The sequence below is a fragment of the Sphingobacterium sp. MAE genome (assembly GCF_056711605.1).
This window is the reverse complement of the sequence record NZ_CM160044.1, coordinates 2766733-2997418: the sequence shown is the minus strand read 5'-3', so window position 1 is coordinate 2997418 and position 230686 is coordinate 2766733. Positions and strand designations below refer to the sequence as shown.

Genomic DNA, 230686 nt, shown 5'->3' with positions numbered 1-230686 from the left:
CGAGTTGCTTGGATACAGCAACACTGGAAGCCCTTGTTCGAGCAGAAGTTCTGGGTCTCACGATTTCTACAAGGAAGTCCAGGAGTAGATTCTGGAGTCTGGGGCAAGCATTTTCCGAATACCGTGATGTTCAATTTTAGACCAGACCCACACCGTTATTTTGATCTGCACCATACCGCAAAAGATGTTTTTGAAGCGGTAGATAAGCGCGAGTTACAATCTGGCGTAGCAGCTATTGCCTCACTATTGTATTTGGTTGATCAACAAATCGATCAATTATAGTACTTAAAACAGCATAAATAAACTAGAGCCATGCATACATGGGCTCTAGTTAAATCGTTTGATGCAAAGCAATTCAATTCCTTCGTTATCTTCAAATTGATCCCAGCTAGTCTAGTCATAGACCGATTTGAGAAAGAAATAGTAGCTACACTTTACTTGTTCGAACGCAGACATGTCTCATAAGCATTTAATAACTCTTGAGCTACTAATTTAGGATCCTGATGGTGAATTCCATGGCTGTATCGCGGCAATAAAACCAACTTACTAGAACGATTGTTTTTGATCATTTCTGCATAGTGTTTTATTCTCAAATCATCCAATTCTTTCCACCAAGGGATGAGGTTAATACCTAATTTAAGGTTTTCGTTCATTGTTGTTTCATATTGCTCTATATGCTTATGATAGGAAATCATTACCGTTACCGGAATATCAATAAGAGGGGGTAAGGATGTGTAATTTTTAAAAAAATCTGGCGTACTCTCTTGGAGCTCCCGCTGTACTTCATATCGAAAACCTTTTGTCGTTGAAGGGTCTTTTAATATGTTCTTGAAATTAATGGTCAATAACTCTCGGTATCCTGTTTTGCTTGCAGTGCTGGACTTTACCTGATCATCCTCTTCTTTTGTTAGCATAAAGTCTGTCGGGTCAATGAAAAATAAACCACAAACCTCGTGGGGATATTGTGCGGCATACAAGCGGATAAACGGTCCCCCAATAGAATGTCCAACGAGTAAGTAGGGAGGACTTATAGTTAAGGTCGATAATAAATCGTGAAGCCTCTTTACAACCTCAAGATCTGTGTTGACTAAACTATCCATCTCAGACTCTCCAATTCCGTTTCTATCGTACACGATACCTGCAAAACCATGTTCAATAAAAGGAAATAAACTCCCGTAACTGCCGCCACCAGAACCAAGGCCGCTTTCAAACACGACAATGGGTTCATTTATTTTTCTATTTTCAAGTCCAAATGTTTTGTAAGCCATTTTTTTATTATTGATGGATACAAACTTTCTTTCAGAAACCTGAGAATAGACTGACGATATGGAAAAAGTGATCGTCAATATAAAAGTGATGATTAATTTCATGGACTGATATTTTAAATAAAAATGGATGTACAATAATGGCTATATGCTTTGATTATAAACTTATAGTGGATTAAACGGCTACATGTAAAAATTTAATAGCGCTCAATATGAACATTGTTCACATCCGCGTTTACTAATATCAATATTTGTTGTTTTTTTAGTCAGCGCTATTCGGTATATCATACTATTTGAACGGTAAGTGTAGTGATTATTCACGTGAATGGCGAAGGCTCTTACTCTCCATATACTATTTTTAAGAATATGATTGCGTTTAAACATAAAAATATAAAATCAAGCATTTGAACAATAAAATTCCAATGGCCAATGCGATCACTGTTAAAGAAGGAAATTTCTAAATGAAGACAATTTATACGACTTTATACAACTACTGTATAGGATACCAATTGGATCTTAAAATGGGGTTTAGTATCAGGTAAAATAGTAGATCTTTTTTAGAGAGTCAGGTCCAGTATAGAATAGATATGCTGATGACTATGTTGGAAAAAATGATCTGAATGGAATATATTGGTCATCAGTAGAATAGAAAGTATACGATATACAAATAACTGGTCAAACCAAAAATAGAGGTTCTCTTTTTTAAATATTATAGTCAAAAACTGGAACAATTGCGCCGTGCTATTTGTTTTGCATCTAGATAGTTAATTAAGTATATTTAAATGTTAACAAAACTTGTACATATGAGCATAAATAACGCTAAATCACAAAAAACAATCGTTATAAACGAAAAAAGTTATAACTATTGTTCGCTAAAAGATCTTCCCCAAGGTTCAGTATCCCATCTCCCGTTCAGTATCCGTATTTTGCTTGAAAACGTATTGCGTAATTATGATGGTTTCAGCATTACTGGTGAGCATATTGATACACTCATAAATTGGACTCCAGAGCCAGTTGACAAAGATATTCCTTTTAAACCCGCACGGATCTTGATGCAAGATTTCACAGGAGTTCCTGCTGTAGTTGATATGGCGTCCCTTCGTGCAGAATATGTTCGTCATGGAAAAGATGGTCAAAAGATCAATCCAGCAATTCCAGTAGATTTAGTGATAGACCATTCGGTGCAGGTGGATTATTATGGAACGGATTATGCTTATGACAAAAATGTAGAACTAGAATATCAACGTAATAAGGAGCGTTACGAATTACTCAAATGGGCACAGCATGGTTTGAAAAACTTTACGGTAGTCCCTCCAGGAATGGGAATTTGTCACCAAGTAAATCTGGAATATTTAGCTAAAGGTATTATAGAACGTGAAGGCTGGTTATTTCCCGATACTTTGGTGGGTACCGATTCGCATACGCCCATGGTCAACGGTATGGGTGTAGTGGGTTGGGGTGCAGGAGGTATTGAGGCCGAAGCCGCTATGTTGGGGCAACCGATCTTCTTTACCTGTCCTGAAGTAATTGGCTTAAAATTGACGGGAAAAATACCGGAGCTTTGTACAGCCACTGATATGGTCTTGTCCATTACTAAGGTGCTTCGAGATAAAGGTGTTGTAGGAAAGTTTGTTGAACTTTTTGGAGATGGATTGGATCACTTGACGGTTACAGATCGAGCAACTATTGCCAATATGTCGCCAGAATTTGGCTGTACGATTACTTATTTCCCAATTGACGATCGTACTCTGGAGTATATGTATACAACCAATCGGACACCTGAACAAATTAAGATTGTGGAAACGTATTGCAAAGAAAATCTACTATGGAGAACAGGTCATGAAGAAATTAATTTTTCTTCTATAGTAGAGTTTGATCTATCCACTTTAGAACCAACTGTTTCTGGGCCAAAACGTCCGCAGGACAAAGTTTTGGTAAAAGATTTAGGCCATCAATTTTCAAGTTTGCTGCAGCAAGAATATCAACGTAATTATAGCTTGCCGAATGAAAGAAAAGAATCGGCTTGGCTTGCAGATGGAGGGTCAGGGACCGAATTTACTTTTGGTAAAGTTCCCAAGAACAGTGAATCAGAATTAGAGGTCGTGAAAGATGCGATACAGTCCGTACGCATCAAATATAAAAATCAAGAATTTGTATTAAGCGATGGAAGCATTGTGATAGCAGCGATCACGAGCTGTACCAATACGTCTAATCCTGCAGTCATGATTGGTGCGGGATTATTGGCACGCAACGCTATAGAAAAGGGCTTGAGAACAAAATCATGGGTCAAAACTTCTTTAGCACCCGGTTCTAAAGTTGTTACCCAATATCTGAACCGATCAGGATTAAATACGGACCTGGAAGCATTACGTTTTCACACTGTAGGATATGGGTGCACCTCTTGTATTGGTAATTCGGGACCTTTACCGCCACATATTGCCGAAGCTGTAGACAAAGGAGATCTAGTAGTGGCATCGGTATTATCGGGGAATAGGAATTTCGAAGCAAGAGTGCACCCACAGGTGAAAATGAATTTTTTAATGTCTCCCATGCTTGTCGTGGCTTATGCGTTGGTAGGTCGGGTAGATGTCGATCTGATAAACGATCCACTGTCGTATGACCCGAATGGTCGTCCCGTTTATTTGAAAGATATCTGGCCGAGCCGCGAAGAAATAGTAAAAACAGTAAACGACTGTGTTAAACAGGGAGATTTTCAGGAAGTATATGATGTTATATTTGACGGTTCAACAGATTGGCAAAATCTAGAGGTAAGCTTAGATGAACGCTTTGAATGGAATAAAGAGTCCACTTATATCAAAGAAGCTCCATTTTTTGAAAATCTGGAGGCCACTCCAAATCCCGTGACGGATATTACCCATGCTCGTGTATTATTATACTTGGGTGATTCAGTCACGACGGATCATATATCACCTGCAGGTTCCTTCCGTGAAAATAGTGCAGCTGGACAATACTTATCTGCTCATGGAGTAGAAACCGCTGATTTTAATTCTTATGGTTCTCGTCGTGGAAATCATGAGGTCATGATGCGAGGTACTTTTGCCAATGTACGTATTAAAAATAAGATCGTACAGAAAGAAGGTGGTTTCAGCGTGTACTTTCCAACCGGAGAGGTGAAAACAGTGTATGAAACTGCTATGGAATATAAAAAGACAGATACTGCCCTTATTGTATTGGCCGGGAAAGAATATGGATCAGGTTCGTCACGCGATTGGGCTGCCAAAGGCGCTTATTTATTAGGTATCAAAGCGGTCATCGCAGAAAGTTTTGAACGGATCCATCGCAGTAACTTGGTCGGCATGGGGGTAGCTCCTTTAGTATTTACTAATGGACAAAATGCCGAAATTTTAGAACTAGACGGAACTGAAATTTTTGATATTATTGGACTTGCTGATCAGTTGACTCCGCACAAATTGTTGGATGTAAAAGCAACTCATCCTACTGGAAAAATAACGGAATTTAAAGTTCAGGCTCGGATGGATTCTGCTATAGAAATCGAATATTATAAAAATAATGGCATTTTACAATATGTGTTAAGAGATTATTTAAAAAACAGTTAATAGGTGGATTTGAAATCTGTATAAACAATACGTACGTGTTGCATAAAAAATCAAAAAGTCACGTCAAACAATGTGGCTTTTTGATTTTTATACTTTAATAACTTGCAATTTGTGGAATATTACCCTTTTATTATCGTTTAATTATAATATCGAGTAGCTGCTGCGGTTCATGAATAATATAATCTGCTCCATGTAGTCTCAATTCTTCTTCATCCCGAAATCCCCATGTTACACCGATTGCACGTACTCCAGCATTATGCGCGGTATCCATATCGACAGATGAATCACCTACATAGCAGCAGTCACTTGGCTGCAAGTTCAGCATAAGGAGCGTTTCGAATACAATATCGGCATCAGGTTTGGGCGGATGTCCAGTTCTATGTCCCAGTAGAACATCAAAAGAAATCTCCGGAAAATATTTTTTAACCAACGGAATGACAGCTTCATGATATTTGTTGGATGCAATTGAAATCAAATAGCCAGATGATTGAAGTGTTTGCAATAAGGGAATAATACCAGTATAGGGTTTGGTACAACTTTCAGTTTGATCTTCATAACGTTTCTTAAATGCAAGAAGTAGTCGTGTTATGGTATCCTCAGTTCTAGCCTCTGTAGGTAATGCGCGTTCAATGAGCATGCGGACCCCATTTCCTACAAATTTTTTATAAGATTCTAAGGGGTGAGTGGGGTATCCAAATTGGCCAAGTATGGTATTGCAGCTCTCTCCTAAATCTTGGAGAGTGTCTAACAATGTGCCATCTAAATCAAATATTATTAGCTTCATGGGCTAAATTTAAAAAAACAATACTATATAGTCAGCAAAATTTCTTTTATAAATGACTATTTAAACTTTAAAATACGATATAGAAGTGGAAAGTTGTGATCTCTTCCCTAACTTTAAGATGTGCTTAATATTTTTTTAAGGAAGTATTGGATGAAAATAGATGCTGCGCGTAAATCAAGTAGATATTGATTCATGATAGGGGAGAACGCTATACGTAGATACGGGTTGTGAAAGTAACGATAGTTTTTAATAAAAATGAATTTTTAGTTCTTATTCAAATTCAGGATAAAAAACTGTATTTTTTCTAGTTTTCATTCGTTCTACAACGTCATAGGGATTTACAACAATTCCAATTTCTGCTTTTCTCCTTTCAATTTTCCAACTCTGGTAAAATTCTTATAATTGATACGCCATACATACCATCTCTCAGATATTTTTACATTTTCTTCTCCTGCCGTCGAACCAGAGTCGCTAGAGCCCCGACATAAAATATTAGCTATTTTTCCAACATTACTAATATGACCAACTTTTTCCCAAAGATTCATTTTCAACCCCAGTTTGTAACACAATATGTATAAAACTCAACTTCTCCACTGACGATTTCTGATAAATCGGGATTGGTATTTATTGGATATACTTTCTTAAACGCCCGGATTACATCGCTGTTCAACTGTGTTATATCAAAAGCCACTAATTGAAAATATTTCTTGTTGCTCTCGTCTATTTCAGCCAAAAAAACGTCTCCTATTTTTGTATTTGCTCCATAAGTTTACTCTTGAGGGATAATCTGTTGACCAGATCATCGTGGTGAATGAATATGGATGGTGTGGTACCATAGACAGACATTCCCTATCAAACCATCTGCTAGGCAAATATCAAGCATTCATACCGTATGGGTAAAGCTTGTTTGCCTATGTGCGGTATTGAAATAGCATAAGTGTATAGTAAGTGCATGGTAAGTGTATCAAACACCCTGTTTTGATACTGTATCTATGCACTATCTATGCTTTACATATGCATATGCCATGCTTTATCGATGCCTAGCATCTACTTGAACGATGCGTCATTACGCTTTAATTTTGCAAATCAGGTTTGATTCCTCTCCAGAAAAATGCTGTTATTGGTTATTCATGTACTAAAATAAGTTTTTCCTATAGAAATCAGTTTTATTCCTGATGATTTAGATTTTTATCGCCTGAAATGAAGTAAAATGGTATCATTATTCCCCATATTTCCGCCTATCTCCACTTTTGGACCTACTGCTCTTGGATGGATGGCCATCTTCGTAGTGTCAAAACAATAATGTCATGGCAAGAGTAGAAAGTTTAATCAAGTTAAATGGAACGATCGGGGATCTTTCCTTTTACAAATCAAAAAGTGTGGGTTACCAAGCACGGATGAAAACCGGTGTTTCGGGTGCCCGAATTGCTAACGATCCGGCATTTGCCCGTACCCGTGAGAATGGGAGTGAGTTTGGGAGGTCACAGCAGGAGGGTAAAAAGCTGCGTGAACTGCTACGCGATGTGCTGTTTGAAAATTCGGATAATAAATTCAGCCAGCGTTTAGCAAGCCGCTTGCTCAAAGTTATTCAGATGGATTCGGTGAATATCCGCGGGGAAAGGGTGATCGTCCCTGAAAATCTGGTCCTACTGGATGGCATGGAGTGCAATCAACGATCCAGTTTGCGCGCCATCACCTTAAAACCCTTTACGGTCACGTACGACCGTTTTAGCGGTGATGGCTTTTTTTCATGCCCGCAGCTGATTCCCAACCTGCACATCGCCAAATTGAGTGGTGCTACGCATGTGCAGTATACGCTGGTGCTGCAGGAGTTTTCGGGAGATGAATTGGATCAGCGTCCTGTTATCCGAAGATCTGCTTACATCAAACTGGGAGAAATGCAGCCGATGGATGTGGACCTCATGGCTTCGCTTGATGCTGATCCTGAAAAAAGTGTATTGGTCCTGGTAGGTACGGGCTATTTTCAGATGGTCAACAATGCCTACTATCCGCTGGCCAATGGACAGTATAATGCGCTGACCATTAGTCAGGTGATCATGCCTTAATCTAAGGTGATGATGTCGTGAAGGATATTTTCGGGAGGCAGGTGGATTTTTATTAACCGCTGCCTCCCGATATATCCCTTCTGATCAGAAAGAATTGTCTATTTGTTTTTTAATCCAGATACGTATTATGGAATATATTTGCGAGGAAGGGATTATCTATTTCAATTGATATGCTGCAACACTATTTTTGAAGAAAGTAGGTACATAAATAATCTTTTTAACAGGGTCATATCCGATATCTGCTGTATTTTTCTTCTCTGCAGTGCTATCCAGTAGTAATTCATATTTTCCATTAGCGTGAACGTAATAAATATAGCCCGCCCAGCATGAATAGACGAAGTCACCATTGCCGATCGGTTCTATACCATCACCGCCACATGGTAGATCGGCTATTGTTGTCAATTCCTTCTTTTCATTAGCCTGCAGTAATTGCTTATTGCCACCAGCGATATACAGATCTTTACCGATAGCTTTTAAACCATTGACGCCATCAATATTTTCAAGATATACAACATCTTTATTATTAATGATTTGATGGATCTTTTTTGTCCTAGAATCCGAAACATAAACAACGCCTTTGTCAGTGACAGTAATGTCATTTAAAAATATGGAACCTGCAATTGGGATTTTACGAACGATTTTACTAGAAGGGATATCAATGACAACGACATCCGTTATATCTGCTGCATAAAGAGTGTTTCCATATTTGGCAAGTCCTTTAGGAGAATTGAGCCCGTGGATCCAATCTAGATCTATAATTTTGCCATTCAGGTCTAATTTACCAATACCACCAATACCATCTTTCTCATCCGCACTATTGCCCATGATGGATACATATAGAATACCAGCTTTGGTATCTGGTAAAACAGATTCAGGCATATTGATAATCGAATCTGTTTCCCATATTTTCTCCAACTTATGCTGTGCCTTGACCGTAGTACCCAAAAGTAATGCGAGAGATAGAATCATTATTTTTTTCATAATTGCTTCATGCTTAAAGAGGTTTAAATTTTGAAAATAAGCAAAATTTGGCAGATTATAAAGGTTTAGATGATTTTTAATCAATTTTAAGGTCGTCAGCAAAGTATATTCGTACATTAATTTAGGGTTTAGATGATGGTTTTAAAATGAATTTGACGATCCTGTAATTGATTTAATTTTTCTGATATAACTATAATTTTTTAACAAAATGATAAGAAGATAAGTTCATTTTTTGAACTATAGTCGGATATGAAATGGCGTAATTTATCTACACTTTAAATGTGCTAGTGATGAGGTAGCTGCTTGCTCCAAAAGTTGAACGATAGCGGAATATCCCTTGTTGCGAGCATGTTGGAGCGGAGTAATTTTCTCATGGTCGGCAATATGGATGTTACATCCCGCATCGATCAGTGTCCGAACAATGTTAATATATTTTTGACTTCCATCACCCAAAATTACAGCCTCCATCAAAGCGGTCCAACCCAGTCGATTAACATGATCAATCGGGAACCCTTCTGTATTGGCTAACACGTTTACAACCTCCAGATGTCCACGCTCACAGGCAGGAATAAGAGCTGTACCATGATATCTGTTGAATACATCAAACCGAGCTCCATGCAATAAATAGAGTCTCACCAGTTCAAGATTTCCTGTCGCTCCTGCATATAGAAATGGACTGTCTTTGATATGATCTTGTTGATTAACATCTGCCTGATAGGATAGCAGCAACTTGGCCATATCAAGAGCATTATTTTGTGTTGCAATTAAAAGCAAAGATTTGCCATTTTGATCAGTTGTATGAACAGAAGAGCCGTTCTTTAACGCTTCTTCAACTAGAGCTAATTGATTCTTTTGCACAGCTTCAATCAATTTTTTTTGAGATGAGGTATCAGCATTCATATCGGTATCAGTATGACAAGAGTTTAGAAATAATAATGAAAAAAATACAATAAGATGTTGCATAAGTACGGTATAAAAGGTAATAAAGCAGTTAGGAATATCAACCCTATAAACAAAGTTAGTATATAAATGGTATTAGAATAGGTACGATTTATATAGAAACTTTTATATATTATCACATTTAAGCTAATAATTATAGTGAATAAAAGCTAATATGTTTAGTTTAATTGTTTATCTTTGGATATTCAATATGGATAGACACCCAAGAAAAAGGCTGCTCCATATTTTATACCGTAATTCATTAGATCCTTACAGGATCAAGTAGTTACTTATGATAGAATAGATTTGACGATAATATAAAGTACTGTTTATAAAAGGAATTCCATTTTTTATGAATTTAATCCCTAGGTTCATAGGAGATGAATGATTGAAAAAATCGTAGATTTTTTCATAAAAACTGCCCTCTGTAGTGATACATAGGGCTTTTTGTTTCAACTTTAAAATTGTAATGTAGTCAAAAATGATATTTTTTAATCACAATTATTATCTTCGTATCAACAATTGAATACTGCGATGCTGTACAATCCATTTGAACCATTAACTCGACATACTTGGCAAGATTTTCTTGAAAAAGGTTATCGTGACTTTGTGTTGCAGCGGTTGGAGTGGCCAGATATTAGCAAAGGAAAAGGTTTTCTACTATCACCATACTCAACTCTGGAAAAAGCACATCTACATGCAGCAGAACTTGGAGCTAAAGAAGGTAAGGCTTTACAGATACCTGTAGACAGAAATAAAATTCAACAATTATTAGCGGTCAATTCTGGCTATCGTGTTTTCGTCAATCGTTTTTATGAGGAAAATTGGGATAAACGCATGTTGCGAGTATATCAGGGTAGAATTATTAATTATTTGCGTAGTAATACCAATTTCAAACGAAAAGATCCGATTGATATTTTGTTTACATTGGAACATGGACGTGTTTGGGCTCTCATATCAGATGGGAAAACTACAAAGAAAGTCAAGGCTATAGACCTGATCAGTTAACATGGAGCGATCAGATTAATTCCTGAAATACATAAATACTTCACGTTTTTAAAATTAAATTATTTAACTTTTTGCATATTAATACATACTATGTGTTGGGACATATCACTTCATACTAATCTTGAGATTGTAAAAAAAGCTTTTCCTGCTTTACTGGACGAACGCAAGCAACTCGAATATGACTACCGGAACTTTGAAAATGTGCAGGCAATTACCTTTCCCGCATATCCCGTTATTTATAAAGATCAAGAAAACGAGAAAATCAATCTTCTAGAGATGGAATGGGGCGTGTTGCCCACCTATATCCAAGATCCTCAAGAGCAAGTTGAACGCCGTCGTAATATGATCAATGTCCGTAGCGAACGTGTCCTTACCGATCGTAATTCGTACTGGCACCGTTTGAAAGACCAGCGCTGTCTTATACCCGTGTCCGGTACATTTGAGCACCGTAAGATCTATGATAAGAAAAAGAAAATACCCTATTATATAGGACAAAAAGGAAGAGAAGTATTTTTTATACCAGGGATATACCAATGGCATGAAGTAATAACGCAGGATGGTGATGTTCATCAAGTAGGTAGCTTTGGTATGTTGACACGCGAGGCAAATACTGTGATGGGACATATACACAACGATGGACCCAATAAAAGTAGGATGCCGCTATTTCTCACACCAGAACTTGAACAACAATGGCTACAGGCAAAAGATGATAAAAGCTTGGTCGATATATTCCATTATGAAATAGCAGACCAGGCATTAGAATATTATCCTGTTTATACCTTACGGGGCTATCCCAATAGACCAGACGGCAAGCATCGCTACGAACCTTATCCCTGGGCAGGTTTACCACCCCTAGGGCAGGATGGACCGATGCAGCAAAGTTTATTTTAATTTATTATAATAAACATAATATGAAGTTCGTGCCATTGAACCGATCGATAGTTTTAGAGTTGCAGCATGGTGGATATGGTAGATGGATGGCTTAGATGATCTGTTGAAGTCGGATGGTACATAAGTATAGATCTACTATAAAGCCTTATGTTTTGTCATATGATTATGTCTTGATGCCTATCTGAAATAATCAGTTAAAAGTAGAAGTCTTTATCGAAGATAATTATCGTCAAGTTTAATAATAAAAGCAATTGTTACTGTTAATGCTTGAGGGAATATAAAAGATGTTTTGTAAATTGTGGACACTATTTTAAACAATATGCGTAGAAAAACTCAAATGATCACCGCGATGATGCTATTCTCAACGACGGTTGCCGTAAGTCAGATGAAAGTTCGTGAAGAACTGCCCGAAAAATATAAGTGGGATTTGTCCCATCTTTATGCTACAGATGAAACTTGGAAAGAGGAGAAGGAGCGTTTACAACAAAAAATGCAGAAAATAGCCTCGTATAAAGGTAAACTTACGCAGTCCGCTAGCGGGCTTTTAGAAGCGCTTCAGTTAAATACTTCACTCATAAAGGAAATGGCCAAGTTATCATCATATGCCTCAATGAAATCTGATCAAGATACCCGCGTAACCAAATATGCGGGAATGAATCAAGAGCTACAACAGCTTTTTTCAGAATATAGCGCATTAACATCGTATATGGAGCCTGAATTATTGACCTTCAAAGAAGATCAGCTCCAGGCATTTTTTACACAAGAAAAAGAATTGAGCACCTACAAGTTTTACCTGACCGATCTACTTCGTAAGCGTGCGCACAGAGGATCAGAAGAAGTTGAAAAAGTATTAGCATACTCTTCCTTGATGTCAGGCAACGCCGCTAATATCTACAGTACCTTTATCAATGCAGAGTTTCCATATCCAGAGGTAGAATTAAATGGCGAATCTGTCAAACTCAATGCTGCCAATTTTGCTTTATATAGAGCGAGCGAAAATAGGGAAATTAGGAGTAAAGTATTTGATGCTTATTTTTCCAAATTAAATGAATTTCAACGTACCCTAGGTGCACAACTTTATGGAAACATCAATGCCGCATTGTTTGCCACGAAAGCCCGCAACTATGAAAGTACATTAAAAATGGCATTGGATGGTGGTAATATTCCAACCGCTGTTTTTCATAATCTTATCAAAAATGTAAATGGCAATTTAGAAACCTTTCATCGCTATTTAAATCTACGAAAACGTATGATGGGAGTAGATACCTTGCATTACTATGATTTATACGCACCTCTTGTGGCTAAAGTTGATTTATCCTATACAGTAGAAGAGGCCGAAGAAAATATTTTAAAATCCCTAAAACCTTTAGGTACTGATTATATAAATGTGTCAAAAAAAGCATTCGGCGAAAGATGGATTGACATGTATCCAAATGAAGGAAAAAGATCAGGAGCATATTCCAATGGTTCGGCATACGATGTACATCCCTATATTCTTATGAATTACAATGGAAAGTACAATGACATGTCGACCCTTACCCATGAATTGGGGCATACGATGCATAGTTATTTAACCAATAAGAAGCAACATTACGCCAATTCAGATTATTCGATTTTTGTTGCAGAAGTAGCATCGACTTTAAATGAGGAGTTATTGAACGATTATATGCTGAAACAGATCAAAGATGATGAAACCCGACTTGCGATTTTGGGAAATTATCTAGAAGGAGCTAAAGGAACACTATTTCGTCAGACTCAGTTTGCCGAATTTGAATATATGATCCATGAAAAAGTCGGCAAAGGCGAAGCGCTCACAGGTGAAGATTTTGACGAGATGTATTTAGATCTGACCAAACGATATTACGGTCATGATAAAAATATTTGTATCGTTGATGATAATGTGAAATCTGAATGGTCTTATATTCCACATTTTTATTACAATTTTTATGTTTACCAGTATGCGACGTCTTTTACGGCATCTACAGCACTTTCCGAAAAAGTGTTACGAGGCACCGACGCTGATCGTCAGAAGTACCTCAATTTCCTTGCTTCGGGAAGTACCAAATACCCTGTAGACCTTCTTGTGGATGCTGGTGTCGATATGAATACATCTGAACCTTTTGATCTGACAATTGCTAAAATCAATAAAGTCATAGCAGAGATGGAAACTATCTTAACCAGATTAGGCAAGTAACTCTACATTAAATACACCCAAAATAAAAGCCGTAATCATATACGGCTTTCATTTTGGGTGTATCTGAATATTGATGTTATAAAACCGCTTTACTTTGAGGCTGATCTTCTCAGGCCGATATAAATTATAATTTTATAATTCCCTTTTCAATCATTTCCAGCATTACTGGTGAAGCATTTTTAAATGTAGGCATTTGTTCAGTAAGGCTTCCTGCATTTTTTTTATTGACTTTAAACGTTAAATCCATTTCTGTCGTAAAAAGCAAAGCCGTTGTAAAAGGATTTTTAATATAAGAACTTAAAACTGTCAAAGCTTCATCAACCGAGTGGAAGTGCTCTATTTCTTCAGTTTTGTATTTTAAAGTTAAAGCAAAGTTATATCCTCCGGTATCTAAAATATGAAGTCGCACATAAATATTTTTAAGTTCAGTATCACCCATCGTTTTGGCCAAAGTAAGTTTTGCAAAATTTCCTTGGTTGATACTTGATATTATTTGGTCATAAAATTCAACAAAAACAGTCTGATATGGCATTTTAATATAGTTTGAACTGCAAAATTACACTAAGTAGTTGACAAGTACCTTCTTTTTTTACAAAAAGAGATTGAATACACCCCAGCTACATACAAATAGTCCAGATGATAGCATATAATAAGACTCAAGGACATCCTCTCTTTTCTACAGCAATCGTATACATTGATTATAAAATTCTCAAATATCGAGCTGGCACTTGTTCTGTGAGCCATACCCCATTTTCTGATAAATAGAAAGTATACCCATCCTGTGCCATCTGTTGTGCTAAGACCGTTATTATAACTGGTTTTCCATGTCTTTGCCCAACTTTTAAAGCCGTTTCCTTTTCTTTACTAAGATGCACGTGTTGACGATTAAGTTTCTCAATCCCGGTTTCCAGAATGGAGGGGACAAATTGTTGTGCTGTACCATGATAAAGCACCAAAGGTGGAGTTTGAGTTTCTAATGCAAGATCAATAGGTACAGAATGACCTTGATTTGCTCTAATCTTTTGAAAGGAAGGGTCAAAAATAAATCTTTTTTTAGGATTTGTATCAACAATCTGTTTTAAGGTGTTAAAATCTAATTCATTATTGTGTTTATTTATTTTTTCAATCAGGTCTGTTGTATCTGCCCAGCCCTGTTCATCCAGGGTGATACCTATTGCCTCAGGCCGGTGACGAAGAACTAAACTTAAAAATTTGCTTATATGTTTATATTTGTCAGTCATTTTTTATAAATTCTTAAGAAGTTAAAATTGATTGGCTTTATCTTTTTACAGGGAAACGGATATTATATGGAGTATGATTACTGTTAGGTAAATTGATTCTCGCCTTCGTAATTTAAAATGAGTTTTCTTTTTTTTAAAGCACGAGCAGATACCCAAGCACCCATAGACAGTAAATTGAGTGAAATAATAATAGCAAATGACATCATCATTGATGTTTTTGTCTTTTAAAAATATAGTTTTTCTAAGAAATTGAAGCTAAAATAAAAAGATATTTTCGATTTCTTATAGATAAAATAAAGATCGTATTTGAAAACCGATATGTGAGCCTACAAGCTCATCATTAAAAATCAAAAGGGCCTAATTTTCATTAGACCCTTTATCCTGACGTTTAATTGTACAGTAATCTATTATGTTTCTTATTGTTTCCTCTTTTTTGTTTCATTATCCAAGGCATTTTACATGCATATTTGGATTTTTTTACTGTACCACGTCGTTTATGTTTTATGCTTCCAAAAGCATATTTATTATCTTTAGTATGATAAGAACACCTGTTATTTAAAAAAGTTCAAAAATATGACTAGATTTTTTTAAATTACTCGCAAATAACATAAATTTTGAAACCATCAATTTTACAAATCAGTCAATTGCTAACAGATCGATTGACACTGATTCCATATACTATACCTGTATGTACGCATATATTAAATCAAGAATTTGATTTTTTAAAGAAGATGAATCTGAGAAAAGGTAGAGGTTGGCCTGATGATGATGTGCTGGAAACTTTACCAAAAATAATCAACAATCTTTCCGAAATTGGAGCACCCACAGGATTCGAATCGTGGATGATTATTAAAAATGAAACATTGGAAATAATTGGCGATATTGGTTTTAAGGGATTTAATCAAAAAGAACAACTTATAGATCTCGGATATGGGATTATACTTGGAGAACGAAGACAGGGATATGCTGAGGAAGCCGCAAAAGTTCTTATAGGATGGGCTTTTAAACAAAGCAACGTAAAAGAAATTACGGCACAATGTCTTATTGGCAATGTAAGTTCAATCCATCTTCTGCAAAAGTTAAATTTTAAGCAAATCAAGAGAGAAAATTGTTTTTTGTTCTGGTCGCTTCCATCAAGTAATCAAATCGTCACAGGTAAAGGCCAAACATTTAATTAGCCGTTACCAGCAAATACCGATAGTTATATTTGATATAAAGCTTTGTTTTTTTTGTGGCAGTCAATTAGTCTCTTGTGGCACTGGTACCAAAATAGATTCTATTTATTAGCCGGTGATATTATATGTGGGTTGACAAATTATTTAAATACAGTGTGTTACGGCTATTCAGGCTGTTACTGGAAAATATCGCAAGTGACGCGCTTATTTTTTGACTCTTCTGTATATTTTTTACTTTCTGCGCTTAGCATTTATAATATTGCGAACACAAAAACTTTTAGTTTTCATATTTGTTTTACACAGATCAGATATTATTTATATTTTTAATCTCATAATCTGTTATAGAGATAGAGCATGGCAAAACAAATTAAGGCGTTAAAGTGTCCACATTGTGGTAGTGTTAAGAAGCAAAATATTAAAGAAGACCATTATATCTGTAACAATTGCGGTACCGAGTATTTTCTTGATAATGATGATATCAATGTCAATGTAAAACATGAATACGGAAAATCTAATGGTCTTGATCCAAAAGCAAAAAAATATCTTCTATTAGCTGTAGCAGGAGTTTTGTTTTTTGTCGTTTTTTCTAACCTCATCAGAAACTGTGGAAACAATAGTGGCAGATCTTTCAAATCCGTTGATTCCGATGATTCACCAAAGAAAAAAGAATATGTAGATCGGGTGAAAGAGTATTTAGCTTTTACAGCATATAATACCAAAAGTCCAATGTTGCTCTTTATTATCACCCGCAGCAAGGACGGCTATACGAGAGAAGGAGCCGAATATTTTGCCCGATTTTATGATCCATTAAAGGAAAAAACAATCAATGATATTCCGCTTGCAGGTTGGAAAGATGATTATTATATCCGAAGTCGTGTTTTCAGCGATGGTAACTACTACATCTGTGCCGATAAGAGTAATAAGGTCTATAAAATTGATCCAGCAAAAAATGAAGTAGTTGATATGACCAATACTTTTTTTGCTGACGTACCTGAGTTCTCTTCAGGTATCGCAACCTTAAAATTTACACAAGATCGAGAAGGTGACGGTTTTAATATCATGACCAATGATGGGAAAGAATATTACTATTATCCATTGGTCAGAAAGATTTACAAGGATCATTCTGAAAGACGTGAAGCGGGAACAGGACTTTCCAGTTTATTATCAGGCGCAAGCACATCTATATATTATACTTTTTCCGAAAAAAGTAGAGATTATCCAGAAGAAAAAATTCAGCTAATTAAATACTGGTATAAAAATAATCCAGGTTATCCCATTATGCTACCTTATAGTCATCAGGTAAGCTGGCAGAAGGTGTATCAATATCCTAAGAAATCGGGTGTTTATTATGGATCGTTTCCATTTACGAAGAAATTGGTAATAGAGCCACGGATTATAAAATTTATTGATCTCACCCCTGGCCGTCTATATTTCAAAGCCAATATCGCTTATCAAGATAGCACAAATTTGTATATCACAGGACTCCCAGATGCTAATCCAGAAGGCAAAACATTCATCCAGAAGATAGATACAGAAACCGGGAAAATTATTTGGAGCTATATGCCAAACAGTGATAATTATTCTATAGAGAGTGAGATGTATGGTTATGATGGGGGACTAGTCTTTAGCTATTATGACCGAGCAACCAGTGGAAGCACCAATCGAATTATCATTATAGCAAATGATGGTACAGTACTAAAAGACATGGAGAGAGATGAAATTTTTAAAAGATAATATATGGGACTATTTAATTTTTTCAAGAAGCAAATTGCTACAGTCATAGCATGGCAACCTCAGGATCATAATTTGTTGGTGTGGAGGTATAAAGCTGCTACTGACGAAATTAAAAATGCAAGTAAATTGATTATTTCGCCAGGGCAAGGATGTGTTTTGGTGTATGAAGGCAAGATTACAGATGTAATCGATCAAGAGGGAGTCTACAATATCCGTACAGATAATCATCCGTTTATTACTTCACTGCTCAAAGTTGCTCAACTGTTTGAAAGTGAGCACAAAATGGGGCTTTATTATTATCGAAAAGCAGAAGTGTTGAATCAGGGATGGGGAACATCATCACCTATCAAGTATTTTGATGAATATTACAAAATTCCGATCCAGCTCTCTGCTTATGGTAATTTCTCTTATCGCATCAACGATGCAGCGAAATTTTTCACAGACTATGTCGGTACACAAGATATCTATAAGGTAGAGACTTTTCGCGATGTAGTACAATCTCGTATTATACAAGTCTTAACTTCATATTTTGCGAAGGAAAAATTATCTTTTATCGATATTGATGCCCAAATCGATCGTTTGTCGCGAGATATCAAAGAGCGGCTGATACATGATTTGGAAGCATTTGGTATTCAACTCAATGATTTTAGGATCGAAGGAAATTCTTTTGACCAAGATACACAAGATCGTATTGGCAAGATTGCAGATATAACAGCAGATAGCTTTGCCGCATCAGAAGGTGGTCTCAGCTACGTAGAATTGGAAAAACTACGCGCTTTGCGTGATGCAGCAAATAATGAGGGCGGCTTAGCAGGTGCAGGAGTTGGACTAGGCGCAGGAATGAGTCTTGGAAAAGTATTTAGTAATTCCATTGATGAAGTTACGCAGCCGAAGATCGGTGCAGATCCCATAGAGCAATTGCGGAAACTAAAACTCTTACTCGATGAAAATATTATTTCGCAGGAAGAATTTGATCAGAAGAAAAAAGAGTATCTAAATAAATTTTAATCGATGAAGCATTTTATTACATTTCTATTCGTAGCCTCTCTACTCATTTTGGGATTTATTGCATTGAATTACATTTGGCATTGGATTCCGATAGATTACACGGGACTTGTAAAAGTGTTTATATCCGTCCTAGTCCTCATTTTTATTGGTACAGGACTTGCGATGGTCATTAGTGCAGCGTATGGTCGAAAAGACAATCAACAGGACGTAGGAAAAAAAGATTAATATTTTCAACCACCAAATCTCTGGAAAGAAATGACGATGGTTTGCTAGAAAATAATCTATCAAATCATAGATATATGACGCTGCACATGTGTGGTATCATTTCATTTGTACTACTCTATAAAATAAAATATCCAAAAAGCTGCTTAATCTTTATTGGTATATCTTATTGATCATACGATCGCGCTGCGTTATTTGTTAGAAAATGCTTACTGTAGTTTTCAATTTTTGCAATGCATAGATCCCTTAATTTATAATTGATTCTTAAGAATCCACCTGATGGATCCCCTCGATACCAAGATATAATGACCGTATATTTTTTTATTTTAATAGTAGTTACTAAAAGTCTCAAACAAATTCCACTTCAATTTTGTTTTCCTATTGAAATATAGCCATAAATATAGATCAAATCATACGGATAATACGAATATTTTTAATGAGCACTTGAAAATGATTTTTATATGAACAATGCTCATCCATTTGGAAGTGCATTTAAAAATAAAATTTAAAGAAATTAAATTGCTAAAATTTACAATTATGAGAAAATTATTTTTACAAATAAGCACCATCGTGCTTATCTTTTCCAGTTGCGCAACTAATAGTATGATTACTGGATCTTGGCGTGATCAATCTATTGATCTTAAGAAATACAGTAGGATATTTGTTGCTGTTATGACAGATAATGTACCTGCGCGACAAAAAGTGGAAGATGAAATTTCTTCATCTTTAAAATCATTAGGGTTAACAACTGTTAAAAGTATAGATGTGTTTCCTCCCAATCTTACAAATATGGGTCCCAAACGTTCTGATTTTGCTATGCAAAAAGTTGCTGCGACCAATAGTGATGCTATATTGACTATTGCTTTGATAGATTCCAAGTCAGAATCTAAATATGTTCCGAATGTATCAGTTTACCCTGTAAATTCTTTTGGATACTATAGAACTTTTGGTGGTTATTATGATTTTTGGTATGGCAATCTTTATAATAATGGGTATTATACCACAGAGAATACTTACTATATTGAAACAAATCTATATGATGCGAGTTCAGGAAAGCTCGTTTGGTCGACCCAGTCCGAAAGTTACAATCCAGGCTCTTTGGATAGTTTTCTATCAGGTTACAAAAAAGCAATGGCTAAACAGTTAAAGAAAGATAATTTAATTACTGATTAGGGTATAACTTATATGAGCGGAAGTAAATGGATCGTGATCACTTCCGCTTCTAAATGAATAAAATCGATATACCGATGCTGACGTAAACGGACATCGTACTGCCTTGTGCTCAGAAATCAAATAATGAATTAAAAGTATATATTTCCTCCAATTATAAATTGTTTTCCATTATAACTCGGGATAAACATATAGTTCGTTTTATCGTTCTTCTTTTTTCGATCCAGTAGCGGCAATAACCAATAGGCAATTTTTGTACTCAATATACCAATTCCTGCACCCATAGCCACATCAGATAACCAGTGTTTATTATTGTACATTCGAAAGAAACCGGTACCCGTTGCGACAGCATATCCAGCTACTCCATACCACAGTGATCTATCCCTATATTCTTGCCAGAGTAATTCAGCTCCAACAAAAGCAGTTGCAGTATGTCCCGATGGAAAAGAGTTGTTAGCTGAGCTGTCTGGCCGCCATACAGTTCCTGTATTTTTAATACTAAGGACAGTAAAGGTCATAATTGCATTGGACACTGCTGCAGTAAAGAGGCGTTGTTTCACAGTGTGTTTTGCTTTTATACCAAACGCATCTAATGCAAATATACTTGCAGTACCAAGATATTGACTAAAATCATCAACTGAAAATTTACGGTCAATATTTTCCCTTAATTCATTTCTGATATCTTGATTTTGACTAATTAGAAAATGACTTTCTAATGCTATTATTCCATAAGTCATCAATCCCGCTGGGACAAGCAACTGTGTATAAGGAATACGTTTCAGTAGAGCAGGTCTTTTCTCAGTGCTATCAATAGGTGATGATGTAATGTGTTGCCCATGACTTATCTGAGGCAATCCCATCAAATATCCCAGTAACAATAGATAAGCATATTTAAATCTCATTATAGAGTCAATTTATATTCCTGATCATATTAAATATAAAGATATTAAAATGAAACATATTATTTTTCTTAAAGCTCCTTACTACTGTAATTATCAAGCCTTATTGTTAACTTTTTGGGTTAACCTACAGTATTTCGCTTATTTTCCAAATGCTTTGATATGTGGACGATCAATTTTTATTCGATTGGCGATGATTAGTTATTGCATAATTGTTGAAATTCAGTTTTTTTAGTTTCCAAACCGATAGCTCAATGACAATAGCACTTTTCTATTATCAGGAAAATCTGAATAAAATACTTTTAAGTTTCCATATTCACTCACTAACTGTGGATTAGCATTTCTGAGTAAACCATTTGCGGTCAGTTTGATCATACCACGTTCTCCAAACATTTTCTTTTCTGCAGCCAAATCCAGGCCATACCTCTTATCAGTCCGTGATGGTCCTGTTGTAATTCCCGATCGGTAGTAAACCGCTATTTCGGCTCGCAATCCATACTTAAATTGCAATGTATGACGGCTATTGGCTGTCCAGCTGGATCCTTTTGAATCTAGGTTGATCGTTCCAATTGCACCAGAATAGTTGTTGTAAAATGCATTAACATAATGACTTGCTGTCCACCATGTACGTAATGTCTGATTGTACATGACACTTGAACTATAGTTTAGGTAACGTCCGATATTCTCTGGCCTAGATAAATTTTCTCCAACTTGATCACCTTGACGAACAATCCAGTTGATCATGTCGCGCCCGTAGGAGATGCCCACTGTGGTGAATAATTTGTTTTTGTAGCCATGACCGATCTCACTGATGTAACTCTTCTCCGGTTTTAGGTCTGGATTTCCTTCGTTGTAACTATAAGCATCTTCATAGATCCGAAATACATTGATGTCGTGATCGCCCGGTCTTTCAATTCGGCTACTGAATGATGTTCTTATGGTGTTCTTCTCATTCAGGTGGTACAACAGTGATCCACTCGGAAACAGATCGAAATAACGTTGTTCATTTTTTTTGTTCAAGGTGACCTGATTGGCATCTATAAATGTATATTCTCCACGGAGGCCCGCTTGATATTCTATTTTCTTGAATTTACCAGAATAGATGGCGTATAGGGCTTCAATGTGTTGCGTATATTGAAAACGATTTGAAGTGGCATCATCGCGTATCCATGAGCCCATATCCAGTAGGGTATTGACCACATCGTTATTGATGAAAAAGTAAGTCCCTTTCCAGCCAACTTCAAGTTTACTCGAATCAGTTAATGGTTTACTGTAATCAAGTCTTCCGGAATATGTGGTATTACTTAAGTCCTGTACATTGGTCCTTCCGATAGCGTTTTTTGTACCCGTTAGTAAATTGGATTGTTCGGTCTCAAAGCGATTGTTATAATCATTACCGTGAGGAGCGAAGTCAAAGTTGAATTTTAAAAAGTGGTCCTCACCTTCGTATTTGTTTACGTAATTAATATTAAATGTCCAGTTCTTGAAAGACTCGTCGAAATGATTCTTGCTCAGCGCGCGTTTGGTGTAGATATTGGCAGGATGGTTCCAGGTATCCATCTCGATCGAAGCATAGGGTTTATAATTACCCCTCATCCAGTGTACACTTCCATCAAGGATTCCGCCATCTGAAAATTCATATTTTGCACCTGCTCTCAAGCTATGGAAATTAGCGTCGTCAAGTTTCTTGCTTTCGTGCTGCCGTTGAAAGGAGGTCAAATTTCCCTGATTAAAAAAGCTTCTTTCGGTCAAATTATGGCTGTTGCTTCGGTCATAACTCTTATTGCCCTGAACGTACATATCGAGGCCATTGACCTTATAATGTAGACCACCTCCAAAGCCACCATAAAATGCTCGCCCTTGTCCAGCTCGGACAAAAGCATCACCACCAAAGCCTAACTTTGTATTTCGCTTGGTCACGATATTAATAATCCCCGCTGTTCCCGATGCATCTTCTCGGGCCGAAGGATTGCTGATCAACTCCAATTTTGAAACTTCAGATGCCTGAAGCCCACGCAAGATACTCGCGAGCTGTTCTCCGGATACATACATATCACGGCCATTGATACGCACATTTGCACCCGCACGGCCCTGGATTGAAAAATTGCCTTTGCCATCGGATACTAAGCCAGGTGTTTTTTCAAGGAGCTCTAGGACATTGTTTCCTTCAGCTAATACACTTCCTTCGACATCAACAACCATCTTGTCGGCATACTGCCGTACACTGGCTTGCTTTCCGATCACCTGGACGGTTTCCATCCTATGTTCTGACGGTTGTAAAAAAGCGGGTACTATTGTCTGATCTGTTCCCGACAGTTTGTACTTTTTACTGTTTATTGTCGTGTAGCCAACGGAACTGTAACGAATCACATAATCGCCATCCTGGGTCGCATGCAATTGAAATGATCCATCCTTTGCCGCATCTGCCTGCATGGTTAATGCCGAATCGGGTAAACGTAAAAGACTTGCTGTAGCTCCTTTAATGGCCTGTCCATCTTTGTCAAATATTTTTCCAGACACCTTCGTCTGTGCTACAAGTCCTATGGTAGCACTTGAAAGCAGAACCGTTAATAATGTAGATTTCTTCATAAATAGTATCTCTTGTTCTTTCTAAAGAAAGAACCCTCTTAAGCATAAATTAAATAGTGATGATTAGGAAGCCTATGTGTTTGTGGTTTTTGGCCGAAAACGGATCGACGTTTTTCTAATCGTTGCATCTGCTTCCGTATTTTGAACCTGCATAGCGTCATGGGCAACTGTTCCTTTTAAAGGTTTATTACGCCTTTTTTTCTTACCCCATTTCCGGTTGTACCAGATTGTAAAACCTGTTATGGGTAAGGAACCAGCGATGAAGGTCAGAATGAATGCCAGCACTTTGGTGGGAAATCCCCAGATGGAACCCACATGAATATCATAATTGAGTCTTCTGAATTTTTCGCCTGCATGAAGCTCATAAAAATCCTTATTAAATAGCGAAATATTGTTCGGCAAAAATGCACCAGTATACTGGTCGAACGAATAATAGCGGTTGTTGTACTGCCTATCCATATCGTTTCGAATATATACGGAAATCGTAGCATCTTTTTTTACGCTATCCGGATAGGTGATTGTCAAGTAATGTGGATCTTTATATTGCGTAAGTATAGTTCGGATTTCTCGATCAAAAGCTTTTGGAAAGTGCGCCAATTGATCGATCTTAGTTGAATCGGAATGTACAGATGTTCGTTCTGCCAAAGGCTTTCCCCAGTTTGTAGACCAATATAGTGCTCTATTGAACCATTCTATACCATAGTACATCCCTGTTACAGCCAGCAACAGAACCAAAAGGAAAGAATAAAAACCAACTACATTATGGAGATCCAAGTTGACTCTTTTCCAGCCGGCCTTCCACTTGATAAGGAAGCTTTTCTCACGTGTGGATTTTGTCCATTTTTTTGGGTACCACCATATTAATCCTGTGATTAACGTGATACTGAATATGAGCGTCGCATAATTGACAATTGGACGTCCAATATCTCTCGGCAGCCAGAGAAATCGGTGTCCACTGAGTGTCCAAGCAAAAAAGCTGTTTAATTTTTTTCTTAACTGTGCTTCTTCCGAATTATCCTCCGTTTGCAGGCCTAAGTATTTACCTGTGTAGGGGTGTAATAAGTGCACCTGCGGTTGTGTTTTTTCAGTATCGTCTTTGTCTTTTACATGAAGGGTAAAGGAGACGGGGTGATCTCTTGTGTAGCTAATACTCCGTACAACAGCTTTTGGATAGATTGAGTCGGCAAGACTTATAATGCGCGATGGTGCAATCAGCGATTGACTGGAAGCAAGGATATATTGTCTTTCTTTTTTCGGAATGGCGAGATCTGTAATTTCATGATTGAAAACCCAGAGGCAAGCCATCAAACAGATGACAAAGACAATAATTCCTGAAATTAATCCCAGCCAAAGGTGGAGCCAGTTATTGACCAATCGAAATATCGACGTATTTTTCTTCTTTCTTACAGCCATCCTCAATTTATTTTACAGCAAAGCTCATCGAACTCGATCGGCTGTACTCTTCAAAATCCTGTCCTGTTACTTTTTCTCTTTTAGAGACTTCAGCATAATATTTGCCTTTCCATTCGGGAGTAAATTTGACTTGACCTTGCTCATCTGTTTCCAGCCATTTCATCCAGCCACTCGGTGCAATGATTTGAACCGCGGTATTGGATGCTGGCTTGCCTTTTTGGAATAAAGTCAGAGCGACTTCTTTTTTATTTTTAAACGAAGTTTGGTCTGCGAAGACAAATAATTCATTATCAAGGTGCATTTCAGTATTGCCAATGGTGGAAGTTCCGACTTGAATGGTTGCTATTGCATTGATTTGATATTGTGTTTTAGCGCCTTCCTTCCTTTCGGTATCTCTTTTTAGAGAAACATGATAAACGCCCTCTTGATCGGGAATGAATGAAGCCAAAAGGTGATCATCCTGTGCGGTAGCGGTTAAAGACGAGGTGCTGCCATCCGGTTTAATCAGTGTCAATGTAATTTCCATACCTTCTTTGTACCACCACCATTTGGAGACGACTTCATGTTCATCAGGTTCGCCATAGACTACTTTTATAGCGTGGGATTTTCCCTGAATACCCTTTAGTGAGGTTTCAATAAATACCGCATGTGCCGAAGTCGATAGAACGATAAAAAAGGAGAGGATTGTGAATACTAATTTTTTCATATGGTTTAACTTTCAGGTTTTTGAATAGAGAAATACCGAGCGGGAATGTCATACCTCCTCGGTATTTCTTAAAAGTTGTTTAATTTTATTTAAGTTTATTCAGGTGATAAACTTGCGTAATTCCCGGGTCGATCTCGGCGCCACGTTTTACGGAATTATTAGCCGGATCGTATTCATATACAAACCATTTTGATTCATCAGTTTTGAATACATCGTACAGCTTACCATTTTCCATAAAATTCATTGTTGTTTTTGATTCACCGCCACCAACTAGAATTCTTAGATCCGCAATAACTTTTTTGTTGGAAGGATCTATAACGTATGGACTGATATAAACTTTACCGTTTCCTAATTTTTGTACCTGTGCAGTATTGTTTTTGAATACGTTATAATCTTTTAAATCGAAGAAATAAGTTGGATCGAAGGCTGTCTCGCCCGATTTAATACGTAAAAGAGAATAGGTCGCCGCATTGGTTTTTTTAGTTACGATATACAGGTCGTTATTATCATCTGTGAAAGACAGTGTTTGGACCTCCCAGTGCCCAGCGGTAAAGCCACCACGTCCATCTTTTATAATTTTACCATTAGCCAGACTTGGATAATCGCAAACATACATATATGCGGTATCGATGATATCCTGACGTGTCTCATTACTTCTATATTTGTGACCAACAAATAATTTGTCACCTCTTTGCGTGAAGCTTGTCGGTACGATATATGGATTATGATCTTTTCCATCAGGAGTTTTAGGATTAAATTTGATCATTGGTATTTCGACACCAACTGTCTTATTGATCGTCATGTTGTTGATGTTCATAAAGTAGATCGGTTGTTCCAATACATTTTTCTCTTTATTGGTAACACCAGCGGTCTTAGTCATGACCATTTCATCTTTTGTACTGATATCTTTTAGGACTTTTCCTAAATAAAAATTTCCAGGGAAGGCATAGTTATTGGTCTCTCTCCAGGATTTGTTATTTAGGATTTCAAATTGACTAAACCTTGTGCCATCATTAGATATATAGTATTTCCCTTCATAGGCATAGGCGTAAATAGCATAAAAAGATGCGGGAAGGTGAGACGTAATATCGATTCCTTGATTGTTGTTGGGAGTCAATAGCGTATCTTTCATCAAATTTTCTGCAGTGAGCAGGTAGGAAGAGCCTGATGCGGTCGTCACCCATACACTATATAAACTAGTTGAAGCAGTTGTTGGCTTCTCTGGGTTGGTGGGGTCAGGTGATTTCTTGCAAGAAGAAAATAATACTGTCGCAACGAATATTGCGATGGCGAATTTGTTGATTTTCATAAAAAATATGTATTTATTGTTTTTACATGATTGATAATCTCAGCTTGACGTAAAATGCACGTCCAGGCCTTTGGAGGCGAAAATTGTCGTATGCTCTTTCATCTGTCAGGTTTCTCGCTTCAAAGGATACATTGTATTTATTACGGTCCCAAGCATAGCTAAGTACTGCGGAATGAATATTTTGAGACGGAATATGATCTTTGGATTCAAGAGAACCGAGATATGCTTCTGTTAAGTAAAACCAGTGGGAGTATTGATGTAAATAGGATAATTGTATTCTGCTTCCTTTTTGAAACCAGTTGTTCTGGATAAGGCTTACATCTGCATTTCCATAGATCCATGGTCGATTGGCAAGTTGGTGGCCATAATTTAGGCTGACCTGTTGATTGCCGGAATCGTCTGTGTATTTTGCATTGTCGATGGCTTTATCGTAAGAGCCATTTACCGTAATAGCAAAAAGATCCTTAAATCCATATTTCACTTCAGCTTCGAAGCCAAATAGCTTGACTCCTGCAACGTTGTAATATTGGAAATAGTCGTTTCCATTCTCTGTTACGGCGCGGGTGTTAATATAATGATCTGCTAATCTGTAGAAACCCGTTACATCTACATTGATAAAATGATTCTGGTTGATGAAAGTATTGTAGTAAAATCCGGTGTTGATATTATCGCTGCGTTCAGGTTTTAAATCCCAATTGGACGTAATATTTTGGCCATCGCCAAAAAGGCCCGTCATGGATGGTAAGTTGTATGCTCTTTCATACGACAGCTTCCATCCACCATCTTTCGTGATTCTATATCTTGAGGCAATGCTCATACTGTAGTAGTTGCCTCGTTTTTTTTGATGAATGATGTCTCCACTTAACAACTCGTTATTAGCATCAAATTTTCGTTCATCAATATCTTTGGATGCATCTAATTGATAATATTTTACCGCTAAAACATTTGATAAGCGTTTATCAAGCCATTGGTTTTGCCATGATAATCCTAGAATATGTCTTCCCAAATAGGATGGCAATCCAGATCGGTCATAGTTTCCTATTCTATCATATTCTTTTTGGTTGTTGCTGTTAAAGTTATAGTTGAAGTTTAAACTTTGATTACGAGCTTCATCAAAATCGTAGTTTAAATTGACCCGCGCTAAGTAGTTCGATAAGTTATACTTTGTATCTTTCTGCGGGTTGGGCGTTGTACCGATTTGATTAGATATCCAACTTCCAGACCAGTCGTAATTATACAATGCGGTATCTCTTACATATCGAGTGTCGTAACTATAACTTGTGAAAACGTCGGCGTAAAGACGGTTTACAATGAAATTGCTCTTTTTGTAACTTAGAGTCGGCATCAGGTAATTGCTCTCAGACCAAGCTCCACCAAACACCTTATTTATGGAAGCTCCAAGTTGATTTTCTTTATGATTTTGCGAATATGTTAACCCTGCATAGAATTGATCAGCCCATGATACCTCTCTAAAACCAACCTCTAATTGTCCCATCGCAGAAGTGTAAGCATCGTTAAATCGCTTGACTTTGGGCACGGGAACAAACTTATTGTCGACAGTCTTTTCTAAAATAACATGATACTTTTCTTCTGTATACATGTTATAATCATTGTCAGAATGATTGTAAAATGCATTCATCCGGAGTGATAGTTTGTTTTTGGGATTGGTAAATGTACCCACTAGTGCGGCTTGATGGGTATGGAATGAGCCAAGCGAATAACTGAGGTCCAAATAGGGTCTTGCGCGACGTTTGGTAATAATATTGACTGCACCGCCTAGGGCATCAGAACCTAAAAATGCAGGTACAACACCCTTATAGACTTCAACACGGTCTATAAGATTGACAGGGATATTATTTAAAGACATGGATGTGCCAAAGTTCTCCATAGGAACACCGTCGATATAAATTTTTGCATCTAGTCCATTGATCCGAAAAATAAAATTGGAGCCCAATCCACCATCTTCACGTATCGTAACCCCCGTGGCTCTTTTCAGTACTTGGGTTAAATTGGCGGCTTCATTGGCATGCTTATTCATATCAATGACGCTTACATTGAATCCTGAACGCTTTATTGCTGCTACTTGATGCTCATTTTCAGTTTTTCCACGTGCAGATACAGTGACTTCATCCATATAATTCTGATCTTGCTTGAGCTGAAAGTCCTGAATAAACAAGTCTCGTATTGCTCTCTCTTCGGGGCTATATCCAACAGCGGTTACGCGTATTATAGCATCATTGAATACAGTTGTGTGTAATTTATAATATCCGTCTACATCTGAGGAGGTACCTGTGCGTTGATCTTTAAGAAGTATGGATGCTCCTGCGATCGGTTTTCCAAAGTTATCTTTGACAAAACCTGAAATAGCATTCTTTTTGGAGGTCTGTGCCTGTACAGATACAGTAAAAATGAATAACAGTACAAAAGTAGATGTTGACTTCAACATTTTATTTAGATTAAGTATATATAAGAGGGTTGCCTATACTTATCAATTACCGAATGTTGATATTGTATATTTTTTAAAAAAATATACAAATGGTTGATTATGAGGTTTGTTATTTTAACAAAATAATGGGTAATTACTTCAAATAATCCATGCGGACGGTAAAGTTTGTTGAATTGGGAAGTTTGAGACCTTTCGAAATTTCTTTCGTCTGGAGGTTGTATTTCCAAACACGATGTTCGTCATTTGAATCGTCTATGGTTATATACACGTATTTTTTGTCCGTCCAGACATTTTCTTTCTGTGTGCCTTTATCCAACGGAAGAGGGATTTTTTCAATAGAACCTGATTTTAAATCGACTAACCTATATTCAAACTGATAAACAGCATGAAAATTAGAGAAATCGGTATACAGTTTCTTTTGTTCATTACGGATAATAGCTTTTCCATTACCGACATACCATATACCATAAGCGTGATTTCCAATTGTTTTAGAAATATTGATCATATAGTCTTGGTCGACTAGCTGTTGCCCCTTTTTCTTTCTAAAGATAGCTGTTGGTAACTTGGGGTTATTTCCTAATGCTATACCAGGGTTAGTCATAAAATAATAATCACCATGTTCGTCTTTAAAACTATAGGATTGTATGATATTGAAGCCTCCAGGATAAGTTGAACGTGTTTCTTTCTGAATATTTACAAGTTTAAAGCTTTCATATTTTATGTTTGCGTAATAGGTTGTATCGGAGGTTGTATGGCCGTATTTTCCAGTAGGTTTAAAAAAGGAGTAGGCTAACCATAGATTGTCATTCTCAATATCGACAAGACCGATGTGTAGTGCCTTATATTCTTCTGTAGCAAAAGGTAAGACAATTGTATCTTCCTTGATGATTTTCATAGTGGCAACATCGATTTGATAAATGCGCGCTTGGGATATTTTCTCCGCGAGATCTTCCCTGCAAACGGCGATTAGATTGGTACTATCTTTCCATGCTATGGTTTCAAAATCACTGTTCCGAAGCGGTAGGCTGTCGATAATAATTAAGGATGAACCTTGCAATTGCTGTTTTGTAAATACACTCGTTCGACTTGATAACCGATAAAAGAAACCGTTTTTATAAATATATTCTCTCTCTTGTATCCGTGAGGTAGACAGTGGAATTTGAAAAGTAGGTCTTTTGCTGTCATCTAAATTTTCAGAGAACAAAAAGCTCGTTGGACTTTCATCTTTGTTGAATAGGCAAAAAACAAAATTGGGATATATATTTTTTTCAGGAACTTGTTTACACGAGAAAATGAAAGTTACAAGGGAAAACAACACTAAAAATCGCTTCATGGTTGTCTATTAAATGTTTTGAAACTGTTCTCGGATTTTAATTTGCATATTGGACGGTAAAAAAGCCAGATCACTCTTTTGAAATGCAACTATTTTTCCAAAGTCAGGAGAATCGGATACGAAATACTCTCTTCCTGCTTTAAACACCAACATATTATGATTACTATCCAAAAGCTCGAAATCTCTCTTGGGTTTTAAGATAAAGTCTCCAGAGAAGGTAAGTTTTTTATTGACTAGATCAATGTTAGCAATACTATTTTTACTTAACTGAACATCGTAGTGATCTTCCGTAAAGAGCTTACTATTTTCAGCCGATCTATTTGTAAAAGTGTGATTATCCAAAATAGGATGGGAAAAATATAAAATAGAAAAACCGAGGATAAAAATGACAGCCGCTGCTGCACAAATTTTACGCCAATTTATTTTCCGGGTTTCGGCACCTTCTGCTGTGATCTTATCCCATATGGTAGATCCGATATCTTCGTTTACATCACTGCTTTCCCCGATACTATCCCAGGAATTATTACTCAACCATTTTTCGACTAAATGCTTGTCAGCCTCAGTACATTTACCTGAAGCATATTTTTTTAGTATATGTGGGTTGATTTTCATTTCTTATTAATCCGATTAATCCGAGTACATTCAAAAGTACAAAAAAGAAATTAATAGAAATCTAGCAATATTGATATTGCAATACTTTTTAAGTCTGAACTTAATAGCAGCTAATGCTTTGCTGATATGATATTCGACTGCTCTTTCTGAAATTAATAAGTTTGTTGCTATTTCTTTATTGGTCAGTCCTTCTTCGCGACTTAGTTTATAGACATTTTTGCATTGTCTTGGCAATGAATCAACCGCATCATCCACGTGATTTTTTAGTTCTTTGTAATCAATGTTATGATCTTCGTACAATTCTGTTTTACTATTTAAGATCAATTCATGATGCCGCTCCTTGTTGCCTTTATTTCTTAGAAATTCTAGCGATTTTAATTTTACCGAACGCAAAAGATAGTGTTGTGCATCTTGCAATTGCAGGTATTGCCTTCTTTCCCAAAGTGATTTAAAGACCTCTTGAACAATTTCTTTGGCATCATCTTCGTCCCCAACGCTTTTGAGCGCAAACGAATACATTCTCTTCCAATATAATTGGAAAAACTCTTCAAATTGTTTTTTGCTGATCGCTATTTTATGTATGGAGGTTTTCAAAGCATTCAAATATACGTTCTATTTAGACTTATTACAAATAGAAAGCTTTATAAGATGCAAATTCTGCTTATTACGATACTGTTTATTCACCCAAAGGATTGAGTTATTAATCTGTTTATAGAAAATAATTGAAATAGTTCTTAAGGATATCAATTTCTGAAAGTATTCTACGACCAATTGAATCGACTATGTAAATCATAACTGAAAATTGCCTTATGAGTATTATTTTTTCCAAAATTCCATCAAGCAGTGTATACCACCATAATTCTAATAAATCCCTTGTTTAAAGCTTTGCTACGACTTCATATGCTTTATAAATCAATACTTTACACTTAGTTATACACAGATAATTGCCAAATATCTATAGTTGAAAATAATTTGCAAATAGTAGTCATTTTTAAACATCAAAAGGGCCTAATTTTCATTAGACCCTTTATCTCAACGTTTAACAATACAGTATTTTCTTTGTTTCTAATCGTTTCCTCTTTTTTGTTTCGTCATCCAACTGGTTTTGACGCAATCGGATTTATTTACTGTACGACGTCATTTTATCATTTTACCCTTTCTTGCTGAAAGTATGTTTGTGATCGCTTTGTACAATTAGAACACCCGCTAGCTAAAATAGTTCAAATAATTTTACATGTTTTCTTCCTTCATTCACTGATTTTTTTGTGTAATTCTAATTGCCATAGTGTATAGACGATATATACACCCTACTTTTGAATCAATAATTGCTGCAAAGCAGGTAGCAGGGTTTGAGTTGAAGGATGAAGGGCTCATGTCATTAGGAACAGAAAAACTAGCACAATCATAAAATAAAGATATTATGAACACTTAGCAAAAACACTTACTGTAGCAGCCTTGATCACAGTTTCAATATGCACTATTGTAGTAGGTAAACCATCAGGAGACAACTCCAAGAATGGAACAGTAAACTTATCCGCATCAGATCTAGCCATAGATCGTTAAGTTGCTGTGATGACCGTTTGGCAGTTGGTAGGAGTAGAGCAACTGTTTACATCCGAGTTCAACCAAAAAGTACATGCATTGAACGATAAGACTAATAGCCGTCTAGAAGTTATCTGTTTATTGAAAAAGCAAAAAAGGGGAGCAGTTAAATTTAAAACAAATACCGCCCTCGTACAGGCAACAGCTGATACTATAATCGCCAATTAACCATAGAGTTTGACGAATTTACCAAAATAGATCTCATTGCTTTAGTCAATGATGGTGGTAACTGGAAAGTATCTCTATCAATTAAATCATATAAGCAACTTACTGTCTACTCATATGTTTAGTGTAAGCTAAATCGTGAGATATGGCTTTTTTGTTTAATACTTATTTACTAATTTCAGATTAATATGTTGCTTATCAATGATGTATGTTAGTGATTTTTTTTATTGAGTAAAAAATACTCAGAAAAATTGTGTAAATAAAAAATAATGCCCATATTTGTTGAGTAAAATATTACTAATGTGACTTTCTTGGCACAAGTTGGAACTGTCAATCAAGCCCTGAGCCAAGCCAATATACGTCCACGTGTCCGAATGACCTACCTCTATCAGTTAGCACAGCTGGGTAGTCGATTTGTGATCGGTACAGGTAATATGGCCGAGCGTACAGTAGGTTATTTTACCAAATGGGGCGACGGTGCAGCAGACCTTAATCCATTGGGCATGCTCACTAAACAAGAAGTATATACTTTAGCCGCATATCTCGGGGTACCCGATTCTATTATTGACAAGAAACCATCAGCAGGGCTTTGGGAAGGGCAGACCGACGAGGATGAGCTAGGTATGACATACGCCCAAATAGATGCATTTATATTAACAGGGACATCCAGAGATGAAAGTATCGATAGATTAATTAATCAACGTATAGCCCTATCCGCTCATAAGTTTGCCGCAGTTCCAATTTTTAATGATTAATATTTTAGTATTATGAATACCAACTATCAACACATTATCGATGTCAACCATATCGCTTCTTACGAAAGTATAGAAGACATAAATAATATGCTAACCCTTGGCCAATCTGAAAATATCAAACCCGCATCGCAGGATCAGAAACGCAATCTGCTATTGGCTATCGACGTGCAGAACGATTTTATGGAAGGTATTGGGAGTCTTGCTGTTCAGGGTTCCAGAGCAGATGTACAGCGCCTCACACAATGGATGTATCGTAATATAGGATCATTGACTCAGGTTATCTGTAGTCTGGACTGCCACTCCATGATGCAGATTTTTCATCCTGTCTGGTGGGTAGATCATGAGGGTAATCATCCCGAACCATTTACCATCATTACTTACGATGATGTTATTCAGGGTGTCTGGTCTGCAGCCCATGGGGGCAACGAACGCTCTTTAGAATATCTGAAGAATTTGGAAAATGATCACAAGAAAAAGCTTTGTATATGGCCATATCATTGTTTAGAAGGAACAGCAGGAGCAAAGCTCGAGAGTCAGTTTACCAAAATGCTTTACTTTCATGCGGCAGCCCGTAGCACATCACCACAATTGATTTATAAGGGACAAAACCCCTACACCGAGATGTATGGTATCATCAAAGCCGAATACGATCCTGATCACTATATCAACTATGAAGTGCTCAATGCCGTGAGTCAGTTTGATGCCATCTATATGGCAGGTCAGGCTTCCAGTCATTGCGTATTGGCTTCTGTTACCCAGATTTTAGAGCACTTTGCTGACCATAGGGAGATCACCTCTTGGCTTCTGTTACCCAGATTTTAGAGCACTTTGCTGACCATAGGGAGATCACCTCACGCATTACTTTACTGGAAGACTGTATGTCACCTATAGCTGGATATGAAGAGAGTATAAGGCAACAGTTTGAAGTACTTCAGGAGCGATATGGTATCCACATTCGTAAATCAACTGACATCATTTTATAGTTATGAGCAGCACGAAACCAACATTTAGTTATGAATATCCAAGACCAGCAGTCACCGTAGACTGTGTCATCTTCGGATTTGATAAAGGAGAACTCAAAGTGTTGCTCACCAAGCGTGGCATCGAGCCATTTTTAGGTAAATGGGCATTTCCCGGAGGATTTATTTTAGAAATGGAGACCGCCGATGAATGTGCCCGTCGCAAACTGGCAGAAGAAGCAGGATTAGAAGATATCTATTTGGAGCAGCTCTATACTTTTTCAGCTTTAGATCGGGATCCCCGTTTTCGGGTTATCAGCATTGCATATTACGCCTTGGTCAAGTCTACAGATTATCTTATTGAGGCAGGACTTGATATTGAAGAAGTAAAATGGTTCAGTTTGGATGAAGCTATGCCGTTAGCATTTGATCACGATCAGATTCTATCCGTTGCCATTGAGCGTTTGAAAGGAAAGATACGTTACCAGCCCATAGGTTTTGAATTATTGCCGGAGCAATTCACATTGCCCGATCTCCATAAGCTGTACGAGACCATTTTGCAAAGAGCTGTCGATCGGGGTAATTTTCGAAAGAAGATTTTAAGTATGAACCTGCTGATTGATCATAGTGAAAAGCAACCAGATCGACATGCTCGAGCAGCTAAGATTTATAGCTTTGATCGTAACAAATACGAAGCTCTCAAAGAATCAGAATTCTATTTTGAGCTTTAATACTTGTATAGCTTTTTACAAATTATGGAGAACTATTTCATGTTGTTTATTTTGAACATATAATTGAAGTATTAGGGAGACATTGAAATAAATTCCTTGTGACTGCCAATCACCATTATGGTCATGAACCACATGTCAGATAGGTTCAGTGTCTTCAATCCATAGTCTCGTTGTAAACGTTGTTAAATGCTTAGGCTCTTAAAATTTAAAGTCAGCATTCCTGTCAAGCAAAGCCTGTATGGATCGATATTTTTCTTCAAAATTATCCTCCCAGGGAAATTTTGCATATTGGTCTGTCCAGACCAATAGAAGCGTATCAAATTTTTTATCCTGATAATAATTTATATCAGCACCAGAATATTCGGCTGTATTTATTTTATCTAACACTGTAGACGTAGCCTTACCTATCCCTAAAGATATTATATATCTACGGCTGTAAACGATTTTTTAGTTCAAACAAAATCATCTCCAAATTGTTGATAAGATGCAGATTGTTGTCATGTGCATTGTTATTTAAAAAAAAACGCTCTTATTGACGAAGATTCGTAATCCTTAAAATAGATCGTTTTCGTTGATAGAAATAAAGTCATGATAAATCATAACCATCAAATTAATTGGAATAAAACCCGCTGATAAAATAACGGAAAATCAGCAATATGTTTTTGTGACTGAATCTCAAAGTACTTTTTACATACAAGCTTAATTGACAACTTTAAATTTATGATATTCCTATTATATTGATATATGAATAAAAATCCTGATGTAATTATTATTGGTGGTGGCCTAGCAGGCTTGACAGCTGCATTACATTTGTCAAAAAAAGGATTAAAAGTTACATTAATTGAAAAGTATACCTACCCCCGACATAAAGTTTGTGGTGAATATCTTTCCAGCGAAGTATTACCTTACTTAGATTGGCTGGGTTTAGACATTTTACAATTACATCCAACAATTATTAACAAACTTAAATTTAGTCATCAAAATGGTAAAATTGCAAATGCACACTTACCATTAGGAGGACTTGGTGTCAGTCGCTATTCGCTGGATAATTTCCTATATCTAAAAGCAATAGCAATGGGATGCACGGTAATCAAAGCAACAGTAACAGCTGTGACTTTTAAAGTAGATAGATTTACAGTTGTAACCGAAAATCAAATCTTAATAACAGAAATCGTATTGGGTGCATATGGGAAACGCTCAAACATGGATCAAGTACTGGAGCGCAATTTTATAAGTAAGACAGCTCCGTGGCTAGCGGTAAAGGGGCATTATACTGGAGATTTTCCAAATGATGTAGTAGCACTACATAACTTTAAGGGTGGGTATTGTGGTATTACAAAAGTTGAAAACAATACCATAAATATGTGCTATCTAGCAGATTTAAAATCATTCAAAAAATACAGAAACATAGCAGAATTTGAACAAAATGTGCTTTATAAAAATAGACATATCAAATCTTTTTTTGAAAAAAGCACAGTACTTTTTGATAAACCAATTACCATAAGCCAGATCTCATTTGATAGAAAGCCGATCATTGAAAACCATATATTGATGATAGGTGATGCTGCAGGTCTTATTCATCCGCTTTGTGGCAATGGCATGGCCATGGCTTTGCACAGCGCCAAAATTTCGTCAGAACTGATACTAGATTATTACACAGGTAAAATCCCTACACGAAAACTATTAGAAAAGGAATTCACACGACAATGGAAACAAAATTTCGGAAAGAGATTGTTAATCGGCAACCTTTTAGCTAAAGCACTACAGCATCAAACCATCACAACACTATTGATCCGTATCGCAACGATATTCCCCTCTGTTCTCCCCAAGATAATTAAGCAAACTCACGGTAAACCAATAACAATCAAATGGGCATAAATACCAATGACAGAACAGAACAGACCGAATTAATGGATGATTTTTCACTTCAGGGCGAAGAATTGCGCGAAGCATTGGATAAAATCGCACGGATCAATCAGTTCCTCGGTGGGAATAATATTACACTTGACGGTGTAAATCAATTATTAACACACGTGGACAGGTCCAAACCGATCATCATTGCAGATATAGGCTGCGGTAACGGTGATATGTTGCGGATGCTAGCCAAATATGGTAATAAGTACCATATTAATTTTAAAATGATCGGAATAGATGCGAATGAATATACGATAAATTACGCTCGGAAATTATCAAAAGATTACGATAATATCGACTATATATGCCTGGATATTTTTGACGAGGAGTTCAATACTCTAAAATACGATATTGCGCTTTGCACCTTAACTATTCATCATTTTACTAATGAAAAAATAATAGATTTAATCACTATCTTTAATCGTAATGCCTCTGTAGGAATAGTTGTTAACGATTTACAGCGCAGTAAACTGGCTTATAGACTTTACCAAATGGTCTGTTTTATTTTCAGATTAAACAAGATGCTGCAAGAAGATGGATGTATATCTATACTAAGAGGATTTAAAAAAGATGAACTGCAGAGTTTTGCAAAAACACTAAATTTAAAAAATTATACCATCCAATGGAAATGGGCTTTCCGCTACCAATGGATAATACCTAAAATATGAACGTAAAGATAGTAACTGTTGCAAAACAACTACCGAAATATTCAAGCGATACAGCTGAAATACTTCCAATGCTAGATACTTGGCTTTATGGACAAGAAACACGTTTTATAAAAAAAGTAAAAAAAATATTTGAAGGTGCAGCAGTAAATACACGGTATTCAATTATGGATCCTGTTGAAGTATTTACAGCAACTTCTTTCGAAGAAAAAAATGATATTTACAGTCGAGAAGTCATTATCTTGGGTGAACAAGTCCTTGACAAAGCACTTAACAAAGCTGGATGGGATCCAAGCACCTTGGACTATATTATAACGGTAAGTTGCACGGGTATTATCATCCCATCGTTAGATGCATATCTTATAAATAAACTGAAACTCAAGCAGGATATCGTCAGGTTGCCAGTTACAGAAATGGGCTGTGTGGCGGGAGTATCAGGTTTGTTGTATGCCAAAAACTTCCTCAAAGGCAATCCTAAGAAACGTGCTGCAGTAATAGCTATCGAAGCTCCTACAGCCACATTTCAACTTGATGATTTTTCAATGTCTAATATCGTGAGTGCTGCTATTTTTGGTGATGGGGCGGCTTGCTGTCTACTCTCTTCTTACGAAGAAGATTTAGGCCCCTCCATACTTGATGAACAGATGTATCACTTCTTTAATACAGAGCACATCATGGGATTTAAACTTACCAATAGTGGTTTACAAATGATTCTTGGCAGTGAAGTCCCAGATACTATAGCACAACATTTTGGTGCTATTATACATCCATTTCTTAAGAAAAATAATCTAGAAATGAAAGATATAGACCATATGATATTTCATCCAGGAGGAAAAAAAATCGTAATGACGGTCGAAAAATTATTCTCAGAATGGGGGAAAAATATTGACAACACAAAAGAAATACTATTGCAATATGGCAATATGTCAAGTGCAACTGTTCTTTATGTCCTAGAGCGCACTATGGATAATAATCCCCTTCCCGGAGACTTGGGATTGATGTTAAGTTTTGGTCCGGGATTTACGGCACAAGGGCTTCTATTAAAATGGTAATATAGAATGAACGTAACAGATATTATAGCACAATTACCCTATAGTAAACCATTTTTATTTGTAGACGAGTTGCTTCATGTTGATGAAAATGGAAGTATTGGCACCTATACTTTCGATGAAAATCTGGATTTCTATAAAGGGCACTTTAAAGAAAAGCCTGTTACTCCTGGAGTAATTTTAACAGAAACCATGGCGCAGATCGGTCTGGTATGTCTCGGCATTTATCTTCTTAACCATGAACTTAAAAACACTCAAATCGCATTTACTTCTGCCGATATGCAGTTTCTAAAACCTGTATATCCTAGAGAAAAAGTTACTGTAATTTCTCAAAAAGTATATTTTAGATTCGGCAAACTGAAGTGCAACATTATGATGAAAAATGAAGCTGAACAAGAAGTTTGCAGAGGTACACTTGCAGGAATATTAATCCCTGAACTATGAATAGAGTTGTCATAACAGGATTAGGGATTGTTGCTCCAAATGGAGTTGGCATACCGGCCTTTACCCATGCTATTAAAAATGGTCTTTCTGGAATACGTCACGATGATGAATTACGACAACTGCAGTTTTCCTGTCAGATAGTAGGAAAACCCCAGATTACGGATGAAATAAAGTCAGAATATTTTACCGATCTTGAACTTCGCGGCTTTAACAGTAGCGGCATACTATATGGTGTCATTGCGGGATTAGAAGCTTGGAAAGATGCAGGACTTCCAGTAGAAAATAATCATGACCCTGATTGGGACAGCGGAACTATATTTGGATCAGGAACATCGGGTATTGATAAATTCCGCGAAAGTATCTATAAAATAGATAATTTACAGATACGTAAGCTCGGCAGCAGTGTTGTAGCACAAACCATGAATAGTGGTATTAGTGCATATCTAGGAGGAAAATTAGGACTTGGAAACCAGGTAACCACCAATTCTTCAGCATGTGCAACTGGAACCGAAGCGATCATAATGGCTTACGACCGTATCAGATCAGGAAAAGCAAAACGCATGTTGGCAGGTAGCACTTCAGATAGTGGCCCTTACATCTGGGCAGGGTTTGATGCATTAAGAGTATGCAGTTCTAGATATAATGAACATCCTGAAGAAGGCTCGCGTCCTATGAGTGCAACAGCATCAGGATTTGTACCTGCATCTGGTGCAGGTGCATTAATTGTTGAGGACTTGGAAAGCGCACTAAAACGGGGCGCAAATATCTATGCAGAAATTATCGGCGGAAATGTAAACTCTGGCGGACAGCGTGGAAATGGCAGTATGACTGCCCCCAACAGTACTGCGGTTCAACGATGCATTATCGATGCTCTCAAGAACGCTGAGATATCGGCAAGTGATATTGATGCTATAAATGGTCATCTCACAGCAACAGCTAAAGATAGCCTTGAAATAGAAAACTGGACAAAAGCATTGGAACGCGACCAAGATAATTTTCCCTATATTAATTCGCTAAAAAGTTTGACAGGTCACTGTCTTAGTGCCGCAGGAAGCATTGAAAGTGTGGCAACAGTCCTGCAACTGCATCATGGGTTTTTATTTGGAAATGCGAATTGCGATGACTTACATCCCGAAATAGCTACACGGATTGATAAATCAAAAATACCATCAAAAACCCTCAACATCAATTTAAATATAATGGCTAAGGCTAGCTTTGGCTTTGGTGATGTAAACGCCTGTATAATATTTAAAAAATTTAAAATTTAAGCTTATGAGTAAAGAACAACTAATAGAAAAGGTAAAGGAAATTATAAAACCTTATACCACCAATAATGAAGCATATGAAAATCTTACAGAGGACACCGATTTCATCAATGATCTTAATATCAACTCTGCAAATCTGGTAGATATTGTACTTGATATTGAACAAATTTTTGATGTGGTCATCGATAATACCGATATGGAACGTATGCTAGATGTTAGGACAGCAGTTGAAATTATCGAAACTAAACTGGCTAAAAAATGATTGGTAATGATGTAATAGATTTGCAGCAATCCCGTCAAGAAAGTAACTGGCAAAGAAAAGGGTTTCTGGAAAAATTATTTACACAAGAAGAACAGTGCTTAATAGCCAATAGTTCCGATCCAGAAATTATAGTATGGTTAATGTGGAGCATGAAAGAAGCAGCTTACAAAATCCTAAATAGACAGACAAAAAAACGAGAATTCATCCCTCAAAAACTATTATGTAAAATGTTGACATGTAGCGATAAAGGTGCAACTGGTCAAGTGTTTTATATGGGGAATATCTACCATACAAGAACGATATTAGCCGATGATTTTATACATACCATTGCTGTTAATTTCTTAGAAGATCTTGATCTAGTAGTTGAAATAGAGAAAAAAGATATTCTAAAAGATATATACCGAATACCTTGGGTAGGTATTTCAAGTTTAAATCAATATAAAGAGGCATCAGTTAGCAATCATGGTCGTTTTGAAAAAACAGTGACCATTGAAACAAAATAATTTGAGTATCGTTTTAAATGTCTCGTTAGGTGAAATATTTTCTTCATGTAAGGTCTGTCTGCCAAAAATAGCCATTCCTATTGCTCCAAAAATGGTAAGGAAAATTTAAAAGTCTTTTGTAGTTATAGACAGATATGGATATATGGGCTATATCTACTGAAAAACATGAAAAATACCAGATTTTTTATAGGCCAAACCAGCTAGTGTTTAAGCAGGTTTTCCTTGGGATTGTGTATACCTCATGATAGTTTTAAAGTTTTAGCAGATATCGTTAACATTTTTTTAAATTCTTTGACAGATTCCGTTTCATAAGTACCTTTTAATGAAATGATCTTTGCATATCTCATCAAACCATCATCCCGAATAGCAACAGAAGCCAAAGTAGTCCCCAAAACACTTGTTTTGATGAAGATACTGTACCAATTTCCTGAGTTGACGAGTCTAATGGCTGTGGGTATATCATTGACTTCAATCGTAAATTTTGGACTTAAACCTTTTGCTGAAAAAGCCCTGTGAACGGTATGAGTCATATCATACCCCATTGTTGCAATAACTAAAGGAAGTTTACAAATCTCTTCCAAGGAAATACTCGTTTTATAGGATACTTCTGTACCTGCTAAAGCTGCTAGTACCATTGGACAGCTGAATAAATTTTTATAAATAAAATAGGGCACTATTTCGGTTTCATGAAGAGCCAAGACAAAATCTACCTGAGCTTTTTGAAGCTTCTCATACAGACTGTGGGAGGGCTCATAGATCACTTTAATTTTTATTTGAGGAAATAGCTCTGCAAACTTTATTAAAGTTTCTACAAAGAAATCCTTAAGACCATAAGCAACGCCTATGGTTACGGTACCAACTCTTATCTTTTTCAAATCCTGGAGCATTAACTTTCCATCTTCGGCTTTTCTGACACTCTGTTCGGCATATTCAGTAAATAATCTACCAGGTTCTGTTAGCGTTATCTGCTTCCCAATACGGTTAAAAAGAGAAACATCCAGTTCCGTCTCCAGTTGTTTGATCTGCTGTGATAATGTACTCTGGCTGATATTTAAGCGCTTTGCTGCTTCAGTAAAACTCAGTAATTCTTGTGCTTTGAGAAAATATTTAAGTTGTCTAAGTTCCATTTTATTTCTATGATTTACTCTTGCAAAGGTATAAAAAGTATCATTAATCCATCGAAAAAATCGATCGATGCTATCGAATAAAAACGTTTTGCCGATTTGAAAAAAGAGCGGAGATTTGTCATATGAAATCAGCATCTCAGTCTATCGAAAGTGGAAAGTTAAACTTTTTTAAAGTTATGAATTTAGGCATCGCGCAAATCGTACTTTGGGGTGGATCTTATTTTTTACTGTCTGTCTTAGCAAAGGACATTATAGCCGAAATGAGCTGGTCTTATCAGCAAGTTTATGGTTGCCTCTCACTTGCCCTTTTGGTTTCAGGTTTGCTATTACCTTCAGTGGGTAGGACTATACAGCATACTGATCGTCATGCTGTATTACGTTTTTCGGGGTTAGTGATGGCGGTAGGTTTGATCATCATCGGCAGTTCAAGTAATTTTCTGATGTTTGCATCAGGTTGGGTGATTATCGGTATAGCAATGGCAATGGGGCTATATGATGCATTGTTTGCTGCAATTGGTAAAAGATACAGCCTTAACGCAGCAAAGTCAATCGTTTGGATCACTCTGATATCCAGTTTAGCACCTTCCGTTTCTTGGTTATTTACCAGCTATATTTTGGATAGTTTTGGATGGAGATATACCTGCTATACATATGCCATATTGTTGATTATTACTATATTCCCGATTCATATGCATGTTTTCAAAAATAAAGAAGGAAACAAAAGCACATCAAAAGATGGGACCTTGCAATCCGCAGTCGAGCCCTTCCGTTCAAAATTGTATTATTTATTATCAGCAAATTTTACTCTTGGCTCGGTCATAACCACCAGCGTTATCATACACTTAATCCAAATATTACTACATGGCAAGACCGAGATGTCAATGATTTTAATCGCAATATCTTTTTTAGGACCAAGCCAAGCCATGGCACGAGTTATTGAGTTGATCATTGGAAAAAGGAGCGCTATTGAAATGTCCTTTATTTCTACCATAATCATTTTTTTGGGTATGATATTGATTTTTGTGTCCCCCACACTTGCAATACCTGGAGTAGTTGTTTTTGGAATAGGAAATGGGATGCGTTCAGTTTTGAGAGGAACATTGCCATTGTCTATTTATGGTAGTGACAATTATGCCTTGATTCTTGGAAGACTTGCAATGTTGCCCTTACTAGCACAAGCAACAGCTCCTTTTCTTGGAGGATATCTTATTCAGCAATTTGGTATGGTAATTTTCTTATGTGTAATCAGTTTTATGGCAATCGTCAATATTTTTTTAATTGCATTAATCAAACAAGCAATAGAACAGTACAAATTAATTTCTATCCATGAATAATATGAAATATATTTTTAGACAAGCTACAGAAGAAGATGCTTTTCAAATTTGGAAAATTTTAGAAAAAGCGATCAAGAGACGAAAAGACGATGGGAGTACACAATGGCAAGATGGCTATCCTAATCAATCCATTGTTGAAAATGATATTAAGAACAGTTTTGGTTACGTGCTGGTTGATGAAGATATCATCATTGGTTATTGTGCTATTTTGATAAATGATGAACCAGAGTATTCGAACATAAAGGGATCTTGGTTGACTAATGGTGATTTTGTGGTTTACCACAGAGTTGCAATATCTGAAAAGTATCTTGGTCAAGGATTGGCTCAGAGCATTTTACAGTATATCGAAGATTTTGCGCTTAAACACAATATTTATAGTGTAAAGGTTGATACTAATTTTGATAATAGGGGTATGCTTTGGGTATTGCAAAAAATGTGCTATCACTATTGTGGTGAAGTAACATTCAGAGGAAGTCCAAGAAAAGCCTTTGAGAAAATCTTAAGATAAGGTAGGCGTAATAGATCAAGCATAGCTTGCAGATCAACTGTCCATTATAGTAAAGTGTACTACTTGTAATATTTAGTTGGTTTTCACGTTATAACCAGCAATAATTTTAAGTGGGTTTTCCTTGATTGCCAAAACCTGTATTTCCTCATCATAGATGTAGTCGGACAACTATTTTTCAAGGTCGCTTTATGTATCGTAATTAAATATTTAGTTTTATTTTCGCACTGGTATTCAAATTTAACAATATATAGTATTGAACATGATCGGGGTTTAAAAAAGCCATTGAGACAGGTTTGAAATTTAAAAATATGGGTTTACCACTAGAATAAATTGCTGATTGTACCGGGTTATCATTGATGAGATTAAAAAGCTGAAATAAATCAAATAGATTGTACCATAAACATATAAAGCCATTCTGCATAGAATGGTATACCAGCGCAATCTGCGATTTTGAAGTTTCTAATTTTTATGGCTACTCATATTCCACCATGGTTATTCTCTTATTCGTTTTTGCAGCTTCATTTCCCCACTCAGCAATAGAATGGAGTAAGGGAATAAAAGTTCTGCCAAAATCACGTTTTGAATTGAACGAAGTAGTGCAATCCATCTAAAAAATTAAACAAATACCCCTGAGTTTGGTTCTTACAATGCTATTAGCACCTTTTGCATCTGTTCACTTTTAGGTTGATCATAGGTCAAAGGTGCTTCTATAAAACCTTTTTGGTTTGAATTGCTCATCTCATGTAAGGCAAGGTCGTGCAGGAATTTGAATGTCTCTCACTGAGAGTAATCCGCTATGCCAAAATGTCCCTAAAACCAGATCAACATAGTATATGGCAGTAAATCTCGTAGAATTCTATTGATGCTCTGTGCTTTATATTAAACCAAGCCCAAAAAGTTGGATAGATATGGCGTGTATGGTAGATGTTGTTGAACACGGAAACCTAATAATCTAGGTTGCTCACTCGGATAGAAATGGCGTGTATGGTAGATGTTTTTGAGGTGTATTTTGTATCTATTTTAGTGTATTTATTATTCCGTTTAAGCGAAACATAGAGACATCGTAATGTATTTTAAAAAAAAATCGTGTTTTGAGGTAACAATTCATGTAGTAGTGCATCAAAAGATAAACTTTAAAAAAATTAAACATTATGAGAACAAAATTTATTTTAATTATGGTCTTTATGCTGCTTACTTCAAAATCGGTATTTTCCCAAACTGCTTTTAAAGTACATATAAGAGGAAAAGGCGCACCTATTTTATTATTTCCTGGTTTTGGTTGCGCAGGAGAAGTGTGGAATGAAACTGTAGCAGAACTTTCAAAAAATTATGAATGTCATATTTTTACTTTTGCAGGATTTGGCGATATCCCTCCAATTGAATTCCCATGGCTTTTTACTATAAAAGACCAAGTCATTACTTATGTCAAAACCAAAAATTTAAAAAAAGCAACACTAATTGGTCATAGTTTGGGAGGAACTTTAAGCTTGTGGTTAGCATCAGAAGAAACTAATTTGTTCAAAAAAATAATTATCGTCGATGCTTTGCCTGCAAGTGCAGTTTTAATGATCCCCAATTACCAAGGAGAAATTATTCCCTATGACAATCCGCAAAGTAAAATGATGCTCGCTATGGATCAAAATGCGTTCAGTGCAATGAATGCTCAGTCCACTGCTTACATTTGTTTAAACAAAGAGAAACAAAAAGTAATCAATGAATGGATGAATATGGCAGATAGAAAGACCTATGTATACGGTTACATCGATATGTTAAATGTAGATTTACGTAAAGAAATTTCCAAAATTAAAATCCCGGTAGTAATTTTAGCTGCAACACATCCAGATATTAATGCCGTACTAAAAACGTATAAATCGCAGTACGAAAATCTGCCCTCTGCTAAAATTTATTATGCAAAAGACGCTGCTCATTTTGTGATGTTTGATCAACCTGAGTGGTTTATGGAAAAATTAAAATTAGAAATACAATAAGGTGGCTACAGAAGAAGAATTTGACGATATATACGTCACGCATTATAATAAAGTGTTTCGATTGTGCAGAGGTTATTTTTGTGGTGATACTGCATTAGCGTCTGATGCCACTCAGGAAATTTTCCTTAAAGTATGGGAGAATCTCGACTCATTTCGAAATGAATCAAGCGTAAGTACATGGATTTATAGGATTACTGTAAACACCTGTCTTTTATATTTAAGAAAATCATCTTCCAGAAAAGAAATTAGAACCGATATTATGCCTCAGATTGTTTTGGAAACTTATTCGAATGAAAAGGAAGAAAGGCTTCAAAAAATGTATCAATGCATAGAGAAGCTCCAAGAGGTAAACAGATTGATTATTTTGATGACTTTAGATAGCATGACATATCCGGAAATATCAAAAGTAATTGGAATTACCGAAGAAACGCTTCGCGTTAGAATCCATCGCATTAAAAAAAGTTTAATTCAATGTGTACAAAATGAAAAAATTTGAAGAATTACAGCATATTTGGAATCTGCAAACAGAATCTGATTTAAGACCAGCTGCTCATGATATTATTAAAAAAGCAGAGGCACATACTAAAAAAATTAAACGCAATCATTTGTGGACTCAAGTAATTTTAGGTGTAACATCAATTATATTAGTCTTTTATTATATTTGGGTAGGGGCTTACAAGCAGACATTATTTAGTTTTGGATTGGGCATCATGATTACAATGCTTCTATTTCGAGTTGTGTTAGAATGGATAAGTCAGAAAAAATTAGCGAACTTAAGGACTGATGTTGCCTTAATTGAATACAGTAAACAGGCGTATCAATTTTATCAATGGAGAACAAAAATCCATTATATCTTCACACCTATCATTTATATGACCTATACTGTGGGCTTTGCTTTTCTTTTACCTGTATTTAAAGAGAGTTTCTCTAGTGGTTTTTATCTTTATATTGTATCAAGTGGATTTTCATTTTTACTCATCTTTGGAATACTTATGGTCCGAATAATTAAAAAAGAAGTACAGCTTTTACATTTGTTAAAAAGTATATCGTAAAATAAAGTGTTCTGATTTAATAATATATTGTTCAAAATCAATTTATTAAGCTCATTGAGAGTCGGTTTGTAAGATAAATCAAAAGGGCCTAATTTTCATTAGACCCTTTATCTTGGCGTTTAACAGCACAGTAATTTTTTATGTTTCTTATCGTTTCCTCTTTTTTGTTTCGTCATCCAAATGGTTTTGACGCATTTGAATTTATTTACTGTACTACGTCATTTATCGTTATACACTTTCTTGATGAAAGTAAGCTTGTTGTCGTTTTGTTTATGAAGAACATCTGTGGGTTAAAATAGTTCAAAAAAATTTAAAATAATTTCACCTACCCATTTCCACCATTCACCGAGTTTTTAGTTGGATTAGTCTAATTGCCATAGGTTAGCGACGATTTGCACCCTACTTTTGAATCAACAACTAAAAATAAAACTGCAAAGCAGGCATCAGGGTTTGAGTTGGTGGATGTGGGGCTGATGCAACTTAATAACAATATAACATAAAGACAATATGAAGACTTTAACAAAAAACATTCGCAGCAGCAGCCTTGATCGCATTATCAACATTCACTATGGCAGCAGCAAAACCAGCAGGAGACAACTCTAAGAAAGCAACTGTCAATCTATCCACAGCAGATCTAGCCATTGATCATTACGTAGCCGTTATGACCGAAGGACAGTCAGCAGGAGTAGAGCAACTTTTTACATCCGACTTCAACCAAAAAGTACAGGTATCAGAAGTTAAAACTAACAGCCGCTCAGCCGTTATCTCATTCTTGAAAAAACAAAAAGGAGAGCAGCTGAATTGCAAAACAAGTACTACAATCGTACAGGAGTCTGCTGATTATATGCTAGCCAAAGTAACCATGCAGTTTGACGGATTTACCAAGATAGATCTGGTGACACTGGTCAATGATGGCGGTAACTGGAAAGTTTCACAATCGATCAACTCGTACAAGTAATTTACCGTTTAATCATATGTTTAGTAAAGGCCATGTCGTGAGATGTGGCTTTATTTATGATAAATTGATTAACTTTTTTAAAAGTGAAGCTGAAGGCAAATTGGACAAAGTATTGTATATGCTCAAGGATATGTCTACGTTAAAGATCTTGCCAAGGATTTTCAGTTCGGCAGTATTTCAACGGTTCTTTCAGTTGGCCCGCTACGCAAAAGTGACAAAGGAGGAACGAACTATTTATGCTATTCGTTCTAAAATGTAAATGTCATGCCGAAGCAGTGCAGAGGTATCAAGAAGGATTAGAAAAACAATTGGAAGAGGCCAAGCAAGCAGCAATAGAGTAGAGGCTAAAGCCAAAGTCCAGCGCCAAAAAGCCATTGAGACAGCTTTTAATCTGAAAGAGATGTGTTTTTCTATTGCTCAGATTGTCAAAACTACAAGCCTGACCATCGGCGAGATCGACAAGCTGAAATAACTGATCATAGATCATATACAACAAAGTTTATATATTCAAATCACTCAATTTCATTACATTGGCATGGTAAATTTAAACGTTTTTTAATCAGATTTAATACCTTACCGGCCGCGAATAATCAAAGATTTGGTTGCTAAACATAATTGTGGCAAACATTAAGAGAAGCTTAAGATTTCTGGTCGGGTAGCAAGTGTTTCGCTCATTTCCAATAAGTATCTTTTTTTACCTGATACCTTGAAGTTTACTATTAAATGATCGTTTTCTTTTACAATTTCCATTCGTTCTAAAGTAAGTCCTTTTGTATTTAATATATTTTCCAATTTTGGGACCTGCTCAAAGTCAGGATCACGAAAGGTTACACTCAGGAGCTGTTCTTTTTGTAGTTGTGCAATCATTCGCTCCACTCTGGTAACCATTAATAATACCCCAAGAGTAATTAAAGTTAGGCATAGTGCAAGCGCGTGATAACCTATTCCTGCTGTCATTCCGATTGCTGCAGAAGTCCAGATTACAGCAGCAGTCGTCAAGCCACGAATAGAAATTTTGTCTTTAAAAATTACACCCGCTCCAATAAATCCAATACCTGTAATAATATTTGCCGAAATTCGGTCATCAGTACCTGCACCATGCTGGGAAACTATGGTAAAAATGGTAGAACCCAGTGAAATTAAAATTATTGTTCGAAAGCCGGCAGACTTATTTTTGTATTCCCGTTCAAAGCCAATGGCTCCTCCACATATGATAGAAATAACCATTGCTACCATGTCATTAATTTCTACTGTAAAATCCATTAGTATATCCTCTTATATTTATTGCTTCTTTTAAGTGTTTTTGTTGTTTTTGTTAAGGTAGGAAAAAGGATTAGCTATTTAGCAATCAAGCCCGTAATTGTTCAAAGACCCTTTGGTCAATATAAGTACAAGCACTAAAACTGCGAGCCATTTCATTTTTGCATAATGCTGAAATTATTTGAAATATATAGTTCACGAATATAGCTAAATCAGTTGAAAATTATAAAGTAAGGTAGGTTTTTAAAAGGCAGCTGATAATATTCTTTTAATGGACTTTGGTTTCAGAATCATCGTATAAAATGTCTTTCGGTATAATTTCGTTTTTGCACATATTTTACATCAGACGCTGCACAAAATTTGATATTCCTCAGTGCCATTGTTTCGTAGTCAAGCTAATACCATCTTGATCTCGTATCCTATGGGCGTTTATGAGTCAATTTAAGGAAGAGTCTGCTACAATCTTGATTGAGCATATTATTGATGCGCCAGAGGGAGTGTTAGCAGGAAAATTCTTAAAGGTTTTCTGATTGATCTATTATTTTAAACGACTAAAGATAAATTTAAAGCCAATACAGAATGAGTATATGCTCAATCATCCTGATGAAGCTGCAAAAACTCCTATGAGCATAGCGCAGCTCACTTTAGGCAGATTGCCGGTATAGCAGAGTCAGCATTTAGTATTTCCAATTATTTAGTATCAACGAACGGAAGCAGATCGTTAGATAACGTTTTGCACGTTGGCCAGATGTTATAGCAGGAGAGATGGAGCTATTGAAGAGGAGTTTGGTGATATTTTTATCAGATATAATAGGGTACCAGCATGGTTAGATAAAAAAATAGAAATCCCTTCGGACGTGCGATCACTTATAAATTTAGCACGTGAAAACAATTGTTGGATTTACGAGCAAAAAACAAGAATATTTTAAACGCCTGATGAATTTTTAGAGAAGTGGCCAATCTTGTATCATGAGGGGTGAAGAGGAATTAATGTATTTGAAAGCTCTTCACCTAGTATATTAAATTACAATTGCATATGCAGTATGGGATATTCTTTACCGCTTCCGTCCAATTCGGATTTATTTATTGTTTTAAAACCAATATACTTGTAAAAACCAACCGCCTGAATATTTTGTTCATTTACATCCACTTTAGTTACTTCTAGATTTGCTATGGCATATTCAACTAATTTTTTACCTATTCCAGTACCCCGATAATCATTATGAACAAATAACATTTCAAGATTTCCTTCAGAAACTCCCATGAATCCGACCAAAACTTTCTCCTGCTCAAACCCAATCAGCTTAACATGCTTAAAATATGTAGGAATTTGTTCTTTGTAATATAGTAAGTCTTCTTCTTTTAGAAAACCATGAGTATTTATTACGGCACTTTCCCAAATTTCCATTAAACGTGGATAATCAGCGGCTTTAATTTCTATAAACATGTATCATAAATTTGTTGTTCCAAATGTCCGGACTTCTTTTCTAATATACTGAATCCAAGTTAAAAAATACGCTTTTTACCTCAGAGCTTGAGTTGACGACTACCCATACCATCGAGGGCAGAGAATTGCAGCGTTATTTTGATTCCATTTTGGAAATAGATTTTAGTGGATCTGTTACTTACAGTAGAATTTAAGCCTGATTAATTATTATGGTAAGGTAACACGTCGTATTGATATGTTATACAAACACTAAAAATGTAATACAGAAAACAGAAGAGCATACATTGAAAAAAATATCCGCTATTTTAAGTAAAAATAATAACGGTCAGACTTTGGATATTCAGACCAGTAAAAACTGTTTTTGAAAGGATGCTGTATTAAGATGAAATTTATTAATTTCTTTGCTTCATCTAGCTTTCCACGATGTATTATTGGATTTTCAAAGCTATTCAATGTAGCGTTGAGAACAAATGAAATAATAAGTTCTCCCTGTGGGATTTGTTGTACACCTGATTGATAGCGCACAAACTGATTTTCATACAGTTGATCCCACACAAATACCTCTGCAGCTTGCGCTGATTCTATTCTTTTAAGACTATCTGATAAGGGGTGAGGATTGATTAATGAGATCTCATATATACTTTTAATGGGTTTGCCATAATATAAAGCTATTCTCCAGCGGGTCAGTTTTGTGCTGTCCAAGTACGACAGAATTTTGTCGGAACCCGTAAAAGACTGGTTCCCTTTTTCATCCACATATACTTCTAGTTGATGTTGATACCTTGAATAATTTTGAAAGTCGAAATTATTTCGTTTTAGTTCAGCTACCATATTTTTAACAAATAATCCAATGCCACCGTAGGGGCTAGGCATGTAATTCGAATAATTTGTAAAACCCACTGAAACTTTCTTTCCTATTGAACTGTAAACTTCTGTTGAATATAGATCCCAGTATATATGTAAGAAGTACGAATTTTTGGACTGAAGTAGAGAGTCTTTTTTTTAAACAGTCGTTATCTTATTTAATAACAAGTCATCTGTTGGAATACTAGGGGTCAAAATGCTAATTTCCCCATTACTCACTTTACTAAAATGGATTGAAAATTGTTTTCCTCTCACCAATTCATCCTTTAGAACCTTACTCAGTTCATCAGTAAGTGGTTTTGACGACTGCCCGTTTGCAGAAAAGCTAAATACAATTAAAAATAGCAGTAATAATTTCATATGTAATTGATGCTAGGATAGGAGATATTCCATAATTTGTGGGACTTACAAATATCTTTTCACTTATTTTAACAGAAATACTATGCTACTCCCATTTAAAATTAACACTTCTAATGCGAAGATTCGGTATCTTATGATTTCCTTATCGAGGGGAGAGAAGTCCAGCGTTCTTTAGTAATAGCCGAATTTGTAGCCACATCCTGATTGATAGAATTTGTACCGCTGCTATTCAAAGCGATGAATGAAATAGGAGAGGATCAAGAATTCAAAGATCGCCAAGCCACTCTATTCCCTTATTTTGATTTCCTGGACAATGATCAAGCTACAGCTATACGCTATCAATTGCTGACGGATGATTTAACTGGTGCGCAGTTTAAGCTAATTTGCAAAGCTACCAGCAGTTCATAAGGCGTTATAGGTTGAATGGTAAGGTAAAGGAAAATATACTTCCTTCATCTTTTACACTCTGAACCTGAATGGTTCCATCATGCAGTTCGATGATTTCTCTACAAAGGTAAAGCCCAATTCCGAAACCTGATATCACGCCGCCACTCGTTTCCTTAACCCGATAATAGCGCTCGAATATCCGTTGCTGATCTTCCTCAGCAATCCCTTTTCCAATATCTTGAACATTTACTTTTAAACTGTTACCGTTGGTAGAATAATTTACTTTGATCGTCGATCTGAGAGGCGAATATTTGACTGCATTTCCAACAAGGTTATGGAGTACCTGCGCTATTTTTTCACGATCTGCATGTATCATTATTTTTCCAGATGCTTTAAACAGAAAATGATGAGTTTTGATCGTCGACAGCACTTCATCTTCAATTTCGGCAAACAGTGATTGAAAATCAAAAACAGTTTTCATCAGATGCAGCTGACCAGAATCAAGCCTGGATACGTTGAGGAACCCATTAATCATAGTATTCATATATTGTACCTGTTTGACAGATTTCCCCAGCATATTTTGTGACATAGGATCTTTTGTGAGTAAGTCCATCCGTTGCAATATCTGCAGATAGGCCTTAAGAGAAGTCAGCGGTGTTTTAAGTTCATGACTCACCATTCCAATGAAATCATCTTTTCGCTGTTCCTCTTTTTTTTGTTCGGTAATATCCCTCAAGGTACCATTTAAGCTGAGTGGATTACCCTCTCTATCATAGAAAACTCTTCCGTTGGCCTGCAGCAGTCTAATTTTTTTATCAATATTATTTTGAATCCGATATTCTATGAAATAATGACCATCAGAATCTTTACGTAACACGTGCTCGATGGCCAGCGACACCCGATCCCGATCTTCTGGCAATATAACGGCGATGGCAAGAGAGAGATCCATTTTTTCGTCCGATGAAAGTCCGAACCATTTCTTTAGAAGATTATTTCCGGAAAAGAGATTTGTTTCAGTTTGGTAGTAGAAGGTCGCGAGCTCGCCAGCATCTACTGCTAGACTCAGCATCTGTTGATCATTTTCATTCTTCTTACGCAGCATTATCTGCTGGGTAATTTCTTCAAGAATGATCAAAACACCTGAAATACTGCCGTCATTAGAAAATATGGGCTGATCGATGGAATTGACGATTGCCTCTCTCAATCCGTCTTTATCAAGCAGTTTTACTGTAAATTCTGTGTTTATCTTAGGCTCACCACTTTGGTATACCTGTTTAAGCCAATTGTTAACAGGCTGTCCACGCATTTCCGGACGAGCACTTTCGTGCGGATACCCAATGACTTCTGACTCCTCTCGTCCCCATATCTTGAGAATCGCAGGATTGGCGATTTCAATATGATGTTCGGGCCCTTTCAACATGGCGATTCCAACAGGTGCCTGCTCTATAATGGTACGAATGTATTCCCTGCTGTCGGCCAGTTGCTTTATATATCTGTTGAGCTCTTCGTTGGTCGATGTCAATTCTTCGAGAGTCGCAGCCATTTCCTCGTTGAGTGCCTGCTCTCTTTCTTCTTTATGTTTGATCTGCTCTAAAAACTCACGGCGAGAGGTCACCTCCAGTGCCGTATTTAGTATACACCAAGTTCTATTGTTTTCATCAAGAAGAGCTTTATATTCGTAATCGAAATAATCAAGTGTCTCCTTTCCGTTTTTTATTAACTTTGCAGGAGCCTCAGCCACGGAGTACGTTATCCCAGTCCGCCACACCTCTTGCAACAGCTCTAGAAAAGGCTGTCCTTCCAATTCAGGAATTGCCTCGATCAAAGGTTTGCCTATCACAGAAGCATCTTTGCCCCAAACAGCAAGCATTCCTTCATTAGCAAAACGGATGATCATATTCTCACCGCTATAAATGGCTGTAGGCGAAGGCGAAGAAGCCAGTGCCTGAATAATTAAATCAGCGCTAAAGGGAATCATATTTGGACTTTGTTGGGAATTCATTACAAACAAAAATATGAAAGATAATTTATTTATGTATCATGGTCGTAAAATATGACTTTAGTGTAACGACCTATGCCTTATCATTAAATCGCATGAGGAATTATGTGTCGTAGCCTTTTTCTTGCAGTTTGAATTTTGTTTGCTTCCTCACGAAATAAAAATAGTTAACATTGAGGATTAGAATAAAAGAGTACGTGAGCATGAATGTATCGAAGAGGTACATAGGCAACATTTACTTGAAAAGACTTCTCTCCAAGCACAACCTCTCTGATTCAGTACGCAGTGAAATCTGTGAATTAAGAACAAAGGTAAAGCTAGCTTGATTATAGAGCGTTATAAAGGTATCTATGCGATCAACGATGTTCCACTTGAGTTTATAGCCACATCCCGATTGACCGAATGTGTACGACTGTTATTCAAAGCGATGAATATAATAGTAGAGGGTCAAGAATTCAAAGATCGTCAAGCCAGGCTTTTTTGCTATTTGGTTACTTAGTTTGTGAAAATTCTTTGATCGGTCTTGAAGATATCTATAAAGTAGTTTTTTAATTTTCATTATTATAGAATTTTATGCGCGTTTATGAGTGAATTTAATGAAGAACATGTTACAGTACATCGAGCAGCTCCTGGATTTACAAGAGAAAGTGTTACAAGGACAAATCCGTATTACTGACTATTTCATATAGCCTAGCTTTTTTATCTGGTTGTCTAACCTCAATATTTTCCATTTCACCATCTGGATATACTAATATGCAGTGTGGTATTCCCTTGACAAAGTACTTCTCTTTGATTTTTTTGTTATCTTCATAGGCTAATAAAGATCTCCATGGAATGTCATTTTGTTTAATCACTTTCCGAAAAGCTGGGATATTCTTTTGCTCATCAATTGAAATATAAGTCATAATCAATTTCTTTCCTAAATCATTGTGTATTTCTTTTAATAAAGGAATTTCTTCTAAGCATGGCACACACCATGACGCAGTGAAAACGATTAAATTAAATTTTGATTGATCTTGTAACACTTCCTCATGTCCCTTTTGATTCAAAGTTGATAAAGATGAGTTCTCAAATTTTCTACTCATAAATAATTCAATCTTTTTGGCCCATTGTGTGTTTTTATGTTTTTCAGAAAATAGTGAATAGAGGATTTTAATATCGTCCACTGATTTGTAATTCATGAGATTGTTGGCAAGGCCTGAGATAAGGTATCTCGAGTCGGGATAAGCTTGTACAAGGCTTTTATAAAATGTTAAATATTCCGCATAAGATCTTTTTTCATGGTAGTAGTTACTGAACCAACTGAAATATGGATCTTTTGCACGTATTGTTATATCCGAATGATCATTTTGTAACATCAAGTCAAAGTCTTCACATATAATATCCCCCATGATGGACGTATCCTTATTATTGATCTTAGTTGAAATTATATCCCCTGCAAAGACTGTTTTTTCCTTATAACGTGCATAAATATAGTTAACTCTATCCTCCACACCCATGTTTGCAATAGGAGTTATTTTATCATTCTGGGAGGTAATAAAACGTATGTTCGTTGTTGCATTGGTAAGTGGGTCGTAGTCCATTACTTTGAGCATCATGTTTTCAGAGTTGTCGACGATACTATCCGGGATTGTAATTTCCCACGTGAATTTGTTTTTTTTCTTGCCACTGATTCGAACGTCTCTATTATTTGTATAATCTAATAAATAAAGTGTGTCAAAAGGGGCATTCTCTAAGGTGACCAACAACTTATAATCCTTTAATTTCTTTTGTTGTGCAGTGAGGTTAACTGAGCACCATAAGATTGTGATTGTAAAGATAATCGTCTTAAAATACTTCATTCTTTAAGATGAATTAGGTTTTAATTGTAATCTAATTTTTCTCAAGTATACTGTTTTTAAATTATTATATTCATAATTGATACGAATATATTTTTCCTGCAAGGATAACAATTTCGGTGCTATACCTTTTAGTTGTCATGATTCAATTTTATTTCTTTTATTATGTCTTTAATCTGTTGAATTTAGCATTTTGAATCTATCCGTACAACTTCACTTATGCATTTCCACCACTCACCGAGTTTTTAGTTGGTTTTGTCTAATTGCCATAGGGTAGGGACGATTTGCACCCTACTTTTGAATCAATAAATAAATAGAACTGCAAAGCAGGCATCAGGGTTTGAGTTGGTGGATGTGGGGCTGATGCAACTTAATAACAATATAAAGTAAAGACAATATGAAAACTATAGCAAAAACATTCGCAACAGCAGCCTTGATCGCAGTATCGACTTTCACTATGGCAGCAGCAAAACCAGCAGGAGACAATTCAAAAAAAGTAACTGTCAACCTATCCACAGCAGATCTAGCCATTGACCATTACTTAGCCGTTATGACCGAAGGACAGTCGGCAGGAGTAGAGCAACTCTTTACAGCGGACTTCAGCCAGAAAGTACAGGCATCAAACGATCAGACCAACAGTCGTTCATCCGTTATCTCATTCTTGAAAAAGCAAAAAGGCGAGCAGTTGAACTGTAAAACAAGTACCATAATCGTTGAGCAATCCAGTGACTATGTAGTTGTAAAAGTGACCCAACAATTTGAAGGATTTACTAAGACCGATTTAATCACCTTGGTCAATGACGGCGGCAACTGGAAAGTATCCCAGTCGATCAATTCTTATTAATAATTAACAGTTTAATCATATGTTTAGTAAAAGCCATATCGAAAGATGTGGTTTTTTTGTGTCCGGAAAGCAAGACCAAGTGGATGGTTATCTTTTGAATAATAGCCGACAACAAACGACTACAAACGTTTAATAACCGGCTAATATTTTTAGTTTTTCTCATATTTGGTCATCTAATTAATGATTTAAATAAACCATATTATTATGAAAAAAACAAAAAGTAACTTAGGTAAGTATGTTGGTTTTAGTGGAGACTGGAGTTTTAAATTTTATTTTGGCAGGGAAGAAAATAAGCCGATTTTAATTGGGTTCTTAAATGGGCTCTTTGAGGGAGAGAAAGTTATTCAAGATCTTCATTATCGGCCTGTGGAGCAGGATGGCGATCTTGAAAATGAACGGAAGGTTATTTTCGATCTGTATTGTACCGGCATTGATGGTGAGCATTTCATTATTGAGATGCAGCAGCTTTATCAAGATTTTTTTAAGGACCGAACCGTTTTTTATACATCCAGGCTTATCAATAAACTTATTCCCAAGGGCTATAAGGGAAATACATATGAACTTCCCGAAGTATATTTTATCGGTATTTTAGAGTTTGAATTAGGAGAAACAGAACCCGGAAAGTATTTTTACGATGTTGCCCTTTGCGATAAGCAGAGTAATCGTATTTTTTATGAAAAGCTTGGTTATAAGCTGTTAGTATTACCAAATTTTATTAAGGATGAGGCTGATATCAAGACAGATATGGATATATGGCTATATCTATTGAAAAACATGAGTAAACTTGATAAAATACCGGATTTTTTGGATAAGCGGGTATTTGGTCTTATCTTTGACATAGGCGAAGTAGCAAAATTAACACCGGAGGATAAAATGGCATACGAAGCAAGTTTAAAACATAAGCGTGATGCAGAGAATACCTATTCTACTGCTCAACGTATTGGACATGATCGAGGTTTAAAAGAAGGCATTGCCCAAGGCGAGTACAAAAAAGCCATTGAGACAGCTTTGAATCTTAAAGAGATGGGTTTGTCTATTGATCAGATTGCCAAAGCTACAGGCCTGACCATTGACGAAATCGAAAAGCTGAAATAAATCAAATAGATCATATAAAAAAACAAACAAAGCCATTCTTCACAGAATGGCTTTGTTTGTTTAAAACCATCCTTACTGTTTCCCGTATCTGTTACGCAAACCGATCCATTTAGATAATCTTATCGGTACTTGGATATCTTTGTCTCCAAAAAGCCAGAGTCCAGGAATTTTTAATCTCTTAAGCGATTTGACGGGGTCAGTATTTACAAACTGAAATTTATCCGGTGCATTGCTGATATGTTGGCGTACCTCGTTCTCCGAATGCGTATCCCAAAAGTTGCGATTATCGTTGGTGAAAAATTGAAAACGAAGCTGTTCTAGCGTAGGTATTACAGGGCCACTTAACAATACTATAAAATCAGTTTTTTTATATTTATCTGCGGCTATGGGTATTACCCAGCCAGCTTGACTTCCTCCCATAAGACCCATTGGGACATTGTCGTCATGGATTATTGCTTTTAACGTTTTTAATGCTTCCTGTACATCTGTCGCCAGTACGTCGAGATTATAGGGGTCAATGTTGTTGGTGCCTACTTCAGGTCCAGCATATTCACCCTCAGACTCACCAACCCCTCGTTTGTCATAAGTAAGGACAGAAATACCACTATCAGCTACGAATGAAGCTAATTCAGTAGATCTCAATTCTTTTCCAGATCCATGAACGATAACCACAGCTGCTTTCGGATTTTTAGCGGCATAAATTGTCCCCGATAATTTTATTTTTTTACTAGTAAAACTGATCGGATTTATAGTTGTGGATTGAGCATATATTGTCAGTGATGCTAGTAGAAATGAAAAGAACAGCCATGCTATGCAAAGAACGACGAAATTACGCGTGTGGATGATTGTCATATTTGGATTTTAAAATTTATACAATGATCACTTAAAATAAGGTATCTAGCAATGTGTTTTCGGCAAGTGCATTGAAATTATTCGGTGAAGGAATGTATTTCTTAGGTTAACGACAAGTTTTGAAATTGACTAGACGCTTTAAAGTTTATAGTATAAGCCTATTCGACCAATTTTCCGTCTTTATAAGTTTGAATGGCATTCTGTTTTCCATCTTCACTTGTCATTTCCCAAATACCGTCATATATGCCATTCTTCCAGTTTCCTGTAGCCCTTTTGTTCCCATTAGGATACCAATAATGGTGTGTACCGTTAGGTTTTCCATCAACAAATTGACCTTCCCGTGCTTTTTTTCCGTTTGGATGCCAAAACTCCCATAATCCATTCTGTTTCACATTCTCTACTTTACCGCGAGAATATAGGATTCCATTCAGATAATAGGTGTCTTTCATTCCATCACTGATAGGTTTAAAAGTAATCTCTCCACGTTTTAAAACATCGAGCTGCTGGCCTTTTGCAAAATCTTCTTTTGCTATTAATGTATCACCCAAATATACTTCGTACTCATCCAAATTAACCGTTTGGGCTTTTGTGCTATAGAAGCACGCTACAGTTAGTGCTATTATTAAGATTATCCGATTCATTTTTTCGTTAATTTAAACAATTCAAAGGTACTCCTCAAACTTTTGAACTAGTTGTTTTAAGGCAATTTTAAATTTATTTCTTTCGAACCCTAATTCTTCGTTCTTTTTTGATTTGAATCGATAATGATAATTGTAGTAATTCCAAACCATTTTTAGCACTGGACTATCGTGTAATGATAGGAGCTCTACATACTGTTTCTCCTGATAAGCTAAATCACCAATTACGTTAATGAGATTTACATAATCTTCTAATATATCATCTGGAATATCTTGTTTTGCAAAACCTTTCATTATTCGATTGGGCGAGTAAATGATAGCTTCCGATGTTAATAAATCCTTCATGTTAAGTAGCCATTGTGCTAAATTAATAGGAGGATTAAAGCTTTTATCATTATCCTTAAGTAACTGGAGCAAATCGTTAATCGTGTGAGCATATAGGATCTTTCCATTTTTCCATGTAAGCAATTTATCATTTTGATCAATATCTAGATACCATATCAAATTTATCAATTATTGAAAGCGGTAATGAATTTCATTTTGCAGATACTTTAAAAGATATGTAGGTATTTCACCAAAAAAAATAGGTATGGTGGACTTGCAAATAAAATCGGCAGTACTAGTTAAGCAGTTTTTTTAAGATTTTGTTTTTTGTTATTGAATTGCTCTATGGTAAGGTTTCCTAGTGCAGAATGTCGACGCTCTCTATTGTACCATACTTCTATGTATTCGAACAAATCTGTCCTCATTTGCTCTTTTGACACCAATTTGTTCCCATATATTTGCTCTGATTTTAATGTTTTAAAAAAACTCTCTGCAACTGCATTGTCCCAACAATCACCTTTTCGACTCATACTTCTAGTTACGATTTTATAAGAATCTACTGTATTGCTGAATTTTTCGCAGGCATATTGTACTCCACGATCTGAATGAAAGATCAGACCAGGAAACAATTTGCGGTTCTTGATTGCCATTTTCCATGCTGCCAACGAAGTTTCTTCAGTCTTCATTGTTTCACTGACACTCCATCCAATACATTTACGGTCATATAAATCAAGGACTGTGGTTAGGTATAAGAAGCCTTCTTTGGTGTGGATATAAGTAATATCCGAGACCCAAACTTTTGATGGTTCCGAAGGGGTGAAATTACGATCTAATACATTTTTCATTATTTTATGGGAATGTTTTGAATCTGTTGTCACTTTAAACTTCTTGCCTATTTTACTGCGTAGCCCCATCTTTCTCATATATTTAGCGACTGTAATCCTTGAGGCTTTCACACCATTATCCAATAATTCAGCAGCTATCCTAGGACTGCCATAACGCTGCTTTTTATTGAAGTAAATAGTTTTTATCTTCTCTTCAAGAATGCCAACTTTAGAGCCACCAGCGGGTTTAGAGTCATTTTTCCAAGCATAATAACTTCTGGAACCAACTCCCATAACCTTACACATCTTTTCAATCGGATATATTTGCTGATGCAGGCTGATAAACTTATATATTACTGATCGTTCTTGGAACTGCGAAGCAATCATGAATACAATTAAAAACAGACAATTATGAATAAAAGATGCCTATGGCCTTTTTTAATATCTCAAGTTCAAGCTCTGAATCTTTAAGCTTTTTCTCTAAGGCACTTATACGCTCCTGCTCTGGTGTCTGTTTGATATTTCCATTGCCAGGGAAGCTGCCTGATCCGAAATCTTCTGATTCTTTACGCCATTTATATAATTGGGCTGCTGATACTCCTAATTCACGGGCTAGCTCAGAAATGTTTTTCCGGTCTTTGCTCAACTCAACTGCACGTTCTTTAAAGGTGCGATCATATTTTTTACGGATTTTAGTCATCGTTTCAAAATTAAGATATTTATTGTTCTTAACTTACACTGCCGACTAAGTTAGCAACTTCACTGGTTTATAACTTGATGGACATAGAAGAACTACTGCAACTCCGTGACCTGTTTTGGATAGATCCGAGGATAAATTAAATATTTCATTATTTTAATGTTTCTCTAATTTTTAAGTTAAGAATTTAATCCGATATCGTTCTAATAATTAGTACCTTTTAGCTCACTTAAGTTCTGATAGCTTCAGTTCTAAAAGACACCATGAATGTCTTTTTAAGCGTAGATATAAAGGAAGATATAAGCTTGTTGGTTTCGAGTGTTAAGGATTTGTCCAAACAATTATCTGATGCTGATATAAAGAAAATAATCACCGATGTAGAAATCTATTCACATTTTGACCATATGGATGTTGGACTGGTTTTTTTATATATGGATTAGAAAAAATATATTATCAACCCAACTGAATATTCTACAGAAAGTGCCCCGCTCATTCCTAGCGAAGTCGCATTATGCTGATTGATTTATTAATTATCTATAATAATCACCCTCACAGAAACCTCCTAAGGTTTCAAATGAAGGTGATTAATTTTTTATTTATAACTATCTGCGATCATAACTTTTTCTTCCTTTATATTTTGGAGGAAATCTTTGTATTCAATCGATAGCTTCTTTCTGTGAAAATAGAAATAGAAGTCAAAGGAACCACCTATAATTCCCTTACCAGGTAGATAAACAAAACGATCAATACCACGTTCAAAGTCAAATTGGAATGAGTGTTTTGTCCAGTCTATATAGGTCCAAAACTGATAACAATTTATATTTTTGTTTAAAATAAGTTTTTTAGAAAAATATTCCCTTCTGTCCCTTGTCCAATCCATAAAAGAAAAAGGATCTTCTCCTATTCTATATAGTGGGAAATCTAGCTGAGGATAGGTTTCTTTAAATACTTTTTCAAATTCAACAATGCTGTATCTTGAATCTTCGGTGTTAATCGTTCCATACACATTTGTGAAAGCAGATGGTCGATTTATGACAGAATAAAATTGTAATAAACAAAATTTTGGTGCATAGTAATCATTTCCCTTTTTTACTATGATTTTATAATTATTGAAGTATTTTGTTGTTTCCTTAACAACATTATTAAAGTATGATAAGGTATTTTTTGTATGAAGTTTTTCTAAATTATCAAATGTAATGATTGAAGATTCAATGGTATCAATATCGATTTTTTCCCAATCTTCTTTTCCGGAGAGATTGGGTAATACTGAAAATAATATGATATTGTAATCTAATTGCCCATTCAATTTTCTTTCTTCACCTATCAAGGTGTCTTCTTTTCTAATCAAATTAAATAATGTTACTTTCTTATTTATCTTGTATAGCGATTGTGTGTTTAACGTAAATTCTGATAATTCAAAATCATTACTTGCGCTTTCCGAAATAAAGTATTTTGTTTGTCCAAGGCTTTGGAAACATACAGAGAGATAAAGCAGAAATAATAAAATTCTCACTTTCTCAAAATTCAATAATTGTTTTATCATCATTATTTTTTCTTATATTAAGAAGCAAAGCTCAAAAATAAAAATGCTTTTTATTACTTGCATCGAGTTCCAGCTTTCCCTTCTCTATGATTTTTATTTATATATTTTTCAATTTGATTCAAATTTATTACTATGCCCCCTTTTGCAATAGCCATCGCATCATAATCACTTAAGTTGGGGTTAAATGATTTAATTGCTTGAGCTAAATTTTCCAATTCTGTAGCTAAGCTAGAATGGTTTTGAGCAAATTTTTCCTGCCCTCCAATAGTACTTGATGTCCATCCAGGGTATAAAATTCCAAATTGGTCTAATCTTCCCTCATCAAATAATTTAGTTTTTTCATAATTTAAAAATCCATGTAATACTTCATGATACATTGTTGCAGCAATATACTCCTGAGATGAATTTTTAAGAATGTCAGGATTTAACTTTATATTATGAGTTTGTCTTATCCTATTTCCGTACGAACTATGATAACCATCAGTAAAAGTTCCGCTCAAACTATCGTCTGCTGAAAATGTAATTGTAAACTTTTGATTATTATTAAATGCGTCATTCAACCACTTAGAAATTTTGTTTTCCAAATTGGGTAATTTTTCTAAAACTGCCTGAGCACATGGGTATCCATCTAAAGCATCTATTATTTCTTGATTTTTGTCCGTTGCAGGAGGAATAAGAGGAGGAACATTCCCATTTCCACCTGATCCACCGCCACCGGATCCGCCGCCATTTGATCCACCGCCACCCTCAGGATCGAGCTCAGATTTACCACATAGCATTTAATGTCTCGTCCTACAGTATTCATAGTCTGCACTACCCGCACAAACTTCACTTGTTACCATCCGACAATTCATAATCGAGCCTACCTCAGCAACTTTTTGAGGACTATTAGAAGCTCTTAGTTTTTTTTCATACTTGACATCGTTAAGCAATTTATTATCAATGTAACCATCGTAACTCAATTTTCCATCCATCCAATCTTCATACATAAATATACCAGATTGCCTCCTGTTATCAATATTATTAGGTAAAATAGTCAATATTTTAAATTTCCAGTTATCACCATGCTTATTTGCCTTTAACCAAATTTTATCATTCAGAGAATATTTAACACTGTCAGAAGTAAATGATGACAGTATTTTATCAGTATTTAATGGAATATAAAAACTACCTTCAAATTCAATCTGATCTTGCCATCTGGGCAAATAACTAATATCTCTTTTAATTGATGCTTTATTCACATTATCAAATGCTAATATAATTTCATCATCTAATTTGCCCTCAAAGGTTTCTGTGTTCTTACAAGAGTAAAGTAAAAATAGTAATGCGAGAAGTTTAAAAAATCTATATATCATAATCTAAATTTGTCTAATTAATTATTGTAATACTTTTGTTAAATAGTTGTTGATTTTTGGTGTTATAATTAATGGTGAAGATAGTGTTTTTTTTGTATTATACAATAGGGATAGATAATTAATCAATTGTGTAGTTGTAAATTTCGTGGTTGTAAATTTCGTGGTTTTGTAACTTAACTAATTTTAAATCAATGTAATTGTTAGAGGAGGAATCCTTAATAGCTATTTAATTGATCAGTTAATTTTTAAAACAAATAAACCAAAAGACCATTGTACTATTTGAAAATTCGAGCAGAAATGTAAACATCAAAAATATATAACTTAAATTGATGTCTATATATCGTAAAGGGATGAAAATTAAGAAATATATGATGCTATCTTACCAGTTGTTTTATTATTGGGCTTTACTATGAAATTACTTTTGGAAAAAAATATCATTTTGCTTATTGCAGAGTCATTTATTGTGGCAACGGAGAGTCCATATTAAGAAAAGTGAAAGTCTAATAAAAAAGAAGTAATATTGTTAGGTCACCAGCTTGAATTAGGATTTACATTTTAATAATTTGAATAATAGCTTTAAAGTAATTAAGTAATGTTTGATTTTTGGAAATTTTATAAAGGACTATTTAATAGGGATAATTATTTCGATAATTATTGGGATAAGTTCCCTGAGGGGCGACATTTACAGTTTAAAAAAGAAACACTTTCTTTACTGAAAAACAATGTTGCAAATAAAGATGAAAAGGGATTAGCTAATACCTTAGCAGTTCTTTGTAGTGATGGAGCAGACAGCGATTATACAGATATTTTGCTACAACTTTTAGATGAGAAATGGCACATTTCTGAAGAGGACATTATAACCGTTCTTGAATTAATTAAAGACCCTCAAAGTGTGAACAAATTATATGAAGTTGCTCTTGACGTTCCTGATTACGATGAAATGAGAGCTATAGCAAAAAAATGTATATGGGCATTAAGTGCAGTTAATACACCTGAAGCAGTTCAAAAGTTAAAGTTGTTAACAAAAGTTGATGACCCAATTATAAAGGAAAATGCAATATTTGAACTTGAAGTGGTTCTCAAAAAGAAATAACTGGTAAGGTAATTATGATTTGGAGGAAATAACAAAAAAGTTTTGAAAATATGCTTGATTGCAGGTATTACACTACAAAAAACTGAATGACGACAAAAAAGGCATATGAAGTATTGGCATCTTTGCCAGTTTATGGACCAATGTATGTGTCAGTAACAGAAAGTGGAGAACCATCTTATTCCGAAGGTTTTCCTGTTCGTTTCTATAAAAATGACGGCACAGAATGGGTAGCGAACTTTCAACCAGCTTGGGCAGACTTTGCAGAAATTATAGAACTTGAAAAAACTCAAAACTTGTTAGTAATTGCTCGTGGCACTTGTTACATAATGAATCCCAACGACACAAAACCTATCGACGTTTTCGGAGTTGGCTATTGCGATATTTTGAAAGCAAGTAAAAATAGATATGTATTTCAAGACCAGATCGACCCCACAATTTTTGAGCAAGATGGAACACAATGGAATACAGAACGAATTTCTTGGGATGGATTAGCAGAAATTAAAGTTGAAAATAATTTAGTATCGGGATTAGCGTTTTATCCAATGAATGATGCTCACGAATGGATTGAGCTTCAGTATGACCTTGACACAAAAACTTTGACGGGTGGAAGTTTTATTCATTTTGAGAATAAAAAACCTTGGTGGAAAATATGGTAACAGAAAAGTTTGCTTGCCCCTGTTGTGGCTACAAGACATTTATAGAAAGATCCAATGGTTTAATAAAACAAATGCTAATATATTTAGTTTTTATTTGTATCTTTATTTCTGTTAACCAATTGATAGACCGTTATGAGATTCAATACGTTTAAAGCCAGCCAAGAAGAATGATGAGCTTTTGAAAGCCATTTTTGAGGATAATTTTCCTGATTTTTTGCGGTTTATGTATCCAGATGCCGATGCTACCTTTGATCTCGGGCGTGGATTGACTTTCATGGATAAAGAATTGTTGGAGATCATTCCCTATCGTGAGCGTAAAAAAGGGAAGCGTGTGGCAGACCTTCTGGTCAAGGTTTATTTAAAAGACGGAAGCGAGAAGTGGATTTTAGTGAATACCGAAATCGAAGGCGGACATGATTCCGATTTCTCACATCGTATCTTTCAATATTTTTACAGACTACTAGACCGTTATCGTGTTCCTGTGGAGACCATTGCTGTTTTTACTGGAGGGCGTTCACAGCCATGTACTGATGAATACCATTTTGCAGTTTTCCGTACGTCATTACGCTTTCAGTATTTGAGCTATCAAATTTTTGATCATGACGAATCACAGCTACTTGATATGGACAATATATTTGCGTATATTGTTTTGGCATGCCAGAAAGCTTTAGATGAAGATAAGATCCCAGAGCAGGAGCTCGCAGAGCAGCGTAGAGACCAATAAGTATAGTAAAGATCGTATAATGAGCTTTTTAGTTTTTTTAAAGAGTTTTCTTTTTATACGAGATAAAGAAATAAATAGTAACTTTGATCAATACATTTATAAAGTGACAGGAGGCACAATCCAAATGGGTGTAATAGAAACAATCAAACGACAAGAAAGAGAAAAAGGAATTCAGTCTGGAATAGAAAAAGGAATTGAAAGAGGCAAACGAGAAGAATCAATTGCCATTGCTTTAGAGTTCAAGAAAATGGGCTTACCTATTGCCGATATTGCAAAAGGTACAGGCCTTACCATCGACGAGATCGAAAAACTAAAATTAATTATATAGTTCATAAAAAAAACCTATAAAGCCATTTTGCCCAGAATGGCTTTATAGGTTTAACACCCTCCTTACGGTTTACCGTATCCACTAATCAAACCGATGCTTTATTTTCGGGATTTTAAAACAGTATTCATCATACACCATGATCGTTACCAGTACCCATACCATCGAGGGGAGAGAAGTCCTGCGTTATTTTGATCCCATATCAGCAACAGCTGTTATTGGAGCCAATGCTCTGAGTGAGATCGGAGCGAGCTTCGTAGACCTCTTCGGTGGGCGCTCCCGCAATTATGAAAACAAATTACAGGAGCTATATAAGAGCGTAGTGGAGTCTTTAAAGCAAAATGCACGTAGCTATCGGGCAGATGCCGTTATAGGCTTCAGTGTCCATATTGATTAACGCTTGGGCAAAGGCATGCTGATTATTTATGGTTATTACAATCGGACCGATGTAATAGCAATTTAGATGCAGTACCTGAGGAATAGATTGGTGTTTTAACAATGCAAATATTATGGTGCCGGAGGGACATTAAAATGTTGTGTAAATCCAATTATGAATAATGAATATTTTTTGTATTATATTGATTGGTAGGTTATTGGTAGATTAGGAAATCCTATGAGTCTTCGATGCAAAATTATTTTTCATCAAGCAATGCACTTGATATCTGAGTATAAATATGGATTATCTTTTTAGAATTGCTATTATCTCTATGAAACATCATCGATGTATAAAGTTTTTGGGTTTCTTGGTCCCCTAAATTGAAACTAATTATATTGTCAAGTTTTATTATAGCATGATGATATGGAGAATTTTTGTACCATCTATCAAAGATGTCATGACGCAATTTGGATTTTTTGTCATCATCAGAACAGATATATATTAACGAATTTTCAACCGTTTGGAAAAATTTTCCGACAATGTCTTCTATTGTCTTAGAAACTTTAGCATCGTAAGATTCAACAGTTTCAGTTGCTTTTTCCACAACTAATTGCAACATGTTGGGAATGGTCTCTCCAGATATTGCTGAAAAAGTTTCATCCACCACAAACGCAACCCTGTATAAAATAGAATTTCTTGTTACAAAGTTATACGTATTTGTAATATTATCGAAAACGTAATTATAATGGTTTTGCAAACTTGATACCTTTCTTATCCAGTTCTTGAAGTGTTGTTTTACCTTTTATGTATGAACGCACAGCTTCCTTATCAGCAATCATTTGAGATACTGAAGTTATAATCACTTGCTTTTTAATTTCTTGTTTTTTCATACTATCACAAAGATAATAAAAAAAACATTAATTATCTATATTACAGCATTATGCTGTGAAAATTATTTGTTTATTACCATCCTTACGGCTTCCCGTATTTTTTAATCAAACTGATGCTTTATTTTCGAGCTTTTAAAACAGTATTCATCATACACCATGATCGTTACCAGTACCCATACCATCGAAGGGAGACAAGTCCTGCGTTATTTTGATCCCATATCAGCAACAGCTGTTATTGGAGCCAATGCTTTGAGTGAAATAGGAGCCAGCTTCGTAGACCTCTTCGGTGGACGCTCCCGCAATTATGAAAACAAACTACAGGAGCTATATAAGAGCGTCGTGGAGTCTTTAAAGCAAAATGCACGGAGCTATCGGGCAGATGCCGTTATAGGCTTCAGCGTCCATATTGATGAGCTCTCGGGCAAAGGAACGCAGATGTTTATGATTACCGCTATTGGTACTCCTGTATTGCTCAATGAAATCAAACATATACACGCAGAAGCAGTAGGTGGAGATATCGATGGATCAGTTATTAAGAACAAAGTCAAAGCAAGCTTGATTATAGAACGTTATACCGGTATCTATGCGATGACCAATGCTACAGCCGAGTTTATAGCCACATCCCGATTGACCGAATTTGTACCCCTGCTATTCAAAGCAATGAATGAAACAGGGGAGGATCAAGTATTTATAGATCGTCAAGCCACGCTCTTCCGTTATTTTGATTTCCTGGACAAAGATCAAGCTATAGCCATACTCTATGGACAGTTGCTGTCCGATGATTTGACCGGTGCGCAGTTTAAGATCATTTGCAAAGCTATCAGCAGTTCCAATCTGATCGATTACGATCAAGTGGCAAAACTGTTAGCAGGATCTTTATTGGCAAAAAATGCAGCATTGAAGGTACTTTCCTTAGACAAAGACTGGTATTCCGCTCAAGATATTGCCTATCTATATAAATGGAGAGGAGAGGGCTTGGTACAGCTATTTCCAGAAGTAGTTATCGTTAAAGAGTCAAAAGGCATGTTTTCATCGGGCAAAGAAGTATGGAAATGTTTATGTGGCTACAGCAACAAGCTGGATGCTACAGCATGTAGCTCTTGTACCAGAGATAAGCGAGGCTTCGGTGCTGAGGAATTAAAACCTGAAGCTGTGCAGAAATTGATTAATCGGAGGTTAGCAGTTATTGATGAGATTTAATGGGAAATAGAATTATTTTACTTTTTATTTTCAAATGTTTAATTTTCACGTAATATTGTGGTTGATTTTGAGAATAAAATATTAAGCCAAGAATCTAGTTTTTTTATACGCAGCATTTGTGTCGTATAGGGAGAAGAAGGAGTTAACCATTTCACTTAGAAGGATCAACCATATTTATTGCATTAATGATTAACAGGGTTAAATCTTTAAAGGACTTTATTCATGATTGATTTTGAGCGCTTTTTTAATCCGTAGATCTTTATTTATGTAGATCAATTGATTTATTATAAACGACTTTATAATTTAAATAGAACCAGGTTAATCAAATGGTAGATGAAGTGTATCGAATTATAGGAGGAAATACATTATTGGAAAATCAGCTTGCGTTGCAAATAACATTCTGTAGGTATTGTATTTACGGTTTCCCGTATACAATGTCCATTCACTAATGATATCTTCGTGCGCTATTGAGCGTTTTATTCAAGGTAGCTTTAATGGAAGAGCTGGCTAGATAGGATGTTGAAATCCAACGGAAGATAAATTATAAAAAAATGAGTACAAAAGCTAAGAAAAAAGAAAATGATAGTTTGCATGGTATTGCTCAGTTTTCTCTTTTTGTATCATCGTATTTACCTTTGTTTTTGTTACTTATTGTGCGGCAAATATCTTTAAATAGTGAGTATCTCAACTGGACCGAGATTTCTTGGGAATCTTTTAGATTATTCGGAGCGAAATTTGGGTTATCAGCAGTGTTGATAGTCTTCTCTTTTGTAGGAGCATTTGGTTACTGGAAAACGTTAGCGAATATTGAGGAAGTTGCAAAAAATGGAAATCCTGTCACAGTTACTGATGTGAAAAATAAAAATAGTGAATCAATTGGATACATTGCTACATACCTTATTCCTTTCTTATTTCAAAGTTTTGATGGTTGGTATGAATGTGCCTCAGTTATTTTTTTGCTTTTAATAATTTATCGTATATACATTAATTCATCTTTACTTTTAATCAATCCACTTTTGAGCTTTAGGTTTGGTATATATGAAATTGAATACATAGCTCAAAATGGCAAAAAAAGAAACGGATTAATTATTTCAAGAGATAAATGTTTACAAGACGATTGTAAAGTAAAACTTTACGAAATTGGACATAAACTATATTTCTCAACCACTAATAATTCAAAATAATGATTATCGAAGAACTTCTAGAAAAAATAGAAAATTTAAGTCAGGATAACACTATCCTTTACTTCATCACAAGATTGTTAAAACCAGATGTGAAATCATCGAGTAAAGTAATGGATAAATATGTTTTCAAAGTTTACCAAATTGATGTCAATGATCAAATCAGAGAACATCTACACACTTTGACAAAAGATCAATTAAATGGCCTTGTTAAAAAGAAAACAGAATTGCATGAATATGATGTTATTACAGACGATAGCGCTCAGTTGTTTACTTATCAAATGAATAACAAAGCTATGTCATTTTATGATGTAGTTAATAATCAGTTAAATAATAATCCACCTAAAATTAAAAGTTTAGAGGAGATTCTTGTGAATGAAGAATTATGGGCTTACTGTGTTGGTTTCTATAATGGCGAAGATGAGTGGGTTTATACCTTCAGAAAAATACTTGCTGCCAAGGTCGCAATAGACGAGAAAGATAATAATAAGAAAAGTAAACTGCAAAAAACAATTAGAACGATTTTTAATTCAAAAAGTCAAAAGCTAGAATTAATTGAAGGAGAGACCGTTAATCTTGATAAGCAAATTGATTGCATATATTTTGAAGATACGTTTTATATAGCGAAGAAAACCCAATTTGAACAAATTATTGGACTAGAAGAAGAGTATAAGATTCAAGCAATGGAAGTTGTTACGGAATTGGCTTCAACGACAATGATTGAAGGACTTGAGATTATTTCTAAGCAAATAGATGTAAATCCATCAATTCATAAAAAGCTAGTTAGACTTACGAAAATTGGCAATTATAGAGTTCTCGATACAAAAACAATTAAAAAAATGCAAAAAATTTGTAAGAAGTATGGTGAAATTTTAAAATTGAAAGATGGCAAGTTATTTATTGAAAATGAAGACGATATTACGTTAACTCTTAAAGTTTTAGCTGATTACTATAAATTGGGAGAGGTGTCTGGAAAAGCATATGGAACTTATGCTGGAAAACAATTAGAGGCCATGAATTAATTCAATAATTTTTGTGATTCATACAGATCGTGTCAATAACTTTATATTAAAATGATAATGGAACTACCAGTTATACCACATTGTAACATAAAGTAACAGTAATGAAAGATGAGGTAAAAAAGCCTCTTGGATGGGTAAAGCTTTATGAGACAGCTGGTAATGCAGAGATTGTATGTTTAACGTATTGTATAACTAGTCCGACGAAATGGTTTAAAGATATTAAGAATCTGGTATTGATAGCGTACGTGAACTTAGTAGAAGACCTTGTAAAATGCGTTACAAAATAACAAAAGAAGACGAAGATCGAATTCTTGCTTTAAGAACAAATCGCAATTTAGGGCATCGTAATATAGCCAGTGAGATAAAATGATTATATGAGTCCTCAATCTCGACTGCAAGTGTTCATAAAATTCTCAAAAAGAATAATAAACTGTATTACAAGCTCAAACGTTACTATCGTAAAAAGCAAACACACGATAACCAACCAATACCGGGGGATCGCTTACAAATTGACCTCTGTACAACAGCTCTAGGCATTTATTCAATACATGGCCATAGAAGATTGCAGTAGATTTACATTGCTGCAATTATTTTCTAGGCGTACAACTACCAGCGCCTTGAAGTTTTAAATTGATGGAAGAGATGCCGTTTGCGAATCAGCGCATTCAAACTGATAGAGTACAAGAGTTTTTTGCTTATTCAGTTCAGGGTAGATACATGGAATGGGGCATTAAATTTCGGCCATCAAACCTGGGTCTCCGTATCTCAATGGAAAGGTTGAACGAACACAACGAACCGATCTTGACGAATTTTATTCCACAGTTGATATCAAAGATCCCTACCTGCCAAACCTGCTATCGCAATTTCATTATAATTGGTTAAGATCTCACAGTTCTTTATATGGCCGCACACCGATGCAGGTAATTACTGCTTTATAAAATAAAACTTCCTTATGGGAGACGTTGGTGATCTGTAAGGTCCAAATAAAGAACGAATTAGAGGTTAGAATTATTGGATTGACTGTCAGTTAAATAAATGAAAAGATGTCTGTAAATCCCACACTTTAACTGTTAATCCTCTTCCGTTAAAAAATATTTAAAGGATTTGCTGGGTTCGTATGTTCCTTTTAATATATTAATTACCAAATCGCCTATCCAATAAGGTGCTGTATTTTCATTACCTGTTCGACTATTTCCTGCATGGCCAAATGTTTTATCAGGATGTGCCAGGTCAACTGCGTGAATACCTTCGTGAATAATTGTTCCAGCTATTTGCTGTATCGATCTTGCAGATTTTCTCACATTGAGGTGGATCAATTCTTTATTTACAGTTTTTGCATTCGTTTTTCTATATTTCGTGAAGGCCTCCAATTCTGTAGGTTTCCAATCTTCAAGAGTAATCTGATGACTGGTTTGTTGTAAAAGCGTTGCTATCTCATCTGGTGAAAGCTTTGTATTATCAAATCCTGGATGTGACGCGATAGCTTTCCAAAAAGTTGGATTATTTAAAACTTCCTGGGCTTTTTCAAATCCTAATAGAAATTTTTGTATATCTGATTTTATAGATAGATTCATGTTTCTTATTTTTTTAATGGTTATTTTTTTATTTGATTTCAGATATCTTAGATTGTATTTATAAATTTTATCAAAATTATTGTTAGTTCGCTATAAATCTGGTACGAAGATGATATACTATTAGTCTTTTTTCCAAAATCCCAGTATTGGCATATCAAGTGTGACTCCTAGTTGAAACCGGCCAGGATTAAACATATATGATCCTGTAAATGCTACGGGCCATTTTGACAAAGGGGAATAACTTATTAAGGCTCCTGGAGAAAAAATACGTGCTAATGAAATGTCATTATTAGCCGCGGAGTCATTCCCTAATTTAAACTGTATAATATTTCCTAAGTCTAATAAAGTTGCCATTATTGAAAAAGATCCTTTCTTATTTATCCCTAGTGACCATTCAGGACCTATAACAGCCATTATTGGAAGCCCCCATTTATCTTTAACAGTATTTTCCTTATTATACAAAGCATATGACCAACCTACATAGGCAGTAAGCATCGTTGATTTGCTACTGTTTTTCTTCATTTTGTGACTTGCTACAGGTAGGGTATGCCGAGCAATGATACCACTTATCTCATCTGCAGACTTAGCCGTGGCGATTTCCCCTGAAGTAACTAAAAATAATGACAAAGTTTTATTCATTCCTTGATAGTTTGCTACAATTACCTCCGAAAGTGTGAACATAGCTTTTGCATAATTCTGTTCTTTTAATTGAAACCAAGCATCAATTCCATAGTTTAAAAAATTAATTAATTCTTGACTTCTCGCGGCTGCTTGAAGATTAATTACTTGTTCTATTTTTTTCTTTACTGAGGCGATCGATTGATTACTGTGATCCTTTATTTTTTCTGATTTTAATTTTTCAAGAAAACTCCATGTTCTTGAATCAAACAAATCTTTACGTTTCTGAAGTTCCTGAAATTTTGATTGATATGTGTTAAAATCAATATTATTCATCAAATCTTTTAGCAATTTCATTTTTTCTGAATATCGATAACTTGTTGAATCTGATTGATTTAATGCATTCTCCATCTCTATATACCGTATCATTTCAGAACCGGAGGTTAATATAGATGCTGTAAGTTTCAGTACATCCATCAGTAAATCCATTTGATATGAACGATACCCTTCAAAATCTGCTGTCGGTGGTTGCTTCATTAAGTTCTGCAAAGCCTTAATCTGACTTTTTGCCATCATATAATTTTGATATATACCTCCGATTTCCTTTTGAATTTCTTTTAAGCTGACAATTCTATTTACATTATCTGTATCTATAGCAAGCGCTATAAATATTCCGGAGAAAGTACACCACCCATTCCGAGTGAAAGTGCACCAGTTTTAAAGACCAATAATTCGAGCCTTATGCCACTGGATTTATATTAACTTTTTCAAACTTAGTTATTTTTTTTCTTTCTTAAAGACTTGCCCTGTAACGGTAGCCTGTGAGATGAAGCTGTCAATCTGTCCATTATAGCATCCGCAAGAGTTGGTTCATCTATAAAGTTGTACCAAGCCTCGACTGGTAGCTGTGATGTAATAATTACAGAGCTGTTACCGTACCTGTCTTCCAAAAGGTCCAGAAGTGCAAGTCTAGTGTCTGCATCGATAGACTTAAGCCCGAAGTCATCCAGTATGAGTAGTTTTTGATTTGCAATACCCTTTATCCATTTCAGGTAGGTTCCATCTAATCTTGTCTGAACTACCGTATCCATGAATCGGTTCATTCCAAAGTATAGCGTTCTGTAACCAAGCAAGCAGGCAGATCTTCCAAGCGCACATGCCAGAAAGCTTTTGCCCGATCCTGTTGAACCGGTTATCAGGACATTTTCTCCTCTCTGTATGAATGTTCCGTCAGATAACCTGAGGATCATTTCTCGGGTTATCCCTCGCTCAGAACTGCAGAGTATCTCCTCAGGTAGTGCATTATATCTCAAGCGACTGGCTTTTAGATATTTTTGTGTTCTTCCATGTTCTCGGTATTCAACTTCTGCATGTACCATTGAGCCAAGCAGTTCATGGATGTCCTGTAGCTCATGTACAGGTAAAAAAGCGACCGCTTCATAACGTTTGGCCATCCCGGCCAAACGTAGCGATCTCAGCTGTTCGATTGTCTGATCTATATTCATATGTTTCTTTTTTTATCTGTACTCATCCGCACCTCTGATGTTTTCATGCGCGGGAATACTGTACTGTGATTTTCTGTTATTGTCGTTTTCCAGCAGATCCATCTTATTGTCAATAATATTTTTGATGACCATATAGTTGAAACGATGTCCTTTCAAAGCCCTTCGGCAGGCATTCTCTATGCGATCTGGGTAAAGTGAAGCTAAGCGCAGAAGCCCCTGACAGGATTGATAGGACTGATCTATGACCAGTTTACTGTCCATGACCTTCTGAAAGTATTCCACGGTTGCAGTTCCATATTTTTCTGCTTTTGTAATGTAATCCTCCGGATTCCATAATGAACTGTCGTACATATGTTGGTGGTTCGGGGGACGATGTTCCGCAACAGTCGTATACCCATGTTTTTTATAGCTACGTTTATGTAGAGCAATACGCTTGTTATCGCTGTATATCTCAACAATATCCGTACAGTAGATGACAGTAACCTTACTGCCTATATAGCGATAAGGTACGCTATAGAAATGCCAATCCTCACCCAGTACAATATGGTAGTTGCTCTGTATCTTTCCCTTTGTATAATACTTAATAATATATCTTGTTTCCGGTAGAGGCTTTAACAGAGCTTTTCCTGACCTTCAAAGCGTTCTTTTCTGCTGAAGCTTTTACGCTGGAAGTTTTTTTCGTGGTGTTCATTGAGCTTTTCCCGGATTGCACCGTTTAGCGAAAAGAGGCTTGTGTAAGTTTCATTTCTTAAGGGTGCGTACACGCGGAGATAGGTTGTCCTTACTCCACCTTCCACGGATGGTTTGTCTTTTGGCTTTGCTGGACGTGCTGCCAATAGCGCAATACTGTTATGGTTTGCCCACTGTTCCAGCATATTTGCAAATGTTGGCTCGTAACGGTTGCTACGGATTACCCATTGCTTCATGTTGTCTGATTTTACCGAAAGAGGTACACCTCCGAAATAGCTCAGAGCATTGTTCAGTGCACGTACAACTTGCGGTAAAGAAGCATTAGGCAGGGCTTCAACGTAGCTATAACCACTAAAAGGTAAAACGGCGACAAATACGGGACATTCGACGGGTTCACCGCTAATGCTATCAATATAATGCAGTTTATCTCCTGCAAAGTCCACCTCTAAGAGCTTTCCTGGATCATGTTCGAAATGCATGGTGGCACTACGTTTACGGATGTGTTCCTGCAGCAGTTCACAGAATCTTGAATACCCAAAGCCATCGGGATATTCTGCAATGTACTCCTGCCATAGAAGCTGCCGGGTGACGCCCACACGGCGAAGTTCAGAAGTCAGGTATTCGTAGAGTGACTCCAGGTGCAATTGTCGGGGATCTTTATTTAGCTCTTTCTTATCGGCATTAAGGTATGCATATAGCTCACTGTCATCAAATAGAAGCAGTTCTTGGATACTCATTCCACATGCGGAAAACCGTTTCATATATCCGGCAATTGTACGTCTATTGATACCTGTTTCTTTTTCAATGGAACGTTGTGAAAACCCACGTTCCATAAAAAGTAATAGCTGTTTTATCTTTTGCATACTTAGAGGTTTGTTTGCCATATCTTAGGAATCTAACTGATACCTAACTTAGCAATCTTTTTTTCTCAAAATATCCAGTGGTGTACTTTGCTGCGGAATAATTGGTGTACTTTGTGTCGGAATGGCAGTTGTCGAAGAAAATATCTTAAACGACAGTACCCATCAAACAACCCCTAAATAACCATCAAAAGTGGTGTACTTTGGAGCGTAATAACTGGTGCACTTTGAAGCGGAACAGTGGTGTAGTATGGTGCGGAATATTCACGCTACAAGCATCTTGGATAGTTCTTCTAATTTAGCTTGGTCTAAGTCTTGGTAGGTGGTAGCAAAATCATTTTTATTTAAATAATCAATTAACCTTATGGACATTAATAAAGCTTTGCCAGTAGGGGTTTGCTTTATTTTATTTAACAAATCATCTTCACTATTTTTTGTCGGCTTTTCAATTGCATTCTTAAATTTTTCACTCAATTTTGAGAAACTATCTTCTAAGTTTCCACGCTCCATCAGGGTATTGTTCAATTGCATAAGAACCCAGAAAGAATATAATCTTTCATTATCTACAAATTTTGGATGTTTCAAAATATTGGAAGGTATTGCCATAATATCTTTCTTTACAGCATCCTGTAATGCTAATATATCGTAGGTCTTATTCTTTTGGTCTACAAAATATTTCGTACTTGGAAATAGCAATTCTATATCGCTATTGTCGGTAAATAGATAGTCCTGCATATTTTCGATAAAGGTATATGTAATTTCCATTTTGGAGCGCTTTATCAGGTAGTCTGCGGTCGCTTCAATCGCCATTTTTTCAAAATTGTCCCAATCCTTTGCTTGACGGACTGTTTCAGTAATCACGGTAGGGGCAGCTTGATGGTACGCAGGTACTAACTTAATTGGTTCTGTATTGTTTATTTTTGTATTCGTATTTAATTTTTCAATTTCATTATCAAAACCCAATTCATTAATTATCTCTTTTAAGACATTTAGGAATAATGTATCATTTGTATCCAGGCGATTTTGGGAGATCTTGTTTGTTCCGCTTAAAGATAGGAAAGTTAGATTTTTTTTAATGTCTTCAATGTCTTTTTTGAGTAGTACATCCTTTTTGAGATTTTCTTTAATCTTCTCGAAAGCTTTGATATAGTCTTGTGTTTTGTTATAGCTGAGTTCTGATTGAAGTGCACTCATTTTCTTTTGGGTTTGAGAGGACAGTTTCGAAAATTCACCATTGTTTTGACTTTTGCTTGACGGATTTCTAATCATATTCAAGGCTTTTTCAGCAGTATTAGTATTAATGCTTAATATTTCTTGAATAGTGATCGCAACTTCTTGAGTGGTGTTGAGCGGTAAGTAAGGAGGAGTAGATATAGTCGCATTGGCCAATTGTATGAATTGGCTCAAATATGAATTGTATTTATTGCTTAAAACACTCTGTCTCGAATCTATCCAGAAGTAGTTGGATGATATTGCCACACTGTCTTTTTCTATTTTTGGAGTAGACACAGTTGTTGCAAACTGAAAGTCTGGCCTCATCATTGAAGTTTGAATTATGAAAACCTTATCGACTCCAACTTTCTTTTTAATTTTTAAAAGAAGTTTGTCTACCTCAATTTTTGTTTTGATATAATCATTCGCATCCTTTATGTCAGATTTATTAAAAATACCATCCGTAAAGATAAATACCCCTGTATTGTTTACATTGTTATCAATCTCACTATCTATTTTTCTTAATGTTGTTTCCAGCATGCTGTATTTATGCAGTCTATTTTTATTGGTTTGAGCTATTATATCGGCTATGGATACGGTATTACCTTTTGTGAAGGCATTGTATGTTATTCGATTGGAAGGATGATCACCGAAAGGATAGAGGGAAAAGCTAATTGCATTATTGTAGGATCCCTGATTAATACTTGTTTCTTTGCTGCTCGTGTTTAACAGATACAATAGGCTATTTTGTAGATTGTTAGTGATATCAATACTACCTACACTTCCCGATACATCATAGGCAATATAATACTGTATAACATCCGAATTCTGTCCTCGGCTTTGCCCCATAAAGCTGAAGGTTAATAAAAATAGTAGTACTTTTTTCATAATTTTTATAGGTTAAAATCTATTATTCACTGTTTACTAATACATCTTTAAATGTATTAGTAAACTCAATACCTTACTGATCATCATTTGAGGTGATAAGATTTTACTATTGGCTAATCCGTTTTTTGTGATAAAAGAACAGTATCTTAAAATTAACGGAGTTTCTTTTGTGAATATAAACAATAGTTTTATGATATGGTTTTTGGAAATTTATTTTTCATATTTACTTGTTCAATTTCTTTAAACAAATGATTAAAATGAGCTTTAAATTTTCTCGTCTCTAAGTTCTTTATTTGTCAATGCGATCAAAATGACCTCCCTTTTTATTAACCATAAGCGAAGGTGAGCAGATTATTAGAGCAGGTTTTGCTAGGTGGCCAGATATGATTGCAGGAGAGTTGGAGTTACTCAAGATGAGATTACTTGATTAAAGCTCTTTATTCTCATCTTGGTTGGAATTATAATACTGACTTAATAACTAATAATAGAGATTAAAACTGGTAGTTGTAAATAAAACGAATCCCAAATTGCTCATAGCGCTAGTGTGCTCTTTCGGTTTAGTAATAAAAGAAGCTTTGCATAAAACAGGTTGCCATACAAAGAATCCCACATTTTAACACCAGTTCACAGAGGGTTTTATATATTTCTAAATTAGCGATAATTCTCCTTGTTTAAGCGAATAAACTTTATCTGCTATTTTCGTATTATCAATGCGATGAGAAATAACAACTAAACCCATTGTCTTTTTAAGTTTAGTTAGTAGATCTAAAACAAATCTTTCTGTAGTTTCATCCATTGAAGAGGTAATCTCGTCTAATAATAATAGTTGTGGGTTTGAATATATTGCCCTAGCTAATCCTACCAATTGTTTTTGTCCACCGGAAATATTTAATCCTTCTTCACCTAAATTCGTCATATATCCTTGAGGAAATTTACTAAAATATTTATCAAAGCCATACAGTTCACAAAAAGAATGTAGCCTATCGATTGCACCCTCTTTTAATACATCATCAAGAATAATGTTATATAAAACAGTTCCATTAAAAATTTTAATTTCCTGGGGTACATTACTTATAATTTTATGCCAACTATATAGATTTACTTTGTCAAGCAAATTATTATTAACAATAACATGGCCAACTGATGGCTTATAATTTTTTTGGATTAATTGAAAAAGAGCCGTTTTACCAGAACCAACATCTCCTAAAATAAAAGCTATTTCTCCTTTCTTTATAGAGAAATTAACATTGGAAAATAAAGTTTTGCTTCCATTAAAATTAAAACTTACCTGGTCTAAAATTAGTTGATTAAATTCAAATATATCATCCAGCGAAGCAGTAGTAATAGAGTCATGAAAAACATTTAATTCAAGCATTCTGTTATGTGCTACGATAATTTCTTGAATATATGTGTTAATTTGCCCTAATCGCATAATTGATGGTAAGAGGGCTCCTGATAACGTTAAAATGGCCATCATTTGACCAATCTTAAGATCGTTATTAATAATTAAAAATGAACTTACTGCAATTATCGATATAATGGTAAATACTCCAATAACATCTGAATATAAATTAAATTTTATATTTATTAATCCCAAATTAAACTGTTTCAATTGAAAATCAGTAAAAAGTATATTTGTAATACCTTTAAAATAAGATTGTTTGTTATGTTCTCTAACTACATCAATTCCTGTAAGTGTATCTATATAATTACTTTCCACCATGCTGCTAGAATTCATAACCTGAAGGTATCCAGCATTTATTTTTCTAGAGAATCTATTTACTATAATCAGAAATAATGGAATTGTTATTAAGGAGATTAATCCAATTTGCCAAGAATAAAAAAATAAACAACCGATGGAAAGAATACAAATTATAAGATCTATAATTAAATTTCCACCAATAATATTTATGTTTTTTTGTATTCGCTGCGTATCACTTAAACGGGTCAATAAATCTCCTAGTTTTCTACTATCAAAAAAAGTTTTGGGAAGATAAATCAGTTTCTCAAAAAAACGTATTGTAATTCTTTCATTAAAATTCTTACTCTGAACCAAAATAAATCGACTTCTGATACTATTAATAAATGAACAGGATAATAAAATAATGAGTAATAGTATTAAACCTATAATTACTTTACCAGACTCTTTTTGTGGAGAAAGTCGTCAATAAGCTTCTGAGTAAAAAAAGCATTTGACAGACTTAATAATGAACTAATAATACCTAAGGCAATACAGACAAGTAGAATTGATAAATCAGGTCTCAAAAGATTAACAAATGATTGAAATTTTCTTTTAACTTTTCCTTCACTCAATTCAAAGGTATCATTAGGTGATACAAGCAATGCCATTTTACTTGTCCACAACTTTTCCAGGTCTAAATGACTAATTATTTTTACACCAATTGATGGATCTAAAATTATATATTCATTTGAAGTCGTTTTTTCATAAAATACAATGTAATGCAAAAAGTTATTTTCAGTTGTGACAAGTAGTATAGTGGGTTCGACTTGATAAGTAAGGTGTTCAAAATCCATTTTAACACCTTTTGCATCAAACCCAATTTTTTGAGAAGCCTGATATAGCCCTAGCATAGTAGTTCCGTTTACAGTAGTCCCGCTTAAATGCCTTAGATACTCCTTATCCACAGTTCCTCCATGCCAATTTACAATAGATGCTAACGCAGCAATTCCACAATCACTCTGATCTTGTTGTAATAAAGATATTTTTTTTAGAAATGCAAGCTTCTTTTTAAACATATGTGTTTGTGAATTCTTACTGGTAAATTTTTTTAATAAATTCTATTTCGAATTTTCCCACATGATCTTTAATATATTCATGATCTGAATTATAAAAAAGTGAGTATGGGATTGATTTAGGTGAAAAGTGCTCCCAAAAAACGTACTTAACATCTTGTAAAAGAATAAAATTCGATTCAGCTGATATAGAAAAAAGATCGTCTAATTCTTTTATTCTATTATTTTCTGCATTAGTTACCATCAATATTGTGAACAATTTAAAATAGCTCTTTTCATGAATTAACTCTTGTATTTCATCAGTGCAGAAGTGACAATCAGGATCTATAAATAAGATTATTATGGGTTTGTTTTTGGGAATGGAGTCATTTGTATATAAAGATCCATCTATCTTTTGAAAGGCAAATTCCGGGATATATTTTTTATTAATATCCTTTTTCTTATTGTTATTTATTGCTATAAAGGTAAATCCAATTAAACCAATGAAAAAAGCAATTATAAACCCAGCTAATATAAATTTCAGTGTTCTTCTAGTCTTCATTTTTGTTAATATAATAATGATAAAAATACTGAGATAACCATCAGCATAAAAAGAACAGGAACATAACTCAACAATACAGCACTTAAAGATTTATCAAAATCAATTTTAAACTGCATTTTCAAAATATAAGCGATTAAAAATATATACAGAAATTCAAAAACATTAATTAGCTGAAATGGATATATCCATACTTTATCAATTAAGTTGTAATCTACTAGATTCAGTACCGATAACGGATAAAAATATTGAACGTCCTTTAGTGAATATTCGGTATTAAAGAAGGAAAACCATATCAATTTTATTAAAATAGGAATTATAAATAGAAAATCAGCAACTATAACTACTTTAATGATTTTTGTGAATGATGCTTTTATATTTAAAAAAAATACCCCGACGAAAAAACTACAAGAGATTAACACTAATTTTAATGTTAAAATTAAGGGCAAAAATATATAAGCTACCCAACCATACTTTTCTTTATTTGAAATAATCACATTTATCTGCTCAGAAGAGAATTGGTTGGCAAATTCATTATAAAAAAGATTATCTGATTCAAGAGTCGATAAAGAAATAAAAGTTCCAAGATTTAAAATTATGAGAGCCAGAAAAAGTACCCAAGTTTTTTGTTTTAAAATTGAATGCATTGACGTTTAATTTGAAGTAAAATAGAACTCAAATATTAAGGATTTTCAAAAAGATTTGTTTAAGGTTATAATCAGGATAAATTTGGCCATTTTATCCATTTTATGATATTAAATCTTAAAATAGGGTGTTTTATACAAACACCCTATTTTAGTAATATAATTTTATCCCACTCCTAAATTAGGTAGATAAAACTAATCTTTAATACTGTTTAATTTGTTTCTTTTATCTATGCTAAGTTTCTGTGCCAATACTCCTGTCACACATACTGCAGTAGATATTAAAAAATTTTTTGAACTGATTTCTCCTATAGAAAATAGAACTATTGAAGTAATTTCTATTACAGCAAATGCTGCGATAATAATATAAGAAAATTTATTCATAACGTTAGCTATTAAGAACACGAATCAATTAACGAAGCCGTTGCAAGCCCCTTTCCAACTAAAGCAACAATGAGGCCTGCACCTCCTGTTACAAATGCAAATCCAGCCGTTGCAACTACAGCTCCCGCTAACGCAAGCCCGCAGCTATAAGTCATCTTTCTACCTCCCTCAAGAGATGCCATTTGATCAAAATTTAGTGTTTCCATTTTTCTTGGTTTAAATTTGAAATAATTAATTAGTTAATAACTTGAAATTAGTGTTTATTATTTATAAAAGCAAAAATATTTTACAAAACACGGAAAAATTAATCTCAAAAATTAGAAATACAATGTTTTAATTATGATAAAGTATCAATCATAATAATGTTGAAAATAATTTTAACATCTAAAATTCTCTCTGAGAACAAATTTATTTCAAATTATAACGTGCTTATAAAGCATCAAAACTAATTATTTGAGTTGTTAGCTTCATGCGCGATCTAAGTTAACAACCCCAGTTGCCAATCAAACTCTATTTTTGGTTCAAATTCCTTTAAAGCAGTGTTGACCACGGCTACCCCCGGGAAATCATTTTGTTTAAAGTTTAATACTGAATAGAATTCCTCGGGTATCAATACTTTATAATCTGTTATATATCTCACAATCTTAACATTCTCTCAATGCTCACTACCTTTATAGATCCACATAGGTTCCGTTTGCCCTGCACGCGAGAATCCCATCTTTTTGTAGAATTCTGTCGCATCACCATCAGCAGTTAGCATCTGCATATGAAATGAACAATATTTTTCCTGCATTTTATCCATGATCATTTTACCGATCCCTTTACCTTGATAATCTGGATGCACAAGTAGGTGAGGGTAGTAAACAACAAGGTGGCCATCAGAAATAGCATTTCCTAAACCTACCAATCGTTCATTTCCCACGCAGTGATCAACGAGTGTGAGTCACTTAAAGCATTACAAAGCTCTACAGGTTTATCAGCAGAACTCCATTCATTTGCACGGTACAAGTCAATTATTTCTTCCGGTTCAATGTCTCGGCGTTCAGAAAGGGTGATGTCCATATCGGTGATTATTATTTTATATTTCTTATAAACTGTAATTGTAAAATTTGAATGAACTTTCTTTGAATCCTAGTTTTTCATATAAAAATTGTGCAGGATTATCACGGGCGGTGCTTATGGAAACTCTCGCGCAATTGTTTTCTTTTGCAAATTCAATGACTCGATGTATTAAAAGTTTTGCTATGCCTTGATTTCTATAATGCTCAAGTACAAACAAATCATTCAAGATATACACCTTCTTAAGAGAGGCAGATGAAAAAGTGGGAAACAATTGCGTAAAGCCAACTATTTCATTGTCTTTTTTAGCTGTAAATATAACAGATTCATTATTTTGCATTCTTTCCTTTAGGAAAGTGATATTATCATCTCTAATACTTTCTACTTTGTAAAATTTGAGGTAAAGAGAGAAGATCACTTCTAAATCTTCAATATCATTAATAGTAGCTTGTTGGATTTTAATCATTTTTTTAAATTGGGATGAATAGGAACTAGTTTTTTCCTTCTTCCTATTTTTATCTTTTGCTGTTGTTTCTCTATTAAATTATTTCATCTATTATTCTACTGACTACAAATAGAAATTTATAGTCAGTAGAATAATAGTGAATCGATTAAATACTTTCTTATTGATCAGCGGTAAATAGTACATATCTGTTTTCCTTCGCCGCAAGTTCCCAAAATACTATTGAATTACTGAACCAATCCCAAGTGTATTGAAAGTCTTCCTCACTGATGAAATCGGCATAGTCTTCATCATCCGCCAAAATTTGTTCGTACCCCTTTTTCAAGACTACTTTGGTTATATTTTTGACGGCTTTAGCTATCTCTTGTACTTCTTTCGGACGCTTCAGGGTCATGATATAATCATCCCCATTATATAAGATTTCTCCGCCCAATATTACATGATTTAGAGGAAACTCACCATTATTCCAGCCATATTTTCCGTCCGTTAAACTTCTATGTAGTCCATCCCATGATTTGTCCAGTTCCGCAATTCTATCTGGAAATTTTTCGAAGTAAATTTCTTCGATACTGTGCTGCAGATATTCCAGACGATCCGAATCAGCGTCATATGACTTCAATTTTTCTACTTCCTTTTCATCAAGCGAAAAGAGTACACCTAAACAACTCATGATTTTTATTTTATTTGAGCAATATTGAATGTATTGAATGAACGTTAAATTTCTTTTTACTATTGACTCATCAGTTTTTTTGCGATGTCGATCACTTCTAATTTGAGTCGGTCAAAAGGCTGTATCCTATAAGCAATGCCTCCAAATATAAATCCTTTTCCATTATTTGGAAAGTCAATAGTGCCTGACGAACTATCTATTTTAAGCTTTAAAAGTTCGTCTGCACGTTTTTCACTGATCTCTCCCCATACTTTACAGGGCACCTGTATGCTTTTTCCGTTACTAGGATTTATAATATTATACGATAGTGTGGTATTCGAACCCTCAATTTCTTGTATCAATATGATCATATACAGCACATCTCCACCTTGATGAATGACGAATCCGTATGATGGAAGTTGTCTAGAAAATTTCAAATATTCAGTTAACGTTGGTTTTACGCTGACATAAACCGATGACTCTTTATTTGAAATATTATTGTCAATCAGGTAATAGGATGAAGTCAACTCAAATTTATCAAACTTTTCTTCACTAATAACCTCACTGTTGAATATGGGATTTCCCAGCCTGTCCTTCTGTCCAAATGCACTTTTCAGTGTGATAATAGTCAGTAGAAGCAGTATTAATTTTTTCATGTTTACCATATCGTTTTATTTACAGATATTACTCTGATTAAGAAGTGTAAGTACAAGCTTTAGCGAATTATTGACCACCCGGGGCAGTATTTTTTATTTTCGATTAAATGTCTTTATTAAGTTTTTGATTTCGGAAATATTGTTGTCGTAATCATTGTTTGTCGAACCAAAAAGTATATAATATAAATTGTCGCTAAATAAGATTACTTGACATATTTTTTCATTTGCACTTGTCTTTTTATCCTGTCCTGATGCGATAATTTCATATCCTGAAATTCCATCAATTGAAATTTCGGTAGTAGTTTCTATTTTTGTGATTTCTACGGGCAATTGTTTCACTCTGTTTAAACAAAATAATTTTCTATCTTTAACATCTGTCGTCGAAAATGATTTGGCAATTATTAGATAAGTTTTGTCCGCTGATTTTGTTGGTATAATTCCATCTGTTGTAAAAATTAAAGAATTTGCCACACTTTTTGCAAATTGTAGTTTGCTTTTTGATAGGTTAATAGCATAATCTATTATTACAAATGGATTTATTTTTTTATCTGCTTCGTAAAAACTTGTAAGAATTGAGTTTTTCACTGCAATTGCAATTTCTTTTGGATTGTTTGAGATTGAGGCATTAATCATCATTGTTTCATTCTCTGTACCAAAGCACAAAACATATTTTGTATAAACATTTCCGTGTGCATTCTGTTCGCCTGTCACTAAAACTGCTGGTAAGTTATTAAGTGTTAAATTCTCAATTTCTTTTACATCAACACCTTGACTCAAAAACCCTTCTTTTGTCAAACCTTTTGAAGTTTCGGAAAATGGAGCTGGAATATCTAAAACCATAATTGTTGAACCGCTTTGATTTTGTTGTAGTCCTAAAAAGTTAGTTGCTTTTATAAATCCGTCTGGTGGAATTAAACTAATTTTTGTCCCTTCAATATTTATATGTTTAGTAGTCAAAACATTTGTTGTCTTTGTTTGTCCAAAAATTGTTGAGAATGTTAATAGAAAAATAGTAAATAATAATATCTGTTTCATAATTAATTTCTATCTGTTTCTGAATTTCGGTAATATTGGTACCAGTGGTCCAGGCAATTTTGCTAAGTAGCTTATCTGTATCGAAGATACAAAAGTGTAACCATTTTTAAAGTCGAATATTACTTTAATGTTAAAGTGTGTTAACCTTTTAGGTAGTCAACTTATTGATTGTTAGTTTTAAAAAAATAGAAACTCTAACCGTACGTTCAGTATGAAATTGATAATATTAATATTTCTTATTTACTTATCAAATCAGCTTTTTGCGCAACAGGTAAACGGACTAGTGCTTGACGAAAAGACAAAAAAACCTATTGTAAACGCCAGAGTAGCTACATCTTCTTACGGCACTTTTACCACTGCAACAGGAAGCTTTAATTTGAATAATGTTCCTTTTGGAGAAACCATAACAGTTAACATTATGGGTTATGAATCTTATCATTTCAAGTATAAAAATACTGCTAAATCAGACACTGTAGTGATCTTATTAAAAATCAGTCCAATTGCATTAAATGAAGTAACTATAAAAGCAGGACGTAATTATATTCAGGATTCTCTAAACCGGAGAAAGGAATATGCTTCCATCTTTGCTTACAAAGCCCCTACAGTCAAAGATATTTTTATTGCTAAGTCATTTAATACAACTACGCATTATTCTCCTTTTCAAAATTCTACTTCATCTTTAGTTAGCGTCAATCTGCTATCCGTAGTTAGTTTACTTACTAAAAATAAAACAGCTACGTCAAAAATGAAGATGAAGCTTTTAAAGGAAGAAGAATATCAATATGTTGATCAAGTGTTTTCAAGGAAAAAAGTACAATCGATAACTACTTTAAAAGGTGACTCACTTCAAAGCTTTATGAATGCATATCGTCCATCTATCGAAGAAGTAAAACAAATGACAGACTATCAACTACTATTATATATCAAAAAAAGCTATGATGAATTTATCAAAACCTACAAGCCGGAAAGTTTCCATTTGCTTAACAAATAAAATATTCATATTGCTTGGATGCATATTGATGATCACTGCATGTAATCATATCGATAAAAGTGAAAACACTGGAATTGATTTAAAATCAGACTATAGTATTTATTCAAAAAATGTAAGGGACAGCTTCTACATTTCCGTACAATTGCCTTTAGAATATCAGGAACAACCTAAAAAGAAGTATCCTGTTGTCGTTTTAACTGACGCCAATTTTTATAGTCCTATGCTTGCGCCAATACTGCACCAGTATGAAAGAGGAGGGTTGCTGCCACCATTAATATTGGTCTCGATCGGTTATAAGTCCTTTAGCCTAATGGATTCTTTAAGAGTAAGAGATTTTATGTTTCCGGCTTCCATTCCTTCCGATGAAATGGAAGCTATCGGTGGAGGTCAAAAATTTTATCATTTTATAACAGACGAGCTGTTGCCAAAAATAGATTCTAGCTACAGGGTAGATAGGGATCGAAGAACCTTATTGGGACATTCCTTTGGCGGATACTTCTCTCTTTTGGCGCTCTTAACACAAGTCGAAAATAGAAGAAATGATTTCTCAGGATTTGTTTCCGCTAGTCCATCTATATGGTATAATGATTATTACCTTTTTAAGCTGTCCCAAGTTCTGAAAGCTTCGGCTCTAAAAGACAGTGTCAATGTCTTTTTAAGCGTAGGAGATAAGGAAGAACCTAAGTGGTCTGTTCAGCCCGTTAAGGATTTGTCAAAACAATTAGCTGATCCTGAGATAAAGAAAGTAATTACCGATGTAGAAATCTATTCACATTTAGACCATATGGATGTTGGACTGGTTTCTTTTATAAAAGGGTTAGAAAAAATATACAATCATCGCAACTGAATATTCTGGAGAAAGTACAGCTGATGTTTGCTTAGCAACATTAATTATTTCAGCAAATCCTAAAATATCTCTTGGATTAATAATGATTTAGCAAGCATCAAAAAGGATATATATCGAGATAAATGTAGCGATAAATCACAAAAATAGGAGTGTGGTGATATTTTTGGTTCTTAAAATTTAATTTTTTACACATTCTTTGTCGGGGATAAATGAATAAGAAGAACTTAGTGACCTAATTTTTACTACTGCTGTTTTTACTTCACTGGAGTAATTACTGAGTTTCGAGACATCAGTACTATCCTCAATTCTGTTTTTTAGATAATTATCGTTTAGCAATCGTACTTCTGTCAGTTTAATTATTTCAACAAAATGGGCTATAGATAAGTCGTCAAAACCATTCTTTCATAGTATTCCGAATATTGATAATTGAATTTAATGCTTTTTTAGTTTGATGTTTAATACAAATTGATTAATGATTTTTAACGTAAACAATTATTTTAAATCATTTGTTTCAGAATCATCATATAAAATGTCTTTCGGTATAATTTCGTTTTGCAAATATTTTACATCAGACTCTGCATTAAATTTGATATCCATAAGTGCCATTGTTTCGTCGTCAAGCCAATCGCCATCTTGATCTTGCATCTGTATTGTCCATTTGTATCCTTTACCTTTTATGGAGTATTCTTTAAGCCTGGCAATCCCTGCCAAACCAAAAGCTATGTAATCGAGCATTTCGTTAATTTCTTCCTCCGAATTATCATAATGCCAATGAAAAGGGCCAAAATAAAGCATGTTATCGCGTCCGCCTAACAGCAGTAAAATATCAAAACCTGTATTTTCGCATCCAAATATTTTTAGTTCGCTGTCATTTTTCTTGCTAAATTTAATATCAGGATATTTTTTCAGTTCTTTAATTACTGTTTGGATAATATTTTGTTCAGTCATTGGTATTTCAAACTTTTTCGATTATTTGATCATAGTTTTATTATTAATAATTGGCATACCCCATGTATGCAACTAAAATTTGTCTAAATATAACAAATCATTGATATCCAAGGCGGACAAAATAAAATTCAATTAAACTAAAAATTATAGTAAATAAAGGCTAATATATTTAGTTTTATTATTTACCTTTGGATATTGAATAAGGATGGACACGCTTCAAGATAACCGGTTGCTCAATATTCTTTCGTGTTCATCCTGTTCAATATTGAATTAAAGCAGGGGAGGTCTGGTAGTTCACTTTATAGTAAAGGGACTTACCATCGAAATGCAAACCTGTTAGGAAAAAGGCGAAAATGATAAATACTAATTGCGATGAATGTACCATTGACAATCGAAATTTTGAATGACTTAAAGCATAAGGGATACAATATCCTGAAGTCTGACAATAGTGTGGATGATGTTATACAGCATTTCGTCCCGACAAAAGTAAATGACCTGTGGGCGTTTATGAGTGAATTTAAGGAAGAGTCCGCTACAGTAGTGATCGAGCAGATTCTAGATGTGCCCGAAGAAGTGTTAGAAGGAAAATTCTTACGGGTTTTCTGATTGATCTTTTAATTTTTTAACAACTATACAGATGAATTTAAAGAAAATACACCAAGAATATATACTCAATCATCCTACAGCTGTCAAAACAGGTAAAAGTAGATCACAGTTAACTTTTAGACAGATTGCCGGTATCCGAGAGTCTGCCTTTAGCATCTCTCAGTTATTTACCATAGCTGATGGAGAAGAGATTATTAGACAAGGTTTTGCTCGTTGGCCAGATATTATAGCAGGGGAGTTGGAGCTACTTAAGAAAAGAATGGTTGATTAATATGTGATGAATTTTTTGTTTAAATAGCATATCAAAGTCAGAAACATTAGAACAGTGTCTTGTTCATCAATTCTATAGTCAGTCTCCTTTTTTTGTTGTTTATAGTGTTCCATCCCGCATTTAGTCAAGCAAATGAGAATTTGTTGAAGTTTTAATAAATATGAGATAATCAAAAGCATCGGCAATATTTGTGTCTTGAAATTCAATATCTTGTTTATTTGCGCCAACGATTCTAAAAGGTAGCGTTGACAATAACCAGTCTAATTCGACAGGTTTGTCCGCTTTGATTTTCTTAAGATCAAGAATAAAGCTCGGTTCATCCATTTGATTTAAAAAATGCTCATAAGTTCCAGGGAAGGCGGTTACTGCAGGAAATGGCTTTATATCGTTTGGATCCATAGCCGTGTACGAACCGTCATAAAAAGTAAAGCCAATTGCCAAAGATTTACCAGGAATGGAATCGGCGATATAACCACCCATTCTCATCTGTGAATCAATGAATCCTTTATCGATTGTTTTGTTGCTTTTAGAAATATGACCGTTATGGGCCCATACTATAATTTTTGGATCAGGACGATGATCCAATAACCATAAAAGATTTTCTGCCATATAACGATCGCGCTTTTCCTCAGGATTTCCATCACCAATTTTATGATCTACATATTGTTCTAAAATTCTCATATTTTGTAGTAGCCAGTCTTTCTCTGTTCCCGTTTTATCACTTTTTTGGATTGCAGTTTTTACCTGAGTGTGCAACTGGGTAGTACGATGCATCTGTTCATCAGGTAAATGCACTTTTCCATTTTGGTTAGCGTACTGGTACGCTATTGTTGAAATAAAATATTCAAATTCATATAAATCTTTTTGAATCTCAGTATTTGTTTGGAGTGCTTTTTTTACTTCTTCTATTGCTCCTTTGTAAAACTGCATATCAAATCCCGCAAATTCAATTTTTGGTTTCCCTTGGTTAAAGTCTTGCATCCAGTTCAATAGGTTACGAATTTCAGTTGTATGCCATGGCCACAAGTATAGTGTTTTTATCAAGTTTACCTGGTCAAACTGTTGATCCAGAATAGCTTTGTTTAATGTATTAGATTCAGGCATATTGGCTTCAAAAGCCAACATGTTGAATGTATCATGTTGAGATAGGTATTTGATGATGCGGTGTTTCATTTTGAAAATTTCACTAGAACCATGAGATGATTCACCGAGTGATATGATACGTGCATCTTTAGTCAGTTTTTTCAGAATAGATAAATCCGTATTAGTTTCAATATTTGGATCAGATGACTCTAAAGGATAACAGTACTTTTTTAATACCTCTAGTTCATTTTTCGTTAGTGCGGCAGTTCTTGGTACCGGAGATATATATTTTTTACCATCAATAAAAAGTTCAAAATTATCAAACCAAGCAGTCAATGCTCCACCATAGCAAGCACCTCCAATAGAAATTATTGCGGCATTGGAATCAATTTTGGCTGAAATGCTGACTTCTTGCCACGAAGATGTATGATCAATCCGTTTTCCAGCCATGTCATCGAACTGAATTGGTTTTCCTATTTTATCATAGGCAACTAGAAATAAACCTGCTTCGGCCTTTTCTTTAATGTCTGTTTTTATTCTTCCCTTTAGAATAATATCCTTCCCTTTTACGAGTGCAGGCGGTAATATGTTTGAAAAAAAAGCATCTCTTTTTTCATTGGGATTTGTTTTGCTGATTTTGTAGCTATAGTTTCCGCTAACTTTTTCGACGCTGTCTAGGGTGTATAATGCCGCATTGTTTAGAGTGACCCATCTTCTTATCTGATTACCACTCATGGTTTCAAAATCTAAATTTAAGTATGTCTGTGCGGATATTATGGATGTACTGCAGGATAGTAGAAGTAATAGCGCTAGTTTTTGTAATGGTTGCATCTTTATTTGGTCGTAGTCTATAATATGGAAAGTACAAGATAGCTATTTTTTCAAAGTAATTTATTGTAAGATATAGGTTAATCTTATTAAGTTACGAATAAATACCATATATACATCATGGAAAATAGTTGCGAATGCTTGAAAATCCATATACATCAAAAGGGCCTAATTCTCATTAGACCCTTTATCTTGGCGTTTAACTGCACAGTAATTTTTATGTTTCTTATCGTTTCCTCTTTTTTGTTTCATCATCCATATTGTTTTCAAGCAACTGGATTTATTTACTGTACTACGTCATTTATCGTTATCCACTTTCCTGTTGAAAGTATGTTTGTTATCGCTTTGTATTATAAGAACACCTGTCAAATAAAATAGTTCAAAAAAGTTTAAAATAATTTCACCTAGCCATTTCCACCATTCACCGAGTTTTAGTTGGTTTAGTCTAATTGCCATTGGGTAGGAGCGATTTACACCCTACTTTTGAATCAACAATTGCTTCAGCAAGCATCAGGGTTTGAGTTGGTGGATGAGGGGCTGATGCAACTTATAAAAAGAAACTAACAATATAATATAAAGACATTATGAATACTTTAGCAAAAACATTCGCAGCAGCAGCCTTGATCGCAGTATCAACATTCACTATGGCAGCGGGCAATCCAGAAGTAGCAAACCCTAAAAAAGCAGTGGTCAATTTATCTACAGCAGATCTAGCCATTGATCATTACGTTGCGGTTATGACAGAAGGTCAATCGGCAGGAGTAGAACAGTTGTTTACAACAGACTTCAGTCAAAAAGTAAAGGCATCAAACGATCAGATCAACAGCCGTTCGGAAGTGATTTCCTTCTTGAAAAAGCAAAAAGGAGAGCAGCTCAACTGTAAAACCAGTACTACCATCGTACAGGAGTCAGCAGACTATATGATCGCCAAAGTAACGATGCAGTTTGAAGATTTTACCAAAACCGATCTAGTGACTTTAGTCAATGACGGCGGTAACTGGAAAGTATCCCAATCGATCAATTCTTATCAGTAATCAAGTTTAATCCATATATTAAGTAGAAGCCATGTCGTAAGATGTGGCTTTTTTTTGTGCCTGGACAGCAAGACTAGGTTGACAAGTTGATACTTTTGTTATCTGCTAGCCGACAACAAACGACTACAAACGTTTAATAACCGGCTAATAATTTTAGTTTTCTGATGTTTGCTTATCAATATCGATTATTTAAGCAAATTCTAAAATTATGAAAAATCACGTTCAACCCGTATTTATTGATCCGACCACCGATGAGGGATTCAAACGTTTATTTGGAGACAAGATCAACCTGATCAATTTTCTAAACATCATCTTTCGCGGTCGCAAGACCATAGTTGATCTGACATATCGAGACACCGAGCGTATCGGAGCAACCGAGGAGATCGGTAAGGTTATCTTTGATCTGGTTGTCCAGCTCAGTACAGGCGAGGAAATTATTATCGAGATGCAGACCAGTACACAGACCAATCTCAAGCAGCGCATGCTTTATTATGCCAGCAAGGTTATTTCAGATACAGCACCCAAAGGCAATCGCAAGTCCTGGGGGTATGCCATTCAAGAGGTTTATACCATTGTCCTGATGGATGGTTTTCATATGCCAGGAGGTGATCATAAAACCTATTTTCACGATACTTGCCTGTGTAATAGAGATTCAGGGAAAATTTTCTATGAAGGATTTGGGTTTATTTACCTCGAATTGATTAACTTTGTTAAAAGTGAAGCTGAGGTTGAAGACGAACTGGATAAAGTATTCTTTATGCTCAAGAATATGTCTACGTTAAAGACCTTGCCACGGATCATGAAATCGGCGGTATTTCAACGATTCTTTCAGTTGGCTAGCTACGCAAAATTGACAAAGGAGGAACGAACTATGTATGATATTAGTTTAAAACGTAAATGGGATGCCGAAGCAGTGCGGATGTATCAACAGGAACAAGTTGAAGGACTAGAAAAGCAATTGGGAGGACTAGAAAAGCAATTGGGAGGACTAGAAAAACAATTGAAAGAGGCTAAGCAAGCATCCAAGAAAGCAGCAATAGAGGCTAAAGCTGAAGGCCAACACCAAAAAGCTATTGAAACAGCTTTGAATTTGAAAGAGATGGGTTTGTCTACCCATCAGATTGCCAAAGCTACAGGCCTTACCATCGACGAGATCGAAAAACTTAAATAAATCAAATAAATCATATAGATAAACCTATAAAGCCATTCTGTCAAGAATGACTTTATAGGTTTATTACCCTCCTTACGGTTTACCGTATCCACTAATCAAACCAATCCTTTATTTTCGGGATTTTAAAACAGTATTCATCATACACCATGATCGTTACCAGTACCCATACCATCGAAGGGAGACAAGTCCTGCGTTATTTTGATCCCATATCAGCAACAGCTGTTATTGGAGCCAATGCTTTGAGTGAAATAGGAGCCAGCTTCGTAGACCTCTTCGGTGGGCGCTCCCGCAATTATGAAAACAAACTACAGGAGCTATATAAGAGCGTAGTGGAGTCTTTAAAGCAAAATGCACGTAGCTATCGGGCAGATGCCGTTATAGGCTTTAGCGTCCATATTGATGAGCTCTCGGGCAAAGGCACGCCGATCGTTTATGATCACCGCTATCGGTACACCTGTATTGCTCAATGAAATCAAACATATACAAGCAGAAGCGGTAGGTGGAGATATCGATGGATCAGTTATTAAGAACAAAGTCAAAGCAAGCCTGATCATAGAACGCTATACCAGTATCTATACCATGGACAATGCTACAGCCGAGTTTATAGCTACATCCCGATTGACCGAATTTGTACCCCTGCTATTCAAAGCGATGAATGAAACAGGGGAGGATCAAGAATTCAAAGACAGTCAAGCCACGCTCTTCCGTTATTTTGATTTCCTGGACAAAGATCAAGCTATAGCCATACTCTATGGACAGTTGCTGTCCGATGATTTAACCGGTGCGCAGTTTAAGATCATTAGCAAAGCGATCAGCAGTTCCAATCTTATCGATTACGATCAAGTGGAGAAACTTTTAGCAGGATCGTTATGGGCAAAAAAGGCAGCATTGAAGGTACTTACTTTAGACAAAGACTGGTATTCCGCTCAAGATATTGCCTATTTACAGACATTGAAGGGGGAGGGCTTGGTAAAGCTATTTCCAGAAGTAGTTACTGTTAAAGAATCAAAGGGCATGTTTTCATCGGGCAAAGAAGTATGGGTATGTTTATGTGGCAATAGCAACAAGCTGGATGCTACATCAAGTAGTTCTTGTACCAAAGATAAACGAGGCTTCGGTGCTGAGGAATTAAAACCTGAAGCTGTGCAGAAACTGATTAATCGGAGGTTAGTGGTTATTGAGAATGTTGAGTGATTGATACAACTATTTTATTTTCAAATGTTTAATTTTCCTATTATATTGCATTAGATTTTGAGAAGAAAATATTAAGCCAAGAATCTAAGTTATCTTTTGTAGGAATTTTATTGCAGTTATTATAAAAGAAGATCTATCGTTAACCTTTTCACTCCTTAAAATCAAGATTGTATTTATTGTATAAAGATTAGAATGGATTTCATCCTATTTAGGGGTTTAATTCAGGCTAGATTGTGAACTTGTTTTATTAAATATCTACCTTATTGTGGTGAGAATTTGATGACGAAATTTCCTGTATAATAAATATTAACCAACAAAAATTAAACTGATTATATTGACAAAAGTAATGACGAATATTGAAACAAAAAAACGGATGAATACTATTGCGAAGAGATCACTTTTTAGCATTTCATTTATTTCAGGTGTTTTTACGGTTTTCCGTAAACTATCTATATCCAGTAATGATATCTTCGTGCGCTACCGCATAAATTAAAATATATGGGACTTATTTACCATTACACCAAGTTTGAAACTTTTATGTCCTATATTTTATCTACAGGACTACTACGTACAAGCTCACTTCGGCAGATGAATGATCCAAGAGAATCTTTAGATTGGTCCTTTGGGGGTATCAACGTACCATATGAAGAGATTTTCAAAGGATACTATTCTGACAAAACAGCGATAGATTGTCAAATTAAGTATGGCAATATGATTAAAGATGGCTACCAAATTCTTTGTTTTTCCGGAGCGAAAAAAGATGGGTGGAATAATGAGATGATGTGGGCTCATTATGGCGGTTTACATTCAGGGGTATGTCTAGAGTTTGACGAAGATATTCTTTTAGATAACCTGAAAAAAGCCTATTCCGATCAGAGTTGTCATTTGGAAAATATCGATTACTCAAACCGTAAAACGGATCCATCGATTTATTGGCAGAACGACAAGAGCGAATCCGAGAATATGAACGATATCCTCCATTATATGGTAAAGGACATGACACTTTTGAAATCTAATTTTTGGGAAAACGAAGATGAGCGAAGGTTAGTTTGCCGAGGTACAGATAAACCGCTATACATACCGATTGAGAATGCACTAAAAACAGTTTATCTAGGTGTGACATTTGAACGGAGCAAGGTATTAATAAACAGTATTTTCGAAATGTTTAATGGCAGATTCAATCTTTCACTATTAATTTATCAACACAATGGTTTTGAGCGTTGGGGAATTAAAACGCTGTCAAATGGTAAGGTTGGTACATGTTCTTTCAATGATATTAATAAATAGACTAACAAAATAATTATAACTGCTATTATGCAAGAAGATGGTTTAAATAATAAATCCGAAGACAATTATGACGATAGTTGGATAGGTAATGGTAGAGAGATAGAATTAACACATAATGGAATAGAAGAGTCTTCCACACACTTAGTTTCTGAGGAAGATGCGCATGCTATATCAAAAGAAAACGTAAACTTTTATCAAGGAGGAACTGATCGTTTAAAAGATTTAGAAGGTGATAAAGAAAATATAGAGGAAAGATTAAACGCAATTAAAGAGGCTGTTCAAGACTTTTTTAATATGCGTAATATTCATTTTCTATTCGGATCAGGTACAAGTACTCCGGCTATTCCAACGATGCGGGAGATGCATGAAAACGTTGTTAAGAAGCTTCAAGAAAATGATAGTGAAGAAATATTCAAAGAGTTTAATGAGATATCGAAAAGGATTAAAAATGAGACGAACTTAGAGGATATTCTTGGAATCTTATATTCTCACCGATCATACCTTAAGAATTCCAATAGTACATTCACTGAAGAAGAAGACTCTGTTTCTACCGAAACCACAGATACTGTAGAAAAGGATATTAAAGATCCAGAGACGATTTGTTATGAATTGATTAAGGTCATAGAAGAAGTTATATTCAATTCTATTAATATTGAACTTTTTAAAGGGAAAAACCTTAAAACTTTACCAAAGCCAATCCAAGATAATTTATCACTATATCAAGAATTCTATAGAAAGTTGGCATTGCGTAATAAAGATTTAGCGCGGTTAAATATTTTCACAACGAACAATGATCTGTTTAACGAATATGCGTTGGATAGTCTCAATATCCATTACATCAATGGTTTTGGTGGCGGAATTAGTAAGTTTTTCAATCCTGCGTTATTCAATTACAACTTTGCCAAAAGAATGGACACCAGTATCGAAAAGTTTGAACCAGTAGAAAATATGGTTTACTTATATAAGATACATGGTTCAATAAACTGGGTTGAAGACGAGCAAAATGCGAACACATATTTTAAGATTAAAGAAGTTACTGTTCCTGAAAATGTTGGAGATAAAAATGTTTTAATTTATCCGGCACCTACCAAACAAAATAAAAGTTTAGGAAGTCCTTATGTGGAGATGTTTAGAGAATTTCAAAAGAAACTTCTAGAACCGCATAGCGTGTTATTTATCAGTGGTTACAGTTTTAGTGACGAACATGTAAATAATATAATTTACCAAGCATTGGCTACTAATACAACCATCAATGTTGTGATATTGAATGATGTAAGTGATACAGTTATTGGTAAGGTTGACGATAATAGGATATTTAAGATTTGGGGGCAGATATTTGATTCCACAGATGAAGCTGTTCCCAGTAAAGAAGAGACTTCGGGCGAAGCTGAAGCAGCTCAAACTACTGGTTCAGTAGGAAAATCTAGCATACGTAAAATCCATTATTTTGATTATTTCGTTAGGGAGTTAATACCTAATATTGATGCATTCAAAAACGATGATGACATTCTTGGGAAGTTTCTCAAAGGATTGAAATTGAGTTCGAATAAAGATGAAGGTAAGTAATATCGTAAAGTAAATATGAAAATCGGAAAAGTAATTTCAGTTGAATACGACAAGTTTAAGGTTAAGCTTTATCACACAACAAAAAACTCTGCAATCACCCTAAATGGTCAGATTTATTACTTCGGCAATATAGGCTCTTATCTAAAGACCCATAATGCTATTGGAGATGCCATATTATGCGAGGTAGTGGCTATATTAGATCATAACATCGAAAGCAAGATGTATTCCACCTATAACCTGGATAGCTCTCGTGAATTGGTCATTAAACCTATTGGCACATTAGATAAGAAAGGAGACTTCAAGCTTGGGATTGGCATTTTTCCATCTATTTATGCTGATGTGAGCATTGTTACTTTTGATGATATTAAATCTATATTATCACCATCAAAATCAGGAGGAGAAGACTATAAGGTTCATCGTGAGATCGAATTAGGAATAAGTAAGAATCTTATCAATTACAAGATTAATCTTAATATCAATGCTCTTTTTAATATCCATACCGCGGTTTTAGGGAATAGTGGTAGTGGAAAGTCTAATACCATAGCACATATTTTACAACAGGTATATCAAAAACTAGAACATCAGGCTATAGGTGCTAAAACAATTCTGTTTGATGTTAATGGTGAATATCATCGCGCTTTTAATAATGTTCTCGTTAATCAATTAAAAACGAAGTTCTATAAGCCTAATATTCCTGCAGTTGAGGGAGCAATATATACACCATTTCATTTACCTTATTATTTAATGAACCTTGATGAATGGTTGGCATTCTTAATGGCATCCGATCGCACTCAAAAACCATTTTGGGATAGTGTTCTTCAAGAAACTTTTAAATTTTATAAGATCTTTACTTCTAATGATGGGAATGAATCTGCTCTGTATGAAAACTATTTTAAGTGGAAAATACGCAATATTCTTTTGAATATTGTGACTCAGAGCGATAGTGATACTATAAAAATAACAGCTGCACGAGGGGTTATAATTAAAGCAAAAACTTTAATAACGGATCTTGAGAATAATCAAAATCTAATTGAGTTTCTCACTAATGCAGATGATAGTTGTATAATTAAATTTGGGAATAATGATAATGAACTAAGTGATTTCCTTTCTCACTTGATACTTAATGAACATGATGCATTAGAAATTGATTCAAAGCGCCTGAAGCCTGGTGATTATTTTGATCATAGATTTTTAAAGATAGCTGTTGATTTAACGTTGTTAAATGAAGAATCGAAGGGGAATGGTAGGATTCGGGAATTTACTTCCACTATGATTAATCGTTTAGATTATTTTCTTGAACATCCAGACTGTGACTTCATGAAACAAGACGACGTCAATTATCTAAATGAAGGTGATTATTTAAAAACAGTATTTTCTCTTGATAGTAAAGAAAATCAATTGATCATCATAGATACTAGTGAAGTTGGCAATGATATTCTAGAGTTGACAACAAGTGTTGTTAATAGAATGATTTTCGATTTTAGAAAGAAAAAAATAGGAGAGGATAGAAGGCGAAATCCTGTACACATCATATTGGATGAAGCTCATCGATATATCAGAAAAGATGCAGAATACATTCTTCGGGAAAATATATTCGAAGGTATTGCACGAGAAGGACGAAAGTTTGCAATGTATTTAATTGTTTCATCACAACGTCCATCCGAATTGTCTGCAACAGTACTTTCTCAGTGTGGTAACTATTTTATACATAGGATTCAGAATGAAGTCGATATGCGATACATATATTCTGTTTTGCCATATTTTTCAGATGACTATGTTATTAAGATTAAACAAGCAGTGCCAGGCGAGGTACTGGTATTTGGTAATTGTGTGCCTATGCCACTTCAGATTAAAATACATAAAGCAATTCCTGAACCGAATAGTGAAAACTGTGTGATTAATGAAGAATGGTATCAAGATGACACCATTGAAGAACTATAATTAGTTTTTGAACTGTGTTAATAAATCAATTTGAAATTAAGTTAATTAATAATGAGTGCTAATAAACCAAAAAAAAGAAAAAGCAGTTTATCTAAAGTTTTAAAGAACTCATATAAAGAAATTGAGTTCTTTAAAAAATCTAACTGGAAGAATTTTATTAGAAATCCAATAGTGAAAAATTTTTGGATTTTCTTAATACTAGTTATTGTATGTTTTTTTGTATGGATTACTGTTAAAAGATCTCAAAGTTATTTTAGTAATAATGAATTGTGGGATACTATTTCGAATAAGTACAATACGACAAAAGAGGGTGAAATTGCTAGGCAACAAGATTCATTCAAAATTACTACCGTATATGATTCACTTAGTAATGCTGAAAAAAGTCAGGAGTTAAATACTAATTATAAAATTCCTATAAAGTATCTTGTGGAAAAGCAAGATAAAGAATCTTTTGAGTTAGGAGACATAGGCGATTTTATTGGCGGGTATTTCGGTTTTTGGATAGGAATTATTGGAGCATTATTGACTTTTTTGGCCTTTTATGTACAATATAGGGCTAACAGGGATGTGCAGAAACAGTTTAGACTGCAGCAGTTTGAAAACCAACTGCATAAAATGATGGATGTATATCTTAATAATAAAGACAAGTTTACAAATCCCGGATATAAAAATCCTCGTAATGAAGCTGTTGATTTAAAAGAAATCGAAGGTGATAGTTTATTAGAAAAGCTAAAAAAATTGACTGAATTAGACGTGTTGGCACAAAAGAATACTAAAATATTTTCAATATTTTCCTTTAACAATAATTACGTTTTTAATAATGGTGATGACGATAAGTTCTTTGAATATATAACTAGAGATCACTTGGTTTTTCAGAAATTTTTAGTTGAGCTGAAGGTCATAAATCGAGTGTTTATTGAAGCATACAAACTTAAGAAAAAGCTTGAAGAGGAAGATTTAGGACCAGAAATTAAGAAAGAGTTATTTGAAAAATCATATAGCGTTTTTTTTGATGGACTTAATAAGTTTAATAAAGCTACTAATACTAGAAGTGGCTATGTTGCCATTGCTGTTAAAATATTAGAATCTGTAAGAGAAATACATAAGAAAAATGGTACAAAGATATTTGAAAATTTTTATGAAGGGAAAAATGAGGAAAATAAAACATTATGGCTAAAACTCAATTACGAACCTTTCAAAGGTTACCTTCATTTTTTACCTCAATACTTTAGAGGATTGTATTCTATAGTCAATTATGTGGTTAATGAGAATGAAGATTTGAATTTGTCTGAAGATCAGAAAAAAAATTATTTAAGAACTTTAAGATCCACAATGTCCAATTATGAACAGACTTTATTATTTTATAATTGGTATAGTACTTATGGCGCGCGTTGGGAAGATGGGAAGAATAAATTTTTCACCGATTACAAGATGATTCATAATTTACAGAGAAATACTTTAATAGATAATGATTTAAAGGTGCAGGATATTTTGGGCCTTAATGATGACGAGTTCAAAGAAGTATTTGATAATTTTTAAAGGATGAAATGACTGATTAATGAACGTCGGATGAAATTCAGTTTTAACTAAAGACATTATTATAGAGATTAATTGATGGGATACAAACGAGCAGATTTACTTAAAGATATAGCAACATCCTCTGTTTACGGAAATTTAGGATTGTTTATTGGCGCAGGAATGTCTAAGGCAGTTTTAAATGAGGACTTCAAAGATGTAGCTTTGTCTTGGGGGCAATTAATAGATAAATGCATTTTGGAACTTAAAATAAGCATAGAACAATCAAAATTGGATCGGTTGCCTTACCCTGATCGAGCCTCGTTAATAGTTAAATTATTACAGAAACAGTCTGGGAGAAATTACGAAGAAGCATTACAAACTTTAAAGGAGAAAGTATCTGAATTGACTTGCTGGTATCCTTCTCAAGATCAGAGAGAAAGGTATTCTCTGATTTTAGAAAGTATAAATCCAGAATGGATTATTACAACTAATTATGACCTGGTATTAGAATCTATTCTAACAGGGAGTTCAATTACTCTTGGGCCAGAGGATACCTTAACTAGTCCAAGAGGTTTAATACCAATATTTCATCTTCATGGAGTGAGAACAAACCCAAATTCAATAGTAATTACACAGGAAGATTATGTTCGTTTATTTCGTCCGAATGAATATCGTCAACAAAAGCTTCCTTTGCTTTTAAAAGAATCTACCACAGTCTTCATAGGTTATGGATTGGGAGATTTTAATGTATTGACTGCACTAGACTGGGTAAGTAACGTTTATCCAGACTTGAATAAAAATAAAATCTATCCAAATAAAGTTATTCAGTTAGTAAGATCATCAACGCCGCAAAGTGAACCATACGCAGTGCATAATGGAGTTTGGGTACTTGAGTTTGAAAATTTAGCTGAAATACTTGCTGAAATAACTCAATGTGTTGAAGACGAATTCCAAGTTTTGAAAGATGGGGAAAAAGAATTGGAGGCTTATAACGATTTTTTTACTAATAGAGATGAAAATTTTGTTGATTCTTTTATAACCGATGATAATACTAGAGTAACTATATTAAACTTCGTAAAGGCTGAGAAACATAAAATAATAAATGGATTTTTATCTTTTTTTCAGATGGTTACTGAAAAAAGTTGGGAAAGAACACGTCCAAATGGCGCATTTGGTGCATATGGAGATCACCTTAATTTATTGCTTGATATTATTTTCACCTTTAAATTAGAACAATTCCCTCCGGCACTTTTTGACGCAGTCGTGTATCAGTTGAATAAAGTAGCATACTATGTAGGAAGTAGATATGGCGAAAGTCAACCTGCTTTGAGAGTATGGATAAGAAGAAGGAATGAGATGGATTCCAAAATGAAAAATGAGATTTTAAGAGTTTCTAAAATAAACAATTATTATAATGTTCGTGCTTTAACATGGTCCTAGAGGGAGTGTGCCACCAACTGTTTCATTGGTTTCTCTTTAAAAGTTTCTCTCTAGTTTTAGCCTATCACCAAATTTAATATATAATTGTGATATGGTCAATCCCCAATTGTGCATTGGCATCGTCCATTTCTTTGATATATCTTTTATGATAAGGTAAATCAATTTCAGTAGTGTCTGTTCTGAACTGAATGTATCTTTGTTTTATTCATTCGTGTTTATTTTATAGGTATTCACGAGCTCATTATGTTCAGTTAGGTAATCTTATGTATCAGGCGGTGTGATACCTTAAATTGGATTGGTCGTATAAATAACTTTTTGCGCCTGACACTCGTATTCAAAATAGGTAGCAAGATTGGTTCAGTTATTCAGTCATGACTTAGCAGCTATTGGATACTTCTTGCCCCATTTCTCTTCGAAGACCAGTAGATTTTCATATCCCATCTCTTCGTTGACAGCTTTATAAACTGGTTTTAGGTCTTCAATAAGTGCCTTTTTATCCTTTTCTGTAACGTAGCGCATACTTGATCGGATCTGGTGGACTGATATAAGAATAATGCTTTCCTTTATTTGAGCTTCAAAATTTTATCCACTTCTTTGATTGCATCATTAATAGTTAAATTTTGAGATTTCGTCACGTAAAACTGATTTTCCATCCTATCAATCATAGGGTAAAATTCAGTAATATTTTTAATACGGCCTTTATTACGTTCGATAAAGTTATTTAAAGCATATTTTACAGCAGTCAAATTATTTTCAGAAACTAGTGCAAGTTGATATAATGCATCACAAATGTTACTTTCTAAAGAATCATAACCGCTTTGTTTAGAAGTATTATATATATTCAAATATGATTTTTCCATAATTTCTATAAGTTTAGACAAATACTTGATTTGTTTAATGGCCTTTATGTAATTTGTTTGATTATAACTATCAAAATCGATATCATTTGCCATTTTCTCGAGATACAACAAGTAGTATTCGACACCATTATCTTCTGAAAGCTGTGTCAGAAACTGTGATACAGCAATTTTATCATCAGTAGACGATGAATAGTCTTTCAAAACCTTTAAAAGGTATTGCTTTAATTCTGCATTATTTTTAGGAGTTTTTATTAGCTCTAGGATTACAGTAGAACGTAATTCCTGTTCAGGTATACTTTCTATGAAATCTGATAATTTAGTTGGTGTCCCAATGTTACGAATGAATTCTATTACGACTTTATTTCGACTGTATATTGATATAGCTGAATCAGCAAAGTCTTTTAAAAGTTTCGAGTACACACTCTTAATTTTTTTTTCGATAGCGTAGAATGCATTGCTTTCCCATAAAGCGTAGAAATCAATTCCATTTTCGATATTTTGCTGCACTCGCTTTTTTACTTCAGAAATTCCGACCTGTTTCTCAATAAAATTAAAATCACTAACTGAATCCCCATTCGCCTTCCAGTTATGAAAAAGAGTAAAGTCTAGCAGTTTTCCATTACTTATCACTAAATTATATTTAAGAATAAAAAACCAAGCAATATCAACCGTCTGATTGACGGTAAAATTATGGACACTATCTTTTGAAACCTTAATTGCTTTTGCTATATCTTTATCAATTAATATCCTGTTAACCCAGCCCTGCAAGGACTCTATTTCACTTTTATCTGGTGTGAACTGTGGAGTGTTTTTAATTTTTTTCGCCAGGCCCAGGAAGAGATAATCTTCAATTCCATGTGTATTGTTGATAAATGTCAGTACGCTTTCTAAATTGATTTTTCCTTGATTTCTTGTAAAGTCTGCTAACAAATCAAAAGTTACTTGATGAACTGACTGTTGTTCTTCATTATAAAAGCTTCGATCTAGACTCCATAGCTTTTGCCTAGTGAGTTCTTCAATTAAGTTTGCTTCAAAGAATGTCTCTATCTCATTTTTAATGGAGTCCGGATCAAAGTACAACTTGAAATTTTCTTCGCTTCTTTTTCTTTGCTGTTTTTGTACTTCCTCAGTATGGTCTACAATAGGAATTTTTTTATTTTTGAGGATATCTTTTAAGAGAGTGAACTCCTCAAATTTAATATGGCTAGATCTTTTTAGATTGTCGTAGAAGTTTTGAATATCTTTATTTGTAAAATCACGGTCTAAGTATTTAGTGACAGTGTGGTTTATGACCTCCTCTGTTATCAAATGACTTATCAATATTTCCTTGTCATAAGAGTCAATCCTTTCTTCGGTGAGGATACTCTCATAGGCAAATACTACCTTATTCGTTTTTAAGAAAAACTTGGAGATATCTTTAGCGTAAGAATCATTAATCCTTACTTCTGTATTTTTGTAAATATCCAACATGGAGACGTATACATGATTCTGGTTTTGATACAAGTCAATCGCTTTATTCACTAATACTTGTACAATCTCTGGTAGATGATAGTATAGATTTGAATCTATATTTTGAATATCTAAGATCAGTTCAATCGTACTAACAATATTTTGTATATTTTGAACTTTACTAAAAGCCTCCTTTAAGAGATAACTTTCATCTAAAAGATTAGTATCATCGCGGTCTTCTTCACTATTTTTTAGATTCAGCCCTTCTGCTAGATAATCTAAAAATCGGTCCGATATATTTAAGTGACTTATAGCTTTATAAAAAGCAGATCTAATATATTGATGTTTTCTTTTTCCAAATAAACTGAAGAGTTTTGTTAAAGTACCGTCATCTAACAAAGATAAAGATATTAATGTATTTGTCGCAGCATGAAATATATAAGGATCATTAACATTTTCTGTTATAAATTTTATTACTGAATCGAGAATCTTAGTTTCATCGATATCATCAATTGAAAAGTCTTGCAATAGATATATAGCATTAAGTTTAGCCTTGTGGGGATTGGTATCCAATTCGATTTCATGGATTAAAAAATTTTGAGCTTCCCTAGAGGATGCAAAACTCGCCAAATCTTTGCTTGAGAATTTGTTTGATCTTATCCAAAGATCTTTTTCTTTGAAGTCATTGAATATATCTTGGAAAATACGTATTCTAGTTTCTTGATCTAATTTATCTGGTTCAATTTTGACTAATATTTGTGGTTCAATAGTTACTAACCAATCAAGTACATCCTTTAGCTGTTCACTATTTACAATACTTATGTAGAAAATTAACGAGTTTACCCAACTTGGTTTTATTATAATATCCCTGAATGAAACCAATTTTTTAATTTCTTCTAAATCTATAGATAGAAGAGATTTGGCTGCAAGGAATTCTTGAATATTATTGTGTTCAAAAGCCCATTTATTACTGTCAGTAGTTAAGCAGTTAAAAGCAGTAGAGTGTTTTATCAACTCTAAATCTTCTGAGGAACTAATTAGCCTCAAGAGCTCTTCGTTTTCAATATAGTTGCGGCCTAGGTATTCCATAGATAGTGCTACTCTTTGTAACATTTTAAGAATTTCCAGTTTTTTGCTTTTTAAATTAATTGTTGTATTAAAATGCATTTGGTCAGAAATAAACCGTTTTTCTATATAGGAATCTAAAAGTTCAGCCTTGCTTTTTAACAATCGATTTTCTTTTTTGTACTCCTGAAGTATTATTTCTAGGAAAAAAGGTTGTATTATCAATTGATGGAGATCTTTTTTATAGGCTTCAGATATGAATTCATCTGCATCAATTTGATATTTATCGACGGCAAATGTTTTTATACTATTTATATCCAGATCATTGATTAGATAGACTTCAAAGTTTGACAAAGTTCCTTTGAAGTCATTTTCAGGAAACTGATAGAAATTCGTTCGACATGAAATAACTATTCTAATTTCAGGATTTTTATCAGAAAAGGATTTAATTTTCCGAATCGCCGTGTTAAAGTTTTGAGGTTGTATTTCATCTAGACCATCTAAAATAAGTAAACAAATATCTACCGGTATGATATTCCACTCCTTAGGGAGAACATCTTCTAAGGATTCATCTACATAAGTATTCAATTTTTTATACACTGGTATTAATGGACTATCCTTTGAACTAAAGTGTTGAACTAGTTTATTGAGCTCTGTTGACTTGCCACATCCAGGATTTCCTAAAACCACGATTCGTTTTTTTTCAAGAACCAGATCGCTTAAATAAAGCTTATTTTCGTCTTTCTCAAAATATGAAAAAATCTTTTTTGAAGTGGAGTATTCATAAAAAGTCCTATTAATGGAGTTTTGGGGAAAAGTACACTCGTTTATGAATTTTTTTAAGAAGTCTGCTGGTAGTTTTGAAGTGTTATTTTTTGTTATAAATTTATTTTTCTTACTGATAGATTCTGCTTTTTCTTGATCAGCGACCCATTTATGGAGGACCAAGGTCATAGTGTCATAAAACTTGGTGGCATCAGAAAAACTTGAAAATTTATTAGTCCACCCTAATTTTTGTGCCTCTCTTTTAAATTCTTGAACCAGTTTTAATTGCTTTTTTTCTATAACATTGTCTGATTCTATTGGATCTTTGAAAAAAAGAAAGATATCTATATTTTCACCAGCCTCTTTTCGGCTTCTCGCAATACTGAATTCTTCAAATGTGCCGGATCCATATTCTTTATTTGTATTCGGATCAATGATACCGGTTGGTGTCCCAAATTTCATCCAAAGAATTCCTATATAAATGTCATAGTCTGAAAATCTTGAATTTATTTCATCTTGAGCTCGTTTTTCTAAGGGAGCATATATCTCCCTAAAATCCTGATAACAAAATCTATATTTTGAATCTCTTTGAACGAGGTGTTTAGTAACGATATTACAAGCGTTTATGACCTGATCTTTCTCAGGTGTGACGTCTCCAGGACATGATATAAAAACTTTTACCTCAACAGTTTCTTGCATTTGATATTTTCTTTGATTATTACAGATAAGAGGTTTAAAAAAATCAATTTAACACAATTAATTTAATATTCACTTGGATAAAATGATGATATTGATCACTCTTTGGAAAAGAGAGACCTTTAAGCTTCATAATTTTCAAAAAAATCTTTTCTTTTTTCTTTCTTGATATTTAATAGTTCATAGATTGGGATATCAGGATCAACCATTAATATTCTTTTTATGTTATGAATCATATCATAATCAGTTAAGAATTTATTTTTATCATTTTCCCAATCTTTTCCCAAATTACTGTACCAATTATAAAATATCAGAACCTGTTCATCATTAGAAAGTGTTGATCTTAAAATTTTGTAATATTCTTTTTTCTTATCTTTTTTTACAACTTCGACATCGCTATTTGCTATATACTTAACAATTGAGAATATATTTCTATAATATTGCGGGAGAAAGTGCATGTATCCTTTAAAAGGGGTATAGTTTAATTTTAACCATAAACTTTTAGCAATTTTAGAATCTAAATGATAAAAATTTTTAAACTCTTTAATTCCAACTTTTTTGTGAATTTTCTGTAGGTTACATAGCGTTTTCATATAATCTTCTATAATTATTTGTGAAAGAGGGTAACGCTTTAATATCTCAAAATCAGTGTAGGCATATGTTGGAATAAATATATTCTGGATATTGTTAGAATCATAATCTCTTATTAATTGAGGGTATGAAATCCGATATTTATTTATTCCATAAAATAGAATGAAATATGCATTTCTCATTGCAACTTCCTTTTGAATGTCAGTTAGTTCACTTTCCTCAATTTTCAAATTGATTTTAACGGATTCCAAAATGACTCTATAAATTACCTTCAATTCAATAATTAATTTTTGAAAAAAATGCTGATTATCCGTAGTATATTCAATGAAATCGACTTTTAAATTTTTTGTTATTTCAGTATATTCATTTATTTTTTCAAATGAACTACCATCTTTAAGATAAATTAGATCAACAGGTTCATTCGTTGGATTTTTATAACCCACATTTTTAAATTTATTTTTATTGTTCAGGTAAATCTCAATATATTTTTGAAGTTGATTGTCAAATTGTTGAATACTTGTTTGCTTTTGTAAATCCTGATTTGCTTCAAATTGTGTTTGAAAAGCGAGAAAAGTTAATATAACACCAAGTCCCCCAATAAATAATCCAAAATATCCAGATAGAAAATCTCCAATATCACCACTAGAAAAATTTTCATTATTATTTTCTTGAGCGTTTTTAATTATATAATCGTCTGAAATTGTAAATAGCAAATTGTTTTTAAAAAGATAATATATTAAATTTAGAATGATTGTTAAGAAGATTAATGAACCTAAAATCATTATTATTTTTATAATCAAATTAGAATTCCATAAATTTTTAAAATACTTTATAAGGTTCATTGATAAGGGTAATTATAAGGTCAAAAAGTACATTCTTTAGCACATGTTGTAATTTGTGATTAAAATTTATGAAAGCGATGAAAGTGAAATAATGTTTCTGAATTATAAAAGGATACTGTTTTATTTGGAAAGAGCGCATTATATTTGGACGTTTCTTTTTTTAATTCAACTTCTGTTTTTTTACCTGGATAAATTGAAATAATTATGGGATCTATAGTCGAATTGTTTATTGCATCAACAATATGTTTATCTGATTCTTGAAAGGAGAATCCATAGGATACAAGTGGACCTTTTTCTCTTTTTAGATTTTCTAAACAGGATCGCAAGTAATAATTATTTTGTATCGAATTTAATTTATCTATATATTTTCCTTCTGCAATGAATAAAGGAAAATTATCAAATTGTATTTCTCTTCTAAGAAGTGTAATATACTCATCACCGCTTGTTCCTCTTTTAAATTTGAAAGTGTAGTTTTTATGGAATAAAAATAGAGATCCATGTAAATAATAAATGTCTTTTGAACCATCATTAAATTCGTTTAATGCTAGTTTATCCTTTCCTGTTGCCTCATTGAAGTTATCTTTATATCTTAAGCCATTTTCTATTTTTTGATCGATAAGTTCGTTGTATGCAAGAATTATTTTATATAAAAACACATCATAGTTAGTTGTATATATATTTCCAAATAAAGACATTTCTTTCCCCAAAGATCTAAATATCGATGGGTCTATTTCTTTATACTCAGGGTGGGTTGCAACTATGGTACTGATAAGTCCATTTTTTAATTCTTCAATAATTGGATTAATATAAGTCGAGTCATTCTGAAACGCTTCATTTATAATTTTAGTAATTTGAAGATTCTCTAAAATCATTTCAAAATTTGAAGTTCCAAATAGCTTAAATAATTCGGTAAGTTCAGGAGAGGATTTTTTCGAAAAACTATCATATAATGATTTATACGATAATCGCTTACATAGATTTATTGAAAAACCATTTCCAATTAGAATATTGGCAAGTTCGAATGTATCACCGTAGTAGCTCCAATTTAGTATACCGTTTCTTGTTAATATTTCTTTTTCCTCCATTTGGTTTTTTAGATGTTTTTAATCAATAAGTAGAGTTAGTAAATTAATTAAATTACTACTCTTTGTTAATTGTCTTATATAATCATAAGTTCCATTTTCAAACTCTGTAATCTTACGTCAGAAAAAATGATTGAAATTTTGTAATGAATTGTCTTAATAAGTTTAATTGATATTATTTAATAAAAGCTTTTTCTACTTTAATATTTGAAATCATTTTATTCAATTGTTTTTCCAAACAAAGCTGCGTCATTAACGAATGTTCTAAGTCAGCTATAGAACCCTGAATTTCGAAACCAATTATTTTAAATCCTTACTTAATTATGCGATAAAAGGAATATATAAGCATTTATTTGTAATGGTAAATGTAAAAATTCGCTTAACGTTTGACAGAAAATTTAATCATATTATGTTGTGTTTTAGTAATTATCTTACTTATCAAATGTAAATTTCATACTTTTCAGATGTTATTTTTGCAATTTATATTTAAGATAATCATATAGACAGATAAGTTTCCTTTCTTCAGTCTTTATACTGTTTTTATCAATTTTAACTCCTTTTAAGAATGAATACATTTCTTCTAATTTGACTTTATCAATATCCAAAAGTGGAATAAAAATCATTGAATGTTGGGGAGTTTCTTTAGCAACAAGTTCACTTATTGAGCTGTATTTAGAATTTATTTCATTTTTTTTCAATAAATATGAACCTGCCGGATAAAAATGTTCGTGGTTAATTGAATTTATTTTCTCTACAAATTCAGTAGTAAATTCTCCTGCTTTCTCTGATATGGGTAATTTCCCTTCTTCATCTAAGAGGTTTGCTAACCTTAAATATTTAAAGTATGGTATATATTTCCCTATTATGTCTGGCAATGCTTTTCTTGATATACTTATTGGCTCAAATTGTAAATTTTTCTCTATAATATCTATCAATAAATCTTTTGAACTAATACCTTTAATCCCAACTGAGGATAAACTTTCTTTTATTCCAAATCCATAAACGAACTGAACTTTATTTAAATCTAAGTTGTCTATATTAGATTCGTCAGCTAAATAGACATTGGTTTTTGAATTACTATTTTTAACAAAATCGTAAACCATATTTTTCATATGTCTTAAGATTTTTATAGGCAATCTCTTGTTATTTTGGGTTAAAACATTATAGACACTCTCGAGACTTTTATATTTTATCTGTTTTATTGGCAAGTTTAAGCCTGATATTAAAATATTTCCATCACTAATTGTACAATTTTTTATTGAGTTATCTCGTTCACAAAAAATCAACCTATCCTTTAATGAACTAATATTGTTTCGGTCTAATATATTAATTATGGAGTTTAAAATTAAATGTATGGTTGAATCTCCAATATTATACCCCATAAATAAGATAGGGTGTTCCATAAAAATTGTTAAAAGTTTAGCTGCTAAATAGGGGTTTTTTTTATGAAATGCATTGTAATCAGCTTCCGTTACAACTAGAGACGTTGGATCAGTTGCACAACCATGAATTTTATAAATTTCCCCAACATTAATTGAATTATTGAAAATGAGTTTATTTTGACCTACGTAACTGGCAAACTCGGGAAAAGATTTTTCTAATAAACTATCCCAGTTTGTAGTAATTATTCCTTCGACATTTATTTTTTTGAATAAATTATATTCAGCTTCAATTTCAGGAGATATTAAATATAGATTCTTTTGAAGAAATTCACAAATTTCAAATTTTAATGGACTTTCTTTATCAATTGCTTTGTCGGAAAATTTTTCTCGACTCTTTGCAAATCTTTCTTCTTTCCACCAAATTTCAAATAGATCCTCACCCATTAATGTTGCGACCTTACTTAAATCACCATTTGCCTTTGCGTTATAATAAAAGAAACCATAAGGAAGCATCAATTGTTTACATACATTTTCTAATAAGGATTTCCAATTATCTGTTTTGATATATCTGCTGGATAAACCAGATCCAATAAATAAATAAGGAGATGTTGTAAAGCTTTTTAAATGATTGTTTAGTTCAATTTCAAATTGTGAATTCATGTTATAGGCTATAGTGTTTTTTTTTATTATAATTAACGCCATTAAAGTACGTTTAATCAACCTGAATAGGAAATAATATTTTGTATCCTCTGTTTTTCTGCTATATAGAAATTGCAATGAATTTGTTTTTAGAATTTATTTTAATGGCTGCGCCAAATATGCGCCTTGTATATTGCGTTTCTTAAAAGATTATGGAAGAACATCATGTATCTTTGAATTCCAAGACGACTCGGTCAAATATGATGTTCTACTAAATAAATGGATGATCATTCTTCTGGCAAAATATATTCATACCTAAGAGGGTTATTCTATCTTTAAATAATTCAAAATTAGAAGTTTTTGGACCCCAAAATATTTCATTTAAATATGATTTATCTGTATTATGAAATGGAAGGTAGTCAACGTACATTCTATTATTATCGTCAGATACTTTTATATAGGGATTTTTGATTAGAGGTTCAACCTGTATTATTCGACATTCTTGTTCTTCTTTAAAATCATAATGTTTAACTAAATAGCGTAGATGAATTAATAACATCGGAATTATTTTAAAAATTTCATTTCTCTGATCATCACGATTTTTAACCTTGTCGTACAAGAATAAAATTTCTTGATTCAAATTGGTCATTGATTCTTCAACTTTCATTTTTAAGTCGTTTATAAAATTGAGATAACCATTAACCTTTTCATCCAAACTCGTTCTTTCTACTCCAATGTTTTCCCGATAAAATACACAAGCTTCCTTGTGCCCCAAAGATATTAAACGTTTAGATAATGGATCAATATATATACAGCGAAATAAAGGCTGTTTTGTCGATTTTGTTACAAGATTGTTAGCAGAAGGATTGGTCAATTTTCTATTTAAAGCCGCGTTCTGTGCAAAATACTGAAATGAAAGAATTAAACTCATCCCTGTCCCCTCTATATTTTTGTTTTTTCCATATAATCTAAACTGATTCAAACTATCCGGGCTAAAAGTAAAGCTTCCTACAAATGCTTGGTAAGTATTATGTGAATACGAGCCAGTAAAGCCTAAAAAATTTAATAGAGGATACCCTTCCTTCGGATCATTAGCAGTAGTGACTGAATTTAATCTAAATGGAGAATTGCAGAAAGTTAAAACATTGGCCGTATCTTGTGTCGTATAATGTGCAAATTGGAACTCGTTCACATCTGTGGTATTTAGCAATGCAACAACCTCTAGAGAAATACGATAGATATTTAAGTAGTCCTCTCGAGCAATTAAACAACCACTTATAGTTTCCGCGAAAAAACTATCCATATTAATTATCCCTAGAATTATTTGGGATTTCTCATCTTCGGACAATTCTAATACTGTTGTATTTAGCGCTATTAGTAGATCTACAGTTGAGTGATTTGCTCTATAAAAGAAATAGCCAACATCTTGAAAACTGCCCAAGGTTTCGTTCCCAGATTTGATAATTGCGATCAATATATCTGCTTTATTCTCCCAAAATTTTTCCACGTCAGGGTTAATCGAAATTGCCTGTTCAATATTACTCCATGCTGTTAAATAATCAGATTTACTATAATAAAGTATAGCTAAATTATTAAATGCAAACGCATTAGAGCCATCTATTGAGATGGATTCTTCTAATGATTTTTTAGCCTTGCTAATGTTCTTATTTAACAAATAAGCATAACCCAAATTACCTTGATAAATACTATGTGAGCTGTTAATGCCAATCAAAGTTTTAAAAGTTGCAATTGCCGATGTGTAGTCTTCGTCAGAAATGTATAATAAACCCTTGGTGTTAAGAGCACTTTCATTTTTGTTATTTATACTCAGTGTTTTTTCAACATATAAATTTGACTTATCATAATCTTCAATAGAATAGAAAAAATAAGCAATTTGAGAATAGGAGAGTTCATTCCCTTCAAGTTTTTCTGCTTGAAGAAAACATTTTTCTGCATCTTCAATTTCATTATTTAGCTGGTAATAGGTTCCCAAATATCCCCAGCTTTCAGATTTGCTATCGTCAATTTGTAAAGAGTTTTCAAAGCAAGGTTTTGCTTCAGGATATTTATTTAATTTCAATAAACAATATCCTTTAAGATTTAAGGCGAGACAATTACTTGGATTTATAGACAACTCTTTGTCTAAAGATTTCAACGCGCCTTCATAATCATCTAGTTTAATTTTATTTTCACCATTTTGTATATACGAAATTGAGGCTCTCTTTTTTTTATGTGTTATTTTTTCCATAATTTTATTTTCACAAATCGGAACTTCATTTTTTTATAGTTAGTTTACGCTAATTTTTCAATTGCTATTAAACTAGAAAATTACAGTTGTTTACCATCTATTTTTTATGTCACCAAATTCTTCATCACTTTCAGCTATTGTCTTCCATTCCGTTATAATCTGCGGGATAGGGAGGTGGACCTTATTCCATTGAATAAATATTGCGCTTGCAAGAGATATTGATTTTTGCCTTAGTATTAAATATTCGGCTAAAGGAAGTTCATCAGTTGACATGTTTAAAGTGTACCTTAAAGAGGACTCAATATCATCATGTATATTTGTTAAATCAATGTTACTGTGCAGTATAAAATCTTGAAGAACATCGAATACATCACCAAGTAGTTCTAGTATATTCCATTTAAGGGGTATAGCTAATAACGTAATCAATTCAAATAGAAATTTCTTATCCTTTTTGTATGGACTACAATGAACAGATAATATAATAGATTCCAATGCATCAATTACTTCTGATGTCTTATTCTTTAATGCTAAATAATCTTGTACTTCTTTTAAATATTTATTGTAATTTTTATAGATTCCAAAAGTAACTTTAGCTTTCAAAACAGGAACACCATGATTTTCCATATCAATGATGAGAGTTTCTATGCGTTTTATTAATTCAGGATTTAAATCATCTTTACGAATACCGAAGACTCTTGCTATAATATTGGTAAGATTTTTGAATCTTGATAAAAATTCTTCATATATTGAGCCAGCAAATCTTATTGACTTATGTTTTTCATCTGTAAGGTAATGTTTATCAAGATTCCACCATTGCTCACATTTTTGTAAGATCTCTTCTATCTGAGTTAGATTCCATTTTATACCGTCGATATTATTTAAAGTTTTAGAACCAAAAAATAGTTCTTCCGAATATCTGTCAGTACCGTGTGACATACTGATTCCTTTTTTATTTCCGGTATCTTGAATATTAAAATTATTAATTGCAATATACTGTGTATATAAATCAATTGGGTTAATATTAGCGGGGTGGGGCCATTTTATAAATGTACAGTGGTAATATTTAGTGTGTTTTGGAAATCCATCTTTATCTTTTTGTTGCCAAATGATATCGAATAGCTTTTTAACTTGTGTTTTATTAAGTTGCTTTTTCTCGTAAAGGAATATTAAACGTGTAATTGCATTTTCTCTTACACCAGTTGCTTCAAGAGCTTTTTCGAAAATATCCTTTACTATATTTTGATTAATTTCTAATTTCTTCTGAATATTATTTGTTTTGAAATAATCAAACGGCTCTAAAAAAGTTGTTACAGCTCGATAGCTTTCCGAATCTAAAAGTGGCGCATCTAGTAAATTTTCTGCAGCTAAGGCTAAAGTGTTTTTATCACTGGAATAAATTAAATTTTCAAAAAGCTTAATAAAATTAGGTAAGACAATCTGCTGTTTATATATTTTTGAATAAAATTTAAAAATTTCACCCCTTAAGTCATCACTACATTTAGTGCATAGTCGTGATAATATCGTAGGAATTTTATCTATAAAAGCTTTTGCAATTGGATCTGTGATTCCATTTACAAAATGGATTTCAAATTGTTTTAAATATTCCTTTACATATTTGTTTACGGTTGAAGTTGGTAAATTAATTAATTGTTCACGATGAAATACCACCTCTACAGCACTATTGTCGCTACATCGATTTAAAATTGCCATTCCCCAGGTTGGGGATGTCATCATAATGCGGCTTAACGCTCCATTTATTGATTTATTTCCAATATTTAAACGTGATAAACTCAATGGTATTGCTAGTTCATCCAAGTAACGTAGAAAAGTATACGCTGTTAAAAAATCCTGGGGTGTCCCACCGAATTTAATTGAACGAGTGGAACGTCCAATTTGGAAATCATTTTTTATTGTTACACCATGATTAACTTTCTGTGGCAGATCGAGTATAATGTCAAAATACCTCATCTCCCCCTGTGGATCAGATTTAAATTTTAATAAATCATTCCATCTTTCATTGAAATCTTCCTGATTTACTTTAGTTTCCTCATCTTTTACCAAAGTTTCTTGAATTATATTCTGTTGTACCATATTAAGTTGGTACATTACATATGCTTCTTGTGAAACCCATAGGTAGTCATCTTCTATCGGTGATAAATTTAGTCTTTTACGAATTTCAATTAATACAAATTCTAATAGATTAGCCGACTCTTTTAATTGACCAAATTCTGTTAACAACATTGCTCGTTTAGCTTCCCAAAATAAAGAATTATTATTTTGTGGCCATTCGCTCAATAACCTCTTAGCTTCATCGTGGTTATTCTTGAAGATGGCATTCAGTATTTGTTCATAATAAAAATGAGCTGATTGTTCATATGAAAGATGCTTTTTTATTAAATTTAGCTCATTAAAAATTTTTAACCATTCATTTTCGAAATCTTCCTCTCTGTAAAACCTAAGCATTGATAGAGATAATTCTATCCAACGTCTCGCATATTTGTTCAAATCGACGGTTTGGGTAGTGTTGTCACTAACGTTAATCTCTTTTCTGTCCAAGTTGTCATTTGGAAAAAAATTATATCTGTCTAGAATTTTTTGAAAATAAGGAGCCAATTTATTCCAAATAGGAAATAAACATTTTTCTAATCTCCAATTAAGTTCATATGCATAATCTAAATCTTCAAAAAGTTGTAGATTTTGAAATATAGATTCATTATGACTATGTTTTTCGGTGTACCTCCATAATCGATCTCTTTGCTTTTGAGGAAGGATTATCCAATTCGGATACTTATTTCTACATTTTACCCATTCAGAAAGGAGCGAAGCAATATCTTCATTTTTATCTAATGTAATTTTCTTAAGGTCAGAATACATTGGCCAGTCTAAATTTTTACGTTTGTTTTTCTGGCTAGCCAAATAATTTATAAAAAGCATTAAACCTTTTTTATGATTACCATTTATATCATTACAAGATGAAACATCCACAGCAATTATGTTTTTGTTACTCAAAAGTTTTTTTTGAGATTCGGTAAGGTTTAACACTCCAATCAAATAAATTTTAGGAGCATTACTGTATCCTAAATTATCGTTAATCCATCCAATCCATTTAAGAAAATTTGGATCATCTCCGGAAAACCCAATAAGACATAATGTGTTTTCAAGCAAGGATTGTTGCACAGTATTAACAAAAGGAGCATATTTTATCGGATATACTCTATAATCTTCTTCAGTAATTATAAACGGACGTTCTGAAGGCAAACTACCATGAAGCTTTATAATTCTTGGTTTATTAGAATAGACAAGGTCTTTCTGATTGATAACAATATCATATTTTCTAGATAGTACGTCCTTACAGCTCCGTTCTAATAAAGTATCATAATTAGTTGTAAAGACATCAGTCCACGGAAGTTCCATTAACATTTTATGAACCGATGATGGCTCATATTCATTATCGGCAATACTTTTTTGAATAAAATGTTCTAATGTTGATCTACCAAATGCAGCTTCAAATTCTTCGGCTAACTTTAATAGGTTTAAATATTTGACCTCTAAACCAGGTTTTCTGTTATGAATTTTCTCATACAGAAGATCACCGAGCTGCCCCCAATCAGGTGCCGATTTCGCCGGGTTAACTGTATTTACAGCATTTTTACTAAATCCTGCACCTACAATAACCGATGCATGTCCTGTCCAAAGCCGTTCAGCTATTTCAGAAAAATAAGATTGAATATCAGAGGGTAATGTATGCATTTTATTAATTAGTAATATACAGTTGATGAAATATGTAAAGTTAGGATAATAACCTTTTTTTTAAGTCGATATCTATAGATTCAATATTTAAATCCTTTCGATACATATTTAGTAATTCCCAATATATATCATGTGATTTTTGCTGATTTTCAATTACATAGCCTGTGTCAAAATGATAACTCATTGTTATAAAAGATAAACTTGCATTAGTGAAAATATTAAATTGATCTAAGATTTTAGTTGGGAAGTGTCTGTATTAGCACCATGTTGAAATCTAATACAATTCCAGCATCTGCAAATAAAAAATTCATAAGTTGTATTGTCCATAATTTATTTTTGGTTTAAACTCGGTCATAAAGCACAAATACCATTAGTGATTCAATGTTATTTTAATATAACCTTTTAACTGATTAGCAATATTGACCAATAAATTTACAAAATTTATTGGTCGTTAAAAAACTTTTTAGAAGTACATCGCTTCAAATTTGCATTTCAGTCTTTCTTGATGTTAAAATTGTGTTGGCAGAAGTGTTTAGACTTTTTCTAATCGACATACATCAGATTTAATACCTCCAGAATTGCTCCATCCAATCCACATTCCTTCAAATTTATTTCCTTGGCCATTTAATTTCATTTGAAATGTCCCTTCGTAACCAATTCCTTTCACATCTTTCCATGTCCCAGTTAAATAGGGGTTTTTAAATTCCGCATTGAATACATATTTTTGAGAATCTATTGTGTGTTGAAATTTGAGTATGTTTCCATAATGAAAAACGTCTAATTTTTCACTTATTGTCTGCGGGTCGTTTTCTGAATCTTTGAGGTTCCAACTAAAATCCCATTTACCGTTAAGTACATACTTAGTATTGTCAAATACTTGTCGCTTTATTTGTGAACTAAATACAGAAACAGCAGATTCTGGATTATCAAGTTTGGAGGAGTTATAAGTTCCAATATAAATACCAGATAAATCGGAGGGTAGACGCAAATCATTAGTTACTGACGGCTTAATTATAAAGGTATTATATCTACCAAGTTTACCGGTATATAATCCAAGTTCATAAAGAACGTTATCTCGAACTGATGTATATTCGGCCCCTCTAATATTACTTATATCATCATCACTAAAAACAAAAAGCCCGAAATCTGTTTTGTTTAGTTTTTCAATCAAATCATCAATAGTTGTATTACCAACATTGAAAATGCCATCTGTCCAAAGATCAATATTAAACTCGTGTTGTAGTTTTGTCTGGATTGCTTCGGCTATCTGTAATCCTTCAACAGAGGATCCAATAAATAGTTCAGGTTTCATTTATTTATATAATATTAACCGGCGAAAATATCACAACTTTGATAGAAATATTTACGGGAAACCGTATTTCTATCATCCGGATAATACAATTATTCAAAAAATGTTAAAAGCTAAAATTTATAGCAAAAATAAACTAATATATTTAGTTTTATTGTTTATCTTTGGATATTGAATAAGGATGGACACGATATAAGATAACCGGTTGCTCAACATTCTTGCGTGTTCATCCTGTTCAATATTGAATCAAAGCAGGGGAGGGTTACTGAGAATGCGCTCTATAGTAACGTGAGCGGATACAAAAGTGTAACCCTGTTGGAAAAAGGTGAAAACGATAAATACTAATTGCGATGAATGTACCATTGACAATCGAGATCTTGAAGGACTTAAAGCATAAGGGATACAATATCCTGAAGTCTGACAATAGTGTGGATGATGTTATATAGCATTTTGTTCCGACAAAAGTAAACGACCTATGGGCGTTTATGAGCGAGTTTAAGGAAGAGTCTGCTACAGTAGTGATCGAGCAGACCCTAGATGTGCCAGAGGAAGTGTTAGAAGGAAAATTCTTAAGGGTTTTCTGATTGATCTATTAATTTTCAAAAACTATACAGATGAATTTAAAGCAAATACACCAAGAATATATACTCAATCATCCTACAGCAGTAAGAACAGGTAAAAGTAGATCACAGCTAACTTTTAGACAGATTGCAGGCATCCGAGAGTCTGCCTTTAGTATCTCTCAGTTATTTACCATAGCTGATGGGGAAGAGATTATTAGACAAGGTTTTGCTCGTTGGCCCGATATTATAGCAGGGGAGTTGGATTTACTTAACAGACGATTGGTTGACTAAAATTTTAAACAATTATGATTATAGTAGTACTGTACTATATAATAGAAAAAATAATCTTGTTAATTAAATAAGTATTAAGGATATTTGGACTTAACCAAATATTAATTTATGTTAGGATTCGATAAACTTCCAGATAATACAAGTAAAATTTATCTAGCTCTTAGTGTGATTGCCTTTTATTTCCTAGTTACGGCGTATAAAATTGAGCAAGATAAACTAGATACGAGTCTTATTGAATATTCTAAAGTTAGCAATGAGCAAAATAGTGGCGCTATTGAAGCTTCTGATAAATTGATAAGATTAGTAAGAACTTCAGAATACATCTCTAAAAAGTATAATGTTACTAATCCAGTATCTTGGACAGATTCTACAGCATCTTTGGAGATAAGAAGTGACACAAGTAAAAATTACTCAGTCGCCGTCGACATTATATTACCCATTTATTTGGATTATACTTCTTCATATCTTAAAAATAAGATTCATAGAATCATATTGAAAGGTGAAGATAAGAAACTAAATTTATCCAAGTCATATTTTAAAGAAAAGGCTATATTCTATGGCGTTTTGACATTATTGGCACTATTTATTTTTCTGAGTTCTGTCAATTCTTTGCGGAAAAAAGAAGATGAATTAGAGTCCCTAGAGTCGTTTAAAAGATTTATGGAAAAATATAGTTTACGTGAAAAAGGAAAACTAAAGGAGACTTGCCAATCTTGTGGTCGTATTTTTGATTCCATCGTAACTGTATCCAAAAATTCGGATGGAACTTTTAATTATTCATTTTGTTCCGAATGTTTTTATTATGGGAATTTTGTCATGAACTATGATGACGTAACCTTACTTTTGATGAGTAATGATGTAATTCCAGCTGAGAAGAAGCAATTATATCTGGATCAAATAAATAAATTGGATAGATGGAAAAAGAATCGATATGCTGAACCTAAATGAAAATGTGTCTTAGTAGTATGTTGAAAATTTGTAGAATTTAATTTTTTTAATAAAGTTGATTTTAGACATAATCTATTGCTACTAACTCTAGAGCGGTTTAGATTATATTTTGTAAATTAGAGCTTGACCTATTAACATGAGATTTATAAATACAAACGATATTGAAGCATGGGCTAATTTAGTAGAATGTAAATATCATCTTCCGCATCTCGTCCGAAAGCTAATTTTAGCTACTACTGATAATTTAGCTATAAAGAATTTAAATTTTCCATATGGAGAAGATGTTCAGACGGGAGGGTATGATGGGGAATTATCTTCTGATGCGGAAAATATGTTTGTTCCCTTAGGCGAAAGTGTCTGGGAGTTTGGCACAACCAACAATAAAAAAGGAAAAGCTGATGAAGATTATAGTAAAAGAAAACTAGATCCATTGGATAAAATCCCCGATGAAACTACATATATAAATATAAATGCAAAGAAGTATCGTGACAAAGGGAAATGGGCAAAGGAAAAGAATAAAGAGGGATTTTGGAAAGATGTCAGATATATTGATGCCATAGATATAGAGCAGTGGTTGGAATTGGCACCCTCAGTTGAATTGTGGCTTGCTGAAATATTGAAAAAACCTACCTTGGGAATATATACGCCTGATGCATACTGGAAAATTTGGAGTGAAGGTGCAACATTCAAAATTGTTCCTGATATTTTATTGGGTGAGAGTAGAAAAGATCAAATTGAAAATGTAAAAACATTTTTTAAAAGCACTGATTCCAAACTTTATATAAAATCAATAACAACAGATGAGGCAGTAGCATTTCCGCTTGCAATTCTGATGCTGACTGATGAGATTTCAAGAGAAAATGTAGTTGTTATAGACAATATTGAATCGTTTAATAGATTTTCAAAGGCGAGCCAACCATTAATAATTATTGCAAAGTTCAAAATAGAAAATATTGACCTGCGGGAAGCTATGCAGAGTGGACACAAAATTATTATACCGATAAGTCTTGCAGAGGAAGCACATTCAACTAAAATTATAGAATTGCCGATTGTTTCTAGGATTTCATTTGAAGATAGTTTAGAAAAAATGGGCATTGACAGTGAGAAGGCGAGATTGCTAACCAGTAACTCTGGACGTAATATTTCTGTATTGAAACGCATTTTAGGAATAGATTTAGATACGAAACCTCAGTATTTAGATAGTGTTGATATTAGAGATCTCATTCCAATTCTTTTAATAAATAGATTCGATGAAAATTATGCTGAAGACAAAGCAATAATTGAAAAATTATCTGGAAACTCTTCTGAAGAGTATATACAGTTTTTAAGAATTTTATATACTTTAGAAGATGCTCCAATATACTATATAAATGGGACTTGGAGATTGGTATCGCCAAATGATTCATGGTTGTATTTGGCGAAATATATTACTAAAGCGGATTTAGAAAAATACAGCGCAATATGTTTGGAGGTTTTAGCTGAGATTTCTTATAAATATACAGTCCCATTAGAAAAAAGGGGTAACATATATTCTACTAAAGAAAATAGACCTAAATATTCGAACACATTAAAAGAGGGATTATGTGAATCTCTATTGGCAATTTCTGTATTTGGAAATGATTACGGATTAAATTGTATAGCAAACTCATCACTATTTGTAGATCGGATTGTAGAAGATATTCTTCAGAAAGATCTGTTAATTTGGAGGTCATTGTCCGGCAAATTAACATTATTAGCAGAAGCATCTCCAAACATCTTTTTAAATAATTTAGAGCGAATAATTATAGATAAATCTGTAACTGGATTTTTCGAATTAGAAAAAAGCTTCCACAGTAATTCTAACGATTTGCCTGATATATTGTTTTGTCTAGATATAATTGCATGGTTTCCTGAATGTATCATGCGTGTTTCTAAAGTTCTTTGTGAACTGGTTATATTATCGCCAGATAGGTTGCCGACTACAAATACACCATTTAATAATCTTAAAAATATATTTAGAATCTGGTATCCACAAACTAACACGAATGTAGAGGATAGGCAAAAATTATTAAGAATTCTTTTAACAAAATATCCAGATATACTTTATTCGCTCTTATATAATCTTATAGGGCCTTTGAATGATACGGCATTCAATACACCAAGGCCTAAATGGAGATTGTTTTCAAAATTAAGAAAAATACAAGTATCCAGAAATGAATTTTATTACATGATGGGATTTTGTTTTGACCTTATATTGGAAATTTCCAAAAATAATTTGAATAGAATTTTGGGACTTATTGAATTATTGGATGATATTTATTGGGACAAGATTGATGAAACGCTATCCGTTATAGAAACAATATTGGGTTTCAGTGAAGATGATAGAAATAAAGTATTTCATGCTTTTAGAAAAATCCTGAGCAAGCATAGGAGTTATCCGTCAGCAGATTGGAGACTACCTACTGAAATATTGGATAGGATTGAAAAAACAGCTTTCAATTTTGTTTCTGATAATCATTTATTAAATGATATTTATCTTTTTGAAGAACATTATCCTGATTTTATTGAAGGAAGGGATGATACTGATTTTGATGAAATTGATAAGAAAATATTATCCAAAAGGCTCAAGTTTATTGACCAGATTATAAATGAATTTGGTATCAGCAAAATATTCGAATTAGCGCAGCAGATTGATCATCCTTCCTTGTATGGGAATATTCTGGCTCAGTCAACCAATTTAAAAGATAAGGATAAATTAGAAATTTATAAACTAATTGAATCTGAAGATAAATATTTATTAGGTTTAGTAGGCGAGTTTATAAGTATTTCCGAGTTAAAAACAAATCTAAGGACACAAATAGATATATTGGATAGTTTAATAGTCTCTGATCTTAGCAATAATGGTATAGTAAATTTTCTTTCATCTTTAAAGAATAGTATCACATTATTTAAATATGTAACTAAGTTAAAAAATAAGGAAGTTGAGCAGTTATTTTGGACAAATAAAAGAGGTTTTTTATTTTCAGCAGATAAAAAGGAACTTTTTTACGCATTAAAAAAATTATTGAAATACAAAAAATCAATAGTATATCTAAATACATTATCATGGGCCTGTTATCAACATAAGTTAACCCTTACTTCCGAAGAAGTTCTTAATGCTTTGGAGCAAGTTCCGCTATTTGGTTTCGAAGATGATACAAGATTTGATCATAATCATTTTAATAGACTTTTAGATTTTCTCTATTCAAGAAGTGACTATGATATTCCAAGAGCTTCAAATATAGAAATGAAATTTATGTTTGTATTTTCTAGTTCCAGTTCATATTCTCCAAAACCTAAGAACCTATATAAATTAATGTCAGAAAGAGCTGCCGAATATTTTGGACTGTTAAAGCAAGTCTATTTACCAGAGAATGTGGAGGAAAGACAATTGGTTGTACAGTTTTATAATGATAATCCAAATGGTATGGATATGCTTCGAGCTGGCTGGAATATTCTAGGCTCATTTAATGAAATTCCTTCTTTAAAAGACGATGGAACCATAGATAACGAAATTCTTAGAAAATGGATTTTTGAAGTAAGGCAACTTGCTAAGGAAAATGATAGAACAAAAGTTACTGACGATTGCTTGGGGCAATTATTAGCTAAATATCCAATAAATTTAAAGAATGGGAAAGGTTTTCCCATTGAAATATATGATGTAATAGAAGATATCGGTACGGAAGAGATTTTAGAAGCTTTTAAGACCCAAATATTCAATAACTTAGGAGCAACAAGTCGAGGTGCTTTTGATGGAGGTAGGATCGAAAGGTATCGTGCAAAATTTTTCGATAAGTTATTTGAGGAAACCAAAATTACCCATCCATCGATAGCGGGAATTTTTAGAATGTTGGGAGATAATTATATAATGGAGGCAAAGTGGGAAGATGAAAATGCATTATTGAGAAGTTTCGAATAAAATTGTTTCAATGACTTTTGTATATTTTAAAACTTGATTAAAAAAATATACAAAAGTCTAATTACCACTATCTCTTAATTTTCACAAAACTCAAATATTGACTTGCTTTTAATTGAGACCAACTTTAAATGTATTACTGTTTGTATAGAAGATATCAATATGATTTTCAGGATGAGAATGCTCTTCCTTCGGGAGTATTACTCTTTCTGTCTCATTGATATGGTTGATATACTTTATTTCTTGATCTACTGTTAATATCTCATCGTTACTTGCGCTGCTTTCAGAATCTACAAAGAAATGGCAATGAGGTGTTTCAAGCTCTTTCAAAGATCCAAAAGAGCTGAAATACCGTTAAACTCTTGTTATGGGCAAATTTTTAGTAGAGTTCTACTTCCCAATTTTCAAATTCCGGTTCAACTTGATAAGTATCGTTGTCTTCTCTACAGACAAACCTTATCCATTGAGCGGCTCTTTTCATTGCATGATTAAAATTTAACACTTTTCCAGATTCATCCATTTTTATATTATTTGCAAAAATTGCAAAAGCTTGCTCAACCAAACTTGCTTCATTTTTTAAATCTTCTCTGTAATTTATATTTTTCAATAATTCATTGTCATCTATAACATATTGCAAACTTCCATTTGTGTAATAATAAACAAAGTGTCTTAATGCACTTTTAAAATCGTTAGATAATTCCATGAAAACTTAATTATTATTGTGAATTTAACACTATCAGCCCTATACATTCCTCTCTGATAGCCCATAGTTCGTCAATAGAGTAGGGGATTTTGTTATCTTCAATCCATTGAGCGAGGTATCCTCGATGAAACTGTACTTTGAAATCGGTTATTTGATCTGCTTGTATTTGGATTTCTTTTAGTATATCCAGCTCAAATTTAGTTTCGTTTATCCCTATTCCTGTAAAATCCATAATGTAGTTAGATACACGTAAATAGTTATGAGCTTCCGGAATATATGGCAAATTATGCTCTTTCATTATATCTTTAATAGCTGGCGTATTATTACCATCCATTTTGAATAATCCCAGTATGAGTTTTAGCTCATGTTTTCCATTTTCATCAGCCAATCTCTTCAATAACGCATGCTTTGTACTGCAAGTACCACATAGGTCTTTAAATAGCGCTAATTCATTTTCTTTATCTTGATTGCGACGATATGCGAGACTACTAACCCAGTTACATGCTTTTTGAAATGTGTTGATACCTGAGCTTAAGAATGTTTTGGAAATCAAGCCATTTGACGATAAGATTTCGAAATCAAAGGGTTTAAAATACAACCGTCTTGAGAACAGATTCGTCCTCCGATCGAATAAGATAGGTTCACCAGATTTTTTATTAAGATAGTAACGGATATTTTTGATCAGATATCGTGGATGAAATTCCGGACCAAACTCTACAGACTCTCTATACTTGTTTAATATATCTAATGCAGTTCTTGCAGAATTGAAATACCCTTCAGCTACTAATTTCTTGAAATATTCCTGCACATCATCATAAGTGCTGAGGAAAGATGAGGTCGGTAATTCAATTTCTTTATCTTCCTCAATAATTTTCAGAGCTCTAAGTCGTTTAATTTCATCGTTTGCAATGACAATTTCCCACTGCATTTTCTTCCGTTCAACTATACTGAAAGTGACATCTAACTTGTAATAATCTATTGGATTGCAGGGAGGATTGTATGGTTCAAGATTAAATACCTTCGCCAAAACTAGACTATCTTCTGCATCTATTAAAGTTTTTTTTAACGGATTTTCGGCATCACGGATTAAGAAATTATGTTTACCAATCATAAATGAACATTCGAAAGCAGAATATCCTTTCTCAGTTCTGATTTTATGAAAAAACATTACCTTATCAAATGAAAATGCAGGAAAGGTAGTATAAACGATTTTTTTTCTCTTTGCAGCCATAATTAATCGATAAACTAAGATAATAATTTCTTATGGTCTTTTGAAAAGAGCTTCGTCGTCACTCTTCCTTAATAAATTTCCTTTTTTAACCGTAGCTTCAATGATTGCTGTAAAATCTTTTGCTTCCCAGTTCTTTTCAGCTTTTGATCCACAATGATGAGCAATTTCTTTCGCAGAATGCCATTCATCAAAAAAGGAGTCTTTTTCCTCAACTAATAATAAGTAAAGAACACCAGTTTGTTTGAGTTCTGTTGGTTTAATTTTAATAACGATTTTCTCAACCATTTTTTCCTCAAAATCTTTTGGAGGATAGAAATCATTAATATCGTACGACGTGTTTAAGTTTTTTTCTTTAGACTTAATTGTAAATGCTTTAGCAAGTTTGTTTAAATGCTCGTCGTGATATTTGGCAGGATTCAAGTTACTTTCTATCGCTCCTAAAATATTTCCATCATCACTGAGTTCTAAAATTTTTTGAATATCTCTAGTAGTTAGATCAAGGGAGATTCTAATTACTTTGATTTTATTAATAATGTACAGTGCTATTGAGCTAATTAAAACTGGTTTTTTCACAATAGCAATTTCGGGGCTTAATTGATTATAAAATGTATTAGATAAAATTTGTATTTCATTAATAATCTGATTATATTTGAATTGTAAATGATTTTATAATTATTTATGGCATTGAATTAAAAGAGTCTCGACTACATACTCTGACAATTAATCATGACGAGACGGTAGATTTAATGCCCAAGTAGATATTTTATGTACCTTTGGTGCATGCTATAGCTCTTGGGCTTCTATCGTGTATCGTTTCGTGAGGGGTCAGAGCCTTGTAGTGCGATGGATAGGGCCCAAAGTTATAGTTCCTTTTCATTTCGTGACTCTCAAATTATAACCATCAATTTGTGAGTATGTATCAAAAAAAACAAACCACCAAAAACATCATCAAGCCGGCAGGTTGATCTGCTGCGCCAAGTCACTATGTTGACTATCCATTCAAAATGCAATCACGAAGCCCAGTTTTGACCTTGATGAACCCATAACATTGCATTTTTCCAGTTTATTTTTGAACCATTTGACGGTTGAAGAGGATGCTTATTGCCTGAATTTTAGCTCCTGATTCAGCTTCAATGTAAACCATTAAACAATGCAAAAAACTTGTGTTAGGGAGAGCTATGTGCTGTCCCCAGGGAGAGAACTGTCTTCGTTTTTTAGCGAAAATCGTGTTCCAATAACCAAAGAACCAATTATGACAACACTAATACCAAAACAGAAATCTAAAAAGCCTACACCTGTCAGGTCCAGAAGTCGCGTACCTCATGTACCTGTATCTATTGTAGTGCAAAGACCAGAGGAGCTATACTATTCGATACTGGTTCCCGCAGTGGAAAAGACCGATCCCTATATCACTATAGTGAGTGATGTGCGCAAAGATGTACTTCGGATCACGATGGTCTGCATGTCGATCTATGAAGCCTACTTATTTGCCTTGGGGCTGCCATCCAACTTTCCAAAAGAACAGATTATCGTGTTTGGACAAGACCGAGCCAGATATATCCCTTGCCGATCTTGTGAGTACGGAGAAAAGCTGATCTACCATTATGAGCTCACCGTACCTACCGATACCGCCATTGAAGAGTATCAGCAACGGATCTGTAACGATCTCAATGATCATTTTCAATTGGATGTCAAAGTGGAGCAGCTGTCCATTGTCACAGATAGCCGACCGATCACTACTGAAAATGGCGAGTCGGTAGAACTGATCTGGGAAGATCAGACCACCGTGATTATGAGAAAAAATAGAAATTAACCTTAGAAAAGGATGAGTAGAGTTTCGGTGTTTATAAGTCCCGATTCTGCCGAGGGCATCAAGCGACTTTAGGATCAAGTCCCCCTCGGTAAGAAAAGGGTATCGAAGCATTATACCCAAAAAATTAACAACAATGAATACAGATGACCTATATAGAATAAAGCTTTGGAGCGATCTCCAAAAGCTATTTAAATCCAAGGGGGAAAATATATTGCTTATCGGCAATATGTTATTATTCACCCTGATGTGCAACGCTTTTATGGTAAGTACTTACGCTCAGACGCCCCGCAAGGACAGCGGGGTGAATGGGCGTTCAGAATTGACAGGGCAGGTGGTGTCGTCTATAGACGGTGCAGCCATGCAGGGTGTTTCCATCCGGATCGATGCCGAAAATCTGCAGATCAAAACTTCAAAAGACGGCACTTTTAATCTGTTGGTCAACAATGGAAAAGGTAAAGTCAAGTTCTCCTACGTCGGCTTCAAGAGTCAAGAAATCTATTATACCACAGGAGTATCGTTAATGGTTAAATTGATACCTGAAGATAACAAACTTGAAGAAGTGGAAGTGGTATCGACCGGATACCAGAAAATTCCCAAAGAACGGGCTACTGGCTCTTTTGAGTTTGTCGACAATAAGCTCTTCAATCGTAAGGTGTCGACAGACTTTGTGAGTAGGCTGGAGGATGTGGTACCCGGGATCTCGGCATTGAAGAACAATACCAATCGCGGCAGTTTACTCAATATTAATGTCCGCGGTATCAGTACCATGAATTCGGAAAGATGGCCTTTGATTGTACTCGACGGTGTGCCTTATGATAGCCGAGGTGGCGATTATGGGAAAGGTACTTTTAATAACGTCAATCCCAACGATATCGAAAGTGTCACGGTACTGAAAGATGCCGCAGCTTCTTCCATATGGGGAGCGCAGTCCGGCAATGGCGTTATTGTGATTACGACCAAACGGGGGAAATTTAACAACCCGACTTCACTTTCTTTTAATTCCAATATCAGTATCAAAGCCAAGCCCGATCTGTATTATTATCCGCAGATGAAGTCCTCCGATTATATCGATCTGCAACAGGATCTATTTGAACAGGGTCGATACAACGGCCAGTTTAATGAGTGGTACTACAATCCGGAGCCAGCCCTTTGGTTAATGGAAAACAAACGGACGGGGAAAATATCGGAAGATGAATTTAATAAAGCCATCGGAGAGATGCGCAGTACGGATATGAGGGACGACTTCTTAAAATACATCTACCGCAGATCGGTCAATCAACAATATAACCTACAGTTGCAGTCTGGAGGTGAGAAGATCAATACCATATTTTCTGTTGGTTATGATAAGAATCTCAATGAAGTCGTGACTTCTTCCTATCAACGTCTGAACCTAAAGTCCAATACCCAGTTACGCCCCGTCAAGAATATGCTGGTGGATATCGGGATGATGTATACGGAATCCAAGACCAGAGAAAGCTTGTTTCCAGTTCAATATAACCTTCTGGGCAGCGGTCCGGACATGTACCCCTACATGAAGCTGGCGGATCGGAATGGAAATCCGTTGGTGGTGGATATATCCAGTTTCAATCCCGTCTATCAGGATACCGTGGCAGGTGGGCGCTTGCTCGATTGGTCGTACAGGCCTTTGAAAGAGCTTTATGATACCAAAGAAACGCAAAAAGTACAGGAGTTTTTTTCCAATATCAATACCAGTTATTCGTTTGATTTTGGTTTGAAATTAAACCTGTTGTATGCTTATCAGCGATCGATTATTCCTATTGAACAGTGGCAGGGTATCGGATCCTATTTCCAGCGGGATGAGATCAATGGACTGGCTAGCTATACCGATGAGGCCGTGACCTGGAATCTACCTGTCGGTGATTATTTGGGCATTAGCAATTGGAACAATGTTGCTCATCAGGGCCGTATGACAGCAGATTACAATCGCAAATGGTTGGATAAGCATGAACTGTCTTTTCTATTAGGATCTGAGATCAGGATGAGCGATAAAAAACTGAATTTTACGCAGTATCATGGTTTTGATCCGCAGACCGGTGCGTTTAAACCTGTCGCCTATGGGGTGGAATTTCCTTTTATAAATGGATCATTCGGAACTAAAACTATTGTTGACCGTTCACGTTATGAAGATCTGCGAAATAATTTCATTTCCTACTTTGCAAATGCTGCCTACACGTATAACAGCCGCTATCTGTTGAGCGGTAGCTTTCGTAAAGATGCCTCCAATCTATTTGGCGTAAAAAGTAATGATCGTGGACAGCCTTTTTGGTCAGTAGGGGCCGCATGGATTGCTTCCAATGAAGCTTTTCTAAAGGATAGTCCGTTCAGTTTTCTGAAATTGCGGGCGACCTACGGTTATAATGGCAATGTGAATAATATGGTGTCGGCTTATCCGATCATGTCCATAGAAAGTCAGGTTCATTTCGTCAACAATCAGCAATTTGGAATGATCATGAGACCTCCTAATCCCAAATTACGATGGGAACGTGTGGGGATCAAGAATCTCGGATTGGACTTTGCACTAAAAAACAGCGGACTATCGGGGAGTGTCGAATACTATGAAAAGAATGCGAAAGACTTGATTGCCTCCGATAGAATTGACCCGAGTACAGGATTTTCAACTATGATGGTAAACAGTGCGAATCTAAAAACCAAGGGTTGGGATATTTCTTTAAATGCACTGCCTGTGCAGTCTAAAAATTGGGTATGGGGCAGTAATGTGGTCTTTAGTTATATGCGCACCAAGGTGTTAAAAGCTTTTGTGCAGAATGAAATCGGACAGGATTACATTGCCGGTGGGTTGACCAGTAATCGGAATACACCATTTGTGGGCATGGATCTCTTTGGTCTTCTAGCTTATAAATGGGCTGGTTTGGATCCGGAGACAGGTGAACCACGCGCTTATCTGCATGGTGAAATTTCGAAAGACTATAGTGCGATCACCAACTTGAAAGCGACCGAGCTCGAATATATGGGCTCTACAGTTCCCTTATATACCGGCAGCTGGCGTAATAGTGTGCGCTATAAAGCCGTGGAACTCTCCTGGAATATTGCCTACCAGCTGGGACATAAATTTCTGCGCAATTCTTTTAGTAACAATAGCTTCCTGAGTGACAATATCGGGCATAAAGACTATGCACTGCGTTGGCAAAAACCGGGTGACGAACAGATCACGGATGTTCCGGCATTTAGCTATCCAAATAACTCCAATGCCAGTAGGGTATATATGGGCTCTACGGCCTTGGTGGAAGATGGCGGTCAGATCAAGTTGCGCGATATTCAGTTAACAGTCAATCTACCTTTTACTGCTATTTTTAAACTTAAAAACTGTAAGCTCTATGGCTATGTGCAAAATGTGGGAACGATATGGCGCGCCAATAAATGGGGTATCGATAGCGAGTATGGAGCAGGTATTCCCGATCCTTTGATGACCTCCCTTGGATTCAGTTTTAACCTTTAATCTACTTATTATGAAAATACACAATTTTTCGGTTGGTATCGCGTTCTTGTTAGCTTTCTCCAGCTGTTCCGATTTTTTGGAAGAAAAACCCGATATCAAAATGGTCGTCCCTAAAAGCTTGGATGACGCAGAATTTTTGCTCAATGATTATACAACGATGAATACCGCCTATCCGGTATATGGAGAATGGAGTACCGATCAATATGATGTGAGTTCCGAAACTTTTGATGGTGTCATGAATCTGGATCAGCGGAATGCCTATACTTGGACAGATCAGCCCTACAATGATGTGCTGCAGTGGCAGCGACCTTATAAAGTCGTTTACAATGCCAACCAGGCGCTGGATATCATCAGTAAGCTAGGAGCGGAGAGCGCAACTGAAAAGGCTAAAAATATCGTCGGTATAGCCCATTTCTTTCGTGCATTTGCATTTCAGCAAGTAGTGGAAGTATTTGCAGCTGCATACCAGCAGCAAACCGCTTCTGCGGAAATGGGGATTCCTCTTCGGTTGGATCCAGCTATTGATGTGCCATCGACACGAGCATCTTTAAAGCAAAGCTATGAGCAGATTGTGTCCGATTATAAGATGGCAGCGGGTAGATTACCGTTAAACGAAGCGATCAAAGGGAGACCTTTTCGTGCATCGGCATATGCTGGCTTGGCTAGAGCTTATTTATATATGGGCGACTACCAGCAAGCTTATCAATATGCCGACTCCAGCTTGCAGACGCATCGTGAATTGATGGATTTTAATACCTTGAAAGCAACGGACAATCTGCCGATACCGAAGTTCAATGTAGAAGTGCTTTTCGCTGCAGTCAGTGCCAATGCGGGGCCGATGAGTTTGAATAATGGACTGGTGGATTCTGTTTTATACAAATCCTATCGGAGCAACGATCTCAGGAAAGGTATCTTTTTTAAGAAGAACAGCTATCCCGAGAATTCTTATGGATTCAAAGGTAATTATGATAAAGCCAATAACAATCTTTTCGTGGGTCTGACGACAAGTGAAATGTATCTGATCAAAGCCGAATCGGCCGTGCGGACCGGGAAGATCAGCGAGGCTTTGTTAGCAGTGAATACCTTGTTGCAGAAAAGGCAGGATAAGAATAACTATATCCCGATCACAGAAACCAATCCAGATATATTACTGCCCTTAATATTGCAGGAAAGACAAAAAGAATTGCTATTTCGTGGTCGCCGCTGGTCAGATCTCAAGCGATTGAACCTAGATTCACGTTTTCAAAAAAATCTAATCAAAATAGTAAAAGGAGTGACATATACACTTCCACATGACAGTCGAAAGTATGCCTTTCGACTTCCCGAACCAGTAGTTTCTGTAGGGAAGATACCTCAAAATAATCGATAATCATTTATAAAAAAAGCAAATATGAAATATCCATGTAGCACATGCTGCAACAACACGAATGATTGCAGTTTGGATATTCTTTATGACCATTAAATATAAAATTATATACATATGAAACATTTAAAATTGATCGCACTTCACATCTGTTTACTTTTGGTATTCGGTACTTTACATGCGCAGACCAACCCCAAAGTAGACTTTAGCAAAGCCCTTAAAGTAGGGGACAACTTTATACCGCCTTCCAGTGTGCAGCTGATGCGCGGTCAGGTGAAAAAAATTGACTGGAAGGCACTGGAAGATAAGGTCGTCATCTTGGATTTCTTTGATACCTTTTGTGGCACCTGTATACAAAGTATGCCCGAGCTGCAGGAGCTTCAGCATAAATTAGGAGACAAGCTACAGATTTTTAATGTTGCCTGGCAGGACAAAGCTACGTTAGATAAGTTCTATGCAACCAATGAATTTCTAAAAGAAAACCATGTCAATCTGCCGGTTATCTACGCCGATACCTATTTAAAAGAGCGGTTTCCGCATCAAAGTGCACCACATGTTATTTTTCTATTCAAAGGGAAGATCCATGCGATCACGGGCAATAGGCTTGTCACTGAAGAAAATATTTTGAAGCTCTATCAAACAGGTACGGTTTCCGTACCGCTGAAAGACGATTTTGGTAAAGGAGATCTGGCAGGACAAGTTGATAATGCCAGTCAGAAAAATAGAGAGGGAGTCTGGATCACAGGTTATCAGGATGGTGTACCGGCTGAATCGATGCGCATTAAAAAGGATAGTATCTCAGGCCTGATCAAAACGTCGTTTTATAATGTGTCGATCTATGATGCTATTCAATTTACCTGGGCAAAAATTAGAGGTACACAAGCTCAATACATCCCGAGAGCTGAAAGACGTATACTAAAGGTGAAAGATCCCAATCGATATGTAGACTTATCCAATATGGGAGATATCTGGTATACAAAAAATGCCATTTGTTATGAACGCTTGGACAAAATAGAAAGACCAGATTCAGCTCGTGCAAGAATTGTGCTGAATGATCTGCATAATTTTTTTGGTATCCGATCCTATAAAACCATGCAGGAAATAGATTGTTTGATTTTCAAACCCTGCCCTGTGAAACCCTATACGGGCAAAACACTTGAAAAGGCAATGAATTATGCGAACAGTTCTGTTCTAGCAGTAATGACTGATTTAGGCGAGCAATTTCCGCCTGCATTAGATCTTGTTCATAGCAAAGAAAAAATAAAAATAGCACCATATGCAAATTTGGAGGAATTTAATGAACAGTTAGCGGCTTATGGTATCGAGGCGGTATTAGGCCGTGGTATGCAAGAGGTACTGGTTGTAGAAGAGGTGAACCAATAATGTAGTTAGAAAGGGGCTGTGTTTTATTTACAGCCCCAATCACTCATATTACGCCTTTAACTTCACATTTGTGCTGTTCACTTTGTTTTCTAAGCAATTGGCTATTTCCTCCTTTAATTCATCGGTCATATCTGGATTGTTAGAGCCGTCATTTTGCGCTTGTATGGCACACATTCTCTGTGGTATTCCAGGACATGCAGGTTGTGAACCAACAAGCGAATAATGTGTGGGACTTAATGGGTTTGTACCCGTAAAACTAAACCAATTCATAGTCTTAAATATTAGATTGTTAAATAATTAATTTGTTTTAATAATTAGGGTATGACTCCTCGTCATACCCTATTACTTACTTAGCGAACGCTATTGTATACGGTACTTAAACCGTCTATCGCGCCTTCAACTTCACATTCGTGCCGTTCACCTGATTTTGCAGCGAATTGATGATTTCATCTTTTAATGCATCCGTAATTACTGGATTATTACTACCATCATTCATTGCCTGTAAGGCACACATCCTTTGTGTTAGTCCAGGACATGTTGGTTGTGACGCTACTAAGGTATAGTGGGAGCTTTGAGACGGGTCTGTGCCCGTGAAAGAGAACCAAGCCATAGCAGTTGATTTTTAAAATGTTAAAAAATTGTTTAATGAGCTGATTATGTTTATTTTCACACAACCTTTCATAAAATATGCACACGCTTAAACTGGTGTGCTGCAAAGCCTCCCGACCTGGAGGCTTTGCCGTTTTTAGCTTCCTCGTACCCGCCTACCGGGGAAGACGGTAAATTTTTTCTTGTATTGTTTCATAACCTTGTTTTTTTATTGGGCAGATCGAAAGAAATTTATGCCTTGGCGTTTATTCTTCTTTTACGTAAGATGACTTTGACCGATTTCATCCGACCTGCTATAACAAAGTTCAATAGCATTTTTCGTTATTTTTTGGGATTTGGAGCCCTATGTTTTGGGAATTTATGCCCACTAATTTGGGTAGTTATGTCCCAATTAGTGGGTATCGTGATATTTTTATAGGTTGGATATCATGGTTGATCTTCAAAGATAAAATAGACAGTGCCACTCTACACATGCATAAAATAACAAAGCCGCAGTATGCTTGGATACTGCGGCTTTTGAGGATGATTACTGTTCTTTCTTATTTCATGGCATAGGTGATGTAGCCACCATCAACTAAAAATTCTGTTCCGTTGATAAAGCTGGCTTTATCCGAAGCGAGGAAAAGCACCGTGTTGGCGATTTCTTCCGGTTTACCGATACGCTGAAGTGAAGTGGCTGCAGCCAGATGATTCATCGCTTCTTGAGGTACCGCATTTTGCAGCCCAGGGGTCTCAATAGGTCCCGGACTCACCACATTGACACGGATATTTTTGGATGCAAGCTCATTGGCTGCGATCTGCGCGATTTTATTCAATGCACCTTTTGTTGCAGAGTATACAGAAGCTCCTAAATTAGACGCTGTAGCAACGGTAGATGAGGTGAAGATCACAGATGATCCTGCTTGAAGGTGGGGAATCAGCTTTTGTAAGGTGAAGAAATGCCCCTTTACATTGGTATTGAACTGAGCGTCAAAGTCAGCTTCAGTGACTTGCTCGATCGGAGCAAAGGTAGCGATACCTGCATTCAGAAAGAGGACGTCAATGTTCATGTTGTTTTCGATCACCAGGTTTTCAAGAGCAGCGATTCCCTCAAAATTGGAGGTGTCTGATACGACGGTCGTTAGTCTCGGGCTATTGATCGCACGAGCGGCGGCTTGTAGATTTTCTTCCTTTCTCCCGGTAATCCATACATGTGCTCCAGCATCGATAAAGGCTGCTGCAGTAGCGAAACCAATTCCTGTGGTTCCACCTGTAATCACGACGTTTTTATTTGTAAAATTCATTTTTTAATTGTTTTAATTTGATGCAACAAATGTATTATGTTTTTATTTACATTTGTAACTTTGTAACTAAAAGTAACAGTAACATTGGAGTAACTAGGTAACTTATGGAAGAATATAAATGCACCGAAGAAATTAATAAAAATCAGGTCAGGGCTGTACATGATGCCATGGATGTTTTAAATGGTAAATGGAAAATATCCATCATATCTGCCGTCTGTTATTATAATAAAAGAAGATTCTCTGATATTTTGAACGATGTCACGGGTATATCCAACAAAATGCTGAGCAAGGAGCTCAAGGAGCTGGAAATGAACAAACTGGTGAGCCGTACGGTTGTGGATACCCATCCTGTGACCGTGGTATATCAGCTTACGGACTACGGCAATACGCTAAGAACGATTATTGAGAATCTGGCAGCATGGGGTACTGAACACCGTCGGGTCATAACAGGTAAATAAACGGCCGTAATAGAATGGCAACACTTTATTGTTTATAAGAGCTACTCCCTTTCGCGCATCAGGCGCCGGAGTAGCTCTTCACTGATCCCCATAAAACGCGCCAGCTCTTTATGTTTAATATACCTACGGATGTCTGGATATTTGTCAAATACATAATCATATTTGTCCTGATTGGGGAGGGACAAGAGCTTTTCCCGATAATCGAGATACTGCTGCTGCCTGTCCATCAAGTAGGCATAGATCGGGAACAGTTGATAATTCTTTTGATTGATGGTAAACAGCTGCTCGCGGGTCGTCAAATACGTGATGCTATCGGTCAGGGCAATAAACTGATAGGGGTGCCGCTGGTTGGGGATCATCAGCGATTCACCGGTAATGGCATAGCGTACAGGATGGGTTTTTTCATATTTACCAAAAAAACCATTGACGATCAGATAGAGATCACCGTAGTGATTGGTCAAGTATTCCCCCTTCACAAAACGCATCTCTTCAAAGGCATCCAGCAGTTCAGGAATAGCGGAAGCCCAGTGGGGATTAATATCTTTAAAAAAGATGTCCAAAATCTCTTTTTTACTTTTTCTCATGGCTTAGTTTACAGTTGGTTTAGAATTAAAAAAAGACCTGAAATATAGGAAGTGCTTTTCTAAAACGAACTATGGAGGGAAAACTAACCTATAGGAGGGATGAATGGCCAATAGGAGGGATGAATGGTCATTCTCGTGGAATGCATAAAGGATTTATATAACAGTGAAACCTGATCAATGATGACCTGCAGATCAATGTAAAATCCTATAGGAAGCCGTAGTTTTTACCTGACATTTAAATTTTATACGTGATATCCATCTTTTTGCGAACTATTCATCGAGTTGATGAGTTCTAATCGCAGTTAGTTGGAAGAGTTCTGATCTAACGTTATTTGTTACCTAAAACGATACGATTATGGCTAGTAGAAACAAATCGGGCGAAATGCCAAATGCACATTTACATGAGTTATTTGTCGATGAACTAAAAGACATCCTCGGTGCGGAGAGACAATTGCTCAAAGGACTAAAAAAGTTATCAGACGGAGCCCATAGTGATACGCTGAAAGAAGCTTTTAAAACGCACTATAAGCAGACCGAAGGCCAGATAGAACGGTTAAAATCGGTATTCTCCAGTTTAGATCTGACCGCAAGGGGCAAAAAGTGTAAAGCTATGGAAGGCCTTTTGAACGAGGCTGAAGAAATTATCGAAGAGTTCCAGGACAGTCCAGAAGTGTTAGATGCAGCGTTGATCTGTGCTGCTCAAAAAGTGGAGCACTACGAAATTGCAAGTTACGGTTGTCTGGTCACTTATGCCAGACTGATGGAACATACGGAAGCAGAAGAGCTTTTGGCTGCTACACTGGCCGAAGAGAAAGAAACAGATGTTTTACTGACCGAAATTGCCATGGATGAAGCCAATGTGGGAGAGGCTCAATAAAAGGTACGGATTCAATAGTCAAAATATCAAAGCTGGTTCTTAGGAGCCAGCTTTTTTTCGTTTTAGACGCTAGCGGTTGACCACTTCCATCATCTTTTCTTTACAGCGGGTTGATATGGATGATCTATTGACCAGACAAAACACAAAAAATCTCCAAACGACGATGGTCAGACCATCGTCTTGGAGAATTTAATATAGAAGCTACGTATATGCTGAGTTAAGTAGAATAACAGAGACCCTGTTCATCATGACAGGACTGCGGTTTACTTATGAAGTAGGTGGGATGACACCATTAGATGATTCTGTCGAATTGGAATCGCGATATTGGATCATGCTTGTATCAGGCATCATGGTATCTCGCTGCATAGTGGTATCCGTAGACATACTGTCCATATTATTTTCTTTATGATTCGAACTGTTACCGCAGGCTGATGCTAAAATTATACCCATTATAGCACCAAATAAGAATTTAATTTTTTTCATGATTGTATAGTTTAGTTTAACGTTGTAAAGTGTTTTTATTTAGTTTAGTGTCAATTGGACATTTTTGTTATATCTCTGACTGCCTTCTTCCATGATATCGTATCAATTGATCTGATACATTTTTAATTTTTCCTTCAATGTTTTTCGGATCACATGGATCCTTGATTTAATGGTTCCTTCGGGAAGATCATAGACCTCAGCTATTTCCTGATATTTATAACCATCCAGGTACATACGAAATATTTCGGCATTGTCCTCTGATAAGCTTTCAAATGCCTTGTTGATATCATCATGGATCATCTTGTTTTCTGTCTGATTGATCGATATCGTATCAAAATAATCGGTATGAACATATTCATCGTAGATAGCATTTTTTCGTTTTTCACGGCGGTATTGGTTGATGTAAATATTTTTCATGATCACATATAGCCAAGTCATTAATTTTGGATCATGGATAAAATTATGAATAGATTTTAGTGCTCGAATGAAGGTTTCCTGCACCAGATCCTCTTTTTCATCATAATCGGATGTAAACTGACTAGCAAAGTGGTTGAGTTGTTGTCTTTTTTCCTGGAACAAGACATTTAAATCTGCATTTTCCATATAATCTCCTTAATTAACATATTAACTTAATCGATACTAAAACAACGAAAAATCTAGGGTATTAGTTTGTCGGTTATAAGGTGTTAAATGTATTCTAAAAGCATGATGCGTATTAATAACACGGATATTATTATTCTAAAAACTGTAGTAATTCCGCTACAAATGCGTTTTTAATCAATTATGTAAAGTCAGTTGTGAGGTCTTGATGTCGATATAAATAGGTGTTTATTTTTTATAAATAAGCATTTGCCACATATGCGGTATAACACATAAAATCAGTGTTTTATGTGTGAAAACACGTGTGCTTATGCGGAAAATACCTTAAAGTTATTATTATTGAACGATCATCAGAATAGATTGATTCTTGTAGTATAAAATGTTAAATAATAACACTCACTTAAAAAAATCTAAGATGGAAAATTTAGAAAACAAAAACCCTAAAGAAGGGGAAACAACGAAAAAGATTGAAGATAAAACTGCTCAAATACCATCTAAAGTGTATTTATGTGCGGCCATCACGGCTATGGTTGGTGCAGCAGCATTGAAATGTGTGGGTCATAAACATACCGCACTATTTGTTGGACAGTGGGTCGCCCCGTTTTTACTGTTCGGTATTTATAATAAAATCGTAAAAACACAGGGCCACGATCAGCAAGACCATCAATCTTAAAAAGTTTTTATATTAAAAAACAAAAAGAGTAACAGGACTATTAAATTTTAGCACCATGATTAGAAATTTGAAACTATGCGGCATATTTCTAGGAATTATTGCCCTTCTCGCTTTTAAACAGCAAAATGCAGAACAGGAATTTATCACTAAAGCATATATGTCCAATCAGTATGAGATTGCTGTTGCCAAGCTCGCCAGTGAAAAATCAAAAAATGATGCGGTAAAGACCTATTCCAGTATGTTGATTGATGATCATCAAAAACAAATTGGTGACCTTCAAAAAATGGCTGCTGCACAGGGCATGACCTTGGTGGACGGACTGGATGCCGACCATCAAAAGCAATGGGACAAGGTAAATGGTGCGGACAGTACCAGCTTTGATCGCACTTTTAAAGATGACGCTATCGCTTCTCATCAAAAAGCTATTGCGCTATTTGAGGATGCTAGTAAAAATGAAAACATCAAAAATGTAGAACTTAAAAATTGGATTATTGGAACTTTACCAGGACTTAAAGCACATTTGGACCAAGCTCGTGTACTCGTTGCAGAGGACATGACCGAAACTGCCGTTAGTATCCCACCTCATACACTGGGGAGCTTAAATAAGTAAGAACTATAGCAAATATGTAAAGTGAACTTTATAATTGGTGTTTATCACGTTAAGTTAGTATACAATACTTTGTATGCTAACTTAACGTGATTTTTTTGTTGCCCCATTACTTGATCAATAAGATAGTTTACATACTCGAGATACTCGGTCAGTAACGGGTATTGATGACAATTGGAACATTTCCCGTTAACATTTGTTTTACTTGCGAAATGATCAAGTTTCCCGAGAGCTCTTCTTCAATTTATTGATGTGGAGTTAATCCATATCATACTGATCTTTTAGGCTAATTCAACGGATCAATCGGGTCTATTAAATCATCTCGATTCCGACCGTGAGTTTCATCACGTGAATATTCCTCCAGGTCGCTTTCTTGATGTTCCTGATGACGTTCTGGTTTAGCATTTGGATCTTCTAATTCTGGATCCGGGTTGGTCAGAGTGCTGTCATCATCTTCGTCCGTGTCATGGTTGGAGGATCGGTCTGGATCTTGGTTATCAAATTGACCTGGATTGACCATCATTGCTGCCACGATAAGACCTAGTCCTTTGTCGGCGGTTTCTGCATGTAAGTTCATAGTTTTTATTTTAAGGGTCTAATTTATTATAATAACAGCTCCGTACAACAAATAGTTGAGCCGTAAAATACCCGAAAAAAGGAACAAGTACGCAACGACTCCCTTCATTTGGTTATTTGAGAATAAAATAATGGTGCAACAAGAAATCGATCATAAAAGTGGAAAGGACCGTGTACTGAACGAACAATGATTCAATATGATTATTTATTGTCCGTATAGGGAAAGTAATTCAATTCAGTGTATACAAGATGTTTTATGGGCTAGTTGTGGGTATGCGATGGTGGCTTAATATGATATATGATGAGATCTTCAGCGTTGACTTTCAGGGGTCACATCCAAGAAAAAGTAAAAAGTTGTACCCACTCCTTTTTCACTTTCTACTTCAATGGTGGACTGATGGTAACGAAGTATCTCCGATACAATATACAGGCCGATACCGAATCCCGAAATATGATTAGTTTGCTCGCTATCTACTCGATAAAAACGGTTAAATAACTTTTTTTGATCTGCCAAATCGATCCCAATGCCTTCATCTTGAACATATAGTTTAATTTTTTCACCAAACTTCTCACATCCTAATGTAATGGTTCCGCCATCAGGTGAATATTTGATGGCATTAGAAAGGAGATTCATCAATACTTGCCCCATCTTGTCCCGATCAGCCAGAATAGTGATATTGCTGTCGCAAGCAAATTTAATATGATGTTTATTGATCAAGAGTTCAGCTTCGTTTTTAATTTCCTCAAATAAAGTGAGGAGCGAGATAGGTTCTATAACTACCTGCAATTTTCCTTCTTCGATTCTGGCCAGACTCAGAAAATCCCGGATTAGGGAAGTCATTTTTTTAGTTTGATTCTCAATTTTTGCGGTGATCTGCAAACCAACGTCATCGCTGCTTTCATTAAATTTTTGTTTTAGGACCTGTGTAAAAAGCAACACTGAGGTAAGCGGTGTTTTTAGCTCATGGCTGACCATGGAGATAAAATCATTCTTCCGTCTCTCCTCGAGTTTTTTATCTGTAATGTCTCGGGCGATTTTTGAAATACCAAATATATTACCTCGTTCATCTCTAATCGGAGATATGGTCAAGGAAACATCTAGTAATTTACCGGATTTAGTTCTGCGTTTAGTTTCAAAATGTTTCAGAGACTCACCAGTTCGCAACCGCTGTAAAAGATCATTTTCCTGGTCTTTAAGGTTTTCTGGTACTAATTTTTCAGTCGAATGGCCGATCATTTCAGCTGCACTATATCCAAATACCTCCTCGGCGGCATGGTTCCAGCTCGTGATGGTCCCATCCAGTGATTTTGCAATAATAGCATCGTTAGAGCAGTTGACAATAGCAACCAGTTCTGCATTCGTCGTTTCAGCGACTTTAAGATCGGTAATATCGAGTATGGATCCAATAATCCGGTGCAGTCCTTGATCGGGATCAAAGTGTATTAACCCCTGCACCTTTATCCAACAAGTATTGTTGAGCTTTGATTTTTTGGTCCGGCAGATGAAGTCAAAAGACCTATCCGAAATATGATGTTGTAATCCTTCAATCTTAAGGCTCACTTCGCCCCGGTCATCGGGATGAACAAGCGCAAGAATATGATCGGGGTATAAGATATCATCCTCCAGATCCAATATCTTTTTCGTTTCCGTAGATAAATATATTTTTCCTTCTTCCAGCACCCAGTCCCAAGTTCCTAATGCTGTTGCTTCAATGGCTAATCTCAGCCTTTCTTCGCTTTTCTTAAGCAACTGCATGAGATGATTTCGCCGTTCTTCCTCTCTCACTAATGCGGTAATGTCTTTCGTAAAGCACCGGGAATGTATAAATTCGCCATTTTTAAAAAGTCCATTTGAACTGATCACCACATATTTCAACGATCCATCTTTGCATTTTAATATCGCTGGATAATCGCTTAGTGTTTCATGATTGAGCAGGCGCTTCAGTATTTCTTGAATGATGTCGGCATCATAATGAAAATCTGTGATGGACTTACCCAGGTATTCATCCATTCGGTAACCTAGCAAATTCAGCTCGGCTTGATTTGCCCAGATAATTATGCCATCTCCATTGACCCAGTGGAGGGGTACTGCTCCATGCTCTATGAAATCCGAGAGTTGTGCAACTCGATCTTTCAACTCCTCATTTTCTTTTTCCAGAGTTGTTATGTATTCAGGTGTTTGACTAGGCTCCATGCTGATAAATACTATTTTATTAATAGAAATAGAGTATCACGAATAGTAAAAATACTATTCATAATGATATTAAACGAATAATATTTTATTAAATTATCAATCAGAAGGAAATTGATCGCTGAATGGTGAATCATCATTACTGGTTATCTACAACATGATACTGTTTTGAAATTCGTTATAGTTTACCGAATAAACTTGTCGATACATAATAAAGCGACTATTTAAAGATAGGCTCTATCAGGTATTTAGGTCACTATGTAGGGTATTTACAACTCCTATTAACTATTAATACTGGAATAGTATCCTGCTGCAGAAAAAATTAAACGATTCTACCTCGGAGTTGTTCACCTTACGAATACACGACTGTCTATTTATAAAATTAGAAAGGAGATTTTTTTATGCAAGCAATGAATTACAGAGGGCCTAAGCGGGTTAGAACAGAAGAAAAACCGATGCCAGAAATACTTCATCCCGACGATGCCATTATACGGGTCACAAGGGCCTGTATTTGCGGCTCAGATCTCCATCTGTATCACGGCATGGTTCCAGATACTCGTGTGGGAAGCACCTTTGGACATGAGTTTATCGGTGTGGTAGAAGAAGTTGGTCCGACGGTACAAAAACTTAAAGTTGGGGATCAGGTTCTAGTACCCTTTAATATAGCCTGTGGAAAATGCGCATTTTGTAAACAAGGATTATATGGCAATTGTCACGAATCAAATTCCATGTCAACGGCTGTTGGTGGAATATTTGGCTACTCGCATACTGCCGGTGGCTTCGATGGTGGGCAGGCGGAATATGTGCGCGTTCCTTATGCCGATGTTGGTCCTACCGTCATTCCCGAAGGTATGGATTTAGATGATGCCTTGCTATTGACGGATGTTGTACCAACAGGTTATCAAGCTGCTGAGATGGGTGGTATTAAAAAAGGAGATACTGTCGTGGTATTTGGTGCTGGACCGATCGGTATCATGGCGGCTAAATGTGCGTGGCTGTTTGGAGCAGCACGTGTCATTGTAATTGATCATCTCGAGTATAGATTAGAGTTTGTACGTCATTATGCCCACTGTGAAGCCTATAATTTCAAATCTCTGGTGGATCCAGTGCTTTTTATAAAAAAGACAACGGACTGGTTTGGTGCCGATGTGTGTATCGATGCCGTTGGATCAGATGCTTGTGGAAGTATGCTCCATACCATTACTGGTAAAAAGCTCATGTTGCAAGCAGGTGCAGCAACGGCACTACATTGGGCAGTCAATGCAGTTAAAAAAGGGGGCATTGTCTCCGTAGTAGGTGTATACGGTCCGACAGATAATCTGGTTCCCATAGGAAACGTAGTCAATAAAGGATTGACCATTCGTGCTAATCAGGCGTCGGTCAAACGGTTGCTGCCGCGATTGATTGAACATATACAGTCGGGGGTATTAGATCCAAAAAGCATCATTACCCACCGCATTCCTTTGTCGGAGGTTGCAGATGCGTATCATATCTTTTCTTCAAAACTTGATGGTTGCATTAAACCCGTAATTATTCCAGGAAAAGGATAACATAAATTGAATTATTATGAAACAAGAGCAAGAACATTTTAAAAACATACCAGGCTGGGGTATTGATGCAGATGCAGACAATGAACCCACATATCCCATGAAAAATTATACAGGGGACGATCATCAACGAAGCAATTGGGATCGTCCAGCCCTACAGAAGCCAAGTGTGGAAGTATTACATTCCAATGAAAGGCCAACTTACTCTGCAGCAATAGGGGAGACAGTACCGCCAACTGGACTGAGCGGGATGATCCGAAGATATGCTTTTCAATTTAGTGAATCTAGTTATGGACATTGGTTACCTTTACTATTGGCCGATAGGATAAACGTCGTGGAGGGTATCGCTGACGATCTAGCAAAAGGAAAGATTCCTAATATTTTTGCGGAGAGGGGATGGAATGCAGAGTGGAAATACAATCGGTCTGCACGCATCCAGAAAATGGTTATTGCTGCAGCTATGCTTGGTGCGGTAGTGGCACTATCTCAGTTGAAAAAGCGAATCCAACAAAAATAAGTTAATGAGGCAAAGCCATACGATAAGTTATGGCTTTGCCATTTTCAGATCTTGACAACTTATAAAAATACCACTTCATAAATTTAATTATCAGGTTTAAATATATTTTTTTTGTTTATAGAAAAATTGTAATATTTTGATATATAGCAATTTATACAATCTCTATAACAGGATTAACAAATTTTAAATTGCTAAGTAAAACAATAAGGCAGTAATGCTGTTAAATAAAGTATAACTTTATAAAAATATACCCAATATCTGTTGGTCAACGTTGATCTTCTTTGTGCTTTTTGTTCCTATTACTACAACAAAAAAGGAATATATTTTTATTTACAACGGAGACAGCAGGATGAATCTTAAAAATGATCAGATCAGCGAACTCATTCAGCTCAATGAGGATCTAGAAAATTATTTCAGTAATACCATTATTCCGCAATTATTCGTCGATGCAGATCTACGGCTGCGTAAATTTACGCCTCCGGCCATGAAGCATTTTGTTTTAAAACACGACTATATCGGACTCTCTTTGGAAGATATTAAAGAAAATTTTAGATATCCCAATATTATCAGTAATATCAGTACAGTGATTTCTACAGGTAAAATGCTGGAAAAAGAAATTCAGACTACGGACATGCGCTGGTATCAGATGAATATTCTGCCCTATATCACGCGCAAGGATAGTAAAACAAATGGTGTTATTATTACATTTGTTGATATAACGGCTCGGATCAAAGATTTGAAAGAGCAGGAGAAAATGATTATGGAACATGAATTACTGTTGGATCAGATCGCTCATGATATTAAAAGTCCATTAGCAGGTCTTTATCTAACCTGTGATCTGCTCAAAATATTGCCAGAAAATAAATCATCAAAGTTTAAGCTGATGATCGAAAATCTGGAAAGGGGCCTGGTCAATATCAAGAAGGTTATTTATGATTTAACAGAAAGTCGCTGGGAAAAACAAAAATATCAGGCAGCCGAAGAACTATTGGATCTGCCTCATATCTTGGAAGACGTTAGGCTGGCACTAGCTCCTCAGATCATTGCTTCCAATTCAAAAATCTCTCAAAATATAGAAGTTTCCGAGATTAATTTTGTGAGAAGGAAGCTACGTAGTGTGTTGTACAATTTGCTGAGCAATGCTATTAAGTATACACCCGCAGACCGCAAACCCGATATCAAAATTCACTCGTACCAAGAAGATCGATGCATCGTTATCCGTATTACGGACAATGGAATCGGAATGGGGGAACAAGACTTAGTCACTATTTTTGAAAAATTTAAAAGGGTGACCGCATCTGCTGATGGTTCAGGAGTGGGATTATATTTAGTCAACAGTATTGTCAAAAATGCGGGCGGTAAAATTCTGGTAAAAAGTAAGATTGGCCACGGATCCGAATTTAAGGTTTATCTGCCTTTGTAATAGGATGTCGACGATGTGTTTTAAGTTATTTGCATGCCAGTGAAATTAATTTTTTTTTAAATCGCCTAGCCATTATTCTAAAGATGAATAACTTTAACTTTTCACATCGTGGTTATGATTATTACATTTGTCTTGTAAATGCTATTTGTTCAATACCATCTCCATTAATTTGTAAGTAAATTAGCTACGTAATTGGTAATTTCAGCAAGCTGTTGCTGATATAGGATTGATGATAGAATAGGAAATAAAACTGGGTGCCAAATGGTTTATGAAAATTTCAATCTTTAACTTATTTTTCAAAGTCCTAAGAGGGGATCTTAGGACTTGAACGTTAATCTGTAGTAATCTTTATGATAAGACTCCGTGGGAGAGCAGCGTTAATATAATAATTATCTTTAAATTCTCAAAATAAAAATAAATTTTTTCCGGACTCCGCTTATGGGCTTCGTCTTAATATGTAATAGTATCAATTAATGATGAATATGTATGCTTTTCACATAGAAGTAAACACATTCCAGTCACTAAAATTTGAGAAGTTAACAATGCTGTCGACCTATCATAACGCCGGATCTTTTGGGCTTTCAATATTCATGAGCAGGATAAAGTATACAACAGAACATACGATATCAGCATAATCTTGCTCACTCTATTCCTTTTACCGCCATTCTCGCCTTGCTTGTCAGATGCGGCATATCATGCCTACATCTAAGAGTAGCATTTCCTAATAAAAATTTCACACTGTAAAGTCGCGTGCAACGTATAAATATGTTTTGATAGGTATTTATGCCCCTTATCGACAATTTATGAACGATTAGGATGAAGGGGTTGTTATCCTAGCGTAAATGAATCAGGTTAATAGCCCATGCGGCAGTAATCAACTCGATTGATTTAAAAAGATCAGTTTAATAAACGTTTAAGTACCCTAAAGTATTAAAAAAAACAAATTCAACGGTTCAGCTATGATTAAAAGAGACGGTAAAAATACGAGCTTATGGCAAGATCTGGAAGATTTGGAGGGTTACCATCAGGTGCCACCCTCTGATCATGTTGATGTCATTATTGTTGGTGCAGGTATAACAGGTATCACGACTGCACTGATGTTGCAAGCGCAAGGTAAGAAATGCTTAATTCTTGAAGCACATACCGTCGGATTTGGGACGACCTCCGGAACATCCGCTCATCTGAATACGGTATTGGATACACCCTATCAAACCCTTATTTCCAATTTTGGAAAACAACAGGCCATACTGGCTGCTGAGGCTGCTCAGCAGGCAGTAGAACACATAACCGGTTTTATTGAAAAATTACAGATTTCGTGCGACTTTAGCCGTTGCGATGGCTACATGTATGCGACGCAGCAGGACGAAGAAAAAGAGCTGATCAAAACATTAGAAGCCATCAACGAAGTGGGTATTTATGCCGAGTTTGTCGACGATATCCCTGGCCCGATGGATTATATCCGGGCGATAAAATTTGGTGAACAAGGACGCTTTCATCCCCTTCAGTATTTAAAAGCGCTGTATGTTGAATTTTTAAAATTAGGGGGTCATATCCTGGAAAATACAAAAGTGATCAAAACCATTGATCAGGAAGGTTTGCAGCGTGTAGAGACAGCAGGAGATAAAAGCTTTTATGCTGATTATGTGGTCTATGCTACCCATACGCCACCGGGGGTTCATCTGTTGACCTTCAAATTAGCTCCTTATCGCAGTTACGTGATGGGGTTCGAATTAGCAGATAACGAATCTTATCCTGAAGACCTTATTTATGATATGCAAGATCCGTTTCACTATTTTAGAAAAGCTGCCTATCAAGATCGGCAACTGTTACTGGTAGGGGGCCAGGATCATAAAACCGGTCAGCACAACAATACCGATTTTAATTTTACAGAACTAGAATCATTTGTCAGAAGTACATATAAGGTCAAAGAAGTCGTATATAAATGGTCATCACAGTACTACGAAAGTACAGACGGCTTACCCTATATCGGATACTTTCCAGGTAAGAAGAACAAACGCATATTTGTGGCAACTGGTTATAGCGGTAACGGGATGATCTTCGGAACCTTATCTGCTCAAATCATTTCGGACCTGATTGTGCATGGCAAAAGTACGTATGAAGCGCTATTTTCACCTTCACGATGTAAGCCAATTGCCGGTTTTTCTAATTTTATGACTGAAAATATAGATGTCGCCAAACATCTGATTACCGATAAGCTCTCGGTGTCGAAGATCCACAGCTATGGCGAAATTGCCAAAGGAGAGGGGCGCATTATCAATTTTGAAAATCGAGATATTGGCCTTTTTAAAGATGACACAGGTCAGTTATTTGCGGTAGATCCAGTGTGCAAACATGCCGGCTGCGTCGTGCAGTGGAATAGCACGGAGCGAAGCTGGGACTGTCCTTGTCATGGCGCTCGATATGATCCGACTGGCCTTTTGCTTACTGGTCCAGCCACAACAGGCTTACCTGCTTATGAAATAAATGGAGATGATTAAACAAGAAAGAAAAAGCAACCAAGAAGCAGGATATCAATGAAGCAATATGCTCACTTTCTTGTAAGTTTTTCAGTTTGCTTCCGAAGTAAACTATCAAATTTTAATTTTCCACCTTTAACTTATACGTTATGAAAAACGAAACGGGCACAACGCCAAAATTTAAAATGAAAGCCTCTGTTCATTCTGAACCTGCTTTAAATGAACTTTTTTTTGATGGCATCCGGGATCTGTACTGGGCCGAAAACCATCTCCTTAAAACCTTGCCGAAAATGATTAAAGCTGCTACCTCAGCAGCACTCAGCAAGGCCATCGAAAATCATCTGAAAGAGACAGAAGGACATGTTGCTAGGCTCGAAACGATATTTGATATCATGGGAAAAGAGCCAATTGCTAAAAAATGCAATGCCATGGAAGGTTTGGCAAAAAAAGGCGAGGAAATCATTGAAAGTACAGAAGCAGGGACGGCAACCCGTGATGTGGGTATTATACTAGCATCCCAAAAAGTAGAACACTATGAAATTGCGAGTTATGGTGGTCTGTTGCAGCTTGCTGCGACACTGGGATTGACCGAGGTAGCGACACTCCTAGAGCAGACTTTGGAAGAAGAAAAAGCTGCCGACCTCTTACTGACAGAAGTGGCCGAAGAAGGAGTTAACTATCAGGCAGCAGAAGAATCGTAAACCTATTAAAATCAAAAAGCATGAAAAAAAATAAAAACGAAGATCATACCGCCAAGCCAGGGGATAATAAAAAAGTCCAGTCGCTGCAGCCACATATAGCTGATGCCTCCGGACAACAGATGACGACCGATCATGGCTTGTTGATCAATGACGATCAAAATTCGTTAAAAGCCGGAGAACGGGGAGCGACTTTACTGGAAGATTTTATTCTTCGAGAAAAGTTGACACATTTTGATCATGAGCGCATTCCCGAACGCATTGTCCATGCAAGAGGTTCAGGCGCACACGGCGTATTTAAATTGTATAAGCCTTTGAATAAGGTTACCAAAGCAGTATTCTTAAATGATACAGAAGTGGAAACTCCAGTATTTGTGCGTTTCTCCACCGTTGCAGGTTCCAAAGGGTCGACCGATCTCGCGCGAGATGTCAGGGGATTTGCCGTAAAATTTTATACGCAGCAAGGAAATTTTGATTTAGTGGGTAATAATATGCCAGTTTTCTTCATTCAAGATGCCATGAAGTTTCCGGATTTGGTACATGCGGTCAAACCAGAACCGGACAATGAAATTCCACAAGCAGCCTCGGCGCATGATACGTTTTGGGACTTCATCTCGTTAATGCCCGAGTCCACGCATATGATTATGTGGCTGATGAGTGATCGTGCCATACCGCGCAGTTACCGGATGATGGAGGGATTTGGGGTACATACCTTCCGCTTTATCAATGAAAAGGGTGTGGCCAGTTTTGTAAAATTTCATTGGAAACCGCTATTGGGGGTACATTCCGTGGCTTGGGACGAAGCCCAGAATATTTCCGGCAAGGATCCAGATTTCCATAGAAGAGATTTATGGGAAGCGATCGAAAGTGGTGCCTTTCCGGAATGGGAGCTTGGCGTCCAGATTGTACCAGAAGAAGATGAGTTTAAATTTGGATTCGATTTGTTAGATCCTACTAAAATTATTCCAGAAGAACTTGTTCCAGTTGAACGAATTGGTAAGATGACCTTGAACCGTAATCCTGACAATTTTTTCGCAGAAACGGAGCAAGTTGCGTTTCATGTTGGTAATATTGTACCTGGTATTGATTTTACGAATGACCCCTTGTTGCAAGGCAGGTTATTTTCCTATACCGATACCCAGCTGATTCGACTCGGAGGACCTAATTTTCATGAAATACCGATCAATCGCCCGATCGTACCTATTTATAATAACCAGCGAGACGGCTTTATGCGTCAGCAAATTAACAAAGGCAAAACGAGCTACGGACCAAATGCTTTGGGGAATAATGATCCACAGCAAGTCCGCGAAGCAGATGGTGGTTTCACCTCTTATCAGGAACGGGTTGATGCCAAGAAGGTACGAAATAGAAGTAAGAGTTTTTTTGATCATTTTAGTCAAGCCCGATTGTTTTTTAACAGTCAGTCCGAACCTGAAAAAAATCATATCATTGATGCATTCAGCTTTGAGCTTGGTAAAGTAAAGACCATTGCTATCCGGGAGCGTATGCTTGGTATCCTATCCTTGGTCGATCCGGCTATTGCAGCGGAAGTGGCTTTTCAATTGGGCTTGAAAGTGCCTAAAAAAATAGAGCAACCGATCAACCGAAGCATACCAGCAGATGGTGTTGTCGCCGATTATCAGCCAATAGAAGTCGAATCACCGATCGCTAGATCCGAGGCATTAAGCATGGAAAATACAGTAAAAGATGGAATTGTTAGCCGTAAAATTGCGATACTTGCTGCCGATGGAGTAGATGGCAAATCGTTAAATTCCATGAAAAAAGCCCTTGAAGATGCTGGCGGCGTGGTCCATATTATTGCGCCAAATCTGGGAATGTTACTTGCTGCAGATAACAGCCAGATCCCCGTTGACGAGAGCTTTCTTACTGCAGCCTCTGTTTTATACGATGCCGTTTATGTCCCAGGGGGCACGAATAGCGTGGCGACGTTAGAAGCTGAGGCCAATGCGGTGCATTTTCTCAATGAGGCTTTCAAGCATTGCAAGGCTATTGCTGCAGATGAACAGGCATTACAAGTATTAGAAGCGACATATTTTAGCCAAAAAATACCGGAGGAATTTTCAGAAGACACTGTTCTTTCTGAAGGAATTGTTTTTGGTAATACGGGTTTTAGACTTGCAGCACTATTTATAAAAGCAATCGCACAACACCGTTTCTGGAATCGTGAAAAGCCACGTTTAATTCCAGCGTAGAACATTTGGATACAAAAAATACACCTCGCTTAAGCTGGGTGTATTTTTTGTATTTTGATTCTTTAAGCTTCTAAAATTGCGATGGCGTGCTCATTGCCCTGTTGGGCAGCAAGCTCCAGTACCGAAAGACCGCGGACATCTACGATATCCTTTTGAGCGCCATTCTCCAATAAGAGCTTTAATACATCATTTCTGCCGAACATCGCAGCAAACATCAGTGCCGTACCACCATTACCATGTTGAAGATTGAGATCGGCACCATAACCGATCAATAGAGTGGCTATTTCCACATAACCTTTAAAGGCGACGCCCATCAGTGCGGTATTACCGCCATTGTCCTGTGCATTGACATCAGCTCCGGCATCGAGCAATAATCTGGCGGCATCTTTTCGATTATGGTAACAGGCGATGATGAGCGGGGTGAAGCCTTTTTCATCCCTGCAATTAAGATCTATGTTTTGGCGGATTAATTCTTGGAGTACCTCCAAATTGCCGATCCGCGCAGCATGAAGGGTGATTTCAGTCTTTTGAGTCATAAAATGTAGATATGTAGTGTCTATAAAAAAATGCAGGTTACTAGGCGTTTACGCTTCTTTTACCTGATTGGCAAATCCCTTGATGAGTGCTTTCCATTGTGGATAGGAGGCACCTATTATAGCTCCCAGTCCCACCATAAAATTTCGCACATTATCCACCAGATGCGAATTCTCCGTATTCAACACTTCATTACGACCTGCATATTGAAACAGCAGGCTGTTATTCCGTTGCTCAACAATTAGGGTTGAGGTAGCGATGCCTTCGAAAAAATGAGCGGTATCGTTGTTTTCTGGATCGGTAGGATCAGGACAAGGCTTCAAACTGATCGATAAGATTTTAAATTCGGACAGATCTTTGGACTCCATATGGACGACATTGACCCAGTCGAACCCTTTTGTTCTGGGTAATCCTGGACCAGGGATATCAATTTTAATATAATCATGTAACTGCAGCGGGCGGTGCAGTTCCACGCCCCGGCGATCCACCAGTTTAAAAACTGCCGCTGGAATTTCGGCAATACGGTGCCAGTCGTTGATGGCAAGTAGGTTGATACATGCGACCATGAAAGCCTTGCTTGCTATTTCCGTCGTCGAAAATTCAACCGATTCAAAACAGTCTAATTTATTGCCTTCTTTTTGAGTGGGGATTATGTTTTTCATCTTTATTTAATTTATAACAACCTTAGGTTGACTTTTATTTTAACCATTGTATTTTTTGTTTTTCTACGTAGAAACACGATACTTACTTGGCCGGATAATAGACCCAGCCTGCTAGATTTTCAAATGCATCAGCTTGTTGCAGATCAACTAAAATCGTGCTATCCATAAATAATAGCCGTTTCGTATCGCGATTTAGGTCTTCAATAGGGCAGAATAGGGCATTTTCATTGGGCAGTTCAACATTGCTCTGTAGCGCACGATAGCCATCTGCCAAGAGATTCTCAATGAGAGTAGGCGTGATGGCTTCGAGTTCATGCATCATCTTACCGATCCAATTCTTTTCACGTTCTTCATTTCCCGGATAGTGTTCCGTAACAAAATCCAAGATCAGTTTTTCACCTTCTTTTTCTAATCCATCTCGGATCATGCGCAGTCCCATCGATCGGGTTTCTTCCTGATAGTAATCTTTACCGTATTCAAATTGAATATCTCCTGCAAGTGGACTTGCTTCAATTTTGGCCCGTAGCGCCATCTGACGGTTTAACAGTTCGTGTACATAGGCGTAAGTCTGATCCATACTCATTTGATTTATAATTTAAATGACTCTATTGATGATCTTGTCATGCAAAGAACACATCTGGGACAAGAAAAGTTTATGTACTAGTGCTTTGATCGATGGAGACCTCCATCAAGTACGTTTAAATAGATATTATAGGGACAGAACAAGTATTCTGTTTTTATTTTAGGTATTTTATACGGTTTAGAAAATACAAACTTTTGACCTGCCGACACGTTATATAATAAGTTAAACTTAATCAATACGATCATGGCAACAAAAAATGAAAATGCAAAAGTCGGTCTAATCGATGAAGATAAACAGCCGAAGAAAAAGAAAACCATTACTTCAGTTGTGGATAAGAGACATAAGAATCAAGAAGGTGATGGCGAGGCTGGTGTTGATCCGCAAAACGAACAATTGAACGATATGCCTGAGCCGGATACCTTTCCAAGAGAACAGGTCAAAAAATAGGCTCTCCCATACGTAAATTACAAATACGGGAAATCGGTCCGAGTCTGAACGATTTATTTAGGTGAGTTGTATGACCTATAAACAGGTAATCATATTTTTAATTTAATCATATTTTAAAAGAGCAGTTATGGACAGTAAAGTAAATGATCCGGAAATGATCAACGATTTGATAAAAATTAATAATGATCGAATAGCTGGATATAGAACAGCTTTAGATCTCGCGCATAGTATGCATATAGACGATCTAGGTGGCATATTTGCAAAATATATCCTCCAATCGGAGCGATTTATCACTGAACTCACACCTCATGTGATAAGAGAAGGAGAGGAGCCTACAGACAGCACCATGCTGAGCGGTAAGCTGTTTAGATTGTGGATGAATATAAAAGTAAGCGTCGCTGGAAACGATCGAAAAAGTTTACTAGAAAGTTGTGAAAAAGGGGAAGATGCCTTTAGAGATATGTACAAGAAAATATTAGCGGAGGATCGAGAATCATTGTCTGTCCCTGTTCAACATTTAATAGGAGATCAGTTGAGCCGTCAATTGGTTGCTCATGATGAGGTTAAAGCACTAAGAGATGCGATATTAACATCTGATTAGTGCTATTATTTAGAATTTAGTGGACCAGGAATAAATTTCGCTCTATATTCAAATTAGGTTAATCGTAAAAAAGGGGAATTTTTCCCCTTTCTTTTTGTTTTTTAAGTGGTTGACTACATTTACGTAGCATGTTGTTGGGCTAAATTAATGATTTCTGATCGCCTTGATCAGTTCTTCTTTTTTCATGGCATGCCTTCCGGTGATGCCTATTTTTTTTGCTTCGGCAAGCAGTTCTGATTTTGTTCTCGAATCTAAATCACTCGCCTTGCCACCTTTTTTGCTAGCCTTCGGTGAGTTGGCAATGCGAGCGGACTTTTCCTTGCTCATTCCTTTCTGACGTAATGCCTCATACTGTGCATCGTCTTTGATTTGTTTTCCGTGATCTTTAGGCATGGTTTCCATTTTTAAAGTTTATAGTAGAGATGATCAGATAGTATGATCATCTTTTATTTTCGCGATATTATTTTCCTCTTCCTTTTTTGCAAAATGCTCGCGAGCAAGCTTTAGACCTATAGCGATAGCCGTTCCCTCATCGTTGCCTTCCTGCAATAGGGCATTCGCAATTTCTACAGCTTTATCCCGTATATGGACGGGCTGATTTTTATAGGACGGTGGATAGTCATTGTTGTACCAGGGCATAATTTCTCTTTTTAATGATCAAACAAATAAAATCTCAGATGAGTAAATTCCTGTCATTCGTGAACTTCGATCATCTGCCAATTCAGTTCTATTGATATAACAAATAACTCTTTATAAAGTTGATCATGCTGATGAGTCAAGGGAAATAATGATGTAGGAAATACACGAAGAGAGTAAACCACTTATAGGTAACATTTGTTCTAATTATAATAAAATACTACAAAGTATATTTTGTATTGATTTAATCCTTATTGTTATGCAATTTACCAGCTTATCCCGATCCCTACTAGTAGACCTTAAATGCAAAGGATATAATTTGTTGACCACCTACGATGCTATTAACATGTCAAATCCAACTTGGCAACCTCTTCGCATCCGCAACGTACAAGAATATCTTTTACAATTGAAATATAACGGGAGCAATATTGACCTCAAAAAACCAGCTGTTTTGATCATTGATCAGGCTTTGAATCTTTTGGAAGATAATCAACTTTCAGGAGATGTTTTGATAGAAGATGATCATGCTCAGCGTTTGCAGCAAAAGTGCAAGCTATACGATCTCCGTTATCATTTTACGACCAATCCAGAAATTTACGATTTTTCTTTCGATCCTCAGCGCGTACTGATCCGTAATCATGCATTAAGAACGGGGGACCATGACATCTATTTCAACTATCTTCAAATGTACTATCAGGAACATGTTTCTTATGAAATGAAAGATATGGAAGTTTTGACGGGGTCTCTAATGTGTTTAGATGCCAAGCAGGCTCAACAGTGGTTCGAAAGGAGGCAGGTCACTGTAGTAGAGTCAGATATATGGATCTGCGACCAGGATGCAATCCTCAAAGTATTGGCTGTAAAGGAACATCACCATCGATGGGAATGTCTTGATCATGCAGATGAAATGATCTATAATTTAATAAGTGTTCAGGAAGTACTACTCCTACGTGATCTTTTTTGGATAGATTCTAGAATCATGTAAAGGCATATTGTAAATATGTTTAATATGCTTTATTTAAGCACAATATCTCTAACATCATTAACAGTAAGTGAAAGCAAAGGTTCTTTCAGATCCTTTAGTACTATGAAATAAATCACAAGTGCTCACTAGATGATTCCCGAGTCAACTCTTTAGCTTCCCTTTATAGTGGAGTATAATAGAATGGTATCTGCTGTGGTATGAAGATAGGGTGCCATACCCTGTTGCGCATTTAAGGATTTTCGTTTGATTACCAAATCATACAATTATGGTTAAAAATAAATTTAATATTTCAGCACCGTAAGTCTCAGAACGCATATTTTTTTTAAAACTAAATATTCGAACAATGATAGCGAACCTTTTTACATGCTTGTGTGTCCTACTAGCAATGTGTGAGACCGGTGCCGCAACAGTACTTGCTAAAATGAATAACAAATCATAAATATCGTAGATCATAGGATGATGATAAAAAAAGAAAAGCAAAATCAGGAGCGGGCTAAAAGCACAGGTTGTAATCATATAAAATTTTATATTTCAACCCAACAGGAAATGCCAATAGCCAAACGGTATAAAAAGTTATTATTTCATTGTAAAAGGAGGATCCAACATGGTTATTACCTATAGCGACAGTTGAATGGCCAACAACTGAGCAGCCCATTCAACTGGCGTACGCCAGTCATTTCATTAAAGCTCAACGGGCTTTTTTATTCATTTTTAAAAAAATATCAATTTATAAAGAGTGTCAAGATGATTTCAATAGGGTGAATTTATTCTATTCGATATGATCTGGACAAATAAATTGTACCATTAAATTTATATTAAATATGCATAACTTATTATGTTTTAGTCATTTGTCCTGGAATTTTGTTTATCAGCGACCACAACACCTCCTGACTCGATTTGCTCAGGACTACCGGGTATTTTATTTTGAAGAACCCAAGATCGGACATGCAGACCTATATGTGGTACATGCACAGGACCATATTTGTATTGTAGAGTTGCTGATCACCAGTCATGACGAAACGACTGACAATAGGATCCAAGCGCTCATCCATCAAGTATTAAAAGATTATCATATCAAACAGTATATCAGCTGGTATTATACGCCCATGGCACTTCAGTTTACACGGGAGTTGAATCCCGAAATGGTAATATACGATTCCATGGATGAGCTTTCAGCTTTCAGATTTGCTCCACTTCAACTTTTGGAATTGGAAAATGAATTATTTCAAAAAGCAGATGTCGTTTTCACCGGTGGTCACTCTCTGTTTCAGGCAAAGAAACATAGACATCACAATATCCATGCAATACCCAGTAGTATCGATAAAGAACACTTTGGTCAGGCCAGGCGCATTCAGCAGGAACCTGAAGATCAGAAATCGATCGGCTTTCCAAGATTTGGATTTTTTGGTGTTGTCGATGAGCGGTTTGACATTGAACTGCTGCGTGAAGTTTCGGCACAACGTCCCGAGTGGCAGTTTGTGATTATAGGGCCTGTTGTCAAAATCGATCCCAATGATTTACCAAGAGCAGCCAATATTCATTATTTAGGTCCAAAAAATTACACAGAATTACCTGGCTATATTGCCCACTGGGATATTGCACTGATTCTCTTTGCTTTAAATGAATCTACGGAATTTATAAGCCCCACCAAAACACCGGAGTATCTGGCAGCGGGAAAACCTGTGATCTCAACGGCAATAAAAGATGTTGTTCATCCCTATGGGAGTGCAGGATTGGTGCAGATCGTGGACAGTTCCAAGGTATTTATGACAGAAGCTGAAAAAATCTTGGCTAGTAACGAAAAAGAGCAGTGGTTGAATAGAGTGGATCGTTTTCTTGAAAATGACTCTTGGGATCATACTTACGCCAAAATGAATGCCCTCATCAATCAAGTAAGAAGAAGAAATAACCAGATGACAAATGTACAAAAGGAGATCGACCATGTATGATTTTTTAATCGTGGGCTGCGGTTTTGCCGGAGCTGTTTTAGCGGAGCGTCTTGCTGAAGAAGGAAACAAGGTATTAATCGTGGACAAACGTGATCATATTGGTGGCAACGCCTATGATTATTACAATGAAGAGGGGATACTTATTCACAAATATGGACCCCATATCTTCCATACCAATTCGGAGGAGGTCTTTCAATATCTGAGTAGGTTTACGGAGTGGCGTCCGTATGAGCACCGGGTTTTGGGGAGTGTAGACGGTTTGCTGGTTCCTATTCCCATCAACCTGACTACCATCAATGAGTTATATGGTAAAAATTTAACTTCAGATGAAGTGACCGATTTTTTAGCATCAAAAGCTGAAAAAAGAAATCCGATCCTAACTTCGGAAGATGTCGTGGTTAATATTGTCGGGAAAGAGTTATATGAGAAATTTTTTAAAGGATACACCAAGAAACAGTGGGATCTCGATCCATCGGAGCTAGATGCTTCCGTTACGGCACGGGTACCCACTCGAACCAATAAAGATGACCGCTATTTTACGGATAGCTTTCAGGCCATGCCAAAAAATGGATATACGGAAATGTTTAAGAAGATGCTGTCGCATCAGAATATCCACATCATGCTACAGACCGATTATAAGGATATTATGGATCTTATTCCTTTTAGGCAAATGATCTATACAGGTCCGATCGATTCCTATTTTGATTATTGTTATGGCAAACTGCCATACCGGTCCATTGATTTTAAATTTGAAACGTTAGATCAGGAAGTGTATCAGGAAACGGGAACCATCAATTACCCAACATCTAATCTTTTTACACGAATCACAGAATTTAAGTATCTAACAGGACAAAGGAATCCTAAAACGACCATTGTCTACGAATATCCGACGGCCGAAGGTGATCCTTATTATCCGATTCCGAGAAAGCAAAATCAGGAGATTTATAACCTATACAAGAAGCTTTCAGAGGAGCATCCAAATGTATATTTTACAGGTCGCCTCGGGACCTATAAGTATTATAATATGGATCAGGTAGTCGCGCAGTCACTGGTACTTTTCCGAAAAATTAAAAATCAGGAAGTCTATGTTCAGTCATGATTTTTCACCCTCCCATCAGAGCCCTTTTAATAGTTTTCTGATGGGAGGTTTTGAATGCGCGGATCACCTCAATGCCTTTGGAAACCGGGTAGATTTATTTCAGGCATCTGGGCACGATCGCTACCTCGAGGAAGATTTTTATGCGCTAGTTGGCCTCGGTATTCATACGGTTCGTGAAGGTATCAGATGGAGTCATGTTGAATATCAGCCCTATCGGTACGATTGGTCAGAAGTAGAGCAGATGATCCAAGTGGCTCAGGCTAAAAACGTTCAGGTCATCTGGGATATCTGTCACTTTGGTTTTCCGGATGACCTGACACCCCTTCATCCGATGTTTGCTAGAAGATTTAGCCATTTGTGTCGCGAGTTTGTCATCAAATATAGAAGTCTGGTGCCAGAAGGTGTTTTAATCGTCACGCCCATTAACGAAGTCAGTTTTCTTTCCTGGTTGGGAGGAGATGTGAGAGGCACCTCTCCATACTGTACCGGGCAGGGTTGGGAGGTCAAATATGCCCTGATGAAAGCCTATATAGAAGGCATCGAAAGGATGAAAGAAGTGGATGCCTCCATAAGGATCATGATTACGGAGCCATTAATCAGCATCGTCACCCATAGTCCTGAAAATATTTTTTCAACATTGGAAGCTAAAAAAAGACATAATGAGCAGTTTCAGGTACATGATATGCTATGTGGTGCGATGTGCCCCGAACTGAGGGGGAAACCCGAATATCTGGATATCATAGGTGTCAACTATTATTACAATAATCAGTGGATCAACGAGACGCGTGAGATTTTACCTTGGGCAGATGAACCGGCTCATCCCTACTTTAGATCCCTTCATTTACTCATGGAAACTATTTTTATCCGTTACGGAAGACCGCTCATTATTTCGGAAACAAGTCACCCCGGAGAAGACCGTGCCAAATGGATTCAGTCCATTGCAACAGCATGTATGGCTATTTTAAAGTCAGGTATACCACTTTTAGGCTGCTGTTTTTATCCCATAGTCGATCGTCCAGATTGGGATGATCTATCGGACTGGCATCACAGCGGTATCTATGATATTTTTGATACAGATGCTCTGATAAGAGTACCTGACGTAGCGAGTATCGATGCCATTTTAAATTTTAAAAATCAAATGGAGACACTTGAACAAGGAACTGCAGCAGCAATTACGGCTCAGCAGGCTTAATATATGATCAGACTCAGTATCAATAGACGAGGAGCAGTAGCTATTATCTTTATCCATTATTTTGAATCAAATAGCGTTTGAAAAATAATCATAACAACCTCAATAAATCCAGACTAGCAGCATTAGTACGTGCTGCGTATAGGATTGGACAGTCAGCATTGGTTGAAGCTGCAGAAACGGACGATGTCCTTTCCTTTCCCGAAAAAGCTTTGACAAAACTAAAAGATGCAAAGCTTTTAAGGGCCAGTATGCCAAAGCAATATGGTGGACAGAATTTAGGACTGGTACCCGGTAGTAATTTAGCATTGCTGACCATTTTGAAAAATTTGGGAAGAGGCAACTTAGTCATGGGAAGGGTCCTCGAAGGACATATCAATGCGCAGATCTTGATCCATCAATTTGGCAGTGAAAAGCAAAGAAAGCGATTTGCGGCAGACGCATCGCAAGGTAGGCTTTTTGCAGTCTGGAATACACAAGCGGAGGATGGTACCGTATTATCAAAAAATAAAAAAGGCATATATAGGTTAGATGGATCTAAAACCTTTGCGACAGGCACTGATTATGTGTCCCGACCCATCGTGACCGCTTCAAAAAATGATGGATCTTGGCAAATGTGTGTTGTCCCTCTTGAGCAAGTAGCTGCAGTCAGTGATCCCAGCTGGTGGGATCCTATGGGAATGAAGTCGAGCAGAAGTTTTAAAATGACTTTTAACAAAGCTCCAATTGAAACAATAGATCTACTCGGATCAGCAGGTGAATATTATGAGCAACCTGGTTTTAGCACTGGGGCGGTACGCTTCGCAGCGGTTCAGTTGGGAGCGGCTGAACAGCTGCTGGAGGAAACGAGGAAATATCTTGTCAGTCTGCACCGGACAACAGATCCCTTTCAAAATACACGTTTAGGTCAGATGGCAATTTCGGTTGAAGCAGGAAATCTGTGGTTGATTGCTGCAGCCAGCAGAATGGATCAGTATATGAAAAATCCAAGTAGAGAGGAGGAAAAAAGTTTGATGATTTATGTCCATATGATGCGAACCGCTATCGAGCAGATCTGCATCGATATCATGAATCTCTGTCAAAAATGTGTCGGTGCCCGCGGGCTCAACAAACCCTATCATTTCGACAGAATCATCCGCGATCTGAGCACCTATCTGCGGCAACCCGCGCCCGATGCCGTATTGGCAGATGTTGGCGCATATCTGGTACAGACTGGTACTGCTGCGTTCGACCGGTGGAACCTCCATGTTTATAAAAAGAAAAAATGATGAATCAAGAATATTTTAATCTTATTCCAATGGCGCCAGAACAATGCGTCACAGGATTTGGGACGACACTTATTGTTGCTCCGCATGCAGATGATGAAAGTTTAGGATGTGGAGGAGTGATCTCCCTATTGCGCAAATATGGGCAGAGGGTATATATCGTCCTGTTGAGCGACGGAACACGATCACATCCAAACAGCAAAGCCTATCCAGCCGAAAAGCTGAGAGATTTGCGCGAGAGCGAACTGCTGGATGCCGCTGAAATACTGGGTGTACCTGCTGAAAATATTATTTTTTGCCGATATCCAGACAGAGATGTGCCTTCGATGCATACCGAAAGATTTGAAGGAGCCGTACAAAATATCGCTAAACTGCTATCGATCGTACAACCGCAAAGTATATTTGTTCCTTGGCGCCGAGATCCACATCCGGATCATCAAGCGGCTTATCAAATCGTCGATGCTGCTCGTACTGCAACTGCAAAAATATATGAATATCCGATTTGGCTTGAACAATTGGGCGAGACGGACGATGCACCGAAGATAGAAGAGGCAGTGCCCTTTCGCTTAGATATCAGTACGGTACTGCATAAAAAACGAGAGGCGATCTCACGGCACCGTTCTCAAATCACGGATCTGATCAGTGACGATCCAGCTGGATTTCGCCTTTCTGAGCACATGCTGAGTCAATTTAATGTCCCGTATGAAACATTTTTTATATCCAAGTGATGGAGGAAAAACAATCGTTACCAGCTGACTATTTCACTGCTGTCTATGACCGTAACGAAGACCCCTGGGATTTTGAAACCAGTGCATACGAGGCGGCCAAGTATGCCGCAACCATTGCGGCTCTTCCGAATAAACAGGAGGAGCGAGTTTTAGAGGTGGGGTGTTCGATCGGCGTTCTTACGCGGCTTCTCGCGCAACGATGTACCCATTTACTGGCTATAGATGTTTCGCAAAAAGCGTTGGATATTGCCACTAGACGATGCGAACACGTCAGGAATGTAACGTTTAAAAAAGCAAGTTTTCCAAAGGAATTACCGACAGAGCAATTTAATCTGATCATGATCTCCGAAGTTGCCTATTATTTATCAGCAAGCGATTGGAGATCTGCTATAGGATCTTTATATGAACGATTGGTATCTGGAGGTCATATTGTTCTCGTCCATTGGCTGCCTGAAGTTCACGATTATCCGCAAACAGGTGATCAAGTACACGATCTTTTTGAGCAATTGATGAAAGACAAGATGAAACGGATGTTCTCCAACAGAGCAGACCGCTATAGAATTGATGTGTGGGCGAAATCATGATCAGCGTATTCCTGCACCTTGATCTGTAATGCTTCAATTGCTGTATCAATAGGCACAGGAGGAAATTGCTGTTGATCCTGTATCTGTTTGATCTGAATTAACTGTTCATACCATGCTCCAAAATATCGAGTATCATAGAAAGAGGTATATCCATCATCATCGATGGCGACGTCAGGAAAGATGGTTTTCAGCTCGCTGTAGAGGTCTAACTCGGGTTGGTATTTTCGTTCCCAGAGATTCAGAAGACTTTTCTTAAGCTGGAGCCGATAGCTAATGGATGCACACGACTCTACAAAATATTGTTCCATCTGGTCTCCTAAATTTTTCCATGCATTCAATTGATAAGAAAGACCAATTTCGGCCCTACCGATACATCTCGCAGATGTATGGACCTTGACGTTGTGGCTATGCCGAATTTTGGCATCTATACGTTGCAATTGTTCAAAAAAAGCACAGTCCTCAAGATGTTCTACAACAGGAACTCCTCCAGATCGAGCGTAACAATCTGAGGTAATGGCAAAACTTCCATTAAAATGCTGATGATGTCTCGGAACAGGGTCTACAGCGGGATTGATGATTTTTCCTTCCAGTTCAGCTATTAATAGGTTATATTTTTCGTCTTTCAGATGATATAGACGAGTACATGGGTCAAGACCTTCAAATTCTTCATCAGCAAGTAATATTCTTCCTCCGACGACCTCGGCACCATGTTCAATTTCCCAATGTGTCTGCGCAATCCAGTCTGCTGCTACAAGGGTATCACCATCTGTCGTCAAAATTGTGCCACCGCCATTTTGGGATAGTCTCACAAAGGCACTTTCCATCAGTTTTCTGCGGATATAGCCGATATTGGCTTCGCTGGGCCCCAATGTCACTTCCTCCAAATGAATATGAAGGTGTGGATGGTCATGTTGAAAATCTTTAATGTAGTTGACGGAGCGGTCCGTACAATTATTAGCCAAAACTAATACTTCAAATATATGGGGATCTAATGGTTTACCTGATCGATCAACTTGCAAAGCAAAGCAACCGAGTGTTTTTAAAATATAGGTTTCCTCGTTCTTAACCGGAATTACTATGCTGCATTTCACACGCGGCGAGATCGCTGCTCGAGAGAAAAAAGGAGCATGTTGTGCGGTATTTTTCATCATATTATATGTATGTCAGTATGCATTTAGATCTTATTGATAAATAACGCGTTATCCATCACCTGAAAGATGTCGCTTGCGTCACTTCAGAAAAACCAAGAACTTACAAATAAATACAATTCAAATACCAATTCGTTCACATGTATTTGATAAAATAGGTATGATCAACGGCAGGTATGCATCGCCATCATATTTTATCGATTGAAGTTAGCGATAATAAAATCCATGGATAATTGGAACTGCTATTTTTTCATTATTTTTATAAATCGAAAAATGAGCGCGCGGGAAAAAAGAGGAGCCGGCTAGTCTTGTTTCGACTTGAAATGAGTACCCATAAAATATAAATTAAAAAACATGATTCATATTAAGACCAAACGTGAAAAAATGAATGCTGTATTTATGAAGCACCACTTGAAGGGTTTGCCTTTTGATGCCGTCATTCATCATTTCAGCCAAAAAGATCAACATGAACATATTCATGATCATCCATTCAGTTTTACCACGCATATTTTGAAAGGCAGTTATGTGGAAAGAATTTATGAGATACATGAAGACGGAACTTATACGTCATCAATACATGAAAGAAAAGAAGGAACTTCGCATTTTGTTGCGGCAGACACCATACATGAGATTATAGAGTTGCCAGAAGGGGAGTGCTTTACGCTCATCAGACCTTATGAAAAAGAGCGAGATACCTGTTTTTACAGATTTGAAAACGGACAGGTCTTCATAAGACGTTGGAATCAACGTAAATTTCGAGTATACGGGTCGCGTTAAACCTATCTCGGCCATCTACATTAAAGGACCTCCGAATACAAAGCTTACTGATCCTGAAATCAGACCCTAACTCTTACATCCGATTTCCTGCAAAGCTCTTCCCCCAGATCTGCTCCATTCTTAGTGCTCAACCCATATTTTCATCAAGCGGTTCCGATAAAATTGAACATCATGACACCGTGCAGACCAGCAAGATGACTACATTGATCCTTGTTTTAAGCCTCAACAGGAGAAAAAAAAGACCCATAATATATACAATACTTTTTTAGATCCATGTATTCAGGGAAAACTAACCTATATCAGGTGTGAATGACCAATATGAGGGATGAATGGTAATTTCAGATAGAACTCATGCTGCTTTTAACCATTCACACTGCCTTTTTGATCATATTTCCCCCAAATCGCTATTGATCAAAATCTTCTGCATTTTTGGGTATCAGCTGATAAATGAATATATGGTTTAACTTAAAATTGAAAATGATGGAAAACGACATGCAAACGCTGGATGACATCTGGATCGCGGGCTACACCGTCTTCGACCTCATGGAAGATGACCCCATTTTGGGTGATATTGGTGCTGACAAATGTTGGCCTGTATCGATTTAATGAGATGATTTTTTAATGACCGATCCTGCTGCAGTTGCTGCAGGATCGGTTTTAGCAAGAAAACAATGAACGAACAAGAACGAAATAATCTAAAACGCCTGCTCTGGCTGGGCAATGTTTATCCATTTTTTCCAGAAAGACCCGTATCGGATTTGCAGCAGGGCTACCAGCGCTGGCTCAAGCATAAACAACAGTTTAAAGCAGCATATAGCCGTATAACCCTTGCACAGCTGCAGCAAGATTTAAACAATCAGATGACGGGTGCGATCGATGCCGGCATGATCTTGACTTTTCACTATGGGCCTTATCGGCTGCTACCGCGATATTTGCTAGCGAGGGGCTATCAAGTGACGCTATTGCTCTCGACAGATGGCCTGGAGCGGGAATCCGAGCAGTATCGAAAAGAACTGGATGCTGCGGGAATGTGTCCAGATCGTTTGGAGTGTCTGGATGCACATGACCCTCTGGTGCTGCGCAAGATCTGTCGCGCCGCAGCCCGTCAACGGGTGGTACTGGTTTTCTTGGACGCCAACGAGTCCCTGGCCAAACATGCGGATCAAGATCAAGAAGCAAAAGTAAGGATCGATTTTGCTGCGCATTATTTGTATTGGCGGATCAATATCCTGAAAATTGCACAACGCTTTGGCATTTCCGTCGCCGTCACGCATATGGAAAGGAAGGGAAATGATGACCAGCAGTTTTGGCATATGCGTGAACCTCAGCAGGTGCTTATACCTGAAGATCAGCATCATCCCGATGCCATATCAAGAGCTTGTTCGGTGCTGCAGCAAACGTTTCAGGCGATGATCGAGCAAGACTGGACAGCTTGGGAAAATTGGACTTTACTGCACCGCTATATGCCGGCCAAAGCTCCAGAGATTGCGACCGCCAACGACGCATTAGGGAGTTGGTTTATTCCTTTTACCTGCAGGGATAAAGCTTATCTGTTTGATTTATCTACAAAGGGGTTTTATGAATTGTCTTGTAAGAATAAATAAATTTTTGTATTTTAGATTAACCATAAGCCTTTTACTGTCATGAATATCAGCATTAAGTACGCGACTTATCTTTATAATTTATATTACCGCTGTTTGTTGGGGATGTTTCTAATTGGTATCCTTTTGTATCTAAGAACCATAGGTACGTTGACGGGACGTCCTCTTTATATATTCCTCTTATTTGTAGCGCCATATCTGATCTATTACTGCATCTGCTTTGTTTTTTTTCATCTGCTGGTGCGCTATTCTGTACGTCAATTGGGGTGGATCATTCTTTGTGCGCTACTCATTTTGGGCAGTTTTTGGATGGTCAAATCGTACTATTATGTCCTGTTGCCGGCAGTCAAAGTGGTTTTCTATTCCGAATGGAAAGATCACCATAGCTGGATATTGCTGAAAAAGATTTTTCAGGGCTTATTCTTTATCCTGTTATTGATCGCGGTAGACTATTATTTCTTCAATTGGCTGATCGTAAAGATCCAGAGCAGGTGCCTTGAACGGATGATGCGCGATCGGGCGGATAGCAGTTTACTATCGGGTCATTTTTTACGGAGAATGTATCAATTGACCGCCAGAGGGAAAAAGGAGGTGGATGTCGAAGTGCTGGATTTTTTCCAGTCCATCAGCAACAAACTGGTGGCGCAACAGGTACGGGTTGCGCTGGAAGAAGAGTGGTCTTTTGTGAAACGTATGCTCGCCTTATGTTCTGATCGCCAGTTTGTGATCCAGGGCGAGGAGCAAGTGCCCCAACAGATCTGGAACCGCTCTGTGCCGTCCCTGTCCTTGATGACCTGGATCGAAAATGCCGTTACCTATAGCACGGACGGATCAGAAGATCCCATCGTGCTGACCTGGACCATTCAGCTGGATAGGGTCGTACTGGAGATCCGCAATACCATCGCGGTGACAAATATTAAAAGGGGCACAGGAAACGGCCTGAGATTGGTCAACAGACTCTACGAATCCTGTCAGAACGATCGCATACATCTGGAATATGCGATCGAGCATGAATCATTTTTTAGTGTCAAATTATCATTTTTTAAGTAACCTATGCCCAAGTATTCCATTGTAGTCATTGATGATAATCAGGCTGATGCTGATAACTTAGTGAAACATCTCCAAGAAATCGATGATGTCGGTCATATCGAGGTCTTTTATAATGGTGTGGCAGGGGCAAAGTATCTGCTTAAAAATAAGCCGGATATCTTATTCCTGGATATTGAGATGCCCGATATCTCCGGGTTGGAGCTGTACACATTATTGCCCCAAATGGATCGTCCGGCACTTGTTTTGGTCAGTGTCCATACCCAATTTGCATTGGATGGATTCAAACTCGCTGCGGTAGACTATCTGCTGAAACCGGCCAAATATGCAGATGTCACCAATTCTTTTTTACGCTGCCTGAAGGTGATGAATGTATCGGTCAATATCTATACGCAGTATGAGCTGGAATACTACCTGTTTGAAGTGAAAGATGGCTACTCGAGGATTGTGCATTTTAAAAATATCATCTACATCACCAGTGCTGAAAACTACGTCGATATTGTGACCCGGGAGGAGATCATCACAGCGCGGATCACCATGAATAAGGTCGAGGCTATTATGCCCAAGTCTTATTTTGTCCGAATCCATCGGGGATTTATTGTCAATTTTAGGTTCGCGCTTGAAGTAAAAGGAAGTAGACTGATCCTCTCGGAGGGACCGCAAACAAAATTGCCCATTAGCAAGGGCCGAAAAATAAATATCAGTGGCTTTGATCAACTGGAATAAACGACTTATCCGCTTATAACCCTAAAAATAATCCTATGTGTAAAAATCGCTTTTTAAGGGGCTTGTTCATAAGCCCAGGGCATTCCTTTGCCCAAAAATTGATCTTGTTGGAGCTCTTGGCTACCAAACGCAAACTGGCTACCTACCTCGACCTGCGCGAGCAGATGGAACAGCACGATGTGCTGCTCCGGGATGCGGCCTATGTCAAATCTTACGTCGGTATTTCGACCGAGACGCTCTATCGTCTGCAACGCGACGGGCATATCTGTGTCGCCAAACGAAGCCGCAACAAGCGCTACTACCGCGATGCGGATGTCGAGCGGCTGCGTCAGCATTATCGCGGGTAAGGCTTGCGCCAGATTTACGTTGAGCTGTATGCAACCTGTTTGATCGATCGTCTCTCTGACCTAGAGAGACGATTTTTTTGTGGAACTGGAAAATGGGGTTTTGTTCTCCTGTTTTTTTAGTTTTCTTCATACCTTCTTCTAACCAACTTCTACCTTTTCTTCAGTGCGCTTCGACCGGGCTTCGAGGCTCCTTCGATACAACAGCATGAAAAGTCGAAGCCAGCTCGAAGCGGACTCGAAGCAGACTCAAAGCGAGCTGGGCAATGGGCAGGAATTGGTCTGCTATTGATGGGCTGTTGCTGGATCTCTTGACGCAAAAATTTCCTGTTTTCAATTTATTTTCTGTCGCATGCAGTCGGACATGGGTCAAAAACACGATGCCGGTCGGTCAAGGATCGGTCTTTCAACTTATTGATATTGATTGCTGATTTAATGCGTCTTATGTTTGTTATGTCAATGGATGATACCGGTATAAAACAACCTTGACTTGAATAAAAAAAATATGGGAACAATTGTACATGGAGCAAATGGTGGCTTTAAGGGTAAAGCCGGCTCCGTAATAGGAAGTAGCTGGAAAAGTATCAACTACATCAAGGGTCTTTATAAAAAAAGATCCAAGCCATCGTCTGAACAGCAGATGGTGCAGCAGGAAAAATTCAAAACATTGATGCGTTTTCTACTGCCGATCAATGTCTTTTTGCAGATCGGGTTCGGTCGTAAAAATATGGAAAAAGTAACGCCAATCAATGCGGCTTTTCAGTTTAATCTCAAAAAGGCGATCAGGGGGACTTACCCCAACTTTGAACTTGACTATGCCAAGGTCAGCATCTCCGATGGTACGCTGTATGGTGCAGGGACGCTAGGTGTACTGTACACCGCAGGTGAACTCAGCTTCACCTGGGATACGGGTGTCAGCGAGAACTTTAAGACCTATGGCGACGACCTGGTGTACGTATTGGCTTACCATCCGGAAAAAGATGAATTTATGTCGACTCCGAATCCGGGGACGCGAGCCAATGGGGAAATCAACTTTATCGTTTCGGATCATCTGCAGACAGGTTCGGTCCACACCTGGATTTTCTTGTCCAACCGGTCGAAAACCAGGGTATCCAAAAGTGTGTATCTGGGAGAGGTACAGCTCGACTAATGCACCTATGGGGCCAGGCCGATCTGGCTTGGCCCCTGATTTAAAAAGATCAATAGATATGGCAAAAAAAAGGGTCAGTCCTGCACAGGAGCGTGTACGGGCTGCATTTAAAGCGGCGATTGCCTACCTGGTTCCGCTGAAGGACTTGGTCGAGAAAGGCTATGCTGAAAAGGCTAAACGAAAAAAATCATTGGCATCAGCGCTCGCGCTGGGCCATCTGCTCCGTACGGCGATCCACATCGTGGATGGTGAGCCGCAGGTGGATCCATCCAAAGTGCTGCTGAGCATCGGTACAGTGGCTGATGTGCAGGTTGACCAGATACACCGTTACCCCGACCGGATTGAGGTGACACATCACTGGTTTCCTGCCGCATATAGTGCTGCCGATGATTACCTGACGCTCTGTGCCTATCAGGTAGAAAAAGGGTATGCTTTTGTCAATGAGCTGACCTGGAAGAGGCGCGAGGGCAAAGTCATCTTACCCTTGCTGAGCGAATTTCAGGATGATGGCCTGCACCTCTATCTGATGGTGGCAGAACGGACAGGACAAAAATATGCACGTTCGCAATATTTAGGTTATTCAACATGATGAAAATGAAACATATCCTGCTGCTCCAACGGATGTATGGAGCAAATGGAACTAATGGAACTTTGACCTATCGCGGTGAGCTGATCTGCCATACGATCGAACTGCCAGATCGGAATAATATCCCTCGGATCAGCTGCATCCCAACGGGTCAATATCGATTGCAAAAACGGCGCTACCCCAGACATGGGGAGCAGATCGGTATTCCGCATGTGTTGGGGCGGGAGGCGATCTTGATCCATGCTGCAAATGATGCACAAAAAGAACTGTTGGGCTGTATCGCTCCGGTCACCACTCTCACGGGTGAAGGAAAAGGACATGCAAGCGGTCAAGCGCTGGCCAAACTCAAGTCACTGGTCTATGCTTTTTGGGAAAAAGGTGAGGAGGTGTATTTGGTGATTAAGTGACCAAGTAACGAAGTGATCAAGTGACTGAGTGATCAAGTGACGGAGTGATCAAGTAACCAAGTAACGAGTCATCAAGTAACGGAGTAACAAGTAACCAAGTAACGAAGTGATCAAGTAACGAGTGATCAGGTAACGGAGTAATAAGTGACCAAGTAACGAGTGATTAAGTGACGGAGTGACTTTCTAACCTACTAACTCCTTCACTTTCTAGCTTCTGACTAACATTCAAAACATAAAAAAAATAATAACAAAAATAAACCGTGCGCTGCAGGTGGTCCTGCTTGCGCCGATTAAATGGCCTGGTAAGGCCTTACAGATGTTCAAATATATCGCACTGGGGCTTGGTGTGGTGGAAACGGTATTGGATGATCCACAGAAAAAGGAAACGGAGGAGTCTCCGCCAACGGAGAAGGGAACCGCGCAAAAAGAAAAGGAGGTGCCCGATGAAAGGGCATGATATCCGGATCGGGACGCTCGGTGGCACGCTGTGTTCCATCTACGCGAGCTTTTCCTTTGGCGACCTCTTGCAGACGGCACTTATGGCCGTGGTCGGTACGGCCGTGAGCTATCTCACCAGTAGGCTATTGGGGAAGTGGAGGCGCAGATAGCAAAAATGAATAGGCTTATGCTGTGTCATGCATAAGCTTATTCGTTTTTCCGTAGCAGATTGTTTTGTGGATGCTTATCATAAAACTACTCCGTAAAATACTGTTTTCCTGCCCTGATTTCAGAGCATGAGCTTAATTCGAATTTCTAAATTCATGTGGTGTCACGCCCGTTTTTTGCTTAAAAAGACGAGTAAAATGTTGCTGATAAGTGAATCCCAACTGTTGTGCAACTTCACTGATCTGTTTTTTGTTGTCCCCTAACATGATTTTCGCTTCATTGATTATTTTAGATTGAATGTAATCCAATGCCGTACTCCCGGTTTCCTTTTTAATCAGATCGCCAAAATAGTTGGCCGAGAGATGGAGCTGATCTGCGCAGTAACGTACAGCGGGTATGCCCAATTTCAGCGGTTGTTCAGATCGAAAATAGGCATCTAATAGCTGTTCAAATCTAAAGAGGATATCCTTGTTTGCGTGGCTACGCGTGATAAACTGTCGATCATAAAAACGTAGACAATAGTTCAGAAAGAGTTCGATATGAGAAACGAGCAGCGTTTTGCTATGTTTGTCCAGGTTCTGCTCAGTTTCATAGGCAATTTTATCAAAACAATCGTTAATAGCCACCCTTTCTTTTTTAGAAAGATGGAGCGCTTCATGCACTGCGTAAGAAAAGAACGGATAATCTTTTATTTTACTGCCCAGATGCGTGTTTGCAATTAAGTCAGGATGAAAGACCAATGCTTTGCCCTGTGGCTTAATCGGCTCGCCCTCGCCCTCGATTCCGTAGACCTGACCCGGAGCTATAAACACCAGGGTACCATCCGCATAATCATAAGGCTGATTGCCATAGCGCATGTCACCACATTTAATATATTTCAAAAAAATGGCATAAATACCCATATACCTCTTAAAATAGTGGTAAGTCGGCATGTTGTCAAAATCCACGACACTGACCAGCGGATGGAGGGTGTCTACTCCCAATGAGTCATTATACTGCTTGACCGTGTCGATTCTGTGTATCTCATCCATCGTGTTAAAAATGACTATAAAGCAAAATTACGAAATGCGCGGATAGCATGAACATCTGATCGGCTAAATCCGTAAAAATGGTAAATAAATCAGTAATATATATAAAATAGTTAAACTTATAAAGCTGAGCTTTGTATAGGAAAATAAGGAATGAGCATTTAACTCATAAAAAACTATGATATACAAAAACAAACCACTCAGGGCGCTACTCGTTTTTGTGCTCTCGATCACGACAGTGATGATACATGCACAACACCATACGACGGAGCTGTCTGGCCAGCAGCAGGGCCTAATCAACATTGCGGCTTCTACTGCAACCGGAAATATGGACCAGCTCCATACCGCACTCCATAAGGGCTTGGATGCAGGTCTTTCCCAAAATGAAATCAAAGAGGCACTGGTACAGCTCTACGCGTATACAGGTTTCCCCAGAAGCCTCAACGCGATCCAGATGTTGATGACTGTTGTGGATGAAAGAAAGCGCAGTGGCATAGTCGATGCAACTGGTCAGGAAATTACGGTCAACAACAGCACAAAGGACAAATACGAGCAAGGCAGAAAAGTGCTGGAAGAACTGACAAAGACCGCGCAGGCTAAACCAGCGCCTGGCTTTGGCGAATTTGCCCCGCGCATGGATGCTTTTTTGAAAGAACATCTGTTTGCCGATATTTTTGCAAGCGATGTGCTGAATTATCAGCAAAGGGAACTGGTCACCATTGCTGCACTGGCATCCATGCCCGGTGTAGAAGCACAGTTAAAGTCACATATCCATATGGGTAAGAATACCGGTGTCACGCAGCATCAACTCGAACAACTGGCTGGAATCATCGAAACAAATGTGAGTACCACACAGGCCAATACCGTCAGGAAACTGATCGATATACCTGCGGTACCCGTAATCAAGCCGGATATGATGGTTCGGATCTCGGAAATAGCCATACAGCCCGAATATCTGGAAGCTTACCAAGCCATTCTGAAAGAGGAAGCCGCGGCTTCTGTTGCTCTGGAACCAGGCGTCATCGCGATCTTTCCGATGTACCAACAGGAAGATCCGACCCAAGTACGAATTGTAGAGATCTATGCCGATAAAGAAGCCTACCAATCCCACTTGAAGACTCCTCATTTTGAACACTATAAAACGTCTACGCTGCCCATGGTCAAATCCTTAAAGCTGATTGATATGACCCATATCGATCGGGATGCGATGCTCGAAATTTTTAAAAAATTGCAGTAGTTTACCAATTGGCTGTTCCTCACCACAGATCGTTGCTGCTATAGCTTGCTTTGATGGATCCCTGTCTTGTTTTGACAAGCGATGTTTCTCGATATCATTTTATAGCTGGGATGCAATTGTTATCTGTCATTTTCGAACTTTCTTGTGGTCAGTTTGTTATACTGGAGATGGTCTTCAGGACATGTGCACATCCATGTCCGGACAAGCTTTTTTTCAGTCCATGATAAAAAATAGACGAATAAGGCATCTTCATTTTGAACTTAAATCTCTTGAACAATGGCTTTAGATCAATACCGAGAAAAACGAGCGCAGGATAAAACCACCGAACCCTTTGGAGGTCAATCTTCGGGTCAGGAATTACGGTTCGTAGTCCAGAAACATGATGCTTCCCACTTGCACTATGATTTTCGGCTGGAAATGGAGGGAGTACTCAAAAGTTGGGCTGTTCCGAAAGGCCCATCTCTCGATCCGGATATCAAGCGACTGGCCATGATGGTCGAAGATCACCCTTATGATTACAGGACTTTTGAAGGCATCATCCCAAAAGGACAATATGGGGGTGGTACGGTGATTGTTTGGGATGAAGGGACTTACGAACCTGCTGAACCGGTAGCGGGAGACCTCAAAAAACAAGAAAAAGAACTGTTAAAGCAGTTAAAAGCCGGCAAATTGAAATTTAAACTCAACGGTAAAAAGCTCAAAGGCGAATTTGCTCTGGTGAAAGCTTACGGGAAATCCGAAAACAGCTGGCTCTTCATGAAACTGAAGGATAAGTACGCCAGTAAGAAAGATATCACGCTAAAAGACAAGTCGGTTATTTCTAAAAAAAGTATTGCGCAGATGGAGAAGTCCCCTGATCACGTCTATGGCAAGAAAATCATCAAAAAAGATAGTACGGCAAAGGACAAACCTGCTGGAAAGAAAAAAGCAGCTGCCCGTATCGACGAGCAGATCGCAGATGCTGGAGAAACGGAGCGAACGGATGTCGATGTAGCGAAACTATTGAAAAAGGCCCCCAAACAAGCATTTTATAGGCGCGTAGAACCGATGCTTGCGACACTTACGGACCAGCCTTTTGACCATGATGGGTGGCTGTACGAAGTAAAATGGGATGGCTACAGGGCCGTTTCATTTCTGAAAGGTGAAGAGGTCGAGATCAAATCACGCAATGATAAGAGCTTTAATGAAAAATTTTATCCCATCTACCAAGCCCTGAAGTCCATGAAGCTCGACGCGGTTTTAGATGGTGAAGTCGTTGTTGTAGGAAAAGAGGGCCATGCCAATTTTGGTGCCCTGCAGAACTGGCGAAGTGAAGCAGATGGAGAATTATTGTATTATGTCTTTGATATCTTATGGTACAACGGCAAGGACCTCACACACCTGACCTTGTCCGAAAGAAAGGGGATACTCGAAGAGATTTTGCCCGAAAGTGATCTTATCAGATTGAGCACTCCATTTTACACTTCAGGCATTAAATTTTTGGAATCGGCAAAGAAGATGGGATTGGAAGGGATTATGGCAAAACGCATGGATAGCCTTTATCATAGCCATAGCAGAACAAAAGACTGGTTGAAAATAAAAGCCAACAGCCGACAAGAGGTCTTAATTGGTGGTTTCACTAAAAATGAAGGTTCCAGTAAGGCATTCAGTAGCCTCCTCGTTGGTGTCTACCAAGGCAAAGACCTAGTCTACACGGGCAAGGTGGGCACCGGTTTTAGTGACAAACTGCAACTGGAGCTGCTTGAAAAATTTAAAAAGCTGACCCGCAAAACTTCTCCCTTTAGTACAAAGCCCGATGTCAATAAAGCTTCGCGATTTCGTCCAGATCCGCCGCATGCGGATGTTACGTGGCTGAGACCACAGCTCATCTGCGAAGTGAGCTTTACAGAAATGACAGCAGATGCTGTGATGCGCCATCCCTCATTTCTCGGTTTACGGGAAGATAAGGACCCCAAAAGCATCGTATTGGAAAAAGAGGTATCGACCCGTCAGGTTGTCGACGGATCGGATGATCAAATAACCGTAGCTCCAGGAAAAATGAAAAAGACTTTACTGAATCCGAAGGACCAAACACAGGTCAAAAAAATCAACAAGCATGAACTCAAGTTCACCAACCTCGATAAGATTTTTTGGCCCAAAGAGAACATTGCAAAACGTGACCTGATCAATTACTACCATCAGGTCGCACCCTATATATTGCCCTATTTAAAAGATAGACCGCAGAGCATGAACCGTTTTCCCGACGGTATAACAGGGGAGGGATTTTATTTTAAAAATGTAACCGATAGTGCTCCCGATTGGGCAGAAACCTACTTATATACAAGCGAAACGGATGACAAAGACAAGCAGTACCTCGTCGGGAAAGATGAGGCGACCTTGCTGTATATGGCCAATCTAGGTTGCATCGAAATGAATCCCTGGAGCAGTACGGTCAAAAAACCGGACCATCCGACCTTTTGTATTATCGACCTTGACCCTGGTAAAAATTCATTTGATCAGGTCATCGAGACGGCACAGGTGACCAAAGAAATACTGGATAGCATGCATGTACCCTGCTACTGCAAAACAAGCGGCTCTACCGGTCTGCATATTTATATTCCTTTGAATAATAAATATACGTATGACCAGTCCAAAGAATTTGCCCGCGTCATCGTGACGCTCATCAATCGACAGCTTCCAGACTATACGACGTTGGAACGTACCATCAAGGACCGCAAAGGGAAGATGTATCTGGATTTTCTGCAGAATAGACCGCATGCTACCATTGCTGCTGCGTACTCGGTACGTCCAAAGCCCGGCGCAACGGTATCGATGCCCTTGCATTGGGACGAAGTGAAAAAAGGATTAAAGATGAGCGATTTCACCATTTTTAATGCACTGGAACGACTTGAAAGTGAAGGCGATATCTTTAAGCCAGTTTTGGGTAAAGGCATTGATCTCAAAAAGATCATCGATGACTACAGCAAAAAATAGCTTGCAACCGTACGTAAAGGCAATGGTGGGATCCCAGCCATTGTTTTTATAAGCCATTTTTAGATCTATTGGATAACCGCTGGCTCGACCTAAAACGGCTATTTGGCATCTCCTAGATAATAGAAGGATTGCTACCGCGCTATGCACTTTTTGCGTAGCTTCCTATCGTACGCTTGAGACTGATGGGGACCAATAGCAGGCGAAAGAAACAACTTGGGTTAATGCCATAGGCAGTCTTGCCAATCGGTCAACATATGGAAGAGTAATCCGACGGCAACAATGCGCGTTTTCGGAAAAAATAGCAATATGAAGTACACCGCAATGGCATAATAGGAGTGCAGTGGATGATAGCCTATGCTACAGCGCCCCGGATCGAAGATCGGTGTCGCTAACAAATGATCCAGATCCACGAGCATCGTACCGATCATAATCAACCAAGCGCGTTTCCATTGTTCTCTAAAAAACAGATAAGCCAATAATCCTGGGACTAAAAAATGTAAGCTGTAATGAACGAGCGGTTGTAAGTACTGTAATCTGTCAAGATCCATGGATAAACAAAATATTAAATGAACGCTGGGCTTTATAAACGCTTTACTTATTGCAAATATAGCATCCAGCCGGAGAAACTGACTTAAATCTGGATAAATTTATCGATTTGTACCAAATGGATAGGATAAGCAGTCAGGTAGAAGATGTTTATTTATCACTTCATACTATTAGATTATCATATTTTCAAAATGGAAAAAGCCAGCTTTAAGTAAAAAAGCTGGCTTTCGTTATAGAATGAAAATTTGGGATATTTTTTTTAACATATAAAACTAACACCACAACAAGATGGTGTGGAAGAATTTTTCTTGTTATGTTAATCTCATTTTAAGTTCCATATTTTTTAACTTTTATAGGGTTTCTTTGCTGCTTCGATCAACTCCTTCATTTCTAATTTTATATAGTCAACATTTGGAGTAGATCCGGTTAAGAAATATCGAATATTTCCTTCCTTATCGATAATAAATTTAGCAGGAATACCTTTCACACCAAATTTAGCAGCCATTACTTCACCAGTTTGAGGATCTTTTTGATCATCATAAAGAACTTCAAAAGGATAATTATTTTTTGTTATAAAAGCCAACACATTTTCTTTATAATTTTTGTCGCGCTCCCAAGTATTCATAAATAGGAATTGAACATCTTTATCATGTGCATATGATTCCTGCGCAGCTTTCATACCCGGAAATGAGCGCACGCAAGGCTGACACCAAGTAGCCCAGAAATCAAGGACGACAACTTTTCCTTTTAAACTGGCCAACGACACTTTTTCACCTTTTAAATTGAGCAACTCAAAATTCGGAGCAGGTTTGAAGGTCTCCATTTCTTTAATATGGTCACGTATATTCTGTGTTAACGTTTCTTTTAATGATACATTGAAATTTTCGTAACCCTGATCGGAGCCGTTCAGTTCCAAGTAGAGTTGTTTAAGATCGTTCTCAACAGCAAATTGTCCTTTAGTATATAATTTCGTCAAGATATTGTACGCCTCAAGTTTTCGTCCGGTTCCCATCAGCGATTTGTAGTAAACCATTGCTAATCCGTCAGCTTGTTCAGGAGCTACTTTCAGTGCATTTTCGATGTATCCAAGGGCGTCGTTATATTTTTTTTGAGCTACTAAGATATTGACATAAGCAGACATCGAGCTGGCATAACCCATAGAAGCGAATCTTGCTTTATTGTCTTTTTGATCCTCCGGCAGGCTTATGTAATAATAACTATCATCCATGGCAGTTTTTAGGATAGGAGCTGCGTTGACTGTATCTCCTGCTGATAATAAAATCTGGCCTACTGACAGATAGCCATTGCCACGCCAAAATTTTTCTTTCATTTCGCCAAGGTAATGGATAGCTTGAGGAGCATTTCCATCATTTGCAAACCCCTGTGCTAAATTGGCTAAAACATAATCATAGATTAAAAGTTCTTCACTGAAGTTTTTGGTCGGCCACTTTTTGTTCAGATCATGATAAGCTTTTTCCTTCTCCTGGACAGTAGGTGCTTTGTAAAAAACATTGGTGATAAAAGCATCGCGGGTCAGTGATCCCTTAGGATACTTTTTCTTCGCAATAGCTTCTACCGAAGCCTGTTGCTCTTCCTTTCCCAATGATCGTAGGATATTGATTGTTGTGCGGAACTCTTGCTCTGTTTTATAACCCTTAATTTCGGTTAAAAGTACATGTGTCAGCGAATCTTTTTGAGCTATGCTGCCTTTTTCTATTATGGGGAGATATTTTTGAAATTTGTCCCCTGCTGCCTTTTGTGCCATAGCATGAACTAAGGCAAAGGTCATGGCTATGGTTAAGATTGTTGTTTTCATTTTTTAATGATCAGTTATTGTAGTAATTTAGTTTTCGTATCCAGGATTTTGTGTCAGTTTAGTATTGATCAGAATTTGAGCCTGTGGAATTGGAAAAAGCACATCTGTAGATTGCCAATTTGTTTTAATAGGCGAAAGAACATCGGTAGCACGTTCGGTGCGTTTAAGATCTAGCCAGCGATGACCATACTCGCCAAAAAATTCATGGAGACGCTCAGTTTCTATCGCGGTCAATAGTTGTGTTTGGTTACTGCCGCTATCGATACCCTTTAATCCGGCACGGCTGCGTACAGCATCAATATCAGCGCGTGCACCGCTTAGGTTATTGAGTCTGCTTCTGGCTTCAGCACGTATAAGATATTGTTCAGCCAAACGTAGTAGGATATGATATTCCGCACCTGTTCCAGAAGCTACTTTATACTTCGTGATGGCATAGTAGTTCTTACCTGAAATGGTTTTAAGACTTGTCCAGTTCGTTTTTCTTAGATCAGTTGTGGATGACTCGAAACTATTATATACTGCATCGGGTAGCGTATAACCTGGTACAGCAGTGGCCGCCGTAATATAGTTTGCTCCGAAAGTTGTGACACCCGTCAGATTTCCCAACTGAAGGATAACTTCGTTGCTCGTGTTTTGGAAGTTTTTGTCTGGAGCAGGCATGCCATAATCAGAAGACTGCAATACTTTGGTTGCGTACAATTCGGCATTTTGATAGTCTTTTTGATATAAATATACTCGGGCTAATAGGGCGCTGGCCGCAGCTTTATTTGCCCGTCCTCTTGGACTGGCAGTAACATCATAGGTGGTCTGCATTTTACTCTCTGCATCTTTGAGGTCACTGACGATCTGATCATAGACCTGCTGTTTACCTGCCCTTGGTAGAGAAGCATCTTCAAATGCAAAGAGGTCATCCCGCAATTGTAAAGGAACATCACCATATAAGTTCACAAGATAGAAATAGGCATAGGCTCGGAAAAATTTAGCTTCACCGATTAGCTGATCTTTTATGGTTGGTGTCAGGGAATTGGATGCTTCCAAACCGGAGATAGCGTTGTTGGTATTCTTGATCAATTGATAACTATTATACCACAGGTTAGCGACATTACTATTGGTATTTAAGATGTTATTACTGGAGAACTCTGTTATACCAGCATCTGTCGCATTATATTGAAGATCGTCTGCCGCGATTCCGGTAAAGAACGTGGTCATGCCAGACAAGTTGATATTTAATACTGTGCTGTACAATCCACGGATCACACTATTTGCAGATGCATCCGATGCAAATGCATCTCCCGTAATAACTTGCGTAGGTGGAGCGCCAAGATCTACAAATTTTTCGCAGGAACTAAATAAAAGTGCCCCATTAGTCAGTATAAGCGATATGATGGTTTTATTGTTTAATTTCATTGTTGTACGTTTTAAAATTGACAGTTAAATCCAAAGACAATTGTGCGCAGTGGAGGTAGCACTTGTGCGATCGTTCCTGTACCTAAACCAGAGGGACCACCCTGAACGGTAGTTTCCGTATCGAGTACATACTTGTTTTTTGCCCAAGTAAACAGATTCTGACCCTGCATAAATACACTACAATTGGACATTTTCAATCTTGAAGTCCAGTTTTTTGGCAGGCTGTAGGAAAGATTTATTGACCTCAATTTAATATAAGATGCGTCCCCATACACAGCATCAGAGCTACTGTATAGATTGTATGAATTGTTTAAAGCACTTCCTGCAGGTGTAGAAGTAGGTGATGACGGTGTGATCGCTCCAGGAATATCTGTATTTGGATTTGTTGGAGACCATCTTCCAAGCCAGTATTCATTTTGGTTAACCATGGCTCCCGGTCTTGTGTTTAAAATTTTGGTTACTCCAAATCGATGGTTAAACTGGAAAAATACGCCCAGCTCAAATCCTTTGTATGAAAACGTATTGTTAAATCCACCATAAAATGGTGTTCCTAAGTCAGCAACATAACGGTCGTCTCCATTGATAACTCCATCACCATTGCGGTCCTCATAAGTTGCTCTGCCGGTTGTTTCGTCTACCCCTTGATAATGGTAAAGACGGATCAGATTAAGCGGTTCTCCAACTAGAAAACTGCTGGCAAAAAATGTATTTTCAATTCCCGGAAATTCCACTAATTTATTTTTATAGAATGTGAAGTTGGCCGATGTTTTCCATGTGAAATTTTCTGTAGCAATATTGGTGGTATTTAATTCCAATTCCAGTCCAGTATTTTGAATCAGTGCCGGAAGATTGGCCTTATAACTGTTATACCCAACTTGAGTACTTAGAATAAGATCGGTAATCTGATCACCAGAGCGGTTTCTAAAGTAGTTACCCGTGAATAAGATGCGGTCTCTCAAGAAACCAAGATCCAGCGCAAATTCCATTTTTTTGGTTGTTTCCCATTTGATATACTCATTAGGAAGTGTCCCAATGTTCATCGAAGGATTATTTAGATAGGCTGTAGAAGAGGAATAGAGCGGCAGATACATATAGTTTGATATCTGATCATTCCCGGTTGTACCATAACTTGCTCTTAACTTCCCGAAACTTAGAAACGGCAGCTTGTCCTGTACAAAATCTTCTTTTCCGAATACCCAGCCAAGGCCTATCGCACCGAAATTTCCAAACCTGTTTTTGGGACCAAAACGTGAGGAACCATCCCTTCTAAATGTTCCATTAAATAAGTATTTCTCTTTCCAGTCGTAATTCACTTTTCCAAATACTGCATTGTATTTGTAATAAACAAGATTGTTGTTTGCAGTAAACGTTCCTGCTGCACTGAGCGATCCTAAAAGTGCATCATTGCTGTAATTAGATCCATTAGTTGTCTGTGAGCGGGAGGAATTCTGCTGGAAACTCGTACCGATTAATGCTGTTAGTTTGCCTTGACCTAGATTTTTGACATAATCCAATGTGGGTTCGATAATCCAGTTCTCCGCTTTTGTATTGGAAAAAGCAGATGAGCCCAATGGATTGGTGAGGGTGTTATTTAAGGATGAAATCGGTGTCTGATTATTTTGGTTGAGCTGTGTTATGGTGTACCCGAAATTTGTTTTCACGGTCAGTCCAGGGATAATCTTATAGCTCAGGTTTGCATTTGAAATCAGGTTATTCGTAGTTCCTATGTATTTTCTGTTGAGCATAGCAATAGGATTGTTGATCCCTGCTGATGATGGCAACCAATAAAATCTTCCGTTGTCATCATAAATAGGGTAGTTGGGAGGCAGGTTGTACATGGAAGTAATATCCGAAGAGGGCATATCCGAATTGTCATTGGCATAGCTTACAGATAGTGCCGCATTAAACTTCTTGTCTGCAGACGTATGATCCAGGTTTAGACGGGAGGTAAACCTGCTATTTTTACTGTCTCTATAGAATACCGTGCTTTCGCGTCTGTATCCTGAGTTAAAGAAAAAGCGTGTGGATTCATTTCCACCCGACATATTCGCTTGCACATCAGTGATATGACCTTTATTACCGATCAGCATTTTTTGCCAGTCTGTAGATTTATTCTGGTCCCACAACATAAGGTCTGGAGCATTCGTTGCAGTTGGTACAGTACCATCATTAGCAAAAGCTTCCTTTCTCAAGGATAGGTATTCTTCCAGATTCATCATCGGGATAAAGCGATTAACTTCCGTAAATCCAGTGTTAAAATTAACACCGATGCGCGTGCGTCCCGATGATCCTTTCTTTGTCGTGATCAATACGACACCATTGGCACCGCGGCTACCATAAATTGCTGTAGCATCGGCATCCTTGAGAACATCTATACGTTCTATGTCAGAAGGATTAATCATACTAAACGGACTCAGACCACCAGAAGATCCAGAAATACCAAAAGAGTTTAGATTGTCGGTTGCAGGTTGACCACCGTTAAAATTAGTGAAAGGCACCCCATCAATAACGTACAAGGGAATAGATCCTGAGGTCGTTCCGCTTAATGAAGCCTGGTTTCTGATCTGTATCTGTACCGCACTTCCTGGTACACCGTTATTTTGGGCAATCAATACACCTGACATTCTACCGGCTAATGCTGCCAGTGGATTGCTTACCGGTTGAGATGCAATATCTTTAGCTGTTATCGAAGCTACTGATCCCGTATTTAATCGACGTGTTGTTGTTCCATATCCGATCACGACAACTTCTTCTAAACTGCCTTCTTCAGGCTTTAATCGGATAGGAGTAGCGTTTGCAAGAAGCTGTTTGGCCGAAACCTCCACCTTCTGGTATCCCATGAAAGAAAATATGATGGTTATATCTTCATTGGGGATCCTCAATCCCCACTGTCCATTCACATCAGTAGCTGTACTTGTCTGTATATTCCGATATGCCTCTTTTTGCCAATCTTTTATGATCACAGACACGCCTGCTAACGGAGAGCCATTTTCATTAAGTACTTGTCCGGCCAAATGTGGTTGACTTTGTTTCTTTTCTTTTATAGCTATGATATTATTATCCAGCAATTCCCAGGTCAGATTACTTCCTGAAAGAGATTTTGATAGTACATCTTTAATACTAATTTTGTCAGCTATCATATTTACTGTTGAATTGGGAAGTATAGCCTTACTGAAGAACATTTTGTATTTACTGTTTTCATTGATGGTCTGAAATACGTCTTCCAGCTTGCCGGCCTTTATGGATACATCAATTTTTTCAGTTTGTGAATAGGCAAAACTCTGCACATGCACAGTGCTGAGACAAACCAGAAGCAGTGCCAATCTGGATTCTTTTTTAAATTTAGGTACTGTTTTGTTCATATGAGTTATGTAGGTTAGTTTGTTTTAAAATAGTTGTATTTTATTTTTACCCGTCTTTTTGATCTGGAAGTAATTAACTGTCTGCAGTGCTTTTAATATATTGTCTAGATCTTCATTTTCAAATGTCGCAGAGAAGCGTTGACTTGCGATTTTACTATTTAAGATCTGGATCTCCACACCATACATACGTTCCAGTTTGAGTACAATATCTGCCAATCTTTCATCACGGATGGTCATCCGTTTAAGCATCCATTCTGTTTCGAGTGCAGTACCGTCTTGATTTGAGACAACTAAAGGCTGGACTGCAACGGTGGCATATTGCAGAGAGACAACTTTTGGCTTGGTGGATTGTGCATGGTTATGGATAGCCGCATTAGATAGAACAAATTTTTCATTTGGGTTCAAGATAAATTTCTTATCCGTATGGCCAGTTTTCCATATCGAAACTTTCCCCCGTATTAAAGCAGTTTCTGCATTTCTTTCATTTTCATAGTCACGAACATTAAAGGCAGTTCCCAGAACGCTGATTTCCATTCTAGGCGTATGGATGATAAAAGGTTTTTTTGCATTTTTAGCGACATCGAAAAATGCTTCACCGATTAAAATCACTTCACGTTTAGAAGAGTCTTTAAAAGAATTAGGATAAATAATTCTACTGGATGCATTAAGTGTAATTTTTGTTCCATCTTCTAACGTAACATGGCGCTGTTGCCCGTTTGCTAAGCTGATTTCTATATTTTTTAAGCTCTTGTTTTTATACAGATATTGATATGCAATAGAAATACAGAAAAGTGCTACAGTCGCGGCAACAGCAAGTTTGATCATACCGATTTTTCGGATGGGTGTTGGAGAAATTTTCTTTACAACATTTTCATGGATTCTTCTTTTTATTTCATGCTGTTTTTCATGATCAAGTTGATCCAAGATATCTGGGCGCGATGAAAAACTTTCAAAAAAATTTTCGACAATTTCCGCTTCCTCTTTATTGCAATTACCTTTTAAGTATTTATCTATAAGGTTTTGAAGCCTGGGGTTATGATGTTCCATTTTTGATTAGTACCGTATTTATATATACAGTGTACTTAAATAGGAAGATCGTACTAGTCTTCAAGTTATTTATTTATAACTCACTTTAGGTCAGTATAATAAAGTTATGATAAAAACTAAAAAATGTTGAATGATCAATTTTCTTAGTTTGGAAATAGAGATACCTAAATGGTTTTGTATGGTATTTTGTGAACTTTGAGTCATTTCGCTTATTTCTTTGGTAGAAAGTTCATCTAGATATCTCATTTTGAAGATTTCTTTTCGTTTCTGTGGCAGATGGGAAATCCAATCTTCTATTAGAGATTTTAAATCTTTTTGTGCATATTGATCATATTCGGAAATCTCGTGTTGCTGCATTAACGATAGATTTTCTTCGAGCATTGATTTTGTTTTCCTGTTTTTCCGATAAACTTCAAATACTTTGAATTTCATACAGGTACGAAGATAGGCTTCAAGATTCTGGATATCTCTCACCGCTCTTTGTTGCCAAAGGTCTATAAATACATCTTGTACCACTTCTTCACAAAGAGCCATATTATGAAGTCGTTTATAGGACTCATTGATTAGAAGAGACCAGTATTGCTCATAGATCATGTTGAAAGCCTCCAGATCGCCAAGTTTTAGACGCTCCAGCAAACTCACGTTACTATGCCCTATATGTTCGTTTTTCATTATAATATTTGTATGAACCAATTGGTTTTGGTTTCCAAATTTTTAAGTAATATTGTATTATCTTACAATTATAGTAATATTTGTAGCTTTTAGCAACTTTATTGTTAATTTCACAACTATCACTATTGTAAGAATACGTATGAAGTCGGTAGTGGTATCAATATTTGAATGGATAGGGCTACTCGTGGTTTCTTAAATAAGAATTATATTCATAATGTTAATAATCAATTGGTTTATTATCGAAGTTAACGTTTATTTTTCAAGAAAATGTCTTTAATTCTTACTTTCGAATATATTATTGTATTTAAATTTTTCACGACTGCTATGCTGAATTTTTTATTGCATAATTCCATTTTTTCAATATTTATTGTGATAAAAACCTGTTTTTACAAGGTATGAAAAGTGCAATTTTACTTTTAAAAATTTTATTTTTTATGATATCCTTATTCCTTTTCTTTAAATACAGATCTTTCTTACATAAAATAGCCTAACATTTTACAAATAGTATTGTTGCATGTATTAAATTGAACAGTAAAAAGAACATAATCAAATTTTGTTTATGTTCTTTTTACAAATATCATTGATGCATGATATCACTCATCCAACTGCTACCATGTTCATCATCTATTTCTGTATTCCAATTAGCATTATATTTTCTTGTAAGATATGATACAAAATTAATCCTAGATAAAAGATACGGATGCTACTCCAAACAGATCATAAAATACCTTTTTGGATAATCCATGGCAATATTAATATGGTTTTCGTCATATTAAATTTTAAAAATGGTAAGATCTTCTATCATTTTCTATTGGCGGGAGCAAGGTAGTGTCCTTCAAGAGATAAATAAGTAACGCAGTCTTATATCAGCGTTACTTATTATTCTGAATACGCAACATGAATATTAAGGTGTATACAATTTTACTCAACTCTAAACACAACTGAGGTTGCATAATTCATCTGGGAAGGACAAGTCACGACCAATCCATCGGCCACCTGCTTCCATTTCAACTTACCTTCGTATCCGAGCATGCTCACTTTTTTAATCGTTTTGCCCAATAAGCTTGCGTTACTACCAAGTGATTTTATTTTCAATTCAGATCCCGCTTCCGGCAGTTTCATACAAAAGGCATAAAGCGATCCATTTTTTCCTACGGTAAATCTAAAATCCGTGGTGTTAAACTTAAATTCTGCATGTCTGCGACCAAGTCCGCCACCCGGGAGCATTTTCAATTTCCCGTTTTCTTTTTCTCCTTCCCCAGGAATTTTCCATGCTCTGCTGCCATAAACCGCCTCCCCGTTACGGCGCATCCATATTCCTACCTCTTTGAGCATTTTTAAACTGCCCTCATCCAAAGATCCATCTGGTAGTAGTGAAACACAGAGAGCAGCGTTACCATCCCTAGCAATAGCCTCTATCACATATCGGATCATCATTCCGGAGTCATAAGTAAAATTAGGTGCATAATACCAGTCTCCAACCGGCGCTTCCGCTATCCAAGGCTGATCTGTTTTGATTTTTTCAGGAATAGCAAATTCCTCGGTAGTAACGGTACCATTTGTTTTATCCCGAAATTTCACAATACTAAAAGTATTGACCTTTCCGTGTCTCTTTAGTGTCCTATTGTAATAATCAGCGATCACATGCTGCATCGCATCTGCTTTATAACCCGTACCTGTCCCATTACCAGTGAAAGGTCCTTGAACAGTGCCATCTGTATATATAAAATCCGGGTCATATTTTTCAACCACATCCATCATACGCAATGCCCATTGCTTGGCATACCAATTCGCATATTCCAGGTGTTTACTAAAAATTCCTGGAGATGGTGGCGACCATGGCGTGTGAGATTTTTCAGCAACTCCTTTATATTCACGTAGATCAATGCCATAGAGTAGGCGAGGATCATATTTTTCCCACCACTTCCCCTTTCCATCAGCTGCAGTCAGATTGCCATCATAAGGTATTCCTTTCTTAGCCCCCGTGGTATCGCTTCCAAAAGCTGTTTGCCACCACCACCAGGTATATTCATGATGAAAGGTTACCCCATAACGAATGTTATTGTCATGACAAGCTTTTGCCCACTCGCCAATTAAATCACGTTTAGGTCCTATGTTAACTGAATTCCATGGTTGATAGCGTGAGTTCCACAAGTCATAATTATCGTGATGAACACCTTGGATCATTAAGAATCTTGCGCCGGCATCCTTATATATTTTAGCAAGTTTAGCTGGATCAAGTTTGGTGGGATTCCATTTGTTAAGGATTTCTTTATAACCGAATTCCGAAGGGTGACCATAATTTTTAAGATGATTTTTATGTGCAGGCGTACCAGGTGTATAGAGCTTTCTCGCATACCAATCACCACTTTCTCCTGATGCTTGAGGGCCAAAGTGAACCCATATACCAAACTTCGCTTCCCTTAGCCAATCAGGATCTCCAGGATAATTAGCCTCTATTGATTCCCATGTTGGTTTGAATGGACCGGGAAAAATAGGAATATCGAGTTTAACTTCTTCGAAAGATTTCCAATCTCCCATAGGCAAACTATCTACCGGTCCTGTTGGAGGTACTTGAGGTATAGGAAGTACTGTTGTTGCTGAGCTAACTTTAGTTTGTGCATTTGATTGATGGCAAACGTAGGTTAGAAGTGCGAAAGAGAAACCAACACCTATCTTTAAAATTTTTATCATTGATCTATAATTTAAATGGTTTTATACTGCTTTTTACTAACGGTCATAACATCTATTTTTTTCATACATGTAATGTAACGAAGTAAATAAATAAGTGTTAATTTAACACTTATTTATTTACTTCATTAATATTTTGAATTATTGGAACGTTTTTGTAAACATTCTGCCTGATTATTTATAGGTTAAGAGTTTAAATTAGTTCAAATTTGCATTTCCAAGAAGCATAGTAAGAACTAATTTCTTATTGAACTAAGCCTGATATTGGGGGTAAAATTCTTTCACAATTCATACAAGTCGAGAGTACAAAATGAACGATGTAACAAAAATAAAGTATGTTTTTATAGCACTGTTTTCTGCAATGATTGGAAATGCGATCGCGCAAGAAAAATCGCTGGGTCCTGCCATAAATCCTCCAATAAATACAGAAATATTGGGTAGCAATAGAGGATTGGCTCTTCAAATGATCATCGATAAGAAATTTAGAACTATTCCCAAGCTAGGCTTTTTTAGTGTCACGTCTCTCGTGGGAGAATGGGACAGTAATCAGATCAACGATTACATGACACAAGCAAGTCTGACCTATGATATCGCGAAGGGTTTCAAACTAGCTGGTGGTTTACACGTAACCCCAGTGAAAGGTATGCGCCCCATAGCAGGTATAATTTATAGCGTAGCTAATCCCACTTGGTTGTTTGTGGCTAATTCTAGAATAGATTATTCTAAAGACACGAATGTCGAAGGAATGTTTTTAGTTGAATATAAACCACAGATAAATGATAATTGGCGCCTTTATTCGCGAATTCAGGCTTTGTATGAATACAGTACTGTCATCAATTTGCAAACAAGAAGTTATCTCATGGCTCGAGCTGGTTTAAGTTATAAAGAAATAACTTTTGGTGTGGGTACCAATATCGATTATTATGGTCCAGAGAAACACAATGAAAACAGCATTGGTGGCTTCTTAAGTTTCTTGTTATTCTAAGCGTAATAAAAAATACATTTTACACTAAATCAAAAATGGAGAAGTATATTATCTCAACAGCATTATTATTCTTGTCTTTCTGGTGTGATGCCCAAGATTTCAAGTCAGATCATGTTCGCTATCAAACAATTTCGTGGATTGATTTTTTCAAGAGGCTGGAGCAAAATCCAAAATTGGTATATTATGATATCAGGAGTGATGGTGAGCGGGCTGACAATGGCAAGTCGCTACAATATAATCAAGGAAAAATAAGGGGAGCAGTAGAAACTGACTTTGCCGATTTTGAAAAATATTACCCTGAATATTTAAAGCATAAAAATGATACTATTTATCTCTATTGCAGTCATAGCAAGAGGTCACGGGTTTTAGCCAAACAGCTTGCAGATAAAGGGTTCGTAAATGTGGTTAATATCAATGGAGGCTTGTCGTATTTCAACACGCTTTCTGAAAAGGAAATGCCCTATAAAGATAAATATTACACCAATAATCTGAAGTACAAACTTATTACACCAACAGATTTCATGAGAGCATTGCGTAACACCAGTTATCAAGTAATAGACATCAGACCTGATAGTTTATACTTAGGAATAGCTAAAGAAGAACGAGGAAATTCATTTGGAAAAATCAAATCTGTCCTTCACATACCTTATGATAAATTAAAAGATAGCTTAAAGTTATTGGACCAAAAGAAGAGTATTTACCTATTCGATAATGAAGGAGATCAAAGTCCGATTGCAGCGAATTATTTAATTGAGCAGGGCTACAATACAAGTGTTCTACTTTTTGGATTAAGTAATATAATTGGTTCTACTGCAAATAATGATATTGAATTTTTGGATACAAAATATCAATTTATTCTACCTAAAGAATTACTGAAGATTAATAGACAAGCTAACAATTTAATTATCATAGACATTAGAACTGAAGCGGAGTTTACTGGCACAGATAAGGCAGCTTGGAAGAATATAGGAACACTAAAAAATGCGATAAATATTCCATTTGCTCTATTGAGTAAGGAAAAAATAGCCAGGTATATTGGGAAAAAGATTGTCATTTATGATATGATGATGAACGACGGTCTATTGTTTACATATGCTAAGCAATTAAGGAAATATGGTGTGAAAGAGCTATACTTACTTTATGGGGGTATTTCAAACTTTAAAGCAGGCATTTACGACTATCAAAGTGTGGAATTGAAAAATTTGCTAGATGACTAACTTTTTTCTGAATCAGGGTAAAATAATGCAAGGTGCTATGTGAATTTTTTTTGTGACAAAAAAATAAAGGCGGAAAGATTGTGTCAATATCTGACACAATCTTTTTTACATTACGGTTTGAATTTTGCTCTTAATTATATATTTCAATCTGAAATACAATAGAACTGAAGATGTTAGTAGTCCAAGCGTTAGTCCATACCAAATCCCTTGTACACCAATGTTAAATTTAACACCTATTACATAAGCCATGGGCAAGCCTATAATCCAATAGGCAAAGAAGGTTATAAATGTTGGAATCCTTACATCTCCCATACCTCTTAATGTACCTAGACCCACTACCTGAGTTCCGTCAAATAGTTGAAAAACTCCGGCAATGACCAATAATTGCGCAGCTAAAGAAACGACAGCTGGGTCGGTGGTTATTATATATGGAAGGTGATGATTAAACAAAGTAAAAATGATAGCAAACAACAGCATAAAAACAATAACCAAATGGTAGGAAACCTTAGCAAATTTTTGTATTCTAGCATAATTTTGGCTTCCAAAATTATTGCCAACTTTAATAGTTGCTGCCGAAGCGATTCCACTAGCCATCATATAAGTCATCGCCACAAACGTGATGGCAGTTTGATGTGCAGCCTGTTCAATAGCACCAATTTTACCCGCCATTAATGCAGCTACGGCAAATGCTCCGATTTCAAAGATATATTGCATAGCTACTGTCACTCCAATTTTTGTTATCTTGGTAATTCTTAAAAAATCTATATATCGAATTGAAAAATAATCTATGTACTTTTTATAATTTTTAGATTTTAAAACGTACCATCCCATCACGAGCATCATCAGAATCCGATCGATTAAGGTCGCAATGCCAATTCCTTTTACACCCATAGGAGAAAATCCAAACATCCCTTTGACCAAAACCACGGCTAACAGTAGATTGAGCACATTTCCCCAAATTGTAATATTCATTGCTTGCTTGGTAAAACCTAATCCCTCAGCAAATTGTTTGAATGCTTGAAATATCATTAAAGGCAAAATCGAGATACCTAAAATCAGTAAATAGGGTTTTGCAGTTTCTACCACCTTAGGATCTTGGTCCAGATGAAACATGGCAAACATAGATCCGTAGTAAACTACTAGAAAAAGAAAAATTGCAGCAATTGTATTTATCCACAAACTATTGGAAAATAGTTTGGCACATTCCTGATGATTTGACTTTCCATTTTCTTGCGCAATTAGTGGAGTCAATCCATATGCAATCCCCATTCCCAGAACCAATACTACCATAAAAACGGAATGAACCAAAGATACGGCAGCCAGAGATATCGTCCCCGCGTAATGTCCTACAATAATCGAATCCACAGCTAAGACTAATGTATGCCCAAGTTGTGAGACAACAATAGGACCAGCAAGTGCTACTGTACTTTGATAATATATTTTTTTGGATTTATATCTCTGTATCATAATATATAATTCTATTATATAGCGAACACTCTGCTATAACACAGTTACAATAGAGCATTTTACTATTAGAAATTTACGTTTCAAAATTAAATATTTGTTCTTGTCAAAGATCTACCCAAATCTTAACAAAAGGTACCATTTTGATATCCGATTGATTTTTATGTCTGCATTTACTTTTAATGATTTAAAAAATTTTACTAAAATTGTGCAATGGAGAATTGACCTGAATAGATTCTTTATCCTAGTTTAAGTTGTCAAAAATATAGTATTCAATTTATTTTCGGTATCCTATGCTTTTTTATAACATTTATCGCAGTTTGTATATGGATCCAAGTTTTTATATTTTATTGTTTGTTCCAGCCATCCCCTAAATTAGTGTAGCATTTTAGATAAATCTTTAAAGGATTCAGTTTTACCGAGATAAGAACTGCCTTGTAAGAAAATGACAATAGCATACGGCTTACTGTAAAATCGTTTTGTCCATCATTTACCACTATTTGTGCGATGGGAATGATTATTCATCTTCTTAATTTTGTTGCAGATCAATTATTCTTGAAAGAGGATGCTGATTTTATAAATAGCAACATAAATAAAATACTTTAATTTTCAATCTTATGGAAACAAAGATCAAGGTTGTACAGTTACCTGATGTACAGCTATCAACTGCAGAGTATTGGAGATCTTGCAGTTTACCTGGATATGAATACTTTCGGTATACTGAATATTCAAAAATATTCAGAGATGCAGCAGCAGGCGGTTATTGTTTCACTAAAAAAGATCTTTGGATGGGTGATTATTTTTAGTTTGCCTATTTTGTCTTTTGTACTATGGTATAATTTCGGGAAGGTAAATCTGCGCAGATTGGTATATCTCAAAAGCAGGTTTTTGAAAACCTAATCTAAAAATTCTATCAGATAATCACCAGTCAATAAAGCAGCACAGTACAAATCAAAATTTGTACTGTGCACTGCATGTTAATCTTAATGGAAGTAGAAAAAGAGATTAAAAAAATTAAAGTTTTATAATAGGCTATTTTTGACAGTATCACCTACAGGTGAGCCTTGAAGTTCTTGACAGTCAAAACCATAGTCGCTCAAAATTTTAATTGTACGTTCAGTAATTTCGTTTATACTGTCAATGCGCAAAATATTGTCGCAGTCTTCAAGGTCAAAATTCCACTTTGCAATTCCGAGATGTGTGTCAAGAAACGGCTTTAGTGTCTCTATTTCTATTATACTTGTCACACTTGTTTTAAACACTGAAATCATCAATTATCTTTTAGTTTTATTACTATTTTTTCAAGGTCAGACCAAGCACCACCATTAAAAACATTTTTAAAACCTTTGTCTTTCAAAATGTTTTCCACTTTCACACTCCTTAAACCGTGAGAACAGGTTGTAATGTATGTTCTGCTCTTATCTAGTTCAATGTATCTTTCATTAATTGTGCCTAGTGAAATATTTATTGAACCATCAATATGTCCCATTTTATATTCTTTTTCAGTTCGCACATCTAAAATTACCGCTCCATTCTCTATTTTATGAGCGAGCCCATTATCAAGTGTTGCGAAACGATAGGTTCGATACGAGATGTAAATCAATATAACTATAGCACCAATAATATATATCGTCTTCATAGTTTGCTTAATATTTTATGGTCAATGTAAAATGTTCCGAATGGAATAATGCAGGCCAAAACAACTTTCCAAGTTGTCGTTTTAAATTTCCAATTCTGCTCAACAGCAACACTTAATGTATTGAACAGGAAAAGTAAAAATATTGCCCCATGAATCGGTCCTAATATTTCGCTTAAATTAGGATTGTGAAAATAATGTTTTAGAGGTACAGCTACGAAAATGAGCACTAATAATGATATGCCTTCAAGAAACCCAATAATGCGTAATCTTCCGATTTTTGTTTTGAATAAATTTATCATACTATCTAAAATAAGGTCTGGTAGCAAACGGTGAAAACGGCCAAGGAATGGCTATGAAAATAATGATGAGTGAAATTGAAAACCAAATTAACATTGTTTTGAATTTTTCTTTGTCGGTCGTTTTTCTTTTTGCTGTAGCAGAACCAATGGTAATTAAAATGATTGCTATTAGCATTAAAATTAGGTGAAGTAGACCAAAAAAGGCAAGATCAAAATTTTCAATGGCCTCATTAAAGTTATTCCAGAAATATTTGATAATGGGACTCTGAGTGTACAACACAATTCCAACTAGAAGCTGAATGTGCGCAATTGTTGCTGTCCAATGGCGTGTAGCATTGTCTCTCTTGGAGAATACAGCATTCGAAGAATAACCTTTATATGCCCGATAAATAGCATAAACTATACTTGCTAGCACTAGCCAGCGTATTAAGGAATGATAAAAAGTAAGTGTTTGATACATCGCAAATTTTGTTTGTCGATGTAAATATAACAAAAACATACTACTTAGTATGTTTTTGTTGAGAAATATTTAAGCTAAACTGTTTAGGTAAATTTTCAGTTCTTTTAAATAGGAGTGATAGCATTCTGTATTGTTATAAACTTTACCAAAATTTCTAATTCCCCAATACCCTGACATAATAAAATACGCGACTTGCTGCGGATCTACATTTTTCCTTATGGTTCCATTTTCTTTGGCACTTTTTATACTATTTTCAATTGTTTGCTGCCATTCTAGAATGAGCTCAGATAGTGCCTTTCCAAAAGCTGCATTCCAAGGTGTCATTTCCTGTGTTAAATTTCCCATCGGGCATCCATATTCGAACTTTAAAAGAGGATTTTCCAGTAGTAGCGCTTTTGTCATATCATAAATTTCCTGAGTTGGATTTTTAGCGTTTTGTAAAGGTTTAATGAAATCATTTTGCATTGTTGGTTTTAAAATTTCATTAATTATAGCCAAACCCATTTCATCTTTGGTTTTGAAATGATAATAAAATGCTCCTTTTGTAACTTTTGTTGTCGCAATAATTTCATCAATACTTGTTGTTTGATAACCTTTGGTATAGATAATTTCAAATGCTTTTTCAAGAATTGTATGCCGAGTTGTTGATGCCTTTGTCATAAAAAATACTGATTAGTATGAATACAAAGAACGTTATTCTTTATTAGTTTGACAAGTTGTGGTGAAGGCTGTTCGCTATTAACAGGGTAGTTTCAAGATTCATCGACATGATAAAGTTCACGAAAGGCGTACTCTAAATCAATTGGTTGCCTCTTTGTCTCCGCTATCAAAAAGATAGTATTCAGATTATTTTTGGTACCCTATGCTTTTTTTCTGTTTGTAATTTTGCATCATATTCTAAATTAATAGTTTATGAAAAATAAAGATAAATACAATTTCAATACTATACCCGTTTCTTTTCATTCGGTTAAAAAGCAAGGAAGCGCTCCGGTGCCCTTATCCATCCTTGATGTCGCTACAACGGGAAAAGGTTATTCAAGTATTGAAGCAATTAATAACAGTATTGAGCTTGCTAAACTTGCAGATAAACGGGGCTTTGCCCGCTATTGGGTGGCTGAGCACCACGGTATGCCCGCTGTTTCTACCTCTTCACCCGCGATGTTGCTTTCCCGGCTGATCGGCGAAACACAACAAATAAGATTGGGATCTGGTGGCATGATGCTACCAAACTTTCCGCCTTTGGTCGTTGCCGAGCAATTTGGTATGCTGGAGGCAATGGCTCCAGGGCGTATCGATCTTGGAATAGGACGTGCACCGGGGACCAATGAGCTTACAGCCTCAGCACTCCGTCGTGAGCAGTTCGGAGCTGAAAATTTTCCAGAACAGTTGACTGAGTTACTCCATTTTCTTGAAGATGATTTTCCTTTGGGACATCCTTACAAAGGCAAAGTATTTGCCGTTCCTGGGCCCGGTCAAGATCTTGAAAACGGTATTGTACGATCTTTTGAAAGCCCATTAGTTTGGTTATTGGGCTCTAGCGGTTATTCTGCGCAATTGGCAGGAAAGTTAGGACTACCATTTGCCTTTGCTGCGCAACTGGCACCTGAAAACATGTTGGCCGCATTTGAACTTTATAGAAAGTACTTCAGACCTTCAAAAGTACTTGACAGTCCTTACACCATTGCTTGCTTTTCAGTTTTTGCAGCAGACAACGAAGAAGAGGCCAAATCACAGTCATATTCGGTATCACATAGTATGCTCCGAATGATGAACAGACAATCTTATATAATTCCATCTCCGGAAGAATTAAAAAATTATAAGTACAGTGATTCCGAAAGGTATATATTGGAAGGCTGGAACCATAAAATGATCTATGGAACTGCAGACCAGGTCGTAAGTAAGTTAAACCACTTTCAACAGATTTCAGGGGCAGATGAGGTTATGATAGCCAACTTAGGTCATTCTCTAGAAGGGATACTGCATTCTGCAAAACTGATAGCAGATGCATACCAAATGCCCAATCTGATTCTGTAGAAATCATTAGTTTTAGCGTAATGCATCTTGAAAAATGAAATCTATAGAGGGGGTTATTTTTGCTGAAATTTTTTTGAAAATTGAAGTTATAAAAAATATAGTATAGAGAACGATATCAAAATGGTAGTAACCAGTGAGATTATGGTAGCAGATCAATAACATAATATCTGGACCTTTGCAATGATATTACTACACGACCAAGTCAATTAGTGTGGTCTCTTAAATAATAATAAAGAAAATATGAAAAAAATATTTCTGGCAGTTACGTTTACGTTATTAGCTGCAATAGTGTTTGGACAATCCAACGTAGGTACGAAACCTACCATTCAGTTAGTTAGAAATGCCACTTTACTTATAGAGTATGGTGGGCAGAGAATTCTTGTTGATCCGATGTTGTCTCCAAAAGGAGCTATCGATTCTTGGGCGGGAATCCAACGCAATCCAACGATCGAGCTGAAAATGCCAATTGAAGAGATTGTTAAAGATGTTAATTTAGTGCTTGTTTCCCATAGTCATGAAGATCATTTTGATAAAGAGGCGAGTAAAACCCTTAACAAATCGATCGATTTGATGATCCAACCTGCAGATAAAGATTTCTTTGAAAAGGAAGGTTTTAGTAATGCAACCGTTCTCAATGACACTAAACTATGGAATGGAATTAACATCCATCGTCTAGAAGGCCAGCACGGAAGCGGTGAGGTATTGAAGATGATGGGCAAGACTTCTGGATTTATACTAGAAGCTAAAAACCAACCTACCCTATATATTGTCGGAGATGCAATCTGGACAGATGATATCAAGCAAAATATTAAAAAATATAAGCCAGATTATATTGTTGTTAATTCCGGAGGAGCACTTATAAAAGGATTTGAAAATGTTCCGATTATTATGAACGAAGAGCAGACAATGGCTCTCATTCGTGAAAGTGGTCATGCAAAAGTTATTGCAGTACACATGGACGCATTGGACCATTGCCGTACAACAAGAAGTTCTTTAATTCAGAAAGCTTCCGAGTTGAAGATCGGTAAGGATAAATTGATAGTCCCTCAAGATACCGAAGTTATTACGTTGTCACTTTAGGTAACATAATATTTTGTTACAAAAAGAATCAGAGTCTTATCAAAAGGCGTAAACCCCAAACCCACTCAATAAAGTGGGGTTGGGGTTTAAATATATTTTTTTAAATGCGTTCTTCATCGGTCTTTTTTACACTACATTATACCATGTTGTCAATTCTGAAATGTATAAAAAAATTGGAAAAGAACTTTTAGTACATTTGTTTAAAAGATAATAAATTGAGAACCGTAAAATTTCATAAAACAGAATGTGGCGTTGATTTTCTTATTAATGTGTTGCCTTCAGATGAAGTTAAAGAAAGCTATCTTAATAGTGGAATATACGACACCGATTATCTTGAAATCGCTTTTATTAAAAAAGGAAGTGGTCATGTTATTTTGAATCATCATAAAATAGAGATCATCGACAACAGTATTATATTTCTGTCTCCTTTTCAAAAACGGGAATGGAATCTAAATCCTGAAGGTTTAGATTTTGTAATTTTAGTTTTTCAAGAGGACTTTTTGAATGATTTTTTTTCAGACAAGTTATTTGCCTATCGTTTATTATACTTTTATCAGTTGGAATGTCCCTTGAATATGCAGATCGATGATGCACTTATGGAAAGGTATTTCTCTCTTCTTGCTGAAATAAAATCGGAATTGGTAAGGACTAGAATTGACAGTGTACATATTATCCGTTCATTGATTTATTATCTGCTTCAAAAACTAAACCGAGAATATAGTCAAATAAATCATTTGGCAGCAGAAAAAAATGAGCAAAATGATGCTTTTGCGTTTAAGCAATTAATAGAAATTCACATCAAAGAAAAGCAACGTATAAGTGATTATACCGAACTTCTTCATATTAATCGGATTGCTCTTAATAAAGCGGTCAAAAATCAATTTAATGTTACAGCGACCCATTTGCTGAAGCAACGCTTATTGATCGAAATCAAAGATTATCTAATTCATTCCAAGCTTACCGTTGCAGAGATTGCCTATCAGCTTAATTTTTCAGAACCCAATCATTTAATGCGTTTCTTTAAAAAACAGACTGGACTTACAACAAGTGATTTTTTATATGAGTATCATAATGGTATAAGTTCATAGTCATTTATTAATAGTCGATCTGTTACACTTTAATAGCGTATTTTTTGTATAATTACAGAAAGTATAATATGAGCAAACCCCCATTATAGACATTCAGAACGAAAATATTTAGAGAATGGTAACCAGAACATTTAAGGGCAGTAGGAGCGGATTAGAAAATCATCAAGTTCTTGAATTCTTTTTCTTTTTGTAAAAACAGTTAAATTCAGTCCTAGCTGTTTTTTTATAATAATGCCCCCAAACAGTTAAATACTTTTTTGGAGGCATTGTCATGATGATATGTGCATTTAGTTTTTTTGTGTTTATAGATTAAAGCTTATTCCTTAGCTTTTTTATCAAAACTAAAACGTCTTGCAATACTAAATCCCCATCTAAATTGTCCTTTACCCCAAGAACTGATTGTTTCATTAATAAACTGAGATTCCTGCATCGCTGTTGCATTTGTAAAGTTTAAATGGAAGATATGGCCACCTGTATCCATTTCCAGTCCCACACCTAAAGCATTATAATAGCGTTGACCCGTTATGTTTTCTCGATATTGCTTTTTAGACGACTTACGAAAAGGAAGAAAATAATCTGCAACGACCGCGATTCTGTTACTAACCTTTGCTCGACCTCCGATTCCGATAGCAAACATATTATTCTGATCACTAAAAGCCGTAAAATTGCGATGGAGATAGGTGGGAACCAATGCAAGAGAAATTTCTGGGCTAAACTTCCGAGCTATGATCAATTGACTTACATAACTCATACGGTCACTAAAATTCTCAAAATAAGCGGCCGAATTTTTATCTTCCGATGCTTCCATCGCCGATACGGTCGTACTTCCAAAAAAAGCGATGGATACAGGTGCACTGTTGTCGACAGTTTGTTCCAAAAAGCGGTATTTTAAATTAGCCTCATATAGCTGTCGGATTTCTGTTGCTCCTTTTGCTCTAGCAATTCCAATTGTTAGGTTATCCAATAAGCCATAATCAAGACCAATTCTGATATCGGAAGAGTTGTCTAGACCAAAGAAATTTTTGGACCCACCAGCACTTCCTGCTATATCTCCAAAGCGATGATCCACCTTAAAATCCATTTCATTTCGATGAATGGTCTCCGTAGTTTTAAGATTAATTAAGCTACCCGACTTAAATGTTGCAGTAACTTTTTCATTCTTCGGATTTCCTAGATCGATCAGTTTATCAAGATCCTCCTGTGCAAATGCCCCTGTCGTGATACCACATAGAAGGGTACATATTATACTTTTCATATTTCCTTGCATGCTTTAGATTAATGTTTATATGTGGCATTTATTTTTACCTTGACAACTTCTGCGATTTTTTTTCCAACCACAGATGGAATGGTAATCTTATGATCTGCAAGTTTGACGTCGAAACTAGCTGCAGCAGTTATAATTGAGTTTTTGACTGTAAATGTCGCCATGGTAGAGTAAGCTTTGGTGACACCATGAATTTGTAATGTACCCGAAACCTTTGCGGTATAATTCCCATCCGTGGTTAGCTGTCCACTATTTTCAATTTTCCCTTTAAACTCCGAGACAGGATACTTGTCACTTTCCATGTAATTTTCATTGAAATGTTCTTGCATCAGTTTCTTATCAAATTGGAAAGACGTATTCTTTACCCGAAATAAGATATCTCCGGTTTTTATATCTAATGCTGATCCCGCTAAGTTGCTCTTAGCCTCAATGTCTTCGAGCATTGCACTACTGAAAAAGCTGATGGATGCACCTTTTGAAATAAAGGAACTGCTCTGTTGTGCAAAACCCTCAAGGCTTAGAAGCAGAAGCAGGAATACACTATAAAAAGTATTTTTTTTCATAAGAATTTACGTTTAATTTTCAGGTGTATTACGTTTAAACCAAGCATCTAACAATTCTATCTCTTTCGCGGACAATGATGAACCGATCGGCATTGTTTTCGTGACCAATACCACATTATTAATCCGGGCAGCGTGATCTTTAACAGAACTATACCCGTTTAAAGTCCAACGTGCGCTCGCCGATCTGCCAGTGGCATGACATGAATTACATTTTGTTTCGAAAAGTGCCTTCGCAAAATTAATGTAGGTCACGTTTTGTACGGTTACGGTTTCAGTCTCGTTAGGCAGCTCAGGAGAAATCTCCTGAGCCTGTTTTTTTGTACAGCTAAATAGAACAGCGATTCCAAGCAATACTAAAGAAGCCCTGAACTGCCTACCAATTCGTATATCGTATGATGATTTTTTAAATTTTAATATTTCCATAATAAATAGGAATAAACCAAATGGGATTAGATTTAAGATTAGTTTGCGGCTGCGACGGTTGTTTTATCATTCACAATAGGCCATACACCTGGGCGCGGATAGCTGATACCTCTGTTGTCGCCTCTTTGTTGATCTTGACCAAAATAATATAACGGCCATCCTTTATATGTCAATTGCTTCTTTCCAAAAACCGTAATAACGGCAATATCTTTAGCAGAAACCAAGGAAGGTAGTGCACCTTTTTCTTTTTGGAAGATAGGCCACAAAGCATCATTGCTAAAATCAGCGGCTGTATAGTTGTTTTTATTAAATCGATCTGGTTTAAAGGCATATAATGTCCTTCCTTGATCGTCGGTCAGATAGGTTGTATTGCCTTGTCCTTCGGTATAGTTTTCTAAATAGTTTTTGGTGTCATCTCCTTTTAGTTGCCCGTTTGCGACCATAAGTAAGTAGTCGGGTTTTGCAACATACCAGATTTTATTTACGGCATCACCTTGTACTTCGCCAGTTTTGCTATCGCCAACATAATAGTAAAGAGGCCAACCTTTATAGGTACTTTGTTTTTTACCGTCAGCCCGCGTGATTTCTCCTAATTGGCTCTTATCAATCTTCACATCGCTACTTATATCACCACTATAATAAATTGGCCAGACTGTCAAGCAGTTTCCAGTACAACTTGAAGAACCCTTGGTATCATTTGAGAAAAAGTATAATGTTTTTCCATTGCTGTCAGTAAGAATTGTTCCGAATTTAGCATCTTGGGATATCTGCATACCTTTCGTATTATTTTCGGGATTTTCAACCTTGTCTTTAGAACAGGATGAAAAAATGGTTAATAGCGCTGTTGCCATCATGGCTGTTTTCATTTTGGTTTTGTTGAATCTCATGATCAATAGTTTTAGTGTAGTTTATTAATCAATACGGTGCTGTTCTGAGGATGGTTGCCTGAGATCTAAAAAAATAAAATAATTTACCAAGGCAACCTTTTTTATTTCTCCATCGTAATATAGTTAACACTATATTTATCAAAGAAAAGCAGCATCTCGAGTGACGATAAACGAACATGACGAAAACACGATCCAAATCATAAAAGGATGCATCAGAGAGGACCGGAGATCCCAAAAAGATCTTTATAAACTATATCATGCCCTGGCATTGGGAATATGCCTACGGTATTCAAACGATAAGGAAGAAGCATTGGCAATATTAAATGACGGATTTTTTAAGGTATTCAAGCACATAAAAAAATATAATTTTGATAAACCTATATCAGCATGGATCAGAAAAATCATGACAAACACAGCAATCGATTACTACCGGAGCAAGGTTCGTATGGGTGCTGTGGTTGATATAGCATCTTATGAGCATCCGATTACAGATGAAACAATTTCACAAAAGTTGCATTATGAGGATCTGTTGCAGATGGTACAAAAATTGTCGCCTACGTATCGGACTGTTTTCAATCTCTATGCCATCGATGGCTATACACATGAAGAGATCGGTAGTATGCTTGGCATTGCAGTAGGTACTTCAAAATCCAATCTACATAAGGCACGACAACGATTGGCGGAAATGGTAAGAAATCAAAATTCAGTAGCAATTAAAAGTTAGGAACATAACTGATGGAAAAGAACAAGATCGATGAACTTTTTAGAAAAGGATTGAGTGATCCTAAACTAGACTTCGATGAAGATCATTGGCAAGATATGCAGTCACTTTTGGAGAAGAAAAGTGGTAAAAAAAAAGTTAGAAGATTGCTTATTTTAGCTGTAACAAGTGCAGCTGCTATTGCAACCGTATTCTTTATTTTAGACAGAAATATATTGGTTACAGATGAAAATGAAAGTTTCGAAACTGTGAATACTGACATTCCTGTGTTACGGGAAAAATTCAACGGAAAGCTACAAGGAGAAGGCGGTGCGAAAGAAAAGCAAACAACATTAATCTTTAATGAAGAACTAACCGAAACTTTCTCATCAGCACAGCATCCACAGGCTTGGCAACGTACTGCGTCTATTGAAGTCGTTAATTCAAAAAACAGGATACTGTCAACAGGTTCATTGAGCGAAATCTCGATCCCTACAATAAAACCCATGACAAGATCGAAATATCGCTTTCACCCATCAATAGAAGCTTTTCCAAGCTTCACGAGTGAATCCACAATGCCGCTACAGCATAAAAATGAGTACAATGCAGCTCCTCGTGATTCCCGCTCCGTATTAAGTATATTGGCCGGACCTGACCTATCTAATGTCAGAGGGTCTGATCAATCGACTTTAAGTGAAAATGTTGGTGTACTATATTCTTATCCCGTGGTCAGTAGATTAAGTATATCCTTAGGAGCCACTTATGCAAAGAAAAATTATAGGTCGGACTACAGTCTATATTCACCTGCAAATCCCCCAACCTTAACCGAGATGCCAAGTATGGTCAATGCCGAATGTGACGTCATAGATATTCCTTTAACGGCCAATTATACTGTTTTAAAAAATAAAAAAATCAAGTTCAATGTTAGTGCAGGTCTTTCAAGCTATTTCATGTTAAAGGAAAAATACACTTTTGAATATGGAGGATCAGGCAATTCAGAAAATAAAAGAAGTGCCGTATACGAAATCAGTGGTGAAAATCAGCACATATTTGGTGTAGCTGATTTTTCAATCTCATTAGAGAAAAAAGTGAGTGATAAGATCAATGTCGGCATAAAACCTTTTCTTAAAATGCCCCTTACCGGTATCGGTTATGGAAGGGTAGATCTAGAGTCAAAAGGAATAGCCTTGATGGTTGGCGTGACACTGTAATCGATACTTTAGTTTTCTTTGACTCATTCAATCTTTTTTTCTGTCCATTCATTTATTCCTCCGGAGAACATTTTGATATTCTGAATACCTGATTTTTTCAAGAGCGAGTATGCCATCGCAGCACGGACTCCGCTTTGGCAATGAACGATGACCGTTCTGTCTTTGCTGATTTTGTGCAGATTGTTTTTTAAAGTAGTTAATGAGATATTTTCAGCACCTCTGATATGCCCGTTACTGTATTCATTTTCTGTTCTTACATCTATGATTTGCACATCATTCTTATCCAAATGCTTTTGTACTTCTGTACTAGTTACGAGATTAGATTTTTCCAGTTCCATATTCATCTTGTCCAAGTCGGTGACAAAACCATAGATATTGTCCATACCGATACGTATCAGTTTTCGGGTTAAATCTTCCATTGTACCTTCGTCAGCAATCAATACCAATTGTTGTTGATCATCTACTAAAGAACCGATCCAATTAGCGAGAGACTTTCCATTTTCGATATGTAAGCTACCAGGGATGTGTCCTTCTGCAACCATATTTTTGTTGCGCGTGTCAATTATCAGAAGGTTGTTTTCAATTGCCTTTTGCAGCGCTTGGTGAGTAAGTTTTTGATGAACAGGAACCTCGATAAGCAATGGACGTTTCTCTTTGTTCATTTGCTTCATTACGGCAAAATATTTAGGAGGAGAGGGTTGTCCTTCCAAAATGTATTTTACAAAACCCTTTTCATCATTTTTGAATTGAAAAGCTTTACTGTTGAGCTTTTCGTCCTTCAATGTTGAATGCGGAATATTGCTCAGGGTTTTGCCACAAAAAGAACCCGCTCCGTGTCCGGCCCAGATTTCCACATCATCAGACAATTTAGAAAATTTTAGAATGGATGCGAAGAGTTGCTTTGCACCGATTTCCTGCGAGGCTATCTGTCCGGCTGCTTTTTCCAAAAGATCAGGACGACCAACATCTCCCACAAAAATAAAATCACCAGTAATTGCCCTTTTTGGTGTGGTAAATACTTTTGTATCTACGACCAAAAAAGTGATGCTTTCGGGAGTATGTCCAGGAGTGTGCATTATTTTGAGCTCAACTTGCCCTAAGGTGATGATGTTACCATCTTTTAGACCTTTATGAGGGAACTGATATTGCCAGTTTTTACCGCCTTCGTCTGATAATAATAGGTCAGCATTAGTCGCAGCCGCCAATTCACGAGCGCCACTTAAAAAATCAGCATGAATATGTGTTTCGGATATTTTGGTGATTTTGAAATTATTGGTTTTAGCTATGTTCAAGTAAACATCCATATCCCTCTTGGGGTCAATAACAATTGCTTCTTTTGTAGTAAAATCTCCGATGAAGTAACTCGCCTGCGCAAGCGTTTCATCATATACACGTTCGAAATAATAGCTTTGAGCGTTTATTTTATTATTTATTAACCGGGAAATAAGCAGGAGTAAAGCACTTTTTAAGTTTATCTTATTTAGCATAATCAATTATTTTTGAAATTCATCACCTACAAAGGTAGATGATCTTATCCCTGCACTATGTAACAAAAGTTACATAACAAGATTGATCTGTCAAAGATACTATTAACCACCAGTTGCATCAGGATCTTAATCGATTAGAATCAAGTCCTGCGTTTAGCGCCTTCTTCATACGTTATTTCATCTGTTTTTTTGTTGCTTTTTGGAAACGATGTATTGCAGCTCGAAGTACCACAGCAACCAATATTTAGCAAGGGCATTAGTGAAAATAAACCACCTAGTGCTACGAACATCCACTGATTATCCATAAACCCTTGTATGATGATCAAAATACCCATTGCCAATCGAAGCAACCGCATGAAGTTCCAGTTTCTAAAGTAATTTTTCATTGTTCTTATTTTTTTCTTCCAATAAATCTGATCACAGAACCTGTTCCGTTGTGGTAAAGTCCTTCCTTTAATTCAATTTCCTGTTCTACTAATTCCACAATTTCATAATTCGGGAAGTCTGCTTTTATTTCCTCTATTGAAAATAAACTTTCAATGTCTTTCGGTCCGCCTATTTTTTCGTTTGTCCTTACATAATCAATGTGTTTTTTGCTAAAGGCTTCAAAGATTACGGTACCGTTTTTTTTCAAATATTTGTCTAGTGCCTTATGATAGTTAGATTTTATATCAGCTGGAAAATGTGCATAGATTAGGGCGATTGCATCAAATTGATCGGGTTCAAAATCTAAAGTTTCCAATTCGCCCACTTTGTAGTCGATGGTTACCTCATTTTTTTTAGCAAGTTTAACCGCTTTATTTTTACCCTCAATACTTATGTCAAACGCAGAAACATTCCAGCCGCTTTTGGCTGCAAATACGGCATTTCTTCCTTCACCTTCTGCAGGAAAAAAAATGGATCCAACGGCTAGTTTTGCCAATTGCTTTTTTAAATAATTGTTTGGTTCTTCACCATATGCAAACTCCTCGTTGCTGTATCTGTCGTCCCATCTAGCATTCCATAGCTCATTTGCTTTCTTATTTTTTTCCATATTGATGTCTTTTTATTCTAAATTTAACAATTTCAGATCCAGCAATCGGCAGTTTTACCTTTTGCTTCCTATCGTTCTCTCATTCTTTACTTCCGAAAAACACTTTACGTTTTCAAAACCATTTTTTGAACGAAGAGTATATGCACTAGTTGAGCGCTGGTCTGCTTGACGATGAAGAATAACATCCTGTTACTCTTTGCTCATTTTATGGCTCCAACACCGATTGAACTTACCTGCAATATCCATCACTTGTAAGATGGTTTAGTAAATATGCATCAATTTAATAACAAGTTCAGCTACTTTGGTTACATAAGCGATATATTGTTTCTACCGAGTTGAAGAGACCAGTTGGATATTAGACAATGCAATCGGTTTTTCGGACCTATTGATGTTTCCATGTTGACCACATTTGTATTTTGGTTATCTTTGTATAGGTATATTAGATGGATATAGCTACTTACCAAAAGGTAAGAAATACTGATAATCAGTGGATATAAGCAATATTAATATGGTGACGGAAATACTACTTTTTCCGAAATTCCTACTTTTCTTATCGGAAAGTGGACGTTGGTGCTTTTATATCCGATAAATGATATAATAGTAAGCTATATAGGGGTATGGAACTATTAGCAACTTTTGGATTGAGTTACCTAGTTTAGTAAGTGCACTGATGCAAAAAAAGACAAATGATGTGTTTTGAAAAACTTGACCATCATTTTAGAATAAATAGTAAATACAGGATTTTCTTCCTGTGCAATGTTTAGAAGAGTAACAAAATGGATTGTATATTGCCCAATTACAGTATTAATTTCAGGGATGAGTTTTCATTGATTACAGGAGAAGAATTGGAGCGATTTATGAAGTTAGATTCAGATGCTCACACTCATAATTTTTATATACTGAGCTTTTTGTATGAAGGTTATGTGAGTCATCTTTCTGACTTTGAAAATAAGCAACTCTCAGGGCCAGCAGTGCTAATGCTGGATGTTGATCAGGTACACACGCATCCTGACATGAGCAATTGCAAAATAGTATCAATCGCATTCTCTAGTCATTTTATTGCCGATCAGACTCATCAATTTCTTAAAAAAGTAAATCTGTTGTTCTCACGGCCGTTCATTCAAATTTCTTTTGAAAAACTTCAAGAATTGGATCATATCATCAAAATTATTTCGACAGAAGTTGATAAAGAAGATGCCGATGAAGAATTGATTAAAGCCCTATTGAATGTTTTGATCGTCCAATGTTATGGACTTTCGGTAAAGTATCCAGTTAAAGATCACAATGTTCAGGGAATCTACGATAGTTTTAAAGCGTTGCTAAAACAACATTACCATAAACAACATCAGGTAAAATTCTATGCAGATCGGCTGAATGTTACAACGCGGACATTAAATCAAAGTGTTCGTAAATCAACCCTTAAAACACCTAAGCAACTAATTGATGCGCATTTATTACTAGAGGCAAAAAGACTCCTGTACTGGTCAAAAGTTCCAGCAAAGGAAGTCGCATGGGAGTTGGGATTTGAAACGGATAGTTATTTTAACCGCTTTTTTAAGAAATATACTGGTGAAACTCCGAAAGAATTCCACAAAAAACAGTTTCACGGTAAAATAGAATAACTGCTGACAAGTCATATTTGTCAACAGTTACTTCATTTGTTATTTTGGTGTTATTTTTTAGGTAAAAATTCCATCGTATTATAACGGTCATAAACCATTCCGAGTGCGATATCGTCAGCAATTTCTTTACCGTTTATCAATTCAATAGCTTGAAGAGCCACATCCATACCAGAAGTGACACCGGCGCCAGTTAAAAATTTGCCGTCCACTACAAATCGAGTTTTTTCCTGCACTTTTATTTTAGGGTGCGATCTCAGTTCATCAATTGACCAGTGATGCGTAGTTGCAGAGCGCCCATCGAGCAGACCCGTATTTGCCAGTATAAGTCCACCAGTACAGACAGACATTGTCATTTGGGTTTTTTCATTCTGTGAGACAATCCAATTCATCATTTTTTTATCTTCAGAAATCGTTTTGACAATCTCAGGAGATGTTCCAGGGATGACCAATATATCTGATTGTGGAGCATCGTATATGCTGTATTTAGAAACTAGATTTACTGTTCCACCGTCCATGATTATATTTTTATTGGCTGTTGCCGATACGGTGTAAATATTATAGTTGCCATTCCAGTTATTAGCCTTTACAAAAACATCAATAGGACCACCCGTATCGACAATCTCTACACCGTCATAAACTAAAACTCCGATATTGATCTTGCGATCAGTAGGGAAATTGAATGTGCTTTTTGCGCTTTCCTGTGCATTACTATTTAAAGAGCACACTAAAAGAGGAAGAGTGAGTAAAGAAAATTTTATGAATTTCATCTTAAAAAAAATTATGTTAAAATTATGTGTTATAGGTGCTATATCTTATGCCGGCTAAGCTATCGTTACACCGATACAAATGTAGCTATGGGTATATCAATAAAAATTACACTTTTGAGCTCTTTAATTACACTTTAAGGTTCTGTTTATTCAACACCTTTTATTTTAACTCATCTATCAATTTGACAATTCAAATAATGAATAACTTAGCTAGAAATGGTTTGATTTTAATTCATTTTTATTTTCATATGTCGGGTTCAGATTCACCCATTTTCACTGGGTTGTCAATATTATCTGAAAATTGGGATTTTAATGAATTGGTAGATATTGTTTCTTTATGGCGTAAAAATATGTGGCAAATTGAGGGCCATCTCCCGGTTTAGTACAATTTCATAAATCTTCTATTTTTCTATTTTCATATTACCGTTTTTGTGTTAGCTTTTTCCGTTCAAAGATTAGAGTGTACTATGATTAAATTAATTAATCATGAAGAGTTATCTTAAAGACTATTTTGTCAAATGTTGAAACTCCACAATCTGATTGATTTCAGTATTATAGTATGATGTTAATCTTAAATAACTATGTAAGTCCCGTTTATAAGGCTGTTAACGAAGAAATGGGCTGTGAAAACTTAATTATCTTCGAAGAGAAATGGGGTAAGAAATATCCAATTGTTGCTAAATCCTGGTTGGATAATTGGACGAACTTATCTACTTTTTTTTGAGTATGATGAGCAGGTTTGCAAGATTATCTGCACCACTAATCCTATTGAAGGAATGCAACCTCAGATCCGTCAAATCACGAAGTCTAAAGGTGCATTCAGTTCTGAGCAAGCTCTTATGAAATTGATGTTCCTGATAATAAAGGACATCTCTAAAAAGTGGACAATGCCGATGCACAACTGGGGTTTGACGATATCCGGGCTTTATATTAAATTTGGAGATAGGCTCAAGCTGGATAGAGGCTTTTAGAATTAGGCTAATTATACAATGAGACAGTTTGATTTACACTCCCGCGTCGGTCGATTAATACCGTAGATATTGCATTCCTGTTATTTAGTGATTCACCTTTAAAACGTTCGTGTTATATATGCTTTAATAAGACTTCGACGAGTTGATAAACTAATGTCGATGATTCCTCTTTACCTGGATTACTGTGATCTTCGCTGTGATTTTCATAGTTTTTTTTTGCTCTTCTTGCAGCTTCGTTATATCGACTTATTGGTAAACCATCTTTTGTGGTTCTAACCTCTTCGAATAGAATACTGAATATTTCAGGAGTAACAAATTTACTTCCATTTCCATCATAAGAAACTCCGTAAGGTTGTAGATAACCATTTAATTTACCATCATAGTCAGTTCTAGGCATTGCTCCACCTTGGTGATCCTCAAAGTGCAAAATAAGCCAATATTCAAATGCTTGATTTGAATATGCGGTTTTCAAACCACTCTTTTTTGCCAAAGCAACTGCAGCATTAAAGTTCTCTAATTGCTTAGGATTGTCAGGCTTAGGATCTGCATCAAACACACACCAAACTTGTTCAAAAGGCTTTCCATTAGCTTCAGCTTTAACTTTAAGATTTATTGCCTCTTTTACAAGGGATAAAGTATTCTTTCCTTCTCCAAATGCATCTACTGTAACGCTTGATACTTTGAATTTATTGAAATAAGATGGTTCAGTGTTTTGTCCCTCACAATAAATAAGAATGGTAGGTTTTATATCTAAAGTTGGTTCTGGCCTTTGTAGACTTGGTTCAGCCCTACGTCTAGCTTTGGCCTCAGCAAGTTTGAGTTTATGAGCCTCCGCCTTTTGTTTTTCAACCTCTTTTTTATTTTGTTTAGCCATTGTCTTTCAGAATTTGTGCTGTGATTCTATCAAACTCATTCAAGAAAGGAATTGCTCCATATTTACCTCTTATATAGTTTTCTTCAAATGGTTCGTTTTTACGAACTACATCTGTCTTAAAATCTGCAAGTGAATAAAGCTTGGATGCACCATAAGTATCTTTTGAAATAAACCAAATTTGATCGCGACGAAAAACACCAGAACTTAAAAGGTTTGTATCGTGAGTATTAAATATTAATTGTGCGTTTTTAGTATTTGTGATTTTAGAATTGAATAAAGAAACTATTTTTGAAACTAGATTTGGATGCAACTTGGAGTCCAGTTCATCAACAAACAGTACCATACCTTTTTCTAAGGCATCTAATATTAGTCCAGCAAAATAAAAATATTTCTGAGTTCCTTGTGATTCATCGTGCGACATACTAAATTCTACGAACCCATCTGGTTTATTTTGATCATTATAAACTATGTGGTTGGTCCGGATCATTGAAAGAGCATGAGGGTCAAATTTATCAAATTGTTTTCTTATATTATCAAATGCTTCTTTTCCTTCTTCATCCAACTTTTCATACAGATCCTCATGTCGTAAATCTTGAATTCCTAAATCCGCACTTTTTATAAATTCAACAATTTGTTGCCTTTTTTTCTCGTCGTCCCTAACTTTTTCAATAGAGCTGTTTTTGTATTCTCTTTCGTCAAGACCTGACACACAATTTAAGTTTCTAAAGTAACTTAAAATTTCGATGGCCGTTATATCATTAAACTGTGCTAAAACAGAGAGCATTAAGGAATTTTTTCTAATAAGACCTTCGGCAACAAGTGGGCCGGCTTTGCTGAGGCGTTTTTCGTTGTACTCAAAAGTTTGCTCTGATCTATAAAGCAATTCAATTTCTTTTTTTGCAGGTCGGGAATACAGCCATTCGGCTGTTACTGCAGTTTTATTTGCCTCAAAACCATATCTATAGATTATATTTTTAATCTTGAAAGTCATCTCAAATTCGGAGACACTTCCTTTAGTTTTTGAATTTAATCGAAAAGGCTGAATGTCAATATTTTCACCTTCTTGTGTTACCTTAGATGAGTCTATTATAAATTTTCTAAAGAAGCTGATTGCATCAATAAACTTACTTTTACCGCTGGCATTCGCTCCAAATATTACACTGCTTTTAAGTAATCTTAACCCTTGCTTCTCAATATGTATTACATTATCCTCTTCATTCGTATCTTTGTCATAGTTGGAAGCAACCATATTTAAGACTACCTTATCTTTAAACGTTTTATAATTGCCGAAGCTAAATTGAATAATCATTATTTCTGCATGTTTTTTTCAAAAATACACAAAATCTATTCCATTATCTTAGTTTAAAGTATTTTTTTTAATTAAATTTTGTATTTAAAGTATGTCTGGAATAAGATTATCTAGCTAATTTTAAAGTGTTTCCTTTTTTAATACAATTATGTAGTTGGAGTAATAAAATGTGGAAGAATGCTATGAAGTCAAACGTTGAAGTGTTTAACAAATTGAATATTTGGAATAAGATAACCGGTTGATCGAGATTCTTTCGTATTCATCCTGTTCAATATTGAATTAAAGCAGGAGATGGCTCTGTAAGTTCACTTTACGGTAAACGGATTTAAGATCGAAATGTCAACCCTGTTGGAATAAAGCAAAAACGATAAATACTAATTACGATGAATGTACCATTGACAATGGAGATCTTGAAGGACTTAAAGCATAAGGGATATAATATCCTGAAGTCCGATAATAGTGTCGGTGATGTTATACAGCATTTTGTCCCTACAAAAGTAAACGACCTATGGGCGTTTAAGAGTGAATTTAAGGAGGAGTCTGCGACAGTAGTGATTGAGCAGATTTTGGACGTACCAGAAGAAGTGTTAGAAGCGAAATTCTTGAGAGTTTTCTGATTGATCTATTAATTTGTAAAAACTATACAGATGAATATAAAGCAAATACAGCAAGAATATATACTCAATCATCCTACAGCTGTAAGAACAGGTAAAAGCAGAGCAATGTTAACTTTTAGGCAGATTGCCGGCATCCGAGAGTCTGTCTTTAGTATATCTCAGTTATTTACGATATCTGACTATCTGCATGACAAGATATGGTAACCAGTAAGGATGGAGTACAGTGCACCTACGATTATTTATCAAAAGAAAGATAGGCTTCAGAAAGCTATTTGGACCATTATTTATTGACTCTTCTTTTATTAAGATGTGGTGAACAGACATCTCCTGGGCAAGTACCTTTATTTATTAAGGTAGTTATAAGTAAAATAGCTCCAAGAACTGAGATGTTTATTTCGCTGTCCATAATTCCTATGGCAATGAAAAGCAGACCGAAAGCTATTTTAATCAGTCCAAGTATGGTGAAGTTTCTGAAATATTGTGTCATATGTTTCTCTTAATATTTTTATAACTGATTTATTGTCGTCATTAGCTTTGATTTAGGATAAAATTATTACCAAAACCTATAGTATAACAAAATTATTCAACAGATATTTCTGAAGGTGTAACTAAACCTGCTAAGTAGTACTGTATCCTTTTCATAGCAATCCGTAAGGCTTCATCATCAAAACAAGTATATACTATTCTAAACATGCCTTTTTTTGTGTGACCGAAACCGATTCCCGGTGTTAATAAGACACCTGTGTTTTTGTAAAGATTCTCCCAAAATTCGATTTCCGCAGCCAAAGTTTCCGCGAATAAAAATTTAGAAAAATCAACCCATATAAATAAGCTTCCATAGGAAGGAACAAATGGTACATCTAAAATTTTTAACATATCTACCACTACAATGTATCCCTTGGTTAAGGCTTGATGCTGTGCATCCAAGAAATTGCGCATAAACTCGTGATCTCCCAACACATTTTCCATTAACCATTGTGTATGATTTGAAACCATGTGCGGCAGGTTTAAATTATTAAAAGCAATTAAGAAGGCTTGATTAAGCGAGTATACCATACCGACTCTCATTCCTGAAATCCCCAGATCTTTAGAAAGTGCGTACCACTGGTGTAAATATGGACTGTTTTTATTATGGATTATTGAGAGGAAAGAAGAAAACTGACGATGATCGAGGTAATCATCAGCTATAGCTGGATCTGTTGTATTTATGGTTACAAGTCCATAGATCTCATTGACGATAAAATGAATTTTTCTTTCGATACACCAATCGGCAATAGCTTCCAGATGCTCTACGGTGTATAATCCTCCGGTCGGATTATCAGGATTAGTAACTACCAGAAGTTTGAAATTTGAACCTTGGAGCTCGATATCTCGTTTGGCTTTTTCCAGATGTTCAATCGACAGAATAGGTCCATGATGGATAGCATCACTATCATGATGCGTGATTAAATCATATCTTTCTACGCCAGCCTTATTCATGATGTCGCGGCTGTATACAGGATATGCAGGGGCTGGAAATACAGCAACATCTCCTTTGTCTGCCAGAATTATTGCGGATAGTTCGATCACGGCGGTAGCTCCTGCAGCCACTCCTATATTTGCCGGATCTAAGGGGCGTTTTGTTAAAAAAATACCCAGAAAATCTGCTAATGCTGCTCGGAAGGTTTCGTGCCCCAGGCCAGAAGTATAGCCTGAAACCCAGTCTGGAATTTCCTGCGTAGCAGCGATTTTTTGCAAGCGCTCACTCAGGATAGGCCAATTTAGATTGTTATCCGCGACATTCATTGGAAAAGTTCCGTGTGGATTATCAACAGCATGATATATATTTTTTGATGCTTCAAAATAAAGTTCAAAATCTGGTCTAACAACAGTATGGTAAGCACGATTGCCTCTTGAAGATATATAGGATAAGTCTGACATGGAATGATAATGGTATAAATTAAATATCCCAAAGCTAAGCAATGGGCAACTTCGAAAACATGGACAATACTGAAAAAAAATGGTACTTATTGATCTTCCTCTTTAATTTTTATGCATGTTGAGTGCAAAATATTGACCATCATGTTGGTGGTATATTAAAAATGGAAATCGGAATACCTGTAAAATCACCGGCTAGTATATTTGCAGTTGATATGTGGTGATTTCTTTAAAACATGGAGTCAAAAAAGTCCATTGATAGCATTCGAATTGTATTTATGAAAAATTTGAGCAAAACCAGCCATTTAAGAAAAAAGTTCCTGAAATGGCTGATCTTAACCTGTAATGGATTTTTTAAATACCTCTGGTAATTTTAGATGCTTCATCTACAACCGGAATGGCAACTATTTTTAAGTCTTTTAAAAATGGTAAATGAGCGACAACGTCTATTTCTGGTGTTGCCATAAAGGCATCCATGTCTTCTTTCGTTTCCCATAAATAGAAACTAGAAAACTGAGTGTCAAAATCTGCCATCCATACTTTTGAGATTAACCCTTTGGCTTTAGCAATAGTATCTGCAAATGGGTCTACGAATTGTTTGATATATTCTTCTTTAGAATCCAATTCGAGTGTGTAAGTGAAAATTTGTCCGTATTTCATAACTAATAATGTTTTATTACACTACAAAATTGGAGCAATTAATATGGATAAAAAATGAACTTTCACACTTTTATTTTGTGTGATTTGTCACATTTTTGCTCAATCTGCTTAACATTTCTCTTGACACACCGATATAGGAGGCGATCAAGTATTTAGGGATTGATTGAATCAGGTTTGGATATAAACTGTTGAAATGGTTAAACCGTTCCATAGCAGTAAGGTTGAGCATGGTAAGTATCCTTTGCTGTGATGCCACATAGCCCGCATTTGATTTGACACGGAAGAAATGCTCCATTTTATGAAATTCAGCACTCAACTTTTCCAGATCTTCATTACTGATATACAGCAATTCACAATCTGTGATACAGTCGACGTTGATGGTTGCTTCTTTATTATTAAAGAATGCATTATAGTCCGTGATCCACCAGTCTGGCTGTGCAAATTGTATAATATGTTCTTTGTCACTTTTATCGACGTAGTAAGATTTTAAAATTCCACTGAGTACAAAGTATTTATTGACTTTCTGCTGTCCATCTTGTATAATAAACTGGTTTTTCTTCATTTTTTTATAATGAAAGTGCGAGCTGATATACTCAAACTCTTCCTCATAAAAGTCTACAATTTCTGCGATATGGTCTCTTAGTTTTGTCTTCATTATTATACTTTCTATCAAACTTTGCTACGGCAATAGTTATTTAAACTTATCCTAATTTGGTCTCCTAATCTTTCATAACATCTTATTACTCACACATTCAAAATTTTTATGGCGTAAGCACTCTTTCGTTAAGTAAATGAGATTTAATCGATTTCTAACCGGAGAAACCTGGTTGCCAAGTCGAAAATGGATGCCGTGAACATTGATGTTAATGGCATGTAAATATAGTATTTTTAGAGCATTCGTGATTTGATCTGGATCATGATATAACAATTGCCCCAAGATAATAACAGCTTTTTAAAATTAAGGACTATCATAAAATAGTACAGATTATTATTTGTAATTTCAATGATTGTCATACGATTTTCAAAATACATTTAGACTTTAAGAATTGATAGTGACTATGGAAATACTACTATATTTGCAGAGTCAATACATTAAGCATTAAACCGAAGTCAATATGAAAAAGCAGGAACAGGAAGCGATCTACGAATATCATTTACATGCTGATTTTCCAGGTAAAATGCAGTTTGAGGTTCAGTCTTTACAAGATCTGATACAAGAGCATCAGGAAGATATGGCCAAACCCCATATCCATAGTTTTTATCAGGTTATCTGGTTCAAGTCAGGTACTGGGAAGCATTTTGTTGATTTCAATGAATACGATGTATCAGAAAATACGATATTCTTTATTGCTAAAAACCAGGTTCATGCTTTTGATAACAATCCGGATTACGAAGGATTTGTTATTCATTTCGCAGAGGATTTTTTGGTTCAAAAGGAAGATGATGTTGATTTTTTTCTCAAGTGTAGTATGTTTAATAATGCCTATCAAATTCCTTCTTGTTGTGTATGTAGTGGAAACGAATATAAACTGGATGAGTATATCGTCCAAATGCAGACTGAACTTAAAGAACAGGATAAATATGGCCAGGAAGAATTGCTCAGGCTCTATCTAAAAGCATTTTTGATTCAGGTTCAGCGTCGTAAATATCAACTTGAAGAACTAAATAAGGGCCATGCACCGTTTATTGTGGACGAAAAACGTACCCAATTGATCCACTTTGTCAATCTGATTGAAGAGAACTACACCAAAGGACTTCCTGCATCTAAATATGCGGAAATGCTATTTGTTTCCCTCAGAACTCTCTCAAATCTTACTTTGCAGCTGCTCAATAAAAAACCATCTGAAATGATCCATGAAAGGATAGTACTGGAAGCAAAAAGATTATTACTACATTCAAAACTAAATGTGAATCAGATCGCAGATAAAATCGGTTTCGAAGACTCATCTTACTTTATCAGATATTTTAAGAAATATACCAATCAGTCACCGACATCTTTTCGAAAATCCTTTCAATAGTATTTTCAATAATAGATTTTATATACCATGGATATTGTAAAACGTATTAACCAGCATCCCAAGAGATTAATTGAGACACTGGTCAGTTCTTCTTTTGAGCAAAGGAAAAGTCCACAATAGCCATTTTAGGTTTTTATATGCAATTAGAAATGTTCATATAGTAAACTACCAAATCCTAATATCAAGGTAAAGCTATCACCATTTCCACATCGGTCTTTAAATTTTAAAAATTCATCTTTAGTAAAAGCTGGAACATTCGTTTTAATGGGGCTGTATATCGTTTTCTAAAATAATTCCTCAAATTCTCTTAATTGTAGTTGTCTCGTTTTGAATGCAATACAGGTGATGTCGATCCATCATGTGCGCGTATAATCTTGTTAATAAGTACCACTTGTTTTCAGTTTTGTCCATTTTCTTGATGCTTTCCAGCAATTACCTTTGTAGTATAAAATTTTAAGACAGATGAGTACTGATCTTTGAGATCCATGTTCTTCATTATTTGTTGATTATAAACAAATAATAGCATTTCAATAGTAAGAAAGACTATTAAACTCATCAAAAGCTGTAATTAATTATTAAAAAGAGGAAAATTATGATCCCTGTATCATTATTAGAGTTAGCATTTATTGGTGAAGATAGCAATGCTCGTTCTACATTCGAAAAAACAAAAGAACTGGCCCAATTGGTCGATACTTTAGGATATAAACGTCTCTGGTTAGCCGAGCACCATAATATGGCTCATGTTGCCAGTACTGCAACATCAGTTTTGATTGGACATCTTGCTGGTCATACGCAAAACATACGTGTAGGATCGGGAGGTATTATGTTGCCAAACCATTCACCTCTGATTGTCGCCGAGCAATTTGGAACCTTAGCACAACTTTATCCCGATCGGATTGATCTGGGGTTGGGCAGAGCACCCGGAAGTGATATTCAAACTGCTTTGGCAATCCAGAAGGATTTTTACGAGCAATCTCAGCGATTTCCTCAGAATGTAGAAGCACTGGAAATGTATTTTTCTCATAAGAATCCCTACGCCAAGGTGCGTGCTTTTATAGCCGAAGATACACATGTTCCGATCTGGATCTTAGGATCGAGTACAGAAAGTGCCGCTTTAGCCGCATCCAAAGGATTGCCCTATGCTTTTGCCGGTCATTTTGCTCCTAGACAGATGTTGGATGCATTTGCTCTGTACCATCAGAATTTTAAACCTTCTGAAGTACTGAAACAGCCTTATACGATCGCCGCTGTAAATGCTACAGCTGCAGATACGGATCAGAAAGCAGAGATGCTGTCAACAAGTTTGCATCTGATGTTTCAAAGTTTAGCACAAAATGCAGGAAAGTTTTTACAACCGCCAGTAAAGTCCTTGCCGGAGCTATTTGATAGCATGTCTGAGCAGGTACGGTTACAAGTGAAGCAAATGACAGCCTGTTCTTTTGTGGGAAGTAAAGAGAAAATTAGAGGCGAATTAAAGGATTTTATAGCGCAAACAGGTGTGGACGAATTGATGATCCATTCGCCTATCTATGACCATCAGGAAAAATTAAAAAGTATGATGATCATGAAAGAAGTAATGGATGATTTAAATCGTTAAGAATCCCTTTTTCCGTAATCAGGTAATGCTTGTTTATAATCATATTTAATGACTCACATGATCATTATAAGCAGAAAATATCCAGCATTGCCTTAATACAATACAATACAACTGTTAATAATTTAAAAATATAAAACAATGGATTTAGCAAATAAAATAGAATCGGAACAATTGACCATGGTTAATTTTCATGCGACTTGGTGTCCTCCATGTGTGGCCATGAAACCAAATTTAGATGAAGTGGTTGCGGAATTTGATGATGTCATTCATTATGAACGTGTGGATATCGATAAATATCCAGATTTAGCAACTCTATTTGAAATCAGAAGTGTACCGACTACGATGCTTTTCAAAAATGGAGAAATGAAATGGAGACATTCCGGTGTTGTGCCCGCTCATGAGCTTGGTCAATTGGTAAAAGAAAACCTTTAATTCTATAAACTTGAACTTAACATGAAAAGACTACTGCACATCATCAGCTCACCGAGAAAGGAGAAATCTAAATCCGGAGCCATTGCTCAAGAATTCTTGCAGCGGTATAAACTGTCGAATCCGGATGCTGTTATAGATGAATTGAATCTATGGGACTTAAGCATTCCTACTTTTGATGGGGACAAAGCTGCGGCCAAGATGACTTTCTTCGGTGAAGGCACGTTAAATGAGGAATTAAAAACATCTTGGGATAAAGTTGTGGAGGTAACGGAACGGTTTTCCTCAGCAGATGAATACCTAATCACTGTTCCAATGTGGAATGGTGGTATTCCATGGGTATTGAAACACTATATCGATACCATCTCACAGCCGGGCTTGACTTTTGGCTTTGGAGCAGAAGGGTACTTTCCATTACTGAAAGATAAGAAGGCATGTGTTATTTATACTTCAGGTGTGTATGGTGCGGGTGTACCGATTGAGCTAGGGCTTGATTTCCAGTCTACTTATTTCAATTGGTGGTTAGGACTTGTTGGAATTACTGAAGTTTATTCGGTTAAATTTTTAGGAAATCTAGTTAATCCCGATACTGAAAAGGAGTTTTCAAATGCGCTTAAATCAGCTCACGGTATTGCAAAAGAATTTTTTGCAGAGTAGTTCATTGAAGCTAACTTGAGGAGTTTAGCTCTTATAAAAGATTTTGTAAAGAAGTCAAGTGAGCAATTTATCCTGTTATTATCCGAAACTAAATTACGTCATTCAAAACAGCAAAAGGCCTCTTGATAAAAAGGAAGTTTCCCATAATTTGGAAAACTTCCTTTTTTATAAGTGTAAGGCAACTAATGATTTGATTTTTCATCAAGTAGGTTCAGTTGGTCCGACCTATCTTTTCACCAATACCTTTTACAAAGGAAATTTGACCATCTAACATGACTAGAATCGGATCAATAAGTGCTATTTGTTTTCAGTTTTGTCCATTTTCTTGAAGCTCTCTAGCCAGTACCTTTGTAGTATAAAATTTAAAACAATTGGTTATGTTAAACAATGTAAATTTAGAAGCATTAGGAAATTATGTAGCAATAATTACTAACAAACCTGCTGAAGCAATTGCAGCATTAGGTGTAACCGCAACCTGGAAAGGTGGTGTAAATACTGAAATTACCACTCACAGTAAAAAGATAGGAAGCGCTTTCGTTGAAAAACAATTCAAATATCAGATAGGCGAGCCCGCAGAATTGTTGGGAGACAATCTGAATCCGAATCCTCAAGATTATATTTTAGGCGGTTTAGCCGGATGTATGATGGTGGGTTTTGTGGTAGGGGCTACCAGTAAAGGAATCAAGCTTGACAGTGTTAACTTAACTATTGTAGGTAATCTTGATCTACGTGGCTTTTTAGAAGTTGATCCAAATGTTTCAGTTGGATTTGAAGAACTTCAGTTCAATTTTGAAGTTACCGGTAGCGGAACTGAAGAAGACTACGCAGCTATTGCGGAACATGTACGGAAAGTATCTCCGGGATACAGAACCATTGCAGAACCAGTAAAAATCAGTATCAATAAGAGCTTAAATGCTGTGATGTAATTTCGTGTATGACAACAGCGATGTTCCGAATCGAAATGTTGCTGTTGTTCTCCATTTTAAAATATCAAAAAAATGAATTTAGCTAACAAAATAGAATCTGATCAATTAACCATGATCAATTTTCACACCTTCTGGTGTGGTCCATGTATCGCCTTGAAACCGCATCTCGATCAAACCATAGCGAATTATGGCGAGGCGATTCATTATGAAAGGGTCGATATTGATCAGAACCCGGGTTTAGCAGAAATATTCGAGATTAGAGGAGTACCAACAACGATGCTATTCAAAAATGGTAAGATGAAATGGAGACATTTCGGTGTACATCAGCTTACTGAAATCGTGAATGAGAATCTCTAAATAAACTTAAAAATAACAAGACAATGAAAATACAGGTATGGTCGGACATCATGTGTCCTTTTTGCTACATCGCTAAGAAAAATTTTGAGCAAGCGTTAGCAGGTTCTTCATTCAAAGATGAAGTGGAAGTAGAGTGGAAAAGTTTCCAGTTGGATCCTACTTTAAAAGAAAACTCCGGAACTTTGAGTATCAGCGAGTATATGATGAATCGTAAAGGTTTTTCTAAAGCTCACCTTGATCAGTTTTTGAATCAATTAAAAGAAATGGGTAAAAATGCAGGTGTAACTTTTAATTACGATCAGGTCATTGCTGCCGATACTTTTCCTGCTCATAAGTTATTGCATTTGGCAAAAGAACATGGTAAAGCTGATGATATGGAAGAAGCTTTATTTGAAGCTCATTTTGTCAACGGAAAAAACATTGCGGATGTTGAATTTTTGGTCTCCCTTGCGGAGGAACTGGGCTTAGATCCGTCAAAAGCCCGAAAAGTATTAGCTGAAGATGAGTACAACTATGAAGTGAAACAGGATATCATGGAAGCACAAAATCTAGGAATAACAGGTGTACCTTATTACCTTCTTGATGGTAAATATGCCGTTTCAGGAGCACAACCTGTCGAACTTTTTGCTAAGGCTCTTGCACAGACCTACCAGGAAAGCATTATTGATCTGTCAGAAGAATCAGGAGATAATATGTGTGGAATTGATGGATGTAGCATCTAATTTCAACATATAAGTCATTTCGTATTCACAATAAAAAAATTAAATAAAATGTCACAAATAATAGCAACTACCTACGAAGGTAAATATCATTCAAGCACAAAATCACCATTAAGCACTGATCCAATCCAAGTCGATTTAAAATTTGGTCCTATTGATCTTCTTATGGGTTCATATGCAAGCTGTATGCTTGGAACAGTAGATTTTTATGCCAGAAAAAAAGATTTCGAAGTAAACGGCTCTAGAAGCGAGTTATCTTATGAAATGTCCGCAGAAGGAGGACAAGTGGGAACGATCAACGTGAGGTTGTTCTTTGATAAAGACTATACAGCAGAACAAAAGGAGTGGATGGAAAATTCAGCAAAGAATCTATGTCACGTGGGAAACAGTCTTAATCCTGCAATTATAAAAAACTATGAATTTACTTACGGAGCTTAATCCGAAGGTAAGATCTCATAAAATAGATTTCAACTATTTCCATGACGGAAATAAATAAAAAATATAAAAATGGAACAAGCATTAATCGTAGGTGGTTCAACCGGAATAGGTAAATCCACAGCAGAATTATTAATTGGAAGAGGAGTAGAAGTTGCACTAGTAGGAAGAAGTGTCGATAGCTTGAATAAAGCTAAAGCAGAATTGGAAGCAAAAGGAGGTCAGGTGAAAATTTACTCGGTAGATCTTTCCGATATGGATGCTGTGGTTGACTTTAACGGAAACCTAAAAAATGAATTGCCAAATTTAAAGTACTTGGTTAATGGGGCTGGGCATTATAACCCAATTTCATTTTTTGATCATACAGAGAAAGACTATGATAGTTTTCAAACCTATACCAAAGCTTTCTTTTTCATTACACAAGCAGCAGCTTTAATTATGAAAGAAAATAAAAGTGGATCCATTTTAAATATTGGAGCGGCATTGATGCATCACGCACTTAAAGCAGGGCCTGCATCAGCCTATATGGTAGGAAAAGCCGGATTGGTAGCACTTACAAAACAACTGGCAATAGAATTAGCGGAATTTAACATCAGAGTCAATTCTGTCAACCCAGGATTTGTGGTTACCCCGATCTTCAAGACATTTATGCCAGAAGATAAGATAGCAGAAAAATCTAGCTTCATTTGATGCATACCATCCATTAGGAGGTGTTGGTCAACCAGAAGATGTTGCCAAGACAATTGACTTTTTACTTTCAGACCAAACAAGCTGGGTTACTGGAGCAACTTGGACTGTTGACGGAGGATTACTGGCAGGACAAAACTAAATTTCAGTCCATTTCATATGGGAATTATTACGAAAGCGGTTGTACATGAATGTACAGCCGCTTTTTTGATGGAGTAAAGCAAACATTTTACTTCCGTACTTTAATAAACAAAGGTAAAATCTAAATTAACAGAAAAGATGTAATTATCTTTTTAACTGTCTCAATATGAGCTTATATTAGATAATTTGATCATCGCGTAGCAATACTATTGCAATATTATAACCACTGGCAGCAAGAAAATAGACAAAGGGTTATTTATCGCCATATGGATCGAAGAGAATGGTACTAAATAAAGTATTGATCAAAAAGTACCATTAATTTTCAGTTTTGTCCATTTCTACAGGATAGGCTTTCTTTAGTTTTGTATAATCGATTTCCACAAAGGAACAGATATTTAAATTACTTTAAAATATTTTATAATGAGAGCAAATTTTTTATCCACATTGTTGTTGCTAACAGTTTTAATCTTTAGTTCAAATTACAGTCAAGCACAAACCCAAACATTAGGAGCTAAAGTGGAATACAAAGGGTCAAGTAAAAAACTTGCCGTTATGGTTTCAGACGTTCTACATTTTAATGTAAGTATTGAAACTATAGAATTACTTGATCTGAAGAAAAATGGATTAGCTTTTGAAATTGTGATTGTTGGTAAGTTAGCTAAAGAAATTGTTGAGAATGAAGCGCTAAAACAAGCTATTGATAAGGCTGAGAAAGTAGGGGCAAAATTGGTTATTTGTGAATATGCCTTAGATCTACTCAAAGTGGACAAATTGAAATTAGACAATCGTATACATATCACCCCTAATGCCTTAGTTTATATGTTTGAATTGAAGGACAAAGGATTTAATACCTTAGTTTACTAATAAAGGTCATAGCTTTTGTTTTTTCGTGAGTTACAATATGGTCGAACATTCAAGTTGTTTGTTAAAAAAGCACTGATAAATAAAAAATAATTGAATTTCAAACCTATAATTATCAAGCTGATTTATTTTCCTTTGCTAATTTGGATCATTTCAAAAAACAGAAAATGGGATTAAAATCTATTTGTTCATCAGTATCAGTTTTTTGACTATGAAACAGCTGTACAGCTCCGCATTGTCGGTTATCTGTTGCAATACGCTAATTTTATGGTAGGTCGCTAACCACTGACTTTTCAAGCGAAGAAAAGTGAGTTAGGGAAGAGATCAAAAAGCTTTTAGTACAGCTTTAAAGCTAAAAGAGATGAGTTTATAGGTAGAACAAATTGCTGAGGTTACAGGTCTTACCATCGACGAGCTTGAAAAACTGAAATGAATCAAATAGATCATTAAATTAAACCTATAAAGCCATTCTGTCAAGAATGGCTTTATAGGTTTAATACCATAGAAAAAACTAATGACATCCACATGATTTTTAGTGTAGACGCCAAATCCTTTAATTTCCTTTGTTTAATTAATGTCAACCGTAATCTTACATTATAATGCGTGTCGCACTCTGATGGATAATTTTCAAATTAATGACCGCAACGCATGCTTCCAAATTAACAATGAGCTTACAGCAGTCGGCCTAGATTTTAAGGAAGACTTGCAGAATACCATTTAAGGTCATAGCCTCATTGAAAGTTAAGACAATTAACGGATTTTACCCCGTTTGGTTGTATTGACAATTTCACAGCTCTAGAAGCTGTATATCGATTTTAAAATATCCCTTCAATTTGCGTTCCTTCAAGTTCTTTTTTTATTGAGCCAATTCTTGTTCCGTTGCGCTAAAATTTACTTTTCCGTTACTGGGTTAGCTGGATGTTTGCTTTTCAGAAAACTGTTTTCCCCAACGGTATAATAATGAGAACTTAATGTTTAGTTCATTGGTTTACTAAGCCACATCTGTATGTTTATTACTAATTTCAACAATCATAAGTTCGAACTTTTTTAGATACGTTTTTCTTTCTCGTGACATAATTTCTGTTAAGGTATAGAATTCACTTAATATCTGCTCAAAATAGCAACTTTAAAAGGTTAATTACATATTTTGTGGTACATTCCCTCTTTAATAAAAATATACGGGTGTTTTTTACCAGTATATTTTTATTAAAATTTCAAATTTATTGACTTTGATCCATAGTTCCTCTTTCTTCGGATGAAAAATACCCATATTCAATATTTAAATCCCTAAACTTTAAAAATAGATCTAGTGTATTTCTATCGCTGTTCAGCCATTCGAAAAGAGCATTAAGTGCTACCTCTAAATGAGTCGATATATATGCTTGTCTACTATCCGCACCTCTTATTCCTTGAGCATTTTTCTTTTTTCCCCCTGTTAGAAAAATTGATTTCTCTTCTCTTATAATATCTCTAATTTCTTTGTTACTGTCGCCTTCAGGAAGATGGGTTTTAAGTATCCCCTGTATCGCATAAAATATTTTGTAAGATTTATCTGGATTTTGAACATCATTACCGTAGTCAATTTCAATGTTTTTAAATTCCTCCGATTGTTCAAAGCCTAATTCAAATGCTTTGTTTTCATCTGCTTTTTTTGCTAATTCTCTGATTTTAAGTAGAGAAAGCTCATTGTCTTTGTCTGTTTTATTATCCATAATTATGCGTTTATTTTATCAAGAATCTTTTCTAGTTCTAATTGAACATTTTTATCGTAGTCCCATATGTTAGATTTTAGTGGGGCAATTGCCTGTTCAGACGAAATTAAATATTTACTATATCTCTTATAATGTTCCTCTTTATTGGAATTCTTCTTTATATAGAAACCATAAATTATCGAAGGATGTACATAGTTTCGTTCTGCATATGCTTTCACTAAATTGTAGTTATTTATATTTGAAGAAATGTAATTTAATTTATCTTCATTGAACAGCATTTCTTCTGCAAACCTATTTGCTCTTTCCTCATTTAATAATAGTAAGTCTGCCATTCCACTTAGGTGAAATTTTTGAGATTTTAACTCTTCTAAATCAAAAATGATATGTGCAAGTTCATGAAATAGCGTAAACCATAATAAATCATATCTCTTATAATGATTTGTCAAAACAATACAAGGTTTGTTGTTAATGAAAAAACTAGCACCAAAAACAGCCGTTTTAGATATATAATCTTGTACAATGACTGTTATTCCGATATTGAATAAAGCTCTTACAATTGTTAGGAGACCAGTATCAATATTGAGTGTATATGGACGAATTTTAGTCACCATATCTTCTAATCTTTCAACAGAAAAATCATTATTGTTTTGAATTCTGTTAAATTGGTTATATGCACATTTGATCCAGAATTCATTCATGAAATCCTGTGATTTTAATTTAGATTTACTGAATAAAGAGTAAGCAAAATTTTCTTTATAATCATAAATCGATTTAAGACCGAAAAAATCTATAATTCTATGTTCAATATCGATTATGTTGCTTTTATCTTTTATAAAATTTATTTTTTCTAATCCATTAAGATCAAAGTTGTTTGCAATAAAAGAAGCTTTTTTACTATGTTCAATTTCTTCAATTATTTCTTTTGTTGTATTTGCTATATAAGCTGAAACAACTTTATCAACATCCAATTCTAAGAAATTAGCTAATTTGATCAGGCTAACAATATCAATTTTATAGTCTTCATTTTTTATAATTCGAGATAGGGTATCTTTATTAATATTTAGTATTGCAGCAAGATGAATATTTGTTTTTATATTCAGAAGCGCTTTTTTTTCCTCAATCAAATCCACAAGATTTTTTTGATGTTGTATTCCTAATATATCATATAGTTCATTGATGTTGTTCATGATTTATCAAATTTGATAAACAAAAATACACCTTTATTATTTATAAAATGTATTTTTTTATTTTTTTATCAAAAATGATCAATATTACTATGTGAAAGTATTGATCTATCACACCTTTTATTTTAACTCATCTATGAATTTGACAATTCAAATAACGAAAAACTTAGCTAGAAATGGTTTGATTTTAATTCTTTTTTTAACAATGAGAATGGACGCACCATTGGATAACCAACCGGTTGCTCAACATTCTTTCGTATTCATAATTTTTGGTATAAAATTTTCATGAGCTTGCAAGTAGTAAATTGAATATTAATTTAGGTTAACTATAAAATCACCTATTATATTCTTGGGAACCATTTAAATGAACCGAACTATCGTGGGAAATCTCATTACTATATTCTGAAAGTGCCTTTTGGCAATACTGAAAATATCTCTCAAAGATATCTGCTATAGGATCTTCGTTATAGTCGTAAATGTCTGTTGCGTGAATTGTTTTTGTTGTAATTAGCTCAGCTGTAATTTCTTTGTAGTTGTACATAATAGTGTAAATCTGTTAAGTATAAAAAAATAGTAACTCAATTAATTGCAAATCTATCTTAAAGAGGTTTAAATGATTTTGTATATTTTGAATTTTGCTGGAAAAAATCAAATTGTGTAACAGTTATTGAAGTTAACGCCGAATTTGCTAAATATAATAACTCATTATACTTCTAATTCTTTGCGTCAGATTTTATTTAAATATTTTTTTTAAATTAATGATATCTTAAGAAAAGTTTGTATTTTAAGTTTTAAATTAACCAATTTTTCTTAACTAGAACCATATAATATGAAAGCAAAAATTTTACAGATGCTCTTCTGTCTCA

The 230686-nt window shown here is 36.0% G+C and carries 224 protein-coding genes and 3 pseudogenes (1 of these 227 cut by a window edge); 116 read left to right on the top strand and 111 right to left on the bottom strand.

From position 1 onward, the window contains the following. Positions 1–282, top strand: partial view of a M20/M25/M40 family metallo-hydrolase gene (locus tag AC06G9_RS12860; RefSeq protein ID WP_480956419.1) — the end only. 1101 nt of this gene lie to the left of the window's left edge; the window shows 282 of its 1383 coding nt (coding positions 1102–1383); its start codon lies off the left edge, out of view; its stop codon occupies positions 280–282. 152 nt (positions 283–434) lie between these two features. Here AC06G9_RS12860 and AC06G9_RS12855 read toward each other — a convergent pair whose 3' ends face one another. Continuing rightward, complete coding sequence (locus tag AC06G9_RS12855; protein ID WP_480956418.1) at positions 435–1370, bottom strand: alpha/beta fold hydrolase; 936 nt, start codon at positions 1368–1370, stop codon at positions 435–437. 698 nt (positions 1371–2068) lie between these two features. Between AC06G9_RS12855 and acnA the strand changes: the two genes are divergently transcribed. Continuing rightward, positions 2069–4843: an aconitate hydratase AcnA gene (gene acnA / locus AC06G9_RS12850; RefSeq protein WP_480956417.1), complete on the top strand. Its 2775-nt coding sequence runs from the start codon at positions 2069–2071 to the stop codon at positions 4841–4843. 130 nt (positions 4844–4973) lie between these two features. Here acnA and AC06G9_RS12845 read toward each other — a convergent pair whose 3' ends face one another. Both AC06G9_RS12845 and AC06G9_RS12840 read right to left on the bottom strand, forming a co-directional pair. Beyond that, on the bottom strand, positions 4974–5627 hold the full coding sequence (locus tag AC06G9_RS12845) for an HAD family hydrolase (RefSeq protein ID WP_480956416.1): 654 nt from the start codon (positions 5625–5627) through the stop codon (positions 4974–4976). Between the two features lie 338 nt (positions 5628–5965). Beyond that, complete coding sequence (locus AC06G9_RS12840) at positions 5966–6172, bottom strand: hypothetical protein (RefSeq protein ID WP_248753490.1); 207 nt, start codon at positions 6170–6172, stop codon at positions 5966–5968. Between the two features lie 762 nt (positions 6173–6934). On the opposite strand from AC06G9_RS12840, the gene AC06G9_RS12835 reads away from it, so the two are divergent. Then, on the top strand, positions 6935–7693 hold the full coding sequence (locus AC06G9_RS12835; RefSeq protein WP_480956415.1) for a hypothetical protein: 759 nt from the start codon (positions 6935–6937) through the stop codon (positions 7691–7693). A gap of 156 nt (positions 7694–7849) precedes the next feature. Here the strand turns inward: AC06G9_RS12835 and AC06G9_RS12830 are convergent, their stop codons facing one another. Beyond that, the gene (locus AC06G9_RS12830) at positions 7850–8674 is read right to left on the bottom strand and encodes an NHL repeat-containing protein (RefSeq protein WP_480956414.1); all 825 of its coding nucleotides are present in this window, start codon (positions 8672–8674) and stop codon (positions 7850–7852) included. A 264-nt stretch (positions 8675–8938) separates the two neighbouring features. Then, on the bottom strand, positions 8939–9637 hold the full coding sequence (locus AC06G9_RS12825) for an ankyrin repeat domain-containing protein (RefSeq protein WP_480956413.1): 699 nt from the start codon (positions 9635–9637) through the stop codon (positions 8939–8941). A gap of 510 nt (positions 9638–10147) precedes the next feature. Between AC06G9_RS12825 and AC06G9_RS12820 the strand changes: the two genes are divergently transcribed. The 3 genes from AC06G9_RS12820 to pepF all read left to right on the top strand — a co-directional run bounded on the left by AC06G9_RS12820 (position 10148) and on the right by pepF (position 13706). After that, positions 10148–10621 (top strand): hypothetical protein, encoded by a 474-nt coding sequence (locus AC06G9_RS12820; RefSeq protein ID WP_346569804.1) that lies wholly within the window; start codon positions 10148–10150, stop codon positions 10619–10621. Between the two features lie 90 nt (positions 10622–10711). Next, positions 10712–11512: an SOS response-associated peptidase gene (locus tag AC06G9_RS12815; protein WP_480956412.1), complete on the top strand. Its 801-nt coding sequence runs from the start codon at positions 10712–10714 to the stop codon at positions 11510–11512. 319 nt (positions 11513–11831) lie between these two features. Continuing rightward, entirely contained in the window at positions 11832–13706 is a 1875-nt protein-coding gene (gene pepF, locus AC06G9_RS12810; protein WP_480956411.1) for an oligoendopeptidase F, read from the top strand. 124 nt (positions 13707–13830) lie between these two features. Here the strand turns inward: pepF and AC06G9_RS12805 are convergent, their stop codons facing one another. After that, a complete protein-coding gene (locus AC06G9_RS12805; protein ID WP_480956410.1) occupies positions 13831–14238 on the bottom strand; it encodes a hypothetical protein in 408 nt (135 codons plus the stop codon). 166 nt (positions 14239–14404) lie between these two features. Then, positions 14405–14947 carry an RNA 2'-phosphotransferase gene (locus AC06G9_RS12800; protein WP_045752887.1) on the bottom strand — a complete coding sequence of 181 codons (543 nt, stop codon included), beginning with the start codon at positions 14945–14947 and terminating at the stop codon, positions 14405–14407. Between the two features lie 614 nt (positions 14948–15561). On the opposite strand from AC06G9_RS12800, the gene AC06G9_RS12795 reads away from it, so the two are divergent. The 5 genes from AC06G9_RS12795 (at position 15562) to AC06G9_RS12775 (ending at position 20259) form a co-directional block, all read left to right on the top strand. Further along, positions 15562–16125 carry a GNAT family N-acetyltransferase gene (locus AC06G9_RS12795; RefSeq protein WP_480956409.1) on the top strand — a complete coding sequence of 188 codons (564 nt, stop codon included), beginning with the start codon at positions 15562–15564 and terminating at the stop codon, positions 16123–16125. 351 nt (positions 16126–16476) lie between these two features. Then, positions 16477–17856, top strand: a complete 1380-nt coding sequence (locus AC06G9_RS12790) for a hypothetical protein (protein ID WP_480956408.1) — start codon at positions 16477–16479, stop codon at positions 17854–17856. A gap of 3 nt (positions 17857–17859) precedes the next feature. Beyond that, entirely contained in the window at positions 17860–18864 is a 1005-nt protein-coding gene (locus tag AC06G9_RS12785) for an SPFH domain-containing protein (protein ID WP_480956407.1), read from the top strand. Positions 18865–18867: 3 nt separating this feature from the next. Next, positions 18868–19089: a hypothetical protein gene (locus AC06G9_RS12780; protein ID WP_293929080.1), complete on the top strand. Its 222-nt coding sequence runs from the start codon at positions 18868–18870 to the stop codon at positions 19087–19089. A 534-nt stretch (positions 19090–19623) separates the two neighbouring features. Then, positions 19624–20259, top strand: a complete 636-nt coding sequence (locus AC06G9_RS12775) for a DUF4136 domain-containing protein (RefSeq protein WP_480956406.1) — start codon at positions 19624–19626, stop codon at positions 20257–20259. A 128-nt stretch (positions 20260–20387) separates the two neighbouring features. Here the strand turns inward: AC06G9_RS12775 and AC06G9_RS12770 are convergent, their stop codons facing one another. From AC06G9_RS12770 to AC06G9_RS12725, 10 genes are all read right to left on the bottom strand, one after another. Beyond that, positions 20388–21158, bottom strand: coding sequence for a phosphatase PAP2 family protein (locus AC06G9_RS12770; RefSeq protein ID WP_293929084.1), 771 nt, complete (start codon positions 21156–21158; stop codon positions 20388–20390). Positions 21159–21386: 228 nt separating this feature from the next. Beyond that, on the bottom strand, positions 21387–23744 hold the full coding sequence (locus AC06G9_RS12765; protein ID WP_480956405.1) for a TonB-dependent receptor domain-containing protein: 2358 nt from the start codon (positions 23742–23744) through the stop codon (positions 21387–21389). 72 nt (positions 23745–23816) lie between these two features. Further along, positions 23817–25157: a PepSY-associated TM helix domain-containing protein gene (locus AC06G9_RS12760; RefSeq protein WP_480956404.1), complete on the bottom strand. Its 1341-nt coding sequence runs from the start codon at positions 25155–25157 to the stop codon at positions 23817–23819. A gap of 7 nt (positions 25158–25164) precedes the next feature. Further along, positions 25165–25863: a DUF4198 domain-containing protein gene (locus tag AC06G9_RS12755; RefSeq protein ID WP_480956403.1), complete on the bottom strand. Its 699-nt coding sequence runs from the start codon at positions 25861–25863 to the stop codon at positions 25165–25167. Positions 25864–25948: 85 nt separating this feature from the next. Beyond that, a complete protein-coding gene (locus AC06G9_RS12750; protein ID WP_480956402.1) occupies positions 25949–27172 on the bottom strand; it encodes a hypothetical protein in 1224 nt (407 codons plus the stop codon). Positions 27173–27194: 22 nt separating this feature from the next. Then, positions 27195–29618 (bottom strand): TonB-dependent receptor, encoded by a 2424-nt coding sequence (locus AC06G9_RS12745; RefSeq protein ID WP_480956401.1) that lies wholly within the window; start codon positions 29616–29618, stop codon positions 27195–27197. Positions 29619–29751: 133 nt separating this feature from the next. Continuing rightward, on the bottom strand, positions 29752–30951 hold the full coding sequence (locus tag AC06G9_RS12740) for a hypothetical protein (protein WP_480956400.1): 1200 nt from the start codon (positions 30949–30951) through the stop codon (positions 29752–29754). Between the two features lie 9 nt (positions 30952–30960). Next, positions 30961–31563, bottom strand: a complete 603-nt coding sequence (locus tag AC06G9_RS12735; protein WP_480956399.1) for a hypothetical protein — start codon at positions 31561–31563, stop codon at positions 30961–30963. A gap of 30 nt (positions 31564–31593) precedes the next feature. Further along, a complete protein-coding gene (locus AC06G9_RS12730; RefSeq protein ID WP_480956398.1) occupies positions 31594–32166 on the bottom strand; it encodes an RNA polymerase sigma-70 factor in 573 nt (190 codons plus the stop codon). 815 nt (positions 32167–32981) lie between these two features. After that, the gene (locus AC06G9_RS12725; RefSeq protein WP_281047051.1) at positions 32982–33116 is read right to left on the bottom strand and encodes a hypothetical protein; all 135 of its coding nucleotides are present in this window, start codon (positions 33114–33116) and stop codon (positions 32982–32984) included. Between the two features lie 16 nt (positions 33117–33132). Between AC06G9_RS12725 and AC06G9_RS12720 the strand changes: the two genes are divergently transcribed. From AC06G9_RS12720 to AC06G9_RS12705, 4 genes are all read left to right on the top strand, one after another. Further along, positions 33133–33333 carry a hypothetical protein gene (locus tag AC06G9_RS12720; RefSeq protein ID WP_480956397.1) on the top strand — a complete coding sequence of 67 codons (201 nt, stop codon included), beginning with the start codon at positions 33133–33135 and terminating at the stop codon, positions 33331–33333. A 299-nt stretch (positions 33334–33632) separates the two neighbouring features. After that, positions 33633–34085: an NAD(+) synthase gene (gene nadE / locus AC06G9_RS12715; RefSeq protein WP_480956396.1), complete on the top strand. Its 453-nt coding sequence runs from the start codon at positions 33633–33635 to the stop codon at positions 34083–34085. Between the two features lie 12 nt (positions 34086–34097). Then, positions 34098–34907, top strand: a complete 810-nt coding sequence (locus tag AC06G9_RS12710) for a cysteine hydrolase family protein (RefSeq protein ID WP_480956395.1) — start codon at positions 34098–34100, stop codon at positions 34905–34907. A gap of 163 nt (positions 34908–35070) precedes the next feature. Then, positions 35071–35775: an NUDIX hydrolase gene (locus AC06G9_RS12705; protein WP_480956394.1), complete on the top strand. Its 705-nt coding sequence runs from the start codon at positions 35071–35073 to the stop codon at positions 35773–35775. Positions 35776–35973: 198 nt separating this feature from the next. Here the strand turns inward: AC06G9_RS12705 and AC06G9_RS12700 are convergent, their stop codons facing one another. Further along, positions 35974–36162 carry a DUF4262 domain-containing protein gene (locus AC06G9_RS12700; RefSeq protein WP_480956393.1) on the bottom strand — a complete coding sequence of 63 codons (189 nt, stop codon included), beginning with the start codon at positions 36160–36162 and terminating at the stop codon, positions 35974–35976. A gap of 357 nt (positions 36163–36519) precedes the next feature. On the opposite strand from AC06G9_RS12700, the gene AC06G9_RS12695 reads away from it, so the two are divergent. From AC06G9_RS12695 to AC06G9_RS12665, 7 genes are read left to right on the top strand one after another with little or no spacing between them, the layout of a single operon-like run. Continuing rightward, complete coding sequence (locus tag AC06G9_RS12695) at positions 36520–37653, top strand: NAD(P)/FAD-dependent oxidoreductase (RefSeq protein ID WP_480956392.1); 1134 nt, start codon at positions 36520–36522, stop codon at positions 37651–37653. Then, positions 37644–38357 (top strand): methyltransferase domain-containing protein, encoded by a 714-nt coding sequence (locus AC06G9_RS12690; RefSeq protein WP_480956391.1) that lies wholly within the window; start codon positions 37644–37646, stop codon positions 38355–38357. Before AC06G9_RS12695 ends, AC06G9_RS12690 begins: the two co-directional genes overlap by 10 nt. Beyond that, positions 38354–39406, top strand: coding sequence for a type III polyketide synthase (locus AC06G9_RS12685; RefSeq protein WP_434439718.1), 1053 nt, complete (start codon positions 38354–38356; stop codon positions 39404–39406). Before AC06G9_RS12690 ends, AC06G9_RS12685 begins: the two co-directional genes overlap by 4 nt. A gap of 6 nt (positions 39407–39412) precedes the next feature. After that, a complete protein-coding gene (locus AC06G9_RS12680) occupies positions 39413–39847 on the top strand; it encodes a 3-hydroxyacyl-ACP dehydratase FabZ family protein (RefSeq protein ID WP_480956390.1) in 435 nt (144 codons plus the stop codon). Continuing rightward, on the top strand, positions 39844–41115 hold the full coding sequence (locus AC06G9_RS12675) for a beta-ketoacyl-[acyl-carrier-protein] synthase family protein (protein WP_480956389.1): 1272 nt from the start codon (positions 39844–39846) through the stop codon (positions 41113–41115). Before AC06G9_RS12680 ends, AC06G9_RS12675 begins: the two co-directional genes overlap by 4 nt. A gap of 4 nt (positions 41116–41119) precedes the next feature. Beyond that, positions 41120–41374 carry an acyl carrier protein gene (locus AC06G9_RS12670; protein WP_153197881.1) on the top strand — a complete coding sequence of 85 codons (255 nt, stop codon included), beginning with the start codon at positions 41120–41122 and terminating at the stop codon, positions 41372–41374. After that, positions 41371–41877 carry a 4'-phosphopantetheinyl transferase family protein gene (locus tag AC06G9_RS12665; protein ID WP_293929128.1) on the top strand — a complete coding sequence of 169 codons (507 nt, stop codon included), beginning with the start codon at positions 41371–41373 and terminating at the stop codon, positions 41875–41877. The genes AC06G9_RS12670 and AC06G9_RS12665 overlap by 4 nt, the downstream gene beginning before the upstream one ends. A 239-nt stretch (positions 41878–42116) precedes the next feature. Here the strand turns inward: AC06G9_RS12665 and AC06G9_RS12660 are convergent, their stop codons facing one another. After that, complete coding sequence (locus tag AC06G9_RS12660) at positions 42117–43004, bottom strand: LysR family transcriptional regulator (protein ID WP_480956388.1); 888 nt, start codon at positions 43002–43004, stop codon at positions 42117–42119. 176 nt (positions 43005–43180) lie between these two features. Between AC06G9_RS12660 and AC06G9_RS12655 the strand changes: the two genes are divergently transcribed. The 8 genes from AC06G9_RS12655 to AC06G9_RS12620 all read left to right on the top strand — a co-directional run bounded on the left by AC06G9_RS12655 (position 43181) and on the right by AC06G9_RS12620 (position 49316). Beyond that, on the top strand, positions 43181–44338 hold the full coding sequence (locus AC06G9_RS12655) for an MFS transporter (RefSeq protein ID WP_480956387.1): 1158 nt from the start codon (positions 43181–43183) through the stop codon (positions 44336–44338). Next, complete coding sequence (locus AC06G9_RS12650; RefSeq protein ID WP_480956386.1) at positions 44331–44846, top strand: GNAT family N-acetyltransferase; 516 nt, start codon at positions 44331–44333, stop codon at positions 44844–44846. The genes AC06G9_RS12655 and AC06G9_RS12650 overlap by 8 nt, the downstream gene beginning before the upstream one ends. Before the next feature lie 1151 nt (positions 44847–45997). Continuing rightward, positions 45998–46834, top strand: a complete 837-nt coding sequence (locus AC06G9_RS12645; protein ID WP_480956385.1) for an alpha/beta fold hydrolase — start codon at positions 45998–46000, stop codon at positions 46832–46834. 1 nt (position 46835) lies between these two features. Continuing rightward, positions 46836–47330: an RNA polymerase sigma factor gene (locus AC06G9_RS12640; protein ID WP_346575691.1), complete on the top strand. Its 495-nt coding sequence runs from the start codon at positions 46836–46838 to the stop codon at positions 47328–47330. Further along, a complete protein-coding gene (locus tag AC06G9_RS12635; protein ID WP_346569773.1) occupies positions 47317–47886 on the top strand; it encodes a hypothetical protein in 570 nt (189 codons plus the stop codon). Before AC06G9_RS12640 ends, AC06G9_RS12635 begins: the two co-directional genes overlap by 14 nt. Before the next feature lie 568 nt (positions 47887–48454). Continuing rightward, positions 48455–48844, top strand: a complete 390-nt coding sequence (locus AC06G9_RS12630; protein WP_346569771.1) for a nuclear transport factor 2 family protein — start codon at positions 48455–48457, stop codon at positions 48842–48844. A 16-nt stretch (positions 48845–48860) separates the two neighbouring features. Beyond that, positions 48861–49103 (top strand): hypothetical protein, encoded by a 243-nt coding sequence (locus AC06G9_RS12625; RefSeq protein WP_346575695.1) that lies wholly within the window; start codon positions 48861–48863, stop codon positions 49101–49103. After that, entirely contained in the window at positions 49104–49316 is a 213-nt protein-coding gene (locus AC06G9_RS12620; RefSeq protein ID WP_480956384.1) for a hypothetical protein, read from the top strand. A gap of 155 nt (positions 49317–49471) precedes the next feature. Here AC06G9_RS12620 and AC06G9_RS12615 read toward each other — a convergent pair whose 3' ends face one another. The 4 genes from AC06G9_RS12615 to AC06G9_RS12600 form a co-directional block, all read right to left on the bottom strand. Then, complete coding sequence (locus AC06G9_RS12615; protein WP_045755904.1) at positions 49472–50107, bottom strand: MgtC/SapB family protein; 636 nt, start codon at positions 50105–50107, stop codon at positions 49472–49474. A gap of 1021 nt (positions 50108–51128) precedes the next feature. Then, positions 51129–51551, bottom strand: coding sequence for a GNAT family N-acetyltransferase (locus tag AC06G9_RS12610; RefSeq protein WP_346569765.1), 423 nt, complete (start codon positions 51549–51551; stop codon positions 51129–51131). Between the two features lie 300 nt (positions 51552–51851). Further along, complete coding sequence (locus AC06G9_RS12605; RefSeq protein ID WP_480956383.1) at positions 51852–52382, bottom strand: hypothetical protein; 531 nt, start codon at positions 52380–52382, stop codon at positions 51852–51854. Positions 52383–52553: 171 nt separating this feature from the next. After that, entirely contained in the window at positions 52554–52775 is a 222-nt protein-coding gene (locus tag AC06G9_RS12600; RefSeq protein WP_480956382.1) for a hypothetical protein, read from the bottom strand. 237 nt (positions 52776–53012) lie between these two features. On the opposite strand from AC06G9_RS12600, the gene AC06G9_RS12595 reads away from it, so the two are divergent. After that, positions 53013–53183, top strand: a complete 171-nt coding sequence (locus tag AC06G9_RS12595; RefSeq protein ID WP_480956381.1) for a hypothetical protein — start codon at positions 53013–53015, stop codon at positions 53181–53183. 4 nt (positions 53184–53187) lie between these two features. Here the strand turns inward: AC06G9_RS12595 and AC06G9_RS12590 are convergent, their stop codons facing one another. Next, positions 53188–55140 (bottom strand): PAS domain-containing sensor histidine kinase, encoded by a 1953-nt coding sequence (locus AC06G9_RS12590; RefSeq protein WP_480956380.1) that lies wholly within the window; start codon positions 55138–55140, stop codon positions 53188–53190. 671 nt (positions 55141–55811) lie between these two features. Continuing rightward, positions 55812–57002 carry a TlpA family protein disulfide reductase gene (locus AC06G9_RS12585; RefSeq protein ID WP_480956379.1) on the bottom strand — a complete coding sequence of 397 codons (1191 nt, stop codon included), beginning with the start codon at positions 57000–57002 and terminating at the stop codon, positions 55812–55814. Positions 57003–57396: 394 nt separating this feature from the next. Between AC06G9_RS12585 and AC06G9_RS12580 the strand changes: the two genes are divergently transcribed. Together AC06G9_RS12580 and AC06G9_RS12575 are read left to right on the top strand one after the other, a co-directional pair. After that, complete coding sequence (locus tag AC06G9_RS12580; protein ID WP_293929155.1) at positions 57397–57843, top strand: nuclear transport factor 2 family protein; 447 nt, start codon at positions 57397–57399, stop codon at positions 57841–57843. A 204-nt stretch (positions 57844–58047) separates the two neighbouring features. Further along, positions 58048–58938, top strand: coding sequence for an Rpn family recombination-promoting nuclease/putative transposase (locus tag AC06G9_RS12575; RefSeq protein WP_480956378.1), 891 nt, complete (start codon positions 58048–58050; stop codon positions 58936–58938). A gap of 72 nt (positions 58939–59010) precedes the next feature. Here the strand turns inward: AC06G9_RS12575 and AC06G9_RS12570 are convergent, their stop codons facing one another. From AC06G9_RS12570 to AC06G9_RS12535, 8 genes are all read right to left on the bottom strand, one after another. Continuing rightward, a complete protein-coding gene (locus AC06G9_RS12570; protein WP_480956377.1) occupies positions 59011–59790 on the bottom strand; it encodes an alpha/beta hydrolase family protein in 780 nt (259 codons plus the stop codon). A 158-nt stretch (positions 59791–59948) separates the two neighbouring features. Further along, a complete protein-coding gene (locus AC06G9_RS12565; protein WP_480956376.1) occupies positions 59949–60431 on the bottom strand; it encodes a toxin-antitoxin system YwqK family antitoxin in 483 nt (160 codons plus the stop codon). Between the two features lie 21 nt (positions 60432–60452). Next, a complete protein-coding gene (locus AC06G9_RS12560; RefSeq protein WP_480956375.1) occupies positions 60453–60773 on the bottom strand; it encodes a hypothetical protein in 321 nt (106 codons plus the stop codon). Between the two features lie 278 nt (positions 60774–61051). Beyond that, positions 61052–61963: an IS3 family transposase gene (locus tag AC06G9_RS12555; protein ID WP_480956374.1), complete on the bottom strand. Its 912-nt coding sequence runs from the start codon at positions 61961–61963 to the stop codon at positions 61052–61054. 22 nt (positions 61964–61985) lie between these two features. Next, entirely contained in the window at positions 61986–62276 is a 291-nt protein-coding gene (locus tag AC06G9_RS12550; RefSeq protein WP_281047355.1) for a transposase, read from the bottom strand. Positions 62277–62865: 589 nt separating this feature from the next. Further along, entirely contained in the window at positions 62866–63819 is a 954-nt protein-coding gene (locus tag AC06G9_RS12545; RefSeq protein WP_480956373.1) for a hypothetical protein, read from the bottom strand. A gap of 50 nt (positions 63820–63869) precedes the next feature. Next, complete coding sequence (locus AC06G9_RS12540) at positions 63870–64595, bottom strand: hypothetical protein (RefSeq protein WP_480956372.1); 726 nt, start codon at positions 64593–64595, stop codon at positions 63870–63872. Next, entirely contained in the window at positions 64596–65057 is a 462-nt protein-coding gene (locus AC06G9_RS12535; RefSeq protein WP_480956371.1) for a hypothetical protein, read from the bottom strand. It lies immediately after the preceding gene. Positions 65058–65763: 706 nt separating this feature from the next. Here AC06G9_RS12535 and AC06G9_RS12530 point away from each other — a divergent pair. From AC06G9_RS12530 to AC06G9_RS12510, 5 genes are all read left to right on the top strand, one after another. Next, positions 65764–66264 carry a HEAT repeat domain-containing protein gene (locus tag AC06G9_RS12530; RefSeq protein ID WP_480956370.1) on the top strand — a complete coding sequence of 167 codons (501 nt, stop codon included), beginning with the start codon at positions 65764–65766 and terminating at the stop codon, positions 66262–66264. Positions 66265–66350: 86 nt separating this feature from the next. Further along, on the top strand, positions 66351–66920 hold the full coding sequence (locus AC06G9_RS12525) for a hypothetical protein (protein ID WP_480956369.1): 570 nt from the start codon (positions 66351–66353) through the stop codon (positions 66918–66920). 178 nt (positions 66921–67098) lie between these two features. Further along, the gene (locus AC06G9_RS12520) at positions 67099–67644 is read left to right on the top strand and encodes an RpnC/YadD family protein (RefSeq protein WP_480956368.1); all 546 of its coding nucleotides are present in this window, start codon (positions 67099–67101) and stop codon (positions 67642–67644) included. A gap of 19 nt (positions 67645–67663) precedes the next feature. Beyond that, a complete protein-coding gene (locus AC06G9_RS12515; protein WP_480956367.1) occupies positions 67664–67972 on the top strand; it encodes a hypothetical protein in 309 nt (102 codons plus the stop codon). Positions 67973–68108: 136 nt separating this feature from the next. Next, positions 68109–68366 carry a heavy metal-binding domain-containing protein gene (locus AC06G9_RS12510; protein ID WP_480956366.1) on the top strand — a complete coding sequence of 86 codons (258 nt, stop codon included), beginning with the start codon at positions 68109–68111 and terminating at the stop codon, positions 68364–68366. Between the two features lie 235 nt (positions 68367–68601). Here the strand turns inward: AC06G9_RS12510 and AC06G9_RS12505 are convergent, their stop codons facing one another. Both AC06G9_RS12505 and AC06G9_RS12500 read right to left on the bottom strand, forming a co-directional pair. Continuing rightward, entirely contained in the window at positions 68602–69102 is a 501-nt protein-coding gene (locus AC06G9_RS12505; RefSeq protein WP_480956365.1) for a DUF6169 family protein, read from the bottom strand. Then, positions 69086–69235: a hypothetical protein gene (locus AC06G9_RS12500; RefSeq protein WP_293925616.1), complete on the bottom strand. Its 150-nt coding sequence runs from the start codon at positions 69233–69235 to the stop codon at positions 69086–69088. The genes AC06G9_RS12505 and AC06G9_RS12500 overlap by 17 nt, the downstream gene beginning before the upstream one ends. Positions 69236–69391: 156 nt before the next feature. On the opposite strand from AC06G9_RS12500, the gene AC06G9_RS12495 reads away from it, so the two are divergent. The 4 genes from AC06G9_RS12495 (at position 69392) to AC06G9_RS12480 (ending at position 73576) form a co-directional block, all read left to right on the top strand. Continuing rightward, on the top strand, positions 69392–70435 hold the full coding sequence (locus AC06G9_RS12495; RefSeq protein ID WP_480956364.1) for a heavy metal-binding domain-containing protein: 1044 nt from the start codon (positions 69392–69394) through the stop codon (positions 70433–70435). Positions 70436–70986: 551 nt separating this feature from the next. After that, a complete protein-coding gene (locus AC06G9_RS12490) occupies positions 70987–71619 on the top strand; it encodes a hypothetical protein (RefSeq protein ID WP_480956363.1) in 633 nt (210 codons plus the stop codon). Beyond that, positions 71619–72638: a Kiwa anti-phage protein KwaB-like domain-containing protein gene (locus AC06G9_RS12485; protein WP_480956362.1), complete on the top strand. Its 1020-nt coding sequence runs from the start codon at positions 71619–71621 to the stop codon at positions 72636–72638. The genes AC06G9_RS12490 and AC06G9_RS12485 overlap by 1 nt, the downstream gene beginning before the upstream one ends. Positions 72639–73372: 734 nt before the next feature. Next, on the top strand, positions 73373–73576 hold the full coding sequence (locus AC06G9_RS12480) for an integrase core domain-containing protein (protein ID WP_480958183.1): 204 nt from the start codon (positions 73373–73375) through the stop codon (positions 73574–73576). 132 nt (positions 73577–73708) lie between these two features. Here AC06G9_RS12480 and AC06G9_RS12475 read toward each other — a convergent pair whose 3' ends face one another. From AC06G9_RS12475 to AC06G9_RS12380, 20 genes and pseudogenes are all read right to left on the bottom strand, one after another. After that, positions 73709–74212: a hypothetical protein gene (locus AC06G9_RS12475; RefSeq protein ID WP_480956361.1), complete on the bottom strand. Its 504-nt coding sequence runs from the start codon at positions 74210–74212 to the stop codon at positions 73709–73711. Between the two features lie 120 nt (positions 74213–74332). Continuing rightward, complete coding sequence (locus tag AC06G9_RS12470) at positions 74333–75406, bottom strand: hypothetical protein (protein WP_480956360.1); 1074 nt, start codon at positions 75404–75406, stop codon at positions 74333–74335. Positions 75407–75603: 197 nt separating this feature from the next. Continuing rightward, positions 75604–76335: an IS21-like element helper ATPase IstB gene (gene istB, locus AC06G9_RS12465; RefSeq protein WP_108159660.1), complete on the bottom strand. Its 732-nt coding sequence runs from the start codon at positions 76333–76335 to the stop codon at positions 75604–75606. Between the two features lie 12 nt (positions 76336–76347). Beyond that, positions 76348–76686, bottom strand: a complete 339-nt coding sequence (locus AC06G9_RS12460) for a hypothetical protein (RefSeq protein ID WP_480956359.1) — start codon at positions 76684–76686, stop codon at positions 76348–76350. Between the two features lie 45 nt (positions 76687–76731). After that, a pseudogene (locus tag AC06G9_RS12455) lies at positions 76732–76953 on the bottom strand (Mu transposase domain-containing protein); the annotation flags it as partial. Next, on the bottom strand, positions 76947–77909 hold the full coding sequence (gene istA, locus AC06G9_RS12450) for an IS21 family transposase (protein ID WP_480956358.1): 963 nt from the start codon (positions 77907–77909) through the stop codon (positions 76947–76949). The gene istA and the pseudogene AC06G9_RS12455, both read right to left, overlap by 7 nt. 240 nt (positions 77910–78149) lie before the next feature. Further along, complete coding sequence (locus AC06G9_RS12445; protein ID WP_480956357.1) at positions 78150–79985, bottom strand: hypothetical protein; 1836 nt, start codon at positions 79983–79985, stop codon at positions 78150–78152. A 646-nt stretch (positions 79986–80631) separates the two neighbouring features. Continuing rightward, entirely contained in the window at positions 80632–82089 is a 1458-nt protein-coding gene (locus AC06G9_RS12440; RefSeq protein WP_480958182.1) for an ABC transporter transmembrane domain-containing protein, read from the bottom strand. A 26-nt stretch (positions 82090–82115) separates the two neighbouring features. Next, positions 82116–82742, bottom strand: a complete 627-nt coding sequence (locus tag AC06G9_RS12435; RefSeq protein WP_480956356.1) for a cysteine peptidase family C39 domain-containing protein — start codon at positions 82740–82742, stop codon at positions 82116–82118. A gap of 16 nt (positions 82743–82758) precedes the next feature. Further along, positions 82759–83280 carry a TlpA family protein disulfide reductase gene (locus AC06G9_RS12430; protein ID WP_480956355.1) on the bottom strand — a complete coding sequence of 174 codons (522 nt, stop codon included), beginning with the start codon at positions 83278–83280 and terminating at the stop codon, positions 82759–82761. A 5-nt stretch (positions 83281–83285) separates the two neighbouring features. Beyond that, on the bottom strand, positions 83286–83924 hold the full coding sequence (locus tag AC06G9_RS12425; protein WP_480956354.1) for a hypothetical protein: 639 nt from the start codon (positions 83922–83924) through the stop codon (positions 83286–83288). Between the two features lie 192 nt (positions 83925–84116). Beyond that, positions 84117–84305: a hypothetical protein gene (locus AC06G9_RS12420; RefSeq protein WP_260949358.1), complete on the bottom strand. Its 189-nt coding sequence runs from the start codon at positions 84303–84305 to the stop codon at positions 84117–84119. An 11-nt stretch (positions 84306–84316) separates the two neighbouring features. Beyond that, positions 84317–84511 carry a hypothetical protein gene (locus AC06G9_RS12415; protein WP_260949360.1) on the bottom strand — a complete coding sequence of 65 codons (195 nt, stop codon included), beginning with the start codon at positions 84509–84511 and terminating at the stop codon, positions 84317–84319. 272 nt (positions 84512–84783) lie between these two features. Beyond that, positions 84784–84945, bottom strand: coding sequence for a hypothetical protein (locus AC06G9_RS12410; RefSeq protein ID WP_346569456.1), 162 nt, complete (start codon positions 84943–84945; stop codon positions 84784–84786). Positions 84946–84960: 15 nt separating this feature from the next. Further along, the gene (locus AC06G9_RS12405) at positions 84961–85227 is read right to left on the bottom strand and encodes a GNAT family N-acetyltransferase (RefSeq protein WP_480956353.1); all 267 of its coding nucleotides are present in this window, start codon (positions 85225–85227) and stop codon (positions 84961–84963) included. Continuing rightward, the gene (locus AC06G9_RS12400; protein WP_480956352.1) at positions 85206–85367 is read right to left on the bottom strand and encodes a hypothetical protein; all 162 of its coding nucleotides are present in this window, start codon (positions 85365–85367) and stop codon (positions 85206–85208) included. The genes AC06G9_RS12405 and AC06G9_RS12400 overlap by 22 nt, the downstream gene beginning before the upstream one ends. A 25-nt stretch (positions 85368–85392) precedes the next feature. Beyond that, complete coding sequence (locus AC06G9_RS12395) at positions 85393–85830, bottom strand: GNAT family N-acetyltransferase (protein WP_480956351.1); 438 nt, start codon at positions 85828–85830, stop codon at positions 85393–85395. 157 nt (positions 85831–85987) lie between these two features. Then, on the bottom strand, positions 85988–86497 hold the full coding sequence (locus tag AC06G9_RS12390) for a YfbM family protein (protein WP_480956350.1): 510 nt from the start codon (positions 86495–86497) through the stop codon (positions 85988–85990). A 59-nt stretch (positions 86498–86556) separates the two neighbouring features. After that, entirely contained in the window at positions 86557–87132 is a 576-nt protein-coding gene (locus AC06G9_RS12385) for a hypothetical protein (protein ID WP_480956349.1), read from the bottom strand. Positions 87133–87225: 93 nt separating this feature from the next. After that, entirely contained in the window at positions 87226–88167 is a 942-nt protein-coding gene (locus AC06G9_RS12380; protein WP_480956348.1) for a hypothetical protein, read from the bottom strand. Positions 88168–88378: 211 nt separating this feature from the next. On the opposite strand from AC06G9_RS12380, the gene AC06G9_RS12375 reads away from it, so the two are divergent. Both AC06G9_RS12375 and AC06G9_RS12370 read left to right on the top strand, forming a co-directional pair. Beyond that, on the top strand, positions 88379–89158 hold the full coding sequence (locus tag AC06G9_RS12375; protein ID WP_480956347.1) for a carboxypeptidase-like regulatory domain-containing protein: 780 nt from the start codon (positions 88379–88381) through the stop codon (positions 89156–89158). After that, positions 89103–90005 (top strand): alpha/beta hydrolase, encoded by a 903-nt coding sequence (locus AC06G9_RS12370; RefSeq protein WP_480956346.1) that lies wholly within the window; start codon positions 89103–89105, stop codon positions 90003–90005. Before AC06G9_RS12375 ends, AC06G9_RS12370 begins: the two co-directional genes overlap by 56 nt. A 492-nt stretch (positions 90006–90497) precedes the next feature. On the opposite strand, the gene AC06G9_RS12365 is transcribed toward AC06G9_RS12370, so the two are convergent. Next, on the bottom strand, positions 90498–90953 hold the full coding sequence (locus AC06G9_RS12365; protein ID WP_480956345.1) for a hypothetical protein: 456 nt from the start codon (positions 90951–90953) through the stop codon (positions 90498–90500). A 372-nt stretch (positions 90954–91325) separates the two neighbouring features. Between AC06G9_RS12365 and AC06G9_RS12360 the strand changes: the two genes are divergently transcribed. Continuing rightward, positions 91326–91559 carry a hypothetical protein gene (locus AC06G9_RS12360; RefSeq protein ID WP_480956344.1) on the top strand — a complete coding sequence of 78 codons (234 nt, stop codon included), beginning with the start codon at positions 91326–91328 and terminating at the stop codon, positions 91557–91559. Positions 91560–91590: 31 nt separating this feature from the next. Further along, the gene (locus AC06G9_RS12355) at positions 91591–91830 is read left to right on the top strand and encodes a hypothetical protein (RefSeq protein ID WP_480956343.1); all 240 of its coding nucleotides are present in this window, start codon (positions 91591–91593) and stop codon (positions 91828–91830) included. A 120-nt stretch (positions 91831–91950) separates the two neighbouring features. On the opposite strand, the gene AC06G9_RS12350 is transcribed toward AC06G9_RS12355, so the two are convergent. Next, positions 91951–93744 (bottom strand): erythromycin esterase family protein, encoded by a 1794-nt coding sequence (locus tag AC06G9_RS12350; RefSeq protein WP_480956342.1) that lies wholly within the window; start codon positions 93742–93744, stop codon positions 91951–91953. 581 nt (positions 93745–94325) lie between these two features. On the opposite strand from AC06G9_RS12350, the gene AC06G9_RS12345 reads away from it, so the two are divergent. The 9 genes from AC06G9_RS12345 (at position 94326) to AC06G9_RS12305 (ending at position 104892) form a co-directional block, all read left to right on the top strand. Beyond that, positions 94326–94775, top strand: a complete 450-nt coding sequence (locus AC06G9_RS12345; protein ID WP_480956341.1) for a nuclear transport factor 2 family protein — start codon at positions 94326–94328, stop codon at positions 94773–94775. A 208-nt stretch (positions 94776–94983) separates the two neighbouring features. Beyond that, entirely contained in the window at positions 94984–95946 is a 963-nt protein-coding gene (locus AC06G9_RS12340) for an Rpn family recombination-promoting nuclease/putative transposase (protein ID WP_480956340.1), read from the top strand. A 146-nt stretch (positions 95947–96092) separates the two neighbouring features. After that, positions 96093–96416, top strand: a complete 324-nt coding sequence (locus tag AC06G9_RS12335) for a heavy metal-binding domain-containing protein (protein ID WP_480956339.1) — start codon at positions 96093–96095, stop codon at positions 96414–96416. Next, the gene (locus AC06G9_RS12330) at positions 96379–97140 is read left to right on the top strand and encodes a hypothetical protein (protein WP_480956338.1); all 762 of its coding nucleotides are present in this window, start codon (positions 96379–96381) and stop codon (positions 97138–97140) included. Before AC06G9_RS12335 ends, AC06G9_RS12330 begins: the two co-directional genes overlap by 38 nt. Before the next feature lie 498 nt (positions 97141–97638). Then, positions 97639–98427: a DUF2971 domain-containing protein gene (locus AC06G9_RS12325; RefSeq protein WP_480956337.1), complete on the top strand. Its 789-nt coding sequence runs from the start codon at positions 97639–97641 to the stop codon at positions 98425–98427. A 27-nt stretch (positions 98428–98454) separates the two neighbouring features. Further along, positions 98455–99993 carry an SIR2 family protein gene (locus tag AC06G9_RS12320; RefSeq protein ID WP_480956336.1) on the top strand — a complete coding sequence of 513 codons (1539 nt, stop codon included), beginning with the start codon at positions 98455–98457 and terminating at the stop codon, positions 99991–99993. Positions 99994–100008: 15 nt separating this feature from the next. After that, complete coding sequence (locus tag AC06G9_RS12315) at positions 100009–101934, top strand: ATP-binding protein (RefSeq protein WP_480956335.1); 1926 nt, start codon at positions 100009–100011, stop codon at positions 101932–101934. Between the two features lie 51 nt (positions 101935–101985). After that, positions 101986–103473 (top strand): putative phage abortive infection protein, encoded by a 1488-nt coding sequence (locus AC06G9_RS12310; protein ID WP_480956334.1) that lies wholly within the window; start codon positions 101986–101988, stop codon positions 103471–103473. 75 nt (positions 103474–103548) lie between these two features. Further along, on the top strand, positions 103549–104892 hold the full coding sequence (locus AC06G9_RS12305) for an SIR2 family NAD-dependent protein deacylase (protein ID WP_480956333.1): 1344 nt from the start codon (positions 103549–103551) through the stop codon (positions 104890–104892). Between the two features lie 36 nt (positions 104893–104928). Here AC06G9_RS12305 and AC06G9_RS12300 read toward each other — a convergent pair. The 8 genes and pseudogenes from AC06G9_RS12300 to AC06G9_RS12265 form a co-directional block, all read right to left on the bottom strand. Further along, positions 104929–105456: pseudogene (locus AC06G9_RS12300) on the bottom strand (transposase); the annotation flags it as partial. Beyond that, complete coding sequence (locus AC06G9_RS12295) at positions 105456–109730, bottom strand: NACHT domain-containing protein (protein WP_480956332.1); 4275 nt, start codon at positions 109728–109730, stop codon at positions 105456–105458. The pseudogene AC06G9_RS12300 and the gene AC06G9_RS12295, both read right to left, overlap by 1 nt. Positions 109731–109849: 119 nt before the next feature. Further along, complete coding sequence (locus tag AC06G9_RS12290) at positions 109850–111160, bottom strand: putative phage abortive infection protein (RefSeq protein WP_480956331.1); 1311 nt, start codon at positions 111158–111160, stop codon at positions 109850–109852. 59 nt (positions 111161–111219) lie between these two features. Then, positions 111220–112245, bottom strand: coding sequence for a DUF4917 family protein (locus AC06G9_RS12285; protein ID WP_480956330.1), 1026 nt, complete (start codon positions 112243–112245; stop codon positions 111220–111222). A 464-nt stretch (positions 112246–112709) separates the two neighbouring features. Continuing rightward, positions 112710–114326, bottom strand: a complete 1617-nt coding sequence (locus tag AC06G9_RS12280; RefSeq protein ID WP_480956329.1) for an SIR2 family protein — start codon at positions 114324–114326, stop codon at positions 112710–112712. 208 nt (positions 114327–114534) lie between these two features. Beyond that, the gene (locus AC06G9_RS12275) at positions 114535–116511 is read right to left on the bottom strand and encodes a hypothetical protein (protein WP_480956328.1); all 1977 of its coding nucleotides are present in this window, start codon (positions 116509–116511) and stop codon (positions 114535–114537) included. Positions 116512–116601: 90 nt separating this feature from the next. Continuing rightward, positions 116602–120261 (bottom strand): SIR2 family NAD-dependent protein deacylase, encoded by a 3660-nt coding sequence (locus AC06G9_RS12270; RefSeq protein ID WP_480956327.1) that lies wholly within the window; start codon positions 120259–120261, stop codon positions 116602–116604. 532 nt (positions 120262–120793) lie between these two features. Beyond that, a complete protein-coding gene (locus tag AC06G9_RS12265) occupies positions 120794–121573 on the bottom strand; it encodes a TIR domain-containing protein (RefSeq protein WP_480956326.1) in 780 nt (259 codons plus the stop codon). Between the two features lie 611 nt (positions 121574–122184). Here AC06G9_RS12265 and AC06G9_RS12260 point away from each other — a divergent pair. From AC06G9_RS12260 to AC06G9_RS12250, 3 genes are all read left to right on the top strand, one after another. Then, on the top strand, positions 122185–122424 hold the full coding sequence (locus AC06G9_RS12260) for a hypothetical protein (protein WP_480956325.1): 240 nt from the start codon (positions 122185–122187) through the stop codon (positions 122422–122424). A gap of 108 nt (positions 122425–122532) precedes the next feature. Continuing rightward, positions 122533–123372 (top strand): zinc ribbon domain-containing protein, encoded by an 840-nt coding sequence (locus AC06G9_RS12255; protein ID WP_480956324.1) that lies wholly within the window; start codon positions 122533–122535, stop codon positions 123370–123372. Positions 123373–123508: 136 nt separating this feature from the next. After that, a complete protein-coding gene (locus AC06G9_RS12250; protein WP_480956323.1) occupies positions 123509–127309 on the top strand; it encodes a hypothetical protein in 3801 nt (1266 codons plus the stop codon). Positions 127310–127417: 108 nt separating this feature from the next. Here AC06G9_RS12250 and AC06G9_RS12245 read toward each other — a convergent pair whose 3' ends face one another. The 4 genes from AC06G9_RS12245 to AC06G9_RS12230 are packed head-to-tail and all read right to left on the bottom strand — an operon-like array spanning position 127418 to position 129813. Then, positions 127418–127636 carry a hypothetical protein gene (locus tag AC06G9_RS12245; RefSeq protein ID WP_480956322.1) on the bottom strand — a complete coding sequence of 73 codons (219 nt, stop codon included), beginning with the start codon at positions 127634–127636 and terminating at the stop codon, positions 127418–127420. A 49-nt stretch (positions 127637–127685) separates the two neighbouring features. Next, complete coding sequence (locus AC06G9_RS12240; protein WP_480956321.1) at positions 127686–128009, bottom strand: DUF7677 family protein; 324 nt, start codon at positions 128007–128009, stop codon at positions 127686–127688. A gap of 13 nt (positions 128010–128022) precedes the next feature. After that, a complete protein-coding gene (locus tag AC06G9_RS12235) occupies positions 128023–129240 on the bottom strand; it encodes a hypothetical protein (protein WP_480956320.1) in 1218 nt (405 codons plus the stop codon). 30 nt (positions 129241–129270) lie between these two features. Then, a complete protein-coding gene (locus AC06G9_RS12230; RefSeq protein ID WP_480956319.1) occupies positions 129271–129813 on the bottom strand; it encodes a hypothetical protein in 543 nt (180 codons plus the stop codon). A gap of 679 nt (positions 129814–130492) precedes the next feature. Between AC06G9_RS12230 and AC06G9_RS12225 the strand changes: the two genes are divergently transcribed. The 4 genes from AC06G9_RS12225 to AC06G9_RS12210 all read left to right on the top strand — a co-directional run bounded on the left by AC06G9_RS12225 (position 130493) and on the right by AC06G9_RS12210 (position 137277). Continuing rightward, on the top strand, positions 130493–131053 hold the full coding sequence (locus tag AC06G9_RS12225; RefSeq protein WP_480956318.1) for a hypothetical protein: 561 nt from the start codon (positions 130493–130495) through the stop codon (positions 131051–131053). A 133-nt stretch (positions 131054–131186) separates the two neighbouring features. Continuing rightward, positions 131187–134531: a SusC/RagA family TonB-linked outer membrane protein gene (locus AC06G9_RS12220; protein ID WP_480956317.1), complete on the top strand. Its 3345-nt coding sequence runs from the start codon at positions 131187–131189 to the stop codon at positions 134529–134531. A 10-nt stretch (positions 134532–134541) separates the two neighbouring features. Then, entirely contained in the window at positions 134542–135900 is a 1359-nt protein-coding gene (locus AC06G9_RS12215) for a RagB/SusD family nutrient uptake outer membrane protein (RefSeq protein ID WP_480956316.1), read from the top strand. 111 nt (positions 135901–136011) lie between these two features. Next, positions 136012–137277 carry a TlpA family protein disulfide reductase gene (locus AC06G9_RS12210; protein WP_480956315.1) on the top strand — a complete coding sequence of 422 codons (1266 nt, stop codon included), beginning with the start codon at positions 136012–136014 and terminating at the stop codon, positions 137275–137277. 48 nt (positions 137278–137325) lie between these two features. Here AC06G9_RS12210 and AC06G9_RS12205 read toward each other — a convergent pair whose 3' ends face one another. The 3 genes from AC06G9_RS12205 to AC06G9_RS12195 all read right to left on the bottom strand — a co-directional run bounded on the left by AC06G9_RS12205 (position 137326) and on the right by AC06G9_RS12195 (position 139169). Then, positions 137326–137547 (bottom strand): hypothetical protein, encoded by a 222-nt coding sequence (locus AC06G9_RS12205; protein ID WP_480956314.1) that lies wholly within the window; start codon positions 137545–137547, stop codon positions 137326–137328. 115 nt (positions 137548–137662) lie between these two features. Beyond that, the gene (locus AC06G9_RS12200) at positions 137663–137887 is read right to left on the bottom strand and encodes a hypothetical protein (protein ID WP_346575769.1); all 225 of its coding nucleotides are present in this window, start codon (positions 137885–137887) and stop codon (positions 137663–137665) included. Between the two features lie 538 nt (positions 137888–138425). Further along, entirely contained in the window at positions 138426–139169 is a 744-nt protein-coding gene (locus AC06G9_RS12195) for an SDR family NAD(P)-dependent oxidoreductase (RefSeq protein WP_480956313.1), read from the bottom strand. 104 nt (positions 139170–139273) lie between these two features. On the opposite strand from AC06G9_RS12195, the gene AC06G9_RS12190 reads away from it, so the two are divergent. Continuing rightward, the gene (locus tag AC06G9_RS12190; RefSeq protein WP_480956312.1) at positions 139274–139627 is read left to right on the top strand and encodes a winged helix-turn-helix transcriptional regulator; all 354 of its coding nucleotides are present in this window, start codon (positions 139274–139276) and stop codon (positions 139625–139627) included. 41 nt (positions 139628–139668) lie between these two features. Here AC06G9_RS12190 and AC06G9_RS12185 read toward each other — a convergent pair whose 3' ends face one another. Then, positions 139669–140211 carry a cyclic nucleotide-binding domain-containing protein gene (locus AC06G9_RS12185; RefSeq protein ID WP_480956311.1) on the bottom strand — a complete coding sequence of 181 codons (543 nt, stop codon included), beginning with the start codon at positions 140209–140211 and terminating at the stop codon, positions 139669–139671. 355 nt (positions 140212–140566) lie between these two features. On the opposite strand from AC06G9_RS12185, the gene AC06G9_RS12180 reads away from it, so the two are divergent. Continuing rightward, complete coding sequence (locus AC06G9_RS12180; RefSeq protein WP_480956310.1) at positions 140567–141088, top strand: YciE/YciF ferroxidase family protein; 522 nt, start codon at positions 140567–140569, stop codon at positions 141086–141088. A gap of 267 nt (positions 141089–141355) precedes the next feature. Here the strand turns inward: AC06G9_RS12180 and AC06G9_RS12175 are convergent, their stop codons facing one another. Continuing rightward, positions 141356–141571, bottom strand: a complete 216-nt coding sequence (locus AC06G9_RS12175) for a hypothetical protein (protein WP_480956309.1) — start codon at positions 141569–141571, stop codon at positions 141356–141358. 102 nt (positions 141572–141673) lie between these two features. Continuing rightward, positions 141674–142174 carry an RNA polymerase sigma factor gene (locus AC06G9_RS12170; protein WP_045754256.1) on the bottom strand — a complete coding sequence of 167 codons (501 nt, stop codon included), beginning with the start codon at positions 142172–142174 and terminating at the stop codon, positions 141674–141676. Positions 142175–142586: 412 nt separating this feature from the next. Between AC06G9_RS12170 and AC06G9_RS12165 the strand changes: the two genes are divergently transcribed. Next, positions 142587–142844, top strand: coding sequence for a hypothetical protein (locus tag AC06G9_RS12165; protein WP_045754257.1), 258 nt, complete (start codon positions 142587–142589; stop codon positions 142842–142844). A 55-nt stretch (positions 142845–142899) separates the two neighbouring features. Beyond that, entirely contained in the window at positions 142900–143454 is a 555-nt protein-coding gene (locus AC06G9_RS12160; protein WP_045754258.1) for a DUF4142 domain-containing protein, read from the top strand. A 283-nt stretch (positions 143455–143737) separates the two neighbouring features. On the opposite strand, the gene AC06G9_RS12155 is transcribed toward AC06G9_RS12160, so the two are convergent. Both AC06G9_RS12155 and AC06G9_RS12150 read right to left on the bottom strand, forming a co-directional pair. Beyond that, positions 143738–144028 (bottom strand): hypothetical protein, encoded by a 291-nt coding sequence (locus AC06G9_RS12155; protein ID WP_480956308.1) that lies wholly within the window; start codon positions 144026–144028, stop codon positions 143738–143740. A 309-nt stretch (positions 144029–144337) separates the two neighbouring features. Next, a complete protein-coding gene (locus AC06G9_RS12150) occupies positions 144338–146221 on the bottom strand; it encodes a PAS domain S-box protein (RefSeq protein ID WP_480956307.1) in 1884 nt (627 codons plus the stop codon). A 398-nt stretch (positions 146222–146619) separates the two neighbouring features. On the opposite strand from AC06G9_RS12150, the gene AC06G9_RS12145 reads away from it, so the two are divergent. From AC06G9_RS12145 to AC06G9_RS12120, 6 genes are all read left to right on the top strand, one after another. Next, positions 146620–147768: a zinc-dependent alcohol dehydrogenase gene (locus AC06G9_RS12145; RefSeq protein ID WP_480956306.1), complete on the top strand. Its 1149-nt coding sequence runs from the start codon at positions 146620–146622 to the stop codon at positions 147766–147768. A 16-nt stretch (positions 147769–147784) separates the two neighbouring features. After that, positions 147785–148282 carry a hypothetical protein gene (locus tag AC06G9_RS12140; protein WP_480956305.1) on the top strand — a complete coding sequence of 166 codons (498 nt, stop codon included), beginning with the start codon at positions 147785–147787 and terminating at the stop codon, positions 148280–148282. 349 nt (positions 148283–148631) lie between these two features. Then, a complete protein-coding gene (locus AC06G9_RS12135) occupies positions 148632–149705 on the top strand; it encodes a sensor histidine kinase (protein ID WP_346569657.1) in 1074 nt (357 codons plus the stop codon). A gap of 959 nt (positions 149706–150664) precedes the next feature. Beyond that, the gene (locus tag AC06G9_RS12130; RefSeq protein ID WP_480956304.1) at positions 150665–152203 is read left to right on the top strand and encodes an FAD-dependent oxidoreductase; all 1539 of its coding nucleotides are present in this window, start codon (positions 150665–150667) and stop codon (positions 152201–152203) included. 128 nt (positions 152204–152331) lie between these two features. Further along, positions 152332–152883 carry a YciE/YciF ferroxidase family protein gene (locus AC06G9_RS12125; RefSeq protein WP_480956303.1) on the top strand — a complete coding sequence of 184 codons (552 nt, stop codon included), beginning with the start codon at positions 152332–152334 and terminating at the stop codon, positions 152881–152883. A 20-nt stretch (positions 152884–152903) separates the two neighbouring features. Further along, positions 152904–155093 (top strand): catalase, encoded by a 2190-nt coding sequence (locus tag AC06G9_RS12120; protein ID WP_480956302.1) that lies wholly within the window; start codon positions 152904–152906, stop codon positions 155091–155093. A 62-nt stretch (positions 155094–155155) separates the two neighbouring features. Here the strand turns inward: AC06G9_RS12120 and AC06G9_RS12115 are convergent, their stop codons facing one another. The 3 genes from AC06G9_RS12115 to AC06G9_RS12105 form a co-directional block, all read right to left on the bottom strand. Further along, positions 155156–155629: an ankyrin repeat domain-containing protein gene (locus tag AC06G9_RS12115; RefSeq protein WP_480956301.1), complete on the bottom strand. Its 474-nt coding sequence runs from the start codon at positions 155627–155629 to the stop codon at positions 155156–155158. A gap of 48 nt (positions 155630–155677) precedes the next feature. Then, positions 155678–156289 (bottom strand): hypothetical protein, encoded by a 612-nt coding sequence (locus AC06G9_RS12110; protein ID WP_094772207.1) that lies wholly within the window; start codon positions 156287–156289, stop codon positions 155678–155680. A gap of 82 nt (positions 156290–156371) precedes the next feature. Next, a complete protein-coding gene (locus AC06G9_RS12105) occupies positions 156372–156866 on the bottom strand; it encodes a hypothetical protein (RefSeq protein WP_248753613.1) in 495 nt (164 codons plus the stop codon). 249 nt (positions 156867–157115) lie between these two features. Here AC06G9_RS12105 and AC06G9_RS12100 point away from each other — a divergent pair, with 249 nt between their 5' ends. After that, positions 157116–157319 carry a hypothetical protein gene (locus AC06G9_RS12100; RefSeq protein WP_480956300.1) on the top strand — a complete coding sequence of 68 codons (204 nt, stop codon included), beginning with the start codon at positions 157116–157118 and terminating at the stop codon, positions 157317–157319. 127 nt (positions 157320–157446) lie between these two features. Then, complete coding sequence (locus AC06G9_RS12095) at positions 157447–157920, top strand: ferritin-like domain-containing protein (protein ID WP_293925740.1); 474 nt, start codon at positions 157447–157449, stop codon at positions 157918–157920. A gap of 144 nt (positions 157921–158064) precedes the next feature. Here the strand turns inward: AC06G9_RS12095 and AC06G9_RS12090 are convergent, their stop codons facing one another. Together AC06G9_RS12090 and AC06G9_RS12085 are read right to left on the bottom strand one after the other, a co-directional pair. Next, entirely contained in the window at positions 158065–158313 is a 249-nt protein-coding gene (locus AC06G9_RS12090; RefSeq protein WP_346569650.1) for a DUF7218 family protein, read from the bottom strand. A 33-nt stretch (positions 158314–158346) separates the two neighbouring features. Next, positions 158347–158559 (bottom strand): DUF2188 domain-containing protein, encoded by a 213-nt coding sequence (locus AC06G9_RS12085; protein ID WP_293925743.1) that lies wholly within the window; start codon positions 158557–158559, stop codon positions 158347–158349. Between the two features lie 256 nt (positions 158560–158815). Here AC06G9_RS12085 and AC06G9_RS12080 point away from each other — a divergent pair, with 256 nt between their 5' ends. The 7 genes from AC06G9_RS12080 to AC06G9_RS12050 all read left to right on the top strand — a co-directional run bounded on the left by AC06G9_RS12080 (position 158816) and on the right by AC06G9_RS12050 (position 166355). Continuing rightward, entirely contained in the window at positions 158816–159541 is a 726-nt protein-coding gene (locus AC06G9_RS12080; RefSeq protein WP_346569649.1) for a hypothetical protein, read from the top strand. 821 nt (positions 159542–160362) lie between these two features. After that, entirely contained in the window at positions 160363–161490 is a 1128-nt protein-coding gene (locus AC06G9_RS12075; protein WP_480956299.1) for a glycosyltransferase, read from the top strand. After that, on the top strand, positions 161462–162589 hold the full coding sequence (gene glf, locus AC06G9_RS12070; protein WP_480956298.1) for a UDP-galactopyranose mutase: 1128 nt from the start codon (positions 161462–161464) through the stop codon (positions 162587–162589). Before AC06G9_RS12075 ends, glf begins: the two co-directional genes overlap by 29 nt. Before the next feature lie 40 nt (positions 162590–162629). Continuing rightward, positions 162630–163781, top strand: coding sequence for an amine oxidase (locus tag AC06G9_RS12065; protein ID WP_480956297.1), 1152 nt, complete (start codon positions 162630–162632; stop codon positions 163779–163781). 77 nt (positions 163782–163858) lie between these two features. Next, positions 163859–165046 (top strand): acyl-CoA dehydrogenase family protein, encoded by a 1188-nt coding sequence (locus AC06G9_RS12060; RefSeq protein ID WP_480956296.1) that lies wholly within the window; start codon positions 163859–163861, stop codon positions 165044–165046. After that, positions 165043–165771 (top strand): PIG-L deacetylase family protein, encoded by a 729-nt coding sequence (locus tag AC06G9_RS12055; protein ID WP_480956295.1) that lies wholly within the window; start codon positions 165043–165045, stop codon positions 165769–165771. The genes AC06G9_RS12060 and AC06G9_RS12055 overlap by 4 nt, the downstream gene beginning before the upstream one ends. After that, a complete protein-coding gene (locus AC06G9_RS12050) occupies positions 165771–166355 on the top strand; it encodes a class I SAM-dependent DNA methyltransferase (protein ID WP_480956294.1) in 585 nt (194 codons plus the stop codon). The genes AC06G9_RS12055 and AC06G9_RS12050 overlap by 1 nt, the downstream gene beginning before the upstream one ends. Here AC06G9_RS12050 and AC06G9_RS12045 read toward each other — a convergent pair. Beyond that, on the bottom strand, positions 166325–167506 hold the full coding sequence (locus AC06G9_RS12045) for a glycosyltransferase family 2 protein (protein WP_480956293.1): 1182 nt from the start codon (positions 167504–167506) through the stop codon (positions 166325–166327). The two genes, AC06G9_RS12050 and AC06G9_RS12045, sit on opposite strands and share 31 nt — an antisense overlap. 351 nt (positions 167507–167857) lie before the next feature. Here AC06G9_RS12045 and AC06G9_RS12040 point away from each other — a divergent pair, with 351 nt between their 5' ends. From AC06G9_RS12040 to AC06G9_RS11995, 10 genes are all read left to right on the top strand, one after another. Beyond that, positions 167858–168280, top strand: a complete 423-nt coding sequence (locus AC06G9_RS12040) for a hypothetical protein (protein ID WP_346569640.1) — start codon at positions 167858–167860, stop codon at positions 168278–168280. Between the two features lie 477 nt (positions 168281–168757). Further along, a complete protein-coding gene (locus AC06G9_RS12035; RefSeq protein ID WP_480956292.1) occupies positions 168758–168886 on the top strand; it encodes a hypothetical protein in 129 nt (42 codons plus the stop codon). A 65-nt stretch (positions 168887–168951) separates the two neighbouring features. Then, positions 168952–169884 (top strand): hypothetical protein, encoded by a 933-nt coding sequence (locus AC06G9_RS12030; protein ID WP_480956291.1) that lies wholly within the window; start codon positions 168952–168954, stop codon positions 169882–169884. Positions 169885–169923: 39 nt separating this feature from the next. Further along, a complete protein-coding gene (locus AC06G9_RS12025; RefSeq protein ID WP_480956290.1) occupies positions 169924–170931 on the top strand; it encodes a hypothetical protein in 1008 nt (335 codons plus the stop codon). A 3-nt stretch (positions 170932–170934) separates the two neighbouring features. Next, a complete protein-coding gene (locus AC06G9_RS12020; protein WP_346569636.1) occupies positions 170935–171654 on the top strand; it encodes a LytR/AlgR family response regulator transcription factor in 720 nt (239 codons plus the stop codon). Positions 171655–171689: 35 nt separating this feature from the next. Further along, positions 171690–172001, top strand: coding sequence for a MerR family transcriptional regulator (locus tag AC06G9_RS12015; RefSeq protein ID WP_480956289.1), 312 nt, complete (start codon positions 171690–171692; stop codon positions 171999–172001). 502 nt (positions 172002–172503) lie between these two features. Beyond that, on the top strand, positions 172504–173148 hold the full coding sequence (locus tag AC06G9_RS12010) for a DUF6266 family protein (protein ID WP_248753615.1): 645 nt from the start codon (positions 172504–172506) through the stop codon (positions 173146–173148). A gap of 58 nt (positions 173149–173206) precedes the next feature. Continuing rightward, a complete protein-coding gene (locus AC06G9_RS12005; protein ID WP_480956288.1) occupies positions 173207–173737 on the top strand; it encodes a DUF6266 family protein in 531 nt (176 codons plus the stop codon). A gap of 5 nt (positions 173738–173742) precedes the next feature. Continuing rightward, positions 173743–174141, top strand: coding sequence for a DUF5675 family protein (locus tag AC06G9_RS12000; protein ID WP_480956287.1), 399 nt, complete (start codon positions 173743–173745; stop codon positions 174139–174141). A gap of 271 nt (positions 174142–174412) precedes the next feature. Next, positions 174413–174598 carry a hypothetical protein gene (locus AC06G9_RS11995; protein ID WP_480956286.1) on the top strand — a complete coding sequence of 62 codons (186 nt, stop codon included), beginning with the start codon at positions 174413–174415 and terminating at the stop codon, positions 174596–174598. A 283-nt stretch (positions 174599–174881) separates the two neighbouring features. Here AC06G9_RS11995 and AC06G9_RS11990 read toward each other — a convergent pair whose 3' ends face one another. After that, a complete protein-coding gene (locus tag AC06G9_RS11990; RefSeq protein ID WP_346569631.1) occupies positions 174882–175778 on the bottom strand; it encodes a helix-turn-helix domain-containing protein in 897 nt (298 codons plus the stop codon). A 175-nt stretch (positions 175779–175953) separates the two neighbouring features. Between AC06G9_RS11990 and AC06G9_RS11985 the strand changes: the two genes are divergently transcribed. Together AC06G9_RS11985 and ligD are read left to right on the top strand one after the other, a co-directional pair. Beyond that, positions 175954–177012, top strand: a complete 1059-nt coding sequence (locus tag AC06G9_RS11985) for a carboxymuconolactone decarboxylase family protein (RefSeq protein ID WP_480956285.1) — start codon at positions 175954–175956, stop codon at positions 177010–177012. A gap of 276 nt (positions 177013–177288) precedes the next feature. Next, the gene (ligD, locus tag AC06G9_RS11980) at positions 177289–179985 is read left to right on the top strand and encodes a DNA ligase D (RefSeq protein ID WP_480956284.1); all 2697 of its coding nucleotides are present in this window, start codon (positions 177289–177291) and stop codon (positions 179983–179985) included. A 218-nt stretch (positions 179986–180203) separates the two neighbouring features. Here the strand turns inward: ligD and AC06G9_RS11975 are convergent, their stop codons facing one another. The 7 genes from AC06G9_RS11975 to AC06G9_RS11945 form a co-directional block, all read right to left on the bottom strand. Further along, positions 180204–180533: a DUF6122 family protein gene (locus AC06G9_RS11975; protein WP_248753622.1), complete on the bottom strand. Its 330-nt coding sequence runs from the start codon at positions 180531–180533 to the stop codon at positions 180204–180206. 341 nt (positions 180534–180874) lie between these two features. Further along, the gene (locus AC06G9_RS11970; RefSeq protein ID WP_480956283.1) at positions 180875–182347 is read right to left on the bottom strand and encodes a redoxin domain-containing protein; all 1473 of its coding nucleotides are present in this window, start codon (positions 182345–182347) and stop codon (positions 180875–180877) included. 27 nt (positions 182348–182374) lie between these two features. Further along, complete coding sequence (locus AC06G9_RS11965) at positions 182375–183754, bottom strand: RagB/SusD family nutrient uptake outer membrane protein (protein WP_480956282.1); 1380 nt, start codon at positions 183752–183754, stop codon at positions 182375–182377. A gap of 11 nt (positions 183755–183765) precedes the next feature. Next, the gene (locus AC06G9_RS11960) at positions 183766–187116 is read right to left on the bottom strand and encodes a SusC/RagA family TonB-linked outer membrane protein (protein WP_480956281.1); all 3351 of its coding nucleotides are present in this window, start codon (positions 187114–187116) and stop codon (positions 183766–183768) included. Positions 187117–187140: 24 nt separating this feature from the next. Next, the gene (locus tag AC06G9_RS11955) at positions 187141–188163 is read right to left on the bottom strand and encodes a FecR family protein (protein WP_480956280.1); all 1023 of its coding nucleotides are present in this window, start codon (positions 188161–188163) and stop codon (positions 187141–187143) included. A 90-nt stretch (positions 188164–188253) separates the two neighbouring features. Continuing rightward, the gene (locus AC06G9_RS11950) at positions 188254–188835 is read right to left on the bottom strand and encodes an RNA polymerase sigma factor (RefSeq protein WP_346569623.1); all 582 of its coding nucleotides are present in this window, start codon (positions 188833–188835) and stop codon (positions 188254–188256) included. Positions 188836–189756: 921 nt separating this feature from the next. Further along, entirely contained in the window at positions 189757–191529 is a 1773-nt protein-coding gene (locus tag AC06G9_RS11945; protein ID WP_480956279.1) for an alpha-L-fucosidase, read from the bottom strand. A 307-nt stretch (positions 191530–191836) separates the two neighbouring features. Between AC06G9_RS11945 and AC06G9_RS11940 the strand changes: the two genes are divergently transcribed. Both AC06G9_RS11940 and AC06G9_RS11935 read left to right on the top strand, forming a co-directional pair. Continuing rightward, positions 191837–192511 carry a hypothetical protein gene (locus AC06G9_RS11940; RefSeq protein ID WP_480956278.1) on the top strand — a complete coding sequence of 225 codons (675 nt, stop codon included), beginning with the start codon at positions 191837–191839 and terminating at the stop codon, positions 192509–192511. Between the two features lie 35 nt (positions 192512–192546). Continuing rightward, positions 192547–193728 (top strand): rhodanese-like domain-containing protein, encoded by a 1182-nt coding sequence (locus AC06G9_RS11935; RefSeq protein WP_480956277.1) that lies wholly within the window; start codon positions 192547–192549, stop codon positions 193726–193728. A gap of 105 nt (positions 193729–193833) precedes the next feature. Here AC06G9_RS11935 and AC06G9_RS11930 read toward each other — a convergent pair whose 3' ends face one another. After that, on the bottom strand, positions 193834–195195 hold the full coding sequence (locus tag AC06G9_RS11930; RefSeq protein WP_480956276.1) for an MATE family efflux transporter: 1362 nt from the start codon (positions 195193–195195) through the stop codon (positions 193834–193836). Positions 195196–195809: 614 nt separating this feature from the next. Here AC06G9_RS11930 and AC06G9_RS11925 point away from each other — a divergent pair. Next, on the top strand, positions 195810–195998 hold the full coding sequence (locus tag AC06G9_RS11925) for a hypothetical protein (protein ID WP_480956275.1): 189 nt from the start codon (positions 195810–195812) through the stop codon (positions 195996–195998). Positions 195999–196462: 464 nt separating this feature from the next. Here AC06G9_RS11925 and AC06G9_RS11920 read toward each other — a convergent pair whose 3' ends face one another. The 4 genes from AC06G9_RS11920 to AC06G9_RS11905 all read right to left on the bottom strand — a co-directional run bounded on the left by AC06G9_RS11920 (position 196463) and on the right by AC06G9_RS11905 (position 198250). Then, positions 196463–196831 (bottom strand): rhodanese-like domain-containing protein, encoded by a 369-nt coding sequence (locus tag AC06G9_RS11920; RefSeq protein ID WP_480956274.1) that lies wholly within the window; start codon positions 196829–196831, stop codon positions 196463–196465. Next, positions 196828–197130 (bottom strand): DUF3817 domain-containing protein, encoded by a 303-nt coding sequence (locus tag AC06G9_RS11915; RefSeq protein ID WP_480956273.1) that lies wholly within the window; start codon positions 197128–197130, stop codon positions 196828–196830. The genes AC06G9_RS11920 and AC06G9_RS11915 overlap by 4 nt, the downstream gene beginning before the upstream one ends. 1 nt (position 197131) lies before the next feature. Continuing rightward, positions 197132–197590, bottom strand: a complete 459-nt coding sequence (locus AC06G9_RS11910; RefSeq protein WP_480956272.1) for a hypothetical protein — start codon at positions 197588–197590, stop codon at positions 197132–197134. 69 nt (positions 197591–197659) lie between these two features. Beyond that, positions 197660–198250 (bottom strand): TetR family transcriptional regulator C-terminal domain-containing protein, encoded by a 591-nt coding sequence (locus AC06G9_RS11905; protein WP_480956271.1) that lies wholly within the window; start codon positions 198248–198250, stop codon positions 197660–197662. Positions 198251–198502: 252 nt separating this feature from the next. On the opposite strand from AC06G9_RS11905, the gene AC06G9_RS11900 reads away from it, so the two are divergent. From AC06G9_RS11900 to AC06G9_RS11890, 3 genes are all read left to right on the top strand, one after another. Next, on the top strand, positions 198503–199624 hold the full coding sequence (locus AC06G9_RS11900) for an LLM class flavin-dependent oxidoreductase (RefSeq protein ID WP_480956270.1): 1122 nt from the start codon (positions 198503–198505) through the stop codon (positions 199622–199624). A gap of 240 nt (positions 199625–199864) precedes the next feature. Then, entirely contained in the window at positions 199865–200704 is an 840-nt protein-coding gene (locus tag AC06G9_RS11895; protein ID WP_480956269.1) for an MBL fold metallo-hydrolase, read from the top strand. A gap of 215 nt (positions 200705–200919) precedes the next feature. Further along, the gene (locus AC06G9_RS11890; RefSeq protein ID WP_480956268.1) at positions 200920–201792 is read left to right on the top strand and encodes a helix-turn-helix domain-containing protein; all 873 of its coding nucleotides are present in this window, start codon (positions 200920–200922) and stop codon (positions 201790–201792) included. 316 nt (positions 201793–202108) lie between these two features. Here the strand turns inward: AC06G9_RS11890 and AC06G9_RS11885 are convergent, their stop codons facing one another. The 4 genes from AC06G9_RS11885 to AC06G9_RS11870 are packed head-to-tail and all read right to left on the bottom strand — an operon-like array spanning position 202109 to position 204929. Continuing rightward, entirely contained in the window at positions 202109–203047 is a 939-nt protein-coding gene (locus tag AC06G9_RS11885) for a DUF5777 family beta-barrel protein (RefSeq protein WP_480956267.1), read from the bottom strand. Positions 203048–203067: 20 nt separating this feature from the next. After that, a complete protein-coding gene (locus AC06G9_RS11880; protein ID WP_480956266.1) occupies positions 203068–203619 on the bottom strand; it encodes a YceI family protein in 552 nt (183 codons plus the stop codon). 12 nt (positions 203620–203631) lie between these two features. Continuing rightward, complete coding sequence (locus tag AC06G9_RS11875; protein ID WP_480956265.1) at positions 203632–204042, bottom strand: hypothetical protein; 411 nt, start codon at positions 204040–204042, stop codon at positions 203632–203634. Between the two features lie 38 nt (positions 204043–204080). Then, positions 204081–204929 (bottom strand): hypothetical protein, encoded by an 849-nt coding sequence (locus tag AC06G9_RS11870; protein WP_480956264.1) that lies wholly within the window; start codon positions 204927–204929, stop codon positions 204081–204083. 160 nt (positions 204930–205089) lie between these two features. On the opposite strand from AC06G9_RS11870, the gene AC06G9_RS11865 reads away from it, so the two are divergent. Then, positions 205090–205653: an RNA polymerase sigma factor gene (locus tag AC06G9_RS11865; protein ID WP_480956263.1), complete on the top strand. Its 564-nt coding sequence runs from the start codon at positions 205090–205092 to the stop codon at positions 205651–205653. Positions 205654–205664: 11 nt separating this feature from the next. After that, a complete protein-coding gene (locus tag AC06G9_RS11860; RefSeq protein WP_480956262.1) occupies positions 205665–206840 on the top strand; it encodes a hypothetical protein in 1176 nt (391 codons plus the stop codon). Between the two features lie 23 nt (positions 206841–206863). Here AC06G9_RS11860 and AC06G9_RS11855 read toward each other — a convergent pair whose 3' ends face one another. The 3 genes from AC06G9_RS11855 to AC06G9_RS11845 form a co-directional block, all read right to left on the bottom strand. After that, the gene (locus AC06G9_RS11855) at positions 206864–208327 is read right to left on the bottom strand and encodes a rhodanese-like domain-containing protein (RefSeq protein ID WP_480956261.1); all 1464 of its coding nucleotides are present in this window, start codon (positions 208325–208327) and stop codon (positions 206864–206866) included. 140 nt (positions 208328–208467) lie between these two features. After that, positions 208468–208713 carry a hypothetical protein gene (locus tag AC06G9_RS11850; protein WP_480956260.1) on the bottom strand — a complete coding sequence of 82 codons (246 nt, stop codon included), beginning with the start codon at positions 208711–208713 and terminating at the stop codon, positions 208468–208470. Between the two features lie 5 nt (positions 208714–208718). Further along, positions 208719–209360 (bottom strand): class I SAM-dependent methyltransferase, encoded by a 642-nt coding sequence (locus tag AC06G9_RS11845; protein WP_480956259.1) that lies wholly within the window; start codon positions 209358–209360, stop codon positions 208719–208721. Positions 209361–210136: 776 nt separating this feature from the next. On the opposite strand from AC06G9_RS11845, the gene AC06G9_RS11840 reads away from it, so the two are divergent. Beyond that, positions 210137–210982 (top strand): helix-turn-helix domain-containing protein, encoded by an 846-nt coding sequence (locus tag AC06G9_RS11840; RefSeq protein WP_480956258.1) that lies wholly within the window; start codon positions 210137–210139, stop codon positions 210980–210982. 50 nt (positions 210983–211032) lie between these two features. Here the strand turns inward: AC06G9_RS11840 and AC06G9_RS11835 are convergent, their stop codons facing one another. Continuing rightward, a complete protein-coding gene (locus tag AC06G9_RS11835) occupies positions 211033–211749 on the bottom strand; it encodes a DJ-1/PfpI family protein (protein ID WP_480956257.1) in 717 nt (238 codons plus the stop codon). 583 nt (positions 211750–212332) lie between these two features. On the opposite strand from AC06G9_RS11835, the pseudogene AC06G9_RS11830 reads away from it, so the two are divergent. Continuing rightward, positions 212333–212720 (top strand): annotated as a pseudogene (locus AC06G9_RS11830) (transposase); the annotation flags it as partial. A gap of 112 nt (positions 212721–212832) precedes the next feature. Here AC06G9_RS11830 and AC06G9_RS11825 read toward each other — a convergent pair. Beyond that, on the bottom strand, positions 212833–213594 hold the full coding sequence (locus AC06G9_RS11825) for an RloB family protein (RefSeq protein WP_480956256.1): 762 nt from the start codon (positions 213592–213594) through the stop codon (positions 212833–212835). Next, entirely contained in the window at positions 213587–214903 is a 1317-nt protein-coding gene (locus AC06G9_RS11820) for an AAA family ATPase (protein WP_480956255.1), read from the bottom strand. Before AC06G9_RS11820 ends, AC06G9_RS11825 begins: the two co-directional genes overlap by 8 nt. Before the next feature lie 383 nt (positions 214904–215286). On the opposite strand from AC06G9_RS11820, the gene AC06G9_RS11815 reads away from it, so the two are divergent. Both AC06G9_RS11815 and AC06G9_RS11810 read left to right on the top strand, forming a co-directional pair. Continuing rightward, positions 215287–215520: a hypothetical protein gene (locus AC06G9_RS11815; RefSeq protein ID WP_480956254.1), complete on the top strand. Its 234-nt coding sequence runs from the start codon at positions 215287–215289 to the stop codon at positions 215518–215520. Between the two features lie 30 nt (positions 215521–215550). Next, on the top strand, positions 215551–215724 hold the full coding sequence (locus tag AC06G9_RS11810) for a hypothetical protein (protein ID WP_480956253.1): 174 nt from the start codon (positions 215551–215553) through the stop codon (positions 215722–215724). A 375-nt stretch (positions 215725–216099) separates the two neighbouring features. Here AC06G9_RS11810 and AC06G9_RS11805 read toward each other — a convergent pair whose 3' ends face one another. The 3 genes from AC06G9_RS11805 to AC06G9_RS11795 all read right to left on the bottom strand — a co-directional run bounded on the left by AC06G9_RS11805 (position 216100) and on the right by AC06G9_RS11795 (position 218752). Continuing rightward, entirely contained in the window at positions 216100–217440 is a 1341-nt protein-coding gene (locus AC06G9_RS11805) for an aminotransferase class I/II-fold pyridoxal phosphate-dependent enzyme (RefSeq protein ID WP_480956252.1), read from the bottom strand. Positions 217441–217791: 351 nt separating this feature from the next. Further along, the gene (locus AC06G9_RS11800) at positions 217792–218097 is read right to left on the bottom strand and encodes a YdhR family protein (protein ID WP_480956251.1); all 306 of its coding nucleotides are present in this window, start codon (positions 218095–218097) and stop codon (positions 217792–217794) included. A gap of 70 nt (positions 218098–218167) precedes the next feature. Then, entirely contained in the window at positions 218168–218752 is a 585-nt protein-coding gene (locus AC06G9_RS11795; RefSeq protein WP_480956250.1) for a Crp/Fnr family transcriptional regulator, read from the bottom strand. 460 nt (positions 218753–219212) lie between these two features. Here AC06G9_RS11795 and AC06G9_RS11790 point away from each other — a divergent pair, with 460 nt between their 5' ends. The 11 genes from AC06G9_RS11790 to AC06G9_RS11740 all read left to right on the top strand — a co-directional run bounded on the left by AC06G9_RS11790 (position 219213) and on the right by AC06G9_RS11740 (position 226927). Continuing rightward, entirely contained in the window at positions 219213–220115 is a 903-nt protein-coding gene (locus tag AC06G9_RS11790) for a helix-turn-helix domain-containing protein (protein ID WP_480956249.1), read from the top strand. Between the two features lie 592 nt (positions 220116–220707). Then, positions 220708–221712, top strand: coding sequence for an LLM class flavin-dependent oxidoreductase (locus AC06G9_RS11785; RefSeq protein WP_480956248.1), 1005 nt, complete (start codon positions 220708–220710; stop codon positions 221710–221712). A 138-nt stretch (positions 221713–221850) separates the two neighbouring features. Continuing rightward, a complete protein-coding gene (locus tag AC06G9_RS11780) occupies positions 221851–222144 on the top strand; it encodes a thioredoxin family protein (protein WP_480956247.1) in 294 nt (97 codons plus the stop codon). A 21-nt stretch (positions 222145–222165) separates the two neighbouring features. Next, complete coding sequence (locus AC06G9_RS11775; RefSeq protein ID WP_480956246.1) at positions 222166–222798, top strand: FMN-dependent NADH-azoreductase; 633 nt, start codon at positions 222166–222168, stop codon at positions 222796–222798. A gap of 377 nt (positions 222799–223175) precedes the next feature. Next, the gene (locus tag AC06G9_RS11770) at positions 223176–223724 is read left to right on the top strand and encodes an OsmC family protein (protein ID WP_480956245.1); all 549 of its coding nucleotides are present in this window, start codon (positions 223176–223178) and stop codon (positions 223722–223724) included. A gap of 72 nt (positions 223725–223796) precedes the next feature. Further along, on the top strand, positions 223797–224081 hold the full coding sequence (locus tag AC06G9_RS11765; protein ID WP_480956244.1) for a thioredoxin family protein: 285 nt from the start codon (positions 223797–223799) through the stop codon (positions 224079–224081). 23 nt (positions 224082–224104) lie between these two features. Further along, complete coding sequence (locus AC06G9_RS11760; protein ID WP_480956243.1) at positions 224105–224803, top strand: DsbA family oxidoreductase; 699 nt, start codon at positions 224105–224107, stop codon at positions 224801–224803. 48 nt (positions 224804–224851) lie between these two features. Continuing rightward, complete coding sequence (locus AC06G9_RS11755) at positions 224852–225238, top strand: OsmC family protein (protein WP_480956242.1); 387 nt, start codon at positions 224852–224854, stop codon at positions 225236–225238. 69 nt (positions 225239–225307) lie between these two features. After that, positions 225308–225925: an SDR family NAD(P)-dependent oxidoreductase gene (locus tag AC06G9_RS11750; RefSeq protein WP_480956241.1), complete on the top strand. Its 618-nt coding sequence runs from the start codon at positions 225308–225310 to the stop codon at positions 225923–225925. 52 nt (positions 225926–225977) lie between these two features. Continuing rightward, the gene (locus AC06G9_RS11745; RefSeq protein WP_480958181.1) at positions 225978–226064 is read left to right on the top strand and encodes a hypothetical protein; all 87 of its coding nucleotides are present in this window, start codon (positions 225978–225980) and stop codon (positions 226062–226064) included. 419 nt (positions 226065–226483) lie between these two features. Continuing rightward, entirely contained in the window at positions 226484–226927 is a 444-nt protein-coding gene (locus AC06G9_RS11740) for a hypothetical protein (RefSeq protein ID WP_339424515.1), read from the top strand. A 1217-nt stretch (positions 226928–228144) separates the two neighbouring features. Here the strand turns inward: AC06G9_RS11740 and AC06G9_RS11735 are convergent. Together AC06G9_RS11735 and AC06G9_RS11730 are read right to left on the bottom strand one after the other, a co-directional pair. Beyond that, a complete protein-coding gene (locus AC06G9_RS11735) occupies positions 228145–228636 on the bottom strand; it encodes a hypothetical protein (protein ID WP_339424516.1) in 492 nt (163 codons plus the stop codon). Between the two features lie 2 nt (positions 228637–228638). Then, positions 228639–229823: an ImmA/IrrE family metallo-endopeptidase gene (locus AC06G9_RS11730; protein ID WP_339424517.1), complete on the bottom strand. Its 1185-nt coding sequence runs from the start codon at positions 229821–229823 to the stop codon at positions 228639–228641. Positions 229824–230686: the final 863 nt, after the last annotated feature.

Excerpts from the sequence above, each read along its gene's own strand:
- AC06G9_RS12855 (WP_480956418.1), bottom strand. The coding sequence starts at position 1,370 with ATGAAATTAATCATCACTTTTATATTGACGATCACTTTTTCCATATCG.
- acnA (WP_480956417.1), top strand. The coding sequence starts at position 2,069 with ATGAGCATAAATAACGCTAAATCACAAAAAACAATCGTTATAAACGAA.
- AC06G9_RS12845 (WP_480956416.1), bottom strand. The coding sequence starts at position 5,627 with ATGAAGCTAATAATATTTGATTTAGATGGCACATTGTTAGACACTCTC.
- AC06G9_RS12840 (WP_248753490.1), bottom strand. The coding sequence starts at position 6,172 with ATGAATCTTTGGGAAAAAGTTGGTCATATTAGTAATGTTGGAAAAATA.
- AC06G9_RS12835 (WP_480956415.1), top strand. The coding sequence starts at position 6,935 with ATGGCAAGAGTAGAAAGTTTAATCAAGTTAAATGGAACGATCGGGGAT.
- AC06G9_RS12830 (WP_480956414.1), bottom strand. The coding sequence starts at position 8,674 with ATGAAAAAAATAATGATTCTATCTCTCGCATTACTTTTGGGTACTACG.
- AC06G9_RS12825 (WP_480956413.1), bottom strand. The coding sequence starts at position 9,637 with ATGCAACATCTTATTGTATTTTTTTCATTATTATTTCTAAACTCTTGT.
- AC06G9_RS12820 (WP_346569804.1), top strand. The coding sequence starts at position 10,148 with ATGCTGTACAATCCATTTGAACCATTAACTCGACATACTTGGCAAGAT.
- AC06G9_RS12815 (WP_480956412.1), top strand. The coding sequence starts at position 10,712 with ATGTGTTGGGACATATCACTTCATACTAATCTTGAGATTGTAAAAAAA.
- pepF (WP_480956411.1), top strand. The coding sequence starts at position 11,832 with ATGCGTAGAAAAACTCAAATGATCACCGCGATGATGCTATTCTCAACG.
- AC06G9_RS12805 (WP_480956410.1), bottom strand. The coding sequence starts at position 14,238 with ATGCCATATCAGACTGTTTTTGTTGAATTTTATGACCAAATAATATCA.
- AC06G9_RS12800 (WP_045752887.1), bottom strand. The coding sequence starts at position 14,947 with ATGACTGACAAATATAAACATATAAGCAAATTTTTAAGTTTAGTTCTT.
- AC06G9_RS12790 (WP_480956408.1), top strand. The coding sequence starts at position 16,477 with ATGGCAAAACAAATTAAGGCGTTAAAGTGTCCACATTGTGGTAGTGTT.
- AC06G9_RS12785 (WP_480956407.1), top strand. The coding sequence starts at position 17,860 with ATGGGACTATTTAATTTTTTCAAGAAGCAAATTGCTACAGTCATAGCA.
- AC06G9_RS12780 (WP_293929080.1), top strand. The coding sequence starts at position 18,868 with ATGAAGCATTTTATTACATTTCTATTCGTAGCCTCTCTACTCATTTTG.
- AC06G9_RS12775 (WP_480956406.1), top strand. The coding sequence starts at position 19,624 with ATGAGAAAATTATTTTTACAAATAAGCACCATCGTGCTTATCTTTTCC.
- AC06G9_RS12770 (WP_293929084.1), bottom strand. The coding sequence starts at position 21,158 with ATGAGATTTAAATATGCTTATCTATTGTTACTGGGATATTTGATGGGA.
- AC06G9_RS12765 (WP_480956405.1), bottom strand. The coding sequence starts at position 23,744 with ATGAAGAAATCTACATTATTAACGGTTCTGCTTTCAAGTGCTACCATA.
- AC06G9_RS12760 (WP_480956404.1), bottom strand. The coding sequence starts at position 25,157 with ATGGCTGTAAGAAAGAAGAAAAATACGTCGATATTTCGATTGGTCAAT.
- AC06G9_RS12755 (WP_480956403.1), bottom strand. The coding sequence starts at position 25,863 with ATGAAAAAATTAGTATTCACAATCCTCTCCTTTTTTATCGTTCTATCG.
- AC06G9_RS12750 (WP_480956402.1), bottom strand. The coding sequence starts at position 27,172 with ATGAAAATCAACAAATTCGCCATCGCAATATTCGTTGCGACAGTATTA.
- AC06G9_RS12745 (WP_480956401.1), bottom strand. The coding sequence starts at position 29,618 with ATGTTGAAGTCAACATCTACTTTTGTACTGTTATTCATTTTTACTGTA.
- AC06G9_RS12740 (WP_480956400.1), bottom strand. The coding sequence starts at position 30,951 with ATGAAGCGATTTTTAGTGTTGTTTTCCCTTGTAACTTTCATTTTCTCG.
- AC06G9_RS12735 (WP_480956399.1), bottom strand. The coding sequence starts at position 31,563 with ATGAAAATCAACCCACATATACTAAAAAAATATGCTTCAGGTAAATGT.
- AC06G9_RS12725 (WP_281047051.1), bottom strand. The coding sequence starts at position 33,116 with ATGGCTAGATCTGATGCGGATAAGTTTACTGTTCCATTCTTGGAGTTG.
- AC06G9_RS12710 (WP_480956395.1), top strand. The coding sequence starts at position 34,098 with ATGAATACCAACTATCAACACATTATCGATGTCAACCATATCGCTTCT.
- AC06G9_RS12705 (WP_480956394.1), top strand. The coding sequence starts at position 35,071 with ATGAGCAGCACGAAACCAACATTTAGTTATGAATATCCAAGACCAGCA.
- AC06G9_RS12695 (WP_480956392.1), top strand. The coding sequence starts at position 36,520 with ATGAATAAAAATCCTGATGTAATTATTATTGGTGGTGGCCTAGCAGGC.
- AC06G9_RS12690 (WP_480956391.1), top strand. The coding sequence starts at position 37,644 with ATGGGCATAAATACCAATGACAGAACAGAACAGACCGAATTAATGGAT.
- AC06G9_RS12685 (WP_434439718.1), top strand. The coding sequence starts at position 38,354 with ATGAACGTAAAGATAGTAACTGTTGCAAAACAACTACCGAAATATTCA.
- AC06G9_RS12680 (WP_480956390.1), top strand. The coding sequence starts at position 39,413 with ATGAACGTAACAGATATTATAGCACAATTACCCTATAGTAAACCATTT.
- AC06G9_RS12675 (WP_480956389.1), top strand. The coding sequence starts at position 39,844 with ATGAATAGAGTTGTCATAACAGGATTAGGGATTGTTGCTCCAAATGGA.
- AC06G9_RS12670 (WP_153197881.1), top strand. The coding sequence starts at position 41,120 with ATGAGTAAAGAACAACTAATAGAAAAGGTAAAGGAAATTATAAAACCT.
- AC06G9_RS12665 (WP_293929128.1), top strand. The coding sequence starts at position 41,371 with ATGATTGGTAATGATGTAATAGATTTGCAGCAATCCCGTCAAGAAAGT.
- AC06G9_RS12660 (WP_480956388.1), bottom strand. The coding sequence starts at position 43,004 with ATGGAACTTAGACAACTTAAATATTTTCTCAAAGCACAAGAATTACTG.
- AC06G9_RS12655 (WP_480956387.1), top strand. The coding sequence starts at position 43,181 with ATGAATTTAGGCATCGCGCAAATCGTACTTTGGGGTGGATCTTATTTT.
- AC06G9_RS12650 (WP_480956386.1), top strand. The coding sequence starts at position 44,331 with ATGAATAATATGAAATATATTTTTAGACAAGCTACAGAAGAAGATGCT.
- AC06G9_RS12645 (WP_480956385.1), top strand. The coding sequence starts at position 45,998 with ATGAGAACAAAATTTATTTTAATTATGGTCTTTATGCTGCTTACTTCA.
- AC06G9_RS12635 (WP_346569773.1), top strand. The coding sequence starts at position 47,317 with ATGAAAAAATTTGAAGAATTACAGCATATTTGGAATCTGCAAACAGAA.
- AC06G9_RS12630 (WP_346569771.1), top strand. The coding sequence starts at position 48,455 with ATGGCAGCAGCAAAACCAGCAGGAGACAACTCTAAGAAAGCAACTGTC.
- AC06G9_RS12625 (WP_346575695.1), top strand. The coding sequence starts at position 48,861 with ATGTTTAGTAAAGGCCATGTCGTGAGATGTGGCTTTATTTATGATAAA.
- AC06G9_RS12620 (WP_480956384.1), top strand. The coding sequence starts at position 49,104 with ATGTCATGCCGAAGCAGTGCAGAGGTATCAAGAAGGATTAGAAAAACA.
- AC06G9_RS12615 (WP_045755904.1), bottom strand. The coding sequence starts at position 50,107 with ATGGATTTTACAGTAGAAATTAATGACATGGTAGCAATGGTTATTTCT.
- AC06G9_RS12610 (WP_346569765.1), bottom strand. The coding sequence starts at position 51,551 with ATGTTTATAGAAATTAAAGCCGCTGATTATCCACGTTTAATGGAAATT.
- AC06G9_RS12605 (WP_480956383.1), bottom strand. The coding sequence starts at position 52,382 with ATGGTAGCTGAACTAAAACGAAATAATTTCGACTTTCAAAATTATTCA.
- AC06G9_RS12600 (WP_480956382.1), bottom strand. The coding sequence starts at position 52,775 with ATGAAATTATTACTGCTATTTTTAATTGTATTTAGCTTTTCTGCAAAC.
- AC06G9_RS12595 (WP_480956381.1), top strand. The coding sequence starts at position 53,013 with ATGAATGAAATAGGAGAGGATCAAGAATTCAAAGATCGCCAAGCCACT.
- AC06G9_RS12590 (WP_480956380.1), bottom strand. The coding sequence starts at position 55,140 with ATGATTCCCTTTAGCGCTGATTTAATTATTCAGGCACTGGCTTCTTCG.
- AC06G9_RS12585 (WP_480956379.1), bottom strand. The coding sequence starts at position 57,002 with ATGAAGTATTTTAAGACGATTATCTTTACAATCACAATCTTATGGTGC.
- AC06G9_RS12580 (WP_293929155.1), top strand. The coding sequence starts at position 57,397 with ATGAAAACTATAGCAAAAACATTCGCAACAGCAGCCTTGATCGCAGTA.
- AC06G9_RS12575 (WP_480956378.1), top strand. The coding sequence starts at position 58,048 with ATGAAAAAAACAAAAAGTAACTTAGGTAAGTATGTTGGTTTTAGTGGA.
- AC06G9_RS12570 (WP_480956377.1), bottom strand. The coding sequence starts at position 59,790 with ATGACAATCATCCACACGCGTAATTTCGTCGTTCTTTGCATAGCATGG.
- AC06G9_RS12565 (WP_480956376.1), bottom strand. The coding sequence starts at position 60,431 with ATGAATCGGATAATCTTAATAATAGCACTAACTGTAGCGTGCTTCTAT.
- AC06G9_RS12560 (WP_480956375.1), bottom strand. The coding sequence starts at position 60,773 with ATGAAGGATTTATTAACATCGGAAGCTATCATTTACTCGCCCAATCGA.
- AC06G9_RS12555 (WP_480956374.1), bottom strand. The coding sequence starts at position 61,963 with ATGATTGCTTCGCAGTTCCAAGAACGATCAGTAATATATAAGTTTATC.
- AC06G9_RS12550 (WP_281047355.1), bottom strand. The coding sequence starts at position 62,276 with ATGACTAAAATCCGTAAAAAATATGATCGCACCTTTAAAGAACGTGCA.
- AC06G9_RS12545 (WP_480956373.1), bottom strand. The coding sequence starts at position 63,819 with ATGATGATAAAACAATTATTGAATTTTGAGAAAGTGAGAATTTTATTA.
- AC06G9_RS12540 (WP_480956372.1), bottom strand. The coding sequence starts at position 64,595 with ATGCTATGTGGTAAATCTGAGCTCGATCCTGAGGGTGGCGGTGGATCA.
- AC06G9_RS12530 (WP_480956370.1), top strand. The coding sequence starts at position 65,764 with ATGTTTGATTTTTGGAAATTTTATAAAGGACTATTTAATAGGGATAAT.
- AC06G9_RS12525 (WP_480956369.1), top strand. The coding sequence starts at position 66,351 with ATGACGACAAAAAAGGCATATGAAGTATTGGCATCTTTGCCAGTTTAT.
- AC06G9_RS12515 (WP_480956367.1), top strand. The coding sequence starts at position 67,664 with ATGAGCTTTTTAGTTTTTTTAAAGAGTTTTCTTTTTATACGAGATAAA.
- AC06G9_RS12510 (WP_480956366.1), top strand. The coding sequence starts at position 68,109 with ATGATCGTTACCAGTACCCATACCATCGAGGGGAGAGAAGTCCTGCGT.
- AC06G9_RS12500 (WP_293925616.1), bottom strand. The coding sequence starts at position 69,235 with ATGAAAAAACAAGAAATTAAAAAGCAAGTGATTATAACTTCAGTATCT.
- AC06G9_RS12495 (WP_480956364.1), top strand. The coding sequence starts at position 69,392 with ATGATCGTTACCAGTACCCATACCATCGAAGGGAGACAAGTCCTGCGT.
- AC06G9_RS12490 (WP_480956363.1), top strand. The coding sequence starts at position 70,987 with ATGAGTACAAAAGCTAAGAAAAAAGAAAATGATAGTTTGCATGGTATT.
- AC06G9_RS12485 (WP_480956362.1), top strand. The coding sequence starts at position 71,619 with ATGATTATCGAAGAACTTCTAGAAAAAATAGAAAATTTAAGTCAGGAT.
- AC06G9_RS12475 (WP_480956361.1), bottom strand. The coding sequence starts at position 74,212 with ATGAATCTATCTATAAAATCAGATATACAAAAATTTCTATTAGGATTT.
- AC06G9_RS12470 (WP_480956360.1), bottom strand. The coding sequence starts at position 75,406 with ATGATGGCAAAAAGTCAGATTAAGGCTTTGCAGAACTTAATGAAGCAA.
- istB (WP_108159660.1), bottom strand. The coding sequence starts at position 76,335 with ATGAATATAGATCAGACAATCGAACAGCTGAGATCGCTACGTTTGGCC.
- AC06G9_RS12460 (WP_480956359.1), bottom strand. The coding sequence starts at position 76,686 with ATGTACGACAGTTCATTATGGAATCCGGAGGATTACATTACAAAAGCA.
- istA (WP_480956358.1), bottom strand. The coding sequence starts at position 77,909 with ATGGCAAACAAACCTCTAAGTATGCAAAAGATAAAACAGCTATTACTT.
- AC06G9_RS12445 (WP_480956357.1), bottom strand. The coding sequence starts at position 79,985 with ATGAAAAAAGTACTACTATTTTTATTAACCTTCAGCTTTATGGGGCAA.
- AC06G9_RS12435 (WP_480956356.1), bottom strand. The coding sequence starts at position 82,742 with ATGTTTAAAAAGAAGCTTGCATTTCTAAAAAAAATATCTTTATTACAA.
- AC06G9_RS12430 (WP_480956355.1), bottom strand. The coding sequence starts at position 83,280 with ATGAAGACTAGAAGAACACTGAAATTTATATTAGCTGGGTTTATAATT.
- AC06G9_RS12425 (WP_480956354.1), bottom strand. The coding sequence starts at position 83,924 with ATGCATTCAATTTTAAAACAAAAAACTTGGGTACTTTTTCTGGCTCTC.
- AC06G9_RS12420 (WP_260949358.1), bottom strand. The coding sequence starts at position 84,305 with ATGAATAAATTTTCTTATATTATTATCGCAGCATTTGCTGTAATAGAA.
- AC06G9_RS12415 (WP_260949360.1), bottom strand. The coding sequence starts at position 84,511 with ATGGAAACACTAAATTTTGATCAAATGGCATCTCTTGAGGGAGGTAGA.
- AC06G9_RS12400 (WP_480956352.1), bottom strand. The coding sequence starts at position 85,367 with ATGGACATCACCCTTTCTGAACGCCGAGACATTGAACCGGAAGAAATA.
- AC06G9_RS12395 (WP_480956351.1), bottom strand. The coding sequence starts at position 85,830 with ATGATTAAAATCCAACAAGCTACTATTAATGATATTGAAGATTTAGAA.
- AC06G9_RS12390 (WP_480956350.1), bottom strand. The coding sequence starts at position 86,497 with ATGAGTTGTTTAGGTGTACTCTTTTCGCTTGATGAAAAGGAAGTAGAA.
- AC06G9_RS12385 (WP_480956349.1), bottom strand. The coding sequence starts at position 87,132 with ATGAAAAAATTAATACTGCTTCTACTGACTATTATCACACTGAAAAGT.
- AC06G9_RS12380 (WP_480956348.1), bottom strand. The coding sequence starts at position 88,167 with ATGAAACAGATATTATTATTTACTATTTTTCTATTAACATTCTCAACA.
- AC06G9_RS12375 (WP_480956347.1), top strand. The coding sequence starts at position 88,379 with ATGAAATTGATAATATTAATATTTCTTATTTACTTATCAAATCAGCTT.
- AC06G9_RS12370 (WP_480956346.1), top strand. The coding sequence starts at position 89,103 with ATGATGAATTTATCAAAACCTACAAGCCGGAAAGTTTCCATTTGCTTA.
- AC06G9_RS12365 (WP_480956345.1), bottom strand. The coding sequence starts at position 90,953 with ATGACTGAACAAAATATTATCCAAACAGTAATTAAAGAACTGAAAAAA.
- AC06G9_RS12360 (WP_480956344.1), top strand. The coding sequence starts at position 91,326 with ATGAATGTACCATTGACAATCGAAATTTTGAATGACTTAAAGCATAAG.
- AC06G9_RS12355 (WP_480956343.1), top strand. The coding sequence starts at position 91,591 with ATGAATTTAAAGAAAATACACCAAGAATATATACTCAATCATCCTACA.
- AC06G9_RS12350 (WP_480956342.1), bottom strand. The coding sequence starts at position 93,744 with ATGCAACCATTACAAAAACTAGCGCTATTACTTCTACTATCCTGCAGT.
- AC06G9_RS12345 (WP_480956341.1), top strand. The coding sequence starts at position 94,326 with ATGAATACTTTAGCAAAAACATTCGCAGCAGCAGCCTTGATCGCAGTA.
- AC06G9_RS12340 (WP_480956340.1), top strand. The coding sequence starts at position 94,984 with ATGAAAAATCACGTTCAACCCGTATTTATTGATCCGACCACCGATGAG.
- AC06G9_RS12335 (WP_480956339.1), top strand. The coding sequence starts at position 96,093 with ATGATCGTTACCAGTACCCATACCATCGAAGGGAGACAAGTCCTGCGT.
- AC06G9_RS12330 (WP_480956338.1), top strand. The coding sequence starts at position 96,379 with ATGATCACCGCTATCGGTACACCTGTATTGCTCAATGAAATCAAACAT.
- AC06G9_RS12325 (WP_480956337.1), top strand. The coding sequence starts at position 97,639 with ATGGGACTTATTTACCATTACACCAAGTTTGAAACTTTTATGTCCTAT.
- AC06G9_RS12320 (WP_480956336.1), top strand. The coding sequence starts at position 98,455 with ATGCAAGAAGATGGTTTAAATAATAAATCCGAAGACAATTATGACGAT.
- AC06G9_RS12315 (WP_480956335.1), top strand. The coding sequence starts at position 100,009 with ATGAAAATCGGAAAAGTAATTTCAGTTGAATACGACAAGTTTAAGGTT.
- AC06G9_RS12310 (WP_480956334.1), top strand. The coding sequence starts at position 101,986 with ATGAGTGCTAATAAACCAAAAAAAAGAAAAAGCAGTTTATCTAAAGTT.
- AC06G9_RS12305 (WP_480956333.1), top strand. The coding sequence starts at position 103,549 with ATGGGATACAAACGAGCAGATTTACTTAAAGATATAGCAACATCCTCT.
- AC06G9_RS12295 (WP_480956332.1), bottom strand. The coding sequence starts at position 109,730 with ATGCAAGAAACTGTTGAGGTAAAAGTTTTTATATCATGTCCTGGAGAC.
- AC06G9_RS12290 (WP_480956331.1), bottom strand. The coding sequence starts at position 111,160 with ATGAACCTTATAAAGTATTTTAAAAATTTATGGAATTCTAATTTGATT.
- AC06G9_RS12285 (WP_480956330.1), bottom strand. The coding sequence starts at position 112,245 with ATGGAGGAAAAAGAAATATTAACAAGAAACGGTATACTAAATTGGAGC.
- AC06G9_RS12280 (WP_480956329.1), bottom strand. The coding sequence starts at position 114,326 with ATGGCGTTAATTATAATAAAAAAAAACACTATAGCCTATAACATGAAT.
- AC06G9_RS12275 (WP_480956328.1), bottom strand. The coding sequence starts at position 116,511 with ATGGAAAAAATAACACATAAAAAAAAGAGAGCCTCAATTTCGTATATA.
- AC06G9_RS12270 (WP_480956327.1), bottom strand. The coding sequence starts at position 120,261 with ATGCATACATTACCCTCTGATATTCAATCTTATTTTTCTGAAATAGCT.
- AC06G9_RS12265 (WP_480956326.1), bottom strand. The coding sequence starts at position 121,573 with ATGAAACCTGAACTATTTATTGGATCCTCTGTTGAAGGATTACAGATA.
- AC06G9_RS12260 (WP_480956325.1), top strand. The coding sequence starts at position 122,185 with ATGAATTTAAAGCAAATACACCAAGAATATATACTCAATCATCCTACA.
- AC06G9_RS12255 (WP_480956324.1), top strand. The coding sequence starts at position 122,533 with ATGTTAGGATTCGATAAACTTCCAGATAATACAAGTAAAATTTATCTA.
- AC06G9_RS12250 (WP_480956323.1), top strand. The coding sequence starts at position 123,509 with ATGAGATTTATAAATACAAACGATATTGAAGCATGGGCTAATTTAGTA.
- AC06G9_RS12240 (WP_480956321.1), bottom strand. The coding sequence starts at position 128,009 with ATGGAATTATCTAACGATTTTAAAAGTGCATTAAGACACTTTGTTTAT.
- AC06G9_RS12235 (WP_480956320.1), bottom strand. The coding sequence starts at position 129,240 with ATGGCTGCAAAGAGAAAAAAAATCGTTTATACTACCTTTCCTGCATTT.
- AC06G9_RS12225 (WP_480956318.1), top strand. The coding sequence starts at position 130,493 with ATGACAACACTAATACCAAAACAGAAATCTAAAAAGCCTACACCTGTC.
- AC06G9_RS12220 (WP_480956317.1), top strand. The coding sequence starts at position 131,187 with ATGAATACAGATGACCTATATAGAATAAAGCTTTGGAGCGATCTCCAA.
- AC06G9_RS12215 (WP_480956316.1), top strand. The coding sequence starts at position 134,542 with ATGAAAATACACAATTTTTCGGTTGGTATCGCGTTCTTGTTAGCTTTC.
- AC06G9_RS12210 (WP_480956315.1), top strand. The coding sequence starts at position 136,012 with ATGAAACATTTAAAATTGATCGCACTTCACATCTGTTTACTTTTGGTA.
- AC06G9_RS12205 (WP_480956314.1), bottom strand. The coding sequence starts at position 137,547 with ATGAATTGGTTTAGTTTTACGGGTACAAACCCATTAAGTCCCACACAT.
- AC06G9_RS12200 (WP_346575769.1), bottom strand. The coding sequence starts at position 137,887 with ATGGCTTGGTTCTCTTTCACGGGCACAGACCCGTCTCAAAGCTCCCAC.
- AC06G9_RS12195 (WP_480956313.1), bottom strand. The coding sequence starts at position 139,169 with ATGAATTTTACAAATAAAAACGTCGTGATTACAGGTGGAACCACAGGA.
- AC06G9_RS12190 (WP_480956312.1), top strand. The coding sequence starts at position 139,274 with ATGGAAGAATATAAATGCACCGAAGAAATTAATAAAAATCAGGTCAGG.
- AC06G9_RS12185 (WP_480956311.1), bottom strand. The coding sequence starts at position 140,211 with ATGAGAAAAAGTAAAAAAGAGATTTTGGACATCTTTTTTAAAGATATT.
- AC06G9_RS12180 (WP_480956310.1), top strand. The coding sequence starts at position 140,567 with ATGGCTAGTAGAAACAAATCGGGCGAAATGCCAAATGCACATTTACAT.
- AC06G9_RS12175 (WP_480956309.1), bottom strand. The coding sequence starts at position 141,571 with ATGAAAAAAATTAAATTCTTATTTGGTGCTATAATGGGTATAATTTTA.
- AC06G9_RS12170 (WP_045754256.1), bottom strand. The coding sequence starts at position 142,174 with ATGGAAAATGCAGATTTAAATGTCTTGTTCCAGGAAAAAAGACAACAA.
- AC06G9_RS12165 (WP_045754257.1), top strand. The coding sequence starts at position 142,587 with ATGGAAAATTTAGAAAACAAAAACCCTAAAGAAGGGGAAACAACGAAA.
- AC06G9_RS12160 (WP_045754258.1), top strand. The coding sequence starts at position 142,900 with ATGATTAGAAATTTGAAACTATGCGGCATATTTCTAGGAATTATTGCC.
- AC06G9_RS12155 (WP_480956308.1), bottom strand. The coding sequence starts at position 144,028 with ATGAACTTACATGCAGAAACCGCCGACAAAGGACTAGGTCTTATCGTG.
- AC06G9_RS12150 (WP_480956307.1), bottom strand. The coding sequence starts at position 146,221 with ATGGAGCCTAGTCAAACACCTGAATACATAACAACTCTGGAAAAAGAA.
- AC06G9_RS12145 (WP_480956306.1), top strand. The coding sequence starts at position 146,620 with ATGCAAGCAATGAATTACAGAGGGCCTAAGCGGGTTAGAACAGAAGAA.
- AC06G9_RS12140 (WP_480956305.1), top strand. The coding sequence starts at position 147,785 with ATGAAACAAGAGCAAGAACATTTTAAAAACATACCAGGCTGGGGTATT.
- AC06G9_RS12135 (WP_346569657.1), top strand. The coding sequence starts at position 148,632 with ATGAATCTTAAAAATGATCAGATCAGCGAACTCATTCAGCTCAATGAG.
- AC06G9_RS12130 (WP_480956304.1), top strand. The coding sequence starts at position 150,665 with ATGATTAAAAGAGACGGTAAAAATACGAGCTTATGGCAAGATCTGGAA.
- AC06G9_RS12125 (WP_480956303.1), top strand. The coding sequence starts at position 152,332 with ATGAAAAACGAAACGGGCACAACGCCAAAATTTAAAATGAAAGCCTCT.
- AC06G9_RS12120 (WP_480956302.1), top strand. The coding sequence starts at position 152,904 with ATGAAAAAAAATAAAAACGAAGATCATACCGCCAAGCCAGGGGATAAT.
- AC06G9_RS12115 (WP_480956301.1), bottom strand. The coding sequence starts at position 155,629 with ATGACTCAAAAGACTGAAATCACCCTTCATGCTGCGCGGATCGGCAAT.
- AC06G9_RS12110 (WP_094772207.1), bottom strand. The coding sequence starts at position 156,289 with ATGAAAAACATAATCCCCACTCAAAAAGAAGGCAATAAATTAGACTGT.
- AC06G9_RS12105 (WP_248753613.1), bottom strand. The coding sequence starts at position 156,866 with ATGGATCAGACTTACGCCTATGTACACGAACTGTTAAACCGTCAGATG.
- AC06G9_RS12100 (WP_480956300.1), top strand. The coding sequence starts at position 157,116 with ATGGCAACAAAAAATGAAAATGCAAAAGTCGGTCTAATCGATGAAGAT.
- AC06G9_RS12095 (WP_293925740.1), top strand. The coding sequence starts at position 157,447 with ATGGACAGTAAAGTAAATGATCCGGAAATGATCAACGATTTGATAAAA.
- AC06G9_RS12090 (WP_346569650.1), bottom strand. The coding sequence starts at position 158,313 with ATGCCTAAAGATCACGGAAAACAAATCAAAGACGATGCACAGTATGAG.
- AC06G9_RS12085 (WP_293925743.1), bottom strand. The coding sequence starts at position 158,559 with ATGCCCTGGTACAACAATGACTATCCACCGTCCTATAAAAATCAGCCC.
- AC06G9_RS12080 (WP_346569649.1), top strand. The coding sequence starts at position 158,816 with ATGCAATTTACCAGCTTATCCCGATCCCTACTAGTAGACCTTAAATGC.
- AC06G9_RS12075 (WP_480956299.1), top strand. The coding sequence starts at position 160,363 with ATGCATAACTTATTATGTTTTAGTCATTTGTCCTGGAATTTTGTTTAT.
- glf (WP_480956298.1), top strand. The coding sequence starts at position 161,462 with ATGTACAAAAGGAGATCGACCATGTATGATTTTTTAATCGTGGGCTGC.
- AC06G9_RS12065 (WP_480956297.1), top strand. The coding sequence starts at position 162,630 with ATGGGAGGTTTTGAATGCGCGGATCACCTCAATGCCTTTGGAAACCGG.
- AC06G9_RS12055 (WP_480956295.1), top strand. The coding sequence starts at position 165,043 with ATGATGAATCAAGAATATTTTAATCTTATTCCAATGGCGCCAGAACAA.
- AC06G9_RS12050 (WP_480956294.1), top strand. The coding sequence starts at position 165,771 with ATGGAGGAAAAACAATCGTTACCAGCTGACTATTTCACTGCTGTCTAT.
- AC06G9_RS12045 (WP_480956293.1), bottom strand. The coding sequence starts at position 167,506 with ATGATGAAAAATACCGCACAACATGCTCCTTTTTTCTCTCGAGCAGCG.
- AC06G9_RS12040 (WP_346569640.1), top strand. The coding sequence starts at position 167,858 with ATGATTCATATTAAGACCAAACGTGAAAAAATGAATGCTGTATTTATG.
- AC06G9_RS12035 (WP_480956292.1), top strand. The coding sequence starts at position 168,758 with ATGATGGAAAACGACATGCAAACGCTGGATGACATCTGGATCGCGGGC.
- AC06G9_RS12030 (WP_480956291.1), top strand. The coding sequence starts at position 168,952 with ATGAACGAACAAGAACGAAATAATCTAAAACGCCTGCTCTGGCTGGGC.
- AC06G9_RS12025 (WP_480956290.1), top strand. The coding sequence starts at position 169,924 with ATGAATATCAGCATTAAGTACGCGACTTATCTTTATAATTTATATTAC.
- AC06G9_RS12020 (WP_346569636.1), top strand. The coding sequence starts at position 170,935 with ATGCCCAAGTATTCCATTGTAGTCATTGATGATAATCAGGCTGATGCT.
- AC06G9_RS12015 (WP_480956289.1), top strand. The coding sequence starts at position 171,690 with ATGTGTAAAAATCGCTTTTTAAGGGGCTTGTTCATAAGCCCAGGGCAT.
- AC06G9_RS12010 (WP_248753615.1), top strand. The coding sequence starts at position 172,504 with ATGGGAACAATTGTACATGGAGCAAATGGTGGCTTTAAGGGTAAAGCC.
- AC06G9_RS12005 (WP_480956288.1), top strand. The coding sequence starts at position 173,207 with ATGGCAAAAAAAAGGGTCAGTCCTGCACAGGAGCGTGTACGGGCTGCA.
- AC06G9_RS12000 (WP_480956287.1), top strand. The coding sequence starts at position 173,743 with ATGAAACATATCCTGCTGCTCCAACGGATGTATGGAGCAAATGGAACT.
- AC06G9_RS11990 (WP_346569631.1), bottom strand. The coding sequence starts at position 175,778 with ATGGATGAGATACACAGAATCGACACGGTCAAGCAGTATAATGACTCA.
- AC06G9_RS11985 (WP_480956285.1), top strand. The coding sequence starts at position 175,954 with ATGATATACAAAAACAAACCACTCAGGGCGCTACTCGTTTTTGTGCTC.
- ligD (WP_480956284.1), top strand. The coding sequence starts at position 177,289 with ATGGCTTTAGATCAATACCGAGAAAAACGAGCGCAGGATAAAACCACC.
- AC06G9_RS11975 (WP_248753622.1), bottom strand. The coding sequence starts at position 180,533 with ATGGATCTTGACAGATTACAGTACTTACAACCGCTCGTTCATTACAGC.
- AC06G9_RS11970 (WP_480956283.1), bottom strand. The coding sequence starts at position 182,347 with ATGAAAACAACAATCTTAACCATAGCCATGACCTTTGCCTTAGTTCAT.
- AC06G9_RS11965 (WP_480956282.1), bottom strand. The coding sequence starts at position 183,754 with ATGAAATTAAACAATAAAACCATCATATCGCTTATACTGACTAATGGG.
- AC06G9_RS11960 (WP_480956281.1), bottom strand. The coding sequence starts at position 187,116 with ATGAACAAAACAGTACCTAAATTTAAAAAAGAATCCAGATTGGCACTG.
- AC06G9_RS11955 (WP_480956280.1), bottom strand. The coding sequence starts at position 188,163 with ATGGAACATCATAACCCCAGGCTTCAAAACCTTATAGATAAATACTTA.
- AC06G9_RS11950 (WP_346569623.1), bottom strand. The coding sequence starts at position 188,835 with ATGAAAAACGAACATATAGGGCATAGTAACGTGAGTTTGCTGGAGCGT.
- AC06G9_RS11945 (WP_480956279.1), bottom strand. The coding sequence starts at position 191,529 with ATGATAAAAATTTTAAAGATAGGTGTTGGTTTCTCTTTCGCACTTCTA.
- AC06G9_RS11940 (WP_480956278.1), top strand. The coding sequence starts at position 191,837 with ATGAACGATGTAACAAAAATAAAGTATGTTTTTATAGCACTGTTTTCT.
- AC06G9_RS11935 (WP_480956277.1), top strand. The coding sequence starts at position 192,547 with ATGGAGAAGTATATTATCTCAACAGCATTATTATTCTTGTCTTTCTGG.
- AC06G9_RS11930 (WP_480956276.1), bottom strand. The coding sequence starts at position 195,195 with ATGATACAGAGATATAAATCCAAAAAAATATATTATCAAAGTACAGTA.
- AC06G9_RS11925 (WP_480956275.1), top strand. The coding sequence starts at position 195,810 with ATGGAAACAAAGATCAAGGTTGTACAGTTACCTGATGTACAGCTATCA.
- AC06G9_RS11920 (WP_480956274.1), bottom strand. The coding sequence starts at position 196,831 with ATGAAGACGATATATATTATTGGTGCTATAGTTATATTGATTTACATC.
- AC06G9_RS11915 (WP_480956273.1), bottom strand. The coding sequence starts at position 197,130 with ATGATAAATTTATTCAAAACAAAAATCGGAAGATTACGCATTATTGGG.
- AC06G9_RS11910 (WP_480956272.1), bottom strand. The coding sequence starts at position 197,590 with ATGTATCAAACACTTACTTTTTATCATTCCTTAATACGCTGGCTAGTG.
- AC06G9_RS11905 (WP_480956271.1), bottom strand. The coding sequence starts at position 198,250 with ATGACAAAGGCATCAACAACTCGGCATACAATTCTTGAAAAAGCATTT.
- AC06G9_RS11900 (WP_480956270.1), top strand. The coding sequence starts at position 198,503 with ATGAAAAATAAAGATAAATACAATTTCAATACTATACCCGTTTCTTTT.
- AC06G9_RS11895 (WP_480956269.1), top strand. The coding sequence starts at position 199,865 with ATGAAAAAAATATTTCTGGCAGTTACGTTTACGTTATTAGCTGCAATA.
- AC06G9_RS11885 (WP_480956267.1), bottom strand. The coding sequence starts at position 203,047 with ATGAAAAGTATAATATGTACCCTTCTATGTGGTATCACGACAGGGGCA.
- AC06G9_RS11880 (WP_480956266.1), bottom strand. The coding sequence starts at position 203,619 with ATGAAAAAAAATACTTTTTATAGTGTATTCCTGCTTCTGCTTCTAAGC.
- AC06G9_RS11875 (WP_480956265.1), bottom strand. The coding sequence starts at position 204,042 with ATGGAAATATTAAAATTTAAAAAATCATCATACGATATACGAATTGGT.
- AC06G9_RS11870 (WP_480956264.1), bottom strand. The coding sequence starts at position 204,929 with ATGAGATTCAACAAAACCAAAATGAAAACAGCCATGATGGCAACAGCG.
- AC06G9_RS11860 (WP_480956262.1), top strand. The coding sequence starts at position 205,665 with ATGGAAAAGAACAAGATCGATGAACTTTTTAGAAAAGGATTGAGTGAT.
- AC06G9_RS11855 (WP_480956261.1), bottom strand. The coding sequence starts at position 208,327 with ATGCTAAATAAGATAAACTTAAAAAGTGCTTTACTCCTGCTTATTTCC.
- AC06G9_RS11850 (WP_480956260.1), bottom strand. The coding sequence starts at position 208,713 with ATGAAAAATTACTTTAGAAACTGGAACTTCATGCGGTTGCTTCGATTG.
- AC06G9_RS11845 (WP_480956259.1), bottom strand. The coding sequence starts at position 209,360 with ATGGAAAAAAATAAGAAAGCAAATGAGCTATGGAATGCTAGATGGGAC.
- AC06G9_RS11840 (WP_480956258.1), top strand. The coding sequence starts at position 210,137 with ATGGATTGTATATTGCCCAATTACAGTATTAATTTCAGGGATGAGTTT.
- AC06G9_RS11835 (WP_480956257.1), bottom strand. The coding sequence starts at position 211,749 with ATGAAATTCATAAAATTTTCTTTACTCACTCTTCCTCTTTTAGTGTGC.
- AC06G9_RS11825 (WP_480956256.1), bottom strand. The coding sequence starts at position 213,594 with ATGGCTAAACAAAATAAAAAAGAGGTTGAAAAACAAAAGGCGGAGGCT.
- AC06G9_RS11820 (WP_480956255.1), bottom strand. The coding sequence starts at position 214,903 with ATGATTATTCAATTTAGCTTCGGCAATTATAAAACGTTTAAAGATAAG.
- AC06G9_RS11815 (WP_480956254.1), top strand. The coding sequence starts at position 215,287 with ATGAATGTACCATTGACAATGGAGATCTTGAAGGACTTAAAGCATAAG.
- AC06G9_RS11810 (WP_480956253.1), top strand. The coding sequence starts at position 215,551 with ATGAATATAAAGCAAATACAGCAAGAATATATACTCAATCATCCTACA.
- AC06G9_RS11805 (WP_480956252.1), bottom strand. The coding sequence starts at position 217,440 with ATGTCAGACTTATCCTATATATCTTCAAGAGGCAATCGTGCTTACCAT.
- AC06G9_RS11800 (WP_480956251.1), bottom strand. The coding sequence starts at position 218,097 with ATGAAATACGGACAAATTTTCACTTACACACTCGAATTGGATTCTAAA.
- AC06G9_RS11795 (WP_480956250.1), bottom strand. The coding sequence starts at position 218,752 with ATGAAGACAAAACTAAGAGACCATATCGCAGAAATTGTAGACTTTTAT.
- AC06G9_RS11790 (WP_480956249.1), top strand. The coding sequence starts at position 219,213 with ATGAAAAAGCAGGAACAGGAAGCGATCTACGAATATCATTTACATGCT.
- AC06G9_RS11785 (WP_480956248.1), top strand. The coding sequence starts at position 220,708 with ATGATCCCTGTATCATTATTAGAGTTAGCATTTATTGGTGAAGATAGC.
- AC06G9_RS11780 (WP_480956247.1), top strand. The coding sequence starts at position 221,851 with ATGGATTTAGCAAATAAAATAGAATCGGAACAATTGACCATGGTTAAT.
- AC06G9_RS11775 (WP_480956246.1), top strand. The coding sequence starts at position 222,166 with ATGAAAAGACTACTGCACATCATCAGCTCACCGAGAAAGGAGAAATCT.
- AC06G9_RS11770 (WP_480956245.1), top strand. The coding sequence starts at position 223,176 with ATGTTAAACAATGTAAATTTAGAAGCATTAGGAAATTATGTAGCAATA.
- AC06G9_RS11765 (WP_480956244.1), top strand. The coding sequence starts at position 223,797 with ATGAATTTAGCTAACAAAATAGAATCTGATCAATTAACCATGATCAAT.
- AC06G9_RS11760 (WP_480956243.1), top strand. The coding sequence starts at position 224,105 with ATGAAAATACAGGTATGGTCGGACATCATGTGTCCTTTTTGCTACATC.
- AC06G9_RS11755 (WP_480956242.1), top strand. The coding sequence starts at position 224,852 with ATGTCACAAATAATAGCAACTACCTACGAAGGTAAATATCATTCAAGC.
- AC06G9_RS11750 (WP_480956241.1), top strand. The coding sequence starts at position 225,308 with ATGGAACAAGCATTAATCGTAGGTGGTTCAACCGGAATAGGTAAATCC.
- AC06G9_RS11740 (WP_339424515.1), top strand. The coding sequence starts at position 226,484 with ATGAGAGCAAATTTTTTATCCACATTGTTGTTGCTAACAGTTTTAATC.
- AC06G9_RS11735 (WP_339424516.1), bottom strand. The coding sequence starts at position 228,636 with ATGGATAATAAAACAGACAAAGACAATGAGCTTTCTCTACTTAAAATC.
- AC06G9_RS11730 (WP_339424517.1), bottom strand. The coding sequence starts at position 229,823 with ATGAACAACATCAATGAACTATATGATATATTAGGAATACAACATCAA.